At 67.5% G+C, this 222,790-nt stretch carries 218 protein-coding genes, 1 tRNA gene and 6 pseudogenes (2 of these 225 running past the window's edge); 87 read left to right on the top strand and 138 right to left on the bottom strand.

The window, feature by feature from the left end:
* The 9 genes from JNK84_RS02265 to JNK84_RS02225 form a co-directional block, all read left to right on the top strand.
* Nucleotides 1-331 carry the 3' portion of a cupin domain-containing protein gene (locus JNK84_RS02265; RefSeq protein WP_293420090.1) on the top strand. Its footprint begins 113 nt before the window's first position, so 331 of the gene's 444 nt are visible here — the last part of the coding sequence; its start codon lies beyond the left edge, outside the window; the stop codon is at nucleotides 329-331.
* 135 nt (nucleotides 332-466) lie between these two features.
* On the top strand, nucleotides 467-1,093 hold the full coding sequence (locus JNK84_RS02260; RefSeq protein ID WP_293420087.1) for a 50S ribosomal protein L25/general stress protein Ctc: 627 nt from the start codon (nucleotides 467-469) through the stop codon (nucleotides 1,091-1,093).
* A 76-nt stretch (nucleotides 1,094-1,169) separates the two neighbouring features.
* Nucleotides 1,170-1,793 (top strand): aminoacyl-tRNA hydrolase, encoded by a 624-nt coding sequence (pth, locus tag JNK84_RS02255; protein WP_293420084.1) that lies wholly within the window; start codon nucleotides 1,170-1,172, stop codon nucleotides 1,791-1,793.
* Nucleotides 1,794-1,848: 55 nt separating this feature from the next.
* Nucleotides 1,849-2,946 (top strand): redox-regulated ATPase YchF, encoded by a 1,098-nt coding sequence (gene ychF / locus JNK84_RS02250; protein WP_293420082.1) that lies wholly within the window; start codon nucleotides 1,849-1,851, stop codon nucleotides 2,944-2,946.
* Nucleotides 2,947-3,022: 76 nt separating this feature from the next.
* On the top strand, nucleotides 3,023-3,508 hold the full coding sequence (locus JNK84_RS02245) for a MaoC family dehydratase (RefSeq protein ID WP_293420079.1): 486 nt from the start codon (nucleotides 3,023-3,025) through the stop codon (nucleotides 3,506-3,508).
* A complete protein-coding gene (locus JNK84_RS02240) occupies nucleotides 3,508-3,984 on the top strand; it encodes a MaoC family dehydratase (protein ID WP_293420076.1) in 477 nt (158 codons plus the stop codon). Before JNK84_RS02245 ends, JNK84_RS02240 begins: the two co-directional genes overlap by 1 nt.
* Nucleotides 3,985-4,242: 258 nt before the next feature.
* On the top strand, nucleotides 4,243-5,184 hold the full coding sequence (locus JNK84_RS02235; RefSeq protein ID WP_293420073.1) for a LysR family transcriptional regulator: 942 nt from the start codon (nucleotides 4,243-4,245) through the stop codon (nucleotides 5,182-5,184).
* Nucleotides 5,185-5,240: 56 nt separating this feature from the next.
* Complete coding sequence (locus tag JNK84_RS02230; RefSeq protein WP_293420070.1) at nucleotides 5,241-5,660, top strand: hypothetical protein; 420 nt, start codon at nucleotides 5,241-5,243, stop codon at nucleotides 5,658-5,660.
* Between the two features lie 261 nt (nucleotides 5,661-5,921).
* The gene (locus JNK84_RS02225; RefSeq protein WP_293420067.1) at nucleotides 5,922-6,164 is read left to right on the top strand and encodes a hypothetical protein; all 243 of its coding nucleotides are present in this window, start codon (nucleotides 5,922-5,924) and stop codon (nucleotides 6,162-6,164) included.
* A 27-nt stretch (nucleotides 6,165-6,191) separates the two neighbouring features.
* Here JNK84_RS02225 and JNK84_RS02220 read toward each other — a convergent pair.
* From JNK84_RS02220 to petA, 4 genes and pseudogenes are all read right to left on the bottom strand, one after another.
* Nucleotides 6,192-7,070 (bottom strand): annotated as a pseudogene (locus JNK84_RS02220) (S-methyl-5'-thioadenosine phosphorylase).
* 125 nt (nucleotides 7,071-7,195) lie between these two features.
* The gene (locus JNK84_RS02215; protein ID WP_293420064.1) at nucleotides 7,196-8,023 is read right to left on the bottom strand and encodes a cytochrome c1; all 828 of its coding nucleotides are present in this window, start codon (nucleotides 8,021-8,023) and stop codon (nucleotides 7,196-7,198) included.
* 27 nt (nucleotides 8,024-8,050) lie between these two features.
* Entirely contained in the window at nucleotides 8,051-9,370 is a 1,320-nt protein-coding gene (locus JNK84_RS02210) for a cytochrome b (protein ID WP_293420061.1), read from the bottom strand.
* Between the two features lie 27 nt (nucleotides 9,371-9,397).
* On the bottom strand, nucleotides 9,398-9,940 hold the full coding sequence (gene petA / locus JNK84_RS02205; protein ID WP_293420058.1) for a ubiquinol-cytochrome c reductase iron-sulfur subunit: 543 nt from the start codon (nucleotides 9,938-9,940) through the stop codon (nucleotides 9,398-9,400).
* 337 nt (nucleotides 9,941-10,277) lie between these two features.
* On the opposite strand from petA, the gene JNK84_RS02200 reads away from it, so the two are divergent.
* Nucleotides 10,278-10,745, top strand: a complete 468-nt coding sequence (locus tag JNK84_RS02200) for a tRNA (cytidine(34)-2'-O)-methyltransferase (protein ID WP_293420355.1) — start codon at nucleotides 10,278-10,280, stop codon at nucleotides 10,743-10,745.
* A gap of 58 nt (nucleotides 10,746-10,803) precedes the next feature.
* On the opposite strand, the gene JNK84_RS02195 is transcribed toward JNK84_RS02200, so the two are convergent.
* Complete coding sequence (locus tag JNK84_RS02195; RefSeq protein ID WP_293420056.1) at nucleotides 10,804-11,517, bottom strand: outer membrane protein; 714 nt, start codon at nucleotides 11,515-11,517, stop codon at nucleotides 10,804-10,806.
* A gap of 350 nt (nucleotides 11,518-11,867) precedes the next feature.
* Here JNK84_RS02195 and JNK84_RS02190 point away from each other — a divergent pair, with 350 nt between their 5' ends.
* The 6 genes from JNK84_RS02190 to JNK84_RS02165 all read left to right on the top strand — a co-directional run bounded on the left by JNK84_RS02190 (nucleotide 11,868) and on the right by JNK84_RS02165 (nucleotide 17,009).
* On the top strand, nucleotides 11,868-12,581 hold the full coding sequence (locus JNK84_RS02190) for a hypothetical protein (protein WP_293420054.1): 714 nt from the start codon (nucleotides 11,868-11,870) through the stop codon (nucleotides 12,579-12,581).
* 119 nt (nucleotides 12,582-12,700) lie between these two features.
* Nucleotides 12,701-14,176, top strand: a complete 1,476-nt coding sequence (locus JNK84_RS02185; RefSeq protein ID WP_293420052.1) for an aldehyde dehydrogenase family protein — start codon at nucleotides 12,701-12,703, stop codon at nucleotides 14,174-14,176.
* 36 nt (nucleotides 14,177-14,212) lie between these two features.
* Nucleotides 14,213-14,959, top strand: a complete 747-nt coding sequence (locus JNK84_RS02180; RefSeq protein WP_293420050.1) for an SDR family oxidoreductase — start codon at nucleotides 14,213-14,215, stop codon at nucleotides 14,957-14,959.
* A gap of 57 nt (nucleotides 14,960-15,016) precedes the next feature.
* The gene (locus tag JNK84_RS02175; protein ID WP_293420048.1) at nucleotides 15,017-16,186 is read left to right on the top strand and encodes a fumarylacetoacetate hydrolase family protein; all 1,170 of its coding nucleotides are present in this window, start codon (nucleotides 15,017-15,019) and stop codon (nucleotides 16,184-16,186) included.
* On the top strand, nucleotides 16,183-16,662 hold the full coding sequence (locus JNK84_RS02170; protein ID WP_293420046.1) for a GNAT family N-acetyltransferase: 480 nt from the start codon (nucleotides 16,183-16,185) through the stop codon (nucleotides 16,660-16,662). The genes JNK84_RS02175 and JNK84_RS02170 overlap by 4 nt, the downstream gene beginning before the upstream one ends.
* A gap of 74 nt (nucleotides 16,663-16,736) precedes the next feature.
* The gene (locus JNK84_RS02165) at nucleotides 16,737-17,009 is read left to right on the top strand and encodes a YodC family protein (protein WP_293420044.1); all 273 of its coding nucleotides are present in this window, start codon (nucleotides 16,737-16,739) and stop codon (nucleotides 17,007-17,009) included.
* A 3-nt stretch (nucleotides 17,010-17,012) separates the two neighbouring features.
* On the opposite strand, the gene JNK84_RS02160 is transcribed toward JNK84_RS02165, so the two are convergent.
* The 7 genes from JNK84_RS02160 to JNK84_RS02130 form a co-directional block, all read right to left on the bottom strand.
* The gene (locus tag JNK84_RS02160) at nucleotides 17,013-17,255 is read right to left on the bottom strand and encodes a hypothetical protein (RefSeq protein WP_441343192.1); all 243 of its coding nucleotides are present in this window, start codon (nucleotides 17,253-17,255) and stop codon (nucleotides 17,013-17,015) included.
* Between the two features lie 19 nt (nucleotides 17,256-17,274).
* A complete protein-coding gene (locus tag JNK84_RS02155; RefSeq protein ID WP_293420040.1) occupies nucleotides 17,275-17,994 on the bottom strand; it encodes an N-acyl amino acid synthase FeeM domain-containing protein in 720 nt (239 codons plus the stop codon).
* Between the two features lie 459 nt (nucleotides 17,995-18,453).
* Complete coding sequence (locus tag JNK84_RS02150; RefSeq protein ID WP_293420038.1) at nucleotides 18,454-20,763, bottom strand: putative bifunctional diguanylate cyclase/phosphodiesterase; 2,310 nt, start codon at nucleotides 20,761-20,763, stop codon at nucleotides 18,454-18,456.
* A gap of 140 nt (nucleotides 20,764-20,903) precedes the next feature.
* Complete coding sequence (locus JNK84_RS02145) at nucleotides 20,904-22,145, bottom strand: CCA tRNA nucleotidyltransferase (protein ID WP_293420036.1); 1,242 nt, start codon at nucleotides 22,143-22,145, stop codon at nucleotides 20,904-20,906.
* Nucleotides 22,142-22,459 (bottom strand): DUF6111 family protein, encoded by a 318-nt coding sequence (locus tag JNK84_RS02140; RefSeq protein ID WP_293420034.1) that lies wholly within the window; start codon nucleotides 22,457-22,459, stop codon nucleotides 22,142-22,144. Before JNK84_RS02140 ends, JNK84_RS02145 begins: the two co-directional genes overlap by 4 nt.
* Nucleotides 22,459-23,115 carry a CoA pyrophosphatase gene (locus JNK84_RS02135; protein WP_293420032.1) on the bottom strand — a complete coding sequence of 219 codons (657 nt, stop codon included), beginning with the start codon at nucleotides 23,113-23,115 and terminating at the stop codon, nucleotides 22,459-22,461. The genes JNK84_RS02140 and JNK84_RS02135 overlap by 1 nt, the downstream gene beginning before the upstream one ends.
* Nucleotides 23,112-23,684 (bottom strand): DUF1285 domain-containing protein, encoded by a 573-nt coding sequence (locus JNK84_RS02130; RefSeq protein WP_293420030.1) that lies wholly within the window; start codon nucleotides 23,682-23,684, stop codon nucleotides 23,112-23,114. The genes JNK84_RS02135 and JNK84_RS02130 overlap by 4 nt, the downstream gene beginning before the upstream one ends.
* 168 nt (nucleotides 23,685-23,852) lie before the next feature.
* Here JNK84_RS02130 and JNK84_RS02125 point away from each other — a divergent pair, with 168 nt between their 5' ends.
* Genes JNK84_RS02125 through JNK84_RS02110 form a run of 4 tightly spaced genes read left to right on the top strand, consistent with a single transcriptional unit; the run spans nucleotide 23,853 to nucleotide 30,724 of the window.
* Nucleotides 23,853-24,854, top strand: coding sequence for an AAA family ATPase (locus JNK84_RS02125; RefSeq protein WP_293420028.1), 1,002 nt, complete (start codon nucleotides 23,853-23,855; stop codon nucleotides 24,852-24,854).
* Nucleotides 24,855-24,860: 6 nt separating this feature from the next.
* The gene (locus JNK84_RS02120; RefSeq protein ID WP_441343191.1) at nucleotides 24,861-25,793 is read left to right on the top strand and encodes a DUF58 domain-containing protein; all 933 of its coding nucleotides are present in this window, start codon (nucleotides 24,861-24,863) and stop codon (nucleotides 25,791-25,793) included.
* Nucleotides 25,793-28,639, top strand: coding sequence for a DUF4159 domain-containing protein (locus tag JNK84_RS02115; protein WP_293420026.1), 2,847 nt, complete (start codon nucleotides 25,793-25,795; stop codon nucleotides 28,637-28,639). The genes JNK84_RS02120 and JNK84_RS02115 overlap by 1 nt, the downstream gene beginning before the upstream one ends.
* A 3-nt stretch (nucleotides 28,640-28,642) precedes the next feature.
* Nucleotides 28,643-30,724 carry a hypothetical protein gene (locus JNK84_RS02110; protein WP_293420024.1) on the top strand — a complete coding sequence of 694 codons (2,082 nt, stop codon included), beginning with the start codon at nucleotides 28,643-28,645 and terminating at the stop codon, nucleotides 30,722-30,724.
* 370 nt (nucleotides 30,725-31,094) lie between these two features.
* On the opposite strand, the gene JNK84_RS02105 is transcribed toward JNK84_RS02110, so the two are convergent.
* Complete coding sequence (locus JNK84_RS02105; protein ID WP_293420022.1) at nucleotides 31,095-31,331, bottom strand: hypothetical protein; 237 nt, start codon at nucleotides 31,329-31,331, stop codon at nucleotides 31,095-31,097.
* Between the two features lie 78 nt (nucleotides 31,332-31,409).
* The gene (locus tag JNK84_RS02100; RefSeq protein ID WP_293420020.1) at nucleotides 31,410-31,919 is read right to left on the bottom strand and encodes a GNAT family N-acetyltransferase; all 510 of its coding nucleotides are present in this window, start codon (nucleotides 31,917-31,919) and stop codon (nucleotides 31,410-31,412) included.
* Between the two features lie 264 nt (nucleotides 31,920-32,183).
* On the opposite strand from JNK84_RS02100, the gene JNK84_RS02095 reads away from it, so the two are divergent.
* Nucleotides 32,184-33,464 (top strand): MFS transporter, encoded by a 1,281-nt coding sequence (locus JNK84_RS02095; protein WP_293420018.1) that lies wholly within the window; start codon nucleotides 32,184-32,186, stop codon nucleotides 33,462-33,464.
* Nucleotides 33,465-33,472: 8 nt separating this feature from the next.
* On the opposite strand, the gene JNK84_RS02090 is transcribed toward JNK84_RS02095, so the two are convergent.
* On the bottom strand, nucleotides 33,473-33,949 hold the full coding sequence (locus JNK84_RS02090) for an NUDIX domain-containing protein (RefSeq protein ID WP_293420016.1): 477 nt from the start codon (nucleotides 33,947-33,949) through the stop codon (nucleotides 33,473-33,475).
* Nucleotides 33,950-34,385: 436 nt separating this feature from the next.
* On the opposite strand from JNK84_RS02090, the gene mbfA reads away from it, so the two are divergent.
* Nucleotides 34,386-35,357: an iron exporter MbfA gene (mbfA, locus tag JNK84_RS02085; RefSeq protein ID WP_293420014.1), complete on the top strand. Its 972-nt coding sequence runs from the start codon at nucleotides 34,386-34,388 to the stop codon at nucleotides 35,355-35,357.
* A gap of 53 nt (nucleotides 35,358-35,410) precedes the next feature.
* On the top strand, nucleotides 35,411-36,265 hold the full coding sequence (locus tag JNK84_RS02080) for a metallophosphoesterase family protein (RefSeq protein WP_293420012.1): 855 nt from the start codon (nucleotides 35,411-35,413) through the stop codon (nucleotides 36,263-36,265).
* 100 nt (nucleotides 36,266-36,365) lie between these two features.
* Here JNK84_RS02080 and fliJ read toward each other — a convergent pair whose 3' ends face one another.
* Nucleotides 36,366-36,785: a flagellar export protein FliJ gene (gene fliJ / locus JNK84_RS02075; protein ID WP_293420010.1), complete on the bottom strand. Its 420-nt coding sequence runs from the start codon at nucleotides 36,783-36,785 to the stop codon at nucleotides 36,366-36,368.
* Nucleotides 36,786-36,989: 204 nt separating this feature from the next.
* A complete protein-coding gene (gene fliI / locus JNK84_RS02070) occupies nucleotides 36,990-38,312 on the bottom strand; it encodes a flagellar protein export ATPase FliI (RefSeq protein ID WP_293420008.1) in 1,323 nt (440 codons plus the stop codon).
* A gap of 732 nt (nucleotides 38,313-39,044) precedes the next feature.
* On the opposite strand from fliI, the gene ctrA reads away from it, so the two are divergent.
* Entirely contained in the window at nucleotides 39,045-39,746 is a 702-nt protein-coding gene (gene ctrA / locus JNK84_RS02065; RefSeq protein WP_293420006.1) for a response regulator transcription factor CtrA, read from the top strand.
* 228 nt (nucleotides 39,747-39,974) lie between these two features.
* Nucleotides 39,975-41,150 (top strand): class C beta-lactamase, encoded by a 1,176-nt coding sequence (gene ampC / locus JNK84_RS02060; protein WP_441343195.1) that lies wholly within the window; start codon nucleotides 39,975-39,977, stop codon nucleotides 41,148-41,150.
* Nucleotides 41,151-41,154: 4 nt separating this feature from the next.
* Here ampC and JNK84_RS02055 read toward each other — a convergent pair whose 3' ends face one another.
* Nucleotides 41,155-41,688 carry an SRPBCC family protein gene (locus JNK84_RS02055; protein WP_293420002.1) on the bottom strand — a complete coding sequence of 178 codons (534 nt, stop codon included), beginning with the start codon at nucleotides 41,686-41,688 and terminating at the stop codon, nucleotides 41,155-41,157.
* The gene (locus JNK84_RS02050; RefSeq protein WP_293420000.1) at nucleotides 41,685-42,050 is read right to left on the bottom strand and encodes an ArsR/SmtB family transcription factor; all 366 of its coding nucleotides are present in this window, start codon (nucleotides 42,048-42,050) and stop codon (nucleotides 41,685-41,687) included. The genes JNK84_RS02055 and JNK84_RS02050 overlap by 4 nt, the downstream gene beginning before the upstream one ends.
* 158 nt (nucleotides 42,051-42,208) lie before the next feature.
* Between JNK84_RS02050 and JNK84_RS02045 the strand changes: the two genes are divergently transcribed.
* Both JNK84_RS02045 and cysK read left to right on the top strand, forming a co-directional pair.
* A complete protein-coding gene (locus tag JNK84_RS02045; protein WP_293419998.1) occupies nucleotides 42,209-42,613 on the top strand; it encodes a PaaI family thioesterase in 405 nt (134 codons plus the stop codon).
* A gap of 205 nt (nucleotides 42,614-42,818) precedes the next feature.
* On the top strand, nucleotides 42,819-43,796 hold the full coding sequence (cysK, locus tag JNK84_RS02040; RefSeq protein WP_293419996.1) for a cysteine synthase A: 978 nt from the start codon (nucleotides 42,819-42,821) through the stop codon (nucleotides 43,794-43,796).
* A 67-nt stretch (nucleotides 43,797-43,863) separates the two neighbouring features.
* On the opposite strand, the gene JNK84_RS02035 is transcribed toward cysK, so the two are convergent.
* The 4 genes from JNK84_RS02035 to JNK84_RS02020 all read right to left on the bottom strand — a co-directional run bounded on the left by JNK84_RS02035 (nucleotide 43,864) and on the right by JNK84_RS02020 (nucleotide 50,019).
* A complete protein-coding gene (locus JNK84_RS02035) occupies nucleotides 43,864-45,771 on the bottom strand; it encodes a propionyl-CoA synthetase (protein ID WP_293419994.1) in 1,908 nt (635 codons plus the stop codon).
* 174 nt (nucleotides 45,772-45,945) lie between these two features.
* The gene (locus JNK84_RS02030) at nucleotides 45,946-46,572 is read right to left on the bottom strand and encodes a LysE family translocator (RefSeq protein WP_293419992.1); all 627 of its coding nucleotides are present in this window, start codon (nucleotides 46,570-46,572) and stop codon (nucleotides 45,946-45,948) included.
* 6 nt (nucleotides 46,573-46,578) lie between these two features.
* On the bottom strand, nucleotides 46,579-48,228 hold the full coding sequence (locus JNK84_RS02025) for an FAD-binding dehydrogenase (protein WP_293419990.1): 1,650 nt from the start codon (nucleotides 48,226-48,228) through the stop codon (nucleotides 46,579-46,581).
* Between the two features lie 165 nt (nucleotides 48,229-48,393).
* Nucleotides 48,394-50,019, bottom strand: a complete 1,626-nt coding sequence (locus JNK84_RS02020; protein WP_293419988.1) for an acyl-CoA synthetase — start codon at nucleotides 50,017-50,019, stop codon at nucleotides 48,394-48,396.
* Between the two features lie 299 nt (nucleotides 50,020-50,318).
* On the opposite strand from JNK84_RS02020, the gene JNK84_RS02015 reads away from it, so the two are divergent.
* Both JNK84_RS02015 and JNK84_RS02010 read left to right on the top strand, forming a co-directional pair.
* The gene (locus JNK84_RS02015) at nucleotides 50,319-51,092 is read left to right on the top strand and encodes an outer membrane protein (protein ID WP_293419986.1); all 774 of its coding nucleotides are present in this window, start codon (nucleotides 50,319-50,321) and stop codon (nucleotides 51,090-51,092) included.
* Nucleotides 51,093-51,483: 391 nt separating this feature from the next.
* Entirely contained in the window at nucleotides 51,484-52,209 is a 726-nt protein-coding gene (locus JNK84_RS02010) for an outer membrane protein (protein WP_293419983.1), read from the top strand.
* 69 nt (nucleotides 52,210-52,278) lie between these two features.
* Here JNK84_RS02010 and JNK84_RS02005 read toward each other — a convergent pair whose 3' ends face one another.
* The 8 genes from JNK84_RS02005 to JNK84_RS01970 all read right to left on the bottom strand — a co-directional run bounded on the left by JNK84_RS02005 (nucleotide 52,279) and on the right by JNK84_RS01970 (nucleotide 60,469).
* Nucleotides 52,279-53,031 carry a sulfite exporter TauE/SafE family protein gene (locus tag JNK84_RS02005; RefSeq protein WP_293419980.1) on the bottom strand — a complete coding sequence of 251 codons (753 nt, stop codon included), beginning with the start codon at nucleotides 53,029-53,031 and terminating at the stop codon, nucleotides 52,279-52,281.
* Nucleotides 53,032-53,147: 116 nt separating this feature from the next.
* The gene (locus JNK84_RS02000) at nucleotides 53,148-54,014 is read right to left on the bottom strand and encodes a CheR family methyltransferase (RefSeq protein ID WP_293419977.1); all 867 of its coding nucleotides are present in this window, start codon (nucleotides 54,012-54,014) and stop codon (nucleotides 53,148-53,150) included.
* Nucleotides 54,011-55,195 carry a protein-glutamate methylesterase/protein-glutamine glutaminase gene (locus JNK84_RS01995; RefSeq protein WP_293419974.1) on the bottom strand — a complete coding sequence of 395 codons (1,185 nt, stop codon included), beginning with the start codon at nucleotides 55,193-55,195 and terminating at the stop codon, nucleotides 54,011-54,013. The genes JNK84_RS02000 and JNK84_RS01995 overlap by 4 nt, the downstream gene beginning before the upstream one ends.
* A 54-nt stretch (nucleotides 55,196-55,249) precedes the next feature.
* Nucleotides 55,250-55,615, bottom strand: a complete 366-nt coding sequence (locus JNK84_RS01990) for a response regulator (RefSeq protein WP_293419971.1) — start codon at nucleotides 55,613-55,615, stop codon at nucleotides 55,250-55,252.
* 27 nt (nucleotides 55,616-55,642) lie between these two features.
* Complete coding sequence (locus JNK84_RS01985) at nucleotides 55,643-56,104, bottom strand: chemotaxis protein CheW (RefSeq protein WP_293419968.1); 462 nt, start codon at nucleotides 56,102-56,104, stop codon at nucleotides 55,643-55,645.
* 26 nt (nucleotides 56,105-56,130) lie between these two features.
* Nucleotides 56,131-58,830 carry a hybrid sensor histidine kinase/response regulator gene (locus JNK84_RS01980; RefSeq protein ID WP_293419965.1) on the bottom strand — a complete coding sequence of 900 codons (2,700 nt, stop codon included), beginning with the start codon at nucleotides 58,828-58,830 and terminating at the stop codon, nucleotides 56,131-56,133.
* A gap of 184 nt (nucleotides 58,831-59,014) precedes the next feature.
* Nucleotides 59,015-59,671: a histidine phosphotransferase ChpT gene (gene chpT / locus JNK84_RS01975; protein WP_293419962.1), complete on the bottom strand. Its 657-nt coding sequence runs from the start codon at nucleotides 59,669-59,671 to the stop codon at nucleotides 59,015-59,017.
* Between the two features lie 102 nt (nucleotides 59,672-59,773).
* Complete coding sequence (locus tag JNK84_RS01970; RefSeq protein ID WP_293419959.1) at nucleotides 59,774-60,469, bottom strand: DUF1013 domain-containing protein; 696 nt, start codon at nucleotides 60,467-60,469, stop codon at nucleotides 59,774-59,776.
* 332 nt (nucleotides 60,470-60,801) lie between these two features.
* Here JNK84_RS01970 and rpsU point away from each other — a divergent pair, with 332 nt between their 5' ends.
* Both rpsU and JNK84_RS01960 read left to right on the top strand, forming a co-directional pair.
* On the top strand, nucleotides 60,802-61,056 hold the full coding sequence (rpsU, locus tag JNK84_RS01965) for a 30S ribosomal protein S21 (protein ID WP_293419956.1): 255 nt from the start codon (nucleotides 60,802-60,804) through the stop codon (nucleotides 61,054-61,056).
* 151 nt (nucleotides 61,057-61,207) lie between these two features.
* Nucleotides 61,208-62,095: a tetratricopeptide repeat protein gene (locus JNK84_RS01960; protein WP_293419953.1), complete on the top strand. Its 888-nt coding sequence runs from the start codon at nucleotides 61,208-61,210 to the stop codon at nucleotides 62,093-62,095.
* A gap of 13 nt (nucleotides 62,096-62,108) precedes the next feature.
* Here JNK84_RS01960 and JNK84_RS01955 read toward each other — a convergent pair whose 3' ends face one another.
* From JNK84_RS01955 to JNK84_RS01915, 9 genes and pseudogenes are all read right to left on the bottom strand, one after another.
* The gene (locus JNK84_RS01955; protein ID WP_293419950.1) at nucleotides 62,109-62,588 is read right to left on the bottom strand and encodes a GNAT family N-acetyltransferase; all 480 of its coding nucleotides are present in this window, start codon (nucleotides 62,586-62,588) and stop codon (nucleotides 62,109-62,111) included.
* Nucleotides 62,585-62,875, bottom strand: coding sequence for a DUF3303 domain-containing protein (locus JNK84_RS01950; RefSeq protein WP_293419947.1), 291 nt, complete (start codon nucleotides 62,873-62,875; stop codon nucleotides 62,585-62,587). Before JNK84_RS01950 ends, JNK84_RS01955 begins: the two co-directional genes overlap by 4 nt.
* 86 nt (nucleotides 62,876-62,961) lie before the next feature.
* A complete protein-coding gene (locus JNK84_RS01945; protein WP_293419944.1) occupies nucleotides 62,962-64,365 on the bottom strand; it encodes an NAD(P)(+) transhydrogenase (Re/Si-specific) subunit beta in 1,404 nt (467 codons plus the stop codon).
* Between the two features lie 4 nt (nucleotides 64,366-64,369).
* The gene (locus JNK84_RS01940) at nucleotides 64,370-64,852 is read right to left on the bottom strand and encodes a proton-translocating transhydrogenase family protein (RefSeq protein ID WP_293419941.1); all 483 of its coding nucleotides are present in this window, start codon (nucleotides 64,850-64,852) and stop codon (nucleotides 64,370-64,372) included.
* A 76-nt stretch (nucleotides 64,853-64,928) separates the two neighbouring features.
* Complete coding sequence (locus JNK84_RS01935; RefSeq protein ID WP_293419938.1) at nucleotides 64,929-66,149, bottom strand: Re/Si-specific NAD(P)(+) transhydrogenase subunit alpha; 1,221 nt, start codon at nucleotides 66,147-66,149, stop codon at nucleotides 64,929-64,931.
* Nucleotides 66,150-66,269: 120 nt separating this feature from the next.
* Nucleotides 66,270-66,404, bottom strand: a pseudogene (locus JNK84_RS01930) (aa3-type cytochrome c oxidase subunit IV); the annotation flags it as partial.
* A gap of 90 nt (nucleotides 66,405-66,494) precedes the next feature.
* Entirely contained in the window at nucleotides 66,495-67,142 is a 648-nt protein-coding gene (locus JNK84_RS01925) for a DUF1036 domain-containing protein (RefSeq protein ID WP_367272191.1), read from the bottom strand.
* A 158-nt stretch (nucleotides 67,143-67,300) separates the two neighbouring features.
* Entirely contained in the window at nucleotides 67,301-68,137 is an 837-nt protein-coding gene (locus JNK84_RS01920; protein WP_293419929.1) for a lytic transglycosylase domain-containing protein, read from the bottom strand.
* Between the two features lie 47 nt (nucleotides 68,138-68,184).
* Nucleotides 68,185-69,084, bottom strand: a complete 900-nt coding sequence (locus tag JNK84_RS01915) for a DMT family transporter (protein WP_293419926.1) — start codon at nucleotides 69,082-69,084, stop codon at nucleotides 68,185-68,187.
* 132 nt (nucleotides 69,085-69,216) lie between these two features.
* Here JNK84_RS01915 and JNK84_RS01910 point away from each other — a divergent pair, with 132 nt between their 5' ends.
* Nucleotides 69,217-69,462 carry a DUF2312 domain-containing protein gene (locus tag JNK84_RS01910; protein WP_293419923.1) on the top strand — a complete coding sequence of 82 codons (246 nt, stop codon included), beginning with the start codon at nucleotides 69,217-69,219 and terminating at the stop codon, nucleotides 69,460-69,462.
* Nucleotides 69,463-69,466: 4 nt separating this feature from the next.
* On the opposite strand, the gene JNK84_RS01905 is transcribed toward JNK84_RS01910, so the two are convergent.
* The 4 genes from JNK84_RS01905 to JNK84_RS01890 form a co-directional block, all read right to left on the bottom strand.
* Nucleotides 69,467-70,348 carry a DMT family transporter gene (locus JNK84_RS01905; protein WP_293419920.1) on the bottom strand — a complete coding sequence of 294 codons (882 nt, stop codon included), beginning with the start codon at nucleotides 70,346-70,348 and terminating at the stop codon, nucleotides 69,467-69,469.
* A 182-nt stretch (nucleotides 70,349-70,530) separates the two neighbouring features.
* Entirely contained in the window at nucleotides 70,531-72,333 is a 1,803-nt protein-coding gene (locus JNK84_RS01900; protein ID WP_293419918.1) for a DUF882 domain-containing protein, read from the bottom strand.
* Nucleotides 72,334-72,601: 268 nt separating this feature from the next.
* Nucleotides 72,602-74,239: a L,D-transpeptidase family protein gene (locus JNK84_RS01895; RefSeq protein WP_293419915.1), complete on the bottom strand. Its 1,638-nt coding sequence runs from the start codon at nucleotides 74,237-74,239 to the stop codon at nucleotides 72,602-72,604.
* Between the two features lie 146 nt (nucleotides 74,240-74,385).
* On the bottom strand, nucleotides 74,386-75,867 hold the full coding sequence (locus tag JNK84_RS01890) for a sigma-54-dependent transcriptional regulator (protein WP_293419912.1): 1,482 nt from the start codon (nucleotides 75,865-75,867) through the stop codon (nucleotides 74,386-74,388).
* 241 nt (nucleotides 75,868-76,108) lie between these two features.
* Between JNK84_RS01890 and JNK84_RS01885 the strand changes: the two genes are divergently transcribed.
* Nucleotides 76,109-76,537 carry a hypothetical protein gene (locus JNK84_RS01885; RefSeq protein ID WP_293419909.1) on the top strand — a complete coding sequence of 143 codons (429 nt, stop codon included), beginning with the start codon at nucleotides 76,109-76,111 and terminating at the stop codon, nucleotides 76,535-76,537.
* 7 nt (nucleotides 76,538-76,544) lie between these two features.
* On the opposite strand, the gene JNK84_RS01880 is transcribed toward JNK84_RS01885, so the two are convergent.
* Together JNK84_RS01880 and JNK84_RS01875 are read right to left on the bottom strand one after the other, a co-directional pair.
* On the bottom strand, nucleotides 76,545-77,561 hold the full coding sequence (locus JNK84_RS01880) for a glycosyltransferase family 4 protein (protein ID WP_293419905.1): 1,017 nt from the start codon (nucleotides 77,559-77,561) through the stop codon (nucleotides 76,545-76,547).
* Nucleotides 77,562-77,572: 11 nt separating this feature from the next.
* Complete coding sequence (locus JNK84_RS01875; RefSeq protein WP_293420351.1) at nucleotides 77,573-78,373, bottom strand: UDP-2,3-diacylglucosamine diphosphatase; 801 nt, start codon at nucleotides 78,371-78,373, stop codon at nucleotides 77,573-77,575.
* A gap of 206 nt (nucleotides 78,374-78,579) precedes the next feature.
* On the opposite strand from JNK84_RS01875, the gene JNK84_RS01870 reads away from it, so the two are divergent.
* The 13 genes from JNK84_RS01870 to JNK84_RS01810 all read left to right on the top strand — a co-directional run bounded on the left by JNK84_RS01870 (nucleotide 78,580) and on the right by JNK84_RS01810 (nucleotide 88,712).
* On the top strand, nucleotides 78,580-79,281 hold the full coding sequence (locus JNK84_RS01870) for a class I SAM-dependent methyltransferase (RefSeq protein WP_293419902.1): 702 nt from the start codon (nucleotides 78,580-78,582) through the stop codon (nucleotides 79,279-79,281).
* A 133-nt stretch (nucleotides 79,282-79,414) separates the two neighbouring features.
* Complete coding sequence (locus JNK84_RS01865) at nucleotides 79,415-81,259, top strand: M3 family oligoendopeptidase (RefSeq protein ID WP_293419899.1); 1,845 nt, start codon at nucleotides 79,415-79,417, stop codon at nucleotides 81,257-81,259.
* On the top strand, nucleotides 81,259-81,738 hold the full coding sequence (locus JNK84_RS01860; RefSeq protein ID WP_293419896.1) for a hypothetical protein: 480 nt from the start codon (nucleotides 81,259-81,261) through the stop codon (nucleotides 81,736-81,738). The genes JNK84_RS01865 and JNK84_RS01860 overlap by 1 nt, the downstream gene beginning before the upstream one ends.
* A gap of 59 nt (nucleotides 81,739-81,797) precedes the next feature.
* The gene (locus JNK84_RS01855; RefSeq protein WP_293419893.1) at nucleotides 81,798-82,058 is read left to right on the top strand and encodes an AbrB/MazE/SpoVT family DNA-binding domain-containing protein; all 261 of its coding nucleotides are present in this window, start codon (nucleotides 81,798-81,800) and stop codon (nucleotides 82,056-82,058) included.
* Entirely contained in the window at nucleotides 82,055-82,438 is a 384-nt protein-coding gene (locus JNK84_RS01850; RefSeq protein WP_293419890.1) for a type II toxin-antitoxin system death-on-curing family toxin, read from the top strand. Before JNK84_RS01855 ends, JNK84_RS01850 begins: the two co-directional genes overlap by 4 nt.
* Nucleotides 82,435-83,319 (top strand): heme-dependent oxidative N-demethylase family protein, encoded by an 885-nt coding sequence (locus JNK84_RS01845; RefSeq protein WP_293419887.1) that lies wholly within the window; start codon nucleotides 82,435-82,437, stop codon nucleotides 83,317-83,319. The genes JNK84_RS01850 and JNK84_RS01845 overlap by 4 nt, the downstream gene beginning before the upstream one ends.
* A gap of 66 nt (nucleotides 83,320-83,385) precedes the next feature.
* The gene (locus tag JNK84_RS01840) at nucleotides 83,386-84,750 is read left to right on the top strand and encodes an ABC1 kinase family protein (protein WP_293419884.1); all 1,365 of its coding nucleotides are present in this window, start codon (nucleotides 83,386-83,388) and stop codon (nucleotides 84,748-84,750) included.
* Nucleotides 84,751-84,753: 3 nt separating this feature from the next.
* On the top strand, nucleotides 84,754-85,038 hold the full coding sequence (locus JNK84_RS01835; protein WP_293419881.1) for a DUF4031 domain-containing protein: 285 nt from the start codon (nucleotides 84,754-84,756) through the stop codon (nucleotides 85,036-85,038).
* Between the two features lie 65 nt (nucleotides 85,039-85,103).
* Nucleotides 85,104-86,075, top strand: a complete 972-nt coding sequence (gene ispH, locus JNK84_RS01830; protein ID WP_293419878.1) for a 4-hydroxy-3-methylbut-2-enyl diphosphate reductase — start codon at nucleotides 85,104-85,106, stop codon at nucleotides 86,073-86,075.
* Nucleotides 86,076-86,086: 11 nt separating this feature from the next.
* The gene (locus tag JNK84_RS01825) at nucleotides 86,087-87,049 is read left to right on the top strand and encodes a homoserine kinase (protein ID WP_293419875.1); all 963 of its coding nucleotides are present in this window, start codon (nucleotides 86,087-86,089) and stop codon (nucleotides 87,047-87,049) included.
* The gene (rnhA, locus tag JNK84_RS01820) at nucleotides 87,046-87,513 is read left to right on the top strand and encodes a ribonuclease HI (RefSeq protein ID WP_293419872.1); all 468 of its coding nucleotides are present in this window, start codon (nucleotides 87,046-87,048) and stop codon (nucleotides 87,511-87,513) included. The genes JNK84_RS01825 and rnhA overlap by 4 nt, the downstream gene beginning before the upstream one ends.
* Nucleotides 87,514-87,517: 4 nt before the next feature.
* Entirely contained in the window at nucleotides 87,518-88,126 is a 609-nt protein-coding gene (locus JNK84_RS01815; protein WP_293419869.1) for a LysE family translocator, read from the top strand.
* Nucleotides 88,127-88,199: 73 nt separating this feature from the next.
* Nucleotides 88,200-88,712, top strand: coding sequence for a cupin domain-containing protein (locus JNK84_RS01810; RefSeq protein ID WP_293419866.1), 513 nt, complete (start codon nucleotides 88,200-88,202; stop codon nucleotides 88,710-88,712).
* 34 nt (nucleotides 88,713-88,746) lie between these two features.
* Here JNK84_RS01810 and JNK84_RS01805 read toward each other — a convergent pair whose 3' ends face one another.
* A complete protein-coding gene (locus JNK84_RS01805; protein ID WP_293419863.1) occupies nucleotides 88,747-89,232 on the bottom strand; it encodes a peroxiredoxin in 486 nt (161 codons plus the stop codon).
* A 104-nt stretch (nucleotides 89,233-89,336) separates the two neighbouring features.
* Nucleotides 89,337-90,167: a protein-disulfide reductase DsbD domain-containing protein gene (locus JNK84_RS01800; RefSeq protein WP_293419860.1), complete on the bottom strand. Its 831-nt coding sequence runs from the start codon at nucleotides 90,165-90,167 to the stop codon at nucleotides 89,337-89,339.
* Nucleotides 90,168-90,319: 152 nt separating this feature from the next.
* Here JNK84_RS01800 and JNK84_RS01795 point away from each other — a divergent pair, with 152 nt between their 5' ends.
* Together JNK84_RS01795 and pyk are read left to right on the top strand one after the other, a co-directional pair.
* Nucleotides 90,320-90,940 carry a YqgE/AlgH family protein gene (locus tag JNK84_RS01795; RefSeq protein WP_293419857.1) on the top strand — a complete coding sequence of 207 codons (621 nt, stop codon included), beginning with the start codon at nucleotides 90,320-90,322 and terminating at the stop codon, nucleotides 90,938-90,940.
* A gap of 76 nt (nucleotides 90,941-91,016) precedes the next feature.
* Nucleotides 91,017-92,450 carry a pyruvate kinase gene (pyk, locus tag JNK84_RS01790; RefSeq protein WP_293419854.1) on the top strand — a complete coding sequence of 478 codons (1,434 nt, stop codon included), beginning with the start codon at nucleotides 91,017-91,019 and terminating at the stop codon, nucleotides 92,448-92,450.
* Here the strand turns inward: pyk and JNK84_RS01785 are convergent.
* The 3 genes from JNK84_RS01785 to ykgO all read right to left on the bottom strand — a co-directional run bounded on the left by JNK84_RS01785 (nucleotide 92,447) and on the right by ykgO (nucleotide 94,309).
* Nucleotides 92,447-93,367, bottom strand: a complete 921-nt coding sequence (locus tag JNK84_RS01785) for an alpha/beta fold hydrolase (RefSeq protein ID WP_293419851.1) — start codon at nucleotides 93,365-93,367, stop codon at nucleotides 92,447-92,449. The two genes, pyk and JNK84_RS01785, sit on opposite strands and share 4 nt — an antisense overlap.
* Before the next feature lie 70 nt (nucleotides 93,368-93,437).
* Entirely contained in the window at nucleotides 93,438-94,073 is a 636-nt protein-coding gene (locus JNK84_RS01780; RefSeq protein WP_293419848.1) for a tetratricopeptide repeat protein, read from the bottom strand.
* 110 nt (nucleotides 94,074-94,183) lie between these two features.
* Nucleotides 94,184-94,309, bottom strand: a complete 126-nt coding sequence (gene ykgO, locus JNK84_RS01775) for a type B 50S ribosomal protein L36 (RefSeq protein WP_293419845.1) — start codon at nucleotides 94,307-94,309, stop codon at nucleotides 94,184-94,186.
* 218 nt (nucleotides 94,310-94,527) lie between these two features.
* Here ykgO and greA point away from each other — a divergent pair, with 218 nt between their 5' ends.
* Complete coding sequence (gene greA, locus JNK84_RS01770) at nucleotides 94,528-95,004, top strand: transcription elongation factor GreA (protein WP_293419842.1); 477 nt, start codon at nucleotides 94,528-94,530, stop codon at nucleotides 95,002-95,004.
* A 5-nt stretch (nucleotides 95,005-95,009) separates the two neighbouring features.
* On the opposite strand, the gene JNK84_RS01765 is transcribed toward greA, so the two are convergent.
* Together JNK84_RS01765 and JNK84_RS01760 are read right to left on the bottom strand one after the other, a co-directional pair.
* Nucleotides 95,010-95,582: a HutD/Ves family protein gene (locus JNK84_RS01765; protein ID WP_293419839.1), complete on the bottom strand. Its 573-nt coding sequence runs from the start codon at nucleotides 95,580-95,582 to the stop codon at nucleotides 95,010-95,012.
* A gap of 40 nt (nucleotides 95,583-95,622) precedes the next feature.
* Nucleotides 95,623-96,705: a TRAP transporter substrate-binding protein gene (locus JNK84_RS01760; protein ID WP_293419836.1), complete on the bottom strand. Its 1,083-nt coding sequence runs from the start codon at nucleotides 96,703-96,705 to the stop codon at nucleotides 95,623-95,625.
* A gap of 81 nt (nucleotides 96,706-96,786) precedes the next feature.
* On the opposite strand from JNK84_RS01760, the gene JNK84_RS01755 reads away from it, so the two are divergent.
* Together JNK84_RS01755 and JNK84_RS01750 are read left to right on the top strand one after the other, a co-directional pair.
* Nucleotides 96,787-97,449, top strand: coding sequence for a class I SAM-dependent DNA methyltransferase (locus JNK84_RS01755; protein ID WP_293419833.1), 663 nt, complete (start codon nucleotides 96,787-96,789; stop codon nucleotides 97,447-97,449).
* Nucleotides 97,446-99,047: a peptide chain release factor 3 gene (locus JNK84_RS01750; RefSeq protein WP_293419830.1), complete on the top strand. Its 1,602-nt coding sequence runs from the start codon at nucleotides 97,446-97,448 to the stop codon at nucleotides 99,045-99,047. Before JNK84_RS01755 ends, JNK84_RS01750 begins: the two co-directional genes overlap by 4 nt.
* On the opposite strand, the gene JNK84_RS01745 is transcribed toward JNK84_RS01750, so the two are convergent.
* The 3 genes from JNK84_RS01745 to JNK84_RS01735 all read right to left on the bottom strand — a co-directional run bounded on the left by JNK84_RS01745 (nucleotide 99,029) and on the right by JNK84_RS01735 (nucleotide 101,833).
* Nucleotides 99,029-99,757: a lipase gene (locus tag JNK84_RS01745; protein WP_293419827.1), complete on the bottom strand. Its 729-nt coding sequence runs from the start codon at nucleotides 99,755-99,757 to the stop codon at nucleotides 99,029-99,031. The genes JNK84_RS01750 and JNK84_RS01745 overlap by 19 nt on opposite strands.
* A gap of 253 nt (nucleotides 99,758-100,010) precedes the next feature.
* Nucleotides 100,011-100,607 (bottom strand): protein-S-isoprenylcysteine O-methyltransferase, encoded by a 597-nt coding sequence (locus JNK84_RS01740; protein WP_293419824.1) that lies wholly within the window; start codon nucleotides 100,605-100,607, stop codon nucleotides 100,011-100,013.
* Entirely contained in the window at nucleotides 100,604-101,833 is a 1,230-nt protein-coding gene (locus JNK84_RS01735) for a hypothetical protein (RefSeq protein ID WP_293419821.1), read from the bottom strand. Before JNK84_RS01735 ends, JNK84_RS01740 begins: the two co-directional genes overlap by 4 nt.
* 354 nt (nucleotides 101,834-102,187) lie before the next feature.
* On the opposite strand from JNK84_RS01735, the gene JNK84_RS01730 reads away from it, so the two are divergent.
* The 3 genes and pseudogenes from JNK84_RS01730 (at nucleotide 102,188) to JNK84_RS23545 (ending at nucleotide 104,604) form a co-directional block, all read left to right on the top strand.
* Entirely contained in the window at nucleotides 102,188-102,676 is a 489-nt protein-coding gene (locus JNK84_RS01730) for a hypothetical protein (RefSeq protein WP_293419818.1), read from the top strand.
* Nucleotides 102,677-102,787: 111 nt separating this feature from the next.
* Entirely contained in the window at nucleotides 102,788-103,081 is a 294-nt protein-coding gene (locus JNK84_RS01725; RefSeq protein WP_293419815.1) for a hypothetical protein, read from the top strand.
* Nucleotides 103,082-103,366: 285 nt separating this feature from the next.
* A pseudogene (locus JNK84_RS23545) lies at nucleotides 103,367-104,604 on the top strand (YeeE/YedE family protein).
* Nucleotides 104,605-104,663: 59 nt separating this feature from the next.
* On the opposite strand, the gene JNK84_RS01715 reads toward JNK84_RS23545, so the two are convergent.
* The 18 genes from JNK84_RS01715 to JNK84_RS01630 form a co-directional block, all read right to left on the bottom strand.
* Nucleotides 104,664-104,828: a hypothetical protein gene (locus JNK84_RS01715; RefSeq protein WP_293419813.1), complete on the bottom strand. Its 165-nt coding sequence runs from the start codon at nucleotides 104,826-104,828 to the stop codon at nucleotides 104,664-104,666.
* Nucleotides 104,829-105,012: 184 nt separating this feature from the next.
* A complete protein-coding gene (locus tag JNK84_RS01710) occupies nucleotides 105,013-105,534 on the bottom strand; it encodes a hypothetical protein (protein ID WP_293419810.1) in 522 nt (173 codons plus the stop codon).
* Nucleotides 105,535-105,590: 56 nt separating this feature from the next.
* Nucleotides 105,591-106,418, bottom strand: coding sequence for a polysaccharide deacetylase family protein (locus JNK84_RS01705; protein ID WP_293419807.1), 828 nt, complete (start codon nucleotides 106,416-106,418; stop codon nucleotides 105,591-105,593).
* 21 nt (nucleotides 106,419-106,439) lie between these two features.
* Entirely contained in the window at nucleotides 106,440-107,195 is a 756-nt protein-coding gene (locus tag JNK84_RS01700; protein ID WP_293419804.1) for an SDR family NAD(P)-dependent oxidoreductase, read from the bottom strand.
* Nucleotides 107,188-107,952, bottom strand: a complete 765-nt coding sequence (locus JNK84_RS01695) for an SDR family NAD(P)-dependent oxidoreductase (protein WP_293419800.1) — start codon at nucleotides 107,950-107,952, stop codon at nucleotides 107,188-107,190. The genes JNK84_RS01700 and JNK84_RS01695 overlap by 8 nt, the downstream gene beginning before the upstream one ends.
* A 33-nt stretch (nucleotides 107,953-107,985) precedes the next feature.
* Nucleotides 107,986-108,702 (bottom strand): ABC transporter ATP-binding protein, encoded by a 717-nt coding sequence (locus tag JNK84_RS01690; protein ID WP_293419797.1) that lies wholly within the window; start codon nucleotides 108,700-108,702, stop codon nucleotides 107,986-107,988.
* Nucleotides 108,689-109,477: an ABC transporter ATP-binding protein gene (locus JNK84_RS01685; RefSeq protein ID WP_293419794.1), complete on the bottom strand. Its 789-nt coding sequence runs from the start codon at nucleotides 109,475-109,477 to the stop codon at nucleotides 108,689-108,691. Before JNK84_RS01685 ends, JNK84_RS01690 begins: the two co-directional genes overlap by 14 nt.
* On the bottom strand, nucleotides 109,474-110,409 hold the full coding sequence (locus tag JNK84_RS01680) for a branched-chain amino acid ABC transporter permease (RefSeq protein ID WP_293419791.1): 936 nt from the start codon (nucleotides 110,407-110,409) through the stop codon (nucleotides 109,474-109,476). Before JNK84_RS01680 ends, JNK84_RS01685 begins: the two co-directional genes overlap by 4 nt.
* A complete protein-coding gene (locus JNK84_RS01675; RefSeq protein WP_293419788.1) occupies nucleotides 110,406-111,296 on the bottom strand; it encodes a branched-chain amino acid ABC transporter permease in 891 nt (296 codons plus the stop codon). Before JNK84_RS01675 ends, JNK84_RS01680 begins: the two co-directional genes overlap by 4 nt.
* A gap of 19 nt (nucleotides 111,297-111,315) precedes the next feature.
* Nucleotides 111,316-112,467 (bottom strand): ABC transporter substrate-binding protein, encoded by a 1,152-nt coding sequence (locus JNK84_RS01670; RefSeq protein ID WP_293419785.1) that lies wholly within the window; start codon nucleotides 112,465-112,467, stop codon nucleotides 111,316-111,318.
* A gap of 228 nt (nucleotides 112,468-112,695) precedes the next feature.
* On the bottom strand, nucleotides 112,696-113,481 hold the full coding sequence (locus JNK84_RS01665) for an IclR family transcriptional regulator (protein WP_293419782.1): 786 nt from the start codon (nucleotides 113,479-113,481) through the stop codon (nucleotides 112,696-112,698).
* Nucleotides 113,482-113,712: 231 nt separating this feature from the next.
* Entirely contained in the window at nucleotides 113,713-114,954 is a 1,242-nt protein-coding gene (locus tag JNK84_RS01660; protein WP_293419779.1) for an NAD(P)/FAD-dependent oxidoreductase, read from the bottom strand.
* Nucleotides 114,955-115,030: 76 nt separating this feature from the next.
* Nucleotides 115,031-116,251, bottom strand: a complete 1,221-nt coding sequence (locus JNK84_RS01655) for a cytochrome P450 (protein ID WP_293419776.1) — start codon at nucleotides 116,249-116,251, stop codon at nucleotides 115,031-115,033.
* A gap of 526 nt (nucleotides 116,252-116,777) precedes the next feature.
* Nucleotides 116,778-118,226, bottom strand: coding sequence for a sodium:proton antiporter (locus tag JNK84_RS01650; RefSeq protein WP_293419773.1), 1,449 nt, complete (start codon nucleotides 118,224-118,226; stop codon nucleotides 116,778-116,780).
* Between the two features lie 53 nt (nucleotides 118,227-118,279).
* Nucleotides 118,280-120,109, bottom strand: a complete 1,830-nt coding sequence (locus JNK84_RS01645; RefSeq protein ID WP_293420349.1) for a TRAP transporter large permease subunit — start codon at nucleotides 120,107-120,109, stop codon at nucleotides 118,280-118,282.
* Nucleotides 120,110-120,265: 156 nt separating this feature from the next.
* Nucleotides 120,266-120,874: a TRAP transporter small permease subunit gene (locus JNK84_RS01640; protein ID WP_293419770.1), complete on the bottom strand. Its 609-nt coding sequence runs from the start codon at nucleotides 120,872-120,874 to the stop codon at nucleotides 120,266-120,268.
* A gap of 503 nt (nucleotides 120,875-121,377) precedes the next feature.
* Nucleotides 121,378-122,166 carry a 2-ketocyclohexanecarboxyl-CoA hydrolase gene (badI, locus tag JNK84_RS01635; protein ID WP_293419767.1) on the bottom strand — a complete coding sequence of 263 codons (789 nt, stop codon included), beginning with the start codon at nucleotides 122,164-122,166 and terminating at the stop codon, nucleotides 121,378-121,380.
* Nucleotides 122,167-122,193: 27 nt separating this feature from the next.
* On the bottom strand, nucleotides 122,194-122,961 hold the full coding sequence (locus tag JNK84_RS01630; protein ID WP_293419764.1) for an SDR family NAD(P)-dependent oxidoreductase: 768 nt from the start codon (nucleotides 122,959-122,961) through the stop codon (nucleotides 122,194-122,196).
* A 90-nt stretch (nucleotides 122,962-123,051) separates the two neighbouring features.
* On the opposite strand from JNK84_RS01630, the gene JNK84_RS01625 reads away from it, so the two are divergent.
* A complete protein-coding gene (locus tag JNK84_RS01625) occupies nucleotides 123,052-123,570 on the top strand; it encodes a MarR family winged helix-turn-helix transcriptional regulator (protein ID WP_367272185.1) in 519 nt (172 codons plus the stop codon).
* An 88-nt stretch (nucleotides 123,571-123,658) separates the two neighbouring features.
* Nucleotides 123,659-124,483 (top strand): nucleotidyltransferase domain-containing protein, encoded by an 825-nt coding sequence (locus JNK84_RS01620; RefSeq protein WP_293419761.1) that lies wholly within the window; start codon nucleotides 123,659-123,661, stop codon nucleotides 124,481-124,483.
* Between the two features lie 75 nt (nucleotides 124,484-124,558).
* On the opposite strand, the pseudogene JNK84_RS01615 reads toward JNK84_RS01620, so the two are convergent.
* Nucleotides 124,559-124,807 (bottom strand): annotated as a pseudogene (locus JNK84_RS01615) (ABC transporter substrate-binding protein); the annotation flags it as partial.
* A 234-nt stretch (nucleotides 124,808-125,041) separates the two neighbouring features.
* Nucleotides 125,042-125,117: transfer RNA gene (locus tag JNK84_RS01610), tRNA-Glu, on the bottom strand.
* 205 nt (nucleotides 125,118-125,322) lie between these two features.
* Between JNK84_RS01610 and JNK84_RS01605 the strand changes: the two genes are divergently transcribed.
* Nucleotides 125,323-125,949, top strand: coding sequence for a glutathione S-transferase family protein (locus JNK84_RS01605; protein WP_293419758.1), 627 nt, complete (start codon nucleotides 125,323-125,325; stop codon nucleotides 125,947-125,949).
* Between the two features lie 5 nt (nucleotides 125,950-125,954).
* Here the strand turns inward: JNK84_RS01605 and JNK84_RS01600 are convergent, their stop codons facing one another.
* Nucleotides 125,955-126,299 (bottom strand): hypothetical protein, encoded by a 345-nt coding sequence (locus JNK84_RS01600; RefSeq protein ID WP_293419755.1) that lies wholly within the window; start codon nucleotides 126,297-126,299, stop codon nucleotides 125,955-125,957.
* 1 nt (nucleotide 126,300) lies between these two features.
* Between JNK84_RS01600 and JNK84_RS01595 the strand changes: the two genes are divergently transcribed.
* Complete coding sequence (locus tag JNK84_RS01595; RefSeq protein WP_441343194.1) at nucleotides 126,301-127,305, top strand: RluA family pseudouridine synthase; 1,005 nt, start codon at nucleotides 126,301-126,303, stop codon at nucleotides 127,303-127,305.
* 489 nt (nucleotides 127,306-127,794) lie between these two features.
* Nucleotides 127,795-128,703: an RNA polymerase sigma factor RpoH gene (rpoH, locus tag JNK84_RS01590; protein ID WP_293419749.1), complete on the top strand. Its 909-nt coding sequence runs from the start codon at nucleotides 127,795-127,797 to the stop codon at nucleotides 128,701-128,703.
* Between the two features lie 108 nt (nucleotides 128,704-128,811).
* On the opposite strand, the gene JNK84_RS01585 is transcribed toward rpoH, so the two are convergent.
* The 8 genes and pseudogenes from JNK84_RS01585 to JNK84_RS01550 form a co-directional block, all read right to left on the bottom strand.
* Nucleotides 128,812-130,395 carry a hypothetical protein gene (locus tag JNK84_RS01585; protein WP_293419746.1) on the bottom strand — a complete coding sequence of 528 codons (1,584 nt, stop codon included), beginning with the start codon at nucleotides 130,393-130,395 and terminating at the stop codon, nucleotides 128,812-128,814.
* Nucleotides 130,396-130,422: 27 nt separating this feature from the next.
* Nucleotides 130,423-131,712: an adenylosuccinate synthase gene (locus JNK84_RS01580; protein WP_293419743.1), complete on the bottom strand. Its 1,290-nt coding sequence runs from the start codon at nucleotides 131,710-131,712 to the stop codon at nucleotides 130,423-130,425.
* A 129-nt stretch (nucleotides 131,713-131,841) separates the two neighbouring features.
* Nucleotides 131,842-133,518: a mucoidy inhibitor MuiA family protein gene (locus JNK84_RS01575; protein WP_293419740.1), complete on the bottom strand. Its 1,677-nt coding sequence runs from the start codon at nucleotides 133,516-133,518 to the stop codon at nucleotides 131,842-131,844.
* A gap of 165 nt (nucleotides 133,519-133,683) precedes the next feature.
* Entirely contained in the window at nucleotides 133,684-134,505 is an 822-nt protein-coding gene (gene pstB, locus JNK84_RS01570) for a phosphate ABC transporter ATP-binding protein PstB (protein ID WP_293419737.1), read from the bottom strand.
* Between the two features lie 33 nt (nucleotides 134,506-134,538).
* Nucleotides 134,539-135,354: pseudogene (pstA, locus tag JNK84_RS01565) on the bottom strand (phosphate ABC transporter permease PstA); the annotation flags it as partial.
* Nucleotides 135,355-135,882: 528 nt separating this feature from the next.
* A pseudogene (locus JNK84_RS01560) lies at nucleotides 135,883-136,377 on the bottom strand (DUF3333 domain-containing protein); the annotation flags it as partial.
* Nucleotides 136,370-137,749, bottom strand: coding sequence for a phosphate ABC transporter permease subunit PstC (gene pstC, locus JNK84_RS01555; RefSeq protein WP_293419734.1), 1,380 nt, complete (start codon nucleotides 137,747-137,749; stop codon nucleotides 136,370-136,372). The gene pstC and the pseudogene JNK84_RS01560, both read right to left, overlap by 8 nt.
* Before the next feature lie 97 nt (nucleotides 137,750-137,846).
* Nucleotides 137,847-138,872: a substrate-binding domain-containing protein gene (locus tag JNK84_RS01550; RefSeq protein WP_293419731.1), complete on the bottom strand. Its 1,026-nt coding sequence runs from the start codon at nucleotides 138,870-138,872 to the stop codon at nucleotides 137,847-137,849.
* 367 nt (nucleotides 138,873-139,239) lie between these two features.
* Between JNK84_RS01550 and JNK84_RS01545 the strand changes: the two genes are divergently transcribed.
* On the top strand, nucleotides 139,240-140,127 hold the full coding sequence (locus tag JNK84_RS01545; protein ID WP_293419728.1) for a DMT family transporter: 888 nt from the start codon (nucleotides 139,240-139,242) through the stop codon (nucleotides 140,125-140,127).
* A gap of 7 nt (nucleotides 140,128-140,134) precedes the next feature.
* On the opposite strand, the gene JNK84_RS01540 is transcribed toward JNK84_RS01545, so the two are convergent.
* From JNK84_RS01540 to JNK84_RS01510, 7 genes are all read right to left on the bottom strand, one after another.
* The gene (locus JNK84_RS01540) at nucleotides 140,135-140,584 is read right to left on the bottom strand and encodes a hypothetical protein (RefSeq protein WP_293419725.1); all 450 of its coding nucleotides are present in this window, start codon (nucleotides 140,582-140,584) and stop codon (nucleotides 140,135-140,137) included.
* A 64-nt stretch (nucleotides 140,585-140,648) separates the two neighbouring features.
* Nucleotides 140,649-142,238, bottom strand: a complete 1,590-nt coding sequence (serA, locus tag JNK84_RS01535) for a phosphoglycerate dehydrogenase (protein WP_293419722.1) — start codon at nucleotides 142,236-142,238, stop codon at nucleotides 140,649-140,651.
* A 156-nt stretch (nucleotides 142,239-142,394) separates the two neighbouring features.
* Nucleotides 142,395-143,570, bottom strand: a complete 1,176-nt coding sequence (locus JNK84_RS01530; RefSeq protein WP_293419719.1) for a phosphoserine transaminase — start codon at nucleotides 143,568-143,570, stop codon at nucleotides 142,395-142,397.
* Between the two features lie 115 nt (nucleotides 143,571-143,685).
* On the bottom strand, nucleotides 143,686-144,504 hold the full coding sequence (locus JNK84_RS01525; RefSeq protein ID WP_293419716.1) for an outer membrane protein: 819 nt from the start codon (nucleotides 144,502-144,504) through the stop codon (nucleotides 143,686-143,688).
* Between the two features lie 190 nt (nucleotides 144,505-144,694).
* A complete protein-coding gene (locus JNK84_RS01520; protein WP_293419713.1) occupies nucleotides 144,695-145,585 on the bottom strand; it encodes an outer membrane protein in 891 nt (296 codons plus the stop codon).
* A gap of 134 nt (nucleotides 145,586-145,719) precedes the next feature.
* A complete protein-coding gene (gene glmM, locus JNK84_RS01515; RefSeq protein WP_293419710.1) occupies nucleotides 145,720-147,066 on the bottom strand; it encodes a phosphoglucosamine mutase in 1,347 nt (448 codons plus the stop codon).
* A gap of 152 nt (nucleotides 147,067-147,218) precedes the next feature.
* Entirely contained in the window at nucleotides 147,219-147,809 is a 591-nt protein-coding gene (locus JNK84_RS01510; protein ID WP_293419707.1) for a TetR/AcrR family transcriptional regulator, read from the bottom strand.
* A gap of 100 nt (nucleotides 147,810-147,909) precedes the next feature.
* Here JNK84_RS01510 and JNK84_RS01505 point away from each other — a divergent pair, with 100 nt between their 5' ends.
* Nucleotides 147,910-148,338 carry a VOC family protein gene (locus JNK84_RS01505; RefSeq protein WP_293419704.1) on the top strand — a complete coding sequence of 143 codons (429 nt, stop codon included), beginning with the start codon at nucleotides 147,910-147,912 and terminating at the stop codon, nucleotides 148,336-148,338.
* A gap of 53 nt (nucleotides 148,339-148,391) precedes the next feature.
* On the opposite strand, the gene JNK84_RS01500 is transcribed toward JNK84_RS01505, so the two are convergent.
* Entirely contained in the window at nucleotides 148,392-148,649 is a 258-nt protein-coding gene (locus tag JNK84_RS01500; RefSeq protein ID WP_293419701.1) for a DUF3297 family protein, read from the bottom strand.
* Nucleotides 148,650-148,803: 154 nt separating this feature from the next.
* Here JNK84_RS01500 and JNK84_RS01495 point away from each other — a divergent pair, with 154 nt between their 5' ends.
* Both JNK84_RS01495 and JNK84_RS01490 read left to right on the top strand, forming a co-directional pair.
* On the top strand, nucleotides 148,804-149,322 hold the full coding sequence (locus tag JNK84_RS01495) for a hypothetical protein (RefSeq protein WP_293419698.1): 519 nt from the start codon (nucleotides 148,804-148,806) through the stop codon (nucleotides 149,320-149,322).
* Between the two features lie 217 nt (nucleotides 149,323-149,539).
* A complete protein-coding gene (locus tag JNK84_RS01490; protein ID WP_293419695.1) occupies nucleotides 149,540-150,661 on the top strand; it encodes a TRAP transporter substrate-binding protein in 1,122 nt (373 codons plus the stop codon).
* 639 nt (nucleotides 150,662-151,300) lie between these two features.
* Here JNK84_RS01490 and JNK84_RS01485 read toward each other — a convergent pair.
* From JNK84_RS01485 to JNK84_RS01475, 3 genes are all read right to left on the bottom strand, one after another.
* Nucleotides 151,301-151,948 carry a disulfide bond formation protein B gene (locus JNK84_RS01485; protein WP_293419692.1) on the bottom strand — a complete coding sequence of 216 codons (648 nt, stop codon included), beginning with the start codon at nucleotides 151,946-151,948 and terminating at the stop codon, nucleotides 151,301-151,303.
* A 3-nt stretch (nucleotides 151,949-151,951) separates the two neighbouring features.
* Nucleotides 151,952-152,152 (bottom strand): hypothetical protein, encoded by a 201-nt coding sequence (locus JNK84_RS01480; RefSeq protein ID WP_293419689.1) that lies wholly within the window; start codon nucleotides 152,150-152,152, stop codon nucleotides 151,952-151,954.
* 116 nt (nucleotides 152,153-152,268) lie between these two features.
* On the bottom strand, nucleotides 152,269-152,991 hold the full coding sequence (locus tag JNK84_RS01475; protein WP_293419686.1) for a phosphatase PAP2 family protein: 723 nt from the start codon (nucleotides 152,989-152,991) through the stop codon (nucleotides 152,269-152,271).
* Nucleotides 152,992-153,130: 139 nt separating this feature from the next.
* On the opposite strand from JNK84_RS01475, the gene JNK84_RS01470 reads away from it, so the two are divergent.
* The 3 genes from JNK84_RS01470 (at nucleotide 153,131) to JNK84_RS01460 (ending at nucleotide 156,060) form a co-directional block, all read left to right on the top strand.
* Nucleotides 153,131-153,460: a hypothetical protein gene (locus JNK84_RS01470; RefSeq protein ID WP_293419684.1), complete on the top strand. Its 330-nt coding sequence runs from the start codon at nucleotides 153,131-153,133 to the stop codon at nucleotides 153,458-153,460.
* Nucleotides 153,461-153,634: 174 nt separating this feature from the next.
* A complete protein-coding gene (locus JNK84_RS01465; protein WP_293419681.1) occupies nucleotides 153,635-154,792 on the top strand; it encodes a GGDEF domain-containing protein in 1,158 nt (385 codons plus the stop codon).
* Between the two features lie 101 nt (nucleotides 154,793-154,893).
* Nucleotides 154,894-156,060, top strand: coding sequence for a GGDEF domain-containing protein (locus JNK84_RS01460; RefSeq protein WP_293419677.1), 1,167 nt, complete (start codon nucleotides 154,894-154,896; stop codon nucleotides 156,058-156,060).
* Nucleotides 156,061-156,066: 6 nt separating this feature from the next.
* On the opposite strand, the gene JNK84_RS01455 is transcribed toward JNK84_RS01460, so the two are convergent.
* The 9 genes from JNK84_RS01455 to JNK84_RS01415 form a co-directional block, all read right to left on the bottom strand.
* Nucleotides 156,067-157,077, bottom strand: coding sequence for an aldo/keto reductase (locus tag JNK84_RS01455; RefSeq protein WP_293419674.1), 1,011 nt, complete (start codon nucleotides 157,075-157,077; stop codon nucleotides 156,067-156,069).
* 106 nt (nucleotides 157,078-157,183) lie between these two features.
* The gene (locus JNK84_RS01450) at nucleotides 157,184-160,075 is read right to left on the bottom strand and encodes an EAL domain-containing protein (RefSeq protein ID WP_293420345.1); all 2,892 of its coding nucleotides are present in this window, start codon (nucleotides 160,073-160,075) and stop codon (nucleotides 157,184-157,186) included.
* A gap of 162 nt (nucleotides 160,076-160,237) precedes the next feature.
* A complete protein-coding gene (locus JNK84_RS01445) occupies nucleotides 160,238-161,356 on the bottom strand; it encodes a mandelate racemase/muconate lactonizing enzyme family protein (protein ID WP_293419671.1) in 1,119 nt (372 codons plus the stop codon).
* Between the two features lie 68 nt (nucleotides 161,357-161,424).
* The gene (gene ftsH, locus JNK84_RS01440) at nucleotides 161,425-163,344 is read right to left on the bottom strand and encodes an ATP-dependent zinc metalloprotease FtsH (protein WP_293419668.1); all 1,920 of its coding nucleotides are present in this window, start codon (nucleotides 163,342-163,344) and stop codon (nucleotides 161,425-161,427) included.
* Between the two features lie 224 nt (nucleotides 163,345-163,568).
* Nucleotides 163,569-164,606 (bottom strand): tRNA lysidine(34) synthetase TilS, encoded by a 1,038-nt coding sequence (gene tilS, locus JNK84_RS01435; RefSeq protein ID WP_293419665.1) that lies wholly within the window; start codon nucleotides 164,604-164,606, stop codon nucleotides 163,569-163,571.
* Nucleotides 164,593-165,540: a tol-pal system protein YbgF gene (gene ybgF, locus JNK84_RS01430; RefSeq protein WP_293419662.1), complete on the bottom strand. Its 948-nt coding sequence runs from the start codon at nucleotides 165,538-165,540 to the stop codon at nucleotides 164,593-164,595. The genes tilS and ybgF overlap by 14 nt, the downstream gene beginning before the upstream one ends.
* 126 nt (nucleotides 165,541-165,666) lie before the next feature.
* Nucleotides 165,667-166,137: a peptidoglycan-associated lipoprotein Pal gene (pal, locus tag JNK84_RS01425; RefSeq protein ID WP_293419659.1), complete on the bottom strand. Its 471-nt coding sequence runs from the start codon at nucleotides 166,135-166,137 to the stop codon at nucleotides 165,667-165,669.
* Nucleotides 166,138-166,569: 432 nt separating this feature from the next.
* Nucleotides 166,570-166,956, bottom strand: coding sequence for an MAPEG family protein (locus JNK84_RS01420; RefSeq protein ID WP_293419656.1), 387 nt, complete (start codon nucleotides 166,954-166,956; stop codon nucleotides 166,570-166,572).
* A gap of 54 nt (nucleotides 166,957-167,010) precedes the next feature.
* Nucleotides 167,011-167,475, bottom strand: coding sequence for a MarR family winged helix-turn-helix transcriptional regulator (locus tag JNK84_RS01415; RefSeq protein ID WP_293419653.1), 465 nt, complete (start codon nucleotides 167,473-167,475; stop codon nucleotides 167,011-167,013).
* Between the two features lie 44 nt (nucleotides 167,476-167,519).
* Between JNK84_RS01415 and JNK84_RS01410 the strand changes: the two genes are divergently transcribed.
* The gene (locus JNK84_RS01410) at nucleotides 167,520-168,002 is read left to right on the top strand and encodes a PaaI family thioesterase (protein WP_293419650.1); all 483 of its coding nucleotides are present in this window, start codon (nucleotides 167,520-167,522) and stop codon (nucleotides 168,000-168,002) included.
* A 22-nt stretch (nucleotides 168,003-168,024) separates the two neighbouring features.
* Nucleotides 168,025-168,825 carry an alpha/beta fold hydrolase gene (locus JNK84_RS01405; protein WP_293419647.1) on the top strand — a complete coding sequence of 267 codons (801 nt, stop codon included), beginning with the start codon at nucleotides 168,025-168,027 and terminating at the stop codon, nucleotides 168,823-168,825.
* Between the two features lie 48 nt (nucleotides 168,826-168,873).
* On the opposite strand, the gene JNK84_RS01400 is transcribed toward JNK84_RS01405, so the two are convergent.
* Together JNK84_RS01400 and JNK84_RS01395 are read right to left on the bottom strand one after the other, a co-directional pair.
* A complete protein-coding gene (locus JNK84_RS01400) occupies nucleotides 168,874-170,229 on the bottom strand; it encodes an MATE family efflux transporter (protein WP_293419645.1) in 1,356 nt (451 codons plus the stop codon).
* An 85-nt stretch (nucleotides 170,230-170,314) separates the two neighbouring features.
* On the bottom strand, nucleotides 170,315-170,761 hold the full coding sequence (locus JNK84_RS01395) for a MarR family winged helix-turn-helix transcriptional regulator (RefSeq protein ID WP_293419642.1): 447 nt from the start codon (nucleotides 170,759-170,761) through the stop codon (nucleotides 170,315-170,317).
* 122 nt (nucleotides 170,762-170,883) lie between these two features.
* Between JNK84_RS01395 and JNK84_RS01390 the strand changes: the two genes are divergently transcribed.
* The gene (locus JNK84_RS01390; protein ID WP_293419639.1) at nucleotides 170,884-172,320 is read left to right on the top strand and encodes a hypothetical protein; all 1,437 of its coding nucleotides are present in this window, start codon (nucleotides 170,884-170,886) and stop codon (nucleotides 172,318-172,320) included.
* 4 nt (nucleotides 172,321-172,324) lie between these two features.
* On the opposite strand, the gene tolB is transcribed toward JNK84_RS01390, so the two are convergent.
* The 10 genes from tolB to ruvC form a co-directional block, all read right to left on the bottom strand.
* Entirely contained in the window at nucleotides 172,325-173,644 is a 1,320-nt protein-coding gene (gene tolB / locus JNK84_RS01385; RefSeq protein ID WP_293419636.1) for a Tol-Pal system beta propeller repeat protein TolB, read from the bottom strand.
* 86 nt (nucleotides 173,645-173,730) lie between these two features.
* The gene (locus tag JNK84_RS01380) at nucleotides 173,731-174,918 is read right to left on the bottom strand and encodes a hypothetical protein (RefSeq protein ID WP_293419633.1); all 1,188 of its coding nucleotides are present in this window, start codon (nucleotides 174,916-174,918) and stop codon (nucleotides 173,731-173,733) included.
* Nucleotides 174,919-174,936: 18 nt separating this feature from the next.
* Complete coding sequence (tolR, locus tag JNK84_RS01375; RefSeq protein WP_293419630.1) at nucleotides 174,937-175,383, bottom strand: protein TolR; 447 nt, start codon at nucleotides 175,381-175,383, stop codon at nucleotides 174,937-174,939.
* 13 nt (nucleotides 175,384-175,396) lie between these two features.
* Entirely contained in the window at nucleotides 175,397-176,134 is a 738-nt protein-coding gene (tolQ, locus tag JNK84_RS01370; RefSeq protein ID WP_293419626.1) for a protein TolQ, read from the bottom strand.
* Nucleotides 176,135-176,422: 288 nt separating this feature from the next.
* Nucleotides 176,423-177,148: a sulfite exporter TauE/SafE family protein gene (locus JNK84_RS01365; protein WP_293419623.1), complete on the bottom strand. Its 726-nt coding sequence runs from the start codon at nucleotides 177,146-177,148 to the stop codon at nucleotides 176,423-176,425.
* 45 nt (nucleotides 177,149-177,193) lie between these two features.
* Complete coding sequence (gene ybgC / locus JNK84_RS01360; RefSeq protein ID WP_293419620.1) at nucleotides 177,194-177,640, bottom strand: tol-pal system-associated acyl-CoA thioesterase; 447 nt, start codon at nucleotides 177,638-177,640, stop codon at nucleotides 177,194-177,196.
* Nucleotides 177,633-178,676 (bottom strand): Holliday junction branch migration DNA helicase RuvB, encoded by a 1,044-nt coding sequence (ruvB, locus tag JNK84_RS01355; protein WP_293419617.1) that lies wholly within the window; start codon nucleotides 178,674-178,676, stop codon nucleotides 177,633-177,635. Before ruvB ends, ybgC begins: the two co-directional genes overlap by 8 nt.
* 46 nt (nucleotides 178,677-178,722) lie before the next feature.
* Nucleotides 178,723-179,340: a Holliday junction branch migration protein RuvA gene (gene ruvA / locus JNK84_RS01350; RefSeq protein WP_293419614.1), complete on the bottom strand. Its 618-nt coding sequence runs from the start codon at nucleotides 179,338-179,340 to the stop codon at nucleotides 178,723-178,725.
* A gap of 56 nt (nucleotides 179,341-179,396) precedes the next feature.
* Entirely contained in the window at nucleotides 179,397-180,113 is a 717-nt protein-coding gene (locus JNK84_RS01345; RefSeq protein ID WP_293419611.1) for a DNA-3-methyladenine glycosylase I, read from the bottom strand.
* Nucleotides 180,114-180,175: 62 nt separating this feature from the next.
* A complete protein-coding gene (gene ruvC, locus JNK84_RS01340; protein ID WP_293419608.1) occupies nucleotides 180,176-180,670 on the bottom strand; it encodes a crossover junction endodeoxyribonuclease RuvC in 495 nt (164 codons plus the stop codon).
* Nucleotides 180,671-181,001: 331 nt separating this feature from the next.
* On the opposite strand from ruvC, the gene JNK84_RS01335 reads away from it, so the two are divergent.
* A complete protein-coding gene (locus JNK84_RS01335) occupies nucleotides 181,002-181,760 on the top strand; it encodes a sulfite exporter TauE/SafE family protein (protein WP_293419605.1) in 759 nt (252 codons plus the stop codon).
* Nucleotides 181,761-181,769: 9 nt separating this feature from the next.
* Here the strand turns inward: JNK84_RS01335 and JNK84_RS01330 are convergent, their stop codons facing one another.
* The 5 genes from JNK84_RS01330 to JNK84_RS01310 all read right to left on the bottom strand — a co-directional run bounded on the left by JNK84_RS01330 (nucleotide 181,770) and on the right by JNK84_RS01310 (nucleotide 191,180).
* Nucleotides 181,770-182,516, bottom strand: a complete 747-nt coding sequence (locus JNK84_RS01330; RefSeq protein ID WP_293419602.1) for a YebC/PmpR family DNA-binding transcriptional regulator — start codon at nucleotides 182,514-182,516, stop codon at nucleotides 181,770-181,772.
* A gap of 126 nt (nucleotides 182,517-182,642) precedes the next feature.
* On the bottom strand, nucleotides 182,643-183,173 hold the full coding sequence (gene rcdA, locus JNK84_RS01325) for a protease adaptor protein RcdA (protein ID WP_293420343.1): 531 nt from the start codon (nucleotides 183,171-183,173) through the stop codon (nucleotides 182,643-182,645).
* A gap of 419 nt (nucleotides 183,174-183,592) precedes the next feature.
* Nucleotides 183,593-184,129 carry a GNAT family N-acetyltransferase gene (locus tag JNK84_RS01320; RefSeq protein ID WP_293419599.1) on the bottom strand — a complete coding sequence of 179 codons (537 nt, stop codon included), beginning with the start codon at nucleotides 184,127-184,129 and terminating at the stop codon, nucleotides 183,593-183,595.
* Nucleotides 184,130-184,321: 192 nt separating this feature from the next.
* Nucleotides 184,322-187,540, bottom strand: coding sequence for a bifunctional cytochrome P450/NADPH--P450 reductase (locus JNK84_RS01315; protein ID WP_293419596.1), 3,219 nt, complete (start codon nucleotides 187,538-187,540; stop codon nucleotides 184,322-184,324).
* 100 nt (nucleotides 187,541-187,640) lie between these two features.
* On the bottom strand, nucleotides 187,641-191,180 hold the full coding sequence (locus tag JNK84_RS01310; RefSeq protein ID WP_293419593.1) for a hypothetical protein: 3,540 nt from the start codon (nucleotides 191,178-191,180) through the stop codon (nucleotides 187,641-187,643).
* Nucleotides 191,181-191,563: 383 nt separating this feature from the next.
* On the opposite strand from JNK84_RS01310, the gene JNK84_RS01305 reads away from it, so the two are divergent.
* The 9 genes from JNK84_RS01305 (at nucleotide 191,564) to hydA (ending at nucleotide 199,806) form a co-directional block, all read left to right on the top strand.
* Complete coding sequence (locus tag JNK84_RS01305) at nucleotides 191,564-192,007, top strand: MerR family transcriptional regulator (protein ID WP_293419590.1); 444 nt, start codon at nucleotides 191,564-191,566, stop codon at nucleotides 192,005-192,007.
* 202 nt (nucleotides 192,008-192,209) lie between these two features.
* The gene (gene serA, locus JNK84_RS01300) at nucleotides 192,210-193,457 is read left to right on the top strand and encodes a phosphoglycerate dehydrogenase (protein ID WP_293419587.1); all 1,248 of its coding nucleotides are present in this window, start codon (nucleotides 192,210-192,212) and stop codon (nucleotides 193,455-193,457) included.
* 129 nt (nucleotides 193,458-193,586) lie between these two features.
* Entirely contained in the window at nucleotides 193,587-193,784 is a 198-nt protein-coding gene (locus JNK84_RS01295; RefSeq protein ID WP_293419584.1) for a DUF4089 domain-containing protein, read from the top strand.
* A 1-nt stretch (nucleotide 193,785) separates the two neighbouring features.
* Nucleotides 193,786-195,183, top strand: coding sequence for an AtzE family amidohydrolase (locus JNK84_RS01290; RefSeq protein WP_293419581.1), 1,398 nt, complete (start codon nucleotides 193,786-193,788; stop codon nucleotides 195,181-195,183).
* Nucleotides 195,184-195,263: 80 nt separating this feature from the next.
* Nucleotides 195,264-195,656: an oxalurate catabolism protein HpxZ gene (hpxZ, locus tag JNK84_RS01285; RefSeq protein WP_293419578.1), complete on the top strand. Its 393-nt coding sequence runs from the start codon at nucleotides 195,264-195,266 to the stop codon at nucleotides 195,654-195,656.
* Between the two features lie 127 nt (nucleotides 195,657-195,783).
* Nucleotides 195,784-196,863, top strand: coding sequence for an alcohol dehydrogenase (locus JNK84_RS01280; RefSeq protein WP_293419575.1), 1,080 nt, complete (start codon nucleotides 195,784-195,786; stop codon nucleotides 196,861-196,863).
* 8 nt (nucleotides 196,864-196,871) lie between these two features.
* Nucleotides 196,872-198,008: a thiolase family protein gene (locus tag JNK84_RS01275; protein WP_293419572.1), complete on the top strand. Its 1,137-nt coding sequence runs from the start codon at nucleotides 196,872-196,874 to the stop codon at nucleotides 198,006-198,008.
* The gene (locus JNK84_RS01270; RefSeq protein WP_293419569.1) at nucleotides 198,005-198,316 is read left to right on the top strand and encodes a Zn-ribbon domain-containing OB-fold protein; all 312 of its coding nucleotides are present in this window, start codon (nucleotides 198,005-198,007) and stop codon (nucleotides 198,314-198,316) included. The genes JNK84_RS01275 and JNK84_RS01270 overlap by 4 nt, the downstream gene beginning before the upstream one ends.
* A gap of 65 nt (nucleotides 198,317-198,381) precedes the next feature.
* Nucleotides 198,382-199,806 carry a dihydropyrimidinase gene (gene hydA / locus JNK84_RS01265; protein WP_293419566.1) on the top strand — a complete coding sequence of 475 codons (1,425 nt, stop codon included), beginning with the start codon at nucleotides 198,382-198,384 and terminating at the stop codon, nucleotides 199,804-199,806.
* Between the two features lie 187 nt (nucleotides 199,807-199,993).
* Here the strand turns inward: hydA and JNK84_RS01260 are convergent, their stop codons facing one another.
* Nucleotides 199,994-200,992 carry an NAD(P)H-quinone oxidoreductase gene (locus tag JNK84_RS01260; RefSeq protein ID WP_293419563.1) on the bottom strand — a complete coding sequence of 333 codons (999 nt, stop codon included), beginning with the start codon at nucleotides 200,990-200,992 and terminating at the stop codon, nucleotides 199,994-199,996.
* A gap of 121 nt (nucleotides 200,993-201,113) precedes the next feature.
* Between JNK84_RS01260 and JNK84_RS01255 the strand changes: the two genes are divergently transcribed.
* Complete coding sequence (locus JNK84_RS01255; RefSeq protein ID WP_293419560.1) at nucleotides 201,114-201,302, top strand: DUF1192 domain-containing protein; 189 nt, start codon at nucleotides 201,114-201,116, stop codon at nucleotides 201,300-201,302.
* Between the two features lie 79 nt (nucleotides 201,303-201,381).
* Here JNK84_RS01255 and JNK84_RS01250 read toward each other — a convergent pair whose 3' ends face one another.
* The gene (locus JNK84_RS01250; protein ID WP_293419557.1) at nucleotides 201,382-201,894 is read right to left on the bottom strand and encodes a hypothetical protein; all 513 of its coding nucleotides are present in this window, start codon (nucleotides 201,892-201,894) and stop codon (nucleotides 201,382-201,384) included.
* 277 nt (nucleotides 201,895-202,171) lie between these two features.
* On the opposite strand from JNK84_RS01250, the gene JNK84_RS01245 reads away from it, so the two are divergent.
* Nucleotides 202,172-203,491: a DUF445 domain-containing protein gene (locus JNK84_RS01245; RefSeq protein ID WP_293419554.1), complete on the top strand. Its 1,320-nt coding sequence runs from the start codon at nucleotides 202,172-202,174 to the stop codon at nucleotides 203,489-203,491.
* 103 nt (nucleotides 203,492-203,594) lie between these two features.
* A complete protein-coding gene (locus tag JNK84_RS01240) occupies nucleotides 203,595-204,017 on the top strand; it encodes a phasin family protein (protein WP_293419551.1) in 423 nt (140 codons plus the stop codon).
* 161 nt (nucleotides 204,018-204,178) lie between these two features.
* Here JNK84_RS01240 and JNK84_RS01235 read toward each other — a convergent pair whose 3' ends face one another.
* Nucleotides 204,179-204,955: an esterase/lipase family protein gene (locus JNK84_RS01235; RefSeq protein WP_293419548.1), complete on the bottom strand. Its 777-nt coding sequence runs from the start codon at nucleotides 204,953-204,955 to the stop codon at nucleotides 204,179-204,181.
* Between the two features lie 173 nt (nucleotides 204,956-205,128).
* Nucleotides 205,129-206,829: a WS/DGAT/MGAT family O-acyltransferase gene (locus JNK84_RS01230; RefSeq protein WP_293419545.1), complete on the bottom strand. Its 1,701-nt coding sequence runs from the start codon at nucleotides 206,827-206,829 to the stop codon at nucleotides 205,129-205,131.
* 169 nt (nucleotides 206,830-206,998) lie between these two features.
* Between JNK84_RS01230 and JNK84_RS01225 the strand changes: the two genes are divergently transcribed.
* From JNK84_RS01225 to JNK84_RS01215, 3 genes are all read left to right on the top strand, one after another.
* Nucleotides 206,999-208,816, top strand: a complete 1,818-nt coding sequence (locus JNK84_RS01225) for an alpha/beta fold hydrolase (RefSeq protein ID WP_293419542.1) — start codon at nucleotides 206,999-207,001, stop codon at nucleotides 208,814-208,816.
* A gap of 106 nt (nucleotides 208,817-208,922) precedes the next feature.
* Nucleotides 208,923-209,762, top strand: a complete 840-nt coding sequence (gene phaZ / locus JNK84_RS01220) for a poly(3-hydroxyalkanoate) depolymerase (RefSeq protein ID WP_293419539.1) — start codon at nucleotides 208,923-208,925, stop codon at nucleotides 209,760-209,762.
* Nucleotides 209,763-210,113: 351 nt separating this feature from the next.
* Nucleotides 210,114-210,329, top strand: coding sequence for a DUF1127 domain-containing protein (locus JNK84_RS01215; RefSeq protein WP_293419537.1), 216 nt, complete (start codon nucleotides 210,114-210,116; stop codon nucleotides 210,327-210,329).
* An 83-nt stretch (nucleotides 210,330-210,412) separates the two neighbouring features.
* Here JNK84_RS01215 and JNK84_RS01210 read toward each other — a convergent pair whose 3' ends face one another.
* The 3 genes from JNK84_RS01210 to JNK84_RS01200 all read right to left on the bottom strand — a co-directional run bounded on the left by JNK84_RS01210 (nucleotide 210,413) and on the right by JNK84_RS01200 (nucleotide 213,287).
* Entirely contained in the window at nucleotides 210,413-211,093 is a 681-nt protein-coding gene (locus JNK84_RS01210) for a glutathione S-transferase family protein (protein WP_293419534.1), read from the bottom strand.
* Between the two features lie 65 nt (nucleotides 211,094-211,158).
* Nucleotides 211,159-212,607 (bottom strand): hypothetical protein, encoded by a 1,449-nt coding sequence (locus JNK84_RS01205; protein WP_293419531.1) that lies wholly within the window; start codon nucleotides 212,605-212,607, stop codon nucleotides 211,159-211,161.
* A gap of 80 nt (nucleotides 212,608-212,687) precedes the next feature.
* Nucleotides 212,688-213,287: a DUF1134 domain-containing protein gene (locus JNK84_RS01200; RefSeq protein ID WP_293419528.1), complete on the bottom strand. Its 600-nt coding sequence runs from the start codon at nucleotides 213,285-213,287 to the stop codon at nucleotides 212,688-212,690.
* 193 nt (nucleotides 213,288-213,480) lie between these two features.
* Here JNK84_RS01200 and JNK84_RS01195 point away from each other — a divergent pair, with 193 nt between their 5' ends.
* Complete coding sequence (locus JNK84_RS01195; RefSeq protein WP_293420341.1) at nucleotides 213,481-213,984, top strand: YHS domain-containing (seleno)protein; 504 nt, start codon at nucleotides 213,481-213,483, stop codon at nucleotides 213,982-213,984.
* A gap of 5 nt (nucleotides 213,985-213,989) precedes the next feature.
* Here JNK84_RS01195 and JNK84_RS01190 read toward each other — a convergent pair whose 3' ends face one another.
* Together JNK84_RS01190 and JNK84_RS01185 are read right to left on the bottom strand one after the other, a co-directional pair.
* Entirely contained in the window at nucleotides 213,990-214,937 is a 948-nt protein-coding gene (locus tag JNK84_RS01190; RefSeq protein WP_293419525.1) for an alpha/beta hydrolase family esterase, read from the bottom strand.
* Nucleotides 214,938-215,033: 96 nt separating this feature from the next.
* Nucleotides 215,034-216,005, bottom strand: a complete 972-nt coding sequence (locus tag JNK84_RS01185) for a D-2-hydroxyacid dehydrogenase (protein ID WP_293419522.1) — start codon at nucleotides 216,003-216,005, stop codon at nucleotides 215,034-215,036.
* 170 nt (nucleotides 216,006-216,175) lie between these two features.
* On the opposite strand from JNK84_RS01185, the gene JNK84_RS01180 reads away from it, so the two are divergent.
* On the top strand, nucleotides 216,176-217,102 hold the full coding sequence (locus JNK84_RS01180; protein ID WP_293419519.1) for a polysaccharide deacetylase family protein: 927 nt from the start codon (nucleotides 216,176-216,178) through the stop codon (nucleotides 217,100-217,102).
* Nucleotides 217,103-217,119: 17 nt separating this feature from the next.
* Here the strand turns inward: JNK84_RS01180 and JNK84_RS01175 are convergent, their stop codons facing one another.
* The 7 genes from JNK84_RS01175 to fliG all read right to left on the bottom strand — a co-directional run.
* Nucleotides 217,120-218,166: an ABC transporter substrate-binding protein gene (locus JNK84_RS01175; RefSeq protein ID WP_441343190.1), complete on the bottom strand. Its 1,047-nt coding sequence runs from the start codon at nucleotides 218,164-218,166 to the stop codon at nucleotides 217,120-217,122.
* A gap of 91 nt (nucleotides 218,167-218,257) precedes the next feature.
* Nucleotides 218,258-219,058, bottom strand: a complete 801-nt coding sequence (locus JNK84_RS01170) for a DUF2189 domain-containing protein (RefSeq protein WP_293419516.1) — start codon at nucleotides 219,056-219,058, stop codon at nucleotides 218,258-218,260.
* 107 nt (nucleotides 219,059-219,165) lie between these two features.
* The gene (locus tag JNK84_RS01165) at nucleotides 219,166-220,170 is read right to left on the bottom strand and encodes an NAD(P)H-dependent flavin oxidoreductase (RefSeq protein ID WP_293419513.1); all 1,005 of its coding nucleotides are present in this window, start codon (nucleotides 220,168-220,170) and stop codon (nucleotides 219,166-219,168) included.
* 102 nt (nucleotides 220,171-220,272) lie between these two features.
* Nucleotides 220,273-221,652, bottom strand: a complete 1,380-nt coding sequence (gene flbD, locus JNK84_RS01160; RefSeq protein ID WP_293419510.1) for a sigma-54-dependent transcriptional regulator FlbD — start codon at nucleotides 221,650-221,652, stop codon at nucleotides 220,273-220,275.
* Between the two features lie 13 nt (nucleotides 221,653-221,665).
* Entirely contained in the window at nucleotides 221,666-221,974 is a 309-nt protein-coding gene (fliN, locus tag JNK84_RS01155; RefSeq protein ID WP_441343193.1) for a flagellar motor switch protein FliN, read from the bottom strand.
* Between the two features lie 50 nt (nucleotides 221,975-222,024).
* The gene (gene fliH, locus JNK84_RS01150; RefSeq protein WP_293419504.1) at nucleotides 222,025-222,666 is read right to left on the bottom strand and encodes a FliH/SctL family protein; all 642 of its coding nucleotides are present in this window, start codon (nucleotides 222,664-222,666) and stop codon (nucleotides 222,025-222,027) included.
* A gap of 1 nt (nucleotide 222,667) precedes the next feature.
* A protein-coding gene (gene fliG / locus JNK84_RS01145; RefSeq protein WP_293419501.1) for a flagellar motor switch protein FliG crosses the window boundary here: on the bottom strand, nucleotides 222,668-222,790 show its 3' portion. The gene runs 963 nt beyond the window's last position; the window shows 123 of its 1,086 coding nt (coding positions 964-1,086); its start codon lies off the right edge, out of view; the stop codon is at nucleotides 222,668-222,670.

Genomic DNA, 222,790 nt, shown 5'->3' with positions numbered 1-222,790 from the left:
GTTCCACCCCCGCCCCGAACGGCCGACGGAACCGAATGCCGGCATCCTGCGGCTCGAACCCGGCGCTCACCATCCGATCCACAATCACGACTTCGCCCAGGTCTGGTACGTGCTGAAAGGCGAATTCCGGATCGATGGCCACCTCTGCACCCCCGGCGCCATGCTGTTCCACCCGGACCCGCATTTCGAGGGCGCCTTTTCCACGGAGACCGGTGGCGAGATCCTGATCGTCCAGTATCCCGGCCCGACCACGAAGGGCCTGCCGATCTATAACGGCCGCTTCAACATGAAGGTTCGCAAACCCCTGCACGAGGAACGCACGGACCTCTGATCCACGGTGAAGGTCGCGCCTGCAGCGGCGCGGCCTTGCCCGTCCGGCATGTTTCCGCTATAGGCCGGCCGTCCCGTGGCATCTCCGCACCCCTGGAGGCTTCCGCCGCGGGTCTTTCTTTTGGAGATGAAGACCATGGCTGCCAACGCAACGTTGTCGGCGACGGTCCGCGCGAAGGGCGGCAAGGGGGCCGCACGCGCAGAACGTCGTCAGGGCCGCGTGCCCGGCGTTATCTACGGGGACAAGAAGGCTCCCGTCCTGATTTCGCTCGACTACAAGACCCTTCACCAGCGCATCTACGCCGGACACTTCAAGTCGACCGTCCTCACCCTCGAGGTTGGCGGCGAGAAGCACCGCGTCATTCCGCGCGACTACCAGCTCGACCCCGTCAAGGACACCCCGGTCCATGTCGATTTCCTGCGCCTCGGTGAGGGCGCGGAGATTTCGGTCGACATTCCGGTCCACGTCGTGGGCGCCGACGTCTCGCCGGGCGTGAAAGCGGGCGGCACCGTGAACCTCGTCGTTCACTCGCTGACCCTGCTCTGCAAGGCGGACAACATTCCGGAAGCCGTCGATATCGACATTTCGCAGCTCTCTATCGGCTCGACCGTTCACGTCGCGGACGTGAAGCTGCCGGCCGGCGCCCGTCCGGCCTCGAAGGAGAACGCCACGCTGCTCTCCATCGTCGCGCCGACCGTGCTGGAAGAGCCCGCCGCTGCCGCCGAGCCCGCTCCGGCCGCGGCCCCGGCCGCCAAGAAGTGATCCGCCGGGGCCTCGCCCCGATCATCACGACATCGGGGCGCCCCTTGCCGGGCGCCCTTTTCGTTGGGGAAGACCGATGATTCTGTTGGCCGGCCTCGGCAATCCCGGGGCGAAGTTCAGGAACAACCGGCACAATATCGGCTTCATGGCGGCCGAGGCGATCCATCGCCGCCACCGTTTCTCGCCCTGGCGCCAGCGCTTCCAGGGGCTGACAGCGGAAGGCGCGATAGGAACGCACAAGGCGCTTCTGCTGATGCCCGGCACCTACATGAACGAGAGCGGCCGGGCGGTCGGCGAGGCCATGCGCTTCTTCAAGATCGAGCTCGGCCAGGTCGTCGTCTTTCATGACGAGCTGGACCTGCCGCCCGCCAAGCTCCGCGTGAAGACCGGCGGCGGCAATGCCGGCCATAACGGACTGCGCTCCATCACCGCCCAGTGCGGCAACGACTATCGCCGCGTGCGGATGGGCATCGGCCATCCCGGCGACAAGAACCTCGTTCATTCCTACGTGCTCAACGACTTCGCCAAGGCTGAAACGCCCTGGGTCGAGGATCTCTGCGACGCCTGCGCCGACCAAGCCGAACTGCTCGCGGCGGGCGACGATCCCGGCTTCCAGAACCGTATCCACCTCGCCATGGAAGGGCGCGGCTGGAGCGACGTGAAGCGGCCCGGCGAGGCCAAGGACCCGTCCAAAGCTTGACACCCCCTTTCGCGCGCTCGACAAGGCGCGCAAACCTGATGATGGAATTTCGCCCATGGGCTTCAAATGCGGCATCGTCGGCCTGCCGAACGTCGGCAAGTCGACCCTCTTCAACGCGCTGACGCAGACTGCGGCGGCGCAGGCGGCCAATTACCCGTTCTGCACCATCGAGCCGAATGTCGGCGACGTGGCCGTGCCCGATCCGCGCCTCGACCAGCTCGCCACCATCGGCAAGTCCCAGCAGATCATCCCGACCCGCATCACCTTCGTCGATATTGCCGGCATCGTGCGCGGCGCCTCCAAGGGCGAGGGCCTCGGCAACCAGTTCCTCGCCAATATCCGCGAGGTCGATGCCATCGCCCATGTCGTGCGCTGCTTCGAGGACGGCGACATCACCCATGTCGAGGGCAAGGTCGACCCCATCGCTGACATCGAGACCATCGAGACCGAGCTGATGCTCGCCGACCTCGAAAGCCTCGAGAAGCGCGTCGTCGCGGCCGAGAAGAAGGCCAAGGGCGGCGACAAGGAGGCCAAGGAGCAGGTCGATCTGATCAACCGCGCCCTCGTCCACCTGCGCGACGGTCGCCCCGCCCGCATGACCGAGGTGAGGCCGGAGGAGGCGAAGGCCTTCGAGATGCTCAACCTGCTGACGACCAAGCCGGTGCTCTACGTCTGCAATGTCGAGGAAGCCTCCGCCGACAAGGGCAATTCGTTCTCGGCCAAGGTGTTCGAGCGGGCGAAGGCGGAGGGCGCCAAGGCGGTCGTCGTCTCGGCCAAGATCGAGAGCGAGATCGCGGTCATGCCGCTCGACGACCAGAAGGACTTCCTGGAGGCCGTCGGCCTCGAAGAGCCCGGCCTCAACCGCGTCATCCGCGCCGGCTACGACCTGCTCTCGCTCGTCACCTACTTCACCGTGGGGCCGAAGGAAGCCCGTGCCTGGACCATCACCAAGGGCACCAAGGCCCCCGGCGCGGCCGGCGTCATCCACACCGATTTCGAGAAGGGCTTCATCCGCGCGGAAACCATCGCCTTCGCCGACTACACCTCGCTCAACGGCGAGGCCGGTGCGCGCGATGCCGGCAAGCTCAGGCTCGAAGGCAAGGAATATGTGGTTGCCGACGGCGACGTGCTGCATTTCCGCTTCGCGAACTGAGGCCGGCCGAACGGCGGAAGGGCGTGGCCCGCCTTTTTGGGCATAGTGCCGGTCCTACCAGCATGCGACCGGCACCATGAGCAGCACAGACACGGGCGAGAAGCCGCCCTACCCCGCCTTCGAGGACTTCATCCCCGGCGAGATCACCACCTACGGCCGCTACGAGGTCACGAAGGCGGAGGTGATCGAGTACGCGACGGAGTTCGACCCGCAGCCCTTCCATCTCGACGAGGAAGCGGGCCGCGCCTCGATGCTCGGCGGCCTCGCCGCCTCGGGCTGGCATTCCAGCGCCATGCTGATGCGGCTCAACTGCGACGGGTTCATGGTCCGCTCGACCTCGATGGGCAGTTCCGGCATCGAGGAGATGCAGTGGCTGAAGCCGGTCTATCCCGGCGACGTGCTTTCCGTGCGCCGCGAGACCCTGGAGACGCGCGCTTCCGCCTCACGGCCGGAAATGGGCATCGTCCGCTTCCGTTTCGAACTGATGAACCAGAAGGGCGAGGTCGTGCTGGTGCAGACCAATCCGATCTTCTTCCGCCGCCGCAGCGCGGGAGCAGCGTGATGTACGAGGATATCGTCATCGGGCTGAAGGAAGAGCTCGGTTCTCACACGTTCACCGCCGAAGCGATCATCGCTTTTGCGACGAAATACGATCCCCAACCCTTCCACCTTTCCGAAGATGCGGGCCGGAGCAGCCATTTCGGCGGCCTCGTCGCGTCGGGCTGGCATACCGGAGGCGTGTGGATGCGCATGCGGGTGGAGCATGGCAAGCGCGTCGCGGCCGCACGCGCGGCGGAGGGCCTGCCTGTCCAGAAAGCCGGACCTTCCGGCGGCTTCAAGAACCTGCGATGGCCGAAGCCGGTGCGGGCCGGCGACACCGTGACCTATTTCTCGGAGTGCACCAGCAAACGACCGCTGGCCTCGCGGCCCGGCTGGGGCATCGCCTTCTCGCTCAATACCGGCGTGAACCAGCGCGGCGAACTGGTCTTCTCCTTCGACGGATCCGGCTTCGTGCCGATGGGCACCCCTTCCGCGTAGACAGCCCGGCGCGCCCCCTCCGCTGACGTTTCCACCCGATTTCGCAGAGCCCGCCACAAATCGAAAAGCGCGATGGCCCGCTCGCGCGCGGCCATGGCGCGAGCCTCGGCGTAACTGCGGATTAGACGATGGGTAGCGGAACCAGACATGGCGGCCCTCCGGGTCGGTATGGGGAAGATTGCACCGAGCCACGCTAATCCATTCCATCTGATCAATAATCATGGCATATTTCACGAATATCATGCCTATGGATCATCAATGGATCGCGCTGCCGAAATGGAGATTCTGGTCGCGGCCATCGACCGGGGCGGCTTCACCGCCGCGGCCGACCATCTCGGCCTGACGCCCTCGGCCGTCTCGAAAGTCATTTCGCGCCTGGAGGCGCGGCTCGGCGTCAGGCTGGTCGAGCGGACCACGCGGCGCGTCGCGCTGACAGCGGAAGGCCGGACCTTCTATGCCGCGGCGCGCGGCATCATCGGTGCGATCGACGAGGCGGAGGCGAGCGTGATGGAGGCGCGCGGCCGGCCGCAGGGTGTGCTGCGCGTGAACTGCGGGACGGCCTTCGCGATGATCCAGCTCGCGCCTGTCCTGTCCGACTTCATGACCGCCCATCCCGGCGTCAGCCTCGAACTCCAAATCGAGGATCGCATCGCCGACATCGTCGCGGAAGACATCGACGTCGGCATCCGCACCGGGCCGGTCGGTGACGACCGGCTGGTGGCGCGCCGTTTCGCGGACGTGCGCCGGGTCATCGTGGCCTCCCCGACCTATCTCCGGCGCATGGGCCGGCCGGCACAGCCGGATGACCTCGCCCGCCACGTCTGCATCCCGATCGCCACGACGCCCGACATGGCGCTCTGGCCCTTCGCCTCGGCCACCGGCCCCCGGTTTGTCGAGGTGCGCGGGCCGATCAGCGTGGGCACCGCCGAGGGCGCCCACGCGCTGGCCCTTGGCGGCGTCGGCATCGCCCGGCTCGGCGATCTCGTGGTCGCCCGGTCGATCCGCGAGGGGCTGCTGGCGCCGCTGCTGGAAGACAGCCACATTGCCGAGCCGGTCCCGATGCATCTGGTCTTCCCGGCCGGCCGGCAGAGGCTGCCGAAGGTGCGTGTCTTCCTCGACTTCGTCATGGATCGTTTCAGCCGCAGCCCCTGGCGCGTCTGGTCGCGAAAGACGGAGGTATCGCGTCCAGCACGCTGCTGAAACGTGGCGGCTCCACAAGGCTCCCAACAACAGAACATCGCTTCGGGAGATTGAACGTGAGCCTCGCCCTGTCGCTGCTGATCGCCGGCCAGATCGCCACAGCCGGCCTCGCGCCGCCGAGCCACGTCGTCGAGCCCGTCCAGTACACCACCAACCGCTACGGTAACCTGCAGGGCGAAGGCCGCGACTTCGGCCGTGGCTACGACGTCCAGCGCTCCCGCCGCAGCCGTACCACCACCTACCAGGGAACCGGCCGCAATTTCGGCGGCGGCTACGAGGTGCGCGGCAACCGCGTCACCGGCACCGGCTCGCGCTTCGGCAGCGGCTATGATGTCTCGCGCGGCCGCATCACCGGCACGGGCTCCAATTTCGGCGCCGGCTGGGAGCGCAATCGCAACGGCCAGTGGGTCGGCACCGGCCGCAACTTCGGCCGCATCTGCTCCGGCTCCTCCAATCCGGCCGTTGCCTGCCGCTGAAGGCGGCGCAGCGGTCTCATCGAAAGTGGCGCGCCGCCTCGTTCAGGCGCGCCGAAGGGGCACCCCACCGTCTCCGCCCCTCTCGCAAGAGCCGTCGCCGCGACCAGCGCCGACGGCTCTTCGCTGTTCGCGGCGCCAACCTTACCGCGAATTCACTAGGGTCCGACCCGGACCTCTCCTACCTCTATGCCCGGGCGCGACAACGACCCCGGCAGAGCGGCGCGACAAGAACCGCGGCCAGCAAGCAGCAGGAGACCCGCCATGACCATGCCCTCAAGCGCTATGCCCGCAGGCGCAGTGCCCCAGCAGGCCGCCTATCCGGCGGCGGCAACACCCGTCACCGTCACCGCCATCGACATGCCGTTCTTCCGGCTGGTCGGCTTCTTCTTCAAGGCCGCGCTCGCCGCCATTCCCGCCATGATCGCCGTTGCGCTTGTGGTGAAGGTTCTTGCCGGCATCGTGTTCTGGACCGTGGGCGGCTGGCGCTACGGGATGTGGATGTAGCTGCATCCCCGGCTGCCGCGGGGCTGACTAGCCGCGCGCCAGCAGCCGCCCCGCCACCGCGTCGAGCTTGGCCACCAGCGCCGGATCGCGCGCCTCCTTCGCGGTGATGATCGCGTGTTCCAGCGCCCGGTCGGAATGGATCGGGCACGGCTCGTGATCAGCCGGAAAATCGCGGGCAAGGCGCGCCACCAGCCGGCGCGCCTTGTCGGCATTGGCGCCGAGGTGGTGGACCACCTGCGCCACATCCACGGGCCCGACCTCCTCGTGCCAGGCGTCGTAGTCGGTGACCATGCCGACGAAGGCGTAGGAGATCTCGGCTTCGCGAGCGAGCTTGGCCTCAGGCATCGAGGTCATGCCGATCAGATCCCAGCCCTGCGCCTTGTGGAACAGGCTCTCGGCGAGCGTCGAGAAGGCAGGCCCCTCCATGCACACCGCCGTCCCGCCGGTCTGGTGCGCAAGGCCCTCCGCCTCGGCGGCCGCGGCGAGCCGCTTCTGCAGCAGTGGCGCGACGGGATGCGAGAACGCGACATGCGCGACGCAGCCCCGGCCGAAGAAGCTGGATGCCCTCAGATAGGTCTTGTCGATGAACTGATCGGCAAGGACGAAATGGCCCGGCGGCAGTTCGCCCTTGAACGAACCGACCGCCGAAAGCGACACGAGGTCGGTGACCCCCGCCCGCTTCAGCACGTCGATATTGGCGCGGTAGTTGATGTCCGAGGGAGACAGGGCGTGTCCCCGACCGTGGCGCGGCAGGAAGACGATTTCCGTCGCGCCGATCCGTCCCCGTCGCAGCCGGTCCGAAGGTTCGCCCTAGGGCGACTGGATGGCTACTTCCTCCAGCCCTTCGAGGCCCGGCAGGTCATAGATGCCCGATCCGCCCATCACGCCGAGAACGGCCCTGGTCATGTCTGCTCCGGAGATTCACGCGCCGCCTGCGAGGATCGGCAAAGCGCCGCGCGGTGGCAAGCACCCGCGACAAACGAAAAGGGCCGCTCGCGCGGCCCTTGTCATGCATAGCGTCGTCGCGCCGATCAGGCGTGCACGTCCTTCCAGACCTTCTTCTTGGTGAAGTAGGTCAGGCCGGCGAAGACCAGCAGGAACAGCAGCACCTGGAAGCCGATGCGCTTGCGCTGTTCCATATGCGGCTCGGCGGCCCACATGAGGAAGGCGGTCACGTCGGCCGCATATTGCTGCACCGTCTGCGGCGTGCCGTCGGAATAAGTCACCTGGTCGGGCTGCAGCATGTTGGGCATGCCGACGAAATTGCCGGGGAAGTACTTGTTGTAGTGCGTGCCCGGCGGCGTCTCGTGACCCTGCTCGTAGCCGGTCAGGAAGGCCTTCACATAGTCGGCGCCATGCTCCTGGTAGAGCGTGACCATGTCGATGAGGAACCAGGGGAAGCCGCGCTCGTAGGAGCGGGCCTTCGGCATCAGCGTCAGGTCCGGCGGCGCCTTGCCGCCATTCGCCGCCTCGGCCGCCTTGATGTTGGCGAACGGGCCGGGAATGCGGTCGGAGGCGCGCGGGGCGCGCTCGGCCGGCTGGCCGTCATCGCCGATCTCGCGAACCTTGTGCTGCCAGTCGGCGGCGATCTGCGCGACCTGCGCGGCCGGAATCTCCGGGCCGCCCGGTTGCGACAGGTTGCGGAACGACAGGAGGCTCACCGAATGGCAGGAGGCGCAAACCTCCTTGTAGACCTGGAAGCCACGCTGCAGCTGCGCCCGGTCGTACATGCCGAACATGCCGGCGAACGACCAGCCGTAGCGCGGCGGGTTGAGCTGCTCGGCGGCTTTCGCCGCCGGCATGGCCGCGCCGAGGCCGATGAGGCCTGCGGCGGCGAGAACGAGAGAGAAACGCTTCATCGTCATGGATCCTGTTCTCTCTTGCCCTCAGCCCTTGGTCTGCGGCGCGGCATTGGCGCCGGCGGTGACGGGGGCGCCGCCCTTCTTCCGCTCCTGCTCCAGCACGGCGTCGGCGATCGAGGCCGGCAGCGCCTTCGGCGTCTCGAACAGGCCGAGCAGCGGCAGGACGAGGAGGAAATAGGCGAAGTAGAGGCCGGTGAAGATCAGCGACAGCACCGTGTAGGGGTATTCGGCGGGCTTCGAACCGAGCCAACCGAGCATCACGCAGACCACCACGAAGGCCCAGAAGAACTGCTTGTGCAACGGGCGGTAGGCGGTCGACTTCACCTTCGACGTATCCAGCCAGGGCAGGAAGGCCAGCACCGCGATGGCCGCGAACATGGCCAGCACGCCGCCGAGCTTCGAGGGGATCACGAAGATGATCAGGTTGATGTCGAAGGTGATGGCGCGAAGGATCGCGTAGAACGGCAGGAAGTACCACTCCGGCACGATATGCGCCGGCGTCACCAGCGGGTCGCCGGGGACGTAGTTCACGGCATGGCCGAGATAGTTCGGCTGGAAGAAAGCGAACCAGGCGAACAGGATGAAGAAGCAGATGATGCCGAAGGCGTCCTTGATGGTCGCATAGGGCGTGAAGGGCACGGTGTCCTTCTTGATGTCCTTCACCTCGACGCCGGTCGGGTTGTTCTGACCCGTCACGTGCAGCGCCCAGACGTGCAGGGCGACGACGCCCGCGATCATGAACGGCAGCAGGTAGTGCAGCGAGAAGAAGCGGTTCAGCGTCGGGTTGTCGACGGAATAGCCGCCCCACAGGAACTCGACGATGGTCGGGCCGACCACGGGGATGGCGGAGAACAGGTTGGTGATGACCACCGCGCCCCACAGGGACATCTGGCCCCACGGCAGAACGTAGCCCATGAACGCCGTGGCCATCATCAGCAGGTAGATGATGACGCCGAGGATCCAGAGGATCTCGCGGGGCGCCTTGTAGGAACCGTAATAGAGACCGCGCAGCATGTGCACGTAGACCGCCACGAAGAACATCGAGGCGCCGTTGGCGTGCAGGTAGCGGATCATCCAGCCGTAATTGACGTCGCGCATGATCTTCTCGATCGAATTGAACGCGAGATCGACATGGGCGGTGTAGTGCATCGCCAGCACGACGCCGGTGATGATCTGGGCCACCAGCATCACCGAGAGGATGCCGCCGAAGGTCCAGAAATAGTTCAGGTTCTTCGGCACCGGATAGGCGATGAACGAATCATAGACGAGACGCGGCAGCGGCAGCCGGGCATCGAACCATTTGCCGATGCCGGTCTTGGGGACGTAGTGGGAATGACCCTGCATGGTCGTGACCTTCTAGCTGCGCTGGCGTCAGGCGGCGGCCGCGCCGGTGATCCGGATGCGCGTCTCGCTGACGAACGTGTACTGGGGAACCGGAAGGTTCTTCGGCGCAGGGCCCTTGCGGATGCGGCCGGACGTATCGAAATGCGAACCGTGGCAGGGGCAGAACCAGCCGCCGTAATCACCCTGGTTGCCCAGCGGCACGCAGCCGAGGTGGGTGCAGTTTGCGGCGGTGATCAGCCACTTGGCGTGGCCTTCCTTGACGCGATGGGCGTCGGTCTCGGGATCGCGCAGCGTCGAGATGTCGACGTCTTGCGCGGCCTTGATCTCGGCCTCGGTGCGGTTGCGGACGAAATAGGGCTTGCCGCGCCACAGGATCTTGATCTGCGCGCCGGCTGCGATGGAGGAGAGATCGAGCTCGACCGGCGCGCCGGCCGCAACCGTCGCGGCGTCGGGCGCGAGCTGGCTGATGAAGGGCCAGACCACGGCCGCACCACCCACTGCCGCCGCCGCCCCGGTCGCCAGGAACAGGAAGTCGCGGCGATCGCCCTCGGCATGTTGAACGCTTGCCACTCTCGTCGTCCTTTCGCTCGTCGGCCGGTTTCAGGCCCCGGATAGCGCCGCCAGCTCGGTCCGGCCCGCAAGGAGCCTGCCGTGGACCGCAACCTGTGCCCGGCAGCCTTCAAGGGGCGCCGCCGCACCGGCCGGCCCAACGTCTGGGCATGGGAATCCACGCCGGGAAACCACCGTCGGCTGGCGCTTATTCGCACCGTTATAAGGTGATGTCCAGTGCATGGCACGGAACCCCGCGCTGCGCTGCATCGCACCTTCGTCGGATGGCTGGGAAAAGCACCTGCCGCGCCGCGTCCGGCTTGACCCGGCGGGCGCCACGGCGCGATTTCTTGACGCCATGATCCGCCTTGCGCTCTACCAGCCCGACATCGCCCAGAACACCGGCACGATCCTGCGGCTTGCCGCCTGCCTCGGCTTTGCCGTCGACATCGTCGAACCCGCCGGTTTTCCCGTCTCCGACAGGTCGTTCCGGCGCTCCGGCATGGACTATCTGGATCACGTATCCTGGACGCGCCACGACGATTTCGCGGCTTTCGAACGCTGGCGCGCGAACGAGGGCCGCCGCCTCGTCCTGATGACCACCCGCGCCGCCCTGCCCTATGCGGATTTCGCCTTCCGCTCCGGCGATGTCGTCATGGCGGGGCGCGAATCGGCCGGCGTGCCCGAGGATGTCCACGCGGCGGCCGACGCGCGCATCCTCATCCCGATGCAGCCGGCCATGCGCTCGCTGAACGTCGCGGTCTCCGCCGCAATGGTCGCGGGAGAGGCGCTGCGCCAGTTCGGCGCCTTTCCGGCACAGGGCTGAGCGAAACGAAACGGGCCGCCCGAAGGCGGCCCGTCATTCCCCCCAACCAAAACGAAACTCAGTAGCGCGCGACCACCGCCGACGGCCCCGTCGAGAACAGGTAGTTCAGGCCCACCTTGACGGTGTGGTATTCGAAGCGCGCCCGGACGAATTCGGGAACGGTTGTGACCTGATACGAAGACGAGCCGAGATTGTAGTACATATACTCGACCTTGGCGGTCACGTTCGGCGTAAAGGCATATTCCAGACCGCCACCAAGGGCGAAACCAACCCGGGTCCGGGAGGTGGTGACGCCGACCGCCGTCGATGCACCGACGCGCGTGTCGCCATAGGCAAGGCCGCCGGTGACGTAGAACAGAGCCTTGTCGGCTGCTACGCCGACGCGAGCACGGGTGGTTCCCACCCAGTTGGACCGCGTGAAGCAGGAGACGGCCGGATTGGGGCACGGATCGGAGTCACGGAAGCCGGCGATGCTCAGGTCGGTTTCGAGACCCAGCACGAAGTTGTTGATCTGCCAGTTGTAGCCGAGCTGCAGACCCCCGAAGGCACCCTTCGGGTTGCTGGGCACGGTAGTGGCCGGTCCGGTGAGAAAAACCCAGCCCGTGGAGCCCGAGCCGTAACCGAGATGGGCGCCGAGATAGAAGCCCGTCCAGTTGAAAACCGGAGACACGACGGCGGCTGCGATCGGCGTGCGCGGCGAGCCCAGATCCGCCGCCTGCGCGCCGGCCGCAAGGGCCACGAGGGCAGCGGAAGCAAGGAAGAATTTCTTCATGTCAATTCCCCGGATGGATTCTGGAACGGCCACAGCCAACAACTCGAAACAACCAGTCACACAAGGGCGGCACGCCGACAAGGCACGCCACGCATTCACCGCCCGTGATTCCGCAATGGTACCTCAGTATTCACCAGCCCTGTTGCATGGACGGCACAGTTGCCCATGGCGTCATGCCGTAACTGCAGGGTGCCAACGATCCCGACAATGCAGCGCAAGGACCGGCCCGGAATCGGATGCGGCAGTTTCCGCGCCTTCCAAAAGACCGCTGACATCCGACGGCTTGGGCCACCGCCCTGAACGCATTATAGTTCTGTTAACCCTGTGCCACCGGCCCGAGCGAGCCTCCGATGGACCCTCAGTCGTCACCCGCCGATCGCAGCCTCAAGAATGCGATACGCGCCATCCGCATCGAGGAGGCCGAGCGCACCGGGGTCGTCGTGGCGCTGCGCGAGGCTGATCTCGTGAGGCTGGAGATTCTCCACGAGCGGCTCAGGCCCGTCCTTGCCGAGGTGCCCCGCGGCATCGAGCTTTTCGATGCCGGCATCACTCCCGGCGAGACCCCGCGGCTGTGGATCGACATGATCGCCTTCGTCGAGATGGGACGCGACAAGCGCACCTATCGCTTTCTGCAGGACACGCGGAACGGCCGGCGGATCATGGCCGAGAGCGAGGATGCCGGCGCGGTGGCGGAGCGCATCACCGCCTATGTCGCCAGCCGCCTGATCGAGCGCGAGCGCATGCTGGCGCTGCCGCCGGTTTCGCCCTTGCGGGAAGCGCCAGTCCTGCCCCGCGCCGACATGCCGGCGGCCACCCTCGACAGACCGCAGCAGGCCGTGGCCGGGGCGGAGGCGACATCGCCGATGCCGCAGACGACGCTGGCGCCGGCGGCGATCGCCGATGCGGCGCAGCCGGACGCCCCCACCGGAACCCTGCCGGCCGCTCAGGCAACACGGCGCGGCATCAGCTTCTCCGGCCTGGGCGGCTTCGTCCTGTTCCTGCTCGGCGTTGCCGCAGGCGCGGGTGGCCTTCTGGCCGTTGCCCAGCTCGCGACGCGGCTCTAGGGATCGCAGGCCGCAGGGTCTCCCATGCATGCGGCATCTTTCCCGGCCGCATCGCCGCCGCTAGCTTGCGCGCCGACATGCCGGCCACCTCCGGCCCCGAACCCGTCCGGGAGGACACCATGACCCTTTCAGCAACGCTTGCCGGCAGCGCCCCGCGCAAGGTCTTCAACATCGTCGACGGCAAACAGACGGAAGCCGCCGACGGCCGCGTCATCGACGCGGTCGGCCCGTCCGACGGCGCGGTCATCGCCTATATGCCGCGCTCCGGCGCATCCGACATCGACAAGGCGGTCGCCGCCGCGCGCAAAGCCTTCGAGGATGGCCCATGGAGCCGCATGACCGCCACCGAGCGCGGCCGGCTGCTGGTGAAGCTCGGAGAAGCGATTCTCGCGCATCACGACGAGCTGTCGCTACTGGAGAGCATCGACACCGGCAAGCCCGCCCGCCAGGGCAAGGCCGACATCACCGCGACCGCCCGCTATTTCGAATTCTACGGCACCGCCGCCGACAAGGTGCATGGGGAGACCATTCCCTTTCTCAACGGCTATACGGTCGCCGTCGTGCGCGACCCCCATGGCGTCACCGGCCATATCGTGCCGTGGAACTATCCCTCGCAGATCTTCGGCCGGTCGGTCGCCGCCTCCCTCGCCTGCGGCAATACCTGCGTGGTGAAGCCGGCCGAGGACGCCTGCCTGTCGCTCCTGCGGATTTCCGAACTGGCGCTGGAGGTCGGCTTTCCGCCGGGCGTTCTGAACATCCTCTCCGGTCTCGGCGAGGAGGCGGGCGCCGCCCTCTCCAGCCATCGCGGCATCGACTTCGTGTCCTTCACCGGCTCGCCCGAGGTCGGCTCGCTGATCCAGACGGCCGCAGCGAGGAACCATATCGGCTGCACGCTGGAGCTTGGCGGCAAGTCGCCGCAGATCGTCTTCGCGGACGCCGATTTCGACGCGGCGGTGCCGACCCTCGTCAACGCCATCGTCCAGAATGGCGGCCAGACCTGTTCGGCGGGCTCGCGCATGCTGGTCGAGCGGGCGGCCTATGACGAGCTGGTCTCGCGCGTCGCCGAGCGCTTCGCCACCGTGCGCGTCGGCACCTGGGACATGGACCTCGACTGCGGCCCGATGATCAATGCCGGCCAGAAGAAGCGGGTCGAGGGCTTCGTCGAGCGCGCCCGCGCGGAAGGCGTGCCCGTGATCGCCGAAGGCCAGCTAGCGCCCAACCTGCCGCCCGGCGGCTTCTACGTCGCGCCGACCCTGTTCGGGCCCGTGCCGCGCTCGAACGCGCTGGCGCAGGACGAGGTCTTCGGCCCGGTCCTGTCGGCCATTCCCTTCGACGACGAGGCCGATGCCGTCCGTCTCGCCAACGGCACCGATTTCGGCCTTGTCGCCGGCGTCTGGAGCCGCGATGCGAAACGCTCCATGCGGGTTGCCCGCGCCATGCGCTGCGGCCAGGTCTTCGTCAACGGCTACGGCGCGGGCGGCGGCATCGAACTGCCCTTCGGCGGCGTCAAGAAATCCGGCCACGGCCGCGAGAAGGGCTTCGAGGCGCTCTACGAATTCTCCGCCTCCAAGACCGTCGTCATCAATCACGGCTGAGCCGAACCAGAAGCATTGCAACAGGGAGCGGGACCCATGCGTCTCAAGGACAAGGTCGCCATCGTCACCGGCGGCGCGCAGGGCTTCGGGCTCGGCATCGTGCAGACTTTCGCCAGGGAGGGCGCCAGGGTGGTCGTCCTCGATCTCAACGAGGAAGGCGCCAAGGCCGCCGCCAAGCCGTTCGGCCGCAAGGCCTTCGGCATGAAGTGCGATGTCTCCAAGGCGAAGGACGTCCAGCGCGCCGTCGCCAAGACCGTCGAGCGCTTCGGCACGGTCGACGTGCTGATCAACAATGCCGGCACCTCGCACCGCAACCGGCCCATGCTGGAAGTGGACGAGGAGACCTTCGACCGGGTCTTCGACGTCAATGTGAAGTCGATCTTCCACTTCGCCCACGCCGTGGTGCCGGTCATGCGCCAGAACGGCGGCGGCGCCATCATCAATGTCGGTTCGACCGCGGGCCTGCGCCCCCGCCCCGGCCTTGCCTGGTACAACGCCTCCAAGGGCGCGGTGAACCTCCTGTCGAAGTCGATGGCGGTGGAACTGGCGCCCGACAAGATCCGCGTCTGCGCCCTTGCGCCTGTCGCCGGCGACACGCCGCTGCTCGGCATGTTCATGGGCGAGGACACCCCGGAAATGCGCAAGAAGTTCATCGCCTCCATCCCGATGGGCCGCCTGTCGACCCCGCAGGACATCGCCGACGCGGCGCTGTTCCTCGCCGCCGATCCCGGCAACTTCCTCACCGGCGTGGTGCTTGAAGTCGACGGCGGGCGCTGCATCTAGGAGCGCTCACCGCAAGGATGGCCACCGGTTTCACGGTTCGGGAATGTGACAAGCACGATGACCTTCATCCTCGCCCCTGAGACCACCCTCCCCGCCGACGGGCTGACGGGCACGCTCGTCGCCCGCGTCCAGCGGCCGGGGCTCGGCCCGTCGGTCGCCGCCATCCGCGATGGCGGCGTCTTCGACGTGACGGCGGCCTTCCCGACTACAGCGGACCTCTTCGACCTCGCCGATCCCGCCTCGGCGATCGCCGCCATTCCCGGCGAGCGCATCGGCGACCTGGCGGCCATCCTCGCCAACAGCGTCGAAACAGCGCGCGATCCCGCGAAGCCCTACCTGCTCTCCCCCATCGACGTGCAGGCGGTAAAGGCGGCAGGCGTCACCTTCGCCATTTCAATGGTTGAGCGGGTCATCGAGGAACAGGCCAAGGGCGATCCCGCCCGCGCCTCGGCGATCCGCGCCGAGATCGGCGACGTCATCGGCGGAGAGCTCAAGGGCCTCAAACCCGGTTCGCCGGAGGCGGCAGCGCTGAAGAAGCACCTGCAACAACGCGGGCTCTGGTCGCAATATCTCGAGGTCGGTATCGGCCCGGATGCGGAGGTCTTCACCAAGGCCCCGGTTCTCTCGTCCGTCGGCACCGGCGCGGATGTCGGCATCCACCCGATCTCGACCTGGAACAATCCCGAGCCTGAAGTCGTGCTCGTCATCTCCTCGGCCGGCCGCATCGTCGGCGCAACGCTCGGCAATGACGTCAACCTGCGCGATGTCGAGGGCCGCTCCGCCCTGCTGCTCGGCAAGGCCAAGGACAACAACGCCTCCGCCGCGCTCGGCCCCTTCGTGCGCCTGTTCGATGCGAGCTTCGGCATCGGTCATGTCCGCCGCATGAAGGTGCAGCTGAAAGTGACGGGTGAGGACGGCTTCGTCATGGACGGCCGCAGCGACATGGCCGCGATCTCCCGCGACGTCGAGGATCTCGCGAAACAGGCCATCGGCCCGCACCACCAGTATCCGGACGGGCTCGTGCTCTATTGCGGCACGCTGTTCGCGCCGATCCAGGACCGCGACGCGCCGGGACAGGGCTTCACGCACAGGCGAGGCGATGTCGTCACCATCGCCAGCGACGAACTCGGAGCGCTCACCAACCGCGTGCGCCTGTCGACCGAATGCGCCCCCTGGACGTCAGGCATCCGCGCACTGATGGCGAGCATCGCCGCACGCCGGGCATGACCGGCCTCGCCGCGCCGGACGGCCTGATCGGTCGCGACGGCGAGGTATCGCTGGTGCTGAGCGGCATGCATCCGGCCGACGAGGCCAGGGGCTGGTTCCCCTATTACACTTTCGCGATCGCGGCGGACGGCGAGCCGGCTGGCGCCATCCGCCTGCGGGTCGGCGACGGACCCGACCTCGTGCTCTATGGCGGCCATGTCGGCTACGAGGTTCTACCGGCCTTCCGCGGCCGGCACTATGCGGAACGCGCCTGCCGCCTCCTGTTCCCGCTGATGCGGGCCAACGGTCAGCGCGAGGTCTGGATCACCTGCAACCCCGACAATGCCGCCTCGCGGCGCACCTGCGAGCGGCTTGGCGCGCGGTTCGAGGAGATCGTGGCCCTGCCGCGCGACAGCGACATGTACCAGCGCGGCGAACGCGAGAAGTGCCGATACCGGCTGCTGGTGCCGCCGATGCCTCCGGACGGCGGCGCCTGACCTCGGCCGTACGGTTGTGATCAGCCCGTCACCGACCACGTCTAGCCTCCGTCCCGTCCCAACAGGAGGCAGCAATGACCATGAATCCCGGTGACGTCGTAATGCTCAAGTCCGGCGGCCAGCCGCTGACGGTTGCGTCGGTTTCCGCCGAAGAGGCCGTGTGCCTCTGGATCGGCGAGGAAGGCGATCTGTTCCGTGAGGCGATCCCGCTCGTCGCGCTCGCGCCCATCGATATGGACGACGACGGCGGCGACGAAGACGAAGAAGACGAGGATGAGGACGAAGACGCCGAAGGCGTTGTCGACGAGGACGAGGACGAAACCCGCCGGGAGCACGAGCCCGCCTGAGGCTCAGTCGGCGGATGGCAGGCGGCGCATCGTGAACTCGATGCGCCCGTCATCCAGTTCCTGCCAGAACTCGACCTCGGTCATGTAGGCCGCCCGGGGAAACCGCACGAGGATTTCGCGCGCTTTGGCCCGGGCATCCTCGCGGGGGAGCACGTAGGTCTCGCGCATCCAGCCGTCGGACATCGGAGTGGACGTCGACGAACTCCGCCTGAAGGCATCGAACGGCCTGTTTCGATCGGACCGCATGCGTCACCTGCCAGCGAGGTTACGCGGCCGCCGCCTGACCCTTGCCACCTTCCCTGACCTTCGGCGTCTGACGCTTGGGTCCGAAAAGCTGCTCCTGCTCGGCTGCGGTCGACATCATGAACGGATAGCGATCATAGACCCGCTGGCGCAGTTCTGGAAAGGACACGCCCATCAGGTTGATCGGGTCCTTGAGGTTCGGATAGGCGCGCGGTTCGCCGATCGGTTCCATGAACAAAAGCCGGCGATAGAAGGCGCGGTGCTCGGTGCGCACGGTGGCGAGCGCATAGTCGGCATCCCCGTGTTCGGACGCCAGCATGCCGAGGCGCACCGTGGCATAGGCGAGGCCCGGATTCTGCCGCGAGCATTCGTAGTCGACCACGAAACGGGTCGGATCGACGATCACCTCGCCGCGCTCGATGCGGGGTCCGAGGATATCGGGGAAGATCGCCAGGGCCGGCGCGATCGGCTGCTCGGCGGTCGCGACATGAACCCGGATGGAACTGACCAGTTGCCCGTCGAGATGCAGGCCGAAGATCCAGACATTCGGCGCTGCGTCGAAGTCGTCGCTGAACCGGCCGCTCTCGTCCGGCTGGATGGCACCTTCGCGCAGGTAGCATTGATACCTGAGGCGATAGATCGCTTCCTTGTCGGCGTCCGTTTCCGCGCGCCGGTATTCGATCCGGGAAATGAGGTCGGTTACATTCTGCGCAAATATACTGGCGGCGTTAACCGTATTCATCTGAATGGCCCCACGTGAAGCGCCGCCGTCCGCCTTGCAACGTGGGTCAATTGTTCATCAAATTTTAACTGCTGGAAAGCGTCTGGTTAAAACATCGTTAACGCGATCGCAGAAAGCCTGTCAGAGCCTCTGCTCTTTCTCATGATACCTCCATCGCGCAGCAGGGAATTACTTCGCTGCATCGCGCCAAGGTTGCATAGGTTGAGACAAGCTATCATACATGATTTTACAGATACACCCCGCCTTTGCCGGCAATGGCTGAATTCCGGGTATCCTGGGAGCGGCACACACGACTTGAGATATTGTCGTGAAAATATGCACGCATAGCGAGCGGAACGCGCTCCGGCGAATGTTCCTCGATCAGCAAGGCCAGCGCAGGCGCAGGAGTTCGCGGGCGCCGAAGACCCATCCGCCCCGGTGAAATACCTATGTCCTTACGGCATGTCGCGCGAGATGGCCTCAGGCGGCGCTGGCGAGCAGTTCCTTGGCCGGGCGGCCCATCATCAGCCGAACCTGATCGGCGGGAATGGCGGGGCTCAGGATGAAGCCCTGGATCTCGCTCACCACGCCCGGCGCGTCGATGATCCTGAGCTGCTCGTGCGTCTCGACACCTTCGACAACCACGGAGAGCCCCAGTTCCGAGCCGAGCCGCGTGACGCCGCGCAGCAGCTTCGCGGATTTCTTGTCCGTCTCGATGTTGCGGACGAACGACCGGTCGATCTTGACCTTGTGCAGCGGAAACTTGTGCAGGTAGCTGAGGCTCGAATAGCCGGTGCCGAAATCGTCCAGCGCGATGCGCACGCCCATCTCGCGCAGCCCCTGCAGGACACCGAGAATCGCAGCCGAATCCTGCAGCAGCAGTGTCTCGGTGATCTCCAGTTCGAGCCGGTCGGGCGCCAGCCCGGTCGCCGCCAGCGTCTCACCGACGAGGGCGACAATGTCCTCGCGCTCGAACTGGACCGACGACAAATTGACCGCGACGCGCACGTCGTTCGGCCAGGCGGCGCAGGCATGGCAGGCCTTGCGCAGCACCTGACGGCCGATCTCGATGATCAGGCCGGTCTCCTCGGCGATCGGGATGAACTCGCCCGGCGAGATCATGCCGCGCGTCGCGTGCGGCCAGCGCACCAGGGCTTCGCAGGTGGTGATCTCGAGGGTCTTCAGGTTGAGCAGCGGCTGGAAATAGACCGCGAGCTCGTCGTTCTGGATGGCCTTGCGCAGGTCGAGCTCGGTCGCCCGGCGCGCCTGCGCCTTGCGGTCCATCTCTTCCTCGTAGAAGTGCAGGATGCCCCTGCCCCCGTCCTTCGCCCGCTTCAGCGCCATGTCCGCGCTCTTGAGCAGCTGGTCGGGATCGCGGCCGTCGCGCGGAGCAAGCGCGATGCCGACCGACGCACCGCAGGCGACTCCCTTGCCGTCGATCTGGGTGATCTCCGAGACCGCCCCGATGACCCGATCCGCCAGCATGGTCACGTCGTTGACCGTCCGCGCGCCGTTCTGCAGCACCACGAATTCGTCGGCGCCGAATCGCGCCACCACGTCGTTCTCGCCGACGACGAAGCGCAGGCGGTCGGCGACCTCGACCAGCAGGGAATCGCCGACCGCGTGTCCGAGCGTGTCGTTGATCTGCTGGAAATTGTCGAGGTCGACGAAATGCACCGCCAGGAATTCATCGGCATCGGCAATGGCCAATGCAGCGTCGAGACGCTCCTGGAACAGCGAGCGGTTCGGCAGGCCCGTCAGCGCATCGTGCCGGGCCATATAGGCGATCCGCGCCTCCGTGCGACGCTTCTCGGTGATGTCCTCGATGACGATGACCAGACCACCGGACGACATCGGCTGGAAGGTCAGTTCGACATTGCGCTCGTTGGCGGTCAGTTCGATCTGCTCGGCGGCGAGATCGTCGCTGCGCCGCGTGACGCCATCCATGACCCGCGCGGCATCGCGTTCGCTGACGACGCCAAGCTCGACATAGGCGGCGAGGATCGCCTGCGCACGCGCGCCCGAGCGCACGGAATCCGGATCGCACGGCAGGATGTCCGCCCAGCGGTTGTTGAGGACCAGCAGGCGGCCGTCGGCGTCGAACATGGCGAGGCCATGCGGCATGTTGTTGAGCGCCGTGTCGAAGCGCGTCGCCAGCAGCGAGACGTCGCGCTGGGCAACCACCGCGTTCAGCAGGATATCGCGCAGGCGCGTCGCGATCTTCCGGACGCTGCCGAAGAACGGCAGGGCGAAGAAGGCGAGGATGATGTAGTCCGGCACACCGGTCAGGAACATGCCGGTGACCAGCGGCACGCACATCAGAAGGATCTGATTGTCGACGAACCGGGCATTGGCGAAATTCCGGCCCATGATGCCGACCATGTAGGACAGCGCCACCGACACGCAGAACAGATGCGCCGCCATGCTGTCCGTCAGCCGGAAGGTCGCGAAGCACCACAACCCAATGGTGAAGACGAACAGATTCGCGCCGAGCGTGTATTCGCGCTCCCAACCGCGTGCTTCGTCATAGGTGTCGAGGCTGCTGCGGACCGTCTTGTAGCGCACCATGCGCGCGCCCCGGACGGCTCCGACCAGCACGATGACGACCGGAAATGCCCAGAGTATCGGATTTCCCGTCAGATAGGCCGCATAGAGCATGCCGGCGAGCGCGGCTGCCAGCCCGGAGAAAAACGAGCGCAGATCCTCGTACAGCGCATCGACCATCGAAACGTAGATTTCGAAGGGCAATTCACGCTGCGACGTGTCCATGGTCTCGTTCTGGATACGCATCATACTCGCAAAAGACCATTGTCGATCGGCTGGGCAGCCGGACCCACACACGCAATCAAGCAAAAAAAACTTGCCCAGCAATTAATTGCACAAAGATGGTTGCAGACAACCGTGCGTGATCAGAAACCCTGCAATGCGATTCAAAGCCCTGCCGAACTCAAGTAAAGATCAATCAGTTCTTGCCGCACCGAGGCGCCGGCCGGAAAGCCGGCATCGATCCAGGCCTGCCTGATCCAGGCGAGCGCCGCACCGATTTCCGGCCCCTCCCGCAGCCCGGCCCGCATCAGGTCCTCGCCGCTGATCGGCAGCGACGGCGCCTGCCAGCGCTTCGGTAGAGACACCAGCGCGTGCCATTCGGGCACATCGACGGGCGCGGCCGAGCGCGCGAACGCCACCAGCGCCCGGTCGGTGAAGGCGCGCGGCCCGGCGCGGAACAAAGCGACTTTGGCGGCGGCCTCCCCGCCGTCGGGGCCAAGGCCGTGCCACCCCGCGCCGATGGCGTCGAGCCGGCGATATTCCTCGTTGGAGAGCGCAAGGCGCTCCCGAAGCCTGTCGGCATCCTCGCGCACCAGTACCGCAAGAGCACCGAGATGGCGCGCCGCGAGGGGCGCGACGCCGGCCTCCGCCTCGATCGCGGCCAGCCGCTCCAGGACCGGCACGTTCGGCACGCCGCCAAGCAGCCGGTGCAGCAGGCCGACATCCGCCATGACCTGAAGCACAGCGGGCGCGCGCGAGGCGCCGAGAATCTTCAGAAGCTCCGCGCGCACGCGCTCGCGCGAAAGGTCCAGAAGCCCCTCCCTCTCGACGATGCAGGCGGCAAGGCCCTCGGCATCGGGGGCGCTCCGGCCGAATTCGGCGTGGAAACGAAAGAACCGGAGGATGCGCAGCCGGTCCTCGCGTATGCGCGCGCGAGGTTCGCCGATGAAGCGCACGCGGCCGGCTTCGAGGTCGGCACGGCCGCCGAAATAGTCGTGAACCTCGCCGTCGCGGCCGAGGCTCATGGCGTTGATGGTGAAATCGCGCCGCGCGGCGTCCTCGCGCCAGTCCCGCCCGAACCGGACGACGGCGTGACGGCCATCGGTCTCGACATCCTGCCGGAGCGTGGTGACCTCGTAACCGACGCCCTCCGCGACCACGGTGATGGTGCCATGGTCGATGCCCGTCGGCACAGCCTTGAGGCCCAATCCGGCAGCAGCAGCCGAAACAGCCTCCGGCAAGGCCGTCGTCGCGATATCGATATCGCCGGAGGGCCTGCCGGCCAGCCAGTTGCGCACCGCGCCGCCGATGGGACGCGCCTCCTCGCCGACCGCGGCCAGGGCATCGATGAGCGTTCGCGCCGGCCCCTCGCGAAACCAGTCGGGCAGATCGCGAGCGTCCGTCATCGCGAAGGTGGGGCTGGTGAGGATTGGGCCGGCGACGGCGCGGCCGGCGGCGACCGGCGCTCCATCTGCGCCGGGTAATAGATGCCGTTCTCGACCCGGGCTGGCCGGTAGACGACGTTCGGATCGCGCACCTGATAGGCGAGATGGTAGAGAAAATAGCCGCCGCCGAGCACGATGCCGAACAGGCCGAGCCAGATGACCGGCTGCCGGTCCCAGTGCTCCTTCAGGAACGGGCTCCGTTCCTTCAGGTGCAGCCAGAGAAAATAGAGCACGAAGGGCAGGACGAAGAGCAGCAGGTTGATGGCGATCCGCATCAGGCTGCCCCGCTCGTCTCCTGGTCGGCGAGCCGTTCCCAGAGGTTGCGGAGGATTCCGGCCGTGACGCCCCAGATGTAGCGGTCGCCGTAGGGCATGGCGTAGAAGTGCCGCACCTGCCCCTGCCACTCCCGCGACTGGCGCTGGTGGTTCTTCGGGTCCATCAGGAAGGCCAGCGGCACCTCGAAGGCATCGACTACCTCGCGCGGGTTGATGGTGAGCTCGAAAGGCGGCGCCACCAGCCCGATGACCGGCGTGATCAGATAGCCGGTCCGCGACAGGAACGGCGGCATATAGGCCAGCGGCCGGACATGGCGGCGGTCGAGCCCGATTTCCTCCTCCGCCTCCCTGAGGGCGGCATCCAGCGGCGTCGCGTCACCCGGATCGATCTTGCCGCCGGGAAAGGCGATCTGGCCGGAATGATCGGGAAGATCGCCGGAGCGCTGCGTCAGCAGGATGGTCGGCTCGGGCCGCGACACGACCGGGATCAGTACGGCGGCCGGCCGGGCGGGCTGGCCCTCGTTGATCGTGTGGTCCCCCGCATCCGGACGCGGATAGCCGAGGCCGCGGAACAGCTCCTGCGGTTCCCGCGGGACATCGAGCGACAGCCGCTCGGTCACGGCGGCCGTGAACTGCTCCGGCGAGACTGGAATCACATCAACCCCTCAAGTTCGTCGGCGCGGACCATGGGGTAGAAGGTCCCCGAAGCATAGACCCCGAACCAGTCGATGCCCTCCACCGGGACCACCTCGCCGATATCCGCGAGATCGTGCAGAAGCGCGCGGGAAACCCGCGCCCAGAGGTCGCGGCGGACATGGACATAGGGCTTCACGCCGTCCGTGCCTGCCTCCTTCTCGAACCGCAGGGCATGGTCCGGACCGACCTCGATCCATTCCTCGACCTGCGTTCCGAATGAGAGCCTGCGCTCCCGCCCCTCGCCCTCGACGCGCAGTTCGACCGCCGCGAAAGGCGCGTCATCCACCACGATGCCGATTTTCTCGACCGGCGTGACCAAAAAATAGCGGCCGTCCTCGCGCTTCAGCACGGAGGAGAACAGCTTGACCAGCGGCAGGCGGCCGATCGGCGTCTTCATGTAGAACCAGGTGCCGTCCGCCGCGATGCGGATGTCGAGGTCGCCGCAATAGGGCGGGTTCCAGAGGTGCACGGGCGCGGCCCCCCTGAACTTCTTCACCTCCTTGGCGAGCCCGTCCAGCCCGCCTGCCACTGGTGGTTCCACAGCCACGCCTGACAGCCTCACGTTTGAGTGAACCGGGGTCCCGCGACCATAGTTTGGCCGCTTGTGACCTGTGACAAACGTAAGAGCCGGCTATCCCGGCCGCAATGCATGAGCCATGATGCAGTGCAGCTACGTTCAGCCTCGAAGGAAACGAACATGACCGCCGAGACCGCCGAACGGATGGAAGACGCCATCATCAAGGCGGCCGAGACGACGGCCGCACAGGCACGGACCGCGCGCGCCAACATCTCCGCCGTCATTTTCGGCCAGCAGGACGTGATCGACCACGCGCTGATCACCGTTCTGTCCGGCGGCCATGCCCTGCTGGTCGGCCTGCCGGGCCTCGCCAAGACCAAGCTCGTCGAGACCATGGGCGTGGTGCTCGGCATGGACGCTCGGCGCATCCAGTTCACCCCCGACCTGATGCCCTCCGACATTCTCGGTTCCGAGGTGCTGGAGGAAAGCGCCACGGGCCAGCGGGCGTTCCGGTTCGTCAAGGGCCCGGTCTTCACGCAGCTGCTGATGGCCGACGAGATCAACCGCGCCTCGCCGCGCACCCAGTCGGCGCTGCTGCAGGCCATGCAGGAGCACCACGTCACGGTCGCCGGCGAGACCCACGAGCTGCCCAAGCCGTTCCACGTTCTGGCGACGCAGAACCCGCTGGAACAGGAGGGCACCTACCCCCTGCCGGAGGCGCAGCTCGACCGCTTCCTGATGCAGGTCGATGTCGGCTATCCCGACCTTGAGGCCGAGCGACGCATCCTGTTCGACACGACCGGTGCGCAGGAGGCAAAGCCCAGGCAGGCGCTGACCGCCGATGACCTGATGGCGGCGCAGCGGCTCATCCGCCGTCTGCCGGTGGGTGATTCCGTCGTCGACGCCATCCTGACCCTCGTGCGCTCGGCCCGCCCCGGCGCCGCCAAGGGCGAGCTGGCGCAGGCCATCGCCTGGGGTCCCGGCCCGCGCGCCTCGCAGGCGCTGATGCTGGCCGTGCGCGCCCGCGCGCTGATCGACGGCCGTCTCGCCCCGTCCGTCGACGACGTTCTGGCACTCGCCGAACCCGTGCTGAAACACCGCATGGCCCTGTCCTTCGCCGCGCGGGCCGACGGCCTGACGGTCGAGAACGCGATCGCCACGCTGGTCAAGCCGATCGGGTGAGCTGACATGTTCGGCCTCGCCCAGCCCGAGAATCGCGAGGACCATGCCCGCCGCCTGACCCGCGATGGCGAGATGCTGGCGGCCGCGCTGCCGCGCCTCGTCCTCGAAGCCCGGCGCGTGTCGTCCACGGTGGTCCACGGCCTGCACGGCCGCCGGCGCGCCGGCACGGGTGAGAATTTCTGGCAGTTCCGCCGTTTCGTCGATGGCGAGCCGGCGGCCCGCGTCGACTGGCGGCGGTCGGCGCGCGACCAGCACCTCTATGTGCGCGAGCAGGAATGGGAGGCGGCCCATACGGTCTGGATCTGGCCGGACTGCTCGCCCTCGATGCAATTCGTCTCGCCGCTCGCCTGGGAAACCAAGCGCGACCGCTGCGTCGTCATCGCCTTCGCGCTCGCCGACATCATGGTGCGTGGCGGCGAACGGGTCGGCATTCCCGGCCTGATGCGGCCGACCGCGAGCCGCGCCATCATCGATCGCATGGCCGATGCGCTGATCGCCAATGCCGGCAAGGCAGGCCAGAACCTGCCGCCCAAGGCGCCGGTCTCGCGGCTGTCGGAGGTGGTGATCCTGTCCGACTGCCTCGTGCCCATCGCCGAGTTCGCCGACGAGGTGCGTAGTCTCGCCTCGTTCGGCTCGCGCGGCCACGTCCTCCAGATCAACGATCCGATCGAGGAGACCTTCCCCTACAAGGGACGGGTCGAGTTCGAGGAAATGGAGGAGAAGCTGACCATCACGGCCGGCCGCGCCGAGACCTGGCGCGACGACTATGTGGCGCGCCTTGCCGCGCACCGCGCGGAGCTGCGCCGCGAATGCGACCAGCGCGGCTGGAGCTTCGGCATCCACCGCACGGACATGCCGCCGGCCTCGGCGATCCTCGCGCTGCACCAGCGCATGGGGCCGGGCTCGCGCGACCTCGGCATGGCGGGAGGGCGACGCTGATGCTGGGCCTGCCGCTGGTCTTCGCCTCGCCGCTCGTCCTGTTCGCGCTGGCCGCCCTGCCGGCGCTCTGGTGGCTGCTGCGCCTCGTGCCGCCGCGCCCGCGCCGCGTGCAGTTTCCGCCGACCAGAATCCTGATCGACATCGCGCCGAAGGAAGAGACGCCGGCGAGCAGCCCGTGGTGGCTGACGCTGCTGCGGCTCCTGCTGGCGGCCATCGTTATCCTCGCCATGGCCGGCCCCTTGTGGAACCCGCCCGCCACGACCACCCGGTCGCAGGGGCCGGTGCTGATTCTCATGGACGATGGCTGGGCATCCGCCGCCGCGTTCGAGCAGCGCCTGCGCGTCGCCAACCAGATCGTCGCCTCGGCGGAGAGCGCGGGAAGGCCGGTATCGCTGACCTCGACGGCGCGTCCGGTGATCGACATCGGGCTTGAGACCCCGGGATCGGTGCGCGAGCGGCTGCGCTCGCTCGAGCCGCTGCCCCATACGCCCGACCGGGCCGGCATCCTCCCCGCCCTGACCCGGTTCCTCGGCGCGCAGCCGCAGGCGGAGATCGTCTGGCTCACCGACGGCATCGACACGGGAGCGTCGGCTGCCTTCGTCGAGGAATTGCGGCGGATCGCCGGCAACCACGCGCTGACGGTCTATGACGGCGGCACGCCGGCCCAGATCGCACTGACCGACGCGACCAATACGGCCGGCGGCTTCTCGGCCAAGGTGATCCGCGCCGATGCCGGACCCGCGCAGGCGGGCCGTGTGCGCGCGCTTGACACGCGTGGCCTGCCGCTCGGCGAGGCGACCTATGCCTTCGAGCCCGGCGCGACCGAGGCCGACGTGCGCTTCGACCTGCCCGTGGAGATCCGCAACGAGATCACCCGCCTCGACATCGTCTCGGAACGCTCGGCCGGCGCGGTCCAGCTCATCGACGCCCGCTGGGCGCGGCGCACCATCGGCGTCGTCTCCGGCGGCACCGCCGACACCGCGCAGCCGCTACTCTCCCCGACCTACTATCTGGGACGGGCTCTGGAACCCTTCGCGGATATCCGCACGGTGGAGGGCGCCTCGCCCTCCGAGGCGGTGGTGCGCTTCGTCGAGAGCCGCGTGCCGATGATCATCCTGACCGATGTCGGCACGGTCACGCCCACCGCGCGCGACGCGCTGAACCGGTTCATCGATGGCGGCGGCATCCTGCTGCGCTTCGCCGGCACGCGCCTCGCGGGCGCGCAGAACGACGACCTCGTCCCGGTGAAGCTGCGGCGCGGCGGCCGCCAGCTCGGCGGTGCGCTGTCGTGGGAAACGCCGCAGGCGCTCAGCCCCTTCGGCCGCGAGAGCCCCTTCGCGGATATCGCCGTTCCCGCCGATGTGCGCGTTCGCCGGCAGGTGCTGGCCGAGCCCGACGGCCTGCTCGCCGACAAGACCTGGGCGCAGCTCGCCGACGGCACGCCGCTGGTGACCGCCGAGAAGCGCGGACAGGGCCTCCTGATCCTGTTCCACATCACCGCCGATACCGCCTGGTCCGACCTGCCGCTGTCCGGCGCCTTTGTCGACATGCTGAAGCGTGTCGCGGGTCTTTCCGCTGCCGGCAAGCCCGCCGCCGAGGGGCTTGCGGCCATTCCCGGCCAGCCGCGCGCCAGCGAGCGCGTGCCGCCGACCCGCGTCCTCGACGGTTTCGGCGCCTTCATCCGCCCGCCGGCCACCGCCAAGCCGATCCCCGCCGACCGGCGCGAGCCCGCGACCTTCGACTTCCCGCCGGGTTTCTACGGGCCCCAGGAAGGCACGGTCGCCGTCAACGTCCTCGGGCAGGACGAAAGGCTGAAGCCGCTGGATCTCAGCCGCCTGAATGCCACGATCGAACGGTATCGTGTTGGCGAACCCGTCGATCTGAGGTCGCCATTGCTGATTGCCGCCCTTCTGCTGCTGCTTCTCGACGGGATCGCGGTCTTCGCCATCGCCGGCGGACTGGCGCGCCTCATGGGCTCGCGCGGCATGCGCACCGCCGCCGTCGCGGCTCTGGCCATCCTCGCGGGCGGCGCGTTGCACCCGGCCGAGGCGCAGACCCGGCGCAATCAGGAACGCCCGCCCATCTCGACCGGCAATGTCGCCGACGATGCCGCCGCGCGCGCCACGCAGGCGACCCGGCTCGCCTATGTCGTCACCGGCTCGCGCGAGGTGGACGAGGTCAGCCGGGCCGGCATGGAAGGTTTGAGCCGCTTCCTGTCGGCACGCACCGCGCTGGAGCCCTCCGCGCCCCAAGCGGTGGACATCGCCAGCGACGAGCTCGCCTTCTTCCCGCTACTGTACTGGCCGATCGTGGCCGGCGCGCAGGAGCCCTCACCGCAGGCCCTGCTGAAGCTCGACGCCTACATGAAACAGGGCGGCATGGTGATCTTCGACACCCGCGACGCCCTGACGGCGCGGCCCGGGCAGACCAGCCCCGCCCAGGCGACGCTGCGCCGCATTCTCGCCGGCCTCGATATCCCCGAGCTCGAGGCCGTGCCGCGCGATCACGTGCTCGCCCGCGCCTTCTTCATCCTGCGCGAGTTTCCGGGCCGCTACAGCGAGGGCACGACCTGGGTCGAGGCCATTCCACCCGCCACCGAGGACGAGGCGGCGCGGCCGGCCCGCGCCTCGGATTCGGTGTCGCCGATCATCATCTCGTCGAACGACCTCGCTTCCGCCTGGGCCATCGACCGGCAGGGCAATCCGCTGCTGCCGGTGCAGGGCGAGGCACGCCAGCGCGAGCTGGCCTTCCGGTTCGGCGTCAACATCGTGATGTATGCGCTGACCGGCAACTACAAGACCGATCAGGTCCACGTCCCCGCTTTGCTTGAACGGCTGGGGAACTGAGCGATGAATTTCGGCATCGTCTGGTCCCCCATCCTGCCGATCTGGGCGCTGGCCGCCGCCGCGCTGGCGGTGGTCGTCGTCGCCGCCCTGCTGCTGGTTTCCCGCTCGCGCGGGGCGTGGTGGCGCATCGGCGCCATGGCGCTCGGCCTGCTGGCGCTCGCAAACCCCGTCTTCACGCAGGAGGACCGCGACCCGCTGCGCACCGTCGTCGCCGTGGTGCTGGACCGCTCGGCGAGCCAGTCATTGGCCGACCGCGCCCGCATCACCGACGAAGCCAAGGCCGCCATCGAGCGCAATTTCGCGCGCTCGCCGGGTTTCGAGGTGCGTTGGGTCGATGCCGGGGCATCCGACGGGCAGAGCGACGGCACGCACCTGTTCGAAGCGCTGCGCTCGGCCCTCTCCGACGTTCCCGCCGAGCGGATCGGCGGGGCGATCCTCGTCACTGACGGGCAGGTCCACGACGTCCCCGCGCAGGCCGCGGCCATCGGCTTTCAGGCACCCGTCCATGCGCTGATCACCGGCCGCTCCACCGATCGCGACCGCCGCGTGGTGCTGACCCAGACGCCGCGCTTCGGCATCGTCCAGCAGAGCCAGACCATCGGCTTCCGCATCGAGGACAACGGCACCGGCGGCGCTGCCGCGCAGGCTTCCGTCTCGATCCGCCGCGACGGCGAGATCATCGAACGGCGTACCGTGACGACTGGCGCGACCACCAATGTCTCGGTCCAGATCACCCATGCCGGCGCGAACATCATCGAGATCGAGGTCGACGGGCTCGACGGCGAGCTGACCCCCATCAACAATCGCGCCGTGGTCATCATCGACGGCATCCGCGAGAAATTGCGCGTGCTTCTGGTCTCGGGCGAGCCCCATGCCGGCGAGCGCACATGGCGCAACCTCCTCAAGTCCGATGCCGGCGTCGACCTCGTCCACTTCACCATCCTCAGGCCGCCGGAGAAGCAGGACGGCACGCCGATCAACGAACTGTCGCTGATCGCCTTCCCGACGCGCGAGCTGTTCCAGATCAAGATCCGCGAATTCGACCTGATCATCTTCGACCGCTATGCCCAGCAGGGCGTGCTGCCGCTGATCTATTTCGAGAACATCGCCCGCTATGTCCGCGGCGGCGGCGCACTGCTGATCGCAGCCGGGCCGGAACACGCGACCTCCGCCTCGATCAACGACACGCCGCTGGAGTCGATCCTCCCGGCCGCGCCGACCGGCGACGTCATCGAGCGGCCGTTCCACGCCCGCGTTTCCGATCAGGGCCGCCGCCACCCGGTGACGCGCGCCTTGCCCGGCATGACGCAGGAGGGCAATCCGAACTGGAGCCGCTGGTTCCGCCTGATCGAAAGCCGCCAGCCGGCGCCGGGGGCCGCCACCGTCATGGACGGCCCGGACCAGCGTCCCCTGCTGCTGCTGTCGCGGCAGGGCGAGGGGCGCGTCGCGCTGCTGCTCTCCGACCATATCTGGCTCTGGGCGCGCGGCTACGAGGGCGGCGGACCGCATCTGGAACTGCTGCGGCGCCTCTCCCACTGGCTGATGAAGGAGCCGGAGCTGGAGGAGGAGAGCCTGCGCCTCGCCGTGCGCGGCCGCCAGCTCGCCGTCGAACTGCAGACCATGGCCGAGCGGCCGGAAACCGTCACGCTGACCCGGCCCTCGGGCGCCAGCGAGCCGGTGACGCTTCAGGAGGCCGAGCCCGGCCTCTGGCGCGGCCAGGTCGATGTGACCGAACTCGGCCTGTGGCGCGCGCAGGCCGGCCGCCTGACGCGCCTGATCAATGTCGGCCCGCCGAACCCGCGCGAGTTCACCGACGTAACCTCGACACTGCGATTGCTGGAACCGCTGGTCCGCGCCACCGGCGGCGGTCTCTGGCGCATCTCGGAAAACGGCAGCCTGTCGATCCCGCGCATCGTGCCGACGCGTTCGGCGACGTCGCTGCGCGGCGAGGACTGGATGGGCATCCGCCAGCGCGACGCCTCGGTGATCCGTGGCATCGGCATCCTGCCGGCCTTCGCCGGCATTCTGGGACTGGTGCTGCTGCTGGGTGCGGTGACCGCGGTCTGGGCGCGCGAGGGGCGCTGAACCGCCTGTCAGTATCGGCGATAATGGCGCCGATAGTACCGACGACGACGCCAGTATCGCCTCCGCCGCCAATATCGCCGACGTGGTCGCCCGAAAATCTGGCGATTGGCCCGGTGGATGCCGTCGGTGAGCCACGAGGCTTCCGCTGTCGCACTGGCGGCGAGGCCTCCAGCAAGGACAGGCGCTGCAAGAAGCAGCCTCACCAGATTCCGACGATCCATCGCTGTCCCTCCCCGGCTGGCGCGCGGCATCGGCGATCCGCAAACGCGGATCACCGGTCAATCGCGCAACAGACAAACGCGGAGGGAAGGAAAAGGTTGCTCGGCGGCGACCGGTACCTCCCGCCCTGCGGGAAGCCGGCGGTCGGCAATCAGCCCCGGCGGCGGCCGAAGACCTGGCGGCGGACGCGGCGGGCACCCCGGCCGACGCTGCGCCCGGCGCGGGTTACGCCGCGATTGAGGCTACGGCCGGCCCTGTTCACACCGCGCCCGGTGCGGCGAACGCCATCCGACAGCCAGGACGCCTCGGCGCTGGTCGCGCTTGCGGCCGTGACGGCTGCAACGACCGGCAGGCCGAACAGGGCTTTGAGAAGGTCACGGCGCAGCATGGGATTCCTCCTTGGACCGGGGGAGCTGGACAGTGCGCCGACCGAAACGATTCTCCAAGTCGGCCGGCGCAAGGCGCTTCAGGCGGCCTGCGTGCCGCGCACCGGTCCCGACACGCCCTCGAACGCACCATCGGCCAGTTCGCAGAGCAGCAGCCGTGCCGGATCGACCGGCCCCGGCAAGGTCAGCTTGCCGGGCGGCACGACGCTGAAGCCGAAACGCTGGTAGTAGGGCGCGTCGCCGACGAGGATCACGCGGCTGTGCCCTTTCGTCCTCGCCGTCTCCAGCGACCGGCGCATCAGCGCGCCGCCGATGCCGCGACTCTGGAAGGCGGGGTCGATGGTGATGGGGCCGAGCAGGATGGCGGCGAAACCGGCGCCGATCTCCACCGGCGACAGGCGGATCGAGCCAACCAGCAGCGTGCCGACCCGGGCCGTGAAGCAGAGGTCGGCAAAGGGCGGAACGTTCTCGCGCAGACGAAAGGCGGTGCGGGCGAAACGGCCGGGGCCGAAGGCGCGCTCGTGCAGGCGCTCGATGGCGGCGTGATCGGACGGGGCCTCGGGATGGAGGTCGAGCGTGAGGTCGGGCATGGCTCTCAAGGGCTCAGCAGAAGGGCGAACGGAAACGGCGGCTTGCGGCAATCACGCCGGCCGTCGTCGTCGCTGCACCCTGAGACGCCTCAAACCCGTCATGCAGCGCGCATAGCATGGCGTTCCCGGCCGCGCCATACCGCCCTCGTCGCGCCGCCCGGCGTTTTCGGTTGGCTATCCTTCGGCCTGCGCCGAAGCATCGGCGCGTGGAGTGGTTCAGACTGCACGGCAGGATGAGCGGCCGCCGCCTGTCCGCAGCCTGTCATGACCCGTGAGCCCATGCCGCCCCAGCCGACCGCCGCCCGACCGCGCTTCTTCGGCTGGACCGTGGTCGCCGGCGCCTTTTTCCTCGCCATGTCGGGCTGGGGTCTTGGCTTCTACGGTCCGCCGGTCTTCCTCCACACCATCCATGCGACGCGCGGCTGGCCGATCAGCCTGGTCGCTTCCGCCATCACCGTTCACTATCTCGCGGGCGCGGCGACGGTCGCCAACCTGCCTGCCATATACCGCCGTTTCGGCATTCCCCGCGCCACCAAGGCGGGCGCGGTCGCATTGGTCGCCGGCCTCGTCGGCTGGTCGCTGGCGCAGAGCCCGTGGCAGCTCTTCGTCGCGGCCGCGCTCTCGGGCACCGGCTGGATCACGCTCGGCGCGGCAGCGGTCAACGCCATCGTCTCGCCCTGGTTCGTGCGCACCCGGCCGACCGCGCTCGCCATGGCCTATAACGGCGCCAGCGTCGGCGGCGTGGTGTTCTCGCCGCTCTGGGTCTTCGCCATCGGCGCGCTGGGCTTCCCGGCGGCGGTGGCGGTGATCGGCACGATCGTCGTCGTCCTGCTCTGGGTGCTGTCCGACCGCGTCTTCTCGGCCACGCCCGAGAGCCTCGGGCAGCCCCCGGACGGCGATGCGCCGGGAAGCCCCGTCGTCTCCCTCACCTCGCCGCGCGCCCGGCCCCTGCCCGGCTCGCTGATCTGGCGCGATCCCGCCTTTCTGACCTTGACCCTCGGCACCTCGCTGGCGCTGTTCGCGCAGGTCGGGCTCATCGCCCACATGTTCTCGCTAATGGTGCCGGTCCTTGGCGCGCAATGGGCCGGCATCGCCATGGCGACGGCGACGGTCGCCGCCGTGACCGGACGCTCGCTGGTCGGCTGGCTCATGCCGGCGGACGCCGACCGGCGGCTGGTCGCCTCGATCAGCTATGCGATCCAGATCGGCGGCTGCCTCGCGCTGATGGCCGGCGGCGGCGCGTCGCCCGTGCTGATCTGGATCGGCGTCATCCTGTTTGGCCTCGGCATCGGCAATCTCGTGTCGCTGCCGCCACTCATCGCGCAGGTCGAATTCGTCAAGGAGGACGTGCCTCGCGCCGTGGCGCTGAATGTTGCGGCCGGGCAGGCCTTCTATGCCTTCGCGCCGGCCGCCTACGGGCTCGCCCGCGAATGGACGCCGGCCGGCTGGCAGGCGGGGCCGGGCGACGCCCCGCTCGTCTTCGGTATGACCGCCGTCCTGTTCGGGCTCGCGATCGTGGCCTACCTTGCCGGGCGACGGCGATAAGCCGGCCGCTACCAGATTTCGCTGCGCTCCCGTCCCGCGAACATCTCGTCGATCCGCTCGCGGGTGCCGCGCGTCGTGTCCTCGGGCAGCGCCTCCAGCGCAAAGAAGCCGGCTTCGAGGATCTCGCGCGTCGGCACGAAGGGCGCCGGCTGCCGCCAGTCGTCGATCCGGTAGAGCGCCACGTGGTCGCGACGCGACGCGCGGGAATTGAGGTAGAGGCCGACCAGACGCGGCTCGCCGGCGAGTTCGACATTTGCCTCCTGTTTGAGCTCGTCGGCCAGCGCCGCCCTCATCGTCTGACCCACCTCGACGCCGCCGCCGGGAAAGTGCCAGCCGGGCGTGTAGCTGTGCCGGACCAGCAGCACCCTGCCCGCCTCGTCGATGACGCAACCGCGCACGCCGAGCGTCATTCCACGTGAAAAGCGCCAATAGGCATGTAGAAGCGGCGTGAGGCGCGAACGGCGGTCGGGGCTGAGGAAGATCATGCCGGCTTCGCTTTCATCAATCTCTGGAATGAGACATTGCCGGACCATGAACAAGGGAAATCGTTTTTGCATGGCTGGCCCTGCAGTATCGGCGCTGGCGGGAAAACCGCAACGCGCCTAAATCACTGTCATGCTGCATCGCACAAGCGGGCAGCACCCGAACCCGGAGCGTGTTATGCTCATCTCGCTGATCTCTTCCTTCTTCGCTCGCCGTGGCGCCTTCCGCTGGCAGCCGGCGATCGAGGTCCGCGACAGCGCCACCGCCGTCGCCCTCGGCATCTATTCCCGTCGCTGAGGTCATCCTCCCCTCTGATCGAGGCGACGCATGCCGGGCGTCCTGCGGTACTCCGCAGGCGCCCGTTTCTTTTTGGCGGCCGGGCGGCCTTGTGCCTTCTTTACAATACTTCTAATGTAGCAGCGCCATTGAGGTGCCGCCGTGCTCGCATTCGCCGACCTGTCCGAACAGCAGATCCTTGCCCTCGCCATCACCAACGAGGAGGAGGATGGCCGCATCTACCAGGCTTTCGCGCGCCAGCTGGAGCCGGACTATCCGGCAAGTGCCCGGCTGTTCGTGGCCATGGCGGAAGAGGAGGCCGGCCACCGCTCCCGTCTCTATGGGCTCTATCGCGAGAAGTTCGGCGAGTTCCTGCCGCTGATCCGCCGGCAGGACGTCCGCGGCTTCCTCAAGCGCAAGCCGGTCTGGCTCACCACCAACCTGTCGCTGGACACGATCCGCGCGGAGGCGGAGGCCATGGAGGCCGAGGCGCAGACCTTCTATCGCCGGGCCGCCGAAGGCGCGCGCGACGTCGGCGTCCGTCAGCTGCTCGTCGAACTGGCGGAGGCCGAGGGCCAGCACGAGAGCCTCGCGCAGCGCCTCGGCAAGGAACTGCTGCCCGAGGACGTCAGGAGCGCCGAGGACGCGACCGCCCATCAGCGCTTCGTCCTGACCTATGTGCAGCCGGGCCTTGCCGGCCTGATGGACGGCTCGGTCTCAACGCTCGCCCCGGTCTTCGCCGCCGCCTTCGCGACGCAGGACAACTGGAGCACCTTCCTCGTCGCGCTCGCCGCAGCCGTCGGCGCGGGCATCTCGATGGGTCTGACCGAAGCGCTGTCCGACGACGGCAAGCTGTCGGGGCGCGGCTCGCCCGTGGTCCGCGGCTGGGCCTGCGGCCTGATGACGGCCATCGGCGGCCTCGGCCACGCCCTGCCCTACCTGATCCCCACGACCTGGCCCAACGGCTTCTGGATCGCCACGGGCATCGCCATCGCCATCGTCGCCGTGGAGCTGTGGGCCATCGCCTGGATCCGCTGGAAGTACATGGACACACCCTTCCTCAAGGCGGTGTTCCAGATCGTGGTCGGCGGCACGCTGGTCCTGCTGACCGGCATCCTGTTCGGCAGCGCCTGACGCCCGGCGGCGGCCGGTTTCCCATCCGGGCTGATTTCGACTAGGCAGAACCCATGTTCCGCCTCGCCCATCTCTCCGACCTGCATATCGGCCCGCTGCCGGAGCCTTCGCTGCGCGATCTCCTGAACAAGCGGCTGACCGGCTATCTCAACTGGCGGCGCGGCCGTGGCGAGCATCACAGCATGGCCGTGCTGGACCGCCTGCTCATGGATGTTGCCAAGGCCGCACCCGACCACGTCGCCGTCACGGGCGATCTCATCAATATCGGGCTTGCCGCCGAATTCCCGGCCGCACGCGCGGTGCTGTGGCGCATCGGCGAGCCGGACCGCGTGTCGTTCGTCCCCGGCAACCATGACGCCTATATGCGCCAGACCGTGCCGGAGATCGTGCTGCACTGGCGGCCGTGGTTCCTTGGCGATGGCGTCGATGAGGCCGAGGGCGGCTATGCCTTCCCCTATCTGCGCCGCCGCGGAAAGGTGGCGCTGATCGGCCTCAACAGCGGCGTGCCGACGCCGCCCTTCTCGGCGGCCGGCGCGGTCGGCGCGCGGCAGATCGTGGCGCTGGAGGAACTGCTGCAGGACCTCAAGGCCGAGGGCACGGCGCGAGTCGTCATGATCCACCACCCGCCCTTCGACATCGGCTTCCAGAAGCGACTGAACGACCATGACGAACTGGCGAGGGCGCTGACCCGCCACGGCGCGGAGCTGGTGCTGCACGGCCACACACACAAGGGCACGATGCGACCCCTGAAGGGCCCGGACGGCCCGATCCCCGTGGTCGGCGTGCCCTCCGCCTCGGCGCGGGCGGGCGGCAAGGACGAGCCTGCGGCCTGGAACCTCGTGACCATCGACGGCGAGCCCGGCGACTGGCGAGTGAATGTCGAGCGGAAGACGGTCGCCCAGACCTGACTGCCCGGAAGGAGAGGCGTCCAAAAGAAAAGGCGCGGCTCGATGGCCGCGCCCAGTTTTCTCATCTGACCCGTTGCGGGTCCGCCTCAGGCCCGACGCTTCAGGCGCCGAGATAGGCGCCACGTCGAGAAAGCCCGATGCGGTCCATCTCGGCCTGCTCGCGCGCCTGATCGGCGGCGCGATCGCGGGCGCTCTCGCGCTCGTCGAGGATCTCGACCTTCTTCAGCTCCTCGAAGGCTTCCGCCAGCGCCGCCTTGGCGTCGTCCAGCTGGCCCTTCAGCTCGCCGGCCGAGCCGAGAAGGTTGTCGCGGCGCGTGCGCGCGGCCTTCGCATAGGTCGGATAGGCATAGTGCGCCGGATCGTGAACATTGGCGCGGTTCTGCTCGGTGACGATCTCGCGATCGAGGTCGGCGGCCATGCGCTCGAACTCGGCGATCATCATCTCGATCTGCGCCACCTGTCGGCGCTTCTCATCCACCTGAAATCGCTTCAGGCGGATCAAAGTCTCTCGCGACTTCATCGACTCATACTCCCAGAAGTCCCCGCATTCCGCGCGCCACACACACAGCGCACGGTCGTCCTCGGCGTCCGTCCCAGGGACGCCTTACCCCTTATGAAAGGTGAAGATAGGGCCGCGAGGTTGAGATTCCGTTTCCGGAAAGTACGATGTTTGGTAAACGGACGTTCATAAGTCCTGACGAAACCTGACGAAATCGGCGCAGGTTCAGGCACCGGCTTCCGCCCCGTCGAGGATCGCGGCGAGCTTCCTGTAGCCCTCGCCGATCGACGCCGCCTCCTCCTTGCGCTGACCGAGGAACGCCTCCAGCGCCGGCTGCAGGCGGATCGCCTCATCCACCTCCGCGGACGAGCCCGCTCGGTAGGCCCCGAGCCGGATCAGCTCCTCCATATCGGCATAGGTCGCGAGCGTGCGCTTCGCGCGCTGGATCACCGGCCAGTATTCCGGATCGGCCGAGCGCGGCATGGTTCGCGACACGCTCTTCAGCACGTTGATGGCGGGATAGCGGCCGCGCTCGGCAATGGCGCGCTCCATGACGATGTGGCCGTCGAGAATGCCGCGCACCGCGTCGGCCACCGGCTCGTTATGGTCGTCGCCATCGACCAGCACGGTGAAGATGGCGGTGATCGCGCCCTCGCCCGCGCCCGGGCCGGCGCGCTCCAGCAGGCGAGGCAATTCGGAGAAGACGGTCGGCGTATAGCCTTTTGCCGTCGGCGGCTCGCCGGCCGAGAGGCCGATCTCGCGCTGCGCCATGGCGAAGCGCGTCACGGAATCCATCATCAGCATGACCTGCTGGTCGAGGTCGCGGAAATACTCGGCGATGGAAAGAGTGAGATAGGCCGCCTGCTTGCGCATCAGCGCCGGCTCGTCGGAGGTCGCCACCACCACGACCGAGCGGGCGAGGCCCTCCTCGCCGAGGTCCTCCTGAAGGAATTCCTGCACCTCGCGGCCGCGCTCGCCGATCAGGCCGATCACCGAGACATCTGCCTCGACATTGCGCGCGATCATCGAGAGCAGCACCGACTTGCCGACGCCCGAGCCGGCGAAGATACCCATGCGCTGGCCACGGCAGCAGGTGAGGAAGGTGTTGAGCGCCCGCACCCCAAGGTCGAGCGGCGCGCCGACCCGGCGGCGGGCATGGGCGGCGGGAGGATCGGCCCGGAACGGCATGGGATCGCCGCCCTGCGGCAGGGGACCCTTGCCGTCGATGGGCTCGCCCATGGCGTTGACGACGCGGCCGAGCCAGGCGGGGCTCGGACGCACGGCGGCAGGGGCGATCTGCACCATGGCCTTGCAGCCGCGCCTGACGCCCTCCAGCCCGGCGAAGGGCATCAGCAGCGCCTGGTCTCCTGCAAAGCCGACAACCTCGCAGGGAATGGGGCGCGCGCCCGTCTCGATGGTGACGCGCGAGCCGACCGACATGGCATGGACGGGCCCGGCAGCCTCCACCATCAGCCCGCGCACGCCCGCGACGCGCCCGTAGATGGCGACGCCGTCGATATCGGCGATCTGGTCGGCAAGCGCGCGCATGAAATGTCCTGCATGGGCCGCCCCTTCGGGGAGGTCAGCGCCCACCTTCCGCCCTCATGGTCAATGAAGGGTTAACGCCGGAGCCATGGGTAAACGCCGACCGGCAGAATTTGCCGCGTGCTTTCGCTCAATTCGCAAAAAGTCTCGCCAATTGCACGAACCACCCCGATCCGTTTACCGGCGGTTAACCATGCCCCCGGTAGAAACTGCCCATTCGGTGCGGCTCGTCCCTTCCCCGGTTCGCCGCCGAAAACGGCCCGCTGCCGCCGCGGCGGGCCTCATCCGTGGCGAGATTTAACAGCTCCGCTCCGGTTCGATTCAAAGTAAAGCCAGTTCGCGCCCGGATTCCGCCCGGCGGCGTAACCCTTCCTTAACTCGCCCCGTTAATGATCGTTGTCAGCCGATTAATGGCGTCCGCAGCCGTTAGGGGTTCGTTTGCAACGACCCACGACGCGCCCCGGTTGCGGAAAGGCAGGACCTGTACCTCGACGAGCCGACCGAAATGGTCGATTCGACAGAGGGTTGGAGTGAGTCGCAGAAATATTTTGCGAAGACTCTTGCCCCCGCGAATCACTGTTTGTTAACCATTAGGGCGTAGCGTCGAATCAGTGAACGGGGACGGATCCCAAGCGCTACCCGCGCGGCGGCGGGGGCACGGGATCGCTATGCCAGGCGCCTGCTTCGTCCGCTCGGACGGGGTAGCCGACTTAGGGTCAGCGGAAGGGGATGGGCATGCGCGTTCTGTTGATCGAAGATGACAGCGCCACCGCGAAGAGCATCGAGCTGATGCTCAAGTCCGAGAGCTTTAACGTCTACACGACGGACCTGGGCGAGGAAGGCATCGACCTCGGCAAGCTCTACGACTACGATATCATTCTACTTGACCTGAACCTGCCCGACATGTCGGGCTATGAAGTGCTGAAGTCGCTTCGGGTCGCCAAGGTCAAGACGCCCATCCTGATCCTGTCGGGCCTTGCCGGCATCGAGGATAAGGTTCGCGGCCTCGGCTTCGGCGCCGACGACTATCTGACCAAGCCGTTCCACAAGGACGAGCTGGTCGCCCGCATCCACGCCATCGTGCGGCGCTCGAAGGGCCATGCCCAGTCGGTGATCACCACCGGCGACCTGCTGGTCAACCTGGACCAGAAGACGGTCGAGGTCGGCGGCCAGCGCGTCCACCTGACGGGCAAGGAATACCAGATGCTGGAGCTGCTCTCGCTCCGCAAGGGCACGACGCTGACCAAGGAGATGTTCCTCAACCATCTCTACGGCGGCATGGACGAGCCCGAGCTGAAGATCATCGACGTCTTCATCTGCAAGCTGCGCAAGAAGCTCGCCAACGCCTCCGACGGCAAGAACTTCATCGAGACGGTCTGGGGCCGCGGCTACGTGCTGCGCGAGCCCTCCGAGCTCGAAGAGCGGATTCCCGCCTGATCCTTTTCGCTGCGGCAACAATTGCGCTGCAGCCGCGTCACACGGCCGTCACGGCCGGCTGGCACAAGCAGTTTCGAAAGTCTGGCGAGTACGGATGAAATGCCGCCGGACGACGAGGGCCCCGCCGGGAAACCGCGCGGGGCTTTTTGTTGCGCCGGGGCCTGGCGCTTAGGCACCGCAGGCAAGCGCCCGACGCAGACTGTTTCCACGAGACGGAAATCCGCCTTGATCACGCTCCCACGCGCCGCGCGGCAACTCGCCCTCCCCGTCGCGATCATATGCCTCGCATCGCTCCCGGTCCGCGCCGAGGAGCGACCCGACCGCATCGCGGCCCTGGTCGAGCGAACGATGCGCCCCCTGCTCGCAGAGCACGATGTCCCGGGCCTTGCCATCGCCGGGACCGCCGGCGGACGGCAGCGCTTCTTCAGTTTCGGCATCGCCTCGCGGGAGACGCGCCAGCCGGTGAGCGAGCACACGCTGTTCGAGATCGGCTCGGTCAGCAAGGCTTTCACGGCGACGCTCGGAGCCTATGCCGAGGTGCAGGGCCGTCTGTCGCTCGGCGACCGTCCGAGCCGCTTCATGCCGTCGCTTGCCGGCGGCGCCATCGACAGGGCGAGCCTCCTGCATCTCGCCACCTACACGGCAGGCGGCCTGCCGCTGCAGTTCCCGGCGACAGTCCGAAACGGCACGATGATCGACTATTTCCGCGCGTGGCAGCCGGCAGCGGCTCCGGGCGCGCAGCGTCGCTACTCCAATCCCAGCATCGGCCTGTTCGGTCATCTCGCCGCCGCCGCGATGGGACGGCCCTTTGCCGATCTCATGGAAAGGGACGTGTTTCCCAAGCTCGGCCTGCGCGACAGCCACATCCGCGTGCCGCAAGCCGCCATGGCGCGCTACGCCATGGGCTATAACCGGCAGAACCGTCCGACGCGGGTGAGCGTCGGCCTGGCCCTGCTCGGCGCCGAAGCCTATGGCGTGAAGACCTCCGCGGCAGACCTCATCCGCTTCGTCGAAGCCAATATCCGGCCGGAGACACTGGAACCGGCCATGCGCCGCGCGGTCGAGGCGACACAGGTCGGCCATTTCCGGGTCGGCGAGATGGTGCAGGGCCTCGGCTGGGAACAGTACCCATGGCCTGTCACGCTGGAGCGCCTTCTCGCAGGCAATGCCACGACCATGGCGATGGACGCGCATCCCGCGACGGCGATCACGCCGCCGCTAAGGCCCGCGGGCCCGGCCCTGTTCAACAAGACCGGGTCCACGAGCGGCTTCGGCGCCTATGTCGCCGTCGTGCCGCAGAAGCGCATCGGCATCGTCGTGCTGGCGAACCGGGCCCTGCCCATCCCCGCCCGCATCGCCGCCGCCCATGCCGTGCTCGAAGCGCTGGCGGCCGGGGCGCCGTGAGGCATCAGGCCGGGAAGCGGGCCTCGTAGTCCTTTTTCAGGCGCAGCCAGCCGTCCCAGAACGTGTCCGGCTTCTGGCCGTTCATCCGCGCCTCCAGAATGTCGAGATGGCGGTGCCAGCCGGCGCTGACATTGAGCAGCGTCGTGCGGTCGGTCGCGCGCTTGTGCACGATGGTCAGCAGGACCCCGTCGCTCCGCGGCTGCAACTCGAAGGTGACGCCGCCGGTCGCGCCCCAGGAAATGCCGAGCCGGCGCGGCGGATCGAGTTCGGTGATCTCGCTTTTGAGCCGGTGCTCCTCGGCGAAGCCCTCGGGCCGCTTGCCCGGCGGGTCGCTCAGCTCGTCGTTGCGCCAGACGAATTCGAAGGTCGCGCCGACCTTCATTTCCATCTCGCCTGACGCCAGCCACTGACGGCGCAGATCGCTTTCGGTCAGATAGGCCCAGACGCGCTCGACCGTGCCGGGAAGCACCCGCTGGATGGTCAGCGTCATCGGCTCGGAAAGCTCGCCATAGGCGGAACGCAGCAGGGTCGCGGTCATGGGTCGTCTCCTTCGGGGGCTGGGGATGTCTTCGCGGCCTCCTCGCGGAGAAGCCGTTCGAGAATGTCGAGGCGGCCGGTCCAGAACCGCTCGTAGTAGCCGAGCCATTCATGGGCGGCGGCGAGCCGCTCGGCAGCCAGCCGGCAATGATGCGTGCGGCCGCGCACCTCACGGTGGATCAGGCCGGCATTCTCCAGCGCCTTGATGTGCTTGGAGGCGGCCGCCAGCGAGATGGCAAAGGGCTCGGCGAGTTGGCCGACGGTCCGGTCGCCCTGCGCCAGTTCGCGCAGCATCCGCCGGCGCGTGGCATCGCCGAGGGCGTGGAAGACGGTGTCGAGTTGGGCGGCCTGATATTCAACCATAAAGTTGAATATTGCCTGTCGCGCCTTGATTGTCAACCGATGCGTTGAATATTGGGAACCCGACGCGCCGACCGGCGAGGAGCCCGATGACCATCGAGGTCATTGACCCCCGCGGCTCAGCCGGCGAGCCTGCCGTCCCATTGACCAGGGAGCCCGTCATGGCCGTCGCCGCGCTCGACATGCTGAAGAACCACCCCCTGCCCTTCGCCGTGCTGATGGGCGTTGAGTTCGTTTCGGCACGCGCGGACGAAGTGGTGGCGCAACTGACGGTCAGGCCCGACCTCTGCACGGCGGATTCGATCGTCCATGGCGGCGCCCTGATGGCCTTTGCGGATACCGTGGGGGCGGCCGCGACCTTCATCAATCTGCCGCAGGGCGCCAAGGGCACGACCACGATCGAGAGCAAGACGAACTTTCTCAGCTCCGGCCCGGTCGGCGAGATGCTGACCGCGACCGCGACGCCGGTCCATCGCGGCAGCCGCACGCAGGTCTGGCAGACGCGGATCACCCGCGGCGACGGCAAGGCGGTGGCGCTGGTGACCCAGACGCAGATGGTGCTGTAACGCCTACGCTGGCCTTGTCCGCAGCACGGAACACGACACGCCGCGATGTATTCTCCCGATAGGGGGCGGTGAAGATTTTTCTTCCCCACGCCTGATACCAGCGAGAACGCGCAATCTTTATTGGTTGTATCGATTACAGGCAGATAGAAAATTCTTTCATCGCGCCCCATTATCCCGGCCCGACTTCCACCGCCGAGGTGCCGCCATGACCGCCCACGTCTCGCCCGACAAGACCCGCAAGCCCGGCCGTGGCCGCATCTACAATTCGATCACCGAGACGATCGGCGACACGCCGCTGGTGAAGCTGGACAAGCTGGCCAAGGCCCATGGCTCTAAGGCGACGATCCTCGCCAAGCTGGAATTCTTCAACCCCATCGCCTCGGTGAAGGACCGCATCGGCGTGGCCATGATCGACGCCATCGAGGCGTCCGGCAAACTCACCAAGGACACGGTGCTGATCGAACCGACATCGGGCAATACGGGCATCGCGCTCGCCTTCGTCGCGGCCGCGCGGGGCATCCGCCTCGTCCTCGTCATGCCCGAGACCATGTCGCTGGAGCGCCGCAAGATGCTGGCCCTGCTCGGCGCGGAACTGGTGCTGACCGAAGGCCCGAAGGGTATGAAGGGCGCGGTCGCCAAGGCCGAGGAACTGGCGGCCGAAAACCCGAACGCCATCATCCCCCAGCAGTTCAAGAACCCGGCCAACCCCGAAATCCACCGTCACACCACGGCCGAGGAAATCTGGAACGACACCGATGGCAAGGTGGATGTCTTCGTATCGGGCGTCGGCACCGGCGGCACGATCACCGGCGTCGGCCAGGTGCTGAAGGCCCGCAAGCCGGACGTGAAGATCGTCGCGGTCGAGCCGGCGGACTCGCCGGTCCTGTCCGGCGGCAATCCCGGTCCGCACAAGATCCAGGGCATCGGCGCGGGCTTCGTGCCGGATATCCTCGACCGCTCGGTCATCGACGAGGTCGTGCAGGTCTCGAACGATCAGGCTTTCGCGCTGGCGCGCGAACTCGCGAAATCCGAGGGCATCCCGACCGGCATTTCGGCGGGCGCTGCGGTGCAGGCGGCGCTGGAGATCGGCAAGCGGCCGGAAAGCGCCGGCAAGACCATCGTCGTAATCATTCCGAGCTTCGCCGAGCGCTATCTCTCGACGGCGCTGTTCGACGGACTGTAAAAATGGCTTCCGAAACCCTCTCCCGCCGGGAGAGGGCTTTCTAGCGATTGGCCGACAGGCGTTTGCCTCAGCGCCGCGTCTTCAGCGCGTCCTCGATCTCGGAGAGGACCGCGGGATCGTCGATGGTCGCCGGCATGGACCATTCGGCGCCATCGGCGATCTTCTTCATCGTGCCGCGCAGGATCTTGCCCGATCGCGTCTTCGGCAAGCGCGTGACGGCGATGGCGAGCTTGAAGGCGGCGACGGGGCCGATCTTCTCGCGGACCAGCGCGACGAGCTCCTTTTCGACCTCCTCCGGCCGCTTGTTGACGCCCGCCTTCAGCACGACGAAGCCGCAGGGCACCTCACCCTTGAGGCTGTCGGCCATGCCGATGACCGCGCATTCCGCGACATCGGGATGCGAGGCGAGCACTTCCTCCATGCCGCCGGTGGAGAGGCGGTGGCCGGCGACGTTGATGATGTCGTCGGTGCGACCCATGATGTAGAGATAGCCCTCGTCATCGACGAAGCCCGCATCCGAGGTCGAGTAGAATCCGGGGAACTGCGAGAGATAGCTTTCCTTGAAGCGTTCGTCCTGGTGCCAGAGCGTCGGGAAGGCGCCCGGCGGCAGCGGCAGCTTTACCACGATCGAGCCCATCGTGTTCGCCGGCAGATCCTTGCCAGCCTCGTCGACGATGCGCACGTCGTAGCCGGGCATCGGCACCGTGGGCGATCCCGGCTTCACCGTGAGCATGCCGAGACCGACCGGGTTTCCGACGATGCACCAGCCGGTCTCCGTCTGCCACCAGTGGTCGATGACCGGCACGCCGAGGATCTTCTCCGCCCAGAGCACGGTGTCCGGGTCGGCGCGCTCGCCGGCGAGGAACAGCGTGCGGAACGTGTCCAGCTTGTAGCGCTTCAGGTGCTCGGCGTTCGGGTCTTCCTTCTTGATCGCGCGGAAGGCCGTCGGCGCGGTGAACATGGCGGCGACGCCGTGGTCCGAGATGACCCGCCAGTAGGCGCCGGGATCCGGCGTGCCGACCGGCTTGCCCTCGTAGAGAACCGAGGTGATGCCGGCGATCAGCGGCGCATAGACGATGTAGGAATGGCCGACGACCCAGCCGACGTCGGAGGCCGCCCAGAACACCTCGCCGGGCTGCACGCCGTAGAGATTGGTCATCGACCAGTTGAGGGCGACGAGATGGCCGCCATTGTCGCGCACGACGCCCTTCGGCTTGCCGGTCGTGCCGGACGTGTAGAGCACGTAGAGCGGATCGGTGGCGGCGACCGGCACGCAGTCCGCCTCGCGGCCGGAAGCCTTGGCGCCGGCGACGAGGTCGGTCCAGTCGAGGTCGCGGCCTTCGGTGAGCGGCGCGGCGACCTGCGGCCGCTGGAGGATGACGCAGGCCTGTGGCTTCGAGGCCGAGAGATCGATGGCGCCGTCGAGCAGCGGCTTGTAGGCGACGACCTTCTGCCCCTCGATGCCGCAGGAGGCCGAGACGATGACCTTCGGCTGGCAATCGTCGATGCGGGTGGCGAGTTCCTTGGCCGCGAAACCGCCGAATACAACGGAGTGGATCGCGCCGATGCGCGCGCAGGCGAGCATGGCGATCGCCGCCTCCGGCACCATCGGCATATAGACGATGACGCGGTCGCCCTTGGTCACGCCGAGGCCCTGCAGCACGGCGGCGAAGGTCGCGACCTCGTGCTTCAGCTCGGCGAAGGAGATGCTGCGCTTCGTACCCGTGACCGGCGAGTCATAGATGATGGCGGCCTGATCGGGCCGGCTCGCGGCGTGGCGGTCCACCGCGTTGAAGCAGGTGTTGCAGACGCCGTCGACGAACCAGCGGCCATAGGCGCCCTGTCCCGGATCGAACACGGTCTTCGGCGGGGTCACCCAGTCGATGGCCTTGGCCTGTTCGGCCCAGAATGCGACCGGATCGGCCTGCCACTCGGCATAGACTCGCGGATAGCGCGACGGGGTTTTTGCATCCATGGCACGTCTCCTCGCCTCGCAGGCGGCCCTGCGCGAATACCTTCCGCGCGGGTCGCCATTCTTCTCGGGGGCTGGCGCATTTGCCACCCGGAGCGCTGCGGAAGCAACCGCCGCCCTGCCTTTCGGCAGATGCCGGCGACGCGAGACTTTCGTCGCAGCCGGCCCGGCGCCTGGTCACAGTCGTTCGGACAGCGCCAGCCGGATGCCGAGGCCGAGGAACAGCGCGCCGAGCGCGCGGTCGAGCCAGACCCGCGCGCTGCGAACGGCCGGGAAGCCGGCCGCCCTCGCCGCGCCCCAGGCGACCAGCAGGTTCCAGGCCGTGCCCGTGACGTTGAAGGCAAGGCCCAGCACAATGAAGGCAAGCGCCTTCTGCGGCGCGGCAGGATCGATGAACTGCGGCAGAAAGGCGAGGAAGAACAGCGCCACCTTGGGGTTGAGGGCGTTGGTCAGGAACCCCTGCAGAAACACCGACGGCAGCGATGCGGCTTTCAGCTCTGCGTGCGCCGCGTCCGCCGGCCGGGCCAGCAGCAGCATCAGCCCCATGAGGATGAGGTAGGCCGCACCCACCCATTTCACGACGGCGAAGGCGAAAGCGGAGGTGGCGATGATCACGGAGAGGCCGAGCGCCGCCGCGGCGATGTGGACGAAGGAGCCGGCGCCGATGCCGAGCGCGGCGACCGCGCCGGCCTTCGCGCCGTCGCGCAGCGAGCGCCCCATGACCAGCGCCATGTCGGGGCCGGGCGTGATGTTCAGGAGGAGGCCGGCGAGGACGAAGAGCCAGAAGTCGTGAATGCCGAGCATGATGCTTCACTCCACCGCCTTGGCCGCCGCCCGCCCCGCCGTGCGGCCGGAGAAGATGCAGCCGCCGAGGAACGTGCCTTCCAGCGCCCGGTAGCCGTGGACACCGCCGCCGCCGAAGCCCGCCACCTCGCCCCCGGCATAGACATTGCCGAGCGGCACGCCGCCTTCGGTGAGCACCCGCCCGTCCAGGTCGGTCTGCAGGCCGCCGAGCGTCTTGCGGGTGAGGATGTTGAGCTTCACCGCGATGAGCGGCCCGTTCTTCGGGTCGAGGATCTTGTGCGGCGGGGCGGTGCGCATGAGCCTGTCGCCGCGATAGTTCCGCATGCCGCGAATGGCGATGACCTGCATGTCCTTGGAGAAGGGATTGTCGATCTCGCGGTCGCGCGCCTCGATCTCGCGCTTCAGCGCCTCCGGGTCGATGTGGTCGGTGCCGACCAGCTCGTTCATGCGCCGGCCGAGGGTGAGAATGTCGTTCTCGACGATGAAGTCGGCGCCCTTGTCCATGAAGGCCTGCACCGGAGCGGGAAGGCCCTTGCCGAGCCGCGACAGGATGCCGGCGATCGACTTGTTGGTGAGGTCGGGGTTCTGCTCGGAGCCCGACAGCGCGAACTCCTTCTTGATGATGGCGCGCGAGAGCACGAACCACGAATAGCCGTGACCGGTCTTCACGATGTGTTCGAGGCTCGCCAGCGTGTCGAAGCCGGGGAAGTTCGGCGCGGGCAGGCGTCTGCCCGTCGCATCGAGCCAGATCGAGGAAGGGCCGGGCAGGATGCGGATGCCGTGATGCGGCCAGATCGGGTTCCAGTTCCGGATGCCCTCGACATAGTGCCACATGCGGTCGCGGTTCACGATGCGCCCGCCGGCCCCCTCCGTGATCAGCTGCATGCGCCCGTCGACATGGGCCGGTACGCCGGAGACAAGAAAGTCCGGCAGCTTGCCGAGCCGCTCCGGCCAGTTCTTGCGGACGAGGTCAAAATTGCCGCCGATTCCGCCGGAGGTCACCAGCACGGCCTGCGCCTTCAGGGCGAAGGATCCCGTGGCCGTGCGCGACGACGCCTCGCCGCGCGCGACGGAGGTCGGCTCCAGAATCTCGCCCTCGACGCCATCGACCACGCCGGCCGATTTCGTCAGCCCGTTGACGCGATGGCGGAAGCGCATGTCGACGAGGCCGCGCGAGGCCGCCTCGCGCACCCGCCTCTCGAACGGCGCGATGACGGCGGGCCCGGTACCCCAGGTCACGTGGAAACGCGGCACGGAATTGCCATGGCCGGTGGCGAGCCCCCCGCCCCGCTCGGCCCAGCCGACCAGCGGGAACCAGCGCATGCCCTGCTCGTGCAGCCAGGCGCGCTTCTCGCCATGGGCGAAATGGACATAGGCTTCGGCCCATTGCCGGCCCCAGTCGTCCTCGGCGCGGTCGAAGCCGGCGGAGCCCTGCCAGTCCTGCCAGGCAAGGTCGAACGTATCCTTGATGCCCATGCGGCGCTGCTCGGGGCTATCGACGAAGAACAGCCCGCCGAACGACCAGAAGGCCTGCCCGCCGAGATTCTGCTCGCCTTCCTGGTCGAGCAGGATCACCTTGCGGCCGGCAGCGGCCAGTTCGGCGGTGGCGACAAGACCGGCAAGCCCCGCTCCGACCACGATCACGTCGGCGTCCATGCGTTTCTCCCCTGGAGGCGGTCTTGATGCCGCAAATCTCGCTTCGTCATGCCCGGCCTTGTGCCGGGTATCCACGACTTTCCGGGCACAGTGTTCAAGACGTGGATGGCCGGGACAAGCCCGGCCATGACGGAAAGGACGGCGCAGGGCCGCTCCCGTTGAGGCCTACGCCGCCTTCGCCATCTCGCGCAGCACGAATTTCTGGATCTTTCCCGTCGAGGTTTTCGGCAGCTCGGTGAAGATCACGGTGCGCGGGCATTTGAAGCTCGCGAGATGCTGCCTGCACCACGCGGTGATTTCATCGGCCGTCGCGCTCGTGCCCGGCTTGAGCTCGATGAAGGCGCAAGGGGTCTCGCCCCACTTGTCGTCCGGCTTCGCCACCACGGCGGCCGCCTGAACGGCGGGATGCTTGAACAGCACGTCCTCCACCTCGATGGAGGAAATGTTCTCGCCGCCGGAAATAATGATGTCCTTGGAGCGATCCTTGAGCTGGATGTAGCCGTCCGGATAGAGCACGCCGAGGTCGCCGGAATGGAACCAGCCGCCGGCGAAGGCCTCGTCCGAGGCCTTGGGGTTCTTCAGGTAGCCTTTCATCACGACATTGCCGCGCATCATGACCTCGCCGAGCGTCTGCCCGTCGGCGGGCACGCGAACCATGGTCTCGGGGTCCATGACGGTCATGTCCTCCAGCACGACATAGGGCACGCCCTGCCGTGCCTTCTTGGCGGCGTAGTCGGCGCTGTCGAGCGCGTCCCAGTCGCGGTTCCAGTCGTTGATGACAGAGGGGCCATAGGTCTCGGTCAGGCCGTAGAGATGGGTCACGTCGAAGCCGGCGGCCTTCATCGCGGCGAGCACCGCTTCGGGCGGCGGCGCGGCAGCGGTGAAGAAGGACACCGTGCGGCCGATCTCGCGCTTTTCCTCAGGAGGAGCGTTGAGCAGCAGGCTCATGACGATGGGCGCGCCGCAGAGATGCGTCACGCCATGGTCGGCAATGGCGTCGTACATGGCCTTGGCGCGCACCCAGCGCAGGCAGACATGGGTGCCGGCGACCGCCGAGATCGACCAGGGAAAGCACCAGCCGTTGCAGTGGAACATCGGCAGCGTCCACAGATAGACGGGATGCTTGGCCATGCCGCAGGTGACGACATTGCCGATGCCGAGCAGATAGGCGCCGCGGTGGTGATAGACGACGCCCTTCGGGTTGCCCGTCGTGCCCGACGTGTAGTTCAGCGCGATCGCATCCCACTCGTCGCCCGGACGCTGCCACGCATAGTCGGCATCGCCGGCGGCGATGAAGGCTTCGTATTCGATGGAGCCGATTTGCTCGCCCGGCCCGTCATATTCGGGGTCGTCGTAGTCGATGACGATGGGCTTCACCTTGGCGAGCGCCAAAGCCTCCCGCGCGAGCTTGGAGAACTCGCGGTCGACGATGAAAACCCTGGCCTCGCCGTGATCGAGCGAGAAGGCGATGATCGCCGCGTCCAGCCGCGTGTTGAGCGTGTTGAGCACGCCGCCGCACATGGGCACGCCGTAGTGGCATTCGAGCATGGCCGGCGTGTTGGCGCAGATGACGGCGACCGTATCGTTCTTGCCGACGCCTGCCTTGGCGAGTGCCGAGGCGAGCCGGCGCGAGCGGGCGTAGAACTCCGCGTAGCTGCGCCGGATGCGGCCATGGATCACTGCGGTATGGTCGGGGAAGACGCGGGCGGCGCGCTCCAGGAAAGTGATCGGCGTCAGCGGCTGGTAGTTGGCCGGGTTGCGTTCAAGATCCGTATCATAGCTGCTCGCCATGGCGCGCTCCGCATGCTGTCGATTCAAGCCTAGGTGCAGGCCGGGTTGCATTCAACTCGATTGCCGGCGTCGCAGCGGTCAGCCAGATCACTCGACATGACCTGCAATTTTGGGTGGCAATTTGTGACATTCAGGCAACTGACGCTGGGATAAGGACACGACACGCCGCAGAACCGAAGCGGCCTTCTTGTCGTCTGGGCGTTTCGACCGCAGACTGCCGGGACCGCCTCCGCTGAGCGCGGGCATGTCGCAGTGCTTGCCGAACACCTGGTTCAATCCGGTTCCGAAGGCCACCTGTCATGCTCAAGAAGTTCGTCCTGTCCTGCGCCACCGTCGCGGCCCTGAGCGCGGCACCCGATACCACTCGCGCCGCCGATGTTGCCGCCCCGCTCGCGGTGCCGGCCATGGGCTTCACCTGGGACGGCTGGTATGTCGGCGCTACCGTCGGCTGGCAGCGCAACAACTCGATCTACGGTGACCGGCTGGCCACCAACAACGCCTTCTGGTTCGGGCGGAACAACTGGCGCGCCGGCTCCAGTGGCTTTACGGCTGCCCTTCAGGCCGGCCGCAACTGGCAGTACGGCCGCGTGGTGCTGGGCCTCGAGGCGGAGCTCGGCTGGCTTGGGGCGCAGAACACGACGGCCTACCTGCCGCAAACCGCGACCACTTTCGGCAGAGCGCAGAGTGCGTTCTACGCTTCGTTCCGGCCGCGCGCCGGCATCACCTTCGGCAATGCTCTCGTCTACGGCACCGCCGGCATCATCTTCGCCGATTTCCGCAGCAGCATCTTCACCGGCCCCGGCGCGCCTGTCGCCCTGCTCGCGCCAAGCACGTCGAAAATTCAGTTCGGCGTTATCATGGGCGGCGGCGTCGAATACGCCTTCAACCAGAACTGGTCGATCAAGGGCGAGTATCTCTACTACCACTTCGAGCCCAAGCGCGTCGGCTCGACCTTCACGGGCGGCGGCGGCATCATCCAGTTCTTCGATACCCAGCAATTCGGTCACATCCTGCGGGTCGGCGTGAACTATCGGTTCGCCACCGGTGGCGGCGCGGTGATCGCCCGTTACTGACCCCCCCCGACACCCGAGCCTTCGAAGGGCCGCCCTCGGGCGGCCCTTCGCTTTCGGGGCAGGCCCAGCCAGCGACTTGCCTGCGAATCTGGCGTGCGGACAATTTCCGTCAATTCGCCAGCACATGCCGCGACTTACCGCATTGCACCAGATGTTACGCAGCGGCACGTGTGGCTGCCGCGACACAGGCCCCACGCGATCATTGGGGGCTCCGGAAGCACCCCCCGCCGCTCACGCGATTGGTAGTTGATTTCTAACCTTACGCCTTTATCCCTCGCGCTCCGTTCGGACGAGGATGGCCAGGGAGGGGGCCGGCTATCAGCGTCCACCACGGGCACATAGAGAGGCACGGCGGTAGGAAACTGCGGCCGGCAATGACAAGGACATAGCCATGAAGAAGTTCCTCCTCGCAGGCGCGGCCATCGCCGCCCTCGCCACCGGCGCCCAGGCTGCCGATCTCGGCTCGCCGCGCGGCCCGATCGCCGCCGCCGTCGTCGCTCCCGTGTTCAACTGGTCCGGCGTGTTCGTCGGCGCCCAGATCGGCTACGGCTGGGGTCGCACGGCAGTTGCCGCCAACACCCTCGCCGACTCGGGCTCCTACAGCACCAACGGCGTCACCGGCGGTGTCCACCTCGGCTACAACTGGCAGATCAACAACATCGTCCTCGGCCTCGTCACCGACATCGAGGCTTCCAGCCTCCGCGGTTCGGCTCGTGCGACGAACGTTGACTACTTCACCCGCCTGAACTGGCAGGGTTCGACCCGCGCCCGCCTCGGCGTCGCGGTTGACCGCGTCCATGTCTACGCCACGGGTGGTGTTGCCTATGCCGGCCTCGACTACCGCGCCATCAACATCGGCGCTCCGGTCGGTGTCAGCGCTTCGGGTGCCCGCTTCGGCTGGACCGTCGGCGCCGGCGTCGAGTACGCGATCACCCCGAACTGGGTTGCGAGCCTCGAGTATCGCTACACCGATTTCGGCCGTCGCAACGTGAACTACGCCGGCTCGCCGGTCACGGCGATCACCAATGCGAGCTTCAAGACCACGACGCACACCGTGCGCCTGGGCGTGAGCTACCTGTTCTCGACCGGCCCGTCGGCCATCGTCGCTCGCTACTGAGCCTTTCGATCCCCACGGGATCGGATAAGGAAGGGCCGCCCTCCGGGCGGCCCTTTTCTATTCAGGGGGTCAAAGATAGGCCCTGATGCCGCTGACCAGCAGGAAGCAGCCGACCGCAAAGGTCAGGCCGTAGATCAGGCGGTAGAACAGCGCCGCCGGCACGCGCCGCACCATCCAGATGCCCGCGAGATTGGCCGCGACCGCGAGCGGGAACAGCACGGCGGCGGTGCCAAGATTCTCGACCGTCAGCTGCCCGAGCGCGATGAACGGCCCGACCTTCACGAGATTCACCGCCGCGAAGAACAGGCCGGCCGTGCCGACGAACACGTCGCGCGCGAGCCCGCGCGCGAGGGCGTACATGTTGAACGGCGGCCCGCCGACATGAATGACGAAGCTGGTGTAGCCGGAGATGGCGCCGAGCACCGTGGCCGAGCGCCAGTCGTGCGGCCTCGCCTCGATACGCGCGCCGCTGCGGATCCAGCGGTCGAGGCAGAACGACACGGCGATCAGACCGACGATGATCCTGACCGCCGAATCGGAGACCCATGATGCGAAGAGGAATCCGGCGGCGATGCCAAGGAGCGCGCCGGGAGCGAGGTGCAGCAGCGTCCGCGCGTCCCAGGTCTTCCGGTAGCTCCAGACGGTGACGACATCCTGCACGATCAGCACGGGCAGCATGATCGCCGCCGCCTGGATCGGCGGAACGGCGAGCGCCAGCAGCGGCGTCGACAGGATGGCGACACCCGAGAAGCCGCCCTTCGACAACCCGTAGAGCGTGACCGCGGGAACGGCGACCGCGTAGAAAACGGGATCGGTGATCATCGGGGATCGGTCTCGGCGGTCACGAAGCCAGGGCGCGCACGCCTAGCATGGCCTCCCCCTCATGACGAAGGGCACCCTCGGGCGCCCTGCCATTCCCCGCGGGATCGGGAGGCCCGTCAGGCCACCCGACCCCCGGCAAGCGCAACCAGTTTCGGCGCGGGCTGGGCGACCTTCTCGGCCGGCACGTAAAGGCCGCGCCGGTCGCCCACCGGCTTGAACGCATCGGTGAGGCCGACCACCGTCTCCGCCGCGCCAAGCAGCAGGTAGCCGTCGGAGGCAGTCAGGCGCGCGGTGCGGTTCAGCACGTCGATCTTGGTCGGCTGGTCGAAATAGATCAGCACGTTGCGGCAGTAGACGATGTCGAACTGACCCAGCGCCGAGAAGTCGTTGAGCAGGTTCAGCGTGCGGTAGTGGACCATCGAGCGGATCTCGGGGGAGATCACCCACTGGTCGCCGTTCTGCGTGAAGTACTTCAGCAGCATCTGGATCGGCAGGCCGCGCTGAACCTCGAACTGGGTGTAGGCGCCGGCCTTGGCGCGGTCGAGCACATCGCCCGACAGGTCCGTGCCGATGATCTCGAACCGCCAGCCCGCGAGTTGCGGCCCCATCTCCTTCAGGATCATGGCCAGCGAATAGGGCTCCTGCCCCGTCGAGGCGGCGGCACACCAGATGCGGATATGGCGGCGAGTGGCCCGCGCCTTCATCAACGCCGGCAGCATCACTTCCTTGAAGTGGTCGAAGGGCGTCTTGTCGCGGAAGAAGAAGCTCTCGTTGGTGGTCATTGCCTCGGTGACCTTCGAGGCGAGCGCCTCGTTGCCGGGCACTTTCAGCTTCTGGACGAGCTCGGGAATGCCAGCCATGCCCTGCTTGCGCACGATGGGCATGAGCCGGCTCTCGATCAGGTACTGCTTGTCGTTGGACAGGACCAGCCCGGAGCGCGCCTTGAGGAACCCGCGAAGGTAGTCGTAGTCGAGAGGGGTCACGACCGGTCTCCGGAGAACACGCGAACAATCTTCGGGGCGATCTGGTCGAGCGGCAGGACCGCCGCGGCATGGCCGGCCTGGGCGACCGCGCCGGGCATGCCCCAGACGACGCTGGTGGCCTCGTCCTGGACGATGACGCTGCCGCCTGCCGATACGATGTCGCCGGCGCCGTGGGCGCCGTCATGGCCCATGCCGGTCAGCACGCATCCAAATGCCTGGGCACCCCAGACCTGCGCGGCTGAGGTGAACATCGGATCGACCGCCGGCTTGCAGAAATTGACCGGCGGGCCGTCGTCGAGATGGATGACGGTGGTGCCGCCGGTCTTCTTGACGATCATGTGCTTGCTGCCGGGCGCGACATAGATCCGCCCGGGAAGAACCGGTTCGCCGTCCCGCCCCTCCGCGGCCGGACGCCCGGTCGCCTTGGCGGCATGTTCTGCGAGGATGGTGGTGAAGGTCGGCGGCATGTGCTGGGTAATGAGCACCGGCACGCGCTCGATGAAGGAGCCGAGGCTCTTCAGCACGACGGTCAGCGCCTGCGGACCGCCGGTGGATGAACCGATCAGCAGGACCTTCGGCAGCGTCGTGCCATAGGGCCGCAGCTTCACCGCATGGTCATGGAAGGCAGCGGACGGCGGCACGATCGAGGGTGCCGCGACCCTCTGGCCGGCGGCGGCCGGCGCGATTGCGGTGGTGGCGCGGAACGTCCGGCCGGCGACCTTGCGCCGACGGCCGAGCACGCGGATCTTGTCGATCAGTTCGCGCCTGAAAGCTGGAGACGTGGTGACGCCCGCGTTCGACTCCGGCTTCGGCACATAGTCCGCGGCGCCGAGTGAGAGGCATTTGAGCGAAATCTCGGCGTTGCGGCGCGTCAGGGTCGAGGCCATCAGCACCATGAGGTCGCGCTTCTCCGCGATCATCAGCGGCAGCGCGGTCAGCCCGTCCATGTCGGGCATCTCGATGTCGAGAATGACGACGTCGGGCTTCTTGCGGGAAATGTCGGCCACGGCATCGCGGCCCGACCGGTGGCTCGCCACCAGGACCATGTCGGTTTCGTCGGCGACCCAGCGGCCGACCAGCCCGCGCACCACGACGGCGTCGTCGACGACCATCACCTTGATCGGATCGGCCGCGGGGGCCGCGGTTCCCAGCGGGGAACCTGTCACTGACGCTACACTCATACGCCGCTACTCGAATACGCACACGAAGGGGAGCGGCTGACGCCGCCCCGCGGATCAGATCAGGCCGACTTCGGCGAACTTGGCCTCGACGATGTCCTTGTCGAAGGGCTTCATGATGTATTCGTTGGCGCCAGCGTGCATGGCGCGGGCAATGTGCGCGACATCGTTCTCGGTGGTGCAGAACACGACCTTGGGCGCCTGGCCGCCGGGCAGCTTGCGCAGCTCGCGCAGGAACTCATAGCCGTCCATCACCGGCATGTTCCAGTCGAGCAGGATCGCCTCCGGCATGGTGCCGTAGCAGAATTCCAGCGCCTTCTTGCCGTCCTCGGCTTCCTCGATCTGGAAGCCCATGCCCTCCAGAATCCGGCGAGCCACCTTGCGGATCACCGAGCTATCATCGACCACGAGACAGGTTTTCATCGGCTTCGGTCCTACGCTTCGTACAAATCAGGCGGCCATCTGCTCGCCACCCATGGCGAGCACGGAATCGACGTCGAGGATGACCATCAGCTGGCCGTCCAGACGATGCACGCCCCCCGAGACGCGGGCCCAGCGGGCATCGAGATTGATCGGATTCTGTTCGCGCGAATCCGGCGAGAGTTTGAGCACTTCGCCGACCGAATCGATCAACAGGCCATAGCTTTCGCCCCGGGATTCGATGCCGACCGCCATGGCCGGCTTCGCGTCCTTGTCGCGGGTCAGGCCGAGCCGCACGCGCATGTCGATGGCGGTGACGATGCGGCCGCGCAGGTTCAGCACGCCGGCAATGTCGGGATGGGCAAGCGGCACGCGCGTCAGCCGGTCCGGCATGAACACGTCCTGCACCCGCGAGATCGGCAGGCCGAACAACTGGCCTCCGATATGGACGGTCACGTATTCGGTGACATCGTCGGTGGCGGTCTTCTGCATCGGGCTGATCCTTGCGCGATCGGGTGTCACGCCGCCTGGGCGTAGTCGACAGAGGTCTCCTTCAGGGCCGCGATCAGGCCGTGACGGTCGAACTTGGCGACGTAGTCATGGAAGCCGGCGACCCGCGCCCGCTCGATGGCGGCCGGGTTGGTCAGCGACGAGAGGGCGATCACCGGCATGGCGGCGAGGCGCTTGTCGGAGCGCATGGCCTCGGCGAACTCGAAGCCATTCATCTCCGGCATCTCGATATCCGAGACGACGACGTCGAAGCGGTCGCCGCCCTTCAGGATGTCGAGGGCCTCGGCGGCGGCCGACGCGGTGATCACATCGTAGCCGGCAGCCTTCAGCACCGGGGTCAGCATGTTGCGGAAGAACGGCGAGTCATCGACGAACAGCAGCTTGCGGGTCAGAGCGGCGGCGCTCATTTCCTTGCGCTTGAACCAGTCCTCGAAGGCGAGCGGCAGATAGTGGCCGATGTCGAGGATCTCCGTCGCCTGGCCCTTGATGACCGCCGACCCGAGCATGCCCGGCACCTCGGCCGCCACCTCGATGTTCAGCGCATCCTCGACGATGTCGACGATCTCGTCGACCACGAGGCCCATCGACCGGCCGGCATCGGAGAAGACCAGCAGGGGCTGCGACCCCTCGCTCTTGAGACGCATCTCGCCCGAGACCGAGATCAGCGGCATCAGCGCGCCGCGATACTGGACGAGATGGCGGCCATGGGCCTGCTCGATCTTGTCCACCGCGACCTCTTCGAGACGGGTGACGAGCGACAGCGGAACCGCCTTCTGCTCGCGTGAACCGGCGCGGAAGACCAGCATGGAGATGAGCTGGCGGGCGTCGCCGCGGCGGCTGTCGGCCTCCGCCTCGTCGGCTGTCGCCGAGACATCCGTGCCGATCGCCGAGGCGATGCCGTTCGGGTCGATGATCATGATCACCGAACCGTCGCCGAGGATGGTTGTTCCCGAAAACATGGTGATGTGGCGCAGCTTCGAGGACATCGGCTTCACGACGATTTCCTCGGTGTGGAACACCTGATCGACCACGATGCCGAAGGTCTGGCTGCCGACCTGCGTCACCACGATGAAGCCGTTGGTCTCGTCCAGCGGCTCGCCGCCGGCAATGCCGAGCAGCTGGCGCAGGTGGACCAGCGGCAGCAGCTTGTTGCGCAGGCGCAGGACCGGGGTGTCCTTGATCCGCTCGATCCGGTGCTCCGAATTCTGCTGGGCGCGGACAAGTTCGATCACCGACAGCTGCGGAATGGCGAAGCGGTCACCGGCGCTCTCGACGATCAGCGCCGAGACGATGGCGAGCGTCAGCGGGATCTTGATGGTGACGGTCGCGCCCTCGCCCTGGACCGACTTCAGGTCGATGGTGCCGCCGATCTGGTCGATATTGGTGCGAACCACATCCATGCCGACGCCGCGGCCCGAGACGGAGGTGACCTGCGCCGCCGTCGAGAAGCCCGGCGCGAAGATGTACTTGTGAATCTGCGCCTCGGTGAGCTTCTCCAGCTCAGCCTCCGAAGCGAGGTTCTGCTCGACGATCTTCTTGCGGATGCGGTCGGTGTTGAGGCCACGCCCGTCATCCGAGATGGCGATGACGATGTGCCCGCCCTCGTGGTAGGCGGCGAGCTTGATCGTGCCCTTTTCGGGCTTGCCGGCGAGGCGGCGCTGCTCGGGGCTTTCAAGACCGTGATCTGCGGAGTTGCGCACCATATGGGTGAGCGGATCCTTGATCAGGTCGAGCACCTGGCGGTCGAGCTCGGTCTCGGCGCCGTGCATCTCCAGTTCGATCTGCTTGCCGAGTTCGTTGCCGAGGTCGCGGACGATGCGCGGCAGCTTCTGCCAGGCATTGCCGATCGGCTGCATGCGCGTCTTCATGACGCCGTCCTGCAGTTCCGCCGTCACGTTGGACAGGCGCTGCAGGGGCACCTTGAATTCGGATTCCTCGTGGCGGCGCACGATCTCCAGCAGCTGGTTGCGGGTCAGCACCAGCTCCGAGACCATGGTCATGAGCTGTTCGAGCGTATCGACGTTGACGCGCAGGGTCTGCTGGCCCTTCACGCCACCCTCGGCATCGTCCTCGGAAGCACTGGCATTGGCCGCCTTGGCGGGCCGCGCAGCGGACTTCTTCTCGGCGCTCGCCGGCTTCGCCTCGGGAGCGATCGGCGGGGAGGCCATCTCCGGCACCGCCGGTGCGGCCACTTCGGACTCGGTCTCGCGGAAAGCGCGCTCCAGCTCGTCGAGCGAAACCTCGCCCGGGCGCAGCGCGCGCTCCAGCGTCTGGTCGGCCAGCGTCCCTTTCGCGACCTTCGGCTCATCGACCTTGGGGGCGGGCGCGGAACCGGCCGCCGCCGACATGGCCTCCAGCTGCGAGATCAGGTCGCCGTCATCGCCCTCGGGCTCGTTCCCCAAGCCTTCGAGATCGCCGAGGATCTCCTTCAGACGGTCGATGGTGAACAGGATCAGCGTGACGCCCTCGCCGGTGACCGGCGCGCCGTCGCGATACTTGCCCATGAGCGTCTCGGCCGCGTGGGCGAGCGCTTCGAGGCGCGGCAGTCCCAGGAAGCCGCAGGTGCCCTTGATGGTGTGGACGAGGCGGAAGATGTTGCCGAGAATCCCGGCGTTGTTCGGATCCTGCTCGAACCGGACAAGCTCGACGTCGACGACGTCCAGGCTCTCGTTCGTCTCGGTCAGAAATTCGCGGAGCAGATCATCCATCGTCGGGACCCGGACAGGAAGGAGCATGGACAGGCCGCCTTGGCAGCCGTCCGATCACGCCGAAGTGTCACGGAAAAGGGTTAAATCTTGTTGAAACGAAATTGCCGCCAGCCGCCTGGTTTGGCGGGGCGAAATATTTGATTCAAAAGAGATTCAGCTGACCTTGCGTCAGCCACGTCACGGCTCAGGCGGCGCGGATGTCGACGTGGTCGTCGATCTTCTCGATCGTCACCGACATACCGGCGGAGCGCGCGAGCAAGCCGGTATAATAGGGTTGGATCGCATGGGCGTCGATCGTGCCCTGCTCATTCGCGGGAATGCCGGCGAGAAGCTCGACCGCATGGGGCGGAATGCGGGCATTGAGGCCCGTGACGGTCACGGCGAAGCCGGTCGTGTCGCCCTCGCCGATGGCTTCGACCTTGATCGTGCCGCCGCGCGGAATCGCGCCGGCCGCCAGCAGCAGCAGATTCAACAGCAGCTTCACGCGGTTCTTCGGCAGGAAGGCCGGCGCGATATGCCAGTCGATGGTGGTGCGATCGTCGTTGAGGAAGTTGGTCGCCACCTGGTGCGCGTCGCGGGTGTCGATGGCTGAGCCAGCCGAACCGGCGGCGCCGAAGGCGATGCGGCAGAACTGCAGACGGGCCGAGGCCGTCCTCGCGCTCTTGCGGATAAGGTCGAGCGCGAGTTCCGTCGTCGCGGCGTCCGCGCCGTCCTCCATCAGCTCGAGGCCGTTGACGATGGCGCCGACCGGCGAGATCACATCGTGGCAGACGCGGCTTGCGACGAGCGCAGCGAGGTCGAGACCCTCCAGCGCAATCGGGCTACGGACGTCATCGGCCATGATCGGTCTCCGGCAGGCGGCGAATCGGCGGCACGCCCCGCGCGTGGCGGGGCGCATCCGGTTACAACGTCGGGATGCGCGGGAAAAGGGTTCCCGCCACTGTCACTCGTCGTCGGTCTTGATCGACTTAAGATTGGCGAAGACCTTCTCGGCGTCGTAGCGCTCCTCGCGCTTCGGCGCTTCCGGCCGCTCGAAGGGGTCGAACCGGGACGGCGCCGAGGTCGTCTGGTCGGCGGGCAGCAGGGTCTGCTCGGGCGTCGCATCGACCGGGCCACGCTCCTTGGCGGCGCGATTCACCTCGAAGTCGAGGTCGATCTGCGAGCAGAGGCCGAGCGTCACCGGGTCCATCGGCGTCAGCGTCTGGGAGTTCCAGTGCGTGCGGTCGCGGATGGCGGCGATCGTCGGCTTGGTGGTGCCGACGAGGCGCATGATCGCCGCGTCCTTCAGTTCGGGATGGTTGCGCACCAGCCAGAGGATGGCGTTCGGCCGGTCCTGGCGACGCGAAACCGGCGTGTAGCGCGGACCCTTCTTGGTCTTCACCTCGGGCAGCTTCACCTTCGGCGGTGCGAGCCTCAGCCGATAGGTCGGGTCTTGCTCGGCCTTGGCGATCTCCTCGCGGGTCAGCTGACCCGTGATGATCGGGTCGGCGCCCTTGATGCCCTGCGCCGCCTCGCCGTCGGCGATCGCCTTCACCTCGAGCGGGTGCAGCGTGCAGAAGGCGGCGATCTGGTCGAAGGAGAGCGCGGTGTTGTCGACCAGCCAGACGGCGGTCGCCTTGGGCATCAGGAGCTGGGTCATGGCTTGGCCTCTTCAAGGTCTCTTGCCGTTCCGGGAACGACCGCGACGGAAGCGTGGCCGCCCCCGCGCCCTGGCCGGGGGCCGGGGCCGAGGCGGTCGCCTCGTATCGATCAATGGATCGGGAAATCACCCTCGATATAGCGGCCGGAACGGCGCGACGCAAACGAGGACTTCAAAATTCAACGAACACGCGGCTTTGGCGTGGACAAGCACCGGTGATTCTGCTATCGGCCACAACTTCCCGGGCAAGGGTGTCGCAGCGGATTTCTCCGCGGGATTCTTGCTCGCCCAAGAATAGATGCGGCTTTTACGCCTTACCAAGGACAACCGGCGTGCAGGTTCTCGTTCGCGACAACAATGTCGACCAGGCTCTGAAAGCTCTCAAGAAGAAGATGCAGCGTGAGGGCATCTTCCGCGAAATGAAGCTGCGTGGCCATTTCGAGAAGCCGTCGGAAAAGAAAGCGCGCGAGAAGGCCGAAGCTGTGCGCCGCGCCCGCAAGCTGGCCCGCAAGCGCGCCCAGCGCGAAGGTCTCATTCCCGCGAAGCCGGTGAAGCCCCGCACTCCCGCCGCGGCTGCCGCGCGGTAATTTAGGCTTTCTTTCGGTTCTCGCCGTATTTTTGACAGGCCCGCGACGAACGATCATCGCGGGCCGTGTCGTTTCCGGCGGTCCCTTGCTGCCGGCTCCCCGCGTAGGGCCAGAAGTGGCCCGGTCCGGTGCGATTGACGAGGACAGCCGTTTGACGAACTCCGCCCCAGACATCCTCCGGCTCCTGCGGCGCGCCGCCTTCGGCGCGGGCGCGCTGGCGCTGGCCGGCTGCTCATCCACGGGCGGCACCGGCGTCGTCGGCGCGACCACTGGCGGCGACGACAGCGAATCCAGCTATCTCGGCTCGACCGCCAACCTCGCCTCGCTCGGCGACGTGGTCCAGCGCAACCCCAACGACCCGCAGGCCTACAACATGCGGGGCACCGTGCTCGCACGCACGGGCCGACGGCAGGAAGCGATGGCGGATTTCTCGCGCGCCATCCAGCTCGATCCGAACTATGTGCAGGCGCTGGCCAACCGCGCCCTCGTCCACCGCCAGACCGGCCGCGCCGACCTCGCCCTCGCCGACTACAACCGCGCGATTGCGGCGGATGCCAACTACGCCGCCGCCTATGTCGGCCGCGGCAACATCTACCGCACGCAGAACCGCCATAACGAAGCGCTGAACGACTATAATCGCGCGATCCAGATCAACGGCTCGAACGCTCAGGCCTACCACAACCGCGCACTCGTCTGGGCGGCGCAGGGCAATCATCGCCAGGCGGTCGAGGACTTCACCACCGCCCTCGGCCTCGCCCCCAACAATTCCGAGCCCTATTACGGCCGCGGCCTGAGCTATCTCGCGCTCGGCGACAACAAGGCCGCCCTCGACGACTTCAACGAGGCCGTGCAGTTCGACCAGCGCAACGCCGATCTCTGGGTTGCCCGCGGCCAGGCGCTGGAGCGCACGGGCGACAACGAGCGCGCGCTCGGCTCCTACACCAAGGCGATGAGCGTCGAGGAGAACCATCCGGGCGCCCGCGAGGGCTTCAACCGCCTCGGCGGCCGGTCCGGCCAGACCTATCGCCTGTTCAACTGACCGGCCCGGCCGGTCAGTCCAGATCCTTCGACAGCTCGATCACAGCCGGCCGGAAGCCATAGCGCTCATAGGCCTTGCGTGCGATGTGATTGCCGGCAATGGCGCCGATCATCAGACGCCTGAGGCCGCTCGCGCGCGCCAGGCGCTCGGCCTCCTCCAGCAGCATCGTGCCGATGCCCTGCCCGCGATGGCGCTCATCGACGACGAGTTCGGCGACCCAGCCGACCTGCCCGACCTCCGTGCGGAGATAGGGCTGCGGCTGGTCGATGACGAAGGCCATCATCGCGATCACCTCGTCGCCGTCGCAGGCGACGACGATGGCCCCGCCGTCGCGCTCGACCCGCTTCAGGTCACTGTCGAGGCAAGCCTCCGCCGCCTTCAGGTCCTTCGCCCGATCGCCGGAAATGGCGTCCTCGAACAGGTTGAGTTCGTGGACGAGCGCGACAACCGCTGCGCGGTCGGCCACGACATAGGGGCGGATGAGAATGGTCATGGATCGATCCCATCGAGGAAGGGTGCCACCACCTCGCGCGTCTCCGCGCTCGGCACCACGGGAACGATCTCGAAGGTCACGCCGGAGCCGCGCCAGCCGAGCACCCATTCCTGCAACAGGCGCAGGTCGTCGCATTCCATCAGCTGGAAGCAGCGGTCGAAATTCGGCTCCACCCAGCTCCCGACATAGGCGAGGCCCACTGGGAGTTGGCGACCGCTGTCGCGGACGCGGCGATAGACGGGGATCGCGTCCTGATTGGCGAAGCGCTCGATGACCATGAACAGCATGGAGCCCCCGGAAAAGCGAAACGGGGCCGTCGGCCCCGTTTCAAACTCTAGTCGAGAGACCTCGGAAGCCTCAATGGCCGGCCGCGTCAGTGGCCGAGGTTCTTGACGATGCTCTCGACCATCTTCTTGGCGTCGGCGAGCAGCATCATCGTGTTGTCACGGTAGAACACGTCATTGTCGATGCCGGCATAACCGACGCCGCCCATGCCGCGCTTCACGAACAGGATCGTGCCGGCCTTTTCCACGTCCAGCACGGGCATGCCATAGATCGGCGAGGTCTTGTCGGTCTTGGCCGCCGGATTGGTCACGTCGTTGGCGCCGATAACGAAGGCGACATCGGCCTGCGCGAACTCGGAATTGATGTCCTCGAGCTCGAACACCTCGTCATAGGGCACGTTGGCTTCCGCCAGCAGCACGTTCATATGGCCGGGCATGCGGCCCGCAACCGGGTGGATGGCGTATTTCACCTCGACGCCCTCCTTCTTCAGGAGATCGGCCATCTCGCGCAGCGCGTGCTGGGCCTGCGCCACCGCCATGCCGTAGCCCGGCACGATGATGACCTTCTGGGCGTTCTTCATGATATAGGCGGCATCCTCCGCCGAACCCGCCTTGTAGGGCCGCGCCTCGGCGGAACCGCCGGCCGCCGCATCCTCGCCGCCGAAGCCGCCGAGGATGACGGAGACGAACGAGCGGTTCATCGCCTTGCACATGATGTAGGACAGGATCGCACCCGACGAGCCGACCAGCGCGCCGGTGACGATCAGCGCGGTGTTGCCGAGCGTGAAGCCGATGCCCGCTGCCGCCCAGCCCGAATAGGAGTTGAGCATCGACACGACGACCGGCATGTCCGCGCCGCCGATCGGGATGATCAGCGTCACGCCGATGACGAAGGACAGGAGCACGATCAGCCAGAAGGCCAGCGTGCTCTCGGTGCGCATGAAGACGACCAGCAGCACGACGATCGCCAGTGCGATGGCGATGTTCAGCAGGTGGCGCTGCGGCAGCAGGATCGGCTTGCCGCTCATCCGCCCGTCGAGTTTCAGGAAGGCGATGACCGAGCCGGTGAAGGTGATCGCGCCGATGGCGACGCCGAGGCCCATCTCGAACAGCGACAGGCCCTTGATCGAGCCGCGCGCGCCGATGTCGAAGGCCGTCGGCGCATAAAGCGCCGCCGCCGCGACGAAGACGGCGGCAAGACCGACGCCCGAGTGGAAGGCCGCGACGAGCTGCGGCATGGAGGTCATCGGCACCCGCCGCGCGACCACCGCGCCGATGCCGCCGCCAATGCCGATGCCGCCGAGGACCAGTATCCAGGCGCCGATGCCGGACGGGCGGGCATAGGCCAGCGTCGTCAGCACGGCGATGGTCATGCCGATCATGCCGTAGAGGTTGCCCTGACGCGAGGATTCCGGGCTCGACAGCCCGCGAAGGCTGAGGATGAACAGGATGCCGGAGACGAGGTAGAGGAGGGCCGCGAGGTTTGCCGACATCGATTCAGCCCTTCTTCGCCGCCGGCTTGTCCTTCGCCTTGTACATCGCAAGCATGCGCTGTGTGACGAGGAAGCCGCCGAAAATGTTGATTGCCGCGAGGACGAGGGCGATGAAGCCGAAGATGCGCGCCATCACCGAGCCGCTATCGACCACCTGAACGCCAACCGCGAGCAGGGCGCCGACGACGATGACCGAGGAAATCGCGTTGGTGACCGACATCAGCGGCGTGTGCAGCGCCGGCGTCACCGACCAGACCACGTAGTAGCCGACGAAAACCGCCAGCGCGAAAATCGTCAGGCGGAAGACCGTCGGATCGATCGCCCCGCCGGTCGCGGCATGGGCCGCCGCACCGGCGCTCAGCGCAACCTGGTCGGCGATGGAAATGGCCTGATCGGCGGCAAGCCGTGCCTGCTCGGCGGCGATGCGCGCGGCATCGGCCGCGGCACGCGCTCTGTCGAGGGCCTGATCCGGCGTGAGCGTGGTCATGTGCTTCCCCTCGGGTCGGGCTGGGTCGGACTTCAGCCCCGGTGGACTAGGCCTTGGTGGACTAAGCCTTGGTGGACTAAGCCTTGGTGGACTTCTTGGGCGCGGCCTTCGCCTTGGCGGCCGTTGCATCCGCCGCCGGAGCCTCCGCTGCGGGCGCGGACGCAACCGGTGCGGCCGACTGGAAGTTCGGATGCGCCACCGCGCCATCCCTGGTCAGCAGCGTCGCCTTCACCAGTTCGTCGTCCCACGGCACGACCAGCGCCTTGGATGCCTTGTCGATCATGATCTCGAGGAAGGCGAACAGGTTCTTGGCGTAGAGCGAGGAAGCGGTCGCGGCGAGCCGGCCCGGCACGTTGGCATGGCCGACGATCTTCACGCCATTCGCCGTGGTGACGACCTCGCCCAGCCTGGAGCCCTCGACATTGCCGCCGCGCTCGACGGCGAGGTCGACGATCACCGAGCCCGGTTTCATCGAGGCGATCATCGCCGCCGTGATCAGGCGCGGCGCGGGCCGGCCGGGAATCAGCGCCGTGGTGATGACCATGTCCTGCTTGGCGACGTGGCTGGCGGTGAGTTCCGCCTGCTTCGCCTGGTACTCCTTCGACATTTCCTTGGCGTAGCCGCCTGCGGTCTGGGCCTGCCGGAACTCGTCGTCCTCGACTGCGAGGAACTTCGCGCCGAGCGATTCCACCTGCTCCTTGGTGGCCGGCCGCACGTCGGTCGCCGTGACCACGGCGCCGAGGCGGCGAGCGGTCGCGATCGCCTGAAGGCCGGCAACGCCGACGCCCATGATGAAGGTCTTCGCGGCGGGCACCGTGCCGGCTGCGGTCATCATCATCGGCAGCGCGCGGCCGAACTCGGAGGAAGCATCGATGACGGCACGGTAGCCGGCGAGGTTCGCCTGGCTCGACAGCACGTCCATGACCTGCGCGCGGGTGATGCGCGGCATCAGTTCCATGGCGAAGGCGGAGACGCCGGCCTTGGCCATATCGGCCAGCGCGGCCTCGTTGCCATAGGGGTCTATGGTCGCAAGGACCACGGCGCCGGACTTGTAGGATTTGAGCTCGGCTGCTGTCGGGCGGCGCACTTTCAGGACGACATCGGCGTCCTTGACGGCATTCGGGGCGATCGTCGCGCCCGCAGCCTCGAAATCGCTGTCGAGGATGCCGGAGCCGATGCCCGCGCCGGTCTCGACCACCAGATCGGCCCCGAGGGCCTTCAGCCGCTTGACCGTGTCGGGCGTGCCCCCGACGCGCGGCTCATTGGCCTCCGTTTCCCTCGGAATGGCGATCCGCATCGGCAAGTCCTCCGGTCCGCGCCTTCCGTCCGGAGGGCGCGCCAGGGGGCCTGTTGCGATGGATTGTCCTGCGCCCGATGCCCCCCGCAAAGCGGGCGCACGGTCTCGTCAGACGAGGAAGAACGCCATCAGGACGAGAATGGCCACGATCGCGATCGTGCCCCACTTCGTCAGGCCGACGAACATGTCGTAGGTGCGCTCGTGCTCGGCATAGTCCATCGGGGCCGTACCTTGCACGCTGGGCTCGGAAGCCATGGCTCATCTCCTGCGACAATCTTCCCTGTCACGGGTAGCGCATGGCCTTCCATCTTGCAATGCACCCAAGGGGGCATTTCCGGCGACGGATCAGCGCGGCGCGGTGAAGGCGGGGACCCCGGGGGAAACGCCGCCGCCGGTGCCGCCGCCGGCCGGCGCATTGGGCAGCGGCGTCTGGCGCGAGCCGGACGGCCGCGCGGGCGACGCCTCGCGAACCTCCGGTTGCCCGGGGCGGCGCGGCGGCGCGTTCGGCACCGGCGTGGCCGGGGTCGCGACCGGCGGGGACGGGCTGCGTTGGGCATCGTCCGTCAGCTGGATCGTCCACTGACGCTGGTCCTGCGTGTCGACCTCGAAGAACCCGATGCGGTCGTAGCCGCGCGCGAGGCATTCCTCGATGCCGCGGATCGTGAACTCCTTGTCGCGGGTGCACATGTAGGCGCGGCCCGCCCATTCGCCGCCCTGATCGTAGTCGACCGCGTAGAGGTAGTAGTAGCGGGCGACCAGCGGCCCGCGCAGGATCGTCTCGCAATTGCGCGCGGCGATGTTCCACCAGCCCTCGGTGGTCCAACCTTCGCCGTCCTTGTAGCCGATGGCGACGCCGATCCGGCTCTGCGTGGTGTTGCAGAGGCGCAGGTCCGCCGCGGCGGGAGCTGCGCCGGCCAGCCAGAACGCACCCGCCAGCAGGCAAAGCGCCAGCACGCTCTGCAAGGCTGTCCGGGGGCGGGAAAGGCGATCCATGGGTCGGCTATCGGCCATCTCTTTGGCTTTTCCTTGATACCGCCGGGCCTGTCAACGAAAGGCCGCCCGAACCTGCTTTCCCTTGTCGAATCCAGAGGATAAGCAACCTCCGGCGGCGTCTGCGAGGCAGCGCACGAGCAAATGCACCGATTCGTGATCTAGCCGCGCGACGAGGTCCGCAGCACAGCGCAGGCGCCGCCGGCTGCCCGGATGCGGTTGCACAGGCCGTCCGCCGCGCCTCGCGTCTGCGCCGGCACGCGGATGCGCCAGAACACCGCCCTGCCCCGGCTCCTCAACCGCGATCCGAGCACGAGGGGCTGGATGTCGCCGATGATCGCGCCGAGCCTGCCCCGCGCCCGCCCGTAGCTCGCGAGCGCCACCGCACGCGAGAAATTGCCGGCAAGCTGCACGCCCCAGGGCGCGAAGGGACCTTCGACACCCGCCAGCGCCTCGCCGGGCCGGCGCAGCAGCGCCGTGACGTTGAGGCACGATTGCGGCGGCAGATCCTGCATCTCGCCGGCTGGCGGTGTGCTGCGGCGGCGTTCCCCGGCCCAGTCCTCGGCCGTGCGGGCGGTGATCTGAAACACGTAGTTCTGCGTCTCCAGCGGCAGGCCGCCACGCCCGTCGAGGAAATTCTGTACGCGGGTCGGCCCGCCATTATAGGCGGCTGCGGCAAGGCCGAGATTGCCGAACAGACGGTTGAGATCGGCCAGCAGCGAGGCGGAGTGGGCGATCGCCTCCTGCGGGTCGAATGGGTCGGCAAGGCCCCGCTCACGCGCCGTGCCGGGCATGAACTGGGCGACGCCCTGCGCGCCCGCCGGACTGACCGCACGGATGCGAAACCGGCTCTCCGTCCAGATCAGGCGGGTGAAGAAATGGACCGGCAGGCCATGGCGGCGGGCGCCGGCTTCGATCATTCCGCAGATCGCCTGTTCCAGCGTCTCGACGGTCGCCTCTTGCGCGCTCGCGCCGGCGATAACCGACAACCCCGCCATCAGAGCCAGCATCCCCGCTCGAAAGCCGCCCATCCGCGCCCCCCACCTCAACGCGGACGCGCCACCCAGATGCCGAGCATGATCGCCAGCCCGCCGGACATCTGCGTCACGCTGAGGCTCTCGCCGAGCGCGGCCCAGGCAAATAGCGCCGCGACCACCGCTTCCATGAAGATGACCAGCGAGGAGAACACGGTCGGCAGGGTGCCGAGCGCCACCGACAGGAGCCCCTGCCCCGCCGCGTGGGTCACCATGCCGAGCGCCGCCAGCGCCAGCCAGCCCTGCACCGTCTGGGGCAACAGGCGCGGTTCGAGGACGAGCGCGACCGCGAACAGACAGAGGGCCGTGACCGCCGTCGACAGGAAGGTCAGCCGCCCGGCCGCATGGGTCGTCCGGCCGATCCGCACGGCGTGGAAGTAGAGTCCGAAAAAGATGCCGGTGGCAGCGCCGTAGAGGTCGCCGACAAGGCGGGCGCGGTCGATCTGGACGCTCTCGCCGACCAGCGCGCCGCCACCGGCAACGCAGAGCGCCAGGCCGAGCAGGGTCCAGGGCGAGATACGCTCGCGCAACCAGATCCACGCGACGAGCACGACCCATATCGGCGCGGTCGTGGCGAGGAAGGTCGAATTGGCGATGGTCGTGTTGAGGATCGACAAGTGCCAGAAGAACAGGTCGCCGGCGAAAAACAGGCCGGCAGCGACAACCGCCGGGGTGAAGCCGCGGCGACGGGGGTCCGACCGGTCCTCGATCCGCATCCAGACGAACAGCACCGGCAGGGCCAGAAGGGCGCGCCAGAAGGCCGAAGCGAAGGGGCCGACATCGGCGAGGCGGACAAGCACCGGCGACACACCGAGCGCCACCGCTCCCGCGGCAAGGGCGAGGAAGGCAAGCCCCTGCGAGGCCGCCGGGCTCGACGATTGCTTCAGCGCGGCGGCGGTGGGCGGCTGCATCATGGGTCCCGGCGGAGACAGGGCTTCTGATTACGGGGGACAGGGCCTGTGGACAAGCGCCGCCGCGCTTGACCCGGCCCGCGTAATTCGCGAACCGTGCGCCCTTCCTGAAATCCCGCCCGGAGCATCCGCATGGACGAGACCCAGAGCGTCGCCGCCGACCAGTTGAAGGCGATCATCGAGCGCATCGAGCGGCTGGAAGAAGAGAAGAAGGCCATCGCGGACGACGTGAAGGACGTCTATGCGGAGGCCAAGGCCAACGGCTTCGATACCAAGGTGCTGCGCAAGATCGTCTCCCTGCGCAAGCAGGATCGCGACCAGCGCATGGAGGAAGAAGCGATCCTCGAGCTGTACAAGCAGGCGCTGGGCATGGCCTGAGGCGTCAGCCCGCCGGCGCGGGTTTCGGTCGCGCCGCGAACATGGCGACCGCCGCGGCGGCCAGAACCGCGGCGAAGCCGACATAGTCGAGCGGGCTCGGACGGTCGCCGACCAGCGCCATGGCGCTGAGCACGCCGACGACGGGAATGGCGAAGGTGGTCAGCGACGCCGCGCCGACGGACAGCCGGTCAAGCTGGATGAACCAGAGCAGGTAGGCGATCGCCGTTCCGCCGATGACGTGAAAGGCGACCGCCGCCGCGACGGGCGGCGACATCGCCTGTGGCAGGCTCTCCCCCGCCAGCACGAAGCCGATGCCCGATACCGCCGAGGCGATGAGGAGCTGGTAGGCCGTCGCCACCATCCGGTCGCCCGCGATGGGGTGGGACTTCTGGTAGACCGTGCCCGCCGCCCAGCCCACTGCCGCAATCATTGGAAAGAGCAGGCCGAGGCTCCCCCCGCCGCCGGTGAGAAGGGGCGCGGCCAGCATCCCGATGCCGCCAATCCCGATGACGAGCGCCAATGCTCGCGGTCGGTCCAGCTTCTCGCCGAGAAACAGGTAGGCGAAGACGATCGCCCAGAGCGGTGTCGTGAAGGTAAGGATCGCCGCCCGCGAGGTCGACGTGTTGATCTGCGCGAACACCGTGGCGAGGTTGAACACGGCGATGTTGAGTGTGCCGGCCACCAGCAGCGGCCACCACGACCGCCGCTCGATCCGCATCGACCGCCCCATGGCTGCCGCGACGCCCGCGAGGATGATCGCGCCAACGCCGAGGCCGATCATGCGCAGCGCGAAGGGCGGCACTTCCGAGAGGCCGGTCTTCACGGCCGGCCAGTTGAACCCCCAAAGCAGCGCGAGGGCGAAGGGGATGAGGCGGACGGAGTTCATGCAGCAACCGGGGGGACAGGGCCCGCCGGGCCGCATCGGACGGAGCGCGATCCGCCCCGCAGCGAGACTGCATCAGAAATGGGCGAAGCGTGATGGCGCGGCAAGCAGGGCTGCCACGCGGAGCCCCCGCGGCGCGTTTTCTTCACGCGAACCGTGCCCACTTCGCTCGAAAAGGATCAAGATCAGCGGAGCGAAGCGCGGCGCTGGCCATCCTCGGCGCGGGAGAATTCAAGCGTCGGCAGGCTCGACACGGCCTGCCCGGCGAAGCGGCCGGTCGGCACTGTCGCGGTCGGCGATGCCGAGAAGCTGTTGGCGACCATCTGCGTCGGCTGCTCGATCAGCCGCAGCTGGCGCGGATCCGGAGTGGTCAGTGTCGCGACCGAAGGAGCGCGCTCGGCGGTCTGACGGACGAAGACGACACGGCCGCGGACGCCCTCGGTACTCGGCGCGACCATCAGCGGCGGAGCGGCGGCGGGAATGCGCGCGGCGGTGCGGGTCTGCGGCGCAGCCGGGCGCTGCGCGGTTTCGGCGGCGCGGCGTTCGGCGCTGGCGCGCGGCTGCGGGCCGTGCGCGGAGGCGTTGGCGGAGGCGTTGGGAAGAGTGACCGGACGCGAGGGCGAGGCGAAGGCCAGCGCCATGGCCGGGGCGCTCGGAGCTTCCGTCGCGCGGCCGCGCTGGTCGCCGGTGGTGATGATCGGCGGCAGCACCGCGGCGGCGACGACCGAGCCGCCGATGACCTGGGGCCGGGCAGCCGGAACCGGGGCCATCGCGGTCTGAACCGGGGCCGGAGCCGTCTCGGGCAGAACGGTCGGGCGGTTGCCTGAAGCGCCGGGGGCAAGCGCGGCGAAGGCGGTCGACTGCGGCGCGGCCTCGCCCGGGATGGCGGGACGGGCGGCCGGCAGCGGCGCGGCCATGGCGACGGCCTCCTCCGATTCCTCGTCCTCGTTGCCGCGCAGGCGCACGGCGGCAGGCGGAGCCCGGGTCGGGATCGGCGCGGCCGCGATCAGCATGCGCGGCGCGTTCGGCGTGATCTGGACAGGGCGACCGGCGGCCGGCTGCTGGGCGGCGGCAACCGTCGCGGTCTCCTGCCGTGCCGGAACGCCGGGAGCTGCCTCGCCGGCGCGAACGGCCGGAGCCGGTGCTGCGACCACAGGCGCGGGAGCCGGCGCCGTGGCGCGGACCGGAGCCTGCCGCTGCTGGCCACCACCGAACAGGCCGGCGAACAGGCCCATCGAATTCGACCGCTGGCGGACAACGCTGCCGGGGCTGTCGTTGTCCTCGTAGGTCGCGCTCTCGTCAGCGCGGGAATCGTAGAAGCGCGAGGCGCTGCCGCCGCGTGCGCGGACCATGGCGAGCGCCGTGTCGAAGCCGGCGAGAGGACGTCCGTCGGCCGGGATGTGAACGGTGCGGCCGTCGGGGAACAGACGGGCCAGATAATCGCGCGAAACCTTCGGCCAGTGGCGGACGGAGCCAGTGTCCATGTGGACGAACTGGTTGGCCGAGCCCGGATAGAAGCCAACGCCGCCGCGCTGGAGCATCATGCCAGCCTCGCGCACGCGCGTCATCGAGGCGCCGGGAATGTAGAAGTCCATCGCCTGGCCGGTGATGTGGCGCGACTGCTGGGCGACCGCGCGCGAGCGGCGGCGCAGCATGGCGTTGGTGCCGGCCGAGCGGTAGGCCGAGACGACGTGAATCTGCGACTGCGCGCCGACCGAGCGATAAACCTCCCAGACGACGTCGAAGAGATGCGGATCCATCCGCGTCGGCTCGTCGCGGCGCCAGTCGCGCAGGAACCAGTTGAGTTTGTTCAGCGCGTCCTGGTCGTAGCGGCCGTTGCGCTTGAAGGTGATGAGGATCTGCTCGCCCGTGTGCTTGTGCAGCATGGAGAGCGTCCGCGTATCGCCATTGGCGACGACGTTCTGCGTCGTGCCGGAAATAGTGAGGAGGAATCCGAAGCCGAGAGAGACGGTAGCGACCGTCCGCACCAGCGGACGCGAAACAAAGCGGGACAGTGAGCGGTAAGCCGGGGTCACTATGCTACAGGTCTCTATTCTCTGACGAAGGATGTTTCTTCGCCGGACCAAACCCGGCTCGTGGTGAACGTATCATCGTCAGGATCGGTTAAAGAACCCTGAGTCCCGTCGACGAGTCGAAAACCATGACCCTGCTCACGGACGCGTGAGGGGTATGAACGAACTGTGGCGAAATCATGCCGGACCACGTCGCCTCCCGTGGCATGGAGTAAACGGACGGTTAACCGCGCGTTCCCGTCAGGGCGGCGCGAACCCGCGCATTGTGGCCGTAGACATCCGGCAGTTCAACGAGCGCCCCGGATGTATCCACTGTCATCGTGAAATAGACGAGGTGGATCGGAATCTGCTGGCGGAACCGCACGGTGCGCTCGCCGGGGCCGTAGAGGCCGCGGATGCGCTGGATCGTCCAGGTCTCGCCGGGCATGCCGAGGTTGAGCAGCATCTCGGCCAGCTCTTCCGGATTCTGCACCCGCACGCAGCCGTTCGACAGCGTCCGGCCGGCGCGACCGAAATCGCCGCGCGAGGGCGTGTCGTGCAGATAGATCGCGTGGCGGTTCGGGAACATGAACTTCATGCGGCCGAGTGCGTTCGCCGTGCCCGGCGGCTGGCGGAACGAGTAGCGGCCGACATTGGCCGAGGACCAGTTGATGGTCGAGGCATCGACCTGCCGGCCGCCCTGGGTCACCTGGATGCCGCGACGGGCGAAATAGCCGCCGCCGTTGCGGCTGGCGGGACCGACCATCGAACGGCGGACGATGGACAGCGGCACATACCAGGACGGGTTGAAGACGATGAAGCTCATCGAGTCGGAGAAGACCGGAGTCTGCGTCTCCGCCCGGCCGACAACGGCGCGGGTCTGGTGAATGACCTCGTTGCCGCGCACCACGTTGATGTGCGCCTCGGGCGAATTGACCCAGATATGGGTCTGGCCGAGCTCGCGCGGCAGCCAGCGCCAGCGCTCCAGATTGGCGATGAGGTCGCGCTCGCGCAGCGCGTGCCGGCGGGTCTGGTCGGTCGCGGTCATCTCGCGGCGCTCGCCGCGCATTTCAATCAGCTTGGCGCGGAGCTGGCGGAAACCGGCATGCGGCGGGTTGAACGCATCCAGCGCGACCGCGACACGATCGGCGCGAGCGACAGCGGCAAGGGCCGCCGCCGTCTCGATGCGCGGCGGCGAGACGTCGAAATAGCCCGAAAGCCGCTTGGCATCGGTACGGCCGCCGGACGCCTGAGAGGCATAGAGAGCGACGGCGCGCGCCAGAGCCAGTTCCAGCCGGGCGACGCTTTCGGCGTTGCGCGCGCCCTCGGGCAGCGCCACCTGGAACGCAGTCGCGTCGAGCCCGTCGTCACCCGCCTGGCCGAGGCGCGTCAACGCTGCCTGCCCGCGCTCGGAAATGACGCCGTCCCTGACGAAGAGCGGCTCGTAGCCGCGCGTCGCATAGAAGGGGTTGAACTGCTGCTGCAGAGCGCGGTCCCCGCCGGGCCGGGCGAGCAGGATGCGCAGTTGCTGGGCGACACGCTCGGCGGTGATCGAGGGGTCCGGCTTGCCGCTCTCGACGACGCTCGGCGGGTCATCGGGGATCGCTGCGAAATCGGCTTCGGTCGGCTGCGGGATCGGCGCGGCCTGGATGTGTTCAGGGGCTTCGTCGTCCGCGTTGGGCGCCTCGGCGAGGATCGGCGACTGCGGAAAGGCTTCGAGCCCGAAGACCTGCGCGCTCAGCGGCGCAACGGCATCGAGCGGCGGCCGCGGAACGGCGGCCTCGACCTCCCAGTCGGCCAGGCGGAAGCGGTCGGCCTCACCGGCGTGAACCGACAGCCCTCCGGCACCGATCAGGGCGCAAGCAAGGAAAACCGACCGCATATGCATCGTGTCCCCTTCAATCCGTCGGCGAATCCGCGACGGACCGCCCCCTCCTCGATGTGCTCGTTTTTCGACCACGCGCCGTCGCGCCGATCAACCCACGAAGGCTTTATCGCCGCCGAAAAGCTGGCGGCGAGGCTTCGCAGTCACACCTCCTCCGGCACGTCACCCGCTTCCTCGAGCCCGAGATCCTTGAGTTTGCGGTAGAGCGTCGAACGGCCGATGCCGAGCCGGCGCGCAACCTGCGACATCTGACCGCGATAGTGATCGATGGCGAAACGCAGAGCTTCGGTCTCGATCTGCTCCATGGGGCGGACATGGCCGGCTTGATCAACCAGCGCGATCGATGCGCCCGGCATGATCATCGCCGGTTGCGCCTGTGTGGTCGGCTGTATCGCCGGTGCGGCGACGACCGGCAGCGGCGCGAGCGGCACCACCACCTCGTAGCCATCGACCTGCGCCGCGATCTGCGGGAAGTCCGCGACCGACAGTTCGTCGCCGTCGCAGAGCACCACCGCGCGGAACACGGCATTTTCCAGCTGGCGGACGTTGCCCGGCCAGGGATAGGCATTGAGCAGCCCGAACACCGTAGGCTGGACGCCGCGGATGCGCTTGCCCTCCTCGGCCGCGATGCGGGCGAGGAAATGGCGGACGAGATCGGGAATGTCGTCCGCGCGCTCGCGCAGCGGCGGCAGCGTCATCGGGAACACGCAGAGCCGGTAATAGAGATCCTCGCGGAAGCGCCCTTCCTTCACAGCCTTGATCAGGTCGCGGTTGGTCGCCGAGATCAGGCGGATGTCGACCTTGACGCTGCGCTTGGCGCCAACGGGGTCGACCTCGCCCTCCTGGATGGCACGCAGGAGCTTCACCTGCGTCTCCAGCGGCAGTTCGCCGACCTCGTCGAGGAACAGCGTGCCGCCATGGGCCTCGACGAACTTGCCGGTATGCTTGTCGGTCGCTCCCGTGAAGGCGCCCTTCTCGTGGCCGAACAGAATGCTCTCGACGAGGTTCTGCGGGATGGCGCCGCAATTGACCGCCACGAACGGCTTCGAACGCCGCTCGCCCGAGCCCGCGATGGCGCGCGCAAGCAGTTCCTTGCCGACGCCGCTCTCGCCCTCGATCATCACCGGAATCATCGATCCCGCCGCCTTCTCGGCCATTTTCAGCAAGGGCTGCATCCGCGGTGAGCGGGTGACGATGTCCTTGAAGGTCATCGTGCCCTCGGCCTTGCGCTTGAGGCGCTGTACCTCGGCGACGAGCGCCTCTGTCTTGAGGGCGTTCTTGATGGAGACGGCGAGACGTTCCGCGCCGACCGGCTTCACCACGAAGTCGGTCGCGCCCGCCCGCATGGCGTTGACGACCGTGTCGATCCCGCCCTGGCTGGTCTGCACGATGACCGGCTTGGCGATGCCCTCCTCGCGCATGGCGGCGAGCACGCCCATGCCGTCGCGTTCGGGCATGACCAGATCGAGAAGCACCAGATCGATGCTGTCGCCCTCCTCCGACAGCACCCGCATCGCCTGCTCGCCGTTCTCGCACAGGCGCGGCTCGTAGCCGAACTTGCGGACCATGGCCTCCACCAGCCGACGCTGGACCGGATCGTCGTCGCAGATCAGAACGGTGGTCACGGCATGCACTCCCGAATGCGGATGTCTCGAATCGGGAGAGGGTGGTCGCAGCCGCTTAAGGGCGGGTTAACGGGTGGGTAACGGCACGGCCCCAAACGGGTCAGACCTGTCGCGACCGCATCCCGGCATCCACAACGAGCAACATGAATCCACGCGACGAAAGCCTAATGGCCGGTGGCTCCGGCGGGCGTATCATGCTCGCCCGGACCGGCGTTTGCCCAACCTGTGAGAGGGGCGTGCCATGACTGCAGACGGCTTCTCGCTGGCAGCCACCATCATTCTGCTGTTCCCGATGCTCTATTTCTTCATCGCCTCGCCAACCTTCCTGCTGGCCAAGCTGGAGGATCCGGTCGTCACCTGGTTGCTGCGGAGCCTGTTCAGCTTCCATTTCCGGGCGGTATCCATCGTCTGCGCCATCGGCACGATCGCCTTCCTCGTGGCGGGCCGGCCGCTCGTCGCCATCGCCATCGGCATCATCGCCGCGCTCGCCGTCTACGCCCGGCAATGGTTCCTCGGCCAGCTCGACACCCAGATCCGGGCGCGGGATGCGGGTGAGGCCGGAGCCGTGCGCGAATTGCGGCGGCTCCACTGGCGCGGCATGGCCTACAATGCCGCGCAGTTCTTCCTGATCCTCTCGGGCGTCCCCTTCGTCTTCACCAACCCGCTATGATCGCCGGTCAGGCCGCCCGCTCGCGGCGCGAGAAGGGCGCGAGGGCGGCCGCGAACTGGGCAGCGGCGGCGGCCCAGGTCCGCCCCTCGGCGACGGCCCGGCAGCGGGCTCCGTCCAGCGTCAATGCCTGACGGATCGCGACGGCGAGGTCGTCGTCGAGCGCGCCGATCCCCGCCTCCGTCAGCACGTCGAGTGGGCCCGGAACCGGAAAGGCCGCAACCGGCACCCCGGATGCCAGCGCCTCCTGCATCACATTGCCATAGGTGTCGGTGCGGCTGGTGAAGACGAAAACGTCGGCCGCAGCGTAGATTTCCGCCAGCGCCTCGCCGGTCTTCATCCCCAGGAAGACCGCGCCGGGAAACCGCCGTTCCAGTTCGGCGCGCTGCGGGCCGTCACCGACGACGACCTTGGTGCCCGAAAGGTCGAGCGACAGGAAGGCCTCGACGTTCTTCTCCACCGCCAGCCGCCCGACCGTCAGCATCAACGGTCGCGGATAGTCGAACGCAATGCCCGGACGCGGCCGGAACAGCGTCGTATCGACGCCGCGCGCCCACACCGCGAGATTGGCGAAACCCCACGCCGCAAGCTCGCGGCGCATCGTCTCCGTTGGCACCAGCGTACGGGCGGCGGCCTCGTGGAAGCGGCGCAACCAGGCATAGGTCCAGGCTTCCGGGATCGGCGCGCGAGCGCGAACATATTCCGGATAGCGCGTGTGGTAGCTGGTCGTGAACGGCAGGCCGTGGACCAGGCACCAGCGACGCGCCGCATGGCCGATCGTTCCCTCCGTCGCGACATGCACCGCTTCGGGGGCGAGCCGGTCCAGCCGCTCCGCGACGGCCGGCCCCGCCCCGATGGCGACGCGGATGTCCGGATAGGTCGGCAGCGGCAGGCTCGGCAGTCCCTCGGGCGTGACGAAATGCGGCTCGATGCCGAGCGCAGGAAGCGCCGCCGCAGTCTCCTTCAGCGAGCGCATCACGCCATTGACCTGCGGGTCCCAGGCATCGGTGGCGATCGCAAGACGCATGGCCGGTCTCCTTAGGCGCTGACCTTCCGACGGCCCGGCAGGACGAGCGGGATATCGACGAACGACTCGTCTTCCGTCGCCGGGGCGGGCTCGGTCTTCAACGCGGTCCAGCGGACGATCTCGAACCGCCCGTCATAGCTCTCGACGAGAGCCGTGCAGCTCTCCACCCAGTCGCCGCAATTCATGTAACGGATGCCGGCCTGGTCCTTGATCGCGGCATGATGGATGTGGCCGCAGATCACCCCGTCCACCTTCTGGCGCCTGGCCTCGGTCGACAGCGCCTCCTCGAAGGCGCCGATGAAGTTGACGGCCTTCTTGACCTTGAGCTTCGCCCAAGCCGATAGCGACCAGTAGGTGAGACCCAGCTTGCGGCGGAAGAAATTGACCCAGCGGTTGCAATAGAGCGCGGCGTCATAGGCCCAGTCGCCAAGATGGGCGAGCCAGCGGGCGTGCATCACCACCACGTCGAAACAGTCGCCGTGGATGACAAGGAAGCGCCGGCCGTCGGCTGCCTCGTGAACGATCTGATCCATCACCTCGATGCCGCCGAAATGCGTGCCGAAATAGTCGCGCATGAACTCGTCGTGGTTGCCCGGCAGGTAGATGATCTGGCTACCCTTGCGGACCACGCGCAGAAGCTTCTGCACCACGTCGTTGTGCGCCTGCGGCCAGTGCCAGCCGCGCCGGAGCTGCCAGCCATCGACGATGTCACCGACGAGATAGACGACGTCAGCCTCGTTGTGGCGGAGAAAGTCGATCAGAAGGGCCGCCTGGCAGCCCCGCGCGCCCAGATGCACGTCTGAAATGAACATCGCCCTGTGGCGCTTCTCGGCCATCATCCGGCTCCGCGAGACTTCGTGTCGCGGGGACCAACAGCAGATTCCCGTTGTCGTTTTGTGACACGGGCGCTGGCCAACGGGCCCAACGAAGGGCTGTCGTCCGACTGTCGCATGACGTTGCTAGCGCTGCCGATCTGGAGCTGCCGATTCCTTCGGCGCGGCCGCGACGGGAGCAGATCATGGCCCATGGCCTCGACCGCGAGAGCAAGGATCTCGACCGCGACACAATGGAGCGCGCCTATGCGCGCTGGGCGCCCATCTACGACGCGGTTTGCGGTCCGCTGTTCGAAAAAGGGCGCCGCGCCGCGACGGCGGCCGCGAAACAGGCGGGCAGCCGCATTCTCGAGGTCGGCGTCGGTACGGGCCTGTCCTTCCAGGACTACGGGCCCGGCTTCGAGATCTATGGCATCGACCTGTCCGAGCCGATGATATCAAAGGCGCGCGAGCGCATCGCGACCGGCGCCTTTCCCCATGTGAAGGAGGTCAGCGTCATGGACGCTCACGACCTCGCCTATCCCGACAACATGTTCGACTGCGTGGTGGCGCAGTTCGTCATCACGCTGGTGGAGCGTCCCGAGCGGGTTCTGGACGAATGCGCGCGTGTGATCAGGCCGGGCGGCGAGATCATTCTCGTCAACCACCTCTATTCCGAAAAGGGCCTCGCCGCCGCCGTCGAGCGCTGGTTCTCCAAACACGCGCATACGTTCGGCCTGAGACCGGAATTTCCCTTCCAGCGCCTGAAGGACTGGGCGGACAAGAACGGCGGGGCCAAGGTGGTCGACCGCAGCTTCGTCGGCCCGCTCGGCGTCTATTCGCTGGTGAGGTTCCGCAAGCTCGGCGCCGACGTGGCACAAGCGCCGCCGCTCGCCGCCGTCGGCTGAGGCCGTCGCCGCCTGCCGTTGCAGAAGCGCAACGCCAAGGGCGGCAAGACCCGTCTTGGACCATCCGCCACGTTGATCACGGCGGCGGATTTGCCCATATCGGCCTCTCCTAAGGTTTCAGCGGGAGGCCGTCATGCGCCGCACGTTTCAGGATGCCGCTACCAAGAGCGCGGCTGCCCGCGACAGGCTCGACCGCGAACTCGGGCCGCTGCCGGTATGGGATCTCTCGGCGCTCTATGCCGGCATGGATGCACCCGGTGTGCGCGCCGATCTCGACGCCGCCGAGGCTGAGGCCATCGCCTTCGAAAACACCTACAAGGGCCGGCTGGAAGGGCTGGCTCGCGGCAAGTCGGCAGGGGCCGATCTCGCCGACGCGCTGGTCCGCTACGAGAAGCTGGAGGACCTGCTCGGCCGCCTCGCCTCGTTCGCGGGCCTCGTCTATGCCGGCGACACGACCGACCCCGTGCGCGCCAAGTTCTACGGCGACATTCAGGAGAAGATCACCGCGATCTCCTCGCATCTCCTGTTCTTCACGCTGGAACTGAACCGGATCGACGACAGCCTGATCGACCAGGCCATGGCCGAGCCGCGCCTCGGCCATTACCGGCCCTGGCTGGAGGACATCCGCAAGGACAAGCCGTTCCAGCTGGAGGATCGCGTCGAGCAGCTGTTCCACGAGAAGAGCGTCACGGGCCGCGCGGCCTGGAACCGCCTGTTCGACGAGACCATCGCCGGCCTTCGCTTCGAGATCGACGGCGAAAGACTGCCGCTGGAGCCGACGCTGAACCTGTTGCAGGACACGGCGGAGGAGAAGCGTCGCGCCGCGGCCGAGGCCCTCGCCGCCACTTTCAAGGACAATCTGCGTACCTTCTCGCTGATCACCAACACGCTGGCGAAGGACAAGGAGATCGCCGACCGCTGGCGCGGCTTCGAGGATGTCGCGGATTCCCGCCACCTCGCGAATCGCGTCGAGCGCGAGGTGGTCGACGCGCTCGTCGCCGCCGTGCGCGAGGCCTATCCGCGTCTGTCCCACCGCTACTACAGGCTGAAGGCGCGCTGGTTCGGCAAGGACGTGCTGCCGCACTGGGACCGCAACGCGCCGCTGCCGAAGGTCGAGCAGCGGACGATCCCCTGGACCGACGCCCGCGACACTGTGCTGTCGGCCTATGCCGGCTTCTCGCCGGAACTGTCGAACATCGCGAAGCGCTTCTTCGACGAGAGCTGGATCGACGCGCCGGTGCGGCCCGGCAAGGCGCCGGGCGCCTTCGCACACCCGACCGTGCCGTCCGCGCATCCGTTCGTGCTGCTCAACTATCAGGGCAAGCCGCGCGACGTGATGACCCTTGCCCACGAACTCGGCCACGGCGTCCATCAGGTGCTGGCGGCCCCCAACGGCGCGCTGATGGCGCCAACCCCACTGACGCTGGCCGAGACAGCATCCGTCTTCGGCGAGATGCTGACGTTCAAGGCGATCCTCGCCAGCACCACCGACCCGGTCCAGAAAAAGGCCCTGCTCGCCTCGAAGGTCGAGGACATGATCAATACGGTCGTGCGCCAGATCGCCTTCTATTCCTACGAGCGGAAGATCCACATCGCCCGCAAGGACGGCGAGCTCACCGCCGACGACATTTCCGCGGCCTGGATGAGCGTGCAGGGCGAGAGCCTCGGCCCGGCCATCGAGCTGAAGCCCGGCTACGAGACTTTCTGGGCCTATATCCCCCACTTCATCCACTCGCCGTTCTATGTCTACGCCTATGCCTTCGGCGACTGCCTCGTGAACTCGCTCTATGCGGTCTACGAGAAGGCCGACAAGGGCTTCGCGGAGCGCTACCTCGCCATGCTGGCCGCCGGCGGCACCAAGCACCATTCCGAGGTTCTGGCGCCCTTCGGCCTCGATGCGCGCGACCCGGTCTTCTGGCAGGGCGGGCTCGGCGTCATCGAACGCCTGATCGGCGAACTGGAGGCAATGGAGGGGTGATGGCTGAGAGCTCCGGCGCGTCCGCGCCCGGCGACGGCTACGAGCTCGTCTACCGCAACACGCGGCTGTGGCGGCTGCGGTTCCTGCAACTGGTCTTCTGGGGGCCGGCCGTCTTTTTCGCCTGGCTCGCCTGGGCGACGCGGATCGACGATCCCACCAACAACCACGTCGCCTCGCTGGTGTTGTCGCCGGTCTCTGCGCTCTTCGCCCTGATGATCGAGGTCTATATCCGCCAATACGCCACGGCGGTCTGGCGCACGAAGGACGCGATGCGGATCGAGTCCATGTCCACCTTCGGGCGGATCGTGCAGACCTTCCCGATGGCCAATGTCACCTTCGGCCGTGAGCGGCGCTCGAACCCCTACGCCACCCGCGCCGCCACCGGCTTCTGGCTGGACAATTCCTATTCGACGATCCGTGTCTACGGCCGGCGATTGCCCTTCATCCTCGACACGACGGCCGATCGGCCCACCGGCTGATGCTGTGACGCGCGGCTCTCAGCGTGTTATACATTCCGTATGACGAAACGGAGGCCGCCATGAACGAACAGCCACGCAAGACCGAAACTGACGGTTTCGTGCTGCAGATTCGCAAGATCGGCAATTCTGTCGGGCTGATCCTGCCGAAGGAACTGCTCGCGCGCCTGAACCTGCACGAAGGCGACAAGCTGCATGTGGCAGAATTTGCTGACGGAACGCTGAATCTCTCGGCCCGCGATCCGCAGTTCGCCAAGGGCATGGAAAGCGCGAACAGAGCGATCAAGCGCTATCGGAATGCGCTCGCAGAACTCGCCAAATGAGCGAGCCGATCTGGCTTACGGCCGAACTCGTGATCGCGATCCACGAGAGGCAGTTGCGCGAGTTCGGCGGACCGCCGGGGATCCGTGATCAGGGTATGCTGGGATCCGCCCTAGATCGACCTCGCAACAAGTGGGCTTACGAAGGTGCAGAGTTGCCGGAACTGTCCGCGGCATATGCCTACGGAATCGCGAGGAACCATCCCTTTGTCGATGGCAACAAGCGTGCGGCGCTACTGGCGCTGGTGGTATTCTTGGACCTGAACGGAATCGATTTCGACGTTCCCGAGACGGAGATGGCTGCCATCATCTTCGCGCTTGCTGCCGGCGAGGTCGGCGAGGAGGGTCTGACCCGCTGGATCCGGGACAACTGGCCAGCGTGAGCGATCCCCTCCGCCATTTGCCTTGGGACGGCGCGTCGAGGCCCTTCACCATCGGCATGCGACCGATCGCGCTCGCCGACTGGATCGAGGTGGATGCCCGCCTTGGCGTCTATCTCGACGAAAAGGCCCGGCTGGAGGCGGCCGATCTGCCAACGATCTTTCGCGCCGAACGCGGCACCGGCCCGGCACAGCAAGAGCTTCTCGATATCCTCGTCGGGAACCTCGTGGCGCACCAAGCTGAAACCCATCGACGCGATGGCGACCGCATCGAGCTGCCGACGGCTGGCCGAACAATCGATCTCGGCGCGGATGGTCCACCGCTGCTCACCGCCTCCCGCCTCGTGCAGGAGGACATCTGCCTGATGCGCCGGACGGATGAAGGCTGGCGTCTCGCCGCAGCGGCTCTCGCCTTTCCGTCGTCGTGGCGGCTCGCCGACAAGATCGGCCGTCCGATGAATGCGATCCATGCGCCCGTGCCGGGGTTTGCCGGCCGCATGGATCAGATGGTCACACGCATCTTCGACAATCTCGCCCCGTCTCAACCCGTCGAGCGCTTCAACTGGTCACTTTACGACGACGACCGGCTGCACCACCCCGAACCGCACCCGAAGTCGTGGCGCGGCACCGATGGTCTGATCGACCCTGCGCGCGTCCACGTCCGCGTCGAGCGTCAGACCCTGATCAAGCTGCCCCGGTCTGGCGACATCGCCTTCACCATCCGTGTCCATCAGGGACCGGCAACGCTGCTCGCCGGCACCCGTTCCGGCCGTTTGCTTGCCGACGACCTGGATGGCCTCGACGGTCCGCAGCGCGCCTACAAGGGCTGGAGCGCCGATGCGGACGACCTGATTGCACTCTTCCGCGGGGGTACAGCACTCTAGGGTTCTTGCCCTCGCATCCGGACGGGATAAGCCCTATCTGAGGCTGGCAGCCATTTCGGAGTGCCAATGCCGCCGCGCGACGACGAAGCCAACCGCCTCTCCGGCCGCCTGTCGCGCTATGCCCGCGTCGGCACCAATGTCGCCGGCGCGGCCGCTTCCATCGCGGCGGCGCGCCTGTTCGGCGCCTCGCTTGACCGGGAGAAGAACGCCGCGGACCTGACGCGCGCGCTGGGCGGGCTCAAGGGCCCGATCATGAAGGTGGCGCAGCTGCTATCGACCATCCCCGAGGTTCTGCCGCCGGAATATGCATCGGAGTTGCAGAAGCTCCAGTCCGAGGCTCCGCCCATGGGCCCGGCCTTCGTCAAGCGTCGGATGATGGCCGAACTTGGCCCTGACTGGGAAAAGCGCTTCGCGAGCTTTGACAAGGTGCCGGCAGCAGCCGCTTCCCTTGGCCAGGTCCACCGCGCCACGGCCCACGACGGCATGAAGCTGGCCGTGAAGCTGCAATATCCGGACATGCAGTCGGCCGTCGAGGCCGATCTCGCCCAGCTCGAAATCCTGTTCGCGATCCAGCGACGCATGGACCCCGCCATCGACACGCGCGAAATCATCAAGGAGATCGGCGAGCGGGTTCGCGAGGAACTCGACTACCGCCGCGAGGCCAAGCACGCGGCTCTTTATCAGGACGTTCTCGCCAATGAGCCGCTGGTGCGCGTGCCGATCGTCCGAAACGAACTCTCCACGGGAAGGCTGCTGACGCTCTCATGGCTCGACGGCACCAAGATGCTGAGCCATGTCGACCGGCCGCTCGCCATCCGCAACCGGCTGGCGACCGCCATGTTCCGGGCGTGGTGGCATCCCTTCGCCCATATTGGGGTGATCCACGGCGACCCGCATCTCGGCAACTATTCGGTCTTCGAGGAGAACGGCGAGCCGGGCGGCATCAACCTGCTCGATTACGGCTGCGTACGCATCTTCCCGCCGCGTTTCATCGCGGCGGTGATCGACCTCTACAAGGGGCTGGAGACCAGCGATGACGCCCGTGTTGTCCACGCCTACGAGACCTGGGGCTTCAAGAACCTCACCCGCGATCTCATCGACATCCTCAACGTCTGGGCGCGCTTCATCTACGGCCCGTTGCTGGACGACCGCGTGCGCTCCATCGCCGATGGCGTCGCGCCCGGTGAATACGGCCGCCGCGAAGCCTTCCAGGTCCACAAGGCGCTGAAGGAGAAGGGACCGGTGACGATCCCGCAGGAATTCGTGCTGATGGACCGCGCGGCCATCGGCCTCGGCGGCGTCTTCCTGCACCTCAAGGCGGAGCTGAACTTCTATCGCCTCTACAACGAGGAAATCGACCGCTTCAGCCTCGACGATGTCATCGCCAAGCAGGACGCCGCGCTCGGCTCGGCCGGACTCAAGGCGGCCTGATCGATGGCGGTCTATGTCGACGATCCGATCTGGGACTGGCAGGGCCTCAAATGGTGCCATCTCCTCGCCGACACCGAGGAGGAATTGCATCGTTTCGCACGTCTCATGGGCGTGCCGCGCTCGATCTACCAAGGACCGCCGAAGACCAATGCCCCGCATTACGATCTGACCGGCTTCGAACGGAAGCGGGCCATCACCATGGGGGCCATCCCCTGCACGCGCCACGAAATCGTCGCCGTCGTGCGGCGCGTCCGGGTGGCGAAACCGCTGCCGCGCGGAGCCGCCTGAAGCGGCTCGCCTTGACAGGCGCGCCGATCCCTCCGAAACCGTGGCACGCTCATCCGGAGACCGCCTTGGCCGCGCCGCAGGACAAACCGCCGCTGACCATCCTGCTCTGCTCGCCGCGCGGCTTCTGCGCCGGCGTTGTCAGGGCCATCGACGCGGTGGAACAGGCGCTGCGCATCTATGGCCCGCCGGTCTATGTGCGCCACGAGATCGTCCACAACCGCTTCGTGGTCGACGGGCTGAAGGCCAAGGGCGCCATCTTCGTGGAGGAACTGTCGGAAATCCCCGACACCGCCGCGCCGGTGATCTTCTCGGCGCATGGCGTGCCGAAATCGGTTCCCGTGGAGGCCGAGGGCCGCAATTTCCTCGCCATCGACGCCACCTGCCCGCTGGTCACCAAGGTTCACCGCGAGGCCGAAATCCACCACAAGCGCGGCCGCGAGGTCGTCCTCGTCGGCCATGCCCGCCACCCCGAAGTGGTCGGCACGATGGGCCAGCTGCCGCCCGGCGCCGTGACGCTCGTCGAAACGCTGGACCAGGCGAAGACCTTCGTGCCGCGCGACGAAAATGCGCTCGCCTTCGTCACCCAGACGACCCTCTCGGTCGATGACACTCGCGAGATCGTCGACTTCCTGCGTGCCCGCTTTCCGGCCATCGTCGGCCCGCACAAGGAAGACATCTGCTACGCCACCACCAACCGGCAGGAAGCGGTGAAACGCGTCGCGCCGCGCGTCGAGGCGATGATCGTCGTCGGCGCCCCCAACTCGTCCAATTCCCAGCGCCTGCGCGAGGTCGCCGAGCGCGAGGGCTGCCGCATCTCCGAACTGGTCCAGCGCGCCGCAGACATCGACTGGGACAGGTTCGGCGACATTGCCTCTCTCGGCATCACAGCCGGTGCGTCGGCTCCGGAGGTGCTGGTCGAGGAGATCATCGAGGCCTTCGCGACGCGCTACGAGGTGTCGGTCGAGACCGTCTCGACCGCCGACGAAAGCGTCTTCTTCCCCCTGCCCCGCCAGCTCCGCCCGGACGCGGCGGCCTGAAAGCCCATCCGATGGCCGTCTATACCGATGTCACCGCCGAGGATCTGTCGGCGCACCTGACCCGCTACGACATCGGCGAGCTCCTGTCGTTCAAGGGCATTGCCGAGGGCGTCGAGAACTCGAACTTCCTGCTCCACACCACCGCCGGCACCTTCATCCTGACGCTCTATGAAAAGCGCGTCGATCCCGCCGACCTGCCGTTCTTCGTCGGCCTCATGGAGCATCTCGCCGCCCGCGGCCTTACCTGCCCGCAACCGGTGAAGATGAGGTCCGGCGAGGCGCTGGGCGAGCTTGCCGGGCGTCCTGCCGCTATCGTCACCTTCCTCGAAGGCATGTGGATCAGGCGCCCGCAAGTCCACCATTGCGCTGCCGTCGGCAAGGCGCTGGCCGAACTGCACCTCGCCGGCGAAGGCTTCGCCATCCGCCGCCCCAACGCGCTGTCGGTGCCGGGCTGGCGGCCGCTCTACGAGCACGCGCGCGACCGCGCCGATACCGTAGCCAACGGTCTTGCCGCGACCATGGCCGGAGAGCTCGACCATTGCGAACGGCACTGGCCGAAGGACCTGCCGGCCGGTGTCATCCACGCCGACCTGTTCAACGACAATGTCTTCTTCCTGCAGAACAGGCTGTCCGGCCTGATCGACTTCTACTTCGCCTGCAACGACATCCTCGCCTACGATCTCGCCATCTGCCTGAACGCCTGGTGCTTCTCGCAAGACTATGAGTTCGATTTCGCCAAGGGTTCGGCCATGATCGCCGCCTATCAGGCGGTCCGGCCCCTGAGCCAGGCCGAGAAGGCCGCCCTGCCGCTGCTGGCGCGCGGTTCGGCCCTGCGCTTCCTGCTGACGCGCCTCGTCGACTGGCTGAACGTGCCGCCCGGCGCCGTGGTGACGCCGAAGGATCCACTCGAATATCTGAAGAAGCTGCGCTTCCACCAGAAGGTCGGCTCGCCCACCGAATACGGTCTGGCATGACCGCCACGAAAACACCCGCCCGCCGCGTCGAGATCTTCACGGACGGAGCCTGTTCCGGCAATCCCGGGCCGGGCGGCTGGGGCGCCATCCTGCGCTATGGCGAGACGCAGAAGGAGATGAGCGGCGGCGAGGCGGTCACCACCAACAACCGCATGGAACTGCTCGCCGCGATCAATGCTCTGGAGGCGCTGAAGCGTCCCTCGCAGGTCGATCTCCACACCGACAGTCAGTATGTGAAGAACGGCATCATGAGCTGGATTCACGGCTGGAAGCGGAACGGCTGGAAGACCGCCGACAAGAAGCCGGTGAAGAATGCCGACCTCTGGCAACGGCTCGACGACGTCAGCGACCTGCACGAGGTGACCTGGCATTGGGTCAAGGGCCATGCCGGCCATGCCGAGAACGAACGGGCCGACGAACTGGCCCGCGAGGGCATGGCGCCGTTCAAGCCGGCCAAGGGCTGACCTTGTGGTCGCCTTCCTCATCGCCTGCATCATCGTCGAGATCACGCCCGGTCCGAACATGGCGACGCTCGCCGCCCTGACGCTCGCCCGCGGGCTGCGGCCGGGTCTTTTCGCCGTGGCCGGCGTCGCGCTCGGCCTTGCGACCATGGGCGTGCTGGCCATTCTCGGGCTGGCCGCCATCGTCACCGAGGTTCCCGCGCTCTACGGCGCGTTGCGATGGACCGGCTTTCTCTATCTCCTCTGGCTGGCCTGGGAAATCTGGCGCCAGCGGGATGAGAGCGGAGACGGGCTCGACGCGCAGGCAGGTCCGGGCGGGCTGTTCTGGCGCGGCTTCCTGACCAATGTCCTGAACCCCAAGGCGGCGGTGTTCTTCATCACCGTCCTGCCGACCTTCGTGCCGGAAGGCGGCGCCGCCGAGGTAAGAGCGACGACGTGGGTCTATGCGGCCGCCTATGTCGGCATCGCCACCATCATCCACACCGCTATCGTGCTGGCGGCGGCGCGCCTCCAGGGCTTTCTCGGCCGGTCCACGGGCATCGCTCGCTTCCGTGCCTTCCTGGCCGCGCTTCTCGTCGGGGTCGCGGGCTGGCTGCTCTGGGCGACGCGGCTCTGAATTCGGCGGCACGCCGATTGCGATCCCTGCCGGCAAGCGGGGCGACTGTCTCCGCATGGGACAGGAACCCGCCATGAGCCAAGCTTCTTTCGTCGCTGCGAGCCTTGCCGACCTCGACCTCGACCCGGCCCCGATCCGGCCCGAGTGGATACTGGAGGGCAATCCGGTTGCCCGCTGCCGCCATTGGTCCGATTCCTCCGATGGAACCACGCAAGCCATGGCATGGGACTGCACGGCCGGTGCGTTCCGCTGGTTTTTCGGCGGCGACGAGATCGTCCACATCATCGAGGGCGAGGTGAACGTCACCGACGAGGCCGGCGGCACACGCACGCTTCGTCCGGGCGATGCCGCGCTGTTCCGCGCCGGGACATGGTCGGTCTGGCGGGTGCCGCACTATGTCCGCAAGCACGCCATCTGCCGCGACAGCCTGCCGGCCGTCGTGACCCTGCCGCTCAAGGCCGGCCGGAAGGCGTCGCGCCTCGCCGCCCGCCTGCGCGACTGGCTGCCCGAGCCGATCCCGGTGCGGGTCGCCATGCCCATCGCCGCGGCCGGCGCGCTGGCCGCCGTCGGCGTCTTCGCGATGTGAACCGGAGAAGGGGCGGCGCGGCCGCTCCTCTGCATCACAGCTGCGTGATGAGATTGTCGGCGCCGGAGATATCCGCCTTGCCCGGCGCGTCGCCGACATTCAGCGACGTCACGACGCCGTCCTTGACGATCATCGAATAGCGCTTCGAGCGCATGCCCATGCCGGCCGCCGACGCGTCGTTGGCAAGGCCGATGGCATTGGCGAATTCGGCGTTGCCATCCGCCAGGATGCCGACCTTGCCAGTTGCATCGCTCGCCTTCTGCCAGGCATCCAGCACGAAGACGTCGTTGGTCGAGGTCGCGTAGATCGCATCGACGCCCTTGGCCTTGATCGTATCGGCATTGGCGACGAAACCGGGCATGTGGTTCCTGTGGCAGGTCGGCGTGAACGCCCCCGGCACCGCGAAGAGAACCACGGTCTTCCCCGAGAAGATGTCGGCCGTCGTGCGCGCGGCCGGCCCGTCTGCCGTCATCGTGCGGAACGTCGCCTCGGGCAGCTTGTCGCCGACCTGAATCGTCATGAAATTCTCCTGATGCCTGTTGGGGGAGAGACCGCGGCCGCGCGGGCGGCCGGCAAAGGGACGGCAAAAACCTAAGGGCAGAAATCGGCGTCGTCGAGCCCGGCTCAGGCAGGCCGGGTCGTCGTTTCGAGCGCCCTGTCGCCCGCAACCAGCGTAAAGGTCAGGTCATGGGCTGTCGGGTCGATGCCGCGCGGCGCGCCGTCGAGCACCAGCTTGAAGCGGCGCGTCGCGCCCTCGCGGTCCAGCGCCTCGGGCAGCGGCAGGTTCCATCGCGCGTCCGGCCCCTCGACGAAGAGATCGACACGGCCCTGCGTCGCACCGACATCGGCGGCGAGCATCAGCACGGGATGCTGGCCCGAACGGTCGATCCCCGTCGCCCGGACCGCCAGCCCTTCGGCCTGCCGCGAGGGTACGCGGCCCTCGAACCGGGCGACGAGATCCGCAAGCGCGGGATCGGCCGGTGCCGCCGGACGAAGGACAAGGTCCGCCGCGCCCTTGGCCGGAATGCAGATCTGATCGCAAACCGCGTAATCAAGCTTCAGCACGAGCTTCACCGGCCGGGCCGGATCTCGCGCCGTGACCTTCAGCGGAAACACGACTTCCAGCTTGTAGCCGATGGAGAATCCATTGCCGTCCGGGAACCGGAACGGCGCCGGCCAGAGGACTTTGACATCCGCGACATTGCCCGACGCCGACCAGTCGAAGGACGGCGGCACGCCGGAATCGCCAGGCGTGCGCCAATAGGTCTTGGTGCCCGGCTCCATGGTGATGTGAAGGCCCGCGCGCGGCGACCCGTCAGCCGCAACGCCGCCGGAAATCAACCTGATCGCGGACTTGGCGTCGCGCGACCAGCCTGACGCCGACGGGCCGGCAAAAGCCGGCCGCGGCAGCATTGCCAGCGGTGCGAGGACAAGGAGGGAGCGGCGGTCGAGCATCCCCATCGATTTAGGCGAGGAGGGGCCCAAGTGCCACCTGCAAACGGTCGCAGAAGGGGACCTTTCGCCTCCCCGGCCGTCAACTGCTCGTGAACCGCGGCAGGGGAGGCAGCGCGTTGGCAATCGGTATCGATCCGGGTTACCTTTGCCGCATGGCAGCAAATCCCCGACGCGCTAAGCCGGGCAGCAATGTTCGCGGCTATCTCGACGGACAGATGCTCGTCGCCATGCCCACCATGCGCGACGAGCGGTTCTCCCGGACGGTCATCTACATGTGCGCCCATTCCTCGGATGGAGCGATGGGCATCGTGGTCAACCAGACGGCGACCAACCTCGCCTTCCCGGACCTGCTGGTGCAGCTCGACATCATTCCCGAGGCGCAGAAGATCACCCTTCCCTCGCGCATCAACACGATCCGCGTCCTGCGCGGCGGCCCGGTGGAAACCGGCCGCGGCTTCGTGCTGCACACATCCGACTTCTACATCGAGAACTCGACACTGCCGATCGACGAGGGCATCTGCCTCACCGCGACGCTCGATATCCTGAAGGCGATGGCCACCGGCGAAGGGCCGAGCGACGCGGTGCTCGCCCTCGGCTATGCCGGCTGGGGCGCGGGACAGCTCGAGAACGAGATCCAGTCCAACGGCTGGCTGCACTGCCCCGCTGACATGGATCTGATCTTCGGCCCGGACACCGAAACCAAGTATGACCGGGCCATGCGCAAGATCGGCATCGACCCCGGCATGCTGTCGAGCGAATCGGGACATGCCTGAACCGGCGACGACAGTCCGTCCGCGCTCGCCTCCGTCATACAAATCGGTTTAGCATCGGCGCAGGGAGACAATGCTCATGCGACGTCAGCGCCGGACCAAGATTCTCGCGACCCTCGGCCCGACCTCCTCGACAAGGGAGCAGATTGCCGCCCTGTTCGCAGCCGGTGCGGATGTGTTCCGCATCAACATGAGCCATACGCCCCACGACAAGCTGCGCGAATTCGTCGAGACGATCCGCTCCATCGAGCATGAGGAACAGCGACCCATCGGGATTCTGGCCGATCTGCAGGGGCCGAAACTCCGGGTCGGCACGTTCAAGGACGGTCCTGTCACGCTGAAGAACGGTGCTGCTTTCACTCTCGATTCCGACCGGAAGGCCGGCGACGTCCATCGCGTCCACCTGCCGCACCCCGAGATTCTCTCAGCGCTGGAGCCCGGCCACCGGCTCATCCTCGACGACGGCAAGGTGACGCTCAAGGCCGAGGAATGCACGCCCAAGAGCGCGAAGTGCCGCGTCATTGTCGGCGGCAAGCTCTCCGACCGCAAAGGCGTCAGCCTTCCCGACACCACCCTGCCCGTCTCCGCCCTGACCGAGAAGGACCGCGCCGACCTCGACGCGGCGCTGAATGCCGGTGTCGACTGGATCGCGGTCTCCTTCGTCCAACGGCCGGAGGATGTGGCGGAGGTCAAGAAGGTCGCGCGCGGCCGCGCGGCCGTGATGGCCAAGATCGAGAAGCCGCAGGCCGTGGCGCGGCTCGCCGAGATCATGGACATCGCCGATGCCCTGATGGTCGCGCGCGGCGACCTCGGCGTCGAAATGCCCATGGCCAAGGTGCCGGGCATCCAGAAGCAGATCACCCGGCAGGCGCGCCGCACCGGCAAGCCGGTGGTGGTCGCGACGCAGATGCTGGAAAGCATGATCACCGCCCCCGTACCCACGCGCGCGGAGGTCTCGGACGTCGCCACCGCCGTCTTCGAGGGCGCCGACGCCATCATGCTGTCGGCCGAGAGCGCCGCCGGCCAGTATCCGGTCGAAGCTGTCGCCACGATGAGCGGCATCGCCGAGGAGGTCGAGGGCGACCCGACCTACCGCGCGGTGATCCAGGCACAACGCGCCGAGCCGGAAGCGACGGGCGCCGACGCTATTGCCCTTGCCGCCCGCGAGATCGGCGAGACGCTGGACCTCTCGGCCATCGTCTGCTGGACCATGTCGGGCTCGACCGCCCTGCGTGTCGCGCGCGAGCGGCCAAAATCGGTGACCATCGCCCTGACCCCGAAGATCGCGACGGGCCGCAAGCTGGCCTTGCTCTGGGGCGTCCACTGCGTCGTCACCCAGGACGCCCGCGACCTCGACGACATGGTCGACCGCGCCTGCCGCTTCGCCTTCAAGGACGGTTTCGCCAAGCCGGGACAGCGCATCATCGTGGTGGCCGGCGTGCCGCTCGGCACACCCGGCGCGACCAACATGCTGCGCATTGCTTTCGTCGGGGCGGATTCGGCCGATCTCTAGCTGGCCGCGCCCTGCATCGCGCGAATTTCAGCCATCACGCGCTCCGGCTCGGCATGGTGCGGCCCGTGCCCGACGCCAGGCAGCAGGATCAGCCGGGTCTGCGGCACGTCGCGCGCCATCCCCAGCGAATGCAGATGCGTCCAGACCACGCCATCCGCCTCGCCCGAAATCACCGTTACCGGGCAACCGATTTCGCCGTAGCGCGGCGCCTGCGCCGTCACCTCGGCAAGAAGGGCGGCGCAGTCCTCCGCATTGGCCATGAACTGGCGCGGCCGCAACGCCAGCGGAATGCCGGCTTCGGTCGCGTAGCCCGCGCCGACCTGCTGTGGCGCGAAGACCCCGGCAATGCTGCGCCTCATCCAGAGCTCCCCGAACGGCAAGGCAACGGTCCAGGAAAACAGCGGGCCGACCACCGGCAGAGCGGCGAGGTCGTAGTACCAGATGGTGCCACCGGGCCAGGGGTGGGTCACGGGCGCGATCAGCACGAGCCCGGCGACACGTCCGGGATGGTCGAGCGCCATCCGGCAGGCGAGAGCGCCGGCCCAGGAATGGGCGACGATGACCGCCCTGTCGATGTCCAGCCGGTCCAGCGCGTCGACCACCGCGCCAGCCTGGTGGTCCAGCCGCGCGGCGGCGCGCCCCGAGCACCGCTCGCTAAAACCGTGTCCCGGTCTGTCGACGAGGATGCTGCGGCCGGGACCATCGAGCCGATCGCCCAGCGCCGGCTCCCAGACCCGGACCGAGCTGCTCGCCCCGTGGAGGAACATGGCAGGGGTGCCGCCCTCGCCGCGCTCGACCACATGCAGGCGGCCCGCCCGCGTCTCGACGAAACGGCCCCGCGCGGGAAATGACCGGCTGATGGCGCGCGAGCGCGCAGCTGTCCACGCCGTCAGGGCAGCCGGCACGGCAATCGACATGAATAGCGGATCGAAAGGCACCATCGGGGAGCGTGTGCGCCTCAGCGGCGAGCCGGACCCGGCGTCCGGGCTAGAGTTCCAGCCCGTCGACCTTCGGCGTCAACCGGCGGATGATCTCGGGAATTCGCTCGACATGCGGATTGATCTCGAGCGCCCGCTTGAACGCGGTCAGCGCCGGCCGGTCCTCGCCGAGCTGCTGGAAGATCATGCCGAGCCCCACCATCGCGGTGAAATGGCGGGGCTCCAGCCGCAGCACCTGTTCGATGTCGGACACGGCGCGCCCCAGCTCGCGGCGTGCGAAATAGAGCGTCGCGCGGCGGCTCCAGGCCTCGATGTAGTCGGGATAGAGGTCGATGACCGAATCGAGCAGCGACAGCGCCAGATCCTGCTGTTGCTGCTGGGCTGCCTGCGTGGCGCGCACCATGAGCAGGTCAGCCGTATCGGAGCCGGACTGGGCCAGAGTCAGGGCGATCTGCATTTCCAGCACACGCGCCTGCCGGGGGCCATCGGCCTCGCGCAGCCGCGAGAACAACTCGTCCAGCCGGCGCGCGCGTTCAGACTGGAGCGCCGGGGCCGCGACATTGCCTTCCGTGCCGGCTGGCGCTTCCACCGTGGGAGGCGGCGCGGGAACGGGTCCGGTGACCTGCGCCGCCGCCGGCATCGCCGCGCCGAGCATCAGGCAAAACAAAACCGCCGATCGTGTCATGGCCGAAGCGTGGGCCACGAAACGTCGACGGTCAACAGAAGCGGCAATGACAGGCGCGTGAACCCGCCTGCCGCAATGCCAGCGCACCGGCAAAGCCGGCGCAGGCTGGCTCAGCCCTGACGCGCCTTGAAGCGCTTCTGGGTCTTGTTGATGATGTAGACGCGGCCCTTGCGGCGCACGATCTGATTGTCGCGATGGCGACCGCGCAGCGACTTCAGCGAATTGCGGACCTTCATGGCGGCGATCCTTTGAGGCGAACGAGGCAGCCGGAGCCGGGAAACCCGACGGTCAGCACCTCGATGAACGGGAGGCGCGGGCTATACGTGCCGCAGCGGCGACTGTCAAGGTTGGCGCCAGGCGGCAAGCCAGTATCCGGCCAGCCTACTTGGCGGTAAGCTCGTTCGCCCCCAGATGACCATGATGGCCAGCGCGCCGCAACGACAGGGAGGCCGCCATGAGCGTCGCCTTCACCAAGGAAAACGACAGGGACGGCACCGAGGCCAACCTGCAGGATCGGCCGATCTCGCCGCACCCCAACCTGGTGACGCCGGAAGGCCTTGCGCTGATCGAGGCCGCGCTGGAGGCAGCCCGGACCGCCGTAACGGCCGCGAAGGATGCCGGTGAAGACGCGACCGGCCTGGCCTTCGCGCGCGCCAGCCGCGATTTCCGCTACTATACCGCGCGGCGCGCCAGCGCCCAGCTCATGGACCCGCCGCCGGGCGACGGCCGCGTCCATTTCGGCAGCCGCGTGACCTTCGACAGGCAGGACGGTCGTCGTCAGACCTTCCGAATCGTCGGCGAGGACGAGGCCGAGCCTTCCAAGGGGACGGTTTCCTATGTTTCGCCGGTCGCTAGGGCGCTGATGGGCAAGGGCGTCGGCGACGCCGCCGTCGTCGGCGACGGCGAGGTGGAGATCGTCACGATCGGTTGAGCGCGTCAGCGGCGCGCGATGGTCACGATCGCCGCTCGCCCGCCGATGGCCGACGACGCCGAGATCGCCGCCGCGCCTTCGACGCGCGCAGCCCAACCCTGCCCGACCACCACCGTCTCGCCGTCCGCCGTGAGGCTCCAGGCCTCCTCGATCGCCGCGAGCACGACGACCGGCGCAGCGGCAATGGGTTCCTCGGCAGCGCGGCCACGCCTGATCTCGACGTCGCCGGAAGCAAAGCCCTCGCGAGTCAGCAGGTTGAACGCTGTTGCCGCCTGCCCGTCGCGCAGGCGGCAATAGGGCGCCGGCGCGCCGGGAAAGCGCGTCGGCTGGTCGCGGTCGAGCGTACGGGAGCCCTCGCCCGCGAAGTCGAGATGCACGCCCGGCCCCTCGACGATGGTGAAGGTCCGCGCCACGCCCGCATAGTCGGAGAACGGCCCGTCCCTCAGGATGCCGGCGGTCCCGACCCGCCAGGCGACATCGCCGTCGGGCGCAAGCTCGACGGCGAAATCGGTGGCGGTGCCGCCGCCATTCTTCCAGGGAACGGTCTTGAACCCGGCCGGGTCGAGCAGGCGGATCATGCGGGCCTCATGCTTGCGGGCGCCGTTCCTTCCGGGCCCGTCACTGCGCCGTGTAGCGGATGCCGCTGATAGGCGAGACGATCTGGTTGTAGATCTCGCCGCAGCGCGCGCCGCAGCGACGCACGAAGGCGGGCAGCACGACCTTCTGCATAGCCTCGCGCAGCAGCGCCACATCGGCCGGCGTCTCGCGGGTGATGGTCATCGGCCGGTTGGTGACGACATGGCCGATCTTGCAGCCGGCGGCATTGCCGGCATTGCACTGGATGCCGTCCTCGGTGAGTTCGGCGCCGAGCTTCCACTGGGCTTCCTCGACCTCGTTCATATAGGCCTGCAGGAAATCGCGGACGGCGGGGTCGAGCCGGTTCCACCAGTTGAGATTCACCGCATAGGCGGCAACGCCCCACTGGATCGGCAGCGTGTAGAGATAGCGCGTCACCTCGTACCAGCGCGCGCCATTGCCGGTGGCCGTGCCGGTCACCGCGCAGTCGACCACGCCGCGCTCGAGCGCCGAATAGACCTCCGGGAAGCCGATAGCGACCGGCTGGCCGCCGACCGACTGGATGAAGTCGTTCTGCGAGCCGCCGGGCGTGCGCACGCGCCGGCCCTTGAGGTCGGCGAGGCTGGTGACGGGGTCGCGGCAGAACAGCACCTGACCGGGGAAAGGATAGAAGGCGACGATCTTGATGCCGACCCGCTCCAGCTCCTTGTTGAGCGTCGGCAGCATGGCGTTGGCGATGCGCCGGCCCTGCTCATGCGACGGGTTCTGGCCGGACATGTCGATGATATCGAGCAGCGGCACGTCGCCGGCGACCGTCGGAAGCGCCATGCCGGCAAGGTCGATCTGGCCCGAGCGCAGCACGCGGATCAGGTCGGGACCGGACAGGTTGCGCTCCGGCCAGCTGGCCAGCGTCACGCGGATGCGCCCGTTGGAGCGGGTCGGCAACGCCTCGCGCAGCATGGGGATGTCGACCTTGGTATATTGCGGGATCGACGGCGAAAGCTGCGTCACCATCTGGATCGAGATGGGCGGACCAGCGGGAAGGCTCGGCTGCTGCGCCATGGCAGACTGCGTCAGAAGGCCGAACGACAGTGCGGCCAGAACTCGCGATAGCTTGAACGACATGAAGGCATCCCCCGGAAGCGCCGGACGCTACGTTAAGTGGCGAACCGCAGAACGCAACCGGGCGATTGCGCAGGACAGCAGATGGCATCGGACATGAATGACCGGCACGCCGCCGATGTACCCGCCTTCTACGAGAAGCATACGGGGGATTTCGACCGCGAGCGTGGCCGCGACCTGATGGAGCGCGACCACCTGGCAGCTGCCATCGAAGGGCTCCGTCCCGGCGCGCGGGTTCTCGATCTCGGCTGCGGCACGGGTCAGCCCATCGCGGCCCATCTTGTGTCCGAAGGATTCCGCGTCACCGGCGTCGACGTCGCCGAGGCCATGATCGTTGTCTGCCGTGGGCGCTTTCCGGGGCACGAGTGGATCGCAGCGGACATGCGGCGACTGGATCTCGGACGGATATTCGGTGCCGTCGTCGCCTGGGACAGCTTCTTTCACCTCCCCCGCAACGACCAGCGCGCGATGTTCCCAGTCTTCGCGCGCCATGTCGCTCCGGGCGGATCGCTGCTATTCACCTCGGGTCCCTCGGACGGGGAAGTCGTCGGCAGCCTCTATGGCGATCCGCTGTTCCATGCGAGCCTTGCGCCGGCCGAATATCGCTCGCTGCTCGACGCTTCCGGCTTTGACGTCGTCCGGCATGTCGTCGAGGACCCCGATTGCGGCAGTCACACGGTCTGGCTGGCGCGCAGGCGCGTTATTGTTGACCCGACAAGCCCCGCGCCGCTAAACCGCGCGCCATGAACGCTCCGCAAACCAATATCCGGGCCGGCGATACCCCCGCCTCGCGCCGGCGCACCTTCGCGATCATCTCGCACCCGGACGCCGGCAAGACCACGCTGACCGAAAAGCTGCTGCTGTTCGGCGGCGCGATCCAGCTCGCCGGCGAGGTCAAGGCCAAGCAGGGCCGCCGGCAGACCTCGTCCGACTGGATGGCCATCGAGAGACAGCGCGGCATCTCGGTCGTCACCTCCGTGATGACCTTCGAGTATGGCGGCGGCGTCTTCAATCTGCTGGACACGCCAGGCCACGAGGACTTCTCGGAGGACACCTATCGCACGCTGACGGCGGTCGATTCCGCGATCATGGTGATCGATGGCGCCAAGGGCGTCGAGGACCGCACGCGCAAACTGGTCGAGGTCTGCCGCCTGCGCGACATCCCGATCATCACCTTCGTCAACAAGATGGACCGCGAGAGCCGCGACCCCTTCGACCTGATGGACGATGTGGAGAAGGCCCTCGCCCTCGACACCGTGCCGATGACCTGGCCGATCGGGTCGGGCCGCGAATTCGCCGGCACCTACGACCTCGTCCACAATCACGTGCGCCGCATCGACCGCGACGAGGAGCCGATCAAGGTCAACGGCCCGGAAGCGGCGATCTTCGACGAGCTCCTGCCGAACGGTGCCGACGGCTGGCGCGAGAGCGCGCTGCTGGCGAAGGAAGGCGCAAAGCCCTTTGACCTCGACAGCTATCGCGAGGGCCACATGACGCCGGTCTATTTCGGCTCGGCGCTGCGCACCTTCGGCGTTCAGGACCTGATCGACGCCCTGATCGCCTACGCCCCGCCGCCGCGCGCGCAGGTCGCCGAGAGCCGGACCGTGCTCGCCGACGAGCCGAAGATGAGCGGCTTCGTGTTCAAGATCCAGGCGAATATGGACCCGAACCATCGCGACCGGATCGCCTTCCTGCGGGTGTGCTCGGGCAAGCTGGCGCGCGGCATGAAGGCGAAGCTCGTGCGCACCGGCAAGCCCATGCCGCTGAACGCCCCGCAGTTCTTCTTCGCCAAGGATCGCCAACTGGCGGAGGAGGCCTATGCCGGCGACATCGTCGGCATTCCCAACCACGGCACGCTCAGGATCGGCGACACGCTGACCGACGGCGAGGATATCGTCTTCAAGGGCGTGCCGAGCTTCGCCCCCGAACAGCTCCGCCGCGTCAAGCTGAAGGACGCGATGAAGGCCAAGAAACTGCGTGAGGCGCTGCAACAGATGGGCGAGGAAGGCGTTGTTCAGCTGTTCGTGCCGAATGACGGCTCGCCGGCCATTGTCGGCGTCGTCGGCGCGCTGCAGCTCGACGTGTTGAAGGAGCGGCTCTCCGCCGAATACACCCTGCCCGTCGACTTCGACCCCTGCCAGTTCTCGGTCTGTCGCTGGATCACCTCGGACGACCCGCAAAAGCTCGACGGCTTCATCGACAGCCACGGCTCATCGATGGCACGCGATCTCGACGGAGCTCCGGTCTATATGGCCTCGTCGGCCTTCTCGCTCCGCTACGAGGAGGAGCGAGCGCCCGGCATCACCTTCTCGGCGATCAAGGACTATCAGCGCGCCGCCGCCTGACGGCCGGCCACGCGGCGGCTGCCGCCGCCGATCGCCTGCGCCACCCAGCCGATCACCTGGCTGTGCAGGCGGGCATCCTTGTCGATGTTGAAGTGCGTCAGGTTGCCGGACTGGCGCAGGTCGATGTTCTCGAGCCGCCCGCGATAGCCCGGCGCGGCTGCCACCGAGGCGCCCCAGCCATTGTTCGACTGGAACAGGTTGACATAGCGCCGCGCGCCGCCGGCGAGCGGCTGCCTGACCGTCGGATCGAAGGCGACGGCGAGCGCCACCGAGCCGCCGTTGCGCGCGAGCGCGTTGGAGATGTCGGTCACGGCATTGGCGCCGAGCGAATGGCCGATGATGACGGCCTGATGCCGCCCGCCGGTCGCACGCTGGTTCTGCAGGATTTCAGAGGCGACCGTGTTCCAGGCGCCATACTCGTGCACGGTGGCGTTGTAGCCGCGCGCGCGCAGCTTGGCTCCGAGGTCATCCATGCCCTGGGAGAAAACATTGGCAAGGCCGCGGAAGAGATAGATGCGCGGCGCAATCTGCTGAACGCGTGCGTGACGCGCATTCGCGGAAGAGTAGAGGTCGCCGCGCGCAATCGCATCGCGCGCCATCTGTACCGTGGCGCCGCCTTCGCCGCTCGTCTGCGCCGTCGTCTGGCAACCCGCCAGGAGGATTCCGGAAAACGCCAGCGCCATGCAGCGGGCGCGCTTCGACATGCTCATTGCCAACCTCAGCCCCAAGGACCGCTTCTCAACCTTGCGGAACCCGGATGGTTCCGGCGGGACACAGCAGCAACCTGACTCAACGTGGTTAACCCAGACTGAATGCCCGCCTCGCCCGCGGTCAACGCGGCAACGACGAAACGGATGCCCCAGCGGCACTCAATTCGCGCCATGTGTTGCCGGAATGCCGCGAATTGACCGAAACTGTTTCAGCCGGCCATGGCGGGGCGGCAACAGCGGCATCGCCGCCGCGCTAGTGGATGAACGGCACGACCCGCTTGGTCCGCGCTTCGTAGGCGGCATATTCGGCCCCGAAGGCTTCGCGCATCATGGCCTCCTCGCGGCCGACGCGGAACGCGTAGAGGACACCGAAACCGATCAGTCCCGCAGGCCCCACGATCCAATTCTGCAACAGCAGGGCCTGCGCTATCCCCCACAGGAAGAAGGCGCTGTACATCGGGTGGCGGACGAGGCGGTAGACGCCGCCGGTGACCAGCGTGTGTCCCTCGCGCAATTCCAGCGTCTGAGACCAGTTGCGGCCGAGCTGGCGGTGGGTTGCGAGGAACAGGGCGAGTGCCCCGGCGAACACGAAAACGCCAAGCCAGGCCTGCGCGGCGAAGAAGCCATAATCGGCGAAGACGAGGAATCCACGGCCGCGCAGCAGGCAATAGGCGATGGGCAGGATACCAAGGCCCGTCAGCGAGATCAGCAGCAGAACACGCTCCTGCAGGTCCACCGCGCTGACGTCGATGCGGTTCTTCCGCTTGTTCTTGACCTCATGGGGGATGCGGATGGCGCCCCAGCCGACAATGCCGAGGAGAACGATCATCTGGGCGGCGAAGCGGGTCATCGGGCAGCGGAGCTTTCGGAGGCGGCGAGCGGCGTGGTCGCGCCCGCGAGGGAACCGTCGGCCCCGAGTGCGCCTGGCAGGCGATCTCCGTGGGCGACGATATCGGCGAAGGCGAAGGGTCCGCAGGCGATCATGTGGAAGTCGTAGGCGTAGCGCTGCTCGTTGCCCATCACATATTGCCGATGGATGCGCAGCAGATTGCCGCGGAACCGGCTCCAGGTCTCGGGCGCAAGCATGCGCGACAGGCGGATCGAGCGGCGTACGGGCTTCGAGACGGCCTTTAGTCCAAGCGCCTCGACCGTGTTGTTCTTGTAGAAGCAGATGAAATCGACGTGGCTGTCATATTCGGCCCAGGTGATGGCCGGCTCGTCCGCGACGCGCTTCACCGACTGGCGCAGCCATCCCGCGGCGGGGTGCAGCGCGATCTTGAGCGTAGAGGAACCGACACCCGCGAGCCCGAGCGGAAAGCCGCGCCGAGCAAGCTCGGGATCCCTTTGCAGCGCCTTTGCCACCGCTTCCACCATCCATGCCGCCCCGAGGCTGTGGCCGATTACCACGACCTCGTCGACATCGCCCGCTCCCACCCCGGCTGCGATCTCCGCCGCGAAAGCCTCGGCGCGCGCCTCGATCTTGGGCCGCCGGCGACGCATCATGTCGCGCGCAAAAATCCAGTCGCTGAGCATGTAGTTGAGATGCAGACGCCCGCTTGCCAGCATCAGCAATGCGGTCGCGGCGATGATGCCGACGGCGACCCTTGTGACAGCCGTGTCCGGGAGGCCGGCAAACGCCCAGAGCCAGCCGGCGAACCAGGACAGGGCGCCGATGACGAGCAGCAGCACGGCCGGATAGCCGGCGAACAGCGAATAGCGCCAGTAGGCGGCGATGTAGCGGAAGAAGGTGCCGGTGAAGAGGATGTCGCCCGCCGCCAGCAGGTAGCGCGGCAGGCGCAGTGCCATGGGTGTGTCCATGTCCTGTGCGACGACATCGTCCCAGCGCAGCAGGCGGACATCGGCCTGTGTCTCGAAATCGGGCCCGCTGACACGCGCATCCCAATATGCCACCGGCACTCCGGCCGGCATGGTCAGCGGCCCGACCTCGGCGCGAAGCGACCAGGTCTTCTCGAAGCGACGGATTTCGCGCGCGAACCGGTGGTGATGCGCCTCCGGCCCGAGTGGTTCGTAACCTGCGAGCAGATAGACCCGTCGTGTCTTGATCGTGGCTGTCATCGGCTACCGAACGGCGCGGCCCGGCCTGCCCGGGGGGTGAGTGATGCCACGCGCGGGCGCCTTATGCCAGTTCCGCCGCGCCACATCGGGCAATGTTGGTATTTCGTTGCATTGGTTGGCAAAATCCGCCGCAGGCGGCGAATCGAGGGCAGCGCATGGGCATTGGACGCAGGATCTGGTCGGGCGTGCTCGCCTTCGATCGGGTGGGGTCGCGGGTTCCGCGCATCATCCAGATCATGGTCACCGAATATATGGGCGGGCTGATGGTGGCGGCCTTCATCGCCAAGATCGTCCAGCAACGCGGCACGGCGTCCTGCACAAGGCGGTGGTCCTTCGCTCGACACGACAGACTGGGTGGTGCTGACGCTCGGGCTCGCCCTTCTCGGCTGGCTGCTGCGGGACGTATTCCGCCCGCGTGTCCTCATCGAAACCTGGACGCCCTTCGTCCAGAGCGACGCGCTGGTGGCGTGGAACACGCGCTGGCAGGTGAGCTACGCCTATCTGACCAGCCACCCCTCCTACAGCGTGCCCATGCTGCTTCCCGCCGCCGCCTGGCTCGCGCTCTATGTCATGCTATGGGAAGAGCCCTGCTCCCTGCTGTTCTTCAAGGCGCTCACGCTGGCGCCGCTGATCATCTGGCTCGGCATGACCCTGCTCCGGGCCGTCTCGTGGTACGTGCTGCGTCTCGGACGCGCCGAACTGGACAGCCAGTTGCCGGAAGGCTGGTCGCAAGCGAAAGCGGAGTGGGAAATGGCCTGGAAACCGGTGCCCGGCTTCGTCGGCCTGACATTGGCCTTCCTCGCCGTCCTCGGCCTCGTCATCGCGCGCGAGCAGGCGGGCTGAACCGTCTCCCGTTCGTCCGCATTCGACCGGGAAACCAAATCGGACTATTCTCGTTCATCCTCCGGAACGGCGTCGTGGCGACCGCTTCGCGCAGGCACGAGGTCTTGGCCGATGAGCGGCAGCGACGACCCGAAAAAGGACGACAGGCCCCTGCTGCTGCGACGCCCGCCGACCTGGAGCGTCGAGCACCAGCGCGGCGAGCCCGAGCGGCCCGGCTTCAACGCCTGGGACAGCAGGGTGCGGTCGCGTCAGAACATCCTCGCCGCCCTGCTCGCCACGCTGCTCGGCATCGCGACCTATGTGGTCTTCGATCAGCTGAGGTCGAGTTCGCGCTATCTCGCCTGCATGGAGGCCGGCCACCGCAACTGCGGGCAGCCGGTCATCCCCGGCAACGGTCACCGCTGAGAAGCCTCTCGAGGCGCCACCGTCGCGCGATGTCGAGCGGCGATCCCGGATCTCAGGGTAGAGAAATTTTGACTGACGTCGCCGCATATCGATCAGCGTCATCGAAAATATTTCCACATAGGCTGCTTTCACAGATTGCAATTTCCAAGATCGGCGAGAGCCTTAGGCCGCACGGTCTTTTCTTTCGCAACCCCTTGAACGGCCCCGGCGCGATGGCCTTTATCCGGGATCAGCAGGGTGGAATGGGCACCCTCCCGTCCGCCTTTTCAACGGGTCTCGATCGTCATGGCGAATATCTCGACCAGCAACGTTTCCGCCCCGCGCCGGGCGCAGGGTTCGATGGCTTTCGACAGCCAGACGGCTGTGCTCGGCATTGCGCTCGCGCTCATCACCGCTGGTTCGGCGGTGACGTTCCAGGCGGCCGGCTGGCGGCTCGCCGCGCTCTGGCTGGTCGGGGCCGGTCTCGGCCTCGCGCTCTATCATGCCTCGTTCGGCTTTGCGGCCGGCTTTCGCAATTTCCTGATCGATGGCCACAGCGCTCACATCCGCGCGCAGCTGCTGATGCTCGCGGCGGCGGTCCTCCTGTTTTTCCCGGTGCTTGCCGCGGGCACCGTCGCCGGCCAGCCTGTTCGCGGTTTCGTCTTCCCGGTCGGCCTGGAGGTCGCACTCGGCGCCTTCCTGTTCGGCATCGGCATGCAGATCGCCGGTGGCTGCGGCTCCGGCACGCTCTACACGGTCGCGGTGGCGGCACGCGCATGCTGATGACGCTGGTCTTCTTCGTCGCGGGCGCGACCCTCGCCGCCTTCACCTATGAGAGCTGGGGCGCGCTGCCCGACATTCCCGGCATCTCCCTGATCGAGACGCTGGGCTTCCTGCCAGCCCTCGTCCTGAACCTCGCCGTGTTTGCCGCCGTCGCATTCGCGGTCACCCGGGCCGAGAAGCGCCGCACGGGCCGGGTCGAGCCGATCTTCGCAACGCCTTCCGACGGAAAGCGCTCCGGCCGGCGCCTCCTCACCGGCCCGTGGCCTTTCGCCTGGGCCGCGCTGGCGCTCGCAATCCTCAATTTCGCGACGCTGCTGCTCGCCGGCCGCCCCTGGGGCATCACGCAGGCCTTTGCGCTGTGGGGCTCACATGCCGTCGATCGCTTCGGCCTCGACGATCCCAACTTCTGGGCCTACTGGGACGAGCCGACCCGCGCCGAGGCACTGCACCGCAGCCTGCTGACCGACACCACCACGGTGATGAATGTCGGACTGATCGTCGGCGCTCTCGCCGCCACCGGGCTTGCCGGAAGGTTCGCGCCGGTCTGGAAGATCGGTATCGGTCCGGCGCTGGGCTCGATCTTCGGCGGCCTGCTGCTCGGCTTCGGCGCCATCATGGCGACGGGCTGCAATGTCAGCGCCTATTTCTCGGGAGTCGCCTCCGGCAGCCTGCACGGCTGGCTGTGGATCGCCGCCGCGCTGCCGGGCATCTGGATCGGCACGAAGCTGCGCCCGCTATTCGGGCTGGAGCCTCGCCGCTAGCAGCGCATCCGCGCTTGCGTCACGCGCCCCGGCGCCCGCTTCACGCGAGAACGCCTTGGTCAGAGCCCTTCGCGCAGGAAGGCGCGCGCCCAGCCCTGGATGCCGCCGGCGGGCCGGACAACGCCCTTGTTCGAGCGGTCGAGCGAGATCTTGCGAATGGGACGAAGGGCCGGGGCTTCGTCAAATGCGACTGCGCCGGCTGTCATCACGTGAGACTGGGGCATCGCGGTTCTCCTGACGGAGGGGCCGCATCGCGCGGCCCGTGATCATGGGTGTCGTCTGCGCATCAGCAGGTTCAAGACACCCTGTTCCTCACCTCTCTGCCATTGCGGACGCTTGCTCCTCGTTGAAGCCCGGAGACACCGCCCCCAATTCCGCCAGCTGTCGCAGGCACGGAGAATCCGGGCGCTACCGGCGCGGTCGGCCCTGCCCCAGATAGCGCTCCGTGTACTGCCGGAAGCTGGACGTGCCGCCGCCCTCCTGCGGGGTCCGGATGTCGAACAGCCGCCATTCCCCGCGATCCTCGGCGAAGACGAGGATCTGCGTCGTGCGCGCCTGATCTCCGGCAAAAACACGGAATGAAACGCGCACCTCCGGCCGGTCCGGCGGGCCGCCGACAGTCTCGATGCGGATGTCGCCCGGGCGGTCGCTGTCCTGCGCGTTCAGGACGGGATCAGCCTGCAGGAACGGCTCCTCGGCATTGCGCGAGCGCGCCTGAGCCTGCCGGTAGAGCGCCGCAAAGCGCGAGGTCATCCACTCCTCGAACTTGCGTTGCGCGCGGCGCGGCGGCCGCTGCTCCGCCGCGAAATAGTCGGTCAGGAACGCGCGGGCCTGATCGGCTGGCGCGCCCGCCGGTTGGGCAGCCGCTCCACCGGCCAGCAAAAGGCCCGAGGCGACGACGGCAGCGGCGAGAATGGACTTCAGATGCATCAGCCTCTTCCATGTTCCGACTGGGAACATAGGGCCTTGCGCATCCAAGGCCAGCGTCAAGCCCCCTCGTATTCCCTGACCCAGTGCTCCGCGATCTCGGTGCCGGTGGCGAACCACACGTCAGGGAAGGTGCGGATGAAGGCGATCAGCTCACGGATCAGCGCCACGCGGCTCGGCCGGCCGCCGACCTGCGGGTGGAAGATCATGTCGAACAGACCGCCCCACCTGTAGATCTCGCGGAATTCCTCCTTGTAGACCGACAGCATGTGCTCGTTGGTGAAGATCGGCCGCGGCGTCTGGACCGAGAACAGTGCGAAGGGAGCATCGTCCAGGCTCCAGTGCCAGGGCAGCTCCACCGGCCCCTTGGACCCGTCCGGCAGGACGTGGCGGTAGGGGTTGATGTCGTCCATCAGCGAGGAGTCGTAGAGGAAATTGTGCTTCTGGAGCAGCTTGAACAGGCCCGTGGAGACCTCACCGGCCGGCGAGCGGTAGCCCTTGGGCACGACGCCGACCGTGCGCTTCAGCGCCTCCAGCCCCTTCTCCATCTCCTCGATCTCGGCCTGCGGATCGCCAGAGACCCACTTGTGCGAATAGGAGTGGTGGCCGATCTCGTGACCGTCCTTCAGGATCATTTCGACCCGGTCGGTGTGGTTCTCGGCGGTCCAGCCCGGCACGAAGAACGTCGCCTTGATGTCCTCGTCGCGCAGTGTGTCGAGGATTTTCGGCACTCCGACCTTGGCGCCGTACCGGCCCTGGCTCAGCACGCCGGGACGATTCACGTTGTTCGGGTCGCGCGAGGTCCAGAGGGTCTCCGCGTCGAAATCGAAGGTCAGCATCACGGCGCAGCGCGCACCATTCGGCCAGCGGACGCTCATGTCGTGCATCGTCTCGTCTCCCTGTCGCAATCAGACTTTGCCGTGGCGCGCGGCGAGGAACCCGCCATCGACCGGCAGCACCGTGCCCGTGACGAAGGCGGCGTCGTCCGAGGCAAGGAAGGCCACGGGCCCGGCAATGTCCTTCGGCTCGCCCTTGCGCTCCATCGGCGTGCCCTCGACCATGAGGCGCTGGTAGAGCGCGTTCTGCAGATGGCCGGACGTCATCGGCGTTGCGATCAGGCCCGGAGCGATCGCGTTGACGAGGATGCCCTCGGGCGCGAGTTCGCCCGCGAGCTGCCTGGTGAACTGCGCGACGCCCGCCTTCGCGACGGCATAGGCGGTCGTGCCGGGATAGCCGGTGAGGCCGAAGATCGAGGAGATGTTGACGATCCGGCCGCCCGGCCTCGGCAGGTGCGGGACGATCGCCCGCGTCACGCGCAGCACGGCGCTGAGATTCGTGTCGATGAAGCGATCGATGAGGGCGTCGTCGGAATCGAGCAACCGTTTCGACCCGCCAATCCCGGCATTGTTGACGAGGATGTCGATGTGGCCGAAGGCTTTCAGGGCCGCATCGGCAATGGCCGCGCCCGCATCGCGGTCGGTGACGCTTTTGGCCAGCGCGATCTGTCCAAGGCGCCGAGCCGTCGCCTCGACCTCCGGGATCAGGTCCACGAGCAGCACTTTCGCGCCATCGGCGACGAAGCGTTCGGCAATGGCCTCGCCGATTCCGCGGGCGGCGCCCGTGACGATGGCGACCTTGCCGGCGAAACGATTGGGATCAGGCAACGCGGCCTCCATCGACCGGCAGTGCGACGCCCGTGGTGAAGCCGGCGGCATCGCTGAGAAGATAGAGAACGGCCCCTGCCACTTCGTCCGGCGTGCCGAAGCGGTTCATCGGGTGCTTCGCCTTCTGAAACGCCGCGCGGGCAGCCTGCGCCGCCGCATCGCCGGCATCGGCGATAGCGCGGTCGTTCATCGGGCTGTCGATCGTGCCGGGGCACACGCAGTTCACCCGGATGTTCTCGGTCGCGTGGTTGAGCGCGAGGCTCTTGGTCAGCAGCGTCACGGCGCCCTTGGACGCCGAATAGACCGACAGGACCGGCGAGCCCTGGAGGCCGGCCGTGGACGAGAACAGCACGACCGAACCGCGACCGATCTCGCGCATCTGCGGAATGAAGTACTTCGCGGCGAGCCAGGGGCCCTTGACGTTGACGTCGAAGACCAGGTCGAAATCCTTCTCGTCGACCTCGATGGCGATTTTCGAAGGGCCTACCATACCGGCGGCCGCCACCAGCAGCTCGACCGGGCCGAGTTCCTTGCGGGCGGTCTCCGCGGCGCGGGCGACATCGGCGGCGCTCGCCGCATCGCCGGCCACGATAACCGAACCGGGACAGAGCGCCGCGGTTGACTTGAGACCTTCGGCATCGCGGTCGAACAGGAGCACCCTCGCCCCCTCATTCGCGAGCCCCGCCGCACTTGCGCGGCCGAGCGCGCCTGCGGCCCCGGTCACTGCCGCAACGCGGCCCTCGAAGCGTCCCGCCATGCCATGCCTCTCTGCCTGCCGCCGTGCGGAGCCCTAGTGCTCCTGCCCGCCGAGATAGAATTCCTGCAACTCTTCCATCGCGATGCCGCTGCCGACCTCGCGCTCATAGGCGATGCGACCGCCGCGGATGACGTAGATGTAGTCCGCGATGTCGAGGGCCATGCCGACATTCTGCTCGACTAGCAGGAGCGTCAGCCCGAGCGCCCGAAGACCGAGGATCGCTTCCGCTATCTCCTCGACGATGCGCGGCGCGAGCGCAGCCGATGGTTCGTCCAGGAGCAGCACGGAAGGGCGCGCCATCAGCGACCGGCCGATGGACAGCATCTGCCTCTCGCCGCCGGAGAGCATGCCGGCATTGACCTTGCGCCGCTCTCGCAGCCGCTTGAAGCGCTGGTAGACACCCTCCAGGTCGGCGGCGATGCCGGCCCTGTCCCTGCGGCGGTGGAAAGCGCCCATCAGCAGGTTTTCCTCGACGCTCATGGCGGCGAAGACCTCCTTGCCCTGGGGCACCAGCGACAGGCCGAGCGCCGAGCGCTGCTCGGGCGGCACGGTGTTGACCACCTGATCGTTGAGGACGACCTGCCCTTCCTGCACGTCGACGAGGCCGACAATGGACTTCAGGGTGGTGGATTTGCCGGTGCCGTTGCCGCCGAGCAGGGCGACGAGCCCGCCCTTAGGCACGTTGAGGCTCACCCCATGGAGGATGCGCGTACGCCCGTAGCCGGCGACGAGGTTCTCAACCCTGAGCACGGCGCTTCCATCCCGTTCCGATATAGGCCTCCACGACGACCGGGTCCTTCACCACGGCCTCCGGCTCGCCTTCCGCGATCTTCTCGCCGGAATCGAGCACCACGACATGGTCGCAGAGGTCGCGCACGACGCGCATGACATGCTCGACCAGGAGGATGCTCATGCCGAACTCGTCGCGCATGCGGCGGATCAGCTGAATGAGCCGGTCGACATTCGGCGGCGACAGGCCGGCCGCGGGCTCGTCGAGCACGAACAGGGTCGGTTCGCTCATCATGCCGCGGGCGAGCTCCACCATGCGCTGCTGGCCGATGGAGAGCGCCGTCACCGGCCGCGAGGCAAATTCCTGAAGGTCGAACCAGGCGAGCAGTTCGCGTGCGCGCTTGCGGGCCGCGGCCTCCTCCTCGCGGGCGGCAGCCCGGTCGAGGATCGAGGCGGTCAGGCTCGACTGCATCCGCATGTGGTTGGCGAGGACGAGATTGTCCTCGACGCTCAGCGAGGAAAACAGCCTGAGCAGCTGGAACGACCGCGCCATGCCGAGCCGCGCCCGCCGATAGGACGGCAGCGCGGTGATCTCGTGGCCGTTGAACAGGAACTGCCCCTCGTCCGGCGTCATCTCGCCGGTGACGAGATTGACCATGGTCGACTTGCCGGAGCCGTTCGGGCCGATCAGCCCGACGATCTGGCCCTTGCCGACGGTGAGGCTCGCCGCGTTGACGGCGGTGACGCCGCCGAACCGCTTGGTGATGGCCCTGGCTTCGAGGATCGGCACGGTCATCGGGAGGTCCTCGCGCGCCAGCGGCCGACGACGCCTTCAGGCACCAGCGTAATGGCGAGAACGAGCAGAACGCCGTAGATCAGCATCTTGTACTCGGCGAACTTGCCGAGGAACTCGGGCAGCGTCGCGAGGAACGCAGCTCCGATGATCGGGCCGACGAAGGTCCCACGACCGCCGACCACCATCATCGCGACGACCGTCGCCGAGATCCAGATGGTGAAGTCGTCCGGCGTCACGCCGCGCAGCGAATGGGCGGTGAGCACGCCCGCGACGCCCGCCAGCGCCGCGTAGGCGACGAAGGCTGTCAGCTTGCCGCGCGTCGTGTCGAGGCCGACCGCGCCGGCGAGCGTCTCGTCGTCGCGGATCGCCACCCATTCGCGGCCGAGGCGCGAATGGATCAGCCGCCAGGCAAGGATGAGGCAGATCACGGTCATCGCCAGCGTCAGCCAGTAATAGGACCGCAGCGAGCCGAACTCGAACAGCGTCACGCCGAAGATGCGGACCGGACCTGCATTCGGCATGGTCAGACCGACCTGACCGCCGGTGAACGAAGTCCACTGCGAGATCACCAGATAGACGATTGTCTGGAACGCGATGGTTACGATGGCCAGGAAGTGGCCCTTCAGCCGAAGCGCGGGAATGCCGAGCAGCAGACCGAACAGACCGGCGACGATGGCGCCCGCCGGCAGATGGACCCAGATGGAGGTTCCGAGGTCGCGGCTCATGATCGCCGCCGTGTAGGCGCCGACCCCATAGAAGGCGCCGGTGGCGAAGGAGAACTGGCCGCAATAGCCGGAGACGAGATCGAGGCCGACCGCGAGGATGACGAAGAACAGCACCATCATCAGCACGTTGGTCTCGTAACCCCCGAGACCGAACGGCGCGACGGCGAGAAGCGCGACCGCCGGAATGGCTGCGAGAAGCGTTTTCATGACCGGTCGACCGCCTTGCCGAACAGGCCCTGCGGACGGAACAGCAGCACCAGGATGACGAAGACGAAGCCGACGATGTCGCGCATCGAATTGGCGATGTAGCCGGACGTCAGCGACTCCGTGATGCCGAGCAGGAGACCCGCCGCAGCTGCGCCGGCGACGTTGCCCATGCCGCCGAGGATCACCACGGTGAAGGCCTTGAGCGCGATCATGTTGCCGACGATCGGATAGACGAGGAAGATCGACGACATCAGCATGCCGGCGATGCCGGCCAGCGCCGCGCCGACCATGAACGTTACCACGGCGACCCGCTCGACCCTCACGCCGCAGAGCCGTGCGACGGTGGCGTGCTGCGCCATGGCGCGCAGGCTGCGGCCCGTCCAGGTGTAGCGCAGCACGACGTAGAGGATGGCGATCAGCAGCACCATCGTCAGGGGAATGAGCGTGCGCTGCTGCGGCAGGAAGACCGGGCCGAAATCCGTCGGCAGCGACGAGAGGATCGGGATCTTCGAGACGTCGAGATTGAGCCGCTGAGGCTGCGGTCCCATCACGATCAGCGTCGCGTTCTGAAGCGCCACGGCAAGCCCGAACGAGGAAATGATCGAGCTCGTCGCGTCACGGTTTTTCATCGGCTTGTGCAGGATCGCTTCCGCGGCGATGCCGACCACGGCCGCGGTCGCCAGCACGACCGCCACCGCCGGAAGGACCGGCAGGCCCAGAACGGTGATCGCGAAGATGCCGGCATAACCGCCGATCATGTAGAACTCGCCATGGGCGAAGTTCACCACGCCGAGAATGCCGAAGATCAACGTGAGGCCGACCGCGACCAGCACATAAGTGCTGCCGATCACCACGCCGTTGGCGAGGTATTGCAGGAAGAGATCCATAACGGGGGACTTCAGGCGATCAGATGTCGAGGCGGCGCTTGCCGTCCTTGATGACTGCGATGAAGTTCGGGAAGTCGACGCTGCCCTTGGCGTTGAACGACGCCATGGTGCCGGCAGGCCCCTGAACGATCGGAAAGTCCTTCATCCCGCTCTTCAGCACCTTCTGGATCTCGGCGCCATCCGGCTTGCCCGCGCGGCGCATCGCCTCGAGTGCGATGGTGGTCGAGTCGTAACCGAGCGAGGAGAACGTGTTGGCGTCCTGATTGTGCTTGGCGCGGAAGCGCTCGCCGAAGGCCTTGCCGACCGGATTGGGCGTCGACGCCTCGTAGAGGCTCGCAACCGCGAAGCCTTCGGAGGCCGGGCCGGCGAGACGGATGAAGTCGTCCGACAGCATCGAACCCGAACCGACGAACTGCGCGCGCAGGCCGATCTCGGCCGCCTGGCGGAGGATGTTGGCGCCGTCACCCGCCCAGCCGCCGATATAGACTGCCTCGGGACGCTGGGTGCGCAGCTTGGTGAGCATGGAGGAGAAATCCTGCTCGCCGGCATTGTAGCTGTCACGCGACACGATCGAGCCGCCGGCAGTGCCGACGACGCGCGTCACCTGCTCGGCGAGGGTCACGCCGTAATTGGTGTTGTCGTGAATGATCGCGACCTTGGTCTTCTTGAACTTGTCGACAATCGCCCTGGCGGTGTCCTCGCCCTGAGCATTGCTGTCCGGCCACGAACGGAAGAACCAGGGGTCGCCGGGCGTGTTCTGGTCGGTGGCGAGCGCGCCGGTCGAACCGCCGGAAAGCATCGGGACCTTGTATTCCGCCGACACCTTGGACGCCGCTGCCGCAACGCCCGTCGCGTAGGTGCCGACGATGAACGGCACCTTCTCGCGCTCGATCAGACGGCGCACCGCGGTAACGCCCTTGGTCGAGTTGCTCTCGTCGTCTTCCATGACGAGTTCGATCCGACGGCCGAAGACGCCGCCCTTGGCATTGATTTCCTCGACGGCGAACTGGAGGCCGAGAATGATCTGACGCCCCTCGATGCTGGCGGGGCCCGACAGCGGCAGCATGCCGCCGATCTTCAGCGGCTCCGACGACTGCGCACGCACGATGGCCGGCGCAGCCACGCTGGCGCCGAGAATGCTGAGCATGTGACGACGGGAAAGCGTTGCCATGGACCCACTCCAGAAGTTGACGATATATCGCTTGTCGATACGGCTATATCGATATTGTGCGACGGACTCCCGTGGAGTGTCAAACGGATCAGCCATTCCGAAACGCATGAATGATTGTCGTGTCGCGCCTAACTCACGAGCATGCTGCAAGTCCGCGCGGCGTCGCGCTCGGCGCGTAGGCTTGGCGGCCGGCCGGTCGGACGGAGCGGATAGGACCGAAAAGGCAGCTCAGCCGCTCAGAGCGCGAGCGGCCTCGGAAGCGAGCGGGGCAAACCGGCGGCGGAAATCCTCAACCGACCACTCGCTGAGCGAGCCGGCTATATGGATCGCGCCCAGCGGCCGCCTGCGGCTGTCGGATATGGCGGCGCCCACGGCGATCTCACCGATGAGCGATTCCTCCACCGAACAGGCATAGCCGTCGCGCCGCGCCTCCCGGATCTTCGCCCATACCTTGGCGGGCTCGGTGATCGATTTCGGCGTCATCGGCCGCCGCTCGGAGCGCTCCAGGATCTCATCCACCTCCGGATCCGGCAGCAGGGCGAGACAGGCGCGCCCGCCGGACGAGGTGAAAGTCGGAATGCGCCGGCCCGCGAGCGTCGCGTAGAAGGTCTCGCGTTTGCTCTGCAGGCGTGTGGCGTAGATGATCGTGGTCCGGTCGAACAGCGACAGGTCGGTGCGTTCGCCGGCCTGCTTGCGCAGATCGGTGAGAACCGGCAGCGCCCGCTCGATCAGCGGGTTCGAGCGCAGATAGTCGAACGACCTGTCGAGCAGCTTGCGGCCAAGCATCAGCCCGCCGCTGTCGGCGCGCTCAAGGTAGCCTCGGCTCAGCAGCGTTAGGCCGATGCGCTGCGCCGCGCTCTTGTTGACGCCCGCAGCGGCGGCGATCTCGCCGAGTGATTTCGGCTTGGGGCTTTGCGCGAAGGCTTCCAGCACATCGATCGCACGGGCAACGGACTGCAGGAAAAGACGGTCATCGACTGCTGGCGCGCTGGCCTGCCCGTTTGCCTTCGGCACGGAACGCGGCTCTGCGGCGCGCGGTCCCGGCCGGCTGGACTTTCCACCGATTGTGCTCAACCTGTGCCTCCCGGCATTCCCAGTTCATTCGGACCGCGACCGGCGCCGGCGGGGGGCGCATGCGAGGTCGCCCGGCGCCGCGATCATGGCCGTCCGCGCTGCCGTTTTCAACACGATCGTATTGAAGTTCGATACTTCCTGAGTGGCAAATGTGGGCACAGAGACCTGACGTTACACGTCAGCCGCACGCACCGGTTCAGCCGTCATCGCCTTGAGGTCGAAGTCGAAGGCCTCGACATCCGACAGCGTCCACTTGCGCCCGCTCGCGAGGATGCGCCGCGCCAGCATGTGGTCCGCCGGACGATTGACCGATTCGACGCCGAGCAGCAGCCCGTCGCGGAAGCAGAAGACCGAGAACCGGCCTTCCGAGGGATCGCCGCGCTGCACGACGTGGTCGCGCGCCGCGGTAAGTCCCGCCATCTGGATCTTCATGTCACCCTGGTCGGACCAGAACCAGGGCACCGCGTGATAGGGCTTCGGGCGTCCGGCGAGCCGGGCAGCGACGCTGCGTCCCTGGTCGATGGCGTTCTGCACCGATTCAAGGCGCACAGGCCCGCTGGCGAAGGCATTCGGATGGAACGCGCAGTCGCCGATCGCGGAGATGGCGTGATCCTCGGTGCGCAGCAGCGCATCGACCACGATGCCGTTGCCGACCGCCAGCCCCGCATCGGCGGCGAGCTCGGCATTGGCCATCGCGCCGATGCCGACCACGATCAGATCGGCAGGGATCACCTCGCCGTCGGCGAGCCGCACCCCCCGCGCCTTGCCGCCCGCCTGTTCGACATCGACAACGCCCGCGCCAAACGCGAACCGCGTACCCCAACTCGCATGCCGCGCCTCGCAATGGGCCGAGACCTGTTCGCTGACCGCACGGGCCATGGCTCGCGGCGCGAGTTCCACGACCCGGACCTCGCGGCCCAGCTTGGCCGCCACGCCGGCGAATTCGAGCCCGATGAACCCCGCGCCGATGATCGCGATGCGGCCAGCCTCGCCGAGGCGTGCCTTGAGCTGCCGGGCGTCCGCGAGGCCGCGCAGCGACATGACGCCGTCAGCATCCGCGCCTGCGACCTCGAGATGGCGATTGCGGGATCCCGTGGCGAGGATCAGGTGATCGTAGCCGATGCGATCCTTGCCCACGGTGATGCGGGCATCGCCGCGGTCGATACCCTCGACGCGCGCGCCCGCGACGAATTCGATCTCCGCCTTGTCCAGCAAGGCCTGAGGGCGCAGCACCAGATTGGCCTCGCCGGCATCGCCCGTCAGGAACGCCTTGGAGAGCGGCGGGCGCTGATAGGGTAGCGCCGCCTCGTCGCCAATCAGGCGAATGCGCCCCGAAAACCCTTCCTCGCGCAGCGAAATGGCGGCCTGCAAACCGGCCTGCCCTGCCCCGACAATGACAACGTCGCCCATCATGCACTCACCCGCATAGCGCCAGACTAGCACCGTCCGGTTGCGAAATCTGCGCCCGGAGGGCCTCGCCCCGTCGCGATCAGGCCGCTGTGGCCTTCAGCGGCAGGGTCTTCAGGCTGCGCAGGTTGTTGTTCAGCGCCCGCGTCGGCTCGCCCGCCAGTTCAAGGCTGGCGATGCGGCTGGTCACGGCCTTGAGCACCGCCTCTCCCTCCATGCGCGCGACCATCTGCCCGATGCACATGTGAACCCCGGTTCCGAGTGCCAGATGGCCGAAGGTCGAGCGGGTGAGGTCGAACTCATCAGGCCGCTCCCACTGATCCGGATCGCGATTGGCCGAACCGAGCAGGATCAGGATCTTGCTGTCGTCGGGAACCGTTACGCCGTCGATCTCGACTTCGCGCATGGTCTGCCGACAGACGTTCTGGATCGGCGTCTCCAGCCGCATGGCCTCGTCGAAGGCAGTGCGCACCTTCGACGGATCGGCCTTGAGCGCACGCCACTGCACGGGATCCTTCGCCAGATACCAGAGCGCCGCGGAAATCGTGCTGGTCGTGGAATCGAGCCCGCCGCGCAGGAACGAACGCACCAGCAGCGGCGCCGTCTCGTGCTCGATCTCGCCGGCATCAGCGGCCTGGAAGATCTTCTCGCCGAAGCCGCCCGGCACCATGGCCTCGCGCTTCATGCTGTCGAGATACCAGTCCCAGATCTCGTCGGCGCGCTTCTGGGTCGCCTCGAAACGGGCGTTGCGCGGTCCCTGCCCGTCGAAATTCAGTTCGCCCAACAGGAACAGGTTCCTACGTCGTTCCGGCGAGTCCTTCAGGCCGAGAGCGTCCGGGAAAGTCTGGGAGACGTAGGTTTCCGACAGATCGTCGACGCCATCGAATTCGCCCCTCTCGACAAGGCTCTGGACGAGTTCGTCCGCGGCCTTCTCGAAGCCCTCGCGCCACTGGCGCAGCAGGCCCGGCGACAAGATCCGCTGGAGCACCGTGCGAACCTGGGTATGGCGCGGCGGATCGACCTCGACGATCGGGCTGCCCGGCCGCCAGGCACCGGGCTTGCGGATGTCGCCCAGTCCCGAACCGCCGGTGGAGGAATAGGTTTCCCAGTCCTTCAGCACCGGCATGATGTCGCGGTGCCGGCCCATGACGTGGACGTCGTATCGGCTGAGATAGGCGACCGGGCCAGCCGCGCGGACCGCCGCATACATGGCATGGGGCTGTTCCAGCACGGCATCGTCGTAAGGGTCGATGTCGAGGACCGGAGCTGTACCGCGCTCCTGCTGCGTCACCGGATGGGTCAAGCCACGTCTCCCTGAACTCTGCGCTGGATCGCGGCGGCGGCCTGAACGGGGCCAGTCGTCGCCCATAAGAGGCTGTATCGCTGAACGATATTGATGTATCGGCTTCAACGATAGAAGCGACTCCCGCACCCTGTCAAAGCAAACCATGCCGCAACCGGCGGCATGGCCGCCATTCGCCTGAAGGGCAGCCGCCCTCGATAGGGTGCGGCTACGGCCCGACACCTGCTGCGGGAGCGCTCGACGCCACGGCCTGCTCAATCCCGGCGCGGCCGGCTCTCGTCTTGGGCGAAAAAGTGAAGGGCTTGCCACGCCAAACTGGCACAGAGAGAGCCCGCATGCCCGAACCGGCGGCGAGCAGTCGCCTTGCCTCCATCCAGTATCGGCGGGCCGTCGCAGCGCTCATGGCTCTCGGCTACCGCATCGTTGGGGAGGCCCGCGTGATCAAAGCGGCCGGCGCGGACGTGTTCTTCGTCATCAGCGGCTTGGCCATCGGCATGCGCTTCGACCCCAGGCCAAAGCCCCTCGCTCACCAACCGGCGAGCGGTGCCCGAACGGTGAAGAACAGCAGCGTCACCACCGCGAAAATGGGCACAAGGATCGCCATCGACCAGGCCATATAGCCGAAGAACGAGGGCATCCTGACGCCCATGTCCTTGGCGATGGCGTAGACCATGAAGTTCGGGGCATTGCCGATATAGCTGTTGGCGCCCATGAACACCGCGCCGGTGGAGATTGCCGTCAGCGTCAGGGACAGCGGCCCCATCAACATCTTGGCGTCGCCGCCAGCCAGTTCGAAGAAGACGAGATAAGTCGGTGCGTTGTCGAGGAAGGACGACAGCGCACCGGTCAGCCAGAAATACATGACATTGTTCGGTGTGCCGTCGGCGTTGGAGACCAGCGCGACCAGCGGGGCCAGCGCGCCGCCGCGGCCCGCTGCCAGGATGGCGATGACCGGCACGATGCACACGAATATGGCCGCGAAGAGCTTGGCGACCTCCTTCACCGGCCCCCAGTTGAAGCCGTTCTGCGCTCGCCAGAGCGGGTTGGCGAGCCTCAGCGAGGCAAGGCCGGCCGCCAGCATCAGTGCGTTGGAGACGATGTCCTCAAGCGGAAAGGCGACGCCGGCGAGCGAGACCGACACACCGGGCTTCCACGAACCGCGCAGCAGGATCGCGGCCACCACGACCGCGATCAGCAGCAGCATGGAGAGGCCCTTCACCCCGACGCGCGAATCCGGCGTCGGGTCGGGCTTGATGCGGCCCTCGCGCCGGTAGAGCGCGGTGTCCAGACAGAAGAAGATCGCCAGCAGCGCGCCGATGACAATGGTCGTCTCGGTGAACAGGAACCGCGTGGTCCAGAAGAAGTCGACGCCCTTGAGGAAGCCGACGAAGAGCGGCGGATCGCCGAGCGGGGTGAGCGCACCGCCACAGTTCGAGACGATGAAGATGAAGAAGACGACGACGTGGACGTTGTGAACCCGGTCGTCGTTGGCCCGGATGATAGGCCGGATCATGATCATCGACGCGCCGGTGGTGCCGACGAAGCTCGCCAGCAAGGCGCCGATCGCGAGGATCGCGGTATTGGTGCCCGGCGCGCCGTGGATGTTGCCGGTGATGAGGATGCCGCCGGCGATCGCGTAGAGCGCGAAGATCAGGATGATGAAGGGCAGGTACTCGCCCAGCATGGTGAAGGTGAGAGCGCCGGCCGACTGCTCGAACGGGAACAGGGCGAGCATGGGCACAACCACCAGCGCGGCCCAGAGCGCGGCGATCTTGCCGTAATGATGCTCCCAGACATGGGGGTAGAAGACAGGGCCCGTCGCGATCGACAGAAGCAGGCCGCAGAAAGGCAGGCACCAGACGAGCCCCATGGCGCGCCCGTCGAGCGCCGCCGCGGCATGAGCGGGTTCGGCAAGGGCGGCAAGGCCCGCCATTGCGAGGACGGTGGCGGCCGCCACCCTCGATCCGTGCCTCATGCCATGCCCCCCGAACTGCACGAGCGCCAGGATTGACTACGCGGGCAACACGGTCAGTTGCCCGGCGGCGGTATCGTGGGCGGCGCGGACAGACCCGGAAGCCCTCCCGGCACCGCGGGCGTGTCGAAGCCGGGCAGACCGCCCAGGCTGGGCACGTCGATGCGAATCTCCACCTTGCTTGGATCGACCTGAGGCCCGGTGGCTTTGTAATGCATGACCATCTGCGGGAACATGATCACCAGGCCGACCATGATGCACTGGATGACCACGAACGGCACGGAGCCCCAGTAGATCTGCATGGTGGTGACCGGCTCCATGCGCTTGCCTGTTACCTTGTCGGTATAGGGATCCTTCGGCGCAACCGAGCGCAGGAAGAACAGGGCAAAGCCGAATGGCGGGTGCATGAAGCTCGTCTGCATGTTCACCGCGAGGATCACGCCGAACCAGATGAGATCGATCCCGAGCTTTTCCGCAGCCGGTCCCAGCAGCGGCACCACGATGAAAGCCAGCTCGAAGAAGTCCAGGAAGAAGGCGAGCAGAAACACCATGACGTTGACGACGATCAGGAACCCGGTCTGACCGCCCGGTAGCGACACCAGGAGATGCTCCACCCAGATATGGCCGTTGACCCCGTAGAAGGTCAGGGAGAACACGCGCGCACCAACCAGGATGAACAGCACGAAGGCCGACAGCTTGGCCGTGGACTCGCCCGCCTGCCGGAGCAGGTCGAAGGTCAGCCGCCGCTTCATGATCGCCAGCAGCATGGCGCCGGCCGCGCCCATCGCTCCGCCTTCGGTCGGCGTCGCCACGCCGATGAAGATGGTGCCCAGCACGAGAAAGATCAGGCCGAGCGGCGGAACCATGACGAAGGTCACCTGTTCGGCGATCGGCGAGATGAGCTTGAAGCCGCCAAAGCGCTCGACGAGCCCGATGACGATGGCGTAGACGAAGCCGAACGCGATGGCTTCCGCCAGAAGCGACAGGTTGGTGTAGCCGGACTGGCGAAGGAAGTAGTAGGCCACACCGAGCAGAGCCGTCGCGGCAATCGTGACGGGCAGGCGTCGGGCGCCCAGATAATAGTTGGAAACGACCGCGATGAACGCGATCAGCACTGTGATCGACATCGTCAGAATGACGAAGTCCGCACCGCCGCGAACGCTGGTCTGCTGCATCAGCGCGTAGGCCGCGACGGCCGAATAGAGCGCAAGCACGCCCAGCTTCCAGGTGCCGCGCTTGCCGTCGTCCTGCATGTACAGGAGCGCCTCGCGCGGCAGGCCCGGGGCGAAGCTCGGCTGAAAGATCGATACAAGGAAGACGTAGCCGGCATAAAGGCAGGACAGCACCAGTCCTGGCACGAAAGCGCCCTCGTACATGTCACCGACGGAGCGGCCGAGCTGGTCGGCCATGACGATGAGGACGAGCGAGGGCGGGATGATCTGCGCCAGCGTCCCTGATGCAGCGATGACGCCGGTGGCAAGGCGCCTGTCGTAGCCGTACCGCAGCATGATCGGCAGCGAGATCAGACCCATCGAAATGACGCTCGCGGCGACGACGCCCGTCGTGGCCGCGAGGAGCGCGCCGACGAAGATCACAGCATAGGCCAGGCCGCCGCGGATGGATCCGAACAGCTGTCCAATCGTGTCGAGGAGATCCTCCGCCATTCCCGAGCGTTCGAGGATGAGCCCCATGAACGTGAAGAAGGGAATCGCCAGAAGAGTGTCGTTGTTCATCGTGCCGTAGATGCGCTCCGGCAATGCCTGAAGGAAATTGGGCTGGAACAGGCCCAATTCGATGCCAACGACGGCGAAGAAGAGGCCGTTGGCGGCCAACGCGAAAGCGACCGGATATCCAAGCAGCAGAAAGCCGACCAGCGCGATGAACATCACCGGCGCAAGGTTCGAGCGGAGAAACCCGCCGATGCCGGATCCTTCGGCGGCCAGAGCGGGTTCGATCGCGGCAACCAGGAGAACCGCGGCGAGCGCGGCGGCCACGGCGCCTGACGTAAGAAGTCGGATGGACACGAGCTCTCTCCCCACGCTCTACTTTTTGGCCGTGTCTAGAAGGCCTTCGGACTTGGCAGCTTCCAGGAGTCGCGCTGCCTCCGCCTCGGCCATTTCATGATGTCCGCCGCCCTGAACGTCCTCCAGCTGGCCGCGCATGATGGCGATACGCTTGATCAGCTCGCTGATGCCCTGGAGGAGCAGAAGGGCAAATCCGATGACCACGAGCGCCTTCGCCGGCCAAACGGTAAGGCCGCCGGCATTCATCGACTGTTCGTTCTGAAGATAGGACCTGAGGAAGAACGGCCAGGAGTCGATCAGGATCAGCACGCACAGCGGAATGAGGAAGAGCGAGTGCCCGACCACCTCGATCCAGTTCCGCACCCTTCTCGGGAGCAGGCTGTTCACGACGTCGATGCGGATATGTTCGTTGGAGAGTAGCGTCCAGGCCGCGCAGAGCAGGAAAACCGCGCCAAACAGATACCACTGCGCCTCCAGCCAGGCGTTGGAGGAGGAATTGAAGACCTTCCGGACCAGGGCGTTGCCAGCCGAGATGAGCACGGCCACGAGTATGAGCCAGCTCGCCGATCGGCCGATGAACGCGTTCACGGCATCGATAAGGCGGCTGATTGCCAGAAGCCCACGCATGCTCCCTCCATTGCCATTGTTATCGGGAGCCGGCGACTTGATGCACACCACCCTTGGCACGGGCGTTGGTCATGAATCCGCAGATGCCCGCCACGGCGAGTTCGAATTCATCCGTACTGAAGCTCGGGTTGCTGCACAATAGCTGGCTGGGAGTTTCACACGCTGAGAACGAAGGACCGGCAGAACATGTCGGCACGCCCCTTCAACTTGTGATGTTCATGGAACAGCGTGATTGCGCCGATCGCGCGGTGCGGGCGCTCCGGCAGCAGTCCCAAAGATGCCTGTCCATCCGCGGCGACCCGCGGATGATGATGAGCGGCGGCGCAACGCGGACGGAGGCGACCTCAGAACGGCTCTCTGTCGCGAACCTCCTGCGGCCTGGGCGATCGGCGAGCCGGTACACGCGATGGGCGGACCCGCCAGCCCCCTCGACGCCATGCGGGGCAAGGCCCTGCGGCCACCGCCAGACCTGCCGGCAGCCGCGATATCGCCGGAGGCCCCTCCTATCGTTTCCGGAAATTCGGCTTGCGCTTCTCGCGGAAGGCGCGGCCGCCTTCTTTCGATTCCTCGGTGTCGTAGTAGAGGCTCAGCGCCTGCATGCCGAGCGAGCCAATGCCACGAATGCTCTCGGTATCCGCGTTGAACGAGCGCTTCGCGATGGAGATGGCGGTCGGGCTCTTTTCCATCAGCTCGGCGCACCAGCGGTCGACCTCGGCGTCGAGTTCGCCGTGTGGCACCACGCAATTGACGAGGCCCATGCGCTCGGCCTCCGCAGCGGTATAGCGGCGGCAAAGATACCAGATCTCGCGCGCCTTCTTCTCGCCGACGACGCGGGCGAGATAGGCCGTGCCGAAGCCCGGATCGACCGAGCCGACCTTAGGGCCGACCTGGCCGAACTGGGCGCGTTCCGATGCGATGGTGAGATCGCAGATGGTCGCGAGGACGTTGCCGCCGCCGATGGCGAAACCCTGGATGCGGGCGATGACCGGCTTCGGCACGTCGCGGATCAATGTCTGCAACTCCTCGATCGGCAGGCCGATCGTGCCACGCCCATCATACTGGCCGTCATGGGCACCCTGGTCGCCGCCGGTGCAGAAGGCCTTGTCGCCAGCCCCACCGAGCACGATGACGCCGATATCGCGGTTCCAGCCGGCGCGCTGGAAAGCATCGATCAGTTCTTCCACCGTCTGGCCACGAAAGGCGTTGTAGCGGTCGGGGCGGTTGATGGTGATGAAGGCGACGCCGTCGGCGCGCTCCTCAAAGAGGATGTCCTCGTAGGTGCCCTTGGTCATGGCGTTCGTCCCCTTGTCGTTGAAATCTCAGCCGGCCATCGACAGGCCGCCGGAGACGCTGATCACCTGGCCGGTGACATAGGCGGCGTCGTCGCTGGCAAAGAAGCAGATGGCGCCCGGCAGGTCGTCGGGCGCGCCGATGCGGCCGAGCGGGATTGAGCGGCGGAACGCTTCCATCAGCTTGTCGGGGTTCGAGGCACCTTTCCGGAACTCCTCGAACAGGGCCGTGTCGGTCGGGCCGGGGCAGACGACATTGAGCGTGATGTTGTCGCGCGCGTGCTCGCGCGCAAGCGTTTTGGTCAGCCCCAGCAGCGCCGACTTGCAGGCCGCATAAACAGCCTCCCCCGTCGAGCCGACCCGCGCCGCGTCGGATGCGACGTTGACGACCCGCCCGTACTTGCGGTCGGCCATACCGGGGAGCACGGCATGGTGCATGTGCAGCGCGCCGACGAGGTTGACGGCGATCAGCTTCTCCCACTCTGCTGGCGAGGTTTTCAGGAAGAGCTTGAAGATGTCGAAGCCAGCATTGTTGACGAGGATCGCCGCCGGGCCGAGCGCCGCCTCGGCGGCCGCCACCGCCCAGTCGACACCCGCCCGGTCGGTGATGTCGCAATGAAAGGCCTGCGCCTTGCCCCCCTCGACGGCGATCTCCGCCGCCACCGTTTCGGCGGCCTTGCCGTCGCGGTCGAATACTGCCACCGCCGCGCCGCGCGCGGCCATGCGCCGGCAGGTCGCGGAGCCGATGCCGCCAGCGCCGCCGGTTACGATCGCCATTCTTCCGTCAAACTGTGTCATGTCTGAAGGCTCCGGTTGCCTCGATGGCATTTCGACAATAGCCTGCGGATCATAAATAGCAATGCATTGTTATATTTTCGAGGATCGGCCGTGAGACAGAAGCCAGCGCCCGTCGCGGATCTCGCGCGGTTCGACGTCGCCAATCGCCTGTTCTTCCGGCTCTATCAGAGCTCGAACCTCATGCATAAGAACGGCACGCGCGCCGTGTCGGGCTTCGGCAGCACGACGCAGCAATGGGCAGTGCTCGGCGCTCTCGCGCGGCCTCGCGTGCGCAAGGACGGAATGAGCGTCAAGGAACTGATCGCCTTCCTGATGGTCAGCCGCCAGAACCTTGCGGCGGTGCTGGACCGCCTCGAAGCTCGCGGCTGGATCGAGAAGATCAAGGACGCCGCCGACGGCCGCGCGCGGCGCAGCCGGCTGACCGTCAAGGGGACGGGCGTCTGGAACGACATGCTGGTCGCGATCGGCGATTTCTACGAGGCTGCCCTCGCGGATTTCCGCGACGAGGAACAGCTCATGCTCTACCGCCTGCTCGACCGGCTGAAGGACGGGCTCGGTTCACTGAGCGGCGGCGAAGACGACACGGCCGCCCAGCCCGACGAGGACTGAGCGGCCGTTTTCTCGAAGCGGGCGGCCGCCCTCAGCAAGCGCCGAGAAGCGAAACCGGTCGGGCAGAAGGAGAGGCGAGGAGAATGCGATGAGCTTGCGGAGCATTCCCCGCTCCATGGATGCTGATATGGTCGCAAAGATCGATGCAGCCATTGATGGCATCACGCACACACACGGCGTGACGATCGGTCTTGCCGTGGAGAGCGGCAGCCGCGCCTGGGGCTTTCCCTCGCCGGACAGCGATTTTGATTGCCGGTTCGTCTATATCCGCCCGCTCGCCGACTATCTGACACCGTGGCCGCGACGGGATGTCATCGAGCTGCCGCTCGTCGATGAACTGGACGTCAACGGATGGGATCTCGCGAAGGCGCTAAAGCTCCTGATGAAGGGCAATGCCGTCATCATCGAGTGGCTGACCTCGCCTCTCATCTATCGGGGCGATACGGCATTTCATGAGTCATTCCTCGCACTTGCCCGCGCCGTCACCGACCGCGATCTCGTCCTGCGTCATTACTTGCATCTGGGCGAGGCGTTCCGGGGAAGGCACCTTTCTGATCCGGCAGCGGTGCCACTGAAGAAGCTCTTCTATATGCTGCGACCAGCGGCAGCGATCCGCTGGCTTGCGCGGCGCCCCGAGGCGGCCGTTGCTCCGATGCATTTTCCGACCTTGATGGCGGAGTGCGACCTGCCGGCAGAAACGGTAGCCATCGTCGCCGATCTTCTGGCGCGCAAGGCCGCAACACGCGAACTCGGTACCGGTCCAATGCCGCAGCCGCTTGCCGCCTTCATCGATCGAGAGCTGGAATGGGCGCGAGCCAATGCGGCAAGGCGTGGCCGGAATCAGCGGCACGAGCAACAAGCCATGTGCGAGGCATTCTTCGCCGAGACCGTCAGGCGCTTCGATCCGCACTGACGGTCACGCTCGTCAAGTCACCTCCGCCGCGGCCGAAGGCGTCCGGCCGTGGTGATCGGGCGCCCGGCCCGTCCCTCACGCCCCGACGAGGGAGCAACCACCCTCGTTGAGCGGCCGGAACGCCTGGTCAGCCGGCAGCGTCGAGACGAGCTTGTAGACGTCGCCCGGCCCGCGGCTTTCCTGCGGCGATTTCACAGTGAACAGATAGGCCGGATGGATCTTCCGGCCATCGACGCGGATGCTGCCCGCACCGAAGCAGTCGTCGTCGGTCGGCATGGCCTTCATCTGCTGGACCACCGCGCGGCCCGAGGCCTTGGCACGCTTGATCGATAGGCGCCAGCTCGCTTGCGCCGATCGTAGCGCACTCGCGCCGCCAGGAAGGGATAGCTTGCCGACGTTGCCAGCTCATTCGTCGCGCATGGGGCTTTCATTTTGTTCTTTATATGTTCCATTCTAAAGCGATCAGCGAGACGCGCGCACAAAAGTCGGCAGTGCCGTCTGTGTGGGATCGGAATGTGGGGCCAAAGTCAAAGGCCATCTAAGCCTTTGACTTTTTTTTGGCGCTCCCTAGGGGACTCGAACCCCTGTTTTCGCCGTGAGAGGGCGACGTCCTAGACCGCTAGACGAAGGGAGCGGCGCCGCATGCGGCGAGAGGGCGCTTCATAAGCGCAAAGGCGGGCGCGGGTCAAGGCACGGTGCGCAGCTTGCCTGAATCCTGACAACAGCAATGTCCGGCAATCACCTGCGGGCCGCCTGGCTGCCGCCGTCGCGTGGTCGCCAGCCGCTTCACGATCGCCCCTGTTGCAGGCAATGTGGCGCAAGCGATCCCGGACACCGCTATGATCCTCGTCGGCCAGTATGACTCCCCCTTCGTGCGCCGCGTCGGCGTCGCGCTGACGCTCTACGGCCTCGCGTTCGAGCATCGCCCATGGTCGGTGTTCGGCGATGCCGACAAGGTTGCCGCGCTCAATCCGCTGGTGCGCGTGCCCATCCTGGTGCTGGACGACGGCACCGCGCTGGTTGAGAGTCACGCCATCCTCGACCATCTCGACAGCCTAGTGCCGCCTGAGGCTGCCCTGTTTCCGCGCGGCGAGCCGGATCGCCATCGCGCGCTGCGGATTGCGGCGCTGGCAACCGGTCTCGGCGACAAGGCGGTGAGCCTGTTCTACGAACAGCGGCTGCACACCGAGATCTCGGAACTCTGGACAGGCCGCTGCCGCATGCAGATGGCAGGCGCCCTCGCAGCACTCGAGCGGGATCGCGCGGAACGGCGGGGTGCCTTCTCGTTCGGCGACAGGATCGGCCATGCGGATATCGCCGTGGCGACCGTGCTGCGCTTCGTCACTGAGGCGCATCCGGGCATCGTCGCCTTTGCCGACTATCCCGCGCTCGCCCGGCATTGCGAGGCGCTGGAAGCACTGCCCGCCTTCCGGCAGATATACCAGCCGTTCATCGCTCCGGCCTGATCAGGTCAGGGGCGCGGCACCTGCGGCCTGCCAACCGAGACGCGGTGCGTCTCCTTCAGCGTCCTGAGGTCGTAGACGACGATGAGAGGACCGCCATCGCGGTCATAGGTCACGGTCAGGCGGCCATCGGCGGCGATCGCCGAGGTGACGCGGCCCTCGGGCGGGATCGTTCCGGTGATCGAGGAGCCCGGCCCCTGTGTCGTCATCAGGCGATAGCCGATCACGGCCAGCACCGTTCCGACGCCCGCCAGCATGATCACCGAGGAGATGACCGAGATGCGGCGCACCCGTTGCACCACCGCCTGGGTCTCGGCCTCATTGACATCGGGCTCGCTGGGCGTGTTGGTCATGATGATGTCGCAGATTCAAGACGTGGGCGCGGGCAGCGCGGAAATCGTGGTGGGGGCGGACGAGGCGCGGGAGCGGATCGACCGGCTGCTGGCGCGTCATGTGCCGGACCTGTCGCGCTCGCGCCTCAAGGCGCTGATCGAGGCGGGCCACGTGACGCTCGGCGGCCGGACCATGACGGATGCGAGCCACAGGGTCAATGAAGGCGACCGTCTTGCCGTCGTGGTGCCGGAGCCCGAGGATCCGACGCCGCAGGCCGAGGCCATTCCGCTCGATGTCGTGTTCGAGGACGAAGCCCTGATCGTCATCGACAAGCCGGCCGGCCTCGTTGTCCATCCGGCCGCGGGGCACTGGACCGGCACGCTGGTCAATGCGCTCATCGCCCATTGCGGCGAAAGCCTGTCCGGCATCGGTGGTGTCCGACGGCCGGGCATCGTCCACCGCCTCGACAAGGACACGACCGGCCTGATGGTGGTCGCCAAGACTGACCAGGCCCATGCCGCGCTCTCCGCGCAGTTCGCCGACCACGGCCGCACGGGGCCGCTGGAGCGTGCCTATCAGGCGCTTGTCTGGGGCAGGCCGAAGCGCGATGCCTTCACCATCGACCAGCCGCTCGACCGCGACCCGCGGATGCGCGAGCGCATCGCCGTGCGCGCGGGCGGGCGCGAGGCGATAACCCACGTCCAGGTCGAGCAGGCGCTCGCCGGCGGTCTCGTCAGCCGCATCGCCTGCCGGCTGGAAACGGGCCGCACGCACCAGATCCGCGTCCATCTGGCGCATGAAGGCCACCCGCTGCTCGGCGACGAGACCTATGGCAAGGGCTTCAAGACGAAGGCCGGCAAGCTGCCCGCCGCTGCCCGGTCCGCCCTCGAAGCACTCGGCCGTCAGGCCCTGCATGCCGCGGTCCTCGGCTTCGCGCATCCCGTCAGCGGCGCGCATCTGCGCTTTGAGAGCACCCTCCCCGCGGACATCGCCCACCTGGTCGCGGCACTCGAGAAGGCCGGCTGATCCTTCGCGCGTGCAGCGACGGCCGGCTCTATGCTCTCAGGCAAGAAACATGCGCTGAAGCGCATGGAACAAAGTTCGTTCCTGCCGCATTCTGGCAGATGTGCAGAAGAGTCGTTCTCTTTCCGCGATTGCCGGCTCGTCCGGTCGCTGACGTTCGATTTCGCGTCGAACCGGACGCGAGCAGGGAAAACAGGACGGGTTGTCGCAGTTTGCAGCCACTCACATCAACGTGTAACGACACGACGTCCCGTTTCGTATTGTCTGTGAAGACACCACGGGCGCATCGCCTTGATTTGCGCAAATGCAAACTCAGGTCGGCGCACCTTGCTGGCGGCGGGCGCTTGCGTCACCCTTCCGCCACGATCTGTGGTCAGTATTCTCATCCGTCGCGGCTGGCGTTTCGCAGTCGCGGCACAGCGGGTCGCCCGAGCTTTGGGGCGGGCGATCCGGGGCTCGCCGGATGGTCCGGGAGCCAGAAAGGAGGGCCCTATGGCTCACGTCGCATCTCTTCCCATCCTCTCCGCTGAAGCGGGTCTGTCGCGCTATCTCGACGAGATCCGCAAGTTCCCGATGCTTCAGCCGCAAGAGGAATACATGCTCGCAAAGCGCTGGCGCGAACACGGCGACAGCCAGGCGGCGCACAAGCTCGTCACCTCCCACCTGCGTCTCGTGGCCAAGATCGCCATGGGTTATCGCGGCTACGGCCTGCCGATCGGCGAGGTCGTGTCGGAGGGCAATGTCGGCCTGATGCAGGCGGTGAAGCGTTTCGAGCCCGAGAAGGGCTTCCGCCTCGCCACCTACGCCATGTGGTGGATCAAGGCCTCGATTCAAGAGTACATCCTGCGTTCGTGGTCGCTCGTGAAGATGGGCACCACCGCGAACCAGAAGAAGCTTTTCTTCAACCTGCGCAAGGCCAAGAGCTCCATCTCGGCGCTCGAGGACGGCGATCTGCGCCCCGATCAGGTCGCGATCATCGCCACCAAGCTCGGCGTCGAGAAGCAGGACGTCATCGACATGAACCGCCGCCTCGGCGGCGACGCTTCGCTGAACGCGCCTGTCCGCGAGGACGGCGATGGCGAGTGGCAGGACTGGCTGGCCGACGATTCCGACAGCCAGGAAGCCGTGCTCGCCCGCGAAGAGGAAACCGACAACCGTCGCGCGGCCCTCACCCGTGCCCTCGGCGTGCTCAACGAGCGCGAGCGGATCATCTTCGAGGAGCGTCGCCTGAAGGACGACCCGATCACGCTGGAGGAGCTGGCCGAGCGCTTCGGCGTCTCGCGCGAGCGCGTCCGTCAGATCGAGGTTCGCGCCTTCGAGAAGGTCCAGGACGCGGTGGTCAAGTCGATGCGCGAGATTGAGCGCCCGGCGGCCCAGCTGGCGCAGATCGCCGCTCACTGATTGCGGCGCACCAGCGCCGGACAAAACAAAAGGGAGGTCTCGCGACCTCCCTTTTTCTTTGGCGCGGGTGCTTCCGCTCGATGTCGCGATGCGCCGGTGGTGCGGCCTTTACTGGCCCCAGGCCTGCATCGCCTCCTCGATGGCCCGGTCGCCCGTGGCGCCCTTCTCCACGGTCAGAATGCCGCGGCGGCCCGAATCGTAGCGCACCGGAATATCGAAGAACGGCCGGGTCTTGAGCGCCTGAACGTTCGTGTTGCGGTCCATGTCGAAGCTCGACAGGCCGATGAAGAAGAAGCCGTTGGTCACGCGCACGGCCTGCCCCACCAGCGGCACGCCGCGCGCCTGCTCGGAGGCCTTCATCAGCACGCCCGGCACTTCCGCGACTCCGCCGAACTGGAAGTCGCGCGGCAGGGCGAACAGCACCTCGATAGTGTGGCTGGCAGGCAGCGTCTGGTCGAGGTTGCGGCGGATCGTGATGGTCACGACCATGCGCCGCTCGGGGATCGTCACCTCGCCGACGAGAGCGAGATCCGGCGGCTGGCCGGGACCGACGCTCACCGTCTGTGTGCGCCAGATGACCGAGCCCTGCATCAGCGTTCCCGCCGCGTTGCCGGGCGTTTCCTCGAACAGGGCGGCGCGCTGCGGCGCGATGCTGCCGGCGGCCGGCGGCGGCTGGGCAGGTGTCTGGACCAGCGGCGGGGCCGGGCTCGGAGCCGGCGCCTGGGCCGCCGGCGGCGGCGCCGGATCGGCTGGTGCTGGTGCGGGCGCTGCGGTCTGGGGCGCAGGGTCGCTGGCGGCGGGCGGCGTGTCTGTCGGCGCCGGATCGGTCGCGACCGGCGGCAACGGCGCTGCCGGCGGATCAACCGGAACGATCTGGCGCGGAGCAGGTGCGGGCGGAGCGGAAGGCGTTGCGCTGGGGGCAGGAGCCGGGCTTGGCGCTTGCGCGCCGCCCACCCGATCGGAGGTCTTGGGCCGCTCCGGGTCGGTCGCGGGAGCCGGGGCCGGGGGCGGGGCTTGCGCCGGAGGCGCGGACGCAATGGTTCGCAACTGCGCAGGGATGCGCTCGGGATGATAAGTCGCGACATACCAGCCGAGGGCACCCGCGCCACCCAGCAGGATCAACACGATCAGGAGCGCGATCAGGCCGCCACGCCCGCGACGACGCGGCGCCTCCTCCTCGTCGCCAAGCACGGAAACGCGCGGCCGGATCGGCGCGCGCCCGGCATCATTGGCGCTAACGAAGGGGCTGGCAGGATCGAGCGCAGGCTCGACACGATCCTCCTCGGCCGGGCGTCCCGCACCGACCGAAAGCTGGTCGCGCGCCGCGCGGCGGGTCGAAGCGGCGGCATCGCCGAGCTGCTCGGCATCCTGAGCCGCAGCGCTGACGCTGCGCGCACCGCCGATGGAGATCGGTTCCGCGCGGGTCGTGCGCTGCTGCGCGAGACCCATCAGCTCCCGTTCCAGAAGCTGGTCCAGACCCTCGGTGGCGTTCTCGGCCTCGACCTTGCGGATCGCCTCCTCGAGCGCGGTGCGCTCCCGGGTGATCTGCTCTTCGGGCAAGGGCGGGTTGATGCCGCGCAACTGCGCGAGCAGCGCAGCGCGAGCCCGCTCATACACCGCGCGGCGCGCTTCGCCGGTGTTCTGCGCCAATGCCCCAACGGCACGGGAGATGAGGGGCGTATAGTCGGCCATCGAAACTCGCTCTCAGCCCCTCAACTCTTACTCGAAGGGGTTACGCACCAGAATCGTGTCGTCACGCTCCGGGCTTGTCGATAGTAACGCGACTGGACAGCCAATCAATTCCTCGATCCGGCGAACATATTTGATCGCCTGCGCAGGCAACTCACCCCAGGTGCGCGCACCCATCGTGGTGGAATCCCAGCCCTCGATGGTCTCGTAGATGGGTGTTGCCCGCGCCTGCGCGTCGGCGCCGGCAGGAAGAATATCCAGCCGCTTTCCGTCGAGTTCGTAGGCGACGCAGACCTTGATCTCCTTGAACACGTCGAGGATGTCGAGCTTGGTCAGCGCGATGCCGTCGATGCCATTGGTCTTCACCGCCTGGCGCACCAGCACCGCGTCGAACCAGCCGCAACGCCGCGGACGCCCGGTCACGGTGCCGAATTCACGGCCGCGCTCGCCCATGGTGCGACCATCGGCGTCATGAAGCTCGGTCGGGAACGGGCCGCCGCCAACGCGGGTCGTGTAGGCCTTGGTGATACCGAGCACGTAGTTGATCGCGCCCGGACCCATGCCGGAGCCGATGGCCGCCTGCCCCGCCACCGTGTTGGACGAGGTGACGAAGGGATAGGTGCCGTGATCGATGTCGAGCAGCGTGCCCTGCGCACCCTCGAACAGGATGCGCTTGCCGGCGCGCTTGGTCTCGTCCAGCAGGTCGAAGACCGTGGTGACGTAGGGCAGCACCTTGGGCGCGACGGCGGCGAGCTCGTCGTAGATCGCCTGCGCCTCGATCTCGGGGAGGTTCAGGCCGCGACGCAGCGCATTGTGGTGGGCCAGCAGGCGCTCGATCTTCGGCCCGAGGGCCGGCAGATCGGTGAGATCGGTCATGCGGATGGCGCGGCGGCCGACCTTGTCCTCGTAGGCCGGGCCGATGCCGCGTCCGGTGGTGCCGATCTTGGTGCCGGCACTGGCGCCTTCGCGCTGCTGGTCGAGTTCGCGGTGCAGCGACAGAATGAGGCAGGCATTCTCGGCGATCCGCAGCGTCTCCGGGGCGATCGCGACGCCCTGCGCCGAGACGCGCTCGATCTCGGCGACCAGCGCATGCGGGTCGATGACGACGCCGTTGCCGATGACCGAGAGCTTGCCCGGCCTCACGATGCCGGACGGCAGGAGCGACAGCTTGTAGGTGACCCCGTCGATGACCAGCGTATGGCCGGCATTATGGCCGCCCTGGAACCGGACGACGACATCCGCCTGGCTCGACAGCCAATCGACGATCTTGCCTTTGCCCTCGTCGCCCCACTGGGAACCGACGACCACAACATTTGCCATGGTTCTTCATCCTCCACGGCAAGGCAAACCCCGGCTGAGCGGTCATCGCTTCCGGCCGGGGCCCTTGCAGGGTGCGGATAAAGGATCGCTGACCGAGAGGCAAGTGCGGCCGAGCGGCGCTCCCGCGCGTCAGGAGCGGCCCTGAACCGGCCGGATCTGCCGGTCGGAGGGCCAGCGCAGCCGCCAGCCATGGCGGATTTCGTTGAAACCGCCGGCTGGCAGATCGAAGCTCCATTCGACGATTCCGCGCCGGTTGCGGACGTCACGGGCGGTCGGGGCGGTCATTCCGGAAAGGGGCTCGACCGTGATGTCCTGCACCTCGCTGACCGGAATCCGGTCCTCGATCACCACGCGCCGGGCGCTGCGCGCGCCGTTGCGCACGGCCATGCGGAACGTGTGTTCCTCGGTCTTCGACGTCGAGATGATTCCCGACGAGCCGTCGGTGCGGCGCAGGATCTGGTGCTCGATCCGCACGAGGTCGTCGGGCCCGAAACCGACCGTCACGAGGTCGTCGCGGGTCGCCGCGGCGAGCTGGTAGCGCCCGGCGAAGATGCCATCGCGATAGACGGCGATGCGGCCCGCCATCAGCGGCGCGTCGCCGGCATGACGGAACTGCGCTTCGAGATAGGCGGTCGGATCGACGCTCGGCACGGCGCGCGAGACGAGTTCCGGCTCGATGGCGCTGGAGCCGATGCGGAGCGCCCGTGAGCCGTCGCCCGAGGCGACGCTGCTGCGTCCCGGTATCGCGAAGGAGGCCTGGAAGCCGGACATATCGACCTCGGCCTCGGCCTCCTGCACCCGGCCGCGCCGTTGCGCCTGGTCCTGCGCGGTGATCGGGGCGGGCGCGGCCAGCGCGCGCGGCGACGGCTCGGTCTGGCTCTCCAGCATGGCGCCGCCGCCGACACCGCGCGGTTCGTCGAAGCGCACGATGAGCGAGCCGAGCCGGGGCGCGGAACCGCCGCGCGCGACCCGGACGGTGGACACGGTGAGCGCGACGCCCGACCAGTCCTCGCCGGTCTGCTGGGTCACCTCGGCGCGACGGACAAGTTCAAGCGCCGGCTTCGGCCCACTGGTCGAGAGCCGCGCGTCATAGGCCGGCGCCCAGCGCGCGCCGCGCACGGAATAGGTCAGGGTCAGCTCGCCGCGGAACGGCGCGGAGGCTTCCACGGCGACGCGCGCCTCGAGCCGGCGCGGCGGCTGGGCGCGCAGGCCGGCTTCCACCTCGGCGATCTCGCGGTCCAGCACGCGCTGGCGACGCTCGGCCTCACGGATGGCGCGGTCGGCGGCGAGCGTCTCTTCGAGAGCCGCCGCCATGGCCAGCCGCGCCTCGCCGACATTGAGCCCGCGCTCGCCCGCCGACAGCGTGCCGGGGGCCGTCAGTGCCTCGGCCGCCCGCTTGCGGATGCGCTCGGCCGAGATGCGGTCATCGAGCGACAGTCGCTCGTCGCGCAGCGTTTCGAGGCGGCGAAGGCGCTCCGGATCGGGGCGCTCGGTCACGCGTGGCTGGCGCGCATCGACCGAACCGACGGTCAGGCGCCCCTCGCCCGCGCCCGCGACCCGCAGCGATCCCGGATCGGCGGCGACCGGCAGATCGTTGACGATCAGGGTGTGCTCGCCCGCCGGCAGGTCGACGACGAAACGGCGGGTGACGCTGGCGCCATCCGGAAACACCGTCACGGCATCGATGTGCGAGGCCGCGTCGAATTCGGCGCCGAGAACCGGCAGCGGTGCAAAGGCGAGAAGGGCCGCGATGGCGATGCGCGAGGGCGTGGCGGCGTGCAGCGGTGACAGGCGCTGAACATTCATGGCAACGGCGCTCCAGATGGAAGGAGCGCCGAGATTACTTTGGGGAATTGGGCCGCCACGGGGCGGAAGAGCGGCGGTCACTGGCCGGGATTCCGGGGAATTTCCGGAAAACCCGCTTGCCGCACCACGTCAACGGCGTGCTGGACAGCGATCGGGCCGCCGGCATCAGCCGAAGCGGCCGGTAATGTAGTCGCGCGTGCGGGTGTCGACGGGATTGGTGAAGATCTGGTCGGTCGTCCCCTCCTCCACCAGCACGCCGAGGTGGAAAAAGGCCGTGCGCTGCGACACGCGCGCCGCCTGCTGCATGGAGTGCGTGACGATGACGATGGTGAAGTTCTGCTTCAGTTCGTCGATCAGCTCCTCGATGCGGGCGGTCGCGATCGGGTCGAGCGCCGAACAGGGCTCGTCCATCAGGATCACCTCGGGCGACACCGCGATGGCGCGGGCGATGCACAGGCGCTGCTGCTGACCGCCGGAGAGGCCCGTGCCGGAATCGTGCAGCCGATCCTTCACCTCGTTCCAGAGGCTGGCCTTGCGCAGCGAGGTTTCCACGACCTCGTCGAGGTCGGTCTTGCTCCTGACGAGACCATGGATGCGCGCGCCGTAAGCGACGTTCTCGTAGATCGACTTCGGGAACGGATTCGGCTTCTGGAACACCATGCCGACGCGCGCGCGAAGCTGCACGACGTCCAGCGACTTGTCGTAGATATCCTGTTCGCCGATGTGGATGTCGCCGGTGACACGGCAGATGGCGATGGTGTCGTTCATGCGGTTGATGCACCGCAGGAAGGTCGACTTGCCGCAGCCCGACGGGCCGATGAAGGCCATCACCGAGCGCTCGGGAATGTCGACGTTCACGTCCTTGATGGCGTGCTTGTCGCCATAGAAGACATTGACGTTGCGGCCGGTGATCTTCGGCCGGCCGAGCGTCGCGGGTGCATTGGCCGTGGCCGCCGCTGCGATCTCGAACGTGGGAAGCGAGTTCATCTGCTTACATCCTCTTGAGGGCGCGGGGGCCGCTTACCAGCGACGCTCGAATTTCTTGCGCAGGAACACGGCCGCCGCGTTCATGCAGATCAGGAAGACCAGCAGCACCACGATGGCCGCGGCGGTCTTGTTCTGGAAGGCGGCTTCAGGGAAGTCCGCCCACATGAAGATCTGAACAGGGAGAAGGGTCGCGGCATCGGCGAGGCCGGCGGGGCTGTCGACGACGAAGGCAACCATGCCGATCATCAGCAGCGGCGCGGTTTCACCGAGCGCATGGGCCATGCCGAGGATCGTGCCGGTCAGAATGCCGGGCATGGCCAGCGGCAGCACGTGATGGAACACCGCCTGCTGGTGCGATGCGCCGACGCCGAGCGCCGCTTCCTTCACCGAAGGCGGCACGGCCCGGATCGCCGCGCGCGAGGCGATGATGATGATCGGCAGGGTCATCAGCGCCAGGACCAGACCGCCGACCACCGGCGCGGAGCGCGGCAGCCCGAAGACGTTGAGGAACACCGCGAGACCGAGCAGGCCATAGATGATCGAGGGCACCGCCGCGAGGTTGTTGATGTTCACCTCGATGATCTCGGTGATGCGGTTCTTCGGCGCGAACTCCTCGAGATAGATCGCCGCGGCGACGCCAATCGGGAACGAGATGGCGAGCGTGATGAACAATGTCAGGAACGAGCCGACGATGGCGACCCAGACGCCCGCCAGTTCGGCCTCGCGCGAGGCGCCGCCGAAGAAGAACTCGCGGGAGACGCGGCGCTCCACGAGGCCGCGTTCCTTCAACGAGTCGAGATAGATGATCTCGCGGTCGTTGATGCGGCGGTTCGATTCCGGCTGCGCGATGGTGACGATCTGCCAGTCGCCCGCCTTGGCGACGTTGGTGCCCGACGGCGGCAGGATCACCTCGCCTGTCGCATTGGCGCTCTGAACCTGGGTCAGCTTGATCACGCCACCGTTGATGCGGACGAAATAGCTGGAGATCGTGTTGTCGAGCGCCTCGGAGCGGTCGGCGCCGACGATGCGGGCATTGAGGCCGGCGATCCGCTCGCGCAGCTTCTGGGCCTCATTGCGCGAGGCGGCGAGCTGGCGCTGTTCGGCCTCGAGGCGCTGCTGCGCCCGCTCGCGGTCGCTTGCCGGGGCCGCGAGGACCGCCCGTTCCAGCGCCGCGACGTCCCGCTCCTGCCCTGCGATGACGCGCAGGCGACCGGCGAGATCGCGATCGAAGCGGGACACGACCTGCGTCAGCTGGGCCTTGATGGCGGCCAGCACCGGCTGGAAATTGGTCACCGTGGAGGAGAGCTGCACCGTGCCCGACGTCCCGGAGACGCCGAGCTCGCCCTGCCCGGGCGCGACCGTGGCCTGGGTGGTCAGGCCCTTGAGATAGAGATCGGCATTGTCGTCGAGCGGCACGTAGACCGACTGCGTCGTGCCGAGCCAGCCCGGATTGGCGATGACCTCGCGGCGCAGGATCGACGGCGCGCCGGACGAGATGATGTTGCCGAGCGCGCGGCGCGACGTGCGGTCGGTCAGCGACGGGAAGTAGCCGCGCAGGCCGCCATTCACCAGAGCGTCGAAATTCGCCCCGCCTATGGCCTGCCCGAGCGCCGCCCCCGAGGCGTTCTGCGGATTCAGGTCCTCGCGCTTCAGCTCGACGTTCAGCTTCAGATAGTTCTGCGTGAAGGCCGGGATGGCCTGGCCGACGATCGTTGTCAGGAAGATGATGAGGAACCCGGCCGCGACCAGCAGGGAACCGAGCCCGAGCGCCTGGAACAGGAACTCCGAGCGGTAGCGAGCCTTCAACCGCCGGCGCGCCTGGTCGTTGGTATGCAGATCGGTGGCGACCCGGGGAAGCGAGACGTCAGTCATACTGTTCCCGATACTTCTTGACGACGCGCAGGGCGACGAGGTTGAGCGAGAGCGTGATCACGAAGAGCACCAGGCCGAGGCCGAAGGCGGCGAGCGTCTTGGGGCTGTCGAACTCCTGGTCGCCGGTCAACAGCGTGCCGATCTGCACGGTGACCGTCGTGACCGCTTCGAGCGGGTTGAGGGTGAGATTGGCGGCAAGGCCGGCGGCCATCACCACGATCATCGTCTCGCCGATGGCGCGGGAAATGGCGAGGACCAGCGCCGAGACGATGCCGGGCAGCGCCGCCGGCAGCACCACCTTGCGGATCGTCTCCGACTTGGTCGCGCCGAGGCCCATCGAGCCGTCGCGCAGCGATTGCGGCACCGCGTTGATGACGTCGTCCGAGAGCGAGGAGACGAAGGGCACGATCATGATGCCCATGACGACGCCGGCGGCGAGCGCGCTCTCCGATGCGACATCGAGGCCGAGCGAGGATCCGGTGACGCGGATGAAGGGCGCAACGGTCAGCGCCGCGAAGAAGCCGTAGACGACCGTCGGGATGCCCGCGAGGATTTCGAGCACCGGCTTGCCGACCGCACGGATCTGCGGCGTCGCGTAATCCGACAGGTACACGGCCGCCATGATGCCAAGCGGCGCTGCCACGATCATCGCGATGAAGGTGATGAGCAGGGTGCCGGTCAGCAGCGGGATGAAGCCGAAGGCCGCGTTGCCGCCGACCTGATCGGCGCGGAACGCCATCTGCTGCGGCGTCCAGGTCAGGCCGAACAGGAAGTCGATGGGGCTGACCATCGAGAAGAAGCGCATCGACTCGGTGATCAGCGAGAGGACGATGCCGATCGTCGTCAGGATGGCGATGGTCGCCGAGGCGGCGAGCAGGAACTTGACCAGCTTCTCGACACTGTGGCGGGCACGGAAGGCCGGGCTGATCGCGCTCCACGCGTAGAGAAAGCCGGCGATGCCGGCCGCCGCCATCACGGCGATCATCGCCATGTTCGAGGTGTTCCAGAGGGAGGCGAAGGCGACCGCCGCATCCTGCCGCAGCGTGTCGCGGATGCCGGGCGTGCCGCCGGTGGCGAGCGCCTGAAGGTCGCGCCAGAAGCCGTCGATCTGAGCGTTGGAGAAGCCGGAAATCTGCTCCTGGAAACGCGACAGCAGCATGGAGCGGACGATGCGCGGCGCGGCGATGGACCAGACGATGAGGACGATGAAGGCGGGTCCCGCGGTCATCAGCGCCAGCCACCACCCGTGATAGCCGGGACGCGAGTGCATGCTCGCGTAGTTGACCCCCGCGAGTGCGATCGAGCGGCTGCGACCGATCACGAAACAGGCGATGGTGATCACCACCAGCAGGCCGAACAGGGGCAGGAACATCGGGAAAGCCGTCCGCTGTGGACGCCCGCGGCCGCGGGCAGGTCAGGCAGGTGGCGAGGCCCGGCGCGATCCGGGCCCCGCCTTGTCGTCGCAGAGGTCAGAGACCGGCAAGGCCCGTCGCGGCGCGCGCGGCGCGGGCCACCGCCTCGCGGCGCTCGTTCGGCAGCGGCACCAGGCCCTTCTTCTCGAGATAGCCGTCCTCGCCCATCGCGGCGTCGGAGACGTACTCGTTGATGAATTCCTGCAGGCCCGGGACGACGCCGATATGCTCCTTCTTCACGTAGACGTAGAGCGAGCGCGACAGCGGATACTTGCCCGAGGAGATGTTCTCCATCGAATCCTCGACGCCGTTGATGCGGGCGCCCTGGATCTTGTCGCGGTTCTCTTCGAGGAAGGAGTAGCCGAACACGCCGAAGGCGCCCGGATTGGCGACGAGGCGCTGGACGATGATGTTGTCGTTCTCGCCGGCCTCGACGAAGGCGCCGTCAGCGCGCAGCTGCTGGCAGGCGCGGGCGTCGATCTGCACGTTCATGCGGCGCTGGACGGCCTTGCAGCCCTCGAGCATGGCGAGTTCGTTGAAGGCATCGCGGGTGCCGGAGGTCGGCGGCGGCCCGAGCACCTCGATCTTGGCGTTCGGCAGGTTCGGCGCGATATCCGACCAGTTGCGGTTCGGGTTGTCGACGAGCTGGCCCTGGGCGTTCGGAACCTTGGCGGCGAGCGCCAGGAAGATCTGCTCGAGCGAGAGCTGGACCGCCGGACCCTGCTTGGAATTGGCGAAGACGATGCCGTCGAAACCAACCACGATCTCGATCGGGGTGACGCCGTTCTTCTTGCAGGTCTCGAACTCGGAAGCGGTGATGCGGCGCGAGGCGTTGGCCGCATCCGGCGTGCTGACGCCGACGCCGCCGCAGAACAGGCGCATGCCGCCGCCGGTGCCGGTCGATTCGACGATCGGAGCCTTGCCCAAACGCTGGCCGAAGCGCTCGGCAACGGCGGTGGTGAAGGGGAACACGGTCGACGAGCCGGTGATCTGGATACGGTCGCGAGCCTCGGCGGCGCCGGGCGCGACCAGTGCGCCGCCGATCGCGACGACGGCGGCGGAGAGGAAGAGGGGAAGTTTCACAGGGCGCTCCTGTCCTTGGGAAGGAACCTCGTCCAGCGCATCGGATGCGGCAGGTCGGACAAGGGATGCGAGGCCTTGGATAAGGCCGTCGGGCGATACTTCTATGACCTCTCCACGACAGAAACATGAAAGGCATTCCCGCGATATTTCATGAGGTTATTTCATCTAGATGAATTTCGTCGCAATTCCAGGCGCATCCGCGGTAACCGTTTCCGGCCATCGCGCGGGCGGCCTCGGCAGACGGTTCAGGGCGCGCCGGGGAGCGACCTTGGGCACCGCATGCGGACATTGCACGGCTGCGTCGGGCCGGCCTGTCGAGGGTCGGGGCGGCCGGTTATAGTACGCGCCCATCAAGGCCCCGCCCCGCATGCGTCTCTACGACCGCCCCTACCTCATCCTCGCCGCGACGACGCTGATCTGGTCTGGCAATGCCATCGCCAGCCGGCTGGCCATCGGCCATGTCTCGCCCATGGTGCTGACCAACCTGCGCTGGGTGGGCACGCTCATCCTGATGCTGGCTCTCGCCGCCCCGGCGCTGCGCCGCGAATGGCCGGAAATCCGGGCCAACTGGAAGTGGCTGACGGTGATGGGCGTCATCGGCTTCACCGGCTTCAACGCGCTATTCTACATCGCCGCGCTCTACACCACGGCCGTCAACATCGGCATCATCCAGGGCGCGATACCGGTCATGGTGCTGGCCGGGGCTTTCCTCGTCTATCGCACTCCGATCACGATCCTCCAGGCGATCGGCATCGTGGTGGCGATCGCGGGAATCGTTCTGCTCGCGGCGCGCGGCGATCTGTCCGTGCTGACCGGCCTCGCCTTCAATTTCGGCGACGTCATCATGCTGGTCGCCTGCCTCGGATATTCGGCCTACACGGTCGCGCTGCGCGACCGGCCGAAAATCTCGCCGCAACCCTTCTTCCTGGCGTTGGCCTTCGTGGCGCTGGTCTCGTCGCTGCCGCTGGTCGCCGCCGAGACGATCCACGGGACCGCCCGGTGGCCGGACCTCACCGGCTGGCTGATCATCCTCTACGTGTCGGTACTGCCGGGCTTCGTCGCCCAGCTCCTGTTCATGCGCGGCGTCGAGCTGATCGGCCCGGGGCGGGCCGGTCTCTGGGTCAATCTGGTGCCGGTCTGGGCGGCGATTCTCGGCCCGCTGATCCTCGGCGAGACCTTCGCCTGGTATCACGCCGTGGCGCTGGTTCTGGTGCTCGGCGGCATCGCCATCGCGGAGAGCGGCAAGCGAGCCTGAGGTCGGCTCAGCGCGACGCGTGGCGCATGAAGCCGTTGATGACCTGAACGAGCCAGGCGAGCCCGATGCCGAACACGACGGCGGTCAGAGCCACGACCGCGATCCGCCCCATGGAGCCGCCGCCGAACAGCGGCGTGCCCCAGATGAGCGGCCAGACGATCCACAGCACCATGGCGGGGCCGATGAGGCCAAAGCCCGCGCCGAACAGCGCGCTCCGGACCACGCCGTAGCGGCCCCAGCGATCCCAGATCAGGATGTAGAGAAGGCCCCAGAGGCCGCCGATCACCGCCTGCTGGGCCGTCGCCGAGATCGCCCAGGGCAGGTTGGCGCGCATGGGGAACAGCGAAACAGCCGTCACCCCGACGCGCGACAGGCCCCAGATTGTCAGCTGATGGACCAGAAGGACGGCGAGTGCGCCGACGACGAAACCGAAGAACAGGCGGGCGACAGTCGACATGGCGAGCTTTCGGCGAATCGGGTGCGGCGATTGTACCGCACCCGCTTTCGGCAACGAGGCCGCCTCAGAACGCCAACCGCCGGGCGCGCTTCACCTGAGGGATCTCGTGGATCTTGGCGAGCAGTTCGTCGGAGATGCGCTCGTCCACCGCCACGAAGCAAATGGCGTCCCCGCCCGGCTTGTCGCGGCCGAGGTTGAAGGTCGCGATGTTGACCCCGGCATCGCCGAGCAGCGAGCCGAACCGGCCGATGAAGCCCGGCTTGTCGTCGTTGCGGACGTAGAGCATGTGGTCGGCGAATTCCGCGTCCATGGCGATGTGGCGGATTTCCACGATGCGCGGCTTGCCGTCGGCGAGAACCGTGCCGGCGGCATGGCGCGGCATGTCCTCGGCCTCGACCGTGATCATGATGCGGCTTTCCAGGTTGCCGCCCGGCGCCTCGCGCTTCACCTCGTCGACGGTGATGCCCTTCTCGTTGGCGATCGGAACCGCGTTGACCATGTTGATGTCGGACAGGAATGGCCTGAGCACGCCGGTCACCGCAGCCGCCGTCAGCGGACGCACGTTGAGATCGGCCACCTTGCCTTCGTATTCGATGCGGATGCCCCTGATCGGGGCTTCCGTGAGCTGGCCGAGGAACGAGCCGAGCTTCTCGGCGAGCGCCACGAAGGGCCGCAGCTTCGGTGCGTCCTCCGCCGAGATCGACGGGAAGTTGACGGCATTGGTGATGGCACCCGCAAGCAGATAGTCCGACATCTGCTCGGCGACCTGCAGCGCGACGTTTTCCTGCGCCTCGGTCGTCGCCGCGCCGAGATGCGGCGTGCAGATCACGTTCGGATGGCCGAACAGCGGATTGGACGTCGCCGGCTCCTCGGAAAACACGTCGAAGGCCGCACCCGCCACGTGGCCGGAATCCAGCGCATCGCGCAGCGCCTGTTCGTCGACCAGACCGCCGCGCGCGCAGTTGATGATCCGCACGCCCTTCTTGGTCTTGGCGAGCGCCTCGCGCGACAGCACGTTCTTGGTCTGCGCCGTCATCGGCACGTGCAGGGTGATGAAGTCGGCGCGGCGCAGGAGCTCCTCCAGCTCCACCTTCTCGACGCCGATCGAGATGGCGCGCTCCGGCGAGAGGTAGGGGTCGAAGGCGATGACCTTCATCTTCAGCCCCAGCGCCCGGTCCGCGACGATCGAGCCGATATTACCGCAGCCGATGATGCCGAGCGTCTTCGAGGTCAGCTCGACGCCCATATACTTGTTCTTCTCCCACTGCCCGGCCTGCGTGGTGCGGTCGGCGTCGGGAATCTGGCGGGCGATGGCGAACATCATCGCGACCGCATGCTCGGCCGTGGTGATCGAATTGCCGAACGGCGTGTTCATCACGATGACGCCCTTGGAGGTGGCGTTCGGGATATCGACATTGTCCACGCCGATGCCGGCGCGGCCGATCACCTTGAGGTTCTTGGCATTGGCGAGGATCGCCGGGGTGACCTTGGTCGCCGAGCGGATGGCGAGGCCGTCATAGTCGCCGATGATCTGGGCGAGCTTGTCCTTGTCCTTGCCGAGGGCCGGCTGAAAATCGACCTCGACGCCGCGATCCCTGAAGATCTGGACGGCGGCGGGCGACAGGGCATCGGAGATGAGTACGCGGGGGGCCATGGGAAGATGCTCCACATGAACCCTCTCCCGTGGGGAGAGGGCGGCGCGGTCGGGCGCCGGATGAGGGGAATGGGCTGAACGTGGTGAGGGAACCTCCCTCGCCCGGCTGCTCCGCAGCCACCCTCTCCCGCGAGGGGAGAGGGTTCATGGCGCAAATCACGCCGCCTTCTTCAGCTTGGCTTTCTCGGCCGCGAAGGCATAGGCGACCCAGGGCATCAGCGCCTTGACGTCACGCGCCTGAACCGTCGCGCCGCACCAGATGCGAAGGCCGGGAGGCGCGTCGCGATAATGGCCGAGATCGAGGCCGACGCCTTCCTTCTCCAGCGTTGCCGCCACGCCCTTGGCGAAGGCGGCCTGCGCGTCGGCGGAAAGCGCCGTCACCGCCGGATCGGTGAACTTGAGGCAGACGGAGGTGTTGGAGCGGGTCTTCGGCTTCACCGCCAGGAAGTCGATCCAGTCGTTCTCCTTGACGAACTTGGCGATGACGCGGGTATTGGCATCCGCGCGCTTCACCAGCCCATCGAGGCCGCCGACCTTCTGCGCCCATTTCAGCGCGTCGATATAGTCCTCGACGCAGAGCATGGATGGCGTGTTGATCGTCTCGCCCTCGAAGATTCCCTCGATCAGCTTGCCGCCCTTGGTCATGCGGAAGATCTTCGGCAGCGGCCAGGCCGGCTTGTAGGTCTCGAGCCGCTCCACCGCGCGCGGGGAGAGGATCAGCATGCCGTGGGCCGCCTCGCCGCCGAGCACCTTCTGCCAAGAGAAGGTGACGACATCGAGCTTGTTCCATTCCAGCCTCTGGGCGAAGGCCGCCGAGGTGGCATCGCAGATGGTCAGGCCCTCGCGGTCGTCGGCGATCCAGTCGGCGTTCGGCACGCGCACGCCCGAGGTCGTGCCGTTCCAGGTGAACACGACGTCGCGGGTCTTGGTATCGACCTTTTTCAGGTTCGGCAGCTCGCCGTAGGGCGCGGTGATGGTACGCACGTCGGTCAGCTTCAGCTGCTTGACCACGTCGGTAACCCAGCCCTCGCCGAAGCTCTCCCAGGCCACCATGTCGATGCCGCGAGCGCCAAGCATCGACCAGAGCGCCATCTCCACCGCGCCAGTGTCGGAGGCCGGCACGATGCCGATGCGATAGCCGGGCGGCACCTGAAGCACCTCGCGCGTCAGATCGATGGCGAGCTTCAGCTTCGCCTTGCCGATCTTGGCGCGGTGCGAACGCCCGAGGGGCGCGTCAGCCAGTGCTTTGAGGGACCATCCGGGGCGCTTCGCGCAGGGGCCGGACGAAAAGGTATTCACGCGCGGGCGCGCATTCGGGGCGGTCGTCGCCATTTGGATCTCCATCCTTACAGATGGGCGTACCCCGTTGGGGGGGTATGTCCCGCGGATGGAGATACGCTTCGCCGAAGCGGCGGTCAAGGAACAGGATGGCCGACGGTTCGCGCGGTCAGTTCCCGCCCGGCAATCCGTCGCCGAACATGTAGCGCAGGCCGATGCGGAATTCGTGCGCCGCGACCGTCGTGCGATAGGCGGCGCCGGCCGTATCGGCGAAGCGCAGCGCGCCCATGTGCATGTAGCGGTAGCCGAGGTCGATCTTGGTCTGCGGCGTCAGGTCGATGGCGACGCCAGCCATGGCCGCCCACGCCAGAGTCCATTTCACGGAATTCGCCAGCGTCGGGGCTGTCGCGAGTTCCCCGAGCACGGCGGCCGCCGGAACCGGCGTCGAGGTGTAGCCGGACGCAGAAAGACGCGCGACGCCGAGGCCCGCGCCGATATAGGGCGTGAAGCCACCGAAGGAGCCGATATCGACATAGGCGTTGGCCAGCGCCGTATGCGCGCTGACGCCGAATCGCTCGACGCGCGAGGGCACCGGCAGCGGACCGGCATAGTTCCAGTCACCCTGCGGCGGCGCGAAACCCGACATGCGCGCGGCCGACCGGATGTCGAGCGTCGCATCGAGCCTGAACCAGCGATATTTGAAGCCCGCGCCGATGCCGCCGCCGAAGGCCGTGCCGCCACGGGTGTCGCGCAGCTCCACCCACTGTCCCGGCGCGAAATTGACGATGTCGAAATAGCGGGCGGCCGGCCGGCGCATCACGCTGGCGGTGAAGTCGCCACGCACATACCAGCCGGACGAGAAATCTTCCGCGAGGACCGGCGGGGCGAGCGGCGGCGGCGCCTCGCCGCGCCTGATATCGGCGGCCTGCGCCAGCGAGGCCAATGCCGATGCGCCTATCGCGAGGGCGACAATGGTCAGGCGGGTCATCGGCACATCCCTGCAACGCTTCACGCGGCGCCCGGCATCCCGGGCGCATTCGTCCATGGGCCTCAGTCTCGGCGATGCGGGTTAAGGTCGGCTTAAGGTTAAGAATTAACCCGCAGCACCCTCGCCCGACCTGCGAAACGCAAACGGCGCGGGCCTTGAACCCGCGCCGTCGAACTGAATGAGGTCGTGATCAGTAGCGGGCGACGATCGGCTCTGCGGGCACCGCGCAGGAGCAGTTCAGCGACCAGCGCATGCCGACCTTGATCTCGTGGGCGGTGACGCTGCGCGCCTGCACCGTGTCGTTGCTCGGGCGCGGCGCGCCGGTCGCAGGGTCGCGCAGGGTCACGGAGGCCATGTCGCCGAGCGAGAGGTAGCGATAGCCGGCTTCCAGCGTGAGCCGCTCGTTCACCTGATAGCCGACGCCGGCCATCAGGGCCCAGGCGAAGCTGGTGCGCGAGGCGGTCGTGGCATAGCCGCCGAGCGAGCCGGTGGCGCCCGTCACGGTGTTGAAGCCGGTCGAGGTGTCGGTGAAGTTGCTGAGCGTCGAATAGGCGACGCCGACGCCGGCGCCGAGATAGGGCGTCAGGCAGCCGAGCTGGCAGAACGTGCCGAGATCGACATAGGCATTGGCGAGGCCGACGATCCAGCGGGAGCCGCCATTGTAGAGGTTCGTCTGCGAGGTGGTGCCGCCGCTCTGGTTGAAATTGACATAGTCCATCGCCCGGAAGCGCCCGCCACCGCGGAATTCGCCGGTCAGGTCCATGCGGAACCAGGAATTGAAGCGGTAGCCGACGCCGAGGCCGACCGACACGGTTTCGGACTGCGACTTCATCCGCAGAACGTATTCGTTGACGCCGCCGACGCCGGCGCGCACCTGCGAGCCGTTTTGCAGTACGCCGACATTGCCGAGGCTGTGGCCGGCGACGCCGATGTCGCCGCGCAGATACCAGCCGCCCGACGCCACCGGTTCGACCGTGGGCGCCGAGGCGCGCAGGACCGGCGGCGGGAAATCGGCGGCGAGGGATGCGGTGGAGAAGAGCGCCGCCGCGGCGGCAAAGGCGTAGATCGGATGGCGGCGCATTGCTGGGTCCTGGCGTCAGGGCCTCGCCCCTGTCCAAAGGCGCGCCCGAGGTTCAACACCCGGAAAAGTCGCAGCAATTGCTTAAAAGCCGCTTAACCCTAACGAACAGGGTTAGCAGCCGGTGAAAAAGGCGCCTACGCCGCTGCCTTCGTCACCGCGTCGACGATCTGGTCGACGACTGTCTCGACGAGGTCGCGGTCGTCGCCTTCCGCCATGACGCGGATCACCGGCTCGGTTCCCGAGGGGCGGATCACGAGGCGGCCGCTGCTGCCGAGCTTGGCCTTGGCGTCGTCGATGGCGGTGACCACCGAGGAAGCCTCCAGCGGCTTGCCGCCCTTGAACCGCACGTTCTTGAGGATTTGCGGCAGCGGCTCGAAGCGGTGGCAGACCTCCGAGACCGGCTTGCCCATCTTGATCACAACGGCCAGCACCTGCAGCGCAGCCACGAGGCCGTCGCCGGTGGTCGAATAGTCGGAGAGGATGATGTGGCCGGACTGCTCGCCGCCGACATTGTAGCCGTGCTCGCGCATGTGCTCCAGCACATAGCGGTCGCCGACCGGCGTGCGCGCGAGCTGGAGGCCGAGCCCCGACAGGAAGCGCTCGAGGCCAAGGTTGGACATGACGGTCGCGACGATGCCCGGTTGGGCGAGCCGTCCGTCCTCGAGCCAGGACTGGGCGACGACCGCCATCAACTGGTCGCCGTCGACGATCTGGCCCTTCTCGTCGACGATCAGCACGCGGTCCGCGTCGCCGTCGAGAGCGATGCCGATATCGGCGCGCACTTCCCGCACCTTCTCGACCAGCGCGAAGGGATGGGTCGAGCCGCACTCGTCGTTGATGTTGAAGCCGTCCGGCTTGTCGCCGATCGTGAAGACCTCTGCGCCGAGCTCCCACAGCGCCGCTGGCGACACCTTGTAGCCCGCGCCATTGGCGCAATCGATGACGATGCGCAGACCGGAGAGGTCGAGATTGCGCGGCAGGGTTCGCTTGGCGAATTCGATATAGCGGGCCTGGGCGTCGTCGATGCGCTTCGCGCGCCCGAGCGCGCGCGAGGCCGCGAGCTTCTTCGACAGATCCTGATCGAGCAGCCGCTCGATCTCCTTTTCGACGTCGTCGCTGAGCTTGTAGCCGTCAGGGGCGAACAGCTTGATGCCGTTGTCGTCGAACGGATTGTGGGACGCCGAGATCATCACGCCGAGATCGGCGCGCATGGAGCGCGTCAGCATCGCCACCGCCGGCGTCGGCATCGGCCCGACGAGCAGCACGTCCATGCCGACGGAGGTGAAGCCGGCGACGAGCGCGTTCTCGATCATGTAGCCGGACAGGCGCGTGTCCTTGCCGATCATGACGCGATGGCGGTGGTCGCCGCGCTGGAAGACGAGGCCTGCGGCCTGGCCGACCTTCATCGCGAATTCGGGCGTGACCGGAAAGGCATTGGCGCGGCCGCGAATGCCGTCGGTGCCGAAATATTTGCGGGCCATGGAGGTGGTCTCGCTGCGGTGGATTTTGAAAGCGCCGTGGTGGGCGTCGTGATTCGCAAGGCTTTCGCCTCTGGCGCGTCTTATAGGCGTCGGGCGGGCAAATGTCGCGGAACCGGGTTCACGATCGATGTGCTTCTGTGACAGTCGGGCATTCAGTCCCGCGCCGGCCTGAATGCGGCGATCAGCGCGGCGATACCCTGCCGGATCGCGCGGACATCGCCGGCGCCCGCCGCGCCGGCATGGACGACCGCGCCGTTCATCGCGCCGTTGAGCAGGCGCGCCAGCGTGCCCGCATCGCCATCGAAGATCAGCGAGCCCTCGTCGAGGGCCGCCGCCACGCCCTGCCGGAGCAGGCCGAAGCCATGCTGCGCGTCGAGCGCGTTCCAGCGCTCCCAGCCGAGCACCCCGGGCGCCTCGATGACAAGAATCCGGCGCACGTCCGGCCGCAGCATGGCGTCGAACCAGGCCAGCGACCCGGCGACCAGCGCGTCATAGGCCCGCGTCTCGCGCCCGGCCGCCGCGACGATGGCGGCGGACGCTTCCTCGGTCAGTTCGCGGCACACCGCCTCGAACAGCTCGGCCTTGTCGCGGAAGTGGTGATAGAGCGCGCCGCGCTTCACCCCTGCGCCATCAAGGATCGCCTCGGTCCCCGTGGCCGCATAGCCGTCCGCCGCGAACAGCGCGCGCGCGACTGACAGCAGCCTGCCGCGTGTCGCGGCCGCTCGGTCGACGTTCTTCGCCATGGCCCATCCATTGACAGACAATCTGTCTGTTTATAGAAACCGACAGTCTGTTTCTTTTTATCGACCGGCAACGCGCCGGTCAAACATGAGGATCCAGGTCATGCGCTTCGCCGACCGCTATCCGATCATCGTCACGCCGAACAAGAATGCCTGCCGGGACTTCTGGGTGTCGCATCTCGGCTTCACCGTCGCCTTCGACAGCACATGGTTCACGCTGGTCATGGCCGAGGACAGCAGCACCACGCTGGCCTTCATGACCCCGGACCACCCTTCCGCGCCTCCCGGGCCGGAACCCTTCTCCGGCAAGGGCATGTGTTTCGAGCTTCAGGTTGAGGATGCAGCCGCCGCCCATGCCGAAGCCACGGCGCGGGGATTGCCGGTCACGCTGCCGCTGACGCGCGAGCCCTTCGGCCAGATCCGCTTCGGCTTCCTCGACCCGTCGGGCCTGTGGGTGGACGTGGTCGAGCAGTGCGAGCCGGCTGACGGTTTCTGGGATCGCTACATGATCGGGCCGGACGCGGCGGCGTGAACCGCCACGACCGGGCGCGGCCGTCGCGGCCCGGTCGAAAGCGTCACCGCCGCTCAGGTGCGGAAATAGGGCTCGACCTTGCCGGTCAGCTTGATCGTCAGCAGATTGCCGTGGCGATCCTTGGAGGTGCCGGCGGTCACCCGCACCCAGCCTTCCGAGACGCAATATTCGTCGACATTGTTCTTCTCGACGCCCTTGAAGCGGACGCCGACATCGCGGGCCAGCACGGCCTCGTCGTAATAGGGGCTGTCGGGATTGGTCGAGAGCCGATCCGGCGGGATGTCGGACGGGTTTGCGGGGGTGTCGGTCATGATCGTGCCTCGGAATGGTTGGCGCCCTGATAACGCCGGGCAGCGAAAACGCCAACTGGGCGTGCGGGACGACGTGCCGCGCCAGTCCCAGGGAACCGAAGCCGGCTCGCCGGCGTTGTCGCGCAGGGCGTCTTTCGTTCCAGGGAGAACGAGCATGGACCGCAGGTCATTCTTCGCCATCGTCGCGGGGGGCCTCGCCGCTTCCGCCGTCGCCGACCGCACCGCTGCCGCAGGCCCGGCGGGGAATGCTCCCGCGACGCTTGGCGGCGTGCGCTCCGCCCTCGGCACGGGCGATCCCGTCGAGATGCAGCGCCGGGGCGGCGGCTTCCGGGGCGGCGGAGGCGGCTTCCGTGGTGGCGGCAATTTCAGACCCGGCGGCGGCTTTGCCGGCGGTTATCGGGGCGCATGGCGCGCCGGCGGCGGCTTTTCCGGCGGTCATCGGGGCGCATGGCGCGGCGGTTACCGTGGCCCGCGCTGGCGCGGCTATGGCGGTCCTTATTATGGCGGTCCCTATTATGGCGGCGGCTTCTACGGCGGGCCGTTCTACGGATACGGCTATGGCTACGGCTATCCCTATCGCCGCTGCTGGATAGACCGGTGGGGCTACCGCGTCTGGCGCCGCCCCTATGTTCCGGCCGTGCCCTTCGTGCCTTTCCCCTTCCCGTTCTTCTGAGGGACGAGTTCTTCTAAGGGGCGAAGCTATCCCTGGCGGACGAAACCCGGCTTCGCAGCCGGGCTTTTCGCCGAGCTTTTCATGGGCCGGGGATCACAACGGCAGAAGGCAGACCGGAACCAGACGCAGAGCAGACCGGTCTCCGCCGCGATATGGTCCGCGCCCGCCGGGAGGGTCCCCTTCCCGACCGGCTGAGAATGCTCTGAGAGGACACGCCATGTCGCAAGACACTTCCACCCGCAGGCCGCTCGACCGCCGCGCCTTCGTCGGCACAGCCGGCATTGCCGGCGCGGCCGCCGCAGCGGTCGCGACCCCCGCCATCGCGCAGGCCAACCCGAAGATCACGTGGCGCCTGACCTCCAGCTATCCGAAAAGCCTCGATACGCTGTTCGGCCTGTCCACCCAGGTCGCCAGGCGCGTGTCCGAGGCGACCGACGGCCAGTTCCAGATCCAGCCCTTCGCGGCCGGCGAGATCGTCCCCGCGCTGCAGGCGCTCGACGCCGTCCAGAGCGGCACGGTGGAATGCTCCCACTCCCTGTCGAGCTTCTATATCGGCAAGGACCCGGCCTTCGCCTTCGACACCTCGCTGCCCTTCGGCCTCAACACGCGCCAGACCAATGCCTGGCTCTATCACGGCGGCGGCCGCGAACTGATCGCCGAATTCATGAAGGGCCACAACGTCCATGCCATCCCCTCCGGCAATACCGGCGCGCAGATGGGCGGCTGGTTCCGCAAGGAGATCAAGTCGGTCAATGACCTGAAGGGCCTGAAGTTCCGCATCGCCGGCCTCGGCGGCACCATCCTCGCCCGGCTCGGCGTCGTGCCGCAGCAGATCGCTGGCGGCGACATCTACCCCTCGCTGGAGCGCGGCACCATCGACGCGGCGGAGTTCTCCGGTCCGGCGGACGACGAGAAGCTCGGCTTCCAGAAGGTCGCCAAATACTACTACTATCCCGGCTTCTGGGAAGGCTGCGCCAACGTCTCCTTCTTCGTGAACCTGGACAAGTGGAACGGCCTGCCGGCCCACTATCGCGCCATCGTCGAGGCGGCCTGCGCCGAGGCCCTGTCCCACTCCGTCGCCAAATACGACCATTCCAACCCGGATGCGCTGTTCCGGCTGGTCGCGGCCGGCGCGGAGCTGCGCGCTTTCCCGCAGGACGTGATGCAGGCCGCCTTCAAGGAGGCCATGGCGCTCTACGGCGAGCTCGCCGCCAGCAATGCGAACTTCAAGAAGTTCTACGATTCCTGGCTGCCCTACTGGCGTAAGGAGCAGATCTGGTTCCGGGTCGCCGAACTGCCCTACGACGCCTTCACCTCGTCGCAGGTCCAGTCCCGCTGAACCGGCGCTGAACAAAGCGGTTCCGCGTTGCTGCATCGCAAGGCGGAACCCTTTCAGCTTGCTGATGTTTTTCCATGGATATCGCCGCGGATATGCTAGTCTGACTGCGGGTGGCGGCATCTCGTTTCGAAGGAGATGTGACCATGGATCGAAGATCCTTGCTTCTGGCTCTCGTCGGCGGCGTCGTTGCGACGTCGGTGTTGGGCGTTTCTGCCGCAAGCGCGGCGCCTGTCGCCGCAGGAAGCGGCGATCCCGCCAGCGACCTTGCCGGCGTCCGGGCTGCGCTCGGCGGCCAGCCCGTTGAAATGCAGCGTCGCGGCGGCCGCGGCGGTGGTTTTCGCGGTGGTGGCCGCGGCTTCAGGGGCGGTGGTTTCCGTCGCGGCTGGGGCGGCGGTGGTGGCTGGGGTCGCCGGCGTTATTGGGGTGGACCTGGCCCGGGTTGGGGCTGGCGTCGCCGGCGCTACTGGGGCGGCCCCGGTCCGTGGGGGCCTCGCCGCCGGTGCTTCGTGAATCGCTGGGGGGAGGTCGTCTGCCGCCGTCCGCCACCGCCGATCTGGTGGTAACCAGCCAGCCTGCTTTCATATGACGAGCCCGGCCGCCCCGAGGTGGCCGGGCTTTTTTCATGCCGGCGCTGGCTGGCTACTTCAGCCAGAGGCCGGGCAGGCCGCTCTGGATCAGCTTGTAGCCCATGGTGTGGCACTCGCCGAAGCCGCATTGCACCACCACCGAGCCGAGATTGATCAGGCAGAGCACGATGACATAGGCCGCGCCGAAATCGGCCAGCCGGGCCAGCAGCGGGAATTCCACCGCCGGATAGTCGGCAAGGTGCTCGTCGCCGCCGAGAATGGCGAGTTTCAGCGCATAGGCCGTGATGATCGTCGCCGCGATGATCACCGACCAGACCGGCATGTGCAGGCCGAGGATCGCCGTGCCGATATAGTCGTGGCCGGGGCGTGGATAGATGTCGAGCAGCGTCTGACGGCTGGCGACGATCAGCAGCAGGACTGCGAAGACGAGGCTGATCCCGGTGTTCTGGTAGGAGAACCGGCCACGGAAATTCTGGATGATGCCGTAGGCGATGCCGAACAGCGCGACGCGCTGCAAAAGGCAGAGCGGACAGGGCAGCTCCCCCTTCACATATTGCATCACCATGGCCGCCGTCAGGATGCCGGCGATCACCACCAGCATCATCAGCAGATAGAGATAGTTGAGCCGCGCAAGCAGCCGCCCGCCACGGCCGCCGGACCGGGGTTCGTCATCGCCTTCCGAAACGGCCGCTCGCAGCATGGGTCAGCCCTCCCGCCCGGGCGCGCCGAGCAGCGTCTGCAACCACGGCATACGGAAACCCCATTCGGGGCTGTAGATCTCAAACAGGAACAGCCACGCGAAAAGGCCGATACAGGCTGTCAGGAACAGGGCGGCCAGCCAGCGCGGGCCGAACTGGCCGACGAGGATGGCGAGCGCCATCGTGGCGAAGACTGCAACCATCATGATGATTGCCCCCGAGGCAGCCTCCCGGATGCCGCAGCCTGATCGCCCGCGTGCGAGGAAAGCGAGCGCAACCCTGCGTCGACCCCCGCCCCCGGGTCAAGCCCCGGCTGGCGATGTCATCCGCGCGGTCCCTCGACCGCGCCGCGACGCTGAAGCCAGAGGGCGGCAATCCAGCACAGTAGCGCCCATGCGCCACCCAGCGCCCAGCCGGCCAGCACGTCGGTCGGCCAGTGCACGCCGAGATAGACCCGGCTGACGCCGATCATGACGGTCATCGCGACCGCCGTGGCGATGAAGAAGACCCTGGCATTGGGATTGGGTTCGACCCGGGTGAGCAAGGCGCCGAGCGTCAGATAGGCGATGGCCGAGAGCATGGCGTGGCCGCTCGGAAAGCTGGCATCCGACGGCAGCACGATGCCGGGAACGAGGTCCGGCCGCGCCCGGTCGAACCACCATTTCAGCGCCTGGCTGAGCGCGGTGCCGCTGATCACCGCGACGAGGACCAGCGCCGCCGCCCCGCGCTTGCCGACGATCAGGAGATAGGTCGCGGCGAACAGCACGATCAGGGTCAGCGCCGCAACGCCGCCGAGCGCCGTGATGTCGCGAACGATGGCCGGCAGCCAGGCGGGGCCGATCGTCTCGGCCGGATTGCCGGCGACGCGGAACGCCAGAAACACCGCCCGGTCGAAGGCATCCGTCTCCTCCTCGACCACGAGATCGGCGAGGCGAAGGAAGAGCAGAACCCCGCCGGCGATCGAGGCCAGCGCGACGATGAGCAGAAGCTCTTTGCGGACGAGAGCGGCAAGGCGCGACGGGCGCAGGCGTTCGGCAAGGGTCATCGCGCTGATCTCGGTCGCGCGCGCCCGCGCCGTCAAGGGAGCAGGATGTCGCGACCATTCAGCTTACCTACTACGGAACCATGCCATTCCACCGGCGTTCTCATGGTTCACCCCGACGACCACCACCAAGGAGATCACGATGGACCGCAGACTGCTGCTGACCGCCCTTGCCGGCACCCTCGTCACCGCCGCAATTCCCGGTATCGCACTGGCAGGCCCCGCAGCGCCGCCGGCTCCGGCCGCCGGGGCGAACGACCTTGGCGCGGCGCGTTCGGGAACGGCCTCTGACAGCGAGCCGACCGAGATGCAGCGACATCATCGCCACGGGCATCGTGGCCACGGACATCATCGCCACGGGCATCGTCACGGCCGCCATCGCGGCCCGCCTCACCATTGGCGCCGCCACCGGCCTCTGCGCCGTCACTGCTGGATCAACCGCCACGGCGTCCGCGTCTGCCGCGTCTGGTAACACCCGGACGTCGGACACGAGGTTCCTCGGAGAGCGGGCCGGTTGCCCCCAGCCGGCCCGCTTCTTCGCGCGCCGCCCCTTTAACCTCAATGCAACGCAATATGGGCATCGTCCGCAGCGACGCGCCGTCTGCGGGCTCCCCCGCCGCGGAAACGACCGGCGCCCCAGGCCCGCATGCTCGACCCCCGTACGCTGCTGCTGACCCTCATCGCGCTTCTGCTGGTCACCGGCCTGATTCAGCTCGTCTCGACGCGTCAGGCGCGGGACAAGGTGGCGCTGTTCTACTGGGGCTCGGCAAACCTCATTGCCGGCATCGGCATCCTCACGATCGGTCTGATCGTCGCCCGGCCCTCGGTCGGCCTGATGAACCTCTCCTTTGCCGCCATCCTCCTCGGCTACATGCTGAACTGGGCTGGCATGCGTCGCTTCTGCCGCCAGTCCGCAATGCCTGCCGTGATCCTGGCGCCCCCGATCGTCTGGCTCGTTCTCAACCAGTTTCCCTACTTCCAGACCTTCGAATGGCGCCTCGCGCTCAGCGCCCTGTTCTCGACCGTGTGGTGCTATGCGACAGCCTGGACGCTCTATCGGTTCCGGGCTGAGGAGCTTGTCGCGCGGAAGCCCACCATCGTCTGGCTCGTCATTCACGGAACCATCGTCGGCATCCGCGCGCCGCTGATGTTGACGCAGAGCTTCCCGGACGGCGCGACGGCCCTCGCCTCCCCTGTCATGACTCTCGGGCTTTTCGGCGCGATCATCCATACCGTTCTGCTCTCCTTCCTCCAGCTCGCATTGACGAAAAGCCGCGCGGACAACCGCTACCGTCGTGCCGCCGAGACCGACATGCTGACCGGCGCGCCCAACCGGCGGGCCTTCTTCGATGCCGGAGAGCCTCTCGTGGCGGCAGCGGTCCGCGAGAACCGGCCGGCCTGTGTGCTTGTCGTCGATATCGACCGGTTCAAGGCGATCAACGACAGCCTCGGCCATGCCGGCGGCGACGCCGTCCTCATCGCGGTTTCGAACGCGATCGCAACGCAGCTGCGGCCCGGCGACGTGTTCGGCCGGCTCGGAGGCGAGGAATTCGGCTGCTTCCTCCCCGACACCGGCCTCCTGACGGCGACCCGCCTCGCCGAGGATCTGCGGGCACGCATCGCGGCGCTCGACCTGCGTTTCGAGGGTTCGGTCGTCAAGGTTTCGGCCAGTATCGGCATCGCGCCCACCGAGGCGACGACGGACAGCCTCGACAGGCTTCTGGCCGAAGCCGATGCCGGCCTCTATCAGGCCAAGCGCGCCGGCCGCGATCGCGTGGTGGCGATGGACGTCGTGTTCCGATAAGCCAACAGGGCACGTTTGCTGTTCGGACGTTGACCTGGAGGGACGTCAGCATCCGGCGTCACCGCGCCTCGTCGGCGCGGCGGCCAGCACGGGAGCGGCGGATGTCGATACTCGATCACAGGACCCTGCTGCTGTCCCTGACGACCGTGGCGCTTGTCACCGGCCTCCTGTTGCTCATTTCGTCGCGCCAGAACCGCGACGAGCCGGGACTGGTCTATTGGGGCCTCGCCAATCTCGTCGGCGCCGTCGGCCTGATACTCGCCGGTCTGCGCGATATTGCGCACGACCGTCTGACGATCGATCTGGCCAACGCCCTGATCGTTGCCGGCTACGCTCTCAACTGGGCCGGCATGCGCCGGTTCTGTCATCGCCCGGCGCCGGTCTGGGTGATCGCCGCGCCCGCGCTCGTCTGGCTCGCGTTCAACCAGTGGCCGGCCTTCCACCTCAATGCCAGCTGGCGCATCGTTGGCGTCTCGCTTCTCTCGGCGGCCGCCTGCTTCGCCGCCGCGCACACGCTGTGGAATCTCAAAGGCGAGAGGCTGGTCTCGCGTTATCCCGCCGTGGTCTGGCTGATCCTCAACGGCACGGTCTTCCTCGCGCGGGTTCCACCTGTTCTGCTGGGCGAAGGGCCAGACAATACCGGAGTGCAGGCTTCGCCGGCCTTCACGATCATCCTGTTCGTAGGACTGATCCACGTCACGCTCCTCACCTTCCTACAGATATCGTTGACGAAGGACAGAGCCGAGCACCGTTACCGTCAGGCCGCCAATACCGACATGCTGACCGGCGCGCCCAACCGGCGGGCCTTCTTCGATGCCGCGGAACCGCTCGTGGCGGCAGCGGCTCGCTCGAACCGGCCGGCCTGTGCCTTCGTCGTCGACATCGACCACTTCAAGACGATCAACGACAGCCTCGGTCATGCCGCCGGCGATGCCGTCCTCGTCGCGGTCGCCGGCGCGATCGCCGCGCAGTTGCGGCCCGGCGACGTGTTCGGCCGGCTCGGCGGCGAGGAGTTCGGCTGCCTTCTCCCCGACACGGATCTGTTGACCGCAACCCGCCTCGCGGAGGAATTGCGGGCGCGCATCGCGGCGCTCGACCTGCGCTACGAAGGCACGGTTGTCAGGATATCGGTCAGCATCGGCATCGCCCCCGCCGAGCCTCCAACGGAGAGCCTCGATCGGCTTCTGGCCGAAGCCGATGCCGGTCTCTATCAGGCCAAGCGCGCCGGCCGCGACCGCGTAGTGGCGATGGATGTCGTACTCCGGTGAGGCCGGTCAGGCCGAGCGCGGCACCCGTCCCTCCAGCGGGTAAGCCGGATCGGTATAGCCCGGCGTCGAGGGATGGCCGGCGGGAACCAGCCGGTCGACCAGAGCCTCGTCGGCCCGGGTAAAGGCATAATCCGGCGCGCCGAGATAATCCTCGAACTGCTCCATCGTGCGCGGGCCGGCAATGGCCGCCGTGACGAAGGCATTATTCAGCACCCAGGCGGTAGCGAACTGGCCCGGCGTGACGCCGCGCTTCTCGGCATGGGTCTTGATCTTCTGCGCGATGACCAGCGATTCCTTGCGCCACTCGGTCTGCATCATCCGCGTATCCGCCCGCCCCGCGCGGGTATCGGCCGGCGGCGGCGCCTTGGGATCGTACTTGCCCGACAGGATGCCCCGCGCCAGCGGCGAATAGGGCACCACGCCGAGGCCGTAGAAGCCGCAGGCCGGCAGGTGCTCCACCTCCGGCATCCGGTTCATGGCGTTGTAGTAGGGCTGGCTGACCACGGGCCGGTCGATGCCCATCCGGTCGGCGAGGTTGCATATCTCGGCGATGCGCCAGGAGCGATGGTTGGACACGCCGTAATGCCGGATCTTGCCCGCCCGGATTAGGTCGCCCAGCGCGCGCACGGTCTCTTCGAGAGGCGTCGCATGGTCCTCCTTGTGGAGGTAGTAGATGTCGATGACGTCGGTGCCCAGCCGCTTCAGCGAAGCCTCGACGGCCCGCATCATGTAGAGGCGCGACAGACCGCGATCATTGGGGCCGGGCCCGGTCGGATTGGCGAGCTTGGTCGCCAGCACCCAGTGCGAGCGGTCGGCCTTGATGGCGCGACCGGTGATCTCCTCCGAGCGCCCCTCGGTATAGACATCCGCCGTGTCGATGAAATTGACCCCGGCTTCCCGGGCGCGCGCGATGATGCGGGCGGAATCCGCTTCGCCGGTCGGGCCTCCGAACATCATCGTGCCGAGGCAGATGGGCGAGACCTTGATGCCGGAGCGGCCGAGATTGCGGGGCCTCATGGGAACTTTCCTCGGAAATTGGCGGCCGGCAGTAGGCAGCCGGCGGCGCAGAAAGGAAAGTGGCGCAATGCATAAGTGACCGCGCGAAACGGCAGCCCGGACAGCGTCACGCCGCCTGCGCCACCGCGGCCTTCAGGAGCTTGGTCGCCTGATCGGCGGTCATCGGCTCGCCGAAGGCGAAACCTTGCGCGAAATCAGCGCCGAACTGGTAGAGCTCGACGGCATCGGCATCCGTCTCCGCGCCCTCGGCCACCACTTCCATGCCGAGATCGTGGCCGAGCGCGATGATCGAGCGCAGCAGCACCGAGCGCGAACCGCGGCTGTCGGCGCGCACGAAGCTTTTGTCGATCTTGATCGTGTCGAACGGAAAGCGCTGGAGATAGGCGAGCGAGGAATAGCCCGTGCCGAAATCGTCGAGCGATAGGCCGGCGCCGAGGTCGCGGATGCGCTGGAGCATCTGCGCGGCATATTCCGGATTCTCCATGACGAGGCTCTCGGTCAGCTCGATCTTGAACGAGCCCTTCGCAACGGGCGCGCGCGCCAGTACACCCTTGATGTCCTGCAGCAGATCATGGCGCAGGAGCTGGCGGGAGGAGACGTTGACCGCCGTGAACAGCGGCGGGTCGAGCGGCATCAGCGCCTGCCAGTTGGCGAGCTGCCGGGCCGCTCGATCCATGACGAACAGGCCGAGATCGACGATCAGCCCGGTCTCCTCGGCGATGGCGATGAACTCGCCCGGCGGCAGGCGGCCGAGGCGGGGATGGTCCCAGCGCACCAGCGCCTCGAAGCCGGCGAGCGTGCGGTCGGCGAGGCGCACCACCGGCTGGTAGACAAGGGCGATCTCGCCGCGCTCCAGCGCACGCCTGAGGTCGCTTTCGAGGGCGAGGCGGTCGCTCTTGTGGGCGCGCAGCGCCGGCTTGAACACCTCGATCCGGTCACCGCCGAGGCGCTTGGCGTGATAGGCGGCAAGCTCGGCGTCCTTCAGGAGGTCTTCGCGCTTGCGCTGGGTGCCGTCGGCCAGCGCGATGCCGAGCGATCCCGTGAGGAATATCTCGCGGTCACCGAAGGCGAGCGGCGCGCGCAGCGTCTTGCGGATCGTCTCGGCGAAGGCGGTGATCCGCTCGGCGGCGCGCTCCGAGATCAGGATGATGCCGAACTGGTCGCCGTTGAAGCGCGCCAGCGTGTCCTGCGGCTTCAAGAGCCGCCCAAGGCGCCGCGACACGGTCAGCAGGATGGAATCGCCCACCGACAGACCGACGGAATCGTTGACCTGCTTGAACCGGTCGATATCGAGCACGAGCACGGTCGGCCGGCGCCCGTCATCGGCCTGCGCCTGGTTGAGCGCGGCTTCCAGCCGGTCGAGGAACAGTTCGCGGTTGGGCAGGCCGGTGAGGTTGTCGTGGACGGCGTCGTGAAGCAGCCGCTCCTCCGACGTCTTGAACTCGGTGATGTCGGTCAGCGTGCCGACGAGGCGGATGACCTCGCCGTCCGAGCCGACCACGGGCCGCGCGCGCAGCACGATCCAGACGAAATGGCCGTCGGCCACGCGCATGCGGAACTCTTCGACGAGACGGCCGCGCCGATGCTCGACCACCGTGTCGAAGGTCGAGCGCAGCCGGTCGCGGTCGCCGGGATGCAGCGCGTCGATGAAGCGGTTCGCCTGCCCCTCCAGCGCACCGCGCTTGAGGCCGAGATGGGTCTCGAGCTCGTGCCCGACGACCACGCGGTTCGAGCCGACATCCCAGTCGAAAATGATGTCGCCGGCCCCGGTCAGCGCCAGCGCCTTGCGCTCGGTGTCGGAGACCAGACCCTTGGGCATGCCGCCGCCGGCGAAGGCGTGCTGCATGACCGTGAAGCCGATGAGCATGACCAGCAGAACCAGCGCGCCAAGCAGGGCCGGCGCAGCGATCTCGTTGTTGAGCCGGCCGGTGACCATCAGCAGCGCCGCGCCCGACCAGATCATGAACAGGGTCCAGGTCGGCACGAGATTGATGGCGCGGTCGTAGCGCAGGAAGGCGAGATAGACGAGGATCACCGTGCCGAGGATGGTCACCGCGCCGATGCCGAGCCGGGCGATGCCGGCGGCGATCGGCGGGTCGAACCAGGCGAGCGTCACCATGCCACCGGCAAAGGCGAGCCAGACCGCCGTCAGCACCGTGTAGCGAACGTGCCACCGGTTGAGGTCGAGATAGGCGAACAGGAAGATCATGAGCGTGGCGGAGAGAATCGCCTCCGACACCGCGCGCCAGAAGGCGACCGCCTCCGGCGGCAGCTCCATGATACGCGTCCAGAAACCGAAATCGAGGCCGAGCGTGCCGAGCACCGCCCAGGCCAGCAGCGCCGCCGCCGGGAACATCAGCGAACCCTTGACCACGAACAGGATGGTCAGGAACAGCGCCAGCAGGCCGGCAATGCCGAGGATGATGCCGCGATAGAGCGTGAAGGAATTCTCGCGGTCCTTGAACGCATCCGGCTGCCAGAGCGTGATCTGCGGAATCCGGGGATCGCGCAGTTCCGCGACGAAGGTGACCGTGGTGCCGGGGTCCAGCGTGATCTGGAACACGTCCTGGTCGACGGCCGACTGGCGCTCCGGCCGGAAACCCTGGCTCGGCGTCAGCGCCACGATGCGCTGCGAGCCGAGGTCGGGCCTGACCAGCCCCGAGCGGATCAGCCTGTAGTGCGGCACGACGACGAGGCGGTCGACCTGTTCGTCGGTGGCGTTGGACAGCGTGAAGACCGCCCAGACCGGGCTCGATCCAGTCTGCGTGTGACGAACCTCCATGCGGCGGACGATGCCGTCCGAGCCCGGCGCGGTCGGCACGCTGACGCGGTCGCCCTCGCCCTGCACGAAACTGACGGCCCTGCCGAGATTGATCGCCGGCGTGCCAGCGGTCACCGCGATGGCGTCGGCGGCCTCGGCGGCACGCGGGCCAGCCGCGAGCACACCGCAGGCGACGGCGACGCAGAACAGGCAGAACCGGATCAGGGCAAGCGGCATACGCACGGGCGCGCGAGGTCTGGAGGTGAGCACTGGATGTGAAACAGGCGTCACGCCATGGGCCCCGCTTGTGGCGCCAATGCGGCGCGCGCAACTGTCTTACCGCCAAGACTTAGCCGCCCGGATAGCGTCCGGGCAAGGCCGGAGCGCCGATTTCCCCCGTCAGCACAGCGATTTGGCGAAGCGCGCGAAGGCTTCCGGCGTCACCGCCGTCCCCGCGCCGGGCTGCTCGGGACGGACCACGTCGCCGTCAGTCACAGTGACCGGCTCGGCGAAACAGGTTCGGATCCACGGGATATATTCCAGCATGGTCGTCGCCGGATGCCAGAAGGCGAGATGCGCATGGACCTGGCTCATATCGCCGGCATGGGCGACCACCGGCAGGCGCGCGGCATGGGCCGCCTCCGCGACGCGGATATACTCGGTGACGCCGGCGAGGCGCGTCACGTCAGGCTGGACGTAGTGCAGCGCGCCGCGCGCGATGAAGTCCGCGAAGGCCTCGGCCGTATAGAGCTGCTCGCCCAGCGCGACCGGAATGCCGCCCTGCGCGGCGAGCCGCACATGCCCTGCCACGTCGTCGTACCAGAGCGGCTCCTCGAACCAGAGGATGTCGAGACCCTCGGCCCCGCGGCAGAAGCGCAAACACGTCGGCAGATCCCAGCGGCCGTTGGCGTCGATGGCCATGGTGACATGCGGGCCGATGGCGTGCCGCACCGCCGCGAGGCGCTTCAGGTCGCGCACGATATCGGCCGAGCCGACCTTGATCTTGACGCCCCGGAAGCCCTCTTCCTCGACCACCCGCCGTGAGCCGGCGATCAGCTCGTCGTCGGGAATGGAGAGCCAGCCAATATCGGTGTTGTAGGCCGTCACCCTGTCGGAGGTCGCGCCGCCGAGCAGTTTCCAGAGCGGCTGCCCCGCCTGCTGCGCCTTGAGATCCCACAGGGCGATGTCGACGGCGCCGAGCGCGATATGCGTGACGCCGGCCCGCCCTATCCATTGCACCGGCGGATGGCGCGCGAGTTTCTGCCAGAGCCGCGTGACGTCGGCCTCGTCCTCGCCGACCAGCAGGCCCGCATAGCAGGTGGCGATGCAGTCCGTGACCAGCCGGTCGCCGGCGAGATGGGCATGGGTGCCGGTGAAACCGGTGCCGACCCGCCCGTCGTCAGTGTGGATGCGGCAGCCGACGACACCCCAATGCGACAACGTATGGGTCGAATCCGAGATGGACGAGCCGGTAACGGGCACGTGCAGGATGAAGGGCTCGACTGACGTGATGGTCATGGCGGGGCCAGAAACGACAAAGGACGGGCACTGTGGCCCGCCCTTCGCGCATTCTCAAGCAAGCCGCATCAGGCCTGCGGCTGCGGCTCCAGCCCATCGTCATTGGCCGGCCGGCGGCCCTTGCCGGCGGTCGGCACGGCCGAATGGCGGGTCTGACCCTTGTCCGGTTCGGAATCGCGGACCGGCGCCTTGCCGGCCAGGAGATCCTTGATCTCGTCGCCCGACAGCGTCTCATATTCGAGCAGCGCCTCGGCCACCTTGATGAACTGCTCATGGTTCTCGGTGAGGATGCGCTTGGCCTCCTCGTAGCCTTCCTGCACCAGCCGCTTCACTTCCTTGTCGATCTTCTGGGCGGTCGATTCGGAGATGCTCTGCTGGCGGCCCATCGACATGCCGAGGAAGACCTCTTCCTGGTTGTCGCCATAGGCGACCATGCCGAGCTCCTCGGAGAAGCCCATGCGGGTGACCATGGCCCGCGCCATCTTGGTCGCCTGATCGATATCGCCGACCGCGCCGGAGGTGACGTTCTCCTTGCCGAAGGTGATCTCCTCGGCGACGCGCCCGCCCATGGCGACCGCAAGGTGCGAAGTGTATTCCTTGTACTTCATCGAGTAGCGGTCGCCCTCGGGCAGGAACTTCACCATGCCCAGCGCACGGCCGCGCGGGATGATCGTCGCCTTGTGAACGGGAAGGCCGGCCGGCACGTTGAGGCCGACGACCGCATGGCCCGCCTCGTGATAGGCGGTCAGCTTCTTCTCCTCCTCGGACATCGCCATGGAGCGGCGCTCGGCGCCCATCATGACCTTGTCCTTGGCGTCCTCCAGGTCGCTCATCGTGACCATGCGCTTGCCGCGCCGGGCCGCGAGCAGCGCCGCCTCGTTGACGAGGTTCATCAGGTCGGCGCCGGAGAAGCCGGGCGTGCCGCGGGCGATGATCTTGAGGTCGACGTCGGGAGCCAGCGGCACCTTGCGGACATGAACGCGAAGGATCTTCTCGCGCCCGTTCACGTCCGGGTTCGGCACCACGATCTGCCGGTCGAAACGGCCGGGACGCAGCAGCGCGGGGTCGAGCACGTCGGGCCGGTTGGTGGCCGCGATGATGATGATGCCCTCGTTCGGCTCGAAGCCGTCCATCTCGACGAGCAGTTGGTTCAGCGTCTGCTCGCGCTCGTCATTGCCACCGCCGAGGCCGGCGCCGCGATGGCGGCCGACCGCGTCGATTTCGTCGATGAAGATGATGCAGGGCGCGTTCTTCTTCGCCTGCTCGAACATGTCGCGCACGCGGGACGCGCCGACGCCGACGAACATCTCGACGAAGTCGGAACCCGAAATGGTGAAGAAGGGCACGTTGGCCTCGCCCGCGACCGCCTTGGCGGTCAGCGTCTTACCCGTGCCGGGCGGGCCGACCAGCAGCACGCCGCGCGGAATGCGTCCGCCGAGGCGCTGGAACTTCTGGGGATCGCGGAGGAACTCGACGATCTCCTGCAGGTCCTGCTTGGCCTCGTCGATGCCGGCGACGTCCTCGAAGGTGACGCGGCCGTGCGCCTCGGTCAAAAGCTTCGCCTTGGATTTGCCGAAGCCCATGGCCTTGCCGCCGGCGCCCTGGATCTGGCGCGACATGAAAATCCACAGGCCGATGAGCAGCAGCACCGGGAACCATTGCGCCAGCAGCGCCACGAACCACGGCACCTGCTCGCCCGGCGCGCGCGCCTGCACCTGCACGCCCTTGTCGACGAGGCGCTGGGTCAGGCCCGGGAACGGCGGAGCGTAGGTCTGGAAGGTGCGGCCATCGGTGAAGTGGCCGGTGAGCTCAGGGCCCTGGATTGTGACGTCGCGCACGCGGCCGCCATCGGCCTCGGCGAGGAATTGCGAGAACGGCAGATCGGACGAGCCGGCCCGCTGTTGCGGACTCTGGAACAGCGTGAACAAGGCCAGCAACAGCAGGACGATGATCACCCACAGGGCCAGGTTCCGGAAATTGGAGTTCATCGCTTGTCCATCCCCAGGGTATCGCCGCGCGCGTGGCGCCGGTAGGGCGCGCGAAATCGGGCGTCATGCGGCATAACCCGTAGAGCCCCAATGTAGGCGTCGGGCACCGCCTTGCCAAGAACCGCCCACCAAAGGACTAGTATTTCCGCCGGTTTGGTTTCCGCGATGGCAGGCCTGCCACGCCGCCACCGGCGCAGGTTTCGGGCCGGATTCGGACAAAAACCTCAGCCGGTGAGGCTCGGCGGCCGGCGCGCCGGCTCCCGCGCCACGATGACGCGCCCCCCCGCCGTGACCTGCACGGCCGCGCCGCGCAGCGTCTCGCGATGGGCCGATCCGCCGGCGACCGCCATCAGCACCGCGCCGGTGAGCGCCTCGAGGGCCTCCAGCCGCTCGGCGATCACAGTGTCGCCCGTATCGGCAATGGCGCGCGCCAGCAGCGCCTGAACGGCGGCGAAGGGCTCCGACAGCCAGCCGGAGCCGTCGAACACGCGCGTCCCCGGCGCGACGGAGGGCTGCGCGCAGGCATCCGCGAGCAGCTCGGCCTGCCGGGCGAGCGCCTCGTCGAGCATCTGCATCCGTCCCGCGAGCACCGCGAGCCGCTCCGCGTCCAGGCCTTCCGGTTCGAGCAGGGCCATCAGGCGGCGCATGCGCACGCGGGCAAAGCGATCATCGGCGTTGGACGGGTCGGCGATGGGGTCGAGCCCGGACGCGCGGGCGGTCGCGGCGAGGCGCGCGCCCGTCACCCACAGGAACGGCCGGGCGATCTCGACACCCTCGCGGCGGCTGGTCGCCGCCATGCCCTTGAGCCCGAGCGGACCGGACCCGCGCGCAAGCCGCATCAGCACGGTCTCGGCCTGATCCGACAGGGTATGCGCCACGACGATGGCCGGCGCACCGACCCGCCGCGCATGGTCGGCAAGCAGGCGATAGCGCGCCTGCCGGGCCGCCTCCTGCAAGCCGGCCGATGGCTTGTCGCCCAGCCAGTCGAGCTTCGCCACGGCAATGCCGAGCCGTTCCGCCGCGGCCACGACTGCCGCGCATTCGTCTGCCGCCTCGGGCCTCAGCCCATGATCGACGGTCGCGACATGAAGGGCCGGGCCCTCGCCCGCGCGCCAGCGCGCGAAGGCGGCCAGCATGCCGAAGGAGTCCGGGCCGCCGGACACAGCGAGAACCAGGGCCGGATAGGATGAGAAACGGTCGAGAAGGTCCGAAAGCTCGACGTCGGAGAGGGAGGGCGCGGCCTCGACCTCAGCAGCTTGCACGACGCTGCTCGCTGGCGACCGCCGTCCGGGTCGGCTGGTTGGCGTTCGGATATTTGCGGTTGAACTCCGCATAGGCGGCGCAGGCCGCCTCACGCTCGCCAAGGGCGTTCAGCGACTGACCGAGGCGCAGCAGGCTCGAGGGCGCGCGGCCGGCGCGCGGATAGTCGGTGGAGACCTTCAGGAACTGTTCCGCCGCCTCGCGGTACTGGCGGCGCTGGTACATGGCTTCGCCGAGCTGGTGGGTTGCATCGCCCACCATGCGGTCGCGCGGGTGGTTCTGCAGGAAGCCGCGCAGGGCGATCTCGGCCTGCTCGTAGTCGCGCCGGTTCAGGAGGGCGATGGCGGCATTGTACTCGTCGCGTGGCGAGGCGGCGATGATCGGCTGCGTGCCGGTCGAACCGGTGCGCGGCACGCCGGGCTCCAGCGAGGGATCGGCCGCCGCCTGCCCCGACAACTGGCCGAGGTCGAGCGGCCCTGCCCCGCCAGGTCCTGCGGTCCCCGCCGAGCGCGGCGGAGCGGCATTGGCACCGGGCGGCGTCGCGCCGAGGTCGCGCGGCGCGCCGGGCCCGGTCTGCTGCTGGCTCGGGTCGAAGGCATCGCTGCGACGCTGCGGCGGCTGCTGTTGCTGCGGCTGGGGGCGCTGCCCGGGTCGCGCGCCGCCGCGCGCGCCTTCCAGTTCGTTGAGGCGAAACTCGATATCCGCCTGCATGCGGCGCTGCTGTTCCTCGAGCTGGCGCACACGGAACTGCGACTGTTCGAGCTGGCCGTTCAGCGAGCGGATCTGCGCTTCCATGCGCTGGATGCGGTCCATGAACTCGGCCGCCGACTGCGCCCGCGAGGGCATGTTCGACGCAACGAGCAGGATGCCCGCCGCGGCGATCATCGCCGCCACCTCGATCCGCAGCCAGATCCTGATCGTTCTGCCGATCATCATGTCGTCCCTTCAGCCCTCAGCATCGGAAATTCAGCGGTGGAGTTGGGCAAGATTTCGGCCCATTTCAAGCAAAAACGGCGCCCGGTCCTCCCGGGCGCCGCTTGATCCATGCTGCAATCGAGTGGATCAGGAGCCCGCGCCGCCGGACAGCACGGTCACCGACCGGCGATTCTGCGACCAGCAGGAAATGTCGTCGCAGACCGCGACCGGACGCTCCTTGCCGTAGGAAATGGTGCGGATGCGCGAGGTCGAGATGCCGCGGGCGGCGAGATAGTCCCGCACCGTCTGGGCGCGGCGGGCGCCGAGGGCGATGTTGTACTCGCGGGTGCCGCGCTCGTCGGCATGGCCTTCGACCGTGAAGCCGTAGCGGTTGTACTGGTTCAGCCAGACCGACTGCTTGTCGAGCGTGGCGCGGGCCTGCGTGGTCAGCTCCGAGGAATCGGTCTCGAAGAAGACGCGGTCGCCGACATTGACGACGAAATCCTGCGGGCTGCCGGGGGTGGCGGCACCAGCGCCGCCGGCGCCAGCCTGGTTGGTGGGGTTCTGGGCACAGGCGCCAAGCGCGAGGCCGAAAGCCATGATGGCAGCAAACTTCATTTTGCGGCCCAGAGCCATGGTCAGCATAATGGTCTCCTTGACCTGAAACATTGCCGTCCATCTACGGGGAAGTGGGTTAAACGATCCTTCCCGAAGTGGTTCGCAATCGCGCCATGCGGCTCACGAATGCGTGCTGGATGACAAATGGTTCGGTCTGCAACGTCCTGAATTGGTTTGGTTATTGGCGATTGGTCGGGCGGTGAGGCGTAAACGTCTCGCCGCCCGACCAATCACCGGGATGGTCAACCATCGGTAAATGGAATGCCGGCCCGGTCACGCCGCCAGATCTGATGGCGTCGCGACGGGGGTCCGGGATCGCCGGGCAGCGTGACGAGACTGTGGCAGCCGGGTGGCGCGTCGATGGAGGCTGACGTACTCCGTCAGGTTGCTGCCGCCTGTGGCGCGAATGTCACAGGCGGTCCGCGTCAACTGTCAGAGAAGCTGGAGGAAGATCAGCACAAGGCCGAGAATCGATACGGCCCAGGCACCCGTCCTGACCCACGGAATTCCCGCGAGATAGAGCCCCGCATAGGCGATGCGAGCCCAGAAGAAGAGCTGCGCGCCGAGCGCAGTGGTCGCATTGGCGCGGCCCGCGACGTGCGCGACGAGCACCAGCACGGCGAACAGAACGAGGCTCTCCAGCATGTTGGCATGGGCGCGCTTCGCCCGCCCGGCCATGCCCGTCAGCGCCGGCAGCCCTTCGCGGTTACCCGCCAGCGCCGGCAGGCCGATCTGCATATTGGCGAGCCCCGCTGCGATGACGACCTGCAGAAACGTCAATGCGGCCGACCAGACCAGCAGCTTCAGATCCATGGACATGCGTCTGTCTCCCTCTCCTCGCCGGCTCTCGCCCGGCTCTCCTGATCGGACGGCTCAATCGCCGCCGAGCAAACCTGCGACATCGGCGAAAGCCGCGGCGAGATCGGGCGGCACGCGCTCCATCAGGGCCTCATGCGCCTTGCGCCAGACCGGCATCGCCTCCTCGAGCGCGCGCGCGCCCTTCTCGGTCAGCCACACCATGCGCCGGCGCCGGTCGCCCTCGACCAGCGCGATCTCGACGAGGCCGGCACGTTCCAGAAGCTGAAGATTGCGCGACAGGCTCGACTGGTCGAGCCCCATCCGGATCGCCAGGGCGCCAAGGCTGTCGTCATCGGCCGCCGCGATCTGCGCCATCAGCCAGAACTGCGTGAGTTCCACGGGTGAGGTCATCATCCGGTCTTCGAGAAATCCGGTAATCCGCCGCGCCGCCAGACGGCTGTTCCAGCCGGCGCAGGACGTCATCGCCCCGCGGGCGTCGGAGCGAAGCGATTTGCGGGCTTGTCGGGTCGTGGCAGCCATTGTATGTATCTACAATATTTGTATCTACAAATAAAGAGTCATCCATGCTTGAACCGGCCTCGCTCCGCTATGGTCTCGCCTCCCCGGCCGAGGTCGCGCCGATGGCCGGCAAGGCCGTGCTGCAGGCGATCATCGACGGCCGCCTGCCGCAGGCGCCGATCTCGGAAACGCTGTCGTTCTGGCTGGCGGAGGTTGGCGATGGCTTCGCCGCTTTCGAGGGCGAGCCCAGGCCGCATCTCCTCAATCCCATGGGCGGCGTGCACGGCGGCTGGGCGCTCACCCTGATCGACAGCGTCACCGCCTGCGCCGCGCATACGCTGCTGCCGGCCGGAACCGGCTACACGACGGTCGAGACCAAGGGCAATTTCTCGCGGCCGATCACCAGGGACACCGGTCGCGTGAGAGCGGAGGCGCGCGTGGTCGCCGCCGGCCGCCAGATCATGTCGGCCCATGCCGAGGTGAAGGACGCCGCCGGCAAGGTGCTCGCGCACGGGACATCCACGATCATGATCCTCGGCGCGCGTTGAGCTTCGACAGGGAGAGTTGCAGATGCCGAAGATCGCATTCGCCGGGGGGGAACTGAACTACACGGAGACCGGCAGCGGACGGCCGCTGCTGCTCGTCCATGGTTCGCCGGGCGAGGCGCGCGCATGGAACCGCGTTCTCGGCAAGATCGGCGAAGGCTACCGCATTCTCGTTCCCGACCTGCCGGGCTATGGCGCATCGTCCGCCCTGCCGCCCGACCGGAGCAGCACCGCCGCCATGGCGGAAGCGGTCGCGGCGCTGGCTGAGACGGTGAACGAGCCGCTACTCCTCGCCGGCCATTCCTATGGCGGCAATGTCTCGTTGCACGTTGCCGCGAAACAGCCTCGCCGGCTCGCGGGCCTCGCCGTTTTCGAGCCGGTCTTCTTCCGCGCCCTGGAATTGCAGGGGGACGCGGCGGTGCTGGGGGGCGCCAGCAGGTTCTTTGCCGAATACGTCTCGCGTGTCGCCTCGGGAGAGCCTGACGCTATCGGCCGGATGATCGATTTCTGGTCGGGATCCGGCGCTTTCGCGCGTCTTCCCGATCCGGTTCGGGCCTATCTCCGGTCCGCCGCCCCACGCAATGCAAGGGACGTCTCGTCATCGTTCTCGGAATCCGTCGCGGCCGGCGATCTGCGGGCCATCGGCTGCCCCGTATCGTTGGCTTATGGCTCGAAGAGCCCGCCGGTCGCGCCGGCCATCATCGCGGCCCTTTCCCGTCTGCTGCCCGATAGCCGGACCTCGGTGATCGAGGGTGCCGATCACGGCATGCTCGACAGTCATCCGCAGGCGGTCGCGGACATTATCCGGGCAGTCGCAGACGCTTGATCTACGATCGACAGGGGCGACCGCCGGAACCCGAGATCGGCATCCCGATCAGGCCCGGCGCCCCCAGGGCGTGACGCGGATCGCGACGACAGTGCCGATGCCATAGGCGACCATCGCCGCGCCAACCAGCGCGAACATGGTCCAGGCCGGATGGTCGCTGGCGACCAGCCACCAGCCGCCGAATGCGATGACGACAAGCCGCAGCGAGCCGGCAAGCACAGGCCCGACAAGACGGCCGGCTCCCTGCGCCGCGAAATAGAGGCAGAGGCCGAGACCGTAGAAGCCGAAGGCCGGGCCCGCCCAGACAAGATAGGACCGCGTCGCAGCGATCACCGCCGGGTCGGATGTGAACAGGCGCGCCCAGCCTTCCGGGTGCAGCCAGCCGACGAGGCCGACCGAGCCGGTGATGAGGAAGGCCAGCGCGCCGCCGGTCCAGGCCGCGCGGCGGGCGCGGGCCGCATTGTTCGCGCCGATCGCCATGCCGACCATGGGCACCAGCGACACGCCGATGGCGAAGGTGATCGGGATCAGCAGGAATTCCAGCCGCGAGCCGATGCCGTAGCCGGCCAGAGCCTCGTCGCCGAAGCGGGCGACCAGCCGCGTCAGGATCAGCACCGTCAGCACCGACTGGAACGAGGAAAGGCAGGCGACCATGCCGACGCGCAGGATATCGGCGGCGTGGCTCCAGTTCAGCCGCACGCCGGCCAGCGGCAGCACGAAGCGCGCGCGGCCGGAGCGCAGGTACCAGAAGAACAGTGCCGCACCGAGGCCATAGGCGACCACCTGCCCGAGCCCGACGCCGACCATGCCGAGCCGCGGCAACGGGCCGAGCCCGAGCCCGAGCCCGCCGCCGACCACGATCTGCAGCGCCGCGACCGCGAGCAGCCCGGACGACGGCACGCTCATATTGCCCATGCCGCGCAGGACGGAAGCCAGCAGGTTGCACAGCCAGATCGCCAGCGCGCCGGCGAAGACGACGTTGGAATAGATCAGCGCCTGCCCGAGCGAGGCGCCCTGCCCGCCCAGCAGCCGATAGATCGACGGTCCCAACGTCAGGAAGATCGCGCCAACCCCGATGCCGCCACCGAGGCTGATCAGCACGGTGTGGAAGGCGAGCGAGCGGGCGCGGTCGATGTCTCCGGCGCCGATGGCGCGGCTGATCGCCGAGGAGACGCCGCCCCCCATCGCACCCGCCGACATCATCTGCATCAGCATGATCATCGGAAAGACCAGCGCCATGCCGGCCAGCGCCGGCGTGCCGAGCAGCCCGACATAGGCCGTCTCGGCGATGGCGACCGCCGCGCCGGCCACCATCGCCATCATGTTGGGCGTCGAGAGCCGCAGGATGGTCGGCAGGATCGGCGCCGTCAGGATCGGATTGGGCATCGCGGCCGCGGCGGTCATGGGCGGAGCCTTTCGGGCAAGTCTCGCAGCGCGTTTTGCTGCATATGCAGATAATCGGACCGACTGCGGGCGGAACGAGCCATCGTCAAGACGCCAGCCGTTCGAGGGCGCGGTCGAGGCTCGCATTGAGCGCCAGCGTCTCGTCGAGGCCAAGCGCTGCCTCGACGGCCGTCTGCGCCTTGACCCAGCCGGGCTTCGCCGCCCGCATCGCGGTGAGGCCCGCCGTCGTTAACGACAGGCGTCGCGTCCGGCGATCGTTCGGATCCGTGGTGAGACTGATGAAGCCCTGCCGCTCCAGTGGCTTCAGGCTGCGCGTCAGCGAGGTCGGGTCCATGACCATGCGCTCGGCGAGCTGGCCGATGCTGACCCCGTCATTCTGGCGCAGGCTCACGAGGATGCCGTACTGGCTGATCGTCAGGCCGTAGGGCTCCAGCGCCTGATCGAAGATCTGCGACACCCGCCGTGCGGCCTTGCGTACCCGCGAACAGGTGCAGGCGACGGGAATGCGGACGGTGGTGACAGCCTCGCTCATGCGGCGCATTTACCTGCATATGCAGCCTTTAGCAAGATCGCTCCCTTCAGGGCTTGCTTGCGGTCGCCGCATCGGACGCCGTAACCTGCCTGCCACCACGGTCATTCGACAGGCTCGATGACATGCGCGTCGGTTTTCGCCCCTTGCTGGTTATGGCAGTGCTGGCCGTGGCCATGCCGGCCCGGACCGCGACCGTCCAGGACTGTGCGCTGGTGCCGGACATCGTCTCGGCCGCCTCGTTCCTGCTGACCGATCCGAAGACCGAGCGCCGCTTCTGGCGCGACCATGTCAGCACCGACGCGGCCTATCTGCTGATCCGCTACGGCGACCTGTCGGAGGCACGCGCCACTGCCCTCGTCGAGGACCTGCGCCAGCGCCGCGTCGCGCCCGAACGCATTCAGGACCTGCGGCTGGCCCTCGCACCGCCGAACCGACGCATGGCTCTTCTGGACGACATGCAGGAGGGAGCGTCCACGCCGCCCGGCGGACCCGCCTTCTTCCGCGCCACGATCCTCGACGGACAGGCGGACTGGCTGTTCGGGGAGATGGCGCGACGGGCCGCGACCGCCGGAGCCGACCGCTCCGCCATCGCCCAGTTCCAGATCCGCCTCGCCGCGTCGCTGATCGATCTGGACGATACCCGCCTCGCGGAGATCGCCGCGAAGGCCGAGGCCCGCGGCCTCTGGTTCCTCGCGCTGGAACTGCTGGCGGTCCGCAGCGAGCCAGCCGCCTGGCTCGCGGCCCTGCGCCGCTCGCCGATGGCGCCGGCCAATGCCGACAGGCTGCGCGAGGCCTTTGCGCCCTACTGGCGCGGGTTCCGCCACTTGCGCCCGCGTCCCTACCGGTTCGAGGACCTGCCGGCCGAGCTCAAGATCGCGGCGGCCGCCTTGGACGCGGCAGTCCCCTCCGGTGCGCGCGATCTCGATGCGACCTTCGAGCTGGCCGGACTGGTCCCGCAGACACGCGCCATCCTCACCATCATCAACCAGACCGGCGAGCTGCGCATCGGCCGGGATGTCGCAAGGCCCCTCGTGACCGAAATCCGCGACCGCAAGCTCGATCCCGTACGCGACGCCGATCTGATCGAGGCGCGGATGATGGAAGGTGTGGTGGCCGTGCTCGGCGAGGATGTCGCCCGCCGGCATCTTGAATCATTCCGCCTGCATGGGCCGCCGCCGACCGAAACGGCGCTGCAATCGGCCGAGCGCGCCGTGGCCATCACGGCTCTCGCGCCTTTCGCCAGCGGCAATGCCGGAGAGGCGCCGGCAAGGCCGGCCGTCCTGTCGCGCAATTTCGACTGGGCCGGCTGGCGCAACGCCGCCGAGGCCATCCGCAACGAGCGCGACGTCTTCCCAAGCTACCGGGCCATCGCTGCCGACCTGCTGCACCGCATCGGCCGGCACCAGCAGGCCGTCGACGGGCTTGGCGTCATTGGCCAGACCGACGAGGCGCGCCGCATCGGCCATGCCATGCTGATGCGGCTGGACCGGCTCTGCGCCGGTCTGATCTGGCCCTCGCCGGTGCTCGGCGATCCGATCTACCGCTTCGACCCGCGTTGAAAGATCAGCGCAGCGTCGGGCTCCACGCCGGGTCCGAGGCGAAGTTCGGCGTCGGCACGACGTTCTCGGCCCGGGCGAAGATGTCCGCCTGATAGAGGCGCGGACCGCCGCCCTGTTCGCGGAAGAACATCACGAACAGGCCATTGGGCGAGAAGGTCGGCCCTTCGTTGTGATGGCCCGAGGTGATGATCCGCTCTCCGGAACCGTCCGGCTTGATCACGCCGATGGAGAACTGCCCGCCGCCCTGCCGGGTGAAGGCGATGTAGTCGCCGCGTGGCGACCAGACCGGCGTGCCGTAGCGGCCCTGGCCGAAGGAGATGCGGTTGGCGCCGCCGCCGCCTGCGCTCATCACGTAGAGCTGCTGCCCACCGCCGCGGTCGCTCTCGAACACGATCTGGCGGCCGTCCGGCGAATAGGAGCCGCCGGTGTCGATGGCCGATCCATCGGTGAGGCGCACGGCCGCGCGCGAGCGCAGGTCCAGCGAGTAGAGCGAGGAGCCGCCGCCCTGCTGCAGCGACAGCACGATGCGCTGGCCGTCTGGCGAGAAGCGCGGCGAGAAGGTCATACCGGGGAAGTTGCCGACCTGCTCGCGCTGCCCGGTCTCGATATTGAGCAGGAACACCCGCGGCTCACCGCCGGTATAGGCCATGTAGGTGATATCCTGCGACGAGGGCGAGAAGCGCGGGGTCAGCACCAGGTCGCCGCCGCGCGTCAGGTAACGCACGTTGGCGCCGTCCTGGTCCATGATCGCGAGGCGCTTCTGGCGGCGATCCTTCGGACCGGTCTCGTCGACGAAGACGACGCGGGTGTCGAAATGGCCCTTCTCGCCGGTGACGCGCTCGAAGATCTGGTCCGAGACGATATGAGCGATGCGCCGCCAGTTGGCCTCCTGCGTGGCGAACTGCTGGCCGTGCAGCTGCTGGCCCTGCGCGACGTCCCAGAGACGGAACTCGACGCGCGACCGGCCGTCCGCGCCCCGGCCCGCGCGGCCGGTGACGACGCCGGCGGCGCCCGCCTGCTGAAACTGCGCGAAATTCGGCGGCTGGTCCGGATCGACCGTCGCATTGCCGTAAGCCTGCCGCTCGATGACGCGGAAGAAGCCGGAGCGGCGCAGATTGTTCTCGATCACGCCCGCAATGTTGCGGCCCATGTCGCCCTCGCCGCCCATGTTCGGGATGGCGATGGGGAACGGCTGCACCTGCCCGCGGCGGATGTCGATGACGGGCGGCGCGCCCTGCGCGCGCGAATAGGGCGAGAACAGCGTCGTGCCGGTGATGGCGGCGCCAGCTGAAAGAATGGTTCGGCGGTTGAGCAACATGGTCATGGTCGGGTCCAGTCGAGCCTTCAAATGGCGCTACCAGCCGGTTTCGTCGAGGGTGTGACGACAACGGGGAGCATCATTCTGGGGTCTCAGCGCATCATTTCCTTGGGATCGAAGTTGAGGACGACCTCGCGCCACGTGTCGTAGCGCTCGCGCGGCAGGCGCACGCCGCCCTCGGCGGAACAGCGCATGACGGCGCGCACGGCCGAATTGGCGAGCACCTGGAAGTTGGAGTCGCCGCGGGGATTCTGCACTTCGGGCCGCGCGGTCACGGTGCCGTCCGGGTTGAACGAGACGCGCAGCCGCACGGCTGGCGAATTGCCCTCGCGCGCCGCGATCGGGATTTCCCAGCACCGCTCGGCCCAGGCGCGGATCGCGTCGATCTCGCGGCCGGTAATGCGGGAGGAGGCACCGGTGGCGGTGCCGAGCGAGGCGGTGCGGGTCGGCGCGGTCGCGCCAGTCGCCTCGGTCCGCGCGGCCTGCCGCCGGTCGTTCTCCTGCGAGGTCACGTTGAGGCGCGAGGCGATGGAATTCGGGTCGAACTGGCGGGCGTTGGCGCGCTCCTGGCGCTGCCGTTCGGCGCGCTCGCGGGCTTCACGCTGCTGGCGTTCGCGCTGCTCGCGGGCCTGCCGCTCGCGCTGTTCGCGCTCCTGACGCTCGCGGGCCTCGCGCTGTTCGCGCTCCCGTTGCTCGGCGACCCGGCGCTGTTCCTCGCGCCGCTGCTCTTCGCGGCGGCGCTGCTCGGCCTGACGCTGTTCTTCCTGCCGGCGCTGTTCCGCCTCGCGGCGCTGCTGCGCCAGAATCTCGGCCTCACGGGCCGCCTGGTCCTCACGGACCTCCTCTGCCGCTGCCGGCGGCGTCGGGCGCGGCTGGGGCTGCGGCGGCACCGGCATGGGCGGCGCTGCCGCCTGCTGCGCGGGCTGGGACGGCGGGGTTGCGGCCTGCGGCTGCGGCTCGGGACGCGGAGCCGGCGGCGGCGGCAGCTGGACGTTCTGGATGCGCTGCGGCGCCGTCGGCAGCGAGGCGTCGTCCTCGGTGCGCCGCTCCTCGGCCGCCTGCCGGTCGACGACCCGCTGCGGCGTCGGCGTCTGTTCGGTGGCGCGGCGGTCGCCACGGGTCGACTGGGCCGGCTCGTCGGAGACGATTTCGACGGGCACGCTCTCGCCCTCGTCGACCTTCGAGGGCGACGACAAAAAGCCGATCAGGGCCGCGACCACGAAGGCGACATGCCCTGCGACCGAAACCCCGTATCCAACCTTTTGCGGGTGGAGCGCCAACGCCGGTTACTCCTGCCCTCAGCGCGACGCGCGCTCGGTGGCGACCAGCGCCACCTTGGTGAAGCCGCCGCCCTTGAGCTGCGACAGCACGTCCATGATCGCCTGATAGTTCGCCGCCGCGTCGCCGCGCACGAAGATGCGCTCCTCGGCGCCGTTCTGGGCGGTCGAGCGGACATGCTCGACGAGCTGGGCCGATTCCACCCGGTTCTCGCCGACGAAGATCTCGCCGTTCTGCTTCACCGAGACGGTGATCGGCGGCCGGTCCTGCTGGATGGCGCGGGCCGAGGCCTGCGGCAGGTCGATCGGCACCGAGACGGTCATCAGCGGCGCGGCGATCATGAAGATCACCAGAAGCACCAGCATCACGTCCACGAAGGGCGTGATGTTGATCTCGTTCATGACGTGGGAGCGACGCCGCTTGCGGCCGCTGCCCCGTCCCCCGCCACCTGCGAGCTGAGCACCCATGGTTCTCTACTCCTCAGGCCGCGCGCTGGTCGTGGGCGCCGCCCTGCTGGTCGATCTGGCGCGACAGGATGGCGGCGAATTCGTCGGCGAAGCCTTCGAGGCGGTTGGCGATCTTGTTCACCTCGCCAGCGAGCTTGTTGTAGGCGATGGTCGCGGGAATGGCCGCGACGAGGCCGATGGCGGTAGCGAACAACGCCTCCGCGATGCCCGGCGCGACGACGGCGAGAGAGGTGTTCTTCGACACGGCGATGGCCTGGAAGGCGGTCATGATGCCCCAGACCGTGCCGAACAGGCCAATGAACGGCCCGGCGGAGGCGACCGTCGCCAGCACCATCAGGCGGGCTTCGAGCCGCTCGACCTCGCGCTGGATGGTGACATTCATCACGCGGTCGATGCGCTGCTGGAGGCCGGCGAAGGAGCGCGAGGCCGTCTCGTGGCTGCGCTTCCACTCGCGCATGGCGGCGACGAACAGGGCCGCCATGGCCGTGGTCGGCCGCTGCGCCAGCGTGCGATAGAGTTCCTCCAGCGACTGGCCCGACCAGAAGACCTGCTCGAAGCGGTCCATCTGGTTGCGCGTGCGGCGGAACATGATGATCTTCTCGACGATGATCGCCCAGACCCAGATGGAGGCCGAGACGAGGCCGAGCATGACCGCTTTCACAACCCAGTGAGCGGCCCAGAACAGGCCCCAGAGCGACACGTCATGGGAGGCGGCAGCCGCGGCTGTCTGGGCGACGTCGGCGGGATTCATGGGCAGCGATCCTTTTTCGCGACAGGTCGGCTTCGAGGTCGCGAACACCCCTCGCCACGGACTTTCGGAACCTGGACGGCAAGCGCTTCTGTGAAAAATTTGCGCTTAATCATCCCTTGAGGGGCGAAATGCCCCCTGAATATGTCGTGACCGTGGCGCGGAAGGTGCATCCGCGTGGTGACCTACCAAGCCATTGCTAAGGTTAAGGGCGAGTTATCTTCGGCACTGCAATATGCGCGGGGTGCCTATCACGCGTGCGCGCGGCAGGCCAGCGCGCCGCCCATCGTATCAGCCCCGCACGATCAGCATCATACCGCTCGCCACGGCGACCACCAGCATCGCCGCCCGCATGCGGGCGGCATCGACGCGGCCCGCGACCCGCGCGGCGACCCAGGCGCCGAGCGCGATGCCGGGCACGAACAGCACCGCGCGCCCGGCATCGGCGAAATCGAACCGGCCCGCCATCGCATACAGGCCAACGAACAGCACATAGGCCACGATCCAGTAGAGCCCCAGCGTCGCGCGCACCTTGTCTGGCGGCTGGCCCGCATAGACGATCCCGATCAACGGGCTATGGATGCCGGACAGGCCGCCCATGACGCCCGACACCAGGCTCACGGCGAAGATCGTCCGCAGGTCGAGCCTGAATCTCAGCCCCGCCAGCGCCATTCCGGTTGCGATGAGGATCAGGATGCCGAAAAGGCGCGGCAATTGCGCCGGATCGACGAAGGCCAGCGCGACGACCCCCGCCGCGGTTCCGATGGCGAGCCCCGCCGTCCCGGATGCGATCTCGCCCCGATCGACCAGGCCGAGCTTGCCCCAGACCATGGTCAACATCACCCCGAGAGCCGCGAACAGGGCTGGGGCGGGCACGAAGGCCGGCGCTGCGAGGGCCAGAACCGGAATCAGGACGAGGCTGAGGCCGACGCCGGTGACGACCTGGACCACGGTGGCGGCCGCCATGGTGACGGTGACGAGGGCGAGTTCGGCACCGCCGAAGCCGAGAATGCTCATGATCGAGGAAATCGGTCTGGAAAATGGGGACGAGCCCCCGTCACATCAGCCGCCGGGCGTCATGGCCCTGCGGAGCGCATCAGGAATGCGGATCGGCTTGCCGCCGGCGAGGAAGGCGACGCGAACGCTAGCCTCGACCAGCACCTCGTCGCCCCGCATGACCCGCTGGGCGAGATTGAGCGTCGCACCCTTCACCGCCTCCGTGCGGGTCTCGACGGTGAGCACGTCGTCGATCCGTGCGGGCCGCAGGAACTCGATGCCCATGGAGCGCACCACGAAAAAGAAGCCGGCGCCGGCCTCCTCCTTCGCCTGCTCGAACAGATCGCCCTGCGCAACGCCGAGCAGCCGCAGGAAATCCGTGCGCCCGCGCTCCATGAAGCGCAGATAGCTCGCGTGATAGACAACGCCGGAGAAATCTGTGTCCTCGTAATAGACCCGGACCGCCAGCCGATGCGTCTCGCCGTCAATGCGGCCGGCGAGATGCTCACTCATCCTCGTCGCCCTTGAACAGCGCGAACTGCGCCCCGTCGCGGTTCGGCTCGGCGAGGCCGAGGTGGCGGAAGGCATGCGAGGTGAGCAGCCGTCCGCGCGGCGTTCTTTGCAGGAAGCCCTGCTGAATAAGGAACGGCTCGATGATCTCCTCGATGGCGTCGCGCGGCTCGGACAGCGCCGCCGCCATGGTCTCGATGCCGACCGGGCCGCCGCCATAGTTGAGCGCGATGGCCGAGAGATAGCGCCGGTCCATGGCGTCGAGGCCGGCATTGTCGACCTCCAGCCGCGTCAGCGCCTCGTCGGCAATGGCGCGGGTGATGGTGTCGCTATCCTTGTAAATCGCGAAGTCGCGCACGCGCCGGAGCAGACGGCCGGCGATGCGCGGGGTGCCGCGCGCGCGCCGCGCGATCTCGTTGGCGCCGTCCGCCTTCATGCCGACGCCGAGCACCCGTGCGCCGCGCGTGACGATCAGCTCCAGTTCCTCCACCGTATAGAATTGCAGGCGAATGGGGATGCCGAACCGGTCGCGCAGCGGCGTCGTCAGCAGGCCCGCGCGCGTCGTCGCCCCCACCAGCGTGAACTTGGCGAGGTCGATCTTGACCGAGCGCGCCGCCGGCCCCTCGCCGATGATCAGGTCGAGCTGGAAATCCTCCATCGCGGGATAGAGAATCTCCTCCACCGCCGGGTTGAGGCGATGGATCTCGTCGATGAAGAGCACGTCGCGCTCTTCCAGATTGGTGAGCTGCGCCGCGAGGTCGCCCGCCTTGGCGATGACCGGGCCGGAGGTGGCGCGAAAGCCGACGCCGAGTTCTTTCGCGAGGATCTGCGCCAGTGTCGTCTTGCCGAGGCCCGGCGGTCCGACGAAAAGCACGTGGTCCAGCGCCTCGCCGCGCGTGCGGGCGGCCGAGATGAACACGTCGAGGTTCGAGCGCGCCTGCGCCTGGCCGATGAACTCGGCGAGCCGCTGCGGCCTGAGATGCGTGTCGGCATCGTCGTCGCGGCGCTCGGCGTCGAGGATTCGGCGGGGCTCGGTCATCGCGCCCTCAATAGGGGACGGGCGATGAACCGGCAAATTGCCGGCCTCAAGAGGACAGCTCCTTCAGCCCCATCCGGATCAAGGTCTGGGTATTCGCGCCCTCCCCCGCCTTCTTCGCGGCGGCAGCGATGGCGGCGGCCGCCTGCGGCGCGCCATAACCGAGGTTGGTCAGGGCCGAGATCGCGTCCTGCAAGGGCCCCGGCGCGCGCTTCTCGTCGACCTCACCGGCGAGCTTCGCCAGAGCCGGATCGATGTCGGTGAAGCCCGGCGCCTTGTCCTTGAGCTCGGTGACAATGCGCTCGGCAACTTTCGGCCCGACGCCGTTGGCGCGGCCGATGGCCGCCTTGTCGCGCATGGCGATGGCATTGGCGAGGTCGGAGGCCTTCAACGCCGAGAGCACGGAGAGCGCCACCTTGGCGCCCACCCCCTGCACGGCCAGCAGCAGGCGAAACCACTCCCGCTCGAGGTCGTTGGCGAAGCCGTAGAGGCGGATCATGTCCTCGCGGACCATGGTCTCGATGGAGAGCACGGCGGCCTCGCCCGCCGCGGGCAGCGACTGGAGCGTGCGCGACGAGCAATGGACCACATAGCCGACGCCGTGAACGTCAATGATCACCCAGTCCGGGCCGTAGCTGTCGATGGTGCCCTTGAGCTTGCCGATCATGGTGTTTCCGCCGCTTCTGCCACCCGCTTATAGCGGATTCGCGGGAGCGAACGGCCTCACTCCTCGCCCATAGTGGCCTGCAGCTTCTCGGCCGGGTAGTTTTCGCCGACGGACATCGCAAGAATGCGCGAGATGTGGACGCGTGGCAGCTTGGTCGCTTTCGCCCAGTCGTTGATCTGCGCCTGGATTTTCTTGAGGTCACCCTTGGAGGTCGCCTGCTCGCCGATGTCGAGGCCGGCGTCGCGTAGCGCCATCACCATGTCGCCGGAGGTAACGAAACCGTCATAGCCGATGAAGCGCAGGAAATACTGACCGGTCTTGCCGCCGAGCCTGGATCCGCGCTTGGCCATCAGGTCAAGAAGACCGACCTGGTCCTCCGCCGGCCATTCGCTCAGGAACTTGCCGAACGAGCCGTGCTCCTTCGCGACATGATCGACGAAGGCGGCATTGTCGCGCACCGATCTGATCTTCTGCGGGTTGCGGACGATGCGCGTGTCGCGGGCGAGGTCGTGCCAGAACTCGTCCGGCTGAAACAGCAGCGCCTTGGGCTGAAAGCCGAGGAAAGCCTCCTCGAAGCCCGGCCATTTCGCCTCGATCACGCTCCAGACGAAGCCGGCCGAGAAGATGCGCTTCGCCATTTCCGCGAGAATGCGGTCGTCCGGCACATCGGCAAGAGCTTTCTGGGGAGCAACGGCGGGCAACAGGCTCTTGAGTACATCCTCGCCGCCTTTCCGCTTGGCGGCGCGGGCGTGGATTTTCGCGAAATCGGTCATGGATAGTCCCTCTCCTGCCCGTCATCCCACGACGAATGCCGGATCGCGGCAAGAGGCGGACGCTACCGCCGGCCCACCGCAGTCCTGTGATGGGCATGGGTGACGGCGATGGCGAGCGCATCGGCGGCATCCATGGTCTTCGGATCGGCCTTCGGCAGCAGGATGCCGATCATCATGTGAATCTGGTTCTTGTCGGCGTGGCCGGCGCCGACGATCGACTTCTTGACCTTGGTCGGCTCGTATTCCGCGACCGGCAGCCCCGCCAGCGCCGGCACCACCATGGCGATGCCGCGCGCCTGGCCGAGCTTCAGCGTCGCCGTCGCATCCTTGTTGACGAAGGTCTGTTCGACCGCCGCCTCGTCCGGCGACCAGGCCGTCAGCACGTCCGAAATACCGCGGTAGAGCTGGGCGAGCCGGGAGGCGAGCTCGCCCTTGTCGTCGGAGGTCACCGTACCGCAGGCGACGAAGCCCAGCCGGTTGCCGGTGACATCGATCACGCCCCAGCCGGTACGCCGAAGGCCCGGGTCAAGGCCGAGAATGCGAATCGTGCCGTTCATAGGGAGCGAGTCTATCGAAGGGAACACGGCGGTTCTGCATTTTTGCAGAATCCCGCGAATGGTCGTCGGGCTGCCCTGATGTCGGAAAGGCTCCGTCCTCTCCGTCACGGCCGGGCTTGGCCCGGCCATCCACGACTTGAGCGCGACCGCGATGAGAAGTCGTGGGTACCCGGCACCGGGCCGGGCATGACGTGGATGGGTTCCGGCCGTCACCGGCGCTTGTACGGTCCAGTCAACGGCAAACCATCCCCATGCACGGCCGCCCCGCGCCCGCAGCCATACCCGGCGACCAGAATTTTCCCTATGCGGAAGAAAAACAGGAACATTGTTCGTGGAAGCGCTCGCAAGCCTCGGCTCTCCCCCGCCGCTGCTCGTCCTCGTCGCCGCATTCTTCGCCGGTACGGTGCGCGGCTATACCGGCTTCGGCTCGGCCATGATCTTTATGCCCGTGGCCGGCGCCTATCTCGGGCCCAAGGCCGCCATCGGCATCATGTCGATCATCGACGCCGTCATGCAGCTCGGCATGATCCGCTCGACCTGGCGCCATGCGCGCTGGGGCGAGATCGGCCCCTTGTTCATCGGCTATGTGGTCGGCCTGCCCATCGGCGTCTGGCTCCTCATGTCCATCGATCCGACGCCGGTGCGCTGGGTCACCTCGCTGTCCATCGTGCTGGTGCTGACGCTGCTGCTCACGGTCGGGCGGATCGAAGCGTCGCCCGGCCTGCCCGCGACCCTCGCCACCGGCACGGCCTCCGGCGTCATTTCCGGGCTCGCCAGCCTCGGCGGCATGGTCCTGTCGCTGTTCTGGCTGGCAGGCCCGAGCCACAACGAGGGCGTGCGCGGCTCGTCCGTCGCCTTCTTCGTGCCGGCCTCGGTCCTGTCGATGTCGCTGCTGGCGCTCGCCGGCATCTTCACGTCGGACGTGTTCCGCATCGCCGCCTGGACCATCGTGCCCTACGGCGTCGGCATCGGCCTCGGCTCGATCCTGTTCGAGAAGGCGAGCCCGCGCCTGTTTCGCCCCGTCGCCTTCGGCGTCATCGCCATGGCCGCACTCACCAGCCTGCCCGCGCTGGACAAGCTGCTGCGCTGAAGCAGAGCTTCACACGCCCATCTTGGCGACAAGCGCCTCGGACAGCTCGAAATTGGAATAGACGTTCTGCACGTCGTCATTGTCGTCGAGCAGGTCCATCAGGCGCAGCAGCTTCTCGCCGGTGTCGTCGTCCACGGCGACATTGTTCTGCGGCTTCCAGCTCAGCGCCGATTTCTTCGGCTCGCCGAACTTCGCCTCCAGCGCCTTGGAGACTTCCGCGAGGCTGTCGGCCGCGGTGGTCACCTCATGGCCGGCCTCGCCGGAGACGACGTCCTCGGCGCCGGCCTCGATGGCCGCTTCCAGCATGTCGTCGGCCGAGGCCTTGTCAGCCGCGAACTCGATCACGCCGACCCGGTCGAACATGAAGGCGACCGAGCCGGTCTCGCCGAGATTGCCGCCAACCTTGGTGAAATAGGAGCGCACTTCGGAAGCCGTCCGGTTGCGGTTGTCGGACAGCGCCTCGACGATGACCGCGACGCCGCCCGGGCCGTAACCCTCGTAGCGGATTTCCTCGTAGTTCTCGGCATCGCCGGCCGAGGCCTTCTTGATCGCGCGTTCGATCGTGTCCTTGGTCATGTTCTCGGCGCGGGCGGCGAGAATGGCGGCACGCAGGCGCGGATTGAAGGCCGGATCCGGCTGGCCCATCTTCGCGGCCACGGTGATTTCGCGCGACAGCTTGCCGAACAGCTTTGAGCGGGCCGCGTCCTGCCGGCCCTTGCGGTGCATGATGTTCTTGAACTGTGAATGCCCGGCCATGTGCCCCTCTTTCGGCGTTGCCAAGCCGGAAGTCGGGGCGCGGCCAGGGCGCGCCGCGCGGAGCGCCGGCTACAGGTTGCCGGTCTTATAGGCGCGCGAAATCACGAAATCCAGCCGGCCCGCGCGTCAGCGACGCGCGTTGAACGCCGCGGCCAGCAGGTCCATCTGCCCCGAAATGGCATTGGCGGCCACCGGCGCCTCGGCCCGCTCGGCGCCGAACAGCAGACGGTCCATGTGGATGATGCGCTCCTGCAGGCGCATCGCCTTGCCGATCAGGCCGGCGAGGGCCTCGGGCAGCTCGTCGATGGTCGCCTGCGGCGTCGGGGCGCCGACCGAGGACAGACGGACCTTGGATTTTTCCTGGGCGGCCTGTTCCTGCGTCAGCTCGCCCTCGTTGACCGCGCGCTGGAGCAGCAGCCAGGATGCGAGCTGCATCAACCGCGTCGTCAGGCGCATGCTCTCGGTGGCATAGGCGAGCGCGGCGCCACGTTCCAGGCTCTTGCTCTCGGAGCGGCCGGGACCGTCGAGATAGCCAGCCGTCTCCTCAACGAGGCTCATGCCGTCGCGGAAAAGCTCCTTGAAGGCAGGCGAGGTTGCGAGCCGCGCCCCGAAGGCGACGGCAGGTTCGGCGGCGGAAGAAACGCTCTCATGCGGCATCACGCGGACAACTCCCTCAGGGCCGGTGTGTGCCGTCGTCGGCCCGTGCTGTAAAGGCGATTGCCTCTGCAAGGGTAAACGCGGCCTTGGCCTGATGCAGCAAGGCAGGTGCCACCGCATTCTGTATCGAAACGGGACACCGGACGTGCTGGCTTGTCGCCATGAAGCGCCGTGACAGGAGCGGGTCCAAGGCGGGTCACATCCCACCCCAAACGGCTCTCCGCCGCAAGCCGAGCGGATAAAAAAAGGCCGCCCGGAGGCGGCCTTGAAGTCGAATACAGGGAGGCGTCAAACAGAGTGGACAGGAGCCACTCGCGTCCAGCGAACTGAACGATCCAATTGATAAACCGGAAAGGTTAACTCGCGGTTAACTCCCTCCGGTGCAGCCGGCGATTCTCGGCAAGACCCCGCTGCCGGGGTCACTCCGCCGCGATGGAAGCCGCCGCGACGCGCAGCGGCGCGGGGCGTGCGAGTGCCTCCGTCGGATGGACCGGCAGGATGCCTGTCGCCTCGCCCGCCTCGAAGGTGAAGCGCGCGCCAAACTTGCGCGCGAGCGCGCGCATCGCGAGGTTCGTCGCCGTCGACGTGATGCGGAGCTGCCGGAAGCGCGAATAGCGCGCAGCCGCGATCACCGCCTCGAACAGGCGGCTGGCGATGCCCCGGCGGCGGAAATCGTTCTCCACCGAAAAGGCGACGTCGGCAGGCTCGCCCGCGGTCGGCGGATGCAGCTCGGCCGACCCGCGCACAGCCCCGCCCGCATCGACATAGGCGAAGACGCGCGTTCGGCCCGCGAAGCAGCGCTGCGAATAGGCAGCGATGAAATTGTCGTCCGCGACGCCGTTGAACCGGTCGCGGCGGCCCTCCGCGTCCAGCCTCAAGAGGTGGTCGCGGTGCAGCGCCTGATCGGACTTCGACAGCTCGCGGATGGTGCCGAGCTCGTGATGGGCCCGTGCCATGGTGATCTCCTCATGGGTGATTCCCCGAGGACGCTCACTCCCTAGGCCCCAAATATTGTGCACCGCAACATGGAAGTCAACCGCATACGGCGCATCGTCCGCATGATTGGCGGGAGTGCGACCATTCGCCTCCTCGCTGCAACGCAGCATCAAACAGCCGTTCCGCTTGCCGAAAGCAAGCAGGCATAGCCCTCAGCTGCCGGCCCACACGTCCAGCACGTAGCGACCTTCCCGGCCCATGCGCTCGATCCAGGCCTCGCCCTCCTCCAGCGACACCTCCTTCTCGTCGCAGTAGATGCCGACGAGCGTCCGCTTGACGTCCGGCTCCATCCGGCTGCCGTCGCCGCAGACGAAGATGGTCGCGCCCGCCTCGATCATCGGCCAGAGTTTCGCTGCCTCCGCCTTGACGAGATCCTGCACATAGGTCCGCGAGCCGTTGTGGCGCGAGAAGGCGACGTGGAGGTCTGCGATGCCGTCGCGGGCGAAGCCTTCCAGTTCCTCGCGATAGATATAATCCTGGTCAGGATGGCGGCAGCCGAAGAACAGCGCCGCCGGGCCGAGCGCCTTGCCGCTCGCCTTGAGCGCGGCGCGCTCCTGACAGAAGCCGCGGAACGGGGCGAGCCCCGTGCCCGGTCCGATCATGACGATCGGCTTCGCCGGATCTTCCGGCAGGCGGAACCCGGCCTTGGTCTCGCGGATCATGGCCTGGATCACCGAGCCCTGAACCCGCCGGTCGAGGTGGTTCGAGCAGATGCCTTCGTAAGTGCCGTGGCCGGAGCGCGCCGGCCCCTTCACCACGCCGACCGTCACCGCGCAGCGCCCCGGCGAAGCCAACGGCGAGGACGAGATGGAATAGTAGCGCGGCGTCATCAGCGGCAGCATTTCGAGATAGCTGGCGAAAGGCAGCTCGCAGGCCGGATGGTCCTCCAGCAAGTCCAGCACGGAGCGGCGCTTCGTCCAGATCTCGCTCTTGTAGCCGCCCGGCTCCGCCTCCGAGGCCAGCGCCTGCAACTTCGGCCTGGTCATCGGGCAGCGGGTGGCGTCGGCCAGCGCCTGCACCTGCTTGCGCGTCGCGACTGCCTGCAGCTCGACATAGTCGCCGAGCAGCCGCTTCACCGCGATGGGCTCGCCGACTGGCAAGGCCGAACGGCGGCCGCCTTCGGCCGTCAGCTTGATCTGCGCACCATCATCGAAGCCGAAATGTTTCGCCGCGCGCTTCACCAGCGTCTCGGGATTGACCGGCACGACGGAGAGGTGATCGCCCGGCCGGTAGCTGGCACCGCCCGGCAGTTCCACCTCGATGTGCCTGGTCGAGCGGTCGAGCGCGGCGTCGCCCGTCTTCTTCTGAAGTTCCTTGTTGACCGCGATGGTCATCGGCCGGGCGCCCGCCGCATTGACCACCGGATTGGCGCTGGCGGGCGAGACCGTCTCGACCTGATAAAGCGGCGCGGCCTTGGCCTCCTGCGTGAAGTCGATGTCGAGCTTCAGCGCCTCGCCGATGGCCGGGTGGAGCGTGCCGAGCCAGTCCTGGAACTGACCGTCGAGGTCCTCGCGGGCATCGCCCTCGGCTCGGTCGCGGATGCGCGCCGCGCCCAGCGCCGCCAGCCGGTCGTCGAGCGCGCGCGGCACCGCCTGGTAGGTCGAGGCCCAGTCGCGGTTGCCGCAGCCGAAGACGGCATAGTTCATGCCCTTGAGCAGAGCCGGGTCGCTCGCCTCGTTCAGCCATTTGACGAAGCGCGCGGCATTGTCGGGAGGCCCGCCATTGTAGGAGGCGCAGGCGAAGACCACCGCGCCCTCCTTCGGCAGGTCGCCGACCCTGTCGTCCATCTCGGCGAGCGTCACGTCGAAGCCGTTGATCTCGCCGCCCTCGGCGATGGCGCGGGCAATCTCCTCGGTCGCGCCGAGGTTCGAGCCGTAGAGTACGGTCAGCTTGGCGCCATGCTTCGGGCGGGCGGCAACAGCCGCAGCGCCATTCGCCGCCGCCTGCGGCGCGCCGGCCGCCGCGATCATCGTGCCGCGCGTGCGGCCCGGCCGCTCCTTGACCTTGATCTTGAAGCCGTCGGGCTTGATCGACAGCGTTTCCTTGATCTTGAGCTGGTATTTCGCGTGATCGAACAGCTGGAAGCGCTGGAGGATCATGCCCAGCACCAGCGCCGCCTCCTGCATGGCGAACTGGCGGCCGATACAGGCGCGCTGGCCGTTGCCGAACGGCTTGTAGGCATTGACCGGCCGCTCCGCCTCGGCTTCGCGGGAGAAGTGGTCGGGGTTGAAGGCTTCGGGATCGTCACCCCACACCTTCTTGTCCCGATGCAGCATCAGCGTCAGCACGGTGACGAAGGTCTTGGCCTTCAGGGGATATTGCCCGCCGATCGTCTCGTTCTTGTAGGGATAGAGGCCGAAGGCCGGGGCGGTCGGCCAGAGCCGAAGCGCCTCCTTCAGCACCTGCGAGACATAGGTGAGCTGGTTGACTTGGCTGAAGGTGGGGGGCTGGTTGATGTCATTCCCCAGCACCCGGTCGACCTCCTCGGTCGCCCTGGCCAGCACGTCGGGGTGGTTGAGCAGGAAGTAGATGGTGAAGGACAGGAGCCCCGACGTCGTTTCGTGGCCCGCGATCAGGAAGGTGTTGATCTGGTAGCGGATGTTCTCGTCGGACAGGCCCTCGCCGGTCTGCTTGTCGACGCCGGCCAGCATGTAGTTGAGCAGGTCCTTCTGATCGCCGCCAGAGCGCCGCCGCTCGCGGATGATGTCGTCGACCAGCGTGTTCATGAAATTCACGTCGGTCTTGGCCTGCCCGAGGCGCTTCGCGAGCAGCAGATTCTCGAACGGCAGGCCCCGCTGCATCATGCAGGTCTCGAGCGTGCGGGTCAGCGCGTCGATGAAGGGGTGGTAGTCGCGCCGGTAGAAGGAGTTGAACCGGTAGTCGAAGCCGCAGACGCCGATCGTGTCGAGCGCCAGCGCGGTCATGTCGTGGACGACGTCGATCTCGTCGTCGGCGTTGAGGCGCTCCCATTTCAGGCAGAGCTGGGAAGCGATGTCCTGCATCATCGGCAGGTAGTTGACCATGGCGCGCTGCGAGAAGGTCGGCAGCAGGATGTTGTGCGCCTTGGCCCAGTTCGGCTCCTGCGTGTCGCCGGTAAACAGGCCGTCGCCGCCAATGGCGCGGATGCGCCGGAGCGAGCCGCGCACCGCCTTGTCGAACCGCGTCTCGTCGCAAAGCTCATCGACCAGATCCGCGCCCGAGGCCACGACCAGCGGCGTGCCCATCATGTCGAGCCAGTAGATGTCGCCGTGCTGCCGCGTCAGCTCCATCAGGCTCTGCAACGGCGTGTCGCTGTCCACCGTCAGCATGTTGCCGACGACGGGCTTCTTCGGCGGATGCGGGATGGGGGCGAGCGCGTTCGCGGCAGCCATAAGACGTTTCCCTCAATGATTTTCAGGCATTGAGGGGGTCTGTTTGGAATCTGTCAATCGTCGCGGCGGGCCGCTGCGGCAAGCTCAACCGTCCGTAGCGTCAACGCGACGGCGATTGCGCCCGGCGGGTCGCCGGCCGAACCGGCTGAGCTGGCGGCGAGGAGCCCGACGGCGCCTCGGCAGCCGGCGGATCGCCCCAGCCGCCTGCCGGTGCTGCGACGCGGATCGCCGCCTCGGGCTCCGCCTTCGCCGCGAAGGTCTGCACCGCGAGGCGAGCCGCGACCAGCGTCTGGGCGTCGAGGCGGGCCGCCACCTCGTCGCGCTTCTTGGCCGCGTCCTGATCGCCGCCGGCAGCGGCCAGCGCGAACCACTTGTAGCTTTCGGCGATGCTCTGATCGACGCCGAGGCCACGGGCGTAGAGGATGCCGAGATTGTACTGGCTGTCGCTGACGCCGTGCTCGGCCGCCTTGCGGAACCACTGTGCCGCCGTCCTGTAGTCCGGCCGCTCGCTCGCCTGTCCTTGCGCGAACATCACCGCGAGATTGTGCATGGCCTTGGCGTTGCCGGCATCGGCGGCGCGCTCGTAGAGACGGCGGGCGCGCTCGAAGTCGCGCAGAACGCCCGTGCCCTTCTCGTAGAGACTGCCGAGCCGGTACTGGGCCGGCGGGATGCCGGCGTCGGCGGCGCGCTGATACCATCTGGCGGCCTCGGCCGCGCTGGCGGCGACGCCCCTGCCCTCGAGATGGCGCGTGCCCATCTCATAGGCCGCGACGGGATCGCCGGCATCGGCAGCGGCACGCAGCGGCGCTGGAATCGTGAGGACGCGGCCGGTGCGGGTGTCGACGGGCTGCCAGCCCGTCGGCGAGACGCTCGTGCCGGACGGCTGGGCGCGCTGCACCGATCCGGTGGTTTCCGGGGCCGTTTCGGGCGAACTGGCCGGGGCGCCGGTCGCGGGCGATTCCGCCGGCGGCGGCAATTCGGCGGGCGTCGAGGTGGCCGAGGCCGGCGCGAAGCTCGTGGTGGGCACGGCGCGCGGCTGGTCGGCCGCGGTCGCGGGAGCCCCGGCGTCCGAGCGCCCCTGAGGGGCGGCGGTGATCGAGCGCGTCGTATCGTCGGCCGGTGGCGCACTGCGCAGCCGCGGCAGGGTCGAGAGACCGGCGGCAAGAACAAGCAGCGCCGCCGCGATACCCATCACGATGGTCTTGCGATTGGCGGAAAAACGCCCTTTCGGCGGCTCATCGGCCTCGTCGATCGGACGCGGCGCATCGACGGACGGCTCGATCAGCACTTCGGGGGCGGCATCGCGCACCACCGGCGCCGCTACGGCCGCCTCAGCACGCGCCTTGCGAGCAGGGCGCACCTCGGGGGTCTGTTCGGCCGCTTCCGGCTCGCCCGCTTCCTTCGGCGCCTTGCGCATCGCGCCGCGCAGCCTGGAGAACAGCGAAGCCTTCTCCGCCTCCGGCACGTCTTGGCGCGAGGGCGGCTCGGCCGCGGCGGCCTGGGCGGCGCGGCGGGCGGCGGCGATGAAGTCCGTTTTCGTGCCTGCGCCGGCGGAAGTACCGGGAACCGGGGGACGAAGGCGCGGCGCGCCCGAACCGGGCTCCAGCGGCAGGTCAACGCTGCCGGGCGGGCGGCTCGGCGCGGACTGGCGCGATATGGGGGCGGCGGCGCGCTCGGCGACCACCGAGGCCGGCGCCGGCGCGCGCCGGGTTTCGGCCGCATGCGGCGTCGCGGCGGGCTGGGCGGCAAGCGGCTGTGCCGGTGCGAGATCGGGCGCCGAGGCCGGAGCCTCGATCTCGGCGATGCGCTTCACCACCCGTTCGAGAGTGTTCTGGACGGCCTCGACCGATTCCTGCTGCCGGCGCGCGGCGGGCTCGGCCATGTCGCGGCGCGTCTCCGCTTCGCGCATCATCGCCTGGCGGGCGGCGCGCTCGGCGGCGTCGATCGCGCTGGAGCGCATCTCCTCCATCTGGACGAACAGATCGGAAAGGCCGCGCTCGATGGTGCCGAGCTGGGCGAAGCGTGCGTCGGATGCGTCGATCTTGGCGGCCAGCGACAGGATGTGCCGCTCGATCTCCGCCAGCGCGGCCGGATCATTGCCGCGTGAGTGGCTGGCGTCGAGCTTGTCGGCGAGCTTGCGCAGCGCGTCCTCGAGCTCCGGACTGGTGGCGGCAACAGCCGCCGCGGGCGCGGGCGCGCGCGAAGCCGTCTCGAGCCGCGTCGCGATCTCGTCGATCCGCGCCTCGATGGCCGAAGCCAGCGCTTCCGCGCCGTTGTCATGACGGGGGACGGCCAGTTCCTCGACCCGCCGGCCGAGCACGCCGATCTGCTGCGCCAGGGCATCGACCGCATCGCGGGTCGCCGCATCGGCGAGCATGGCCCGGACCGTCGCGGTCTCCTGCGTCAGGCGCTCGATCAGCGAGGTGTCGAGGCTTCTTGAGGCGAGCGCGTCGACCCTGGACGACAGGGCCCGAATCTCCTCGGCAATCCCCTCGGCCGGCATCAGCCCCGAGACGGTGCGCTCGAATTCCGCGACCAGCTTCTGCAAGGGCGCATCGGACATGCCCTGCGCCCGCGCCTCGTCGAGACGGTCCGCGATGGCATGAATCTCCGTCTCCAGCGTCTCGACGACGCGGCGCGGCGCCAGATCGACGAGCTGTTCGGAGAGCGCGGCGATGTCGGCGCGCAGTTCGGCAAGCGCCGCCTCGCTCTGATTCGCCTCGCGCGCGGACATTTCCTTGCGCATCTGCTCGATGCGGCCGGAAAGGACCTTGAGCTCGCGCTCCAGACCGTCATCGGCGGGCTTGGAGAAGGCTTCGATGCGCGCGGAGAGCTTGCTGATCTCCCCGGCGATGGCGGAGCGGTCCGGCGCCGGCTGCGGGCGCTGCGCCGGCTGGCGCAGCACCTCGTCGAGCTGGCGCCCGAGCGCGTCGAGCTTGGCGGCGAGCGGCGCGAGGTCGCGGTCGGCGGTGCTGGCAGCCGCCGCAACCGGGGCTGGCGGCGCAACCGGCGGCGCCGTCATGCCCGAATCGAGCTGGCGCTGGCGCGCGGCGATTTCGGCGACGGTCGCATCGATGTCGTGATGGATCGCCCGGGCCCGCTGCGGCACCGAGGCTCGCGGCGCGGGAGGCGCCGGCTGGGCGGCGGCGCGCGGGCCGGCCGGTGATTCGAGGTCGCGGATCGACCGCGCGATCTCGTCGAGGCGCGCATGGGCCTCCGAACGCTCCGGCGAGAGCTGGGGAGCGGCCGCGCGCGGCTGCGCGACATGCGTACCCAGCCGTTCGACCGCCTCGATGGCGGCAGCGGATCGCCGCTCGGAAATTTCCGCCAGGCGCGCGACAGCGTCGAGCGCCCGCACGAGGTCGCCATGCTCGTTCCGCGCGAGAGTCGCGGGCGGCAGAACCGGCCCCTGATCGCGCCGCGCCACGGCGTCGAGGCGCTGGGCGATGCTGTCGAGGCGGCGCGTGACCGTCGAGAGGCCGGTGTCGGTCTCCTGATGGGCGGCCGTCTCGGCCTGTTCCGCAATGGCGGAGTTGAGCCATTCGCCGAGCGACATGCCAGAGCGACGGGCCGCTTCCTTGGCGGCCTCGCGAGCATCCTGGTCGACGCCCTTCACACTCCAGGGGATTGTGTGTCGCATACCGGATCCGCAACGCTTGTCGAGGTTCGGGCCGCAACCGCCCATTGCTGGATCACAGGCTGCGCCCGGGGCATCCTCCGGCGCGAATCCGAGCCGCGCATATGGGGGTGTCCCGCATGCCAATCTTGGCAATCATGGTAAACGGAGCGTTAACGGGCGGGATTTTTGTTAACTTTGGCTTCAGAGGGTTCACTGTTACAATGGTCGCCGACGGTCGCCGACCTTGCATCTGTTCCGTACGGAGCCTCCCCTAACGGTATGTAACGTATCGGAACGCTGAGTGCCCTCCCCTCTGGGGGGCAGCTTCCGATATAGGGCTCCTATCCCAGAACGAGGTTTCCTAGCGCGCGAGGATGGAGCACACTATGGAACGGAAGGCATTCATGACTCGCAATAACGACGACGACGTCTTTTGGATCGAAGACGACGCGGAAGCGGCCAAGGCCGGTCCGGCCGTCTATACGATCGGAGATCTCGCGCGCGAGTTCGACGTGACGCTTCGTGCCCTGCGCTTCTACGAGGACAAGGGCCTGCTCTCGCCGCGGCGCGAGGGTCTTGCCCGCCTCTACAGCGCGACCGACCGCGTCCGTCTGCAACTCATCCTCAAGGGCAAGCGCCTCGGTTTCACGCTCGCCGAGATTTCCGAGATGGTCGAGGCGCACGAGCGTCACGACGCCGGACCGGACCAGCAGCTGAAACTGTCGCGCGAGAAGTGCCTGGAGCAGATCGCGCATCTCGAGCAGCAGAAGCGCGAGATCGAGGAAGCCATCACCGAACTGCGCCGCACCCACGACACGCTGTCGCAGATGATCGAGCGCAATCGCTGAATTCGCAGCCGCCGGCCCCCGCCGGCTTGCGCCTCCACCGAAAGGGCCGTCTCACAGAGGCGGCCCTTTCGCTTTGAGCGCGTTGGCAGCACCGCGCAGTTGCTGCATTGCACCCAGTGCATCCATACGGCTCTTGCGGGGCGTCCGGCTTCCTGTCATTGGCCTGCCCTCGCCCATCTCTCGCCTGCCGGAAGCTGCCGCCATGACCGCTGCGCTGTCTCTGCCCAAGGATCGCATCCGCATCCTGCTGCTCGAAGGCATTTCGGACACCGCCGTCGGCGCTCTGCGCGCGGCCGGCTACACCAATATCGAGCGTCTACCGAAGGCGCTGGACGGCGTGGCGCTCGCCGAGGCGATCAAGGGCGTGCACCTGCTGGGCATCCGCTCCCGCACCATGATCACGCCGAAGGTGCTGGAAGCGGCCGACCGGCTGATCGCCATCGGCTGCTTCTCCGTCGGCACCAACCAGGTCGATCTCGTCGCCGCCAATCGCGCCGGCGTCCCGGTCTTCAACGCCCCGTTCTCCAACACGCGCAGCGTCGCCGAACTGACCATCGCCGAAATCGTCATGCTGTTCCGGCGCATCTTCCCGAAATCGGTGAAGGCGCATCAGGGCGCGTGGGACAAGTCGGCGGTCGACAGCTACGAGATCCGCGGCAAGACGCTGGGCATCGTCGGCTACGGCAATATCGGCTCGCAGCTCGCCGTGCTCGCCGAGGCCATGGGCATGCGGGTCATCTATTTCGATCACACCGACAAGCTGCGTCACGGCAATGTCGAGCCGGCCGACGACCTCCGCGATCTGCTGGGTCGGGCCGATGTCGTTTCGCTGCACCTTCCCGAGACGCCCGCGACGCAGGGCATGATCGGCGCGCGCGAGATCGCGGCGATGAAGAAGGGCGCCTATCTCATCAACAATGCTCGCGGCACGATCCTCGACCTCGAGGCGCTCGCCGCCGCCCTGAAATCGGGTCATCTGCGCGGCGCCGCCGTGGACGTATTCCCGGTCGAGCCGTCGTCCAACGCCGATGCCTTCGTCTCGCCGCTGCAGGGGCTGGAGAACGTCATCCTCTCCCCGCATGTCGGCGGCTCCACCGAGGAGGCGCAGGAGCGGATCGGCGCGGAAGTCGCCCGCAAGTTCGTCGAATATTCCGATATCGGCTCGACCTGGGGCGCCGTGAACTTCCCCCAGGTGCAGTTGCCCGTCCGGCCCGCCGGCACGCGCTTCATCCAGGTGCAGCGCAACCTGCCCGGCGAGCTGCGCCGTCTCAACGACGTCTTCGCCGGACGCGGCATCAATATCGCCGCGCAGTACTACCAGACCGATGGCGAGGTCGGTTACGTCGTCCTCGATGCCGACGGCTCGGTCGAGGATGCCGAGGCGGTGCTCGACCAGATCCGCGATCTCCCCGGCACGATCCGGGCGCGCCTGCTCTATCGCGGCGCCTGACCGGCCAGCCACGGGCTGGCGGAGGCTGGCCCCGGACTTGCTCATCCTTATGCAATCGCCGGCTTGCGCGCTGGATCTGCCTATCGAATAGGCAGATTCGCCTGCCGCGCGTGTTGCATGGAGGGCAGGATGGCACCGAAGGAACTGGCCGCAGAGGACGCGGAGAAGATCATCGACGCAGTTGCACCGGTCCTCGGCCTCGATATCGCAGCGGATGATCGCCCTGGCGTGGTGCTGAACCTCCAGATCGCCCTGCGCCTCGCACGGGTCGCCGAGGGATTGGACCTCGCCGACCATGACGAGGCCGCACCGGTCTTCGAGGCGTGACATGACCGATCCGACCTCGCTCACCGCCACCATCATCGCGGAACGCGTGCGCTCCGGCGCCATCACGGCGCGTGCGGTCGCCGAAGCTCACATCGCCCGTATCGACAGGCTCGACGGCAAGGTGGGCGCCTTCACCGCCGTCACCAGGGCGCGCGCACTGGCAGAAGCCGATGCGGTCGATGCCCGGCGCAAGGCGGGCGCGCCGTTGGGGGCGCTCGCCGGCGTGCCCTATGCGGTGAAGAACCTGTTCGATGTCGAGGGCCTGCCGACACTGGCCGGATCGAAGATCAACCGCGGCCATCCGCCGGCCAGCCGCGACGCCTTCCTGATCCGCAAGCTCAAGGCGGCGGATGCCGTGCTGCTCGGCGCGCTCAACATGGGCGAATATGCCTATGACTTCACCGGCGAGAACGCCCATGACGGACCCTCGCGCAACCCGCACGACCTCTCGCGCATGACCGGCGGCTCGTCCGGTGGGTCGGGCGCGGCCGCCGCCGCCGGTCTCGCGCCGGTGACGCTCGGTTCCGACACCAACGGCTCGATCCGCGTGCCGGCCTCGCTCTGCGGCCTGTTCGGGCTGAAGCCGACCTATGGCCGCCTGTCCAAGGCCGGTTCGTTCCCCTTCGTCGGCACACTCGACCATCTCGGGCCGCTCGCCCGCTCCACGGCCGATTGCGCGGCCTTCTACGACGCGATGCGCGGCCACGACCCGGAAGACCCCGCCTGCCGCGACCTGCCGGCTGAGCCGCTGATGCGTCATGTCGGCTCCGGTATCGGTGGGCTGAGGGTCGCCCGCGCGACCGGCTATTTCGACCGCATGCAGACGGAATCCGCGACCGAAGCGGTCGCCACCGTCGCGAAAGCCCTCGGAGCGGCCGAGATCGAGATACCGCATGTCAACGAGGCGCGCGCCGCCGCCTTCCTGATCACCATGGCCGAGGGCGGTCACCTCCATCTCGAGCGCCTGAAAACGCGCGCCGCCGATTTCGACCCCGACACGCGCACGCGCCTGATGGCGGGCGCGCTGCTGCCGGCTTCCTATGTCGCGCTGGCCCAGCGCATCCGGCGAAAGTACCGGGACGCCGTGCTGAAGCTGTTCGAGAGCGTCGACGTGATTCTCGCACCGGCAACGCCGACCATCGCCCCCGAACTCGGCAGCAAGACCTTCGAGCTGGATGGCCAACAGGTGCCGGTCCGCGCCAATCTCGGCCTGTTCACCCAGCCCTTCTCGTTCATCGGCCTGCCGGTCATGGCCGTGCCAGTCTGGACGAAAGCCTCGCCCCTGCCCATCGGCGTTCAGGTCATCGCCCCGCCCTGGCGGGAGGACATTGCCGTCCGTGTGGCGGGCCATCTCGAAAGCGCCGGGATCGCCTCGGCCAGGGTGGCGGCGCTCGGCTGACGGGCCAGCGACCGGGCCTTCTTCCCGCCGTCCCTGCCAGGCTCCGAACCCGACACATCCATCCCGAAAGGTATCCTGCCGTGATCATCAACGATCCCGCCGTCCATGCCGAGGTCGCGGCCGTCTTCGCGACCTACGAAAAGGCGTTGACCACCAACGACGTCGCCGCCCTCGACGCGCTGTTCTGGTCCTCGGAACATACGATCCGCTACGGCGTGACGGAAAACCTCTACGGCTTCGGCGAGATCGCCGCCTTCCGCGCCGGGCGCTCACCGGTCGGCCTCGAGCGGACGCTGGAGCGCACCGTCATCACCACCTACGGGCAGGACATGGCGACCGCCTCGACGCTGTTCACGCGCCCCTCGATGCCGCCCGGCAAGGTCGGCAGGCAGATGCAGACCTGGATGCGCACGCCCGACGGCTGGCGGGTCGTGGCGGCTCACGTCAGCATCATGCTGGCGCCAGCCGCCTGAACACCGCCATGGCCCGGATGCAGGGCGGTTCGGCCCTTCGGCGCATTTACTCGCCGTATCGTCATGCTAGCGTTCGGGCCGAACGAACGGCCCGGTCAACGGGCGCGTCAGCACCCGAGGATACGCCATGCAAGACTTCGCTCCCGCCCGCACCACGTCCTGGCGCCTGAATGCCTCCTGCGAGGCGCTGGTCGCCACCGACGAGCCGCGCCCGGTGCCGAAGGGCCGTGAGGTGCTGATGCGGGTCAGCCATTGCGGTGTCTGCCACTCGGACATCCACATCCGCGAGGGCAAGTACAATCTCGGCGGCGGCAAGACGCTCGATCTCTCGCAGCGCGGCCTGAAAATGCCGCTGACCCTCGGCCACGAGATCATCGGCACGGTCGAATCCGTCGGCCCGGACGTGACATCAGTGAAGCCCGGCGACCGCCGCCTGCTGCACACCTGGATCGGCTGCGGCGAATGCCCGCTGTGCAAGTCCGGCGACGAGAACCTCTGCGCCGCGCCCCAGTTCCTCGGCGTGCAGGCGCGCGGCGGCTTCGCCGACCATGTGCTCGTCCGCGACGAGGAATTCCTCGTCGACGTCGACGGCATGGACCCGGCGGTTGCCGCGACCTATGCCTGCTCGGGCGTCACGGTGTTCTCGGCGGTCAACAAGATCCGGCCGCACCGCGAGGGCGAGAAGATCGCCGTATTCGGGTGCGGCGGCCTCGGCCAGACGGCATTGCAGCTCCTGAAGGCGCTCGGCATGGGTCCGGTCATCGCCGTCGATCCCTCGCCCGAGAAGCGCAAGCAGGCCGAAGCCATCGGCGTCGCCGCCACCCTCGACCCGAACGCGCCGGACGCCGCGCAGCAGCTCGCGGCCTTCGCCGGCGGCAGGCTCGCCTCGGCGCTCGACTTCGTGGGATCGGAAGACACGGCGATGCTCGCCATCAACGGCCTGCGCAAGGGCGGCCAGCTTGTCCTCGTCGGCCTGTTCGGCGGCGAGCTGCGCTACCCCCTGCCCTTCTTCCCGATGCGCGCCATCACCGTGCGCGGCTCCTATGTCGGCTCGCTCCGCGAGCTGAAGGAATTCGTCGCGCTGGCCAAGCAGGTGAAGCTGCCGCCGATCCCGATCGAGAAGCGGCCGATGAGCAAGGTCAACGAGGCGCTGCACGACCTGGAAGAAGGCAAGGTCGCCGGCCGCATCGTGCTGGAAAACGCCTGACGGGCGTCATGGCCTATCTCACCGGCGTCGCCGTCACCGCCTTCGGCAAGCACGCGGGCAAGGGGCCGGTCGACCTCATGGAGGCGGCGGCGCTCGCCGCCATCGCCGATGCCGGCCTGCCGCGCGAGGCGGTGGACGGCCTCGTCTGCGGCTACGCCACGACCTATCCGCACCTGATGATGGGTACGGTGGTTTCTGAACGTCTCGGTCTGAAGCTGAAGCACGCGCACGAGGCACGCTGCGGCGGCGCGACCGGGGCGATGGCCATTGTGCTGGCGCGCCACCTGATCGCTGCTGGCGCCTGCCGCAACGTGCTGGTAGTCGGCGGCGAAAACCGCCTGACGGGTCAGAGCCGCGACGATGCCGTGAAGACGCTGGCGGGGGTTGGCCACCCCGAGCACGAAGTGCCGCTCGGCGCTTCGATCCCGGCCTACTACGCCTTGCTTGCGGCGCGCTATCTCCACGAGACCGGCGCGACCGAGGCCGAACTCGCCGAACTCGCCGTGCTGATGCGCCGGCACGCCACCGCTCACCCCGGCGCGCAGCTGACCAGGCCGATCACCATCGACGATGTGATGGCGTCCAAGCCTATCGCCGCGCCGCTGAAATTCCTCGACTGCTGCCCGATCTCGGATGGCGCGGCCGCCGTTGTCCTCTCCGCCGAACCATCTCAACGAGCGGCCGTCAGGCTCGCCGGCTGGGGCGAGGCGCACACCCACCAGCACATCTCGGAAATGCCTGATGATCTCGGCCTCGGCGCGAAGATTGCCGCGCGGCAGGCTTTCGAAACGGCGGGACGCAAGCCGTCCGACATGAGGCTCGCCGGCATCTATGACAGCTTCACACCGACGCTCGCGATCTTCCTTGAAGCCCTCGGCTTCGCGCCGGCCGGTGCCGCGGGCAAGGCTGCCCGCGAAGGCCGGTTCGGCCGCGACGGCGCGCTGCCGCTGAACCTCCACGGCGGCCTCCTCTCCTACGGCCATTGCGGCGTCGCCGGCTTCCTCGCCCATGTCGTGGAAGTGGTTCGCCAGATGCGCGGCGAGGCGGGCGACAGGCAGGTGCGCGACGCGCCGCTGGCCTATTGCCACGCCGATGGCGGCGTCCTCTCAAGCCATGTCGGCCTCGTTCTGGAGCGCACCGCATGAGCGGCATCGCGCTCCTGAAGTGTCGTACCTGCGGCCATCACTGGCAGTTCAGCCGCGCGACCTGCCCGGCCTGTGCCGCCATAGATCCGCAGCCTGCGGAAGCGTCGGGCAGCGGCACGGTCTGGTCGGTCACGACGGTCCATCGCGCGCCGCTGCCCGAATGGGACGTGCCGGGCGGCTATGGCATTGCGCTGGTCACGCTCGACGAGGGCGCGCGCATCATGTGCCGCGCGGACAAGGGCCTCGCCATCGGCGAACGGGTCGTCGTGACGCTCCGGGACGGACTGCCGCACGCCGCTCGCTCTTGACGCCTCCCGCGAAATGGAGTGCGACAGAGCCCCTGTCAGCTCACAGCGCCTTCGGAACGCTCGCCATGCTCGATCTCGACCTCGCCATTCGCGGCGGCACCGTCATCACCGCTTCGGACACGATCCGCTGCGATGTCGGCATCAAGGACGGCAAGATCGCCTTGCTGGCGGAGAACATCACCGAGGCCGCGCGCACCATCGACGCCTCGGGCCTGATCGTCATGCCTGGCGGCATCGACAGCCACGTCCATCTCGACCAGCCCTCCGGGCCGGACATCACCATGGCGGACGGTTTCGAGAGCGGCACGCGCTCGGCAGCGGCCGGCGGCAACACGACCGTCATCCCCTTCGCCATGCAGATCAAGGGCGAAAGCCTGCGCGCCTGCGTCACCGACTATCACAAGAAGGCCGAGGGCAAGGCCTATATCGACTACGGCTTCCATCTCGTCGTCTCGGACCCGACGCCGACCGTGCTGAATCAGGAGCTGCCGGCCCTGTTCGCCGATGGCTGCACCTCGTTCAAGGTGTTCATGACGTATGACGACCTCGTTCTCTCCGACCGGCAATTGCTGGAGGTCTTCGAGGTGGCGCGCCGCGAGCAGGCGCTCGTCATGGTCCATGCAGAGGGCTACGACAATATCCGCTTCCTCACCGAGCGGCTGGAGGCGGCCGGCAAGACAGCGCCCTACTATCATGGGCCGTCGCGCCCGCAGGTGATCGAGCGCGAGGCGACGCACCGCGCCATCAGCCATGCCGAACTCATCGACGTGCCGCTGATGATCGTCCACGTCTCCGGCCGCGAGGCCATGGAACAGATCCGCTGGGCGAAGCAGCGCGGCCTCAAGGTCTATGCCGAGACCTGCCCGCAATACATCACCCTCACCGAGGACGACATGAAGGGCCTGAACATGGACATGTCAGGCTCGAAATATGTCTGTTCGCCGCCGCCGCGCGACACCGACAGCCAGCAGGCCATCTGGGAGGGCCTGAAGCAGGGCGTGTTCCACACCTTCTCGTCCGACCACTGCCCGTTCTTCTATGACAGCCCGCGCGGCAAGCTGGCGCCCAAGGGTCGCACCTCGTTCAAATGGGTGCCGAACGGCCTGCCGGGCGTCGAGACGCGCATGCCGATCCTCTGGTCGGAGGGTGTCTCCAAAGGCCGTATCTCCGCCAACGAGTTCGTGGCGCTGACCTCGACCAACCACGCCAAGATGTACGGGCTCTACCCGAAGAAGGGGACGATCGCGGTCGGTACCGATGCCGACATCGTGCTGTGGGACCCGAACCGGAAGGAGACCATCCGGCAGGAGATCCTGCATCACGGCTCGGACTACACGCCGTGGGAGGGCTTCGCCGTCACCGGCTGGCCGGTCATGACCATCGCGAAGGGCAGGACCGTGGTGGAGGACGGGAAGATCGTCGGCAAGCCCGGCGATGGCGGCTACATCGCGCGCGACAAGAGCCCCTACGCGCTGCCTGCGGGCGCGTGAGGGCTTCGCATCAGACGCATCCTCGTCGCGTCATGGCCGGGCCATAGGCGACCTGTGGTCGCCGTCCTCAAGTTCGAACGCCGAGGCCTTGCCTCGACTATGCCGGCCATCCACCGCTTGAACACAGCGCGCGAAGGAATTCGTTGTGCCCGGGCCAAGCCCCGCCATGACGACAGTTGAAAGGTCGTCAAACCGTCAGCACGATCTTGCCGACATGGGTGCTGCCTTCCATGCGGGCGTGTGCCTTCGAGGCCTCCGCCAGCGGATAGGTCGAATCCATCACGACCTTCACCTTGCCGGATTCCAGCAGCGGCCAGACCTTGGCCTTCAAGGCATCCGCCAGCGCCGCCTTGAACGCCGTGTCGCGAATGCGCAGGGTGGACCCGGTGAAGGTGACGCGCTTCAGCATCAGCCAGCGAATATCGGCCTTGATCTCCGAGCCGTGCAGGAAGGCGATCTGCACGATGCGGCCGTCGGCGGCCACGCAGTCGAGGTTCTTCTGCACATAGTCGCCGCCGACCATGTCGAGGATCAGGTTCGCGCCGCGCTTACCGGTGATCGCATTGACCTCGGCGGTGAAGTCGGCCGTCCGGTAGTTGATCGCGTGGTCCGCGCCGAGCGCTTTTGCCGCCGCACATTTCTCGTCCGAACCGGCCGTGGTGATGACCGTCGCGCCGAAGGCCTTGGCAAGCTGGATGGCGGTGACGCCGATGCCCGACGTGCCGCCATGGATCAGGATCGTCTCGCCGGCCTTCAGGCCGCCACGGTCGAAGACGTTTGACCAGACCGTGAAGAAGGTCTCGGGGATGCCGGCCGCCTCCACCATGGAGAGCCCCTGCGGCACCGGCAGGGCGTTGCTCTCGTGGACCACGGCGTATTCGGCATAACCGCCGCCGGAGACCAGCGCGCAGACCCTGTCGCCGATCTTGAACCGCGCCGCGCCCTCACCGAGCGCCACGACTTCGCCGGAGAATTCGAGGCCGGGAATATCGGAAGCGCCCTTCGGTGGCGGATAGCCGCCGGCGCGCTGCAGCACGTCCGGCCGGTTGACGCCGGCCGCCGCGATCTTGACCAGCACCTCGCCCGCGCCCGGCGCCGGCACGGCCCGTGTCTCCGGCACGAGGGCTTCGGGGCCGCCCGGAACCGGAATGGCGATAGCGGTCATGGTGGCGGGAATGGCGGTCATGGCTCACATCCGGTTGGCGGAAACGGCGGCAGCGGCCGCCCGTCGCTTCGACAGGCGGCGGGAGATGGGTGTAGCCTTGGCGCACCGACGACGCCAGCCTCGCTGATCAAGGAGACGAGCCGTGGACGACGACCTCAAGCCCCGCCCGAAGCCGCCCGAGCACGTCGTCGGACAGGACCTCTCCACGCTCTCCGTCCACGAACTCAACGAGCGCATCGCACTCCTGAAGATCGAGATCGCCCGTCTCGAAGCCGATGTCGCCAAGAAGCAGTCGAGCAAGTCCGCCGCCGAGAGCGTGTTCAAGTTCTGATCGCCCGGCGCAAACGAAAAGGCCCGCCGTGAGGCGGGCCTTCGCGCATGCGGGGGAGGAACGTTGGGGGCTAAGCCGATCAGGCGGCCTTGCCGAAATTCGCAACCTTGCCGACCTCGGCCTGAAGAGCCTTGGCGCTATCGGTCGCTGCCTGGCGGACGGTGTTGAACGCGTCCTGAGCACGGACGAGGTTCGACTGACCGAACTCCTTGACGAAGTCGACATAGCGCTTGGCGGCGTCCTGCGGGCAGGAAGCGTCGGCCAGCGACTGGATGCCGCCGATCGTCATGTTGACGTTGGCGATGGTCGCATCGATCACGCCGCGGGAGAGGGTGGCGCCGGCGCCGACGACGGCGACGAGAGCCTTCTCGACCGTGGCGGTGGCGTTGATGGCGTTCTGCTCGACATCGGCGACGCGAGCCTTGGCGGTCTCGGCGTTGCGCTTGACGAACTCACGGGCGGCGGTCGGAACCTGGATCTTCTCCTGGGCGCCCTTCAGCGTCTCCAGGATCTGGTTCACCGGCGCGAAAGCGGTGGCGGCGGCGTCAGCAACGGTCTTGTCGGCCTTGGCCTTCGAGGTCTTCTCGGTCATTTCTGTCTCCATCCTCTTGAGAGCTATGGTTCGCCCCGTCCGGTAGCGGCCCGGAGCGAGTGGCGATGATATAGCACTGCCCATTGTGCGTTGCAACATAGATTTCTATTGCAATGCACAATTCAAATAACGCGCTGATCCGATGATGCTTTTCGGGAAACGCCGCGCCATTGCCTCGGAATGTTCCGTCATCGCCGGAACCTTGCCCTGCCGTCCGACCTTTCCTGACCGGCGCAACCCGCCTATCTCAGCATTCATGTCCAGCGGGAGATTTGGCATGGCTTCGACGGACCTATCCGGCGCCCCGGCCGGGCGGCTCGCGGGCGGCAGCCTCGACCTGACCGAGCGCGATCGCGAGAAGCTCGCCGGCCTCAGGCGCGCCAAGGTGGTCGCCACCAGCCTTCTGGGCGGCAGCGTCTCGCTCATGGTCGTCGCCAAGATGCTGGAACACCGCCACCCCGCCTTCGGCTTCGTCGCGGCCTTCGCGGAGGCGGCGACCATCGGCGGCCTTGCCGACTGGTATGCGGTGACCGCGCTGTTCCGCCACCCGATGGGCATCCCCATCCCGCACACCGCCATCGTCCAGAACAATCAGGCGCGCATCGCCGACAGCCTCGGCCAGTTCGTCGAGACCAACTTCCTCGCCGCCGGTCCGGTCGGCGCCAAGCTGCGCGAGGTGAATTTCGCCGGACTGATCTCCGACTGGCTCGCCGACCCCGCCAAGAGCCAGAGCCTCTCGCGCTTCGCCCTGAAATTGCTGCCGCAGGCGATCGCAGGCATCGACCAGTCGCGCATGAAGGAGTTCTTCGCCGCGCGCCTTGTCGAGCAGATCGGCGCGGTGAAGGTCGCGCCCCTCGCGGCCCAGCTGCTCTCCGCCTTCACCGACGACGGCAAGCACCAGAAGCTGCTCGACGAACTGATCGGCGCCATCGAGAAGGTCCTGGCCGACGAGACGACGGTGGCCGGCATCCGCGACAAGATCCGCAAGGAACTGCCGAGCCTGTTCAACCTGTTCAAGGCGGACGCCTATCTCCTGAACAAGATCATGAAGTCGACCGCCTCGTTCCTCGACGAGGTGCGCGACGATCCCGACCACGCGCTGCGGCACGAATTCGACCGCTTCGTGAAGCAGTTCATCGACAACCTGCGCGACAGCCCCGACTACGCCGCCCGCGCCGAGAAGCTGAAGCAGGATCTGCTCACGCGTCACGAGGTCCGCGACATCGCCCAGACATTGTGGCGCAGTCTCAGCGGCTTCCTCGAGCGCGACATCCACGCCGAGGATTCCAAGATCGACGCGCAGTTCACCAGCCTGCTCACCGATATCGGCCGGAAGCTCGCCACGGATCCGCGCATGCAGGCCGAGATCAACGAGGGCTTCGTCGTGGCGCTCACCACCTTCGTCGAACAGCAGAAGAGCGGCGCGGCCAAGTTCATCGCCGACCAGGTGAAATCCTGGAACATGGAGCAGCTCATCCGGCTGATCGAAATCAATATCGGCCGCGACCTTCAGTACATCCGCCTCAACGGCACGCTGATCGGGGGCCTCGCCGGCCTCGTGCTTCACACGATCGAAGTGCTGGTGAAGTCTTCTTGATCCTGTCTTGGCGCGGGCCTACCGTCCCTGTGCGTACATCCGACGTGCATGGCCGGTCCGCCTCGAAGCCGGGCCGGCTCCAATCGTCCAGCGGAGAAGCACCATGACGCAGTCGACCACTTCCATCCTCGACATGTTCAAGAAGCTGGGCGAGGACATGAAGATCCCGTCAGTGGACCTCAACAAGATCATCGACCATCACCGCAAGAACCTCGAGGCTCTAGCCGCGAGCGGCAAGGCAGCGGCCGAGGGTGCGGCGGCCTTTGCGTCCAAGCAGCGCGAGATCGTCGAGGCGGCCGTCAAGGACATCCAGGAAGCCTCGAAGAGCTTCAAGGTTCCCGGCAGCGCACAGGAAATGATGGCGGCGCAGACCGAATTCGCCAAGCGCGCCATGGAGGCGGCGGTCAAGAATACCCGCGACATGGCCGATCTGGTGCAGAAGCACAATCAGGACGCTGTCCGCATCATCCAGGACCGGATGAAGGAGAGCTACGAGGAAATCCGCCAGAGCTTCGAGAAGAAGTAAGGCGGCCGGCGGCAAGCCGCCGAGCCGTAGCGCTGTCCGTCATCGTCGTGGCCGGGCTTGTCCCGGCCATCCACGTTCTGAACGCGACGTCGACAGGCAAGTCGTAGGCGCCCGGCGCAAGGCCGGGCATGGCGCGGCGAGCCGCAATGCGGCAACACCCCTCAATGGTGCTTGACCGGCTCCGGGTAGAACAGGCCGCGCCAGCCTGACCGGTCGAACCTCGTGAAGCTGCCCTCGGGCTGGGCGAGCCGGTCGGCGACCGCATAGACTACCGAGGGGTTGTGGCCCATGCCGCAATGGCTGCCCTTCACCTCGATGTTCTCGGCGAGAGCCCCCTCGACCTCCACGCAGCACTGCCAGGCGCAGATGCCGTCCGTGCGGCTGTAGATGGCCGTCGTCGGCACCGGCGGCGGAGCCGAGATCGCGCCGCCCATATGGCTGTCGCGGTCGTCGACTTTGTGGCCGGAGGTGAATTCATAAAGCCGCCAGGCATTGGTCGCGCGCGGTGAGCCGTTGAACGGCGAACCGAGCGTCACCACGCGGCGGATGCGATCCGGCATCGCCTTGGCCAGCTGGCGCGCATAGATACCGCCGAGGCTCCAGCCCACGAGGCTGATCTTCTGGCCAAACTGGTCGTTGAGCATCTCGACGCGCTCGATCATCCGCCGTTCGAAACCCGGCAGCAGGCCGTAATTGCGGCCGAGGTCCCAGCCATGGGCTGCATAGCCCTGCCCCGCCAGATAGGAACGGAGCGGGCCGGTCGACCGGTCGGAGGTGATCAGGCCCGGCAGAACCAGAACCGGGTGGCCGTCGCCGCGCGGGGCGGAGGCGAGCAGCGGATAGGCCGCCACGAAAGCCGCGAGTTCCGGGATGGCCCGGCCTTCCATGAGGAGCAGCGCCGTGGACGGCGGCGCGAGCTGGTCCGATGCTGCTGCCATGCTGTTTCCTCCAGTCGTGGCCCTGGCCGCTCGGCAGGCCCGATTCGTTGGCCCGGCCGCGAAACCGGGCACGACAGAAGACCACCGCCACGTTCGCCCGGCAAGCAGGCCCCCGGCGAGGGTCATCGGTCGGTTGACATAGGGACGGTATCGGTCCGGCGGTAGGGCCCGCGCTATCGGGCCGCCGTCCGGCTGCGCGCCGCCTTCGCCGCCGGAGCCTTCGCCGCCGGAGCCCTGGCGGTGGCGGGTTTGGCAGCGGAAGGCTTGACAGCGGAAGGCTTGGCCTTGGCAGGCCGGTCCTTGGTCTTCGCCGCCGGTTTCTTGGCGGCCGGCGCGCCGCCCTTGGCAGCGGCCCCGGCCTTCGACCCGGTCTTTGCCGGTTGGGCCTTCGCCGGTATGGCCGCCGCGCCCTTGCTCGCCTTCGCCTCCGAAGCCGCGCCCGCCGGCATTTTCGCCTTCACGGCCGCGACCAGCTCGTCCAGCGCGGGTTTGAGCCCGTCGGCGAGGTCGGCGACGTCCGGAACGGCCTTGCGGTCGGCGGTCAGGCCGAAGTCGAGCGCGTTCATATAGCTCTGCACCGTGAGATTGAGCCCGACGCCATGGGTCGGGATCGAGACGGGATAGAGCGCCGTCACCTTCGCCCCCGCGCAGTAGAGCGGGAATGGCGGCCCCTGCGTGTTCGAGATCACGACATTGACGCCCATCGGCACCATGTCGGCGAGGCCCGACTTGCCGAGCAGTTGCATCAGCCCGGGCAGCAGCATCGGCGCGCCGATCAGCGTGAAATCCTTCGGCGCGGCGTCCTTGGTGGCGCCGGCCATCGACTTCGACGTGCTGGAGGTCTTCTGGATCGACAGGAGCCGCTCCAGCGGGTCAGCGACATCGGTGGCCAGCGGACAGTTCATGCCGAAGACCTGATTGTTGATGTCGGTATTGCCGGCCTCGCGCAGCGAGATCGGCACGAAGGCGATCAGCGGCGTCTTCGGCAGCTTCTTCTTGGCAAGGAGATAGGTCCGGAGCGCGGCGGCGCAGATCGCCATGACCACGTCGTTGAGCTTGGTGCCGGTCGCCCTGGCGACGAGCTTCGCCTCGTCCAGCGGCACCGACCGCGCCGCATAGGATCGCTGCCCGGTGATCGTCACGTTGAACGGCGTCTTTGGCGGCACGAGGTTCGGAATGGCCGGCGCCCCGGCGACCTTCTCCTCGCCCTTCGACGCGCCGGGAATGAGCGCGCTCGCCAGCGAGCCCATCAGCTTCGCGCCCGCGGTCATCACCGTGATGTGCTGGCGGATCATGTTGGCCATCAGGTCGTTGAGCCCGACGATGGCGCGCTGCTCCACGCTCGGCCTCGCCGCCTTGGGCTTCGGCGCGGGCGCCGGCCCGACATCGCGCGGCGTCTCCGTCACGTCGTAGAGCGCCTTGGTGATGACCATGCCCGCGCCGCCGTCCACGGCCGCGTGGTGGACCTTGGAATAGAGCGCCAGCCGCCCGTCCGCGAGCCCGTCGATCACGGTGAACTGCCAGAGCGGCCGCGAACGATCGAGCACCACCGAGTGCAGGTCGCCGATCATCGCCTCCAGCTGCGCGAAGGCGCCGGGCTTCGGCAGCCGGGCATGGCGGATGTGATAGTCGAGATCGATTTCGCCGGCATCGACCCAGCCGGGATGGTCGAGATCGAAGACCGAACGCGCCAGCTTCTTGCCGAAGATCGGGATGAGGTGGACGCGCGAGGCGAAGAACGTCCGGAAATGCTCGTAGAACGAACCCGTCATCGCCCTTGGCGGATCGTAGAGCGTCAGCCCCGCCACGTGCATCGGCGTTTCCGGCGTCTCCATGTAGAGAAACGTCGCGTCGATGCCGCTGAGCTGCTTCATGGCGGTTCTCCCTCGCACCAGTCCGGCGCGGCCTCTGGCGGGCCTTCTTCCCATTGAAGGACGGCGCGCCGCGACCCGCAAGCCCGAAGACGGTTGCGGGACGCTTGAACGGAAGCGCTGCCCGGAACTAGTCTTGACCCAACGACAAGCACTTCCAAGGGAGAACGCCATGGCACGCCGCGACGCGGGCACACCCCCGAAGGCCACGCGCAAGACGCCGGCTGCGGGTCGCCCGGATGCGAAGAAGCAGTCCGGAAAGCACGACCCGATCGGCGAGGCGACGCCCGAACCGGCCAGGCCCTCGACGCCGCTCGCCCAGCAGATCGCCGAGGAAGCCGCGCAGAACACGCTGGCATTGAACCCGCTGATCGGCATGCGAACCGAGGATCTGATGCAGGGCGCGCGCACCGTGCTCGGGGCGCTGGCGGCGCAGCCGCAGATCGTCGCGCAGCAGTGGATGGATTTCATGAAGGAGATGGGCCGGATCGTCACCGGCCAGTCCGAGGTCGAGCCCGATGCCAAGGACAAGCGCTTCGCCCATCCGGCCTGGAACGAGAACCGCTTCCACAAGGCCCTGATGCAGTCCTACACGGCCTGGGCGAAAACCGTGCAGGAAGCCGTCGAGAAGACCGGCCTTGAAGGCAAGGACGCCGCCCGCGCGCGTCTCGTCACCTCCATCTTCGTCGACGCCATGGCGCCCTCGAACACGCTGGTCGGCAATCCGCTGGCTCTCAAGCAGGCGATCGACAGCAAGGGCGCCAGCCTTGTCGAAGGCATGAAGAACTACCTCTCCGACCTCGCCAAGAACGGCGGCCTGCCGAGCCAGGTCGACATGTCGAAATTCAAGGTTGGCGAGAACCTCGCCAACACACCCGGAACGGTGGTCTTCAAGAACGAACTGGTCGAGCTGGTCGTCTATACGCCGACCACCGAGAAAGTCTGGGCGCGGCCCTTCGTGCTCGTCCCGCCGCAGATCAACAAGTACTATTCGGTCGACCTCGCGCCCAACAAGAGCATGATCCGCTTCCTGCTCGCGAACGGCATCCAGCCCTATTGCATCTCGTGGCGGAACCCGACCGCGCGCCACCGCGACTGGGGTCTCGACAGCTATATCCACGCGCTCGACGAGGCGGTGGACGCGGCCCGCGCCATATCCGGCGAGGACAAGATCAACATCATGGGCTCCTGCTCGGGGGGCATCACCACCTCGGCCTACGCGGCCTGGCTCGCCGGCAAGGGCGAGGACAAGCTCGCCAGCGTTATCCTCGCGGTCTGCGTGCTCGACACCGAGGCGGAATCGGAGAGCGACATGGCCGCGCTCGTCACGCCCGAGACGGTGCTTGCCGCAAAACAGATGTCGGCGACCCGCGGCGTGCTCGACGGGTCGGAACTTGCCAAGATGTTCGCATGGATGCGCCCGAACGACCTCGTCTGGAACTACTGGGTCAACAATTACCTGATGGGCAACCAGCCGCCGGCCTTCGACATCCTCTACTGGAACGCCGACACGACACGCCTGCCGGCCCGCCTGCACGGCGACTTCCTCGACCTGATCTTCACCAATCCGTTCGTGAACCCGAACAAGTTGTCGATCTCCGGCGTGCCGCTCGATATGCGCAAGATCAAGGCGGACACCTATGTCATCGCCGGTACGACGGACCACATCACGCCCTGGAAGGCGGTCTACCAGACGGCGCGCATCTACGGCCCGGACACCCAGTTCGTGCTGTCGAATTCGGGACACCTGCAAAGCCTCCTGAACCCGCCCGGCAACCCCAAGGCCTGGTATGTCACGGCGAAGGCGAAGGAGGCCGACGCCGACGCCTGGACCAAGACGGCTACGAAGCACGCTGACTCCTGGTGGCTAAACTGGGCGGAGTGGCTGAAGGAGCGCTCGGTGAAGGAGATTCCGGCCCCGAAAACGGCGGGAAATGCCAAATACAAGCCGCTGGGCCCCGCGCCGGGCACCTATGTCTTCGAGCCGTGATGCGAAGACCGCCGCCGAAAACCGTGCCTGATGCCTCGGCCGGATAGCGGGGATGCCGAATCGGTCGTTTCCCCGCACATTGCACCATCGCGCCAAGGAGCCGGATGTGATCACTGCCGCCACCGCATCCCATGAAACATCGCCCTCCTTCGACATCCGCATGGTCGATGTCGGCGGCCAGCTGCTGCGGGTCGGCATCAGAAGGGGCGACGGCAGCCGCCCACCGCTGCTGATGTTCAACGGCATCGGCGCGAATCTCGAACTCGCCGCGCCGTTCTTCGAAGCGCTGGAACACACCGAGGCGGTCATCTTCGACGTGCCGGGCATCGGCGGCTCGCCGGCTCCCATGCTGCCCTATCGGCCCTCGACGCTCGCCCAGCTGGCCCACGACCTGATGCGCCAGCTCGGATATCACGGCGAGATCGACGTCTCCGGTGTCTCCTGGGGCGGCGGCGCGGCCCAGCAATTCGCCTTCCAGTTCCCGAAAGTGTGCCGCCGGCTGATCCTCGTCGCGACCTCTCCCGGCGCGATCATGGTGCCCGGCGCGCCGAACGTTCTGATGAAGATGGCGAGCCCGCGCCGCTACACCGACAAGGGCTACATGCGTGAGATCGCCTCGGAGATCTATGGCGGCGCCTTCCGCAAGGACCCGACGCTGATCAACCGTCACGCCGCCGCGATGAAGGGCTCGACCCAGTACGGCTACACGCTGCAGCTCCTCGCCATGATCGGCTGGACCAGCCTGCCCTGGCTCTGGATGCTGCCGCAGAAGACGCTCGTTTTGTCGGGCACCGACGATCCGCTGATCCCGGTGATCAACGCCCAGATGCTGGCGACCTTCATCCCGAACGCGCGCCTGCATCTGGTCGATGACGGGCACCTCTTCGTGGTGACGGATCCGGAGCGCTCGGCGGCCATCGCCGAGGCATTTCTGGGCGAGGACTGAGCGCGCGCGGCGGCGATTCGACCCGCCGAGCATGCCGAAAGCGCCTTCTGTCGCTTTTTCAGTCATGCCTAGTTGCTGCGATGCAGCATAGCTGTTGCGCCGCAAACGCGCGCCACCTTTACTTTCTGGCAACGAACAGGCCTCGAACCGGCCTTGCGCGCAATAGATGACACAAGAAAGCCCCAAGATCGAAACAGTCGAAACACAGCTGTAACGATTGATCCGCGCGTTCAATTATTTTGATGAAAGCGTTCCGAACATCGTCACGAATGAATGCGACCAACACTGCGAAACAGCCGCCCCAAGCCTTCGGCGGCCCCGGTTCGCCCTTTCAATCGTTGGAGCATTCCCATGACCTACCTGACCTCTTCGGCCACCCCCGCCCCGCTCGCCTCGACCGGCATTGCCGCTGGTTTCGCCGGCCTCGTCGACGCAGTGCGCAACCATTTCCGCGTGCGCCGCAGCATGAACGAACTCCGCGCGCTCAGCCCGGAATCGCTGCGCGACATCGGCATCGAGCGCTCGGAGATCGAGCGGATCGTCCAGTTCGGCCGCGTCGGCTACTGATCGGCGGCCAGCGGGTCCGGCCGTCGCCACGCCCTGTCCGCGCTTCCCCCCTGTCGCGGACGGGGCGTTTTCCTGCCGGTGCCTCACGTCAAGGCAGCGAGGAATGCCGGCAAGGTCCGGCCCTCGCCGACGAGATAGCGCCCCATCGCACCGGCGACCTTGCGAACCGCAGGCCGCCCGCCCATCCGGCCGCGCCAAGCGAGTAGCCGCGGGCAGCCCGCACCGATGGGCGCGCCCATGCGCTCACCGAAAGTCTGTGCCATGTAGAAGGCTATGTCGGCATAGCTGAAATCGCCGGCAAGATGGGCCTTGTCGCCGATCGCCGCCTCCAGTCGGTCGTAGAAGGCTGCGGCGCCCTCCCTGGCTGCGATCGTGACCGGATCGGCCGGCGCATCCTGAAGGCCGAACAGTCTGACGATGTGGGGGAAATAGACCTCGTCCGACAGCATCTCGATCTGTCGCGCCCGCGCGCGCACCTCGACCGAGCGCGGCCAGAGCGGCGGGTCCGGTCGCAGGTCTTCCAGATATTCGAAGATCTGCGTGGAATCGGCAATCTCGAGGCCGCCATGGATCAGCACTGGCACCTGGCGCTTCGGGTTGATCCGTAGCACCTCCGGGTGCTTCGGCTCGTAGAGCCGCGCCATCGTGAACGGCACCATCACCAGTTCGAAGAGAATGCCCTTCTCGGCGAGCGCGATCTCGGCCTTGGCGCCGAACATGCTCAAGGGGCCGGAATAGAGCCGTATCGCCACATCTGCCGCCACGCCTGTCCTCCAGCATCCGTCGAAACCGGAGGATAGCCAGCGGCGGGCAGCAGACTGTCAGCAGGCTATTCGGCCGCCTCGTTGCGGCGCGACGCGTCGAGGACCGCGCGGATGCGGTCGGCGAGCGGCAGGTCGGCAGGGCGTTTGCGCCCGCTGCCCGGCGCGCCCTGGTAGCTGTCGAGGATTTCCTCGATCCGCGAGCCCGGCCCTTCGAGCACGGCGGTCACGCGCGCGACGTCGATGGCGATCTGGTCGATCCGCTCGCCGAGCGCGCGGGCCTCCTTGCCGTCGCGCGCGGCGGCGCCCTCGGCCGCGCGCGCGAGGACGGACACCTCCCTCTGGATGCGGGTGCGGTCTTCGCGCGCCTGCGCGAGCGAGCCCTCCAGCACCATCTTCTCGGCCTTGGCGGTCTCGGCCGCGATCTGGAGCGTCCGGCTCGTCTCCGCGCTCGACTGTTTCAGCGCCGATATCTCGGTTTTCAGGCGATCCCGGTCGGCCTCCACGCGCGCGCCCGCGCGCTCGGCGGCATCGCGCGCCTGCTGCTCCCGCTCGGCCTTGTCGATCGCCTCGGCCGTCGCCGCCTTGAGCCCCGCGGCCTCGCCCTGCAGCTTCTCGGCGCGCTTCGTCTCCGCAGTGAGTTTGCTGCCTACCGACTTGACCTCGCCCTGCAAGTCGGCGTTCCGCCGCCGCTCGCCGGACAGCAGCGTGGCCGTTTCGGCGAGCGTCTTGCGCATCTCGGCGATCTCGCTGCGCAGAACCTGCGTCAGCTCCGTCTCCCTCTTCAAACTCGCCTGCACATCGGCAATTCGCTGACGTTCGCCGGTCAGAAGGTTCGATGCCTCGGCGAAGGACTGCCTGTGACCGACGAGATCCGCCTCGGCCGAGGCGAGGCTCGCGCCAAGCTGGGCGGTCTGGTTCTTCAGGTTGTCGACCTGTGTCCTCAGGGCGACGATCTCGACGCGCTGCGCGTCATTCTCCGCCAGCCTGGCGTTGTGCTCCGCGGAGAGCCCGGCGAAGGCCGCCTCGCGCGCGGCGAGCGTCTCGCCGCTCTCCTTCAGGCCGGCGCGCAGTTCCGCAACGGTCGCTTCGGACGCCCTCAGCATATCCTCGCCGCCCGCCTTTGCATTTTCCAGACCGGCGATGCGCGCCGCGCGGGCATCGAGCTCGTTGCCGAGGTCGCGAATGCGCTCGTTGCGGCGAGCGATCTCCACGACATGGCCGTTGGCGGCCTCGCGCAGTTTCTCCGCCTCGATCTCGACGCGCCTGACCGCCAGCGCATAGTCGGCCCTAAGCTGATCCTTGTCGGCCTTGATCTCGGCCATGGAGAGCGGAATCGCACTCTCGACCCGCCGCGTCGTCAGCCGCACCGCGCGGCGCCACACAGCACCCATGAAGGCGAGCGACAGGAGCGCCGCCGTCAGGAAGCCCAGTGCGAAGACCATGGCGGTCTCGATCGTCACGACCGTGCCACTCCCCTCCGGATGGGCGCCGAATGCGATGTCCTGTTCTGCCATGCGCGAACGGCCGCGGATAGTGCCGCGGCCGCTCAAGGCCTGTCGTGAAGCACCAGCGTTTCAGCCAAACGGCACCGGGATCAGAAGGGGTTCCAGGTCGGCCGCCCCGTGAACTTCAGGTAGCCGCCATTGACGCCGAGGCGGGCGCCGACACCGGTGCGGATTGGAACGACCAGCATGTTGCCGGACCCGAGCGCCGTCATGCCGAGGCCGCCCACCAGATAGGCGGAGCCGTCGATGCCGACGAAACGCCGCTCCAGATCTTCCACCCCGCGCACGCGATAGGCCAGCATCATGGTCCGCGCACCGTCGCCGCCGAAATCGAAACCAAGCGAGGGGCCTTGCCAGAACACTTTGGAATCGTTGCCATTCTTCGTGTAGAGCATGCCCTCGCCATAGCGAAGGCCGGCGATGAAGGCGCCCGAACCCTCCTGTCCGAGGATATAGGCGCTCGGATGGCCCCATTGCTGTGTGGCGCGCTCGACCAGATTGGCAAGGCCCCGGCTCGTCGAGCCGAAGAAGCGATGGCCGGCGCCGACGATCTCGTTGCCGGAGAAGGTACGGGGCGATTCGGAGCCGTAGGAGCGCTGTGCGAGAGCAGGCCGCGACAGGCCAGCGGCAGCCGTCGCGCCAAGACCCGCGATCAGGGCGCGGCGGTCAAGAAAGTCAGGACGACGCATGGTCACCTCTCGAAAAGTGATCGGCAGGGGCGCCCGAGACGGCGCGCCGATGGTCAAGACATGCTAAGCGGCGAAGGTAACCATTTGGTCACCAGGCCGGAATTTCGGCGTTCCGGGTAAGGATCTGGTTACTGTCTGGGGCCATCGTCCAGAACCGGGACTTCAGCAAGATTCGAGGATGAACATGTCCGTGATGAGGCAATTCTTCCGGCCTCTCGCCTGGACGCTGGCGGTGACCGCGCTCTATGCAGGCGTCGCGGTCCTGATCGGGATGACCAGCGAATCCTCGACCCGGGCCGCCACGACCGAGCGCGTCGTCACCGATCGTCTGACCGGGCTGGCGCTCTATGGCTTCGATCCGGTCGCCTATTTCACCGAAGGCGGCCCGCAGCAGGGCGCCGACAGCTACGAACTGTCCTGGGCCGGCGCTACCTGGCGGTTCCGCAACGAGGGCAACCGCGACGCCTTCATGCAGGCGCCCGCCGTCTACGAGCCGCGCTTCGGCGGCTACGACCCGGTCGCCGTGTCGGAGGGCATTCCGACCGGCGGCCATCCCTCGGTCTGGCTGATCCACCGCGAGCGGCTCTACGTCTTTCACTCCGAGAGGAACCGCGCCACCTTCGCGGAGGCGCCAGCCGCGGTGATCGAGAAGGCCGAAACGCACTGGCCGCAGATCAGGAACCAGCTGGTTCCCTGACGGGTTCACGGGCTTGCGGGACGCGCGCGTTCCTTGAAGAAGGCCCAGATCTCCTCGGCCGCCTCGATGTCGTGATTCTGTTGGCCAAGCATCGCGCCGACGAGGGGGCGCATCGTACGCCCCGCGCGCGCGGGCGCCTGATGGCCGCCGCCTTCGATCCGGTAGAGGCTGGTGGCGTGGCGGCAACCGGTGCCGTCCATCAGCACCACCCGCGTATTGTCGGACGCTCCCTGCCGCGCCAGCTGCTTTTCGCCCGCGCCCGTGCAGCCATTGCGCGCGCGGAAGAAAGCGAATGTCTCCGGCGCGGACAGGGTGAGACCGCCGGCATCGCCCGGCCGCGCCTGCCCCTCCCACGGCGAGATGCGATCCTCCGTGCCGCTCATGACGAGAACCGGGATCGGCCGGCCGCCGCATGAGCGCGTCCACATCACCGAGAGGTTGGCGATGATCGCAGCCCCGGCGGCGAACAGGTCGTTCGCCTCGCAGATCAGCCGGTAGGTCAGGTGGCCGCCATTCGACAGGCCGGTGATGAACACCCGCTGCCTGTCGACCTTGCCGGCCGCGTTGAGCTCGCCGACGATCCGCCGGATGAACCCGACATCATCGACACGGCTCGCCGGGTTGAAGCGCCGCGCATCGGGCGGGCGGCCGTCGTTCCAGGAGTTCGCGACGCCCTGCGGATAGACGACGATCAGACCTTCGCGGGCGGCGACCTCGTCCCACGCCATGTAGCGGCGGATCTGGTCGGACGTGCCGAGCGCGCCGTGGAGAACGACAACGACCGGAGCAGGCCGGTTGCGGCCATGATCGACGATGATCGCCGTGCGGTTGCCGTCGCTGGTCTGGTATTCGGCGGTCCGCGCATTCTGCGCCGATACCTGCTGGACCGTCGCCAGCAGGGCCAGGGCTGCGGCGAGATGCGCCATGCCACGCTTCAGATTGACGTCAGCCATGGACCCTCGCCGGCCGGCGCGATTCGTCCCCCGCTCCAGAATGGGAGGTAGCCGGCTAGGAAAGCAACCGGCGAAAACGCCGGACGTTCCCTATCGTCACACGACCTGATTCACCAGCGCTTCGCCGCGGGCCATGTGGCCGAGATTCTCGATCAGAAGGTCGATGACGCGCTTCTCGTATGCTGCGGTCTCGCCGCCGGTATGAGGGGTGATGAGCACGTTCTCCATCGTCCAGAGTGGCGATGCTTCCGGCAACGGCTCCTCGCGCGTCACGTCGAGCCCCGCGGCGGCGATGGTCCCGGACTGGAGCGCCGCGACCAGCGCATCCTCGTCGACAACCTTGCCCCGCGCGCAGTTGATGAGATGCGCGGTCGGCTTCATGGCCTTCAGGCGCGCGGCGTTGATCAGCCCTTCCGTCTCGGTGGTCAGCGGGCAGGTCAGGACGACGACATCAGCCTCGCCGAGCGCGCGGTCGAGTTCAGCCGGGCCGAACAGGGCATCGACGTTCGCGACCTTCGCCGATGTATCGCGCTTGAGGCCGACGACGCGCATATCGAAGGCCTTGGCGAAGCGCGCGATGCGCCCGCCGATGCCACCGAGGCCCACGATCAGCAGTGTCTTGCCGGTAATTTCGTCCTCGCGGGCGGCGGGATCGCCGATCATGCCGCGCCAGTGCTTCTTCGCCTGATTGTCGCGTGCCGTGTGGATCATGCGCGACAGGGCGAGGATCAGTCCCATCGCGTGCTCGGCAACCGCATTGGCATTGGCGCCCTTGGCGCTGGCGAGTTTCACGCCCCTCGCCCTGAGGGCGTCGAGGCCGAACACATCGATGCCGGCGCTCACCGACTGGATGAACCGAAGCTTGCCGGCATTCTCCAGCGGCGCGCCACGCCAGAAGGCCGAGACGCAGACAGCGTCGAACTCGCCGATGCGCGCATGGAAATCGGCCGCGGAGCGGAATTCCTCGAAGCGGATGCCGGTATTGCGGCGCGCGAACTCGTCACCGAGGCGGTAGGCGGAATGGCCGAAGCCGATGGTGATGTCCGAAAGGGTGGGGAAAGCGGTCATGGCGGTTCCGGTCTGCGGGGCGCCCGATCATCCCCATGGCGCGCACGAAGGCAATCGGGGATGCGGGATGATCGCCATGCGAACATCATCCGCGCGCAATCCGGCACGGGGCTTGCGTCGCCGGACGGCCATCCGGCACCTCGGAAGGCCCCTATGACCGACAGGCGCGCATGATCTCCGACGCAATCCCCCCGTCCCTGCCCTCGCATGGCCGCTACGGTTACAGCGCTATCACCCAGCGGCCGGCCTATGACTGGCCCGGCGGCAAGCGGCTGGCGGTCTATCTGGGCATCAATCTCGAGCATTTCGCCTTCGGCACCGGTCTCGGCGCGGAGCTTGCCCCCGGCGGCCCGCAGCCGGACGTGCTCAACTTCGCCTGGCGCGACTATGGCAACCGCGTCGGCGTCTGGCGCATGATCGAACTGTTCGACCAACTTGGGCTTCCCGCCTCGGTGCTCGTCAACTCGTCGATCTACGCCTACTGCCCCGAGGTGATGGACGCCTTCCGCGCGCGCGGCGACGAGGTGCTCGGCCATGGCCGCACCAATTCCGAACGACAGGGCACGCTCGACGAGGCGTCTGAAAAGGCGCTGATCGACGAGACGTCAGCCGCCATTCTCGGGGCCGAGGGCAAGGCCCCAAAGGGCTGGCTGGGGCCCTGGATATCAGAGAGCCTCATGACGCCGGACCTGCTCAAGGAGGGCGGCTATACCTACCTGCTCGACTGGTGTCAGGACGACCAGCCGATCTGGTTTTCGACCCGCGATGGCGGCCGCATCCTGTCGCTGCCCTACCCGCAGGAGCTGAATGACATCCCCGCCATCGTCGCGCGCAAGGATTCCGCCTCGCAGTTCGCCGACATGATCATCGACCAGTTCGACGAGATGCTGGATCAGTCGCGGGCCATGCCGCTGGTCATGGGGATCGCTCTGCATCCCTACATCGTCGGCCAGCCTTACCGGCTGCGCCAGCTCCGCCGGGCGCTAGTGCATATCGCGGCCCGGCGCGACGACATCTGGATCACCACGGCCGGCGCGATCGCCGACCACGTGGCGGGCCTGCCGGAGGGCATCGTGCCGGGGTCGCGAGGGGCCTGAAGCCCCTCGCAGACCACTCACGTCATCCTGTAGGTCATTTCGCGCTCGGCCCGCGGGGGCAGGAACGTGCGGTTGAATATCTCGCTTACGGCCGGCGCGCGCGGCAGTTCATAGCCGGTCACGACCATGCCGATGGCGCGCGTCAGGCGGTCGTCCTTCACGTCGCCCGCGCCAATCTCGCGCAGCTCCGGCGAGACGATGAGCTTGTCGAAGGCATATTGCAGGCGGCGCTTCTCGACCGGAATGTTCACCAGCCCGTCGAAATTCCTGACCGCCGCCATGCCGACATTCTGGTCGAGCCCTACCTCGATATTGGCCTTGTTGACGGCGCGGACGAGGCCCGCCACCGCGCGCGGATTGTCGCGGATGAGCTTCTGCGACACCATCATGCCGTTGGAATAGAGATCGAGGCCGTGGTCGCCGAAGGCGAACCAGACGAAGTCCTTGTCCGGGTCCTGCCGGTTCAGCACGAGATTGAAGTAGCTGGTGATGTTGAACACCAGCGCCGCATCGATCTGCCCCTGAATCAGCATCGGCTCCTGCAGGTTCGGCGCCATGCTGGTGACGGCGAGCTTGGCGAGATCGAGATTGTTGGCCCTGGCGAAGACCGGCAGCAGGCGCGTCGTCGGCGTGCCCGGGGCGCCGCCGAGCTTGCGGCCCTCGAGGTCCTTCACGCTGATGATGCCGCTCGATTTCTTGGCGACGAAGGCGAAGGGCGGCTGGTTCCACATCTGGTAGACCATGACCGGCGTGTCGACCGGCCGGGTCGCTGCATTCTGGATGATCGCGTTGATGTCGCCGAAGCCTGCTTCGTAGGCACCGCCCATGATGCGCGTAACGGTCGCGCCCGAGCCCTCACCCTGATCGATGACCACATCGAGGCCGGCCTCGCGGAAGTAGCCCTTGTCACGCGCCACGAAATAGGGCGCGTCGGACCCTTGGGTTTTCCAGCCCAGCGTGAACTTGATCGTGGTGAGGCCCTGCGCGCGGACGGCCGGCGCGAACAGGCTGGCACCGAGGCCGGCAGTGACGGCCCGGCGGCTCAGGTCCTTCGAGAAGATCATGGCGGTGCTCCCTGATGGCAGCCACGGGGCACCGTGGCCGGTCGATCATGGGAGAGGCCAAGGCAAGAACCCTGCCACGGCGGCAGGCCGGTCATGCCGGCGGCGGAAAGCTCACCAGCCGGCGATAGAGGTGCCATGTCGCGTGGCCCCAGAGCGGCAGCACGACGAGAAGGCCGGCAAACAGGGGCGCCATGGCGAGGAACATGACGACGGCCGTCACCGCGCCCCAGCCGAGCATCACGGCCGGGCTCGCCTGCACCGCTCGGACGGAGGTGATGATCGCGGTGACGACATCGAGGTCGCGGTCGAGCAGGAGCGGAAAGGACACGACCGTGACCGAGAACGTAACCAGCGCCATCACCGCGCCGACGATCGTGCCGACGGTGAGGAAGGTCCAGCCGTCGGCGGTCAGGAACAGGGCGCGGGCGAAGGCGACGGGGTCCAGCGTCGCGAAGCCGAAGAACAGCGCATAGAGCATGCGTACCTGATACATCCAGATGATGAAGATGAAGATGGTGAGGAAGGCGAGCCACGACAGTTCGCGCCCGCCTTGCCGCCAGACCGTGGCGAGCACGCCCCGCCATGTCGGCGTCTGCCGCTGCTCGCGCAGCCGCGACACCTCGTAGAGGCCGACCGCGACGAAGGGACCGATCAGTGCGAAGCCGGCGGCCAGCGGGAACACCGCCCAGACATAGCCGAAGCGGGCGGGCAGGATCAGCAGCGCCAGCCCGCCCAGCCAGTAGATCGCTCCGAAGAACAGCCCGTAGGCCGGAGCCGCCCAGAGATCGCTCCAGCCGCTCTCGAGCGAAGCCTTGATATCTCCCACCGTCGCCGCGCGGATGATCGGGTCGCGCGAAGGAGGCGCGGCAACAGGCGATGGCGGTTCGGTCATGGGCTTCCCCCGGCGCACGGCCGTTCCGCCGGCGCGCGGCCGGCATCGTTCGGGGGGATGCCTTTCAGGATGACGCGGCGGGCGGCCGCGTCAAGCCCGCCGGAGGGTCAGCTTGCAAGGCGCTGCGCCTCGCGCAGCGGCCACGCGCTGACGGCGGCCATCTCCTTCTGGGCCTGCGCATATTCGCGCTTCAGGCGGGCGATGAAGTCGCCGGCGCTCTCCACGGCCTTCACAGCGCCAATGCCCTGCCCGGAACCCCAGATGTCGCGCCACGCCTTGGACTTGGACGAGCCCCCCGAGCCGAAGCTCATCTTGGACGGGTCGCTTTCCGGCAGGTTGTCGGGATCGAGGCCGGCATTGACGATGGAGGCGCGCAGATAGTTGCCGTGAACGCCGGTGAACAGGTTGGAATAGACGATGTCGCCGGCCGTGCCGTCGACGATGGCCCGCTTGTAGGCCTCGTCGGCATTGGCTTCCTTCGTCGCGATGAAGGCGGAGCCGATATAGCCGACATCGGCGCCCATGGCCTGCGCGGCGAGGATGCCGCGGCCCGAGGCGATGGCCCCGGACAGGGCCAGCGGCCCGTCGAAGAATTCGCGGATCTCCTGGATGAGCGCGATCGGCGACAGCGTGCCGGCATGGCCGCCCGCGCCTGCGGCGACCGCGATTAGGCCGTCGGCGCCTTTCTCCAGCGCCTTCTTGGCATGGGTGATGCTGATGATGTCATGCAGCGTGATGCCGCCGTAGGAGTGGATCGCCTCGTTGAGCTCGGGGCGGGCGCCGAGCGAGGTGATGACCACGGGCACCTTGTACTTCACGCACATTTCGACGTCGTGCATGAGCCGGTCGTTCGACTTGTGGACGATCTGATTGACCGCGAAGGGCGCCGAGGGCGCGTTCGGATGGGCCTCGTCATAGGCCCCCAGCTCGTCGGTGATGCGCTTCAGCCAGTCTTCGAGGACCGGGCCGGGCCGGGCGTTCAGCGCCGGGAACGAGCCGACGATGCCGGCCTTGCACTGGGCGATGACCAGATCCGGGTTCGAGACGATGAACAGCGGCGAGCCGATGACCGGCAGCTGCAGGCGACCGGCAAGCGAAGCGGGAAGCGACATGGGCGGCGTGATCCGTGGCTCGGTGATGTGACGTGTATCGACACGTCACATCAAATCCGATCGCGCGGAAAGGGGGAAGCCCCGTCGGAGGACGGATGGGGCTCAGCCGTAGCGCGCCTCATAGCGCGCCTCGCCCTGCGGCGGCGGCGTGATGGCGTGGCCCTCGTCGGCATACTGGTTCAGCTTGTTGCGCAGCGTGCGGATCGAGATGCCCAGGATGTTGGCGGCATGGGTCCGGTTGCCGAGCGTATGGCCGAGCGTATCGAGGATCAGGTCACGCTCCACGTCGGCAACGGTCCGCCCGACGAGGCCGCGCGTCACCGCTTCCGCGGCGATGGCCGCCTGCGCCGCGACCTGATCGGGCCCGCGGCGCTCGTCGAGGCGCGCGCCGTCGGGCGTGCGGATCGCGTCGACGCCGATCTCCGGCCCCGAGGACAGCAGCACCGCGCGGTGCAGCGTGTTTTCCAGCTCCCGGACATTGCCCGGCCAGCGGGCGACCGTGAGCTGGCGGCGCGCGTCGGCCGAGAGCGGGCGGGCTTGCATGCCGTTGGCCTCGGCGTATTTCTTCGCGAAATGGCCGGCGAGTTCGAGGATGTCTGCAGGGCGCTCGCGCAGCGGCGGCAGCTTCAGGTTCACGACGTTGAGCCGGTAGAGCAGGTCCTCGCGGAACGTGCCCTTGCGGACTTCTTCCGCCAGCGCGCGGTTGGAGGTCGCGAGGATGCGGATATCGACCGGCACGGGCCGGGTGCCGCCGACGCGGTCGATGACCCGTTCCTGAATGGCGCGCAGGAGCTTCGACTGAAGCCGGATATCCATCTCGGAAATCTCGTCCAGCAGCAGCGTGCCGCCATTGGCCTCCTCGAACTTGCCGATGCGACGGGCGACGGCGCCGGTGAAGGCCCCCTTCTCGTGGCCGAACAGCTCGCTTTCGAGCAGGTTGTCGGGGATCGCCGCGCAATTGACCGCAACGAACGGCGCCTTGGCGCGGTTCGACTTGGCGTGAACGTAGCGCGCGAGCACTTCCTTGCCGGTGCCGCTCTCGCCGGTGATCAGGATCGAGGCGTCCGAGCCGGCCACCTGATTGGCTAGCTGGACGACGCGGGCCATCGCCTCGTCGCGGTAGATCAGCTGCTTGGCATCATCGGCGACGGCCGACAGCACGGCCGCGATCAGCTCAGGGTCCGGCGGCAGCGGGATGTACTCCTTGGCGCCGGCATGGATGGCCGCGACCGCCGCGCGGGCATCGTTCGACGTGCCGCAGGCGACCACCGGCACGGCGATCATCTCGTCGGCGAAGGCCTTGACGAGCGCCCGGATGTCCATGGCGACCTCGACCATGACGAGGTCCGCGCCTTTCGCGCGCATGACGCGCAGGGCGGTCTCGATGTCCTCGGCATTGGTGACGGCCGCGCCCTTGTCCACCGCCATCTTGGTGGCGATGGAAAGCTGGCCCTTCAGGGTTCCGACGATCAGGAGGCGCATGGGTTCTGATCCTTCACCGCTCGGCCTTGATGATTTCCGTCATGGTCACGCCGAGCTTGTCCTCGACGAGCACCACTTCGCCGCGCGCGACGAGACGGTCGTTGACGTAGATGTCGATGGCCTCGCCGACCTTGCGGTCGAGTTCGAGGACCGTGCCCGGCCCGAGCTTCAGGAGCTCGCCGACATCCATGCGCGAGCGGCCGAGCACGGCGGAGACATGGACCGGCACGTCGAAGACCGCCTCGAGATCGGCGGCATCCTTGGCCGGCCCGTCATCGTCGGCCGGCATCAGTCCGGCGCCAGCGCCCGGCACGAGGCCCATGTCGCTGTCGTTCTCCAGGTCCGGCAGGGGCATGCCGTTGTCGGTGTCGTTCATGACTGGGCCTCGGACGTTCCGGCCGGATGGGATGCGACGTAGCGTTCGACCGCTTCGGCGATGCGCATGGTGATCTCGTCGCGATCGAGCATGATGCCGCCGGTCGACCACTCGATGCGGCAATCGCCGATGGCGATGGTCGGCTCGGCGAGAATGACGAGGCGGCCCTCGAAGCCGCGCTCGGAGGCAAGGCGCGTCAATTCAGTCCGCGCCTGTTCCATCAGGTCGTCGTGAACGCGGACGACGAGATGCGGCACGCCGCGAAGATTGGCGAAACAGTCGCCGACCAGCCGGCGGATCTCGGCGAGCGGCTCGCGCGCGGTCAGCGCGCCGGCGAGCCTGCCCGCGACCGCAACCGCGATGTCGATGGCCTCCTGCTCGAGCCGGCCCTCCAGCACGCGCAGCGCTTCCGCCGCGACCGTCAGGCGGTCGCCGATCGCGGCGAAAGCGATGGCCCTCTGCCGCTCGACCGAGGCCATGGCCTCCGCCTCGCCGGCGAGAAAGCCGGCGGCCTGGCCCTCCTGCCGCGCGAGCGCGATCAGGTTCCGGTGCTCGGCGAGCGTCACCTTCGGCTCGGCCTCGCGCTTCGCCTCAGCGGCGAACTCGGTATCAAAAAGGAATTTGACCGGTGCCGCCATGTCAGAACACCAGCTCGTCGTCGGCGCGGTTCTTGGAGATCATGATCTCGCCCTTGGCGGCGAGATCCTTGGCGAGGTTGACCAGCATGGCCTGCGCCTCGTCGACATCCTTCAGGCGCATCGG

It is taken from the genome of Phreatobacter sp. (assembly GCF_016793595.1).
Lineage (GTDB): Bacteria > Pseudomonadota > Alphaproteobacteria > Rhizobiales > Phreatobacteraceae > Phreatobacter.
The sequence above is the reverse complement of the archived record's forward strand: the minus strand, read 5'-3'. Positions and strand labels throughout refer to the sequence as shown.

Coding starts and splice junctions, on each gene's coding strand:
- JNK84_RS02180 (WP_293420050.1), top strand. CDS start 14,213: ATGCGTCTCAAGGACAAGGTCGCCATCGTCACCGGCGGCGCGCAGGGC.
- pstB (WP_293419737.1), bottom strand. CDS start 134,505: ATGAACTCGCTTCCCACGTTCGAGATCGCAGCGGCGGCCACGGCCAAT.
- fliH (WP_293419504.1), bottom strand. CDS start 222,666: ATGGCGGCACCGGTCAAATTCCTTTTTGATACCGAGTTCGCCGCTGAG.
- JNK84_RS02210 (WP_293420061.1), bottom strand. CDS start 9,370: ATGCAGGGTCATTCCCACTACGTCCCCAAGACCGGCATCGGCAAATGG.
- ybgF (WP_293419662.1), bottom strand. CDS start 165,540: ATGATGATCGGCAGAACGATCAGGATCTGGCTGCGGATCGAGGTGGCG.
- JNK84_RS01250 (WP_293419557.1), bottom strand. CDS start 201,894: ATGACCGAGAAGACCTCGAAGGCCAAGGCCGACAAGACCGTTGCTGAC.
- JNK84_RS01980 (WP_293419965.1), bottom strand. CDS start 58,830: ATGGATGATCTGCTCCGCGAATTTCTGACCGAGACGAACGAGAGCCTG.
- JNK84_RS01330 (WP_293419602.1), bottom strand. CDS start 182,516: ATGGCCGGGCATTCACAGTTCAAGAACATCATGCACCGCAAGGGCCGG.
- JNK84_RS02105 (WP_293420022.1), bottom strand. CDS start 31,331: ATGCTGCGCCGTGACCTTCTCAAAGCCCTGTTCGGCCTGCCGGTCGTT.
- JNK84_RS01895 (WP_293419915.1), bottom strand. CDS start 74,239: ATGCGGTCGGTTTTCCTTGCTTGCGCCCTGATCGGTGCCGGAGGGCTG.
- JNK84_RS02160 (WP_441343192.1), bottom strand. CDS start 17,255: ATGCGGTCCGATCGAAACAGGCCGTTCGATGCCTTCAGGCGGAGTTCG.
- ychF (WP_293420082.1), top strand. CDS start 1,849: ATGGGCTTCAAATGCGGCATCGTCGGCCTGCCGAACGTCGGCAAGTCG.
- ftsH (WP_293419668.1), bottom strand. CDS start 163,344: ATGAACTCCAATTTCCGGAACCTGGCCCTGTGGGTGATCATCGTCCTG.
- tolQ (WP_293419626.1), bottom strand. CDS start 176,134: ATGAATCCCGCCGACGTCGCCCAGACAGCCGCGGCTGCCGCCTCCCAT.
- ykgO (WP_293419845.1), bottom strand. CDS start 94,309: ATGAAGGTCCGCAATTCGCTGAAGTCGCTGCGCGGTCGCCATCGCGAC.
- JNK84_RS01580 (WP_293419743.1), bottom strand. CDS start 131,712: ATGGCAAATGTTGTGGTCGTCGGTTCCCAGTGGGGCGACGAGGGCAAA.
- JNK84_RS01170 (WP_293419516.1), bottom strand. CDS start 219,058: ATGACCGAACCGCCATCGCCTGTTGCCGCGCCTCCTTCGCGCGACCCG.
- greA (WP_293419842.1), top strand. CDS start 94,528: ATGAGCGTCGCCTTCACCAAGGAAAACGACAGGGACGGCACCGAGGCC.
- hydA (WP_293419566.1), top strand. CDS start 198,382: ATGCTCGATCTCGACCTCGCCATTCGCGGCGGCACCGTCATCACCGCT.
- JNK84_RS01920 (WP_293419929.1), bottom strand. CDS start 68,137: ATGGCGGGGTTGTCGGTTATCGCCGGCGCGAGCGCGCAAGAGGCGACC.
- badI (WP_293419767.1), bottom strand. CDS start 122,166: ATGACCAAGGGCACCTACGAGGACATCCTCTTTGAGGAGCGCGCCGAC.
- JNK84_RS02110 (WP_293420024.1), top strand. CDS start 28,643: ATGAATTTCGGCATCGTCTGGTCCCCCATCCTGCCGATCTGGGCGCTG.
- JNK84_RS01390 (WP_293419639.1), top strand. CDS start 170,884: ATGCGCGTCGGTTTTCGCCCCTTGCTGGTTATGGCAGTGCTGGCCGTG.
- JNK84_RS01510 (WP_293419707.1), bottom strand. CDS start 147,809: ATGGCGAAGAACGTCGACCGAGCGGCCGCGACACGCGGCAGGCTGCTG.
- JNK84_RS01780 (WP_293419848.1), bottom strand. CDS start 94,073: ATGACACGATCGGCGGTTTTGTTTTGCCTGATGCTCGGCGCGGCGATG.
- JNK84_RS01295 (WP_293419584.1), top strand. CDS start 193,587: ATGGCACCGAAGGAACTGGCCGCAGAGGACGCGGAGAAGATCATCGAC.
- JNK84_RS02115 (WP_293420026.1), top strand. CDS start 25,793: ATGCTGGGCCTGCCGCTGGTCTTCGCCTCGCCGCTCGTCCTGTTCGCG.
- ruvB (WP_293419617.1), bottom strand. CDS start 178,676: ATGACCGAGCCCCGCCGAATCCTCGACGCCGAGCGCCGCGACGACGAT.
- JNK84_RS01660 (WP_293419779.1), bottom strand. CDS start 114,954: ATGATGGGCGACGTTGTCATTGTCGGGGCAGGGCAGGCCGGTTTGCAG.
- JNK84_RS01885 (WP_293419909.1), top strand. CDS start 76,109: ATGACTGCAGACGGCTTCTCGCTGGCAGCCACCATCATTCTGCTGTTC.
- JNK84_RS01870 (WP_293419902.1), top strand. CDS start 78,580: ATGGCCCATGGCCTCGACCGCGAGAGCAAGGATCTCGACCGCGACACA.
- ruvA (WP_293419614.1), bottom strand. CDS start 179,340: ATGATCGGCAAGCTCAAGGGCACCATCGACAGCTACGGCCCGGACTGG.
- JNK84_RS01275 (WP_293419572.1), top strand. CDS start 196,872: ATGGCCTATCTCACCGGCGTCGCCGTCACCGCCTTCGGCAAGCACGCG.
- JNK84_RS01875 (WP_293420351.1), bottom strand. CDS start 78,373: ATGTTCATTTCAGACGTGCATCTGGGCGCGCGGGGCTGCCAGGCGGCC.
- JNK84_RS01585 (WP_293419746.1), bottom strand. CDS start 130,395: ATGGCCGACTATACGCCCCTCATCTCCCGTGCCGTTGGGGCATTGGCG.
- JNK84_RS01475 (WP_293419686.1), bottom strand. CDS start 152,991: ATGACCCTTGCCGAACGCCTGCGCCCGTCGCGCCTTGCCGCTCTCGTC.
- JNK84_RS02215 (WP_293420064.1), bottom strand. CDS start 8,023: ATGAAGCGTTTCTCTCTCGTTCTCGCCGCCGCAGGCCTCATCGGCCTC.
- JNK84_RS01905 (WP_293419920.1), bottom strand. CDS start 70,348: ATGAACTCCGTCCGCCTCATCCCCTTCGCCCTCGCGCTGCTTTGGGGG.
- JNK84_RS01950 (WP_293419947.1), bottom strand. CDS start 62,875: ATGCTGTTCATGGTCATCGAGCGCTTCGCCAATCAGGACGCGATCCCC.
- JNK84_RS01985 (WP_293419968.1), bottom strand. CDS start 56,104: ATGCAGAAGACCGCCACCGACGATGTCACCGAATACGTGACCGTCCAT.
- JNK84_RS01495 (WP_293419698.1), top strand. CDS start 148,804: ATGGACCGCAGGTCATTCTTCGCCATCGTCGCGGGGGGCCTCGCCGCT.
- JNK84_RS02185 (WP_293420052.1), top strand. CDS start 12,701: ATGACCCTTTCAGCAACGCTTGCCGGCAGCGCCCCGCGCAAGGTCTTC.
- JNK84_RS02140 (WP_293420034.1), bottom strand. CDS start 22,459: ATGCGGATCGCCATCAACCTGCTGCTCTTCGTCCTGCCCTTCGTGCTC.
- JNK84_RS01405 (WP_293419647.1), top strand. CDS start 168,025: ATGCCGAAGATCGCATTCGCCGGGGGGGAACTGAACTACACGGAGACC.
- JNK84_RS01465 (WP_293419681.1), top strand. CDS start 153,635: ATGCTCGACCCCCGTACGCTGCTGCTGACCCTCATCGCGCTTCTGCTG.
- JNK84_RS01320 (WP_293419599.1), bottom strand. CDS start 184,129: ATGGCACGGGCCCATCACGAGCTCGGCACCATCCGCGAGCTGTCGAAG.
- JNK84_RS01715 (WP_293419813.1), bottom strand. CDS start 104,828: ATGCCCCAGTCTCACGTGATGACAGCCGGCGCAGTCGCATTTGACGAA.
- JNK84_RS01310 (WP_293419593.1), bottom strand. CDS start 191,180: ATGCGACACACAATCCCCTGGAGTGTGAAGGGCGTCGACCAGGATGCT.
- JNK84_RS02175 (WP_293420048.1), top strand. CDS start 15,017: ATGACCTTCATCCTCGCCCCTGAGACCACCCTCCCCGCCGACGGGCTG.
- JNK84_RS01850 (WP_293419890.1), top strand. CDS start 82,055: ATGAGCGAGCCGATCTGGCTTACGGCCGAACTCGTGATCGCGATCCAC.
- JNK84_RS01880 (WP_293419905.1), bottom strand. CDS start 77,561: ATGCGTCTTGCGATCGCCACCGATGCCTGGGACCCGCAGGTCAATGGC.
- rpoH (WP_293419749.1), top strand. CDS start 127,795: ATGGCTCACGTCGCATCTCTTCCCATCCTCTCCGCTGAAGCGGGTCTG.
- JNK84_RS02195 (WP_293420056.1), bottom strand. CDS start 11,517: ATGAAGAAATTCTTCCTTGCTTCCGCTGCCCTCGTGGCCCTTGCGGCC.
- pal (WP_293419659.1), bottom strand. CDS start 166,137: ATGAAGTTTGCTGCCATCATGGCTTTCGGCCTCGCGCTTGGCGCCTGT.
- JNK84_RS01705 (WP_293419807.1), bottom strand. CDS start 106,418: ATGCACGACATGAGCGTCCGCTGGCCGAATGGTGCGCGCTGCGCCGTG.
- serA (WP_293419587.1), top strand. CDS start 192,210: ATGACCGCTGCGCTGTCTCTGCCCAAGGATCGCATCCGCATCCTGCTG.
- JNK84_RS01345 (WP_293419611.1), bottom strand. CDS start 180,113: ATGACCGATTTCGCGAAAATCCACGCCCGCGCCGCCAAGCGGAAAGGC.
- JNK84_RS01230 (WP_293419545.1), bottom strand. CDS start 206,829: ATGAAGCAGCTCAGCGGCATCGACGCGACGTTTCTCTACATGGAGACG.
- JNK84_RS01945 (WP_293419944.1), bottom strand. CDS start 64,365: ATGTCGGCAAACCTCGCGGCCCTCCTCTACCTCGTCTCCGGCATCCTG.
- JNK84_RS01735 (WP_293419821.1), bottom strand. CDS start 101,833: ATGACAGCCACGATCAAGACACGACGGGTCTATCTGCTCGCAGGTTAC.
- JNK84_RS02155 (WP_293420040.1), bottom strand. CDS start 17,994: ATGAATACGGTTAACGCCGCCAGTATATTTGCGCAGAATGTAACCGAC.
- JNK84_RS01480 (WP_293419689.1), bottom strand. CDS start 152,152: ATGATGGTTGCAGTCTTCGCCACGATGGCGCTCGCCATCCTCGTCGGC.
- JNK84_RS01400 (WP_293419645.1), bottom strand. CDS start 170,229: ATGACCGCCGCGGCCGCGATGCCCAATCCGATCCTGACGGCGCCGATC.
- fliJ (WP_293420010.1), bottom strand. CDS start 36,785: ATGAAGTCGCGAGAGACTTTGATCCGCCTGAAGCGATTTCAGGTGGAT.
- JNK84_RS01530 (WP_293419719.1), bottom strand. CDS start 143,570: ATGGCGACGACCGCCCCGAATGCGCGCCCGCGCGTGAATACCTTTTCG.
- pth (WP_293420084.1), top strand. CDS start 1,170: ATGATTCTGTTGGCCGGCCTCGGCAATCCCGGGGCGAAGTTCAGGAAC.
- JNK84_RS01695 (WP_293419800.1), bottom strand. CDS start 107,952: ATGGCGGGACGCTTCGAGGGCCGCGTTGCGGCAGTGACCGGGGCCGCA.
- JNK84_RS01245 (WP_293419554.1), top strand. CDS start 202,172: ATGGCTTCGACGGACCTATCCGGCGCCCCGGCCGGGCGGCTCGCGGGC.
- JNK84_RS01470 (WP_293419684.1), top strand. CDS start 153,131: ATGGACCGCAGACTGCTGCTGACCGCCCTTGCCGGCACCCTCGTCACC.
- JNK84_RS01835 (WP_293419881.1), top strand. CDS start 84,754: ATGGCGGTCTATGTCGACGATCCGATCTGGGACTGGCAGGGCCTCAAA.
- serA (WP_293419722.1), bottom strand. CDS start 142,238: ATGGCCCCCCGCGTACTCATCTCCGATGCCCTGTCGCCCGCCGCCGTC.
- JNK84_RS01605 (WP_293419758.1), top strand. CDS start 125,323: ATGATCCTCGTCGGCCAGTATGACTCCCCCTTCGTGCGCCGCGTCGGC.
- tolB (WP_293419636.1), bottom strand. CDS start 173,644: ATGACCATGTTGCTCAACCGCCGAACCATTCTTTCAGCTGGCGCCGCC.
- JNK84_RS01200 (WP_293419528.1), bottom strand. CDS start 213,287: ATGCGTCGTCCTGACTTTCTTGACCGCCGCGCCCTGATCGCGGGTCTT.
- JNK84_RS01520 (WP_293419713.1), bottom strand. CDS start 145,585: ATGCGCCGCCATCCGATCTACGCCTTTGCCGCCGCGGCGGCGCTCTTC.
- JNK84_RS01840 (WP_293419884.1), top strand. CDS start 83,386: ATGCCGCCGCGCGACGACGAAGCCAACCGCCTCTCCGGCCGCCTGTCG.
- JNK84_RS01760 (WP_293419836.1), bottom strand. CDS start 96,705: ATGTCGTTCAAGCTATCGCGAGTTCTGGCCGCACTGTCGTTCGGCCTT.
- JNK84_RS01755 (WP_293419833.1), top strand. CDS start 96,787: ATGGCATCGGACATGAATGACCGGCACGCCGCCGATGTACCCGCCTTC.
- JNK84_RS02245 (WP_293420079.1), top strand. CDS start 3,023: ATGAGCAGCACAGACACGGGCGAGAAGCCGCCCTACCCCGCCTTCGAG.
- JNK84_RS01855 (WP_293419893.1), top strand. CDS start 81,798: ATGAACGAACAGCCACGCAAGACCGAAACTGACGGTTTCGTGCTGCAG.
- cysK (WP_293419996.1), top strand. CDS start 42,819: ATGACCGCCCACGTCTCGCCCGACAAGACCCGCAAGCCCGGCCGTGGC.
- JNK84_RS01640 (WP_293419770.1), bottom strand. CDS start 120,874: ATGCGTGGGCTTCTGGCAATCAGCCGCCTTATCGATGCCGTGAACGCG.
- JNK84_RS01995 (WP_293419974.1), bottom strand. CDS start 55,195: ATGAGTGTAGCGTCAGTGACAGGTTCCCCGCTGGGAACCGCGGCCCCC.
- ybgC (WP_293419620.1), bottom strand. CDS start 177,640: ATGAGTGAGCATCTCGCCGGCCGCATTGACGGCGAGACGCATCGGCTG.
- JNK84_RS01745 (WP_293419827.1), bottom strand. CDS start 99,757: ATGAGCATGTCGAAGCGCGCCCGCTGCATGGCGCTGGCGTTTTCCGGA.
- JNK84_RS01970 (WP_293419959.1), bottom strand. CDS start 60,469: ATGACCCAGCTCCTGATGCCCAAGGCGACCGCCGTCTGGCTGGTCGAC.
- JNK84_RS02035 (WP_293419994.1), bottom strand. CDS start 45,771: ATGGATGCAAAAACCCCGTCGCGCTATCCGCGAGTCTATGCCGAGTGG.
- rcdA (WP_293420343.1), bottom strand. CDS start 183,173: ATGCCGCATGAGAGCGTTTCTTCCGCCGCCGAACCTGCCGTCGCCTTC.
- ctrA (WP_293420006.1), top strand. CDS start 39,045: ATGCGCGTTCTGTTGATCGAAGATGACAGCGCCACCGCGAAGAGCATC.
- JNK84_RS01180 (WP_293419519.1), top strand. CDS start 216,176: ATGATCTCCGACGCAATCCCCCCGTCCCTGCCCTCGCATGGCCGCTAC.
- JNK84_RS01260 (WP_293419563.1), bottom strand. CDS start 200,992: ATGACCGCCATTCCCGCCACCATGACCGCTATCGCCATTCCGGTTCCG.
- JNK84_RS02015 (WP_293419986.1), top strand. CDS start 50,319: ATGCTCAAGAAGTTCGTCCTGTCCTGCGCCACCGTCGCGGCCCTGAGC.
- JNK84_RS01650 (WP_293419773.1), bottom strand. CDS start 118,226: ATGAGGCACGGATCGAGGGTGGCGGCCGCCACCGTCCTCGCAATGGCG.
- JNK84_RS01445 (WP_293419671.1), bottom strand. CDS start 161,356: ATGACCATCACGTCAGTCGAGCCCTTCATCCTGCACGTGCCCGTTACC.
- JNK84_RS01490 (WP_293419695.1), top strand. CDS start 149,540: ATGTCGCAAGACACTTCCACCCGCAGGCCGCTCGACCGCCGCGCCTTC.
- JNK84_RS01800 (WP_293419860.1), bottom strand. CDS start 90,167: ATGCTCGACCGCCGCTCCCTCCTTGTCCTCGCACCGCTGGCAATGCTG.
- JNK84_RS01865 (WP_293419899.1), top strand. CDS start 79,415: ATGCGCCGCACGTTTCAGGATGCCGCTACCAAGAGCGCGGCTGCCCGC.
- JNK84_RS02100 (WP_293420020.1), bottom strand. CDS start 31,919: ATGCCCGACCTCACGCTCGACCTCCATCCCGAGGCCCCGTCCGATCAC.
- JNK84_RS02095 (WP_293420018.1), top strand. CDS start 32,184: ATGACCCGTGAGCCCATGCCGCCCCAGCCGACCGCCGCCCGACCGCGC.
- JNK84_RS02190 (WP_293420054.1), top strand. CDS start 11,868: ATGGACCCTCAGTCGTCACCCGCCGATCGCAGCCTCAAGAATGCGATA.
- fliI (WP_293420008.1), bottom strand. CDS start 38,312: ATGCGCGCGCTTGCCGACCAGATCGCCGATATCGACGGCGTCGCCATC.
- JNK84_RS01420 (WP_293419656.1), bottom strand. CDS start 166,956: ATGTCCATGGATCTGAAGCTGCTGGTCTGGTCGGCCGCATTGACGTTT.
- JNK84_RS01215 (WP_293419537.1), top strand. CDS start 210,114: ATGACCTACCTGACCTCTTCGGCCACCCCCGCCCCGCTCGCCTCGACC.
- chpT (WP_293419962.1), bottom strand. CDS start 59,671: ATGGCCGATGACGTCCGTAGCCCGATTGCGCTGGAGGGTCTCGACCTC.
- JNK84_RS01575 (WP_293419740.1), bottom strand. CDS start 133,518: ATGAATGTTCAGCGCCTGTCACCGCTGCACGCCGCCACGCCCTCGCGC.
- JNK84_RS01710 (WP_293419810.1), bottom strand. CDS start 105,534: ATGCATCTGAAGTCCATTCTCGCCGCTGCCGTCGTCGCCTCGGGCCTT.
- JNK84_RS01825 (WP_293419875.1), top strand. CDS start 86,087: ATGGCCGTCTATACCGATGTCACCGCCGAGGATCTGTCGGCGCACCTG.
- JNK84_RS01460 (WP_293419677.1), top strand. CDS start 154,894: ATGTCGATACTCGATCACAGGACCCTGCTGCTGTCCCTGACGACCGTG.
- JNK84_RS01940 (WP_293419941.1), bottom strand. CDS start 64,852: ATGACCACGCTCACGCCGGATCAGGCCCTCGACAGAGCGCGTGCCGCG.
- JNK84_RS02125 (WP_293420028.1), top strand. CDS start 23,853: ATGACCGCCGAGACCGCCGAACGGATGGAAGACGCCATCATCAAGGCG.
- ruvC (WP_293419608.1), bottom strand. CDS start 180,670: ATGAACGGCACGATTCGCATTCTCGGCCTTGACCCGGGCCTTCGGCGT.
- JNK84_RS01410 (WP_293419650.1), top strand. CDS start 167,520: ATGCTTGAACCGGCCTCGCTCCGCTATGGTCTCGCCTCCCCGGCCGAG.
- JNK84_RS01685 (WP_293419794.1), bottom strand. CDS start 109,477: ATGACCGTGCCGATCCTCGAAGCCAGGGCCATCACCAAGCGGTTCGGC.
- JNK84_RS02260 (WP_293420087.1), top strand. CDS start 467: ATGGCTGCCAACGCAACGTTGTCGGCGACGGTCCGCGCGAAGGGCGGC.
- JNK84_RS02005 (WP_293419980.1), bottom strand. CDS start 53,031: ATGATCACCGATCCCGTTTTCTACGCGGTCGCCGTTCCCGCGGTCACG.
- JNK84_RS01785 (WP_293419851.1), bottom strand. CDS start 93,367: ATGTCGATTGCCGTGCCGGCTGCCCTGACGGCGTGGACAGCTGCGCGC.
- JNK84_RS01765 (WP_293419839.1), bottom strand. CDS start 95,582: ATGATCCGCCTGCTCGACCCGGCCGGGTTCAAGACCGTTCCCTGGAAG.
- JNK84_RS02235 (WP_293420073.1), top strand. CDS start 4,243: ATGGATCGCGCTGCCGAAATGGAGATTCTGGTCGCGGCCATCGACCGG.
- JNK84_RS01415 (WP_293419653.1), bottom strand. CDS start 167,475: ATGGCTGCCACGACCCGACAAGCCCGCAAATCGCTTCGCTCCGACGCC.
- JNK84_RS01190 (WP_293419525.1), bottom strand. CDS start 214,937: ATGGCTGACGTCAATCTGAAGCGTGGCATGGCGCATCTCGCCGCAGCC.
- JNK84_RS01915 (WP_293419926.1), bottom strand. CDS start 69,084: ATGCAGCCGCCCACCGCCGCCGCGCTGAAGCAATCGTCGAGCCCGGCG.
- JNK84_RS01395 (WP_293419642.1), bottom strand. CDS start 170,761: ATGAGCGAGGCTGTCACCACCGTCCGCATTCCCGTCGCCTGCACCTGT.
- JNK84_RS01305 (WP_293419590.1), top strand. CDS start 191,564: ATGACTCGCAATAACGACGACGACGTCTTTTGGATCGAAGACGACGCG.
- JNK84_RS01540 (WP_293419725.1), bottom strand. CDS start 140,584: ATGTCGACTGTCGCCCGCCTGTTCTTCGGTTTCGTCGTCGGCGCACTC.
- JNK84_RS01630 (WP_293419764.1), bottom strand. CDS start 122,961: ATGACACAGTTTGACGGAAGAATGGCGATCGTAACCGGCGGCGCTGGC.
- JNK84_RS01280 (WP_293419575.1), top strand. CDS start 195,784: ATGCAAGACTTCGCTCCCGCCCGCACCACGTCCTGGCGCCTGAATGCC.
- JNK84_RS01740 (WP_293419824.1), bottom strand. CDS start 100,607: ATGACCCGCTTCGCCGCCCAGATGATCGTTCTCCTCGGCATTGTCGGC.
- JNK84_RS02170 (WP_293420046.1), top strand. CDS start 16,183: ATGACCGGCCTCGCCGCGCCGGACGGCCTGATCGGTCGCGACGGCGAG.
- JNK84_RS01505 (WP_293419704.1), top strand. CDS start 147,910: ATGCGCTTCGCCGACCGCTATCCGATCATCGTCACGCCGAACAAGAAT.
- JNK84_RS02120 (WP_441343191.1), top strand. CDS start 24,861: ATGTTCGGCCTCGCCCAGCCCGAGAATCGCGAGGACCATGCCCGCCGC.
- JNK84_RS02200 (WP_293420355.1), top strand. CDS start 10,278: ATGATCCGCCTTGCGCTCTACCAGCCCGACATCGCCCAGAACACCGGC.
- JNK84_RS01810 (WP_293419866.1), top strand. CDS start 88,200: ATGAGCCAAGCTTCTTTCGTCGCTGCGAGCCTTGCCGACCTCGACCTC.
- JNK84_RS01175 (WP_441343190.1), bottom strand. CDS start 218,166: ATGATCTTCTCGAAGGACCTGAGCCGCCGGGCCGTCACTGCCGGCCTC.
- JNK84_RS01680 (WP_293419791.1), bottom strand. CDS start 110,409: ATGAAAACGCTTCTCGCAGCCATTCCGGCGGTCGCGCTTCTCGCCGTC.
- JNK84_RS01545 (WP_293419728.1), top strand. CDS start 139,240: ATGCGTCTCTACGACCGCCCCTACCTCATCCTCGCCGCGACGACGCTG.
- JNK84_RS02045 (WP_293419998.1), top strand. CDS start 42,209: ATGGCCGTCGCCGCGCTCGACATGCTGAAGAACCACCCCCTGCCCTTC.
- JNK84_RS01955 (WP_293419950.1), bottom strand. CDS start 62,588: ATGACCATTCTCATCCGCCCCTATGTCGTGGCCGACCGCGCAGCGGTT.
- JNK84_RS01500 (WP_293419701.1), bottom strand. CDS start 148,649: ATGACCGACACCCCCGCAAACCCGTCCGACATCCCGCCGGATCGGCTC.
- JNK84_RS02010 (WP_293419983.1), top strand. CDS start 51,484: ATGAAGAAGTTCCTCCTCGCAGGCGCGGCCATCGCCGCCCTCGCCACC.
- JNK84_RS01195 (WP_293420341.1), top strand. CDS start 213,481: ATGAGGCAATTCTTCCGGCCTCTCGCCTGGACGCTGGCGGTGACCGCG.
- flbD (WP_293419510.1), bottom strand. CDS start 221,652: ATGCGCCTCCTGATCGTCGGAACCCTGAAGGGCCAGCTTTCCATCGCC.
- JNK84_RS02145 (WP_293420036.1), bottom strand. CDS start 22,145: ATGACGGACGCTCGCGATCTGCCCGACTGGTTTCGCGAGGGGCCGGCG.
- JNK84_RS01990 (WP_293419971.1), bottom strand. CDS start 55,615: ATGAAAACCTGTCTCGTGGTCGATGATAGCTCGGTGATCCGCAAGGTG.
- JNK84_RS01205 (WP_293419531.1), bottom strand. CDS start 212,607: ATGGCAGAACAGGACATCGCATTCGGCGCCCATCCGGAGGGGAGTGGC.
- JNK84_RS02150 (WP_293420038.1), bottom strand. CDS start 20,763: ATGCGTATCCAGAACGAGACCATGGACACGTCGCAGCGTGAATTGCCC.
- JNK84_RS01270 (WP_293419569.1), top strand. CDS start 198,005: ATGAGCGGCATCGCGCTCCTGAAGTGTCGTACCTGCGGCCATCACTGG.
- JNK84_RS02240 (WP_293420076.1), top strand. CDS start 3,508: ATGTACGAGGATATCGTCATCGGGCTGAAGGAAGAGCTCGGTTCTCAC.
- JNK84_RS01935 (WP_293419938.1), bottom strand. CDS start 66,149: ATGCGGATCGCCATTCCGAGGGAAACGGAGGCCAATGAGCCGCGCGTC.
- JNK84_RS02025 (WP_293419990.1), bottom strand. CDS start 48,228: ATGGACGCCGACGTGATCGTGGTCGGAGCGGGGCTTGCCGGTCTTGTC.
- fliN (WP_441343193.1), bottom strand. CDS start 221,974: ATGGGCCTCGTGCCGGGCGCTGGCGCCGGACTGATGCCGGCCGACGAT.
- JNK84_RS02080 (WP_293420012.1), top strand. CDS start 35,411: ATGTTCCGCCTCGCCCATCTCTCCGACCTGCATATCGGCCCGCTGCCG.
- JNK84_RS02090 (WP_293420016.1), bottom strand. CDS start 33,949: ATGATCTTCCTCAGCCCCGACCGCCGTTCGCGCCTCACGCCGCTTCTA.
- JNK84_RS02165 (WP_293420044.1), top strand. CDS start 16,737: ATGACCATGAATCCCGGTGACGTCGTAATGCTCAAGTCCGGCGGCCAG.
- JNK84_RS01235 (WP_293419548.1), bottom strand. CDS start 204,955: ATGGCAGCAGCATCGGACCAGCTCGCGCCGCCGTCCACGGCGCTGCTC.
- JNK84_RS01925 (WP_367272191.1), bottom strand. CDS start 67,142: ATGGATCGCCTTTCCCGCCCCCGGACAGCCTTGCAGAGCGTGCTGGCG.
- JNK84_RS01675 (WP_293419788.1), bottom strand. CDS start 111,296: ATGGATCTCTTCCTGCAATACCTCGCCAACGGCGTGGTGATCGGCAGC.
- JNK84_RS01240 (WP_293419551.1), top strand. CDS start 203,595: ATGACGCAGTCGACCACTTCCATCCTCGACATGTTCAAGAAGCTGGGC.
- JNK84_RS01805 (WP_293419863.1), bottom strand. CDS start 89,232: ATGACGATTCAGGTCGGCGACAAGCTGCCCGAGGCGACGTTCCGCACG.
- JNK84_RS02055 (WP_293420002.1), bottom strand. CDS start 41,688: ATGACCGCGACCCTGCTGCGTTCCGCCTATGGCGAGCTTTCCGAGCCG.
- JNK84_RS01315 (WP_293419596.1), bottom strand. CDS start 187,540: ATGGCTGCCGCGAACGCGCTCGCCCCCATCCCGCATCCGCCGAAGAAG.
- JNK84_RS02050 (WP_293420000.1), bottom strand. CDS start 42,050: ATGGTTGAATATCAGGCCGCCCAACTCGACACCGTCTTCCACGCCCTC.
- JNK84_RS01225 (WP_293419542.1), top strand. CDS start 206,999: ATGGCACGCCGCGACGCGGGCACACCCCCGAAGGCCACGCGCAAGACG.
- JNK84_RS01645 (WP_293420349.1), bottom strand. CDS start 120,109: ATGTTCATCGCGCTGGTCGGCTTTCTGCTGCTTGGATATCCGGTCGCT.
- pstC (WP_293419734.1), bottom strand. CDS start 137,749: ATGTTCCTGCCCCTGTTCGGCCTGCTGGTGGTGATCACCATCGCCTGT.
- pyk (WP_293419854.1), top strand. CDS start 91,017: ATGCGACGTCAGCGCCGGACCAAGATTCTCGCGACCCTCGGCCCGACC.
- JNK84_RS01165 (WP_293419513.1), bottom strand. CDS start 220,170: ATGTCGCTTCCCGCTTCGCTTGCCGGTCGCCTGCAGCTGCCGGTCATC.
- JNK84_RS01670 (WP_293419785.1), bottom strand. CDS start 112,467: ATGGCAACGCTTTCCCGTCGTCACATGCTCAGCATTCTCGGCGCCAGC.
- glmM (WP_293419710.1), bottom strand. CDS start 147,066: ATGGCCCGCAAATATTTCGGCACCGACGGCATTCGCGGCCGCGCCAAT.
- JNK84_RS01600 (WP_293419755.1), bottom strand. CDS start 126,299: ATGACCAACACGCCCAGCGAGCCCGATGTCAATGAGGCCGAGACCCAG.
- JNK84_RS01595 (WP_441343194.1), top strand. CDS start 126,301: ATGATGTCGCAGATTCAAGACGTGGGCGCGGGCAGCGCGGAAATCGTG.
- JNK84_RS01795 (WP_293419857.1), top strand. CDS start 90,320: ATGGCAGCAAATCCCCGACGCGCTAAGCCGGGCAGCAATGTTCGCGGC.
- JNK84_RS02225 (WP_293420067.1), top strand. CDS start 5,922: ATGACCATGCCCTCAAGCGCTATGCCCGCAGGCGCAGTGCCCCAGCAG.
- JNK84_RS01750 (WP_293419830.1), top strand. CDS start 97,446: ATGAACGCTCCGCAAACCAATATCCGGGCCGGCGATACCCCCGCCTCG.
- JNK84_RS01620 (WP_293419761.1), top strand. CDS start 123,659: ATGAGCTTGCGGAGCATTCCCCGCTCCATGGATGCTGATATGGTCGCA.
- JNK84_RS01525 (WP_293419716.1), bottom strand. CDS start 144,504: ATGACCCGCCTGACCATTGTCGCCCTCGCGATAGGCGCATCGGCATTG.
- JNK84_RS01185 (WP_293419522.1), bottom strand. CDS start 216,005: ATGACCGCTTTCCCCACCCTTTCGGACATCACCATCGGCTTCGGCCAT.
- JNK84_RS02020 (WP_293419988.1), bottom strand. CDS start 50,019: ATGGCGAGCAGCTATGATACGGATCTTGAACGCAACCCGGCCAACTAC.
- JNK84_RS01485 (WP_293419692.1), bottom strand. CDS start 151,948: ATGCTGCGAGCGGCCGTTTCGGAAGGCGATGACGAACCCCGGTCCGGC.
- JNK84_RS01365 (WP_293419623.1), bottom strand. CDS start 177,148: ATGAGCATTCTCGGCTTCGGCGGTGCCGAACTCGCCCTCGTCACCGTC.
- JNK84_RS01725 (WP_293419815.1), top strand. CDS start 102,788: ATGAGCGGCAGCGACGACCCGAAAAAGGACGACAGGCCCCTGCTGCTG.
- JNK84_RS01290 (WP_293419581.1), top strand. CDS start 193,786: ATGACCGATCCGACCTCGCTCACCGCCACCATCATCGCGGAACGCGTG.
- JNK84_RS01860 (WP_293419896.1), top strand. CDS start 81,259: ATGGCTGAGAGCTCCGGCGCGTCCGCGCCCGGCGACGGCTACGAGCTC.
- tolR (WP_293419630.1), bottom strand. CDS start 175,383: ATGGGTGCTCAGCTCGCAGGTGGCGGGGGACGGGGCAGCGGCCGCAAG.
- rnhA (WP_293419872.1), top strand. CDS start 87,046: ATGACCGCCACGAAAACACCCGCCCGCCGCGTCGAGATCTTCACGGAC.
- JNK84_RS01910 (WP_293419923.1), top strand. CDS start 69,217: ATGGACGAGACCCAGAGCGTCGCCGCCGACCAGTTGAAGGCGATCATC.
- JNK84_RS02030 (WP_293419992.1), bottom strand. CDS start 46,572: ATGCTCGGCATTCACGACTTCTGGCTCTTCGTCCTCGCCGGCCTCCTC.
- JNK84_RS01450 (WP_293420345.1), bottom strand. CDS start 160,075: ATGCCGCTTGCCCTGATCCGGTTCTGCCTGTTCTGCGTCGCCGTCGCC.
- JNK84_RS01455 (WP_293419674.1), bottom strand. CDS start 157,077: ATGAGGCCCCGCAATCTCGGCCGCTCCGGCATCAAGGTCTCGCCCATC.